General features: G+C 47.0%; 203 protein-coding genes and 1 pseudogene (2 of these 204 running past the window's edge). 60 read left to right on the forward strand and 144 right to left on the reverse strand.

Annotated elements, in window-relative coordinates; translation table 11 throughout:
• Nucleotides 1-1338: the 5' portion of a hypothetical protein gene (locus POF51_RS09775; RefSeq protein WP_271755309.1), read on the reverse strand. The gene continues 681 nt to the left of window position 1, outside the view; only the first 1338 of its 2019 coding nucleotides appear in the window; it begins with the start codon at nt 1336-1338; its stop codon lies off the left edge, out of view.
• A 193-nt stretch (nt 1339-1531) separates the two neighbouring features.
• On the reverse strand, nt 1532-3259 hold the full coding sequence (locus tag POF51_RS09780) for a methyl-accepting chemotaxis protein (RefSeq protein ID WP_069846907.1): 1728 nt from the start codon (nt 3257-3259) through the stop codon (nt 1532-1534).
• Between the two features lie 177 nt (nt 3260-3436).
• Here POF51_RS09780 and solA point away from each other — a divergent pair, with 177 nt between their 5' ends.
• Nucleotides 3437-4570 carry an N-methyl-L-tryptophan oxidase gene (gene solA / locus POF51_RS09785; protein ID WP_069846909.1) on the forward strand — a complete coding sequence of 378 codons (1134 nt, stop codon included), beginning with the start codon at nt 3437-3439 and terminating at the stop codon, nt 4568-4570.
• Nucleotides 4571-4633: 63 nt separating this feature from the next.
• Here solA and POF51_RS09790 read toward each other — a convergent pair whose 3' ends face one another.
• From POF51_RS09790 to POF51_RS09835, 10 genes are all read right to left on the reverse strand, one after another.
• A complete protein-coding gene (locus POF51_RS09790) occupies nt 4634-5464 on the reverse strand; it encodes a protein-glutamine gamma-glutamyltransferase (protein WP_069846911.1) in 831 nt (276 codons plus the stop codon).
• Nucleotides 5465-5849: 385 nt separating this feature from the next.
• A complete protein-coding gene (locus tag POF51_RS09795) occupies nt 5850-6761 on the reverse strand; it encodes a DMT family transporter (RefSeq protein WP_271755310.1) in 912 nt (303 codons plus the stop codon).
• Nucleotides 6762-6924: 163 nt separating this feature from the next.
• A complete protein-coding gene (locus tag POF51_RS09800; RefSeq protein ID WP_069846915.1) occupies nt 6925-7623 on the reverse strand; it encodes an LrgB family protein in 699 nt (232 codons plus the stop codon).
• Complete coding sequence (locus tag POF51_RS09805; RefSeq protein WP_069846917.1) at nt 7601-7990, reverse strand: CidA/LrgA family protein; 390 nt, start codon at nt 7988-7990, stop codon at nt 7601-7603. The genes POF51_RS09800 and POF51_RS09805 overlap by 23 nt, the downstream gene beginning before the upstream one ends.
• Before the next feature lie 114 nt (nt 7991-8104).
• Nucleotides 8105-9001: a LysR family transcriptional regulator gene (locus tag POF51_RS09810; protein WP_271755311.1), complete on the reverse strand. Its 897-nt coding sequence runs from the start codon at nt 8999-9001 to the stop codon at nt 8105-8107.
• Between the two features lie 111 nt (nt 9002-9112).
• Nucleotides 9113-10225, reverse strand: a complete 1113-nt coding sequence (locus POF51_RS09815) for an Ig-like domain-containing protein (RefSeq protein WP_069846922.1) — start codon at nt 10223-10225, stop codon at nt 9113-9115.
• Between the two features lie 93 nt (nt 10226-10318).
• Nucleotides 10319-11506 (reverse strand): ROK family transcriptional regulator, encoded by a 1188-nt coding sequence (locus tag POF51_RS09820; protein ID WP_083261620.1) that lies wholly within the window; start codon nt 11504-11506, stop codon nt 10319-10321.
• 138 nt (nt 11507-11644) lie between these two features.
• A complete protein-coding gene (metA, locus tag POF51_RS09825; protein WP_069846925.1) occupies nt 11645-12562 on the reverse strand; it encodes a homoserine O-acetyltransferase MetA in 918 nt (305 codons plus the stop codon).
• 142 nt (nt 12563-12704) lie between these two features.
• On the reverse strand, nt 12705-13964 hold the full coding sequence (locus tag POF51_RS09830; protein ID WP_271755312.1) for a Glu/Leu/Phe/Val family dehydrogenase: 1260 nt from the start codon (nt 13962-13964) through the stop codon (nt 12705-12707).
• A gap of 199 nt (nt 13965-14163) precedes the next feature.
• A complete protein-coding gene (locus POF51_RS09835) occupies nt 14164-15612 on the reverse strand; it encodes a nicotinate phosphoribosyltransferase (protein ID WP_017249971.1) in 1449 nt (482 codons plus the stop codon).
• A 145-nt stretch (nt 15613-15757) separates the two neighbouring features.
• On the opposite strand from POF51_RS09835, the gene POF51_RS09840 reads away from it, so the two are divergent.
• The 4 genes from POF51_RS09840 (at nt 15758) to POF51_RS09855 (ending at nt 18956) form a co-directional block, all read left to right on the forward strand.
• Nucleotides 15758-16399, forward strand: a complete 642-nt coding sequence (locus tag POF51_RS09840) for an MOSC domain-containing protein (protein WP_271755387.1) — start codon at nt 15758-15760, stop codon at nt 16397-16399.
• Between the two features lie 24 nt (nt 16400-16423).
• The gene (rluF, locus tag POF51_RS09845; RefSeq protein WP_017249969.1) at nt 16424-17110 is read left to right on the forward strand and encodes a 23S rRNA pseudouridine(2604) synthase RluF; all 687 of its coding nucleotides are present in this window, start codon (nt 16424-16426) and stop codon (nt 17108-17110) included.
• Nucleotides 17111-17299: 189 nt separating this feature from the next.
• Nucleotides 17300-18568, forward strand: a complete 1269-nt coding sequence (gene thrC, locus POF51_RS09850; protein WP_271755313.1) for a threonine synthase — start codon at nt 17300-17302, stop codon at nt 18566-18568.
• Nucleotides 18569-18755: 187 nt separating this feature from the next.
• Nucleotides 18756-18956 (forward strand): cold-shock protein, encoded by a 201-nt coding sequence (locus tag POF51_RS09855; RefSeq protein ID WP_007721941.1) that lies wholly within the window; start codon nt 18756-18758, stop codon nt 18954-18956.
• Nucleotides 18957-19135: 179 nt separating this feature from the next.
• Here the strand turns inward: POF51_RS09855 and POF51_RS09860 are convergent, their stop codons facing one another.
• Nucleotides 19136-19795: a Crp/Fnr family transcriptional regulator gene (locus POF51_RS09860; protein WP_069846932.1), complete on the reverse strand. Its 660-nt coding sequence runs from the start codon at nt 19793-19795 to the stop codon at nt 19136-19138.
• A gap of 178 nt (nt 19796-19973) precedes the next feature.
• On the opposite strand from POF51_RS09860, the gene POF51_RS09865 reads away from it, so the two are divergent.
• Complete coding sequence (locus tag POF51_RS09865; RefSeq protein ID WP_271755314.1) at nt 19974-20687, forward strand: alpha/beta fold hydrolase; 714 nt, start codon at nt 19974-19976, stop codon at nt 20685-20687.
• Between the two features lie 45 nt (nt 20688-20732).
• Here POF51_RS09865 and POF51_RS09870 read toward each other — a convergent pair whose 3' ends face one another.
• Nucleotides 20733-22157 (reverse strand): aminotransferase-like domain-containing protein, encoded by a 1425-nt coding sequence (locus POF51_RS09870; protein ID WP_271755315.1) that lies wholly within the window; start codon nt 22155-22157, stop codon nt 20733-20735.
• Between the two features lie 109 nt (nt 22158-22266).
• Here POF51_RS09870 and POF51_RS09875 point away from each other — a divergent pair, with 109 nt between their 5' ends.
• Nucleotides 22267-23190 carry a DMT family transporter gene (locus POF51_RS09875; protein ID WP_069846939.1) on the forward strand — a complete coding sequence of 308 codons (924 nt, stop codon included), beginning with the start codon at nt 22267-22269 and terminating at the stop codon, nt 23188-23190.
• Nucleotides 23191-23253: 63 nt separating this feature from the next.
• Here the strand turns inward: POF51_RS09875 and POF51_RS09880 are convergent, their stop codons facing one another.
• From POF51_RS09880 to POF51_RS09900, 5 genes are all read right to left on the reverse strand, one after another.
• Nucleotides 23254-24246 carry a hypothetical protein gene (locus tag POF51_RS09880; protein ID WP_069846941.1) on the reverse strand — a complete coding sequence of 331 codons (993 nt, stop codon included), beginning with the start codon at nt 24244-24246 and terminating at the stop codon, nt 23254-23256.
• Entirely contained in the window at nt 24227-24799 is a 573-nt protein-coding gene (locus POF51_RS09885; protein WP_069846944.1) for an RNA polymerase sigma factor, read from the reverse strand. The genes POF51_RS09880 and POF51_RS09885 overlap by 20 nt, the downstream gene beginning before the upstream one ends.
• A gap of 249 nt (nt 24800-25048) precedes the next feature.
• Nucleotides 25049-25375 carry a DUF1904 family protein gene (locus POF51_RS09890; protein ID WP_069846946.1) on the reverse strand — a complete coding sequence of 109 codons (327 nt, stop codon included), beginning with the start codon at nt 25373-25375 and terminating at the stop codon, nt 25049-25051.
• Nucleotides 25376-25448: 73 nt separating this feature from the next.
• Nucleotides 25449-27506, reverse strand: coding sequence for an ABC transporter ATP-binding protein (locus POF51_RS09895; protein WP_069846948.1), 2058 nt, complete (start codon nt 27504-27506; stop codon nt 25449-25451).
• Between the two features lie 4 nt (nt 27507-27510).
• Nucleotides 27511-29262 carry an ABC transporter ATP-binding protein gene (locus tag POF51_RS09900; RefSeq protein ID WP_069846951.1) on the reverse strand — a complete coding sequence of 584 codons (1752 nt, stop codon included), beginning with the start codon at nt 29260-29262 and terminating at the stop codon, nt 27511-27513.
• Between the two features lie 399 nt (nt 29263-29661).
• On the opposite strand from POF51_RS09900, the gene POF51_RS09905 reads away from it, so the two are divergent.
• Nucleotides 29662-31020, forward strand: coding sequence for a TrkH family potassium uptake protein (locus POF51_RS09905; RefSeq protein ID WP_069846954.1), 1359 nt, complete (start codon nt 29662-29664; stop codon nt 31018-31020).
• A gap of 21 nt (nt 31021-31041) precedes the next feature.
• Here the strand turns inward: POF51_RS09905 and POF51_RS09910 are convergent, their stop codons facing one another.
• From POF51_RS09910 to POF51_RS09925, 4 genes are all read right to left on the reverse strand, one after another.
• Nucleotides 31042-31668 (reverse strand): class I SAM-dependent methyltransferase, encoded by a 627-nt coding sequence (locus POF51_RS09910; protein ID WP_069846956.1) that lies wholly within the window; start codon nt 31666-31668, stop codon nt 31042-31044.
• Between the two features lie 115 nt (nt 31669-31783).
• Nucleotides 31784-32491 (reverse strand): alpha/beta hydrolase, encoded by a 708-nt coding sequence (locus POF51_RS09915; protein ID WP_069846959.1) that lies wholly within the window; start codon nt 32489-32491, stop codon nt 31784-31786.
• A 163-nt stretch (nt 32492-32654) separates the two neighbouring features.
• Nucleotides 32655-34067: a YfcC family protein gene (locus tag POF51_RS09920; RefSeq protein ID WP_017249956.1), complete on the reverse strand. Its 1413-nt coding sequence runs from the start codon at nt 34065-34067 to the stop codon at nt 32655-32657.
• 30 nt (nt 34068-34097) lie between these two features.
• Nucleotides 34098-35231 carry a M20 peptidase aminoacylase family protein gene (locus POF51_RS09925; RefSeq protein ID WP_069846961.1) on the reverse strand — a complete coding sequence of 378 codons (1134 nt, stop codon included), beginning with the start codon at nt 35229-35231 and terminating at the stop codon, nt 34098-34100.
• A 218-nt stretch (nt 35232-35449) separates the two neighbouring features.
• On the opposite strand from POF51_RS09925, the gene POF51_RS09930 reads away from it, so the two are divergent.
• Nucleotides 35450-37546: a sigma-54 interaction domain-containing protein gene (locus POF51_RS09930; RefSeq protein ID WP_271755316.1), complete on the forward strand. Its 2097-nt coding sequence runs from the start codon at nt 35450-35452 to the stop codon at nt 37544-37546.
• A 502-nt stretch (nt 37547-38048) separates the two neighbouring features.
• Here POF51_RS09930 and POF51_RS09935 read toward each other — a convergent pair.
• The 3 genes from POF51_RS09935 to POF51_RS09945 form a co-directional block, all read right to left on the reverse strand.
• Nucleotides 38049-38543 carry a GNAT family N-acetyltransferase gene (locus POF51_RS09935; protein ID WP_069846965.1) on the reverse strand — a complete coding sequence of 165 codons (495 nt, stop codon included), beginning with the start codon at nt 38541-38543 and terminating at the stop codon, nt 38049-38051.
• 117 nt (nt 38544-38660) lie between these two features.
• Nucleotides 38661-39530, reverse strand: a complete 870-nt coding sequence (locus tag POF51_RS09940) for an AraC family transcriptional regulator (protein ID WP_017249952.1) — start codon at nt 39528-39530, stop codon at nt 38661-38663.
• A gap of 83 nt (nt 39531-39613) precedes the next feature.
• Nucleotides 39614-40597 (reverse strand): LacI family DNA-binding transcriptional regulator, encoded by a 984-nt coding sequence (locus POF51_RS09945; protein WP_069846968.1) that lies wholly within the window; start codon nt 40595-40597, stop codon nt 39614-39616.
• Between the two features lie 121 nt (nt 40598-40718).
• On the opposite strand from POF51_RS09945, the gene POF51_RS09950 reads away from it, so the two are divergent.
• From POF51_RS09950 to POF51_RS09960, 3 genes are all read left to right on the forward strand, one after another.
• Complete coding sequence (locus tag POF51_RS09950; RefSeq protein ID WP_017249950.1) at nt 40719-41348, forward strand: YczE/YyaS/YitT family protein; 630 nt, start codon at nt 40719-40721, stop codon at nt 41346-41348.
• Between the two features lie 13 nt (nt 41349-41361).
• A complete protein-coding gene (locus POF51_RS09955) occupies nt 41362-42087 on the forward strand; it encodes a hypothetical protein (RefSeq protein WP_271755317.1) in 726 nt (241 codons plus the stop codon).
• 130 nt (nt 42088-42217) lie between these two features.
• Nucleotides 42218-42904, forward strand: coding sequence for a class I SAM-dependent methyltransferase (locus POF51_RS09960; RefSeq protein WP_271755318.1), 687 nt, complete (start codon nt 42218-42220; stop codon nt 42902-42904).
• A gap of 61 nt (nt 42905-42965) precedes the next feature.
• Here POF51_RS09960 and POF51_RS09965 read toward each other — a convergent pair whose 3' ends face one another.
• From POF51_RS09965 to POF51_RS09990, 6 genes are all read right to left on the reverse strand, one after another.
• Nucleotides 42966-44369: a M20 family metallopeptidase gene (locus POF51_RS09965; protein ID WP_069846975.1), complete on the reverse strand. Its 1404-nt coding sequence runs from the start codon at nt 44367-44369 to the stop codon at nt 42966-42968.
• Between the two features lie 61 nt (nt 44370-44430).
• A complete protein-coding gene (locus tag POF51_RS09970; protein ID WP_069846977.1) occupies nt 44431-45690 on the reverse strand; it encodes an amidohydrolase in 1260 nt (419 codons plus the stop codon).
• 742 nt (nt 45691-46432) lie between these two features.
• Complete coding sequence (locus POF51_RS09975) at nt 46433-47737, reverse strand: hypothetical protein (protein WP_106833781.1); 1305 nt, start codon at nt 47735-47737, stop codon at nt 46433-46435.
• A 95-nt stretch (nt 47738-47832) separates the two neighbouring features.
• Nucleotides 47833-48648, reverse strand: a complete 816-nt coding sequence (locus POF51_RS09980) for an SDR family oxidoreductase (RefSeq protein ID WP_271755319.1) — start codon at nt 48646-48648, stop codon at nt 47833-47835.
• Between the two features lie 39 nt (nt 48649-48687).
• On the reverse strand, nt 48688-49143 hold the full coding sequence (locus POF51_RS09985) for a MarR family winged helix-turn-helix transcriptional regulator (RefSeq protein ID WP_069846981.1): 456 nt from the start codon (nt 49141-49143) through the stop codon (nt 48688-48690).
• A 238-nt stretch (nt 49144-49381) separates the two neighbouring features.
• On the reverse strand, nt 49382-49936 hold the full coding sequence (locus tag POF51_RS09990; protein WP_069846983.1) for a hypothetical protein: 555 nt from the start codon (nt 49934-49936) through the stop codon (nt 49382-49384).
• Nucleotides 49937-50159: 223 nt separating this feature from the next.
• Here POF51_RS09990 and POF51_RS09995 point away from each other — a divergent pair, with 223 nt between their 5' ends.
• Complete coding sequence (locus POF51_RS09995) at nt 50160-51791, forward strand: peptide ABC transporter substrate-binding protein (protein WP_069846986.1); 1632 nt, start codon at nt 50160-50162, stop codon at nt 51789-51791.
• 81 nt (nt 51792-51872) lie between these two features.
• On the opposite strand, the gene POF51_RS10000 is transcribed toward POF51_RS09995, so the two are convergent.
• The gene (locus POF51_RS10000; protein WP_069846988.1) at nt 51873-52985 is read right to left on the reverse strand and encodes an alpha/beta fold hydrolase; all 1113 of its coding nucleotides are present in this window, start codon (nt 52983-52985) and stop codon (nt 51873-51875) included.
• Nucleotides 52986-53129: 144 nt separating this feature from the next.
• Here POF51_RS10000 and POF51_RS10005 point away from each other — a divergent pair, with 144 nt between their 5' ends.
• Nucleotides 53130-53717 (forward strand): TetR/AcrR family transcriptional regulator, encoded by a 588-nt coding sequence (locus tag POF51_RS10005; RefSeq protein ID WP_069846990.1) that lies wholly within the window; start codon nt 53130-53132, stop codon nt 53715-53717.
• A 66-nt stretch (nt 53718-53783) separates the two neighbouring features.
• On the opposite strand, the gene POF51_RS10010 is transcribed toward POF51_RS10005, so the two are convergent.
• The 3 genes from POF51_RS10010 to POF51_RS10020 form a co-directional block, all read right to left on the reverse strand.
• Nucleotides 53784-55172, reverse strand: a complete 1389-nt coding sequence (locus POF51_RS10010) for an L-cystine transporter (protein ID WP_069846993.1) — start codon at nt 55170-55172, stop codon at nt 53784-53786.
• A gap of 711 nt (nt 55173-55883) precedes the next feature.
• A complete protein-coding gene (locus tag POF51_RS10015) occupies nt 55884-56132 on the reverse strand; it encodes a hypothetical protein (protein WP_069846996.1) in 249 nt (82 codons plus the stop codon).
• A gap of 108 nt (nt 56133-56240) precedes the next feature.
• Nucleotides 56241-57038, reverse strand: a complete 798-nt coding sequence (locus tag POF51_RS10020; RefSeq protein ID WP_069846998.1) for a carbon-nitrogen hydrolase family protein — start codon at nt 57036-57038, stop codon at nt 56241-56243.
• A gap of 170 nt (nt 57039-57208) precedes the next feature.
• Here POF51_RS10020 and POF51_RS10025 point away from each other — a divergent pair, with 170 nt between their 5' ends.
• From POF51_RS10025 to POF51_RS10045, 5 genes are all read left to right on the forward strand, one after another.
• On the forward strand, nt 57209-58672 hold the full coding sequence (locus tag POF51_RS10025) for a sensor histidine kinase (RefSeq protein ID WP_069847001.1): 1464 nt from the start codon (nt 57209-57211) through the stop codon (nt 58670-58672).
• A 15-nt stretch (nt 58673-58687) separates the two neighbouring features.
• The gene (locus POF51_RS10030; protein ID WP_069847003.1) at nt 58688-59383 is read left to right on the forward strand and encodes a response regulator transcription factor; all 696 of its coding nucleotides are present in this window, start codon (nt 58688-58690) and stop codon (nt 59381-59383) included.
• Between the two features lie 200 nt (nt 59384-59583).
• Nucleotides 59584-61056: an S-layer homology domain-containing protein gene (locus tag POF51_RS10035; protein WP_069847006.1), complete on the forward strand. Its 1473-nt coding sequence runs from the start codon at nt 59584-59586 to the stop codon at nt 61054-61056.
• Between the two features lie 142 nt (nt 61057-61198).
• Nucleotides 61199-61864 carry an ankyrin repeat domain-containing protein gene (locus POF51_RS10040; RefSeq protein ID WP_069847498.1) on the forward strand — a complete coding sequence of 222 codons (666 nt, stop codon included), beginning with the start codon at nt 61199-61201 and terminating at the stop codon, nt 61862-61864.
• A gap of 178 nt (nt 61865-62042) precedes the next feature.
• Nucleotides 62043-63761, forward strand: a complete 1719-nt coding sequence (locus POF51_RS10045; protein ID WP_271755320.1) for a hypothetical protein — start codon at nt 62043-62045, stop codon at nt 63759-63761.
• A 418-nt stretch (nt 63762-64179) separates the two neighbouring features.
• Here POF51_RS10045 and speD read toward each other — a convergent pair whose 3' ends face one another.
• A complete protein-coding gene (speD, locus tag POF51_RS10050; protein ID WP_026043198.1) occupies nt 64180-64989 on the reverse strand; it encodes an adenosylmethionine decarboxylase in 810 nt (269 codons plus the stop codon).
• Between the two features lie 204 nt (nt 64990-65193).
• Here speD and POF51_RS10055 point away from each other — a divergent pair, with 204 nt between their 5' ends.
• Nucleotides 65194-65547 (forward strand): DUF805 domain-containing protein, encoded by a 354-nt coding sequence (locus POF51_RS10055; protein WP_069847012.1) that lies wholly within the window; start codon nt 65194-65196, stop codon nt 65545-65547.
• Nucleotides 65548-65650: 103 nt separating this feature from the next.
• Here POF51_RS10055 and POF51_RS10060 read toward each other — a convergent pair whose 3' ends face one another.
• The 11 genes from POF51_RS10060 to POF51_RS10110 form a co-directional block, all read right to left on the reverse strand.
• Nucleotides 65651-66523, reverse strand: coding sequence for a sugar phosphate isomerase/epimerase family protein (locus POF51_RS10060; RefSeq protein WP_017249930.1), 873 nt, complete (start codon nt 66521-66523; stop codon nt 65651-65653).
• A 45-nt stretch (nt 66524-66568) separates the two neighbouring features.
• Nucleotides 66569-67564: a Gfo/Idh/MocA family protein gene (locus POF51_RS10065; protein WP_271755321.1), complete on the reverse strand. Its 996-nt coding sequence runs from the start codon at nt 67562-67564 to the stop codon at nt 66569-66571.
• A complete protein-coding gene (locus tag POF51_RS10070; RefSeq protein ID WP_069847017.1) occupies nt 67561-68466 on the reverse strand; it encodes a Gfo/Idh/MocA family protein in 906 nt (301 codons plus the stop codon). Before POF51_RS10070 ends, POF51_RS10065 begins: the two co-directional genes overlap by 4 nt.
• Before the next feature lie 49 nt (nt 68467-68515).
• Nucleotides 68516-69718 (reverse strand): ROK family transcriptional regulator, encoded by a 1203-nt coding sequence (locus POF51_RS10075; RefSeq protein ID WP_069847019.1) that lies wholly within the window; start codon nt 69716-69718, stop codon nt 68516-68518.
• A 22-nt stretch (nt 69719-69740) separates the two neighbouring features.
• Nucleotides 69741-70703 (reverse strand): ABC transporter ATP-binding protein, encoded by a 963-nt coding sequence (locus POF51_RS10080; protein WP_271755322.1) that lies wholly within the window; start codon nt 70701-70703, stop codon nt 69741-69743.
• Entirely contained in the window at nt 70696-71688 is a 993-nt protein-coding gene (locus POF51_RS10085; RefSeq protein WP_069847024.1) for an ABC transporter ATP-binding protein, read from the reverse strand. The genes POF51_RS10080 and POF51_RS10085 overlap by 8 nt, the downstream gene beginning before the upstream one ends.
• 18 nt (nt 71689-71706) lie before the next feature.
• On the reverse strand, nt 71707-72597 hold the full coding sequence (locus POF51_RS10090; protein WP_271755323.1) for an ABC transporter permease subunit: 891 nt from the start codon (nt 72595-72597) through the stop codon (nt 71707-71709).
• A gap of 19 nt (nt 72598-72616) precedes the next feature.
• The gene (gene nikB, locus POF51_RS10095) at nt 72617-73540 is read right to left on the reverse strand and encodes a nickel ABC transporter permease (protein ID WP_106833794.1); all 924 of its coding nucleotides are present in this window, start codon (nt 73538-73540) and stop codon (nt 72617-72619) included.
• Between the two features lie 67 nt (nt 73541-73607).
• The gene (locus POF51_RS10100) at nt 73608-75194 is read right to left on the reverse strand and encodes a glutathione ABC transporter substrate-binding protein (protein WP_271755324.1); all 1587 of its coding nucleotides are present in this window, start codon (nt 75192-75194) and stop codon (nt 73608-73610) included.
• Between the two features lie 72 nt (nt 75195-75266).
• Nucleotides 75267-76331 carry a Gfo/Idh/MocA family protein gene (locus POF51_RS10105; protein ID WP_271755325.1) on the reverse strand — a complete coding sequence of 355 codons (1065 nt, stop codon included), beginning with the start codon at nt 76329-76331 and terminating at the stop codon, nt 75267-75269.
• Nucleotides 76332-76435: 104 nt separating this feature from the next.
• Entirely contained in the window at nt 76436-77392 is a 957-nt protein-coding gene (locus POF51_RS10110; protein ID WP_069847033.1) for an ROK family protein, read from the reverse strand.
• Between the two features lie 373 nt (nt 77393-77765).
• On the opposite strand from POF51_RS10110, the gene POF51_RS10115 reads away from it, so the two are divergent.
• From POF51_RS10115 to POF51_RS10125, 3 genes are all read left to right on the forward strand, one after another.
• Nucleotides 77766-78329 carry a hypothetical protein gene (locus POF51_RS10115; protein WP_069847035.1) on the forward strand — a complete coding sequence of 188 codons (564 nt, stop codon included), beginning with the start codon at nt 77766-77768 and terminating at the stop codon, nt 78327-78329.
• Nucleotides 78330-78795: 466 nt separating this feature from the next.
• Nucleotides 78796-79566 (forward strand): matrixin family metalloprotease, encoded by a 771-nt coding sequence (locus POF51_RS10120; protein ID WP_271755326.1) that lies wholly within the window; start codon nt 78796-78798, stop codon nt 79564-79566.
• 168 nt (nt 79567-79734) lie between these two features.
• Complete coding sequence (locus POF51_RS10125) at nt 79735-80259, forward strand: GNAT family N-acetyltransferase (RefSeq protein WP_069847040.1); 525 nt, start codon at nt 79735-79737, stop codon at nt 80257-80259.
• A 69-nt stretch (nt 80260-80328) separates the two neighbouring features.
• Here POF51_RS10125 and arsC read toward each other — a convergent pair whose 3' ends face one another.
• The 18 genes from arsC to POF51_RS10215 form a co-directional block, all read right to left on the reverse strand.
• Nucleotides 80329-80733 carry an arsenate reductase (thioredoxin) gene (gene arsC / locus POF51_RS10130; protein WP_069847043.1) on the reverse strand — a complete coding sequence of 135 codons (405 nt, stop codon included), beginning with the start codon at nt 80731-80733 and terminating at the stop codon, nt 80329-80331.
• Nucleotides 80734-80747: 14 nt separating this feature from the next.
• On the reverse strand, nt 80748-81788 hold the full coding sequence (gene arsB, locus POF51_RS10135; RefSeq protein ID WP_271755327.1) for an ACR3 family arsenite efflux transporter: 1041 nt from the start codon (nt 81786-81788) through the stop codon (nt 80748-80750).
• A gap of 17 nt (nt 81789-81805) precedes the next feature.
• Entirely contained in the window at nt 81806-82243 is a 438-nt protein-coding gene (locus POF51_RS10140; protein WP_271755328.1) for an ArsI/CadI family heavy metal resistance metalloenzyme, read from the reverse strand.
• A 64-nt stretch (nt 82244-82307) separates the two neighbouring features.
• Entirely contained in the window at nt 82308-82613 is a 306-nt protein-coding gene (arsR, locus tag POF51_RS10145) for an arsenical resistance operon transcriptional regulator ArsR (RefSeq protein WP_271755388.1), read from the reverse strand.
• A 135-nt stretch (nt 82614-82748) separates the two neighbouring features.
• Nucleotides 82749-83348: a response regulator transcription factor gene (locus POF51_RS10150; protein WP_271755329.1), complete on the reverse strand. Its 600-nt coding sequence runs from the start codon at nt 83346-83348 to the stop codon at nt 82749-82751.
• The gene (locus POF51_RS10155; RefSeq protein ID WP_271755330.1) at nt 83345-84487 is read right to left on the reverse strand and encodes a sensor histidine kinase; all 1143 of its coding nucleotides are present in this window, start codon (nt 84485-84487) and stop codon (nt 83345-83347) included. The genes POF51_RS10150 and POF51_RS10155 overlap by 4 nt, the downstream gene beginning before the upstream one ends.
• Before the next feature lie 63 nt (nt 84488-84550).
• Nucleotides 84551-85609: a fatty acid desaturase gene (locus POF51_RS10160; protein ID WP_017249910.1), complete on the reverse strand. Its 1059-nt coding sequence runs from the start codon at nt 85607-85609 to the stop codon at nt 84551-84553.
• Between the two features lie 255 nt (nt 85610-85864).
• On the reverse strand, nt 85865-86899 hold the full coding sequence (locus POF51_RS10165; RefSeq protein ID WP_069847054.1) for an ABC transporter substrate-binding protein: 1035 nt from the start codon (nt 86897-86899) through the stop codon (nt 85865-85867).
• A gap of 117 nt (nt 86900-87016) precedes the next feature.
• The gene (locus tag POF51_RS10170; protein ID WP_069847057.1) at nt 87017-88594 is read right to left on the reverse strand and encodes a helix-turn-helix domain-containing protein; all 1578 of its coding nucleotides are present in this window, start codon (nt 88592-88594) and stop codon (nt 87017-87019) included.
• A 124-nt stretch (nt 88595-88718) separates the two neighbouring features.
• Complete coding sequence (gene fhuB, locus POF51_RS10175; RefSeq protein WP_334312664.1) at nt 88719-90800, reverse strand: Fe(3+)-hydroxamate ABC transporter permease FhuB; 2082 nt, start codon at nt 90798-90800, stop codon at nt 88719-88721.
• Nucleotides 90800-91819 carry an ABC transporter substrate-binding protein gene (locus POF51_RS10180; protein ID WP_271755331.1) on the reverse strand — a complete coding sequence of 340 codons (1020 nt, stop codon included), beginning with the start codon at nt 91817-91819 and terminating at the stop codon, nt 90800-90802. Before POF51_RS10180 ends, fhuB begins: the two co-directional genes overlap by 1 nt.
• Before the next feature lie 414 nt (nt 91820-92233).
• Nucleotides 92234-94111 (reverse strand): FtsX-like permease family protein, encoded by a 1878-nt coding sequence (locus POF51_RS10185; protein WP_069847062.1) that lies wholly within the window; start codon nt 94109-94111, stop codon nt 92234-92236.
• A gap of 13 nt (nt 94112-94124) precedes the next feature.
• On the reverse strand, nt 94125-94892 hold the full coding sequence (locus POF51_RS10190; RefSeq protein WP_069847064.1) for an ABC transporter ATP-binding protein: 768 nt from the start codon (nt 94890-94892) through the stop codon (nt 94125-94127).
• 176 nt (nt 94893-95068) lie between these two features.
• The gene (locus POF51_RS10195; RefSeq protein WP_271755332.1) at nt 95069-96076 is read right to left on the reverse strand and encodes an ABC transporter substrate-binding protein; all 1008 of its coding nucleotides are present in this window, start codon (nt 96074-96076) and stop codon (nt 95069-95071) included.
• Nucleotides 96077-96235: 159 nt separating this feature from the next.
• A complete protein-coding gene (locus tag POF51_RS10200; protein WP_271755333.1) occupies nt 96236-97687 on the reverse strand; it encodes a polysaccharide deacetylase family protein in 1452 nt (483 codons plus the stop codon).
• Nucleotides 97688-97817: 130 nt separating this feature from the next.
• Nucleotides 97818-99047, reverse strand: a complete 1230-nt coding sequence (locus tag POF51_RS10205; protein WP_271755334.1) for an efflux RND transporter periplasmic adaptor subunit — start codon at nt 99045-99047, stop codon at nt 97818-97820.
• Nucleotides 99048-99067: 20 nt separating this feature from the next.
• The gene (locus tag POF51_RS10210; RefSeq protein WP_271755335.1) at nt 99068-102199 is read right to left on the reverse strand and encodes an efflux RND transporter permease subunit; all 3132 of its coding nucleotides are present in this window, start codon (nt 102197-102199) and stop codon (nt 99068-99070) included.
• 37 nt (nt 102200-102236) lie between these two features.
• Nucleotides 102237-102620, reverse strand: coding sequence for a MarR family winged helix-turn-helix transcriptional regulator (locus tag POF51_RS10215; RefSeq protein WP_017249898.1), 384 nt, complete (start codon nt 102618-102620; stop codon nt 102237-102239).
• Between the two features lie 228 nt (nt 102621-102848).
• On the opposite strand from POF51_RS10215, the gene POF51_RS10220 reads away from it, so the two are divergent.
• On the forward strand, nt 102849-104015 hold the full coding sequence (locus tag POF51_RS10220; RefSeq protein WP_069847076.1) for a sensor histidine kinase: 1167 nt from the start codon (nt 102849-102851) through the stop codon (nt 104013-104015).
• Nucleotides 104016-104047: 32 nt separating this feature from the next.
• Nucleotides 104048-104761 carry a response regulator transcription factor gene (locus POF51_RS10225; RefSeq protein WP_069847078.1) on the forward strand — a complete coding sequence of 238 codons (714 nt, stop codon included), beginning with the start codon at nt 104048-104050 and terminating at the stop codon, nt 104759-104761.
• A 91-nt stretch (nt 104762-104852) separates the two neighbouring features.
• Here the strand turns inward: POF51_RS10225 and POF51_RS10230 are convergent, their stop codons facing one another.
• Both POF51_RS10230 and POF51_RS10235 read right to left on the reverse strand, forming a co-directional pair.
• Entirely contained in the window at nt 104853-105311 is a 459-nt protein-coding gene (locus POF51_RS10230) for a GNAT family N-acetyltransferase (RefSeq protein ID WP_271755336.1), read from the reverse strand.
• Between the two features lie 130 nt (nt 105312-105441).
• Entirely contained in the window at nt 105442-107163 is a 1722-nt protein-coding gene (locus POF51_RS10235) for an amidohydrolase (RefSeq protein ID WP_271755337.1), read from the reverse strand.
• A gap of 275 nt (nt 107164-107438) precedes the next feature.
• On the opposite strand from POF51_RS10235, the gene POF51_RS10240 reads away from it, so the two are divergent.
• Both POF51_RS10240 and POF51_RS10245 read left to right on the forward strand, forming a co-directional pair.
• A complete protein-coding gene (locus POF51_RS10240) occupies nt 107439-107888 on the forward strand; it encodes a MarR family winged helix-turn-helix transcriptional regulator (RefSeq protein WP_026043190.1) in 450 nt (149 codons plus the stop codon).
• A complete protein-coding gene (locus tag POF51_RS10245; protein WP_271755338.1) occupies nt 107876-109492 on the forward strand; it encodes a DHA2 family efflux MFS transporter permease subunit in 1617 nt (538 codons plus the stop codon). Before POF51_RS10240 ends, POF51_RS10245 begins: the two co-directional genes overlap by 13 nt.
• Nucleotides 109493-109529: 37 nt before the next feature.
• Here POF51_RS10245 and POF51_RS10250 read toward each other — a convergent pair whose 3' ends face one another.
• The 6 genes from POF51_RS10250 to POF51_RS10275 form a co-directional block, all read right to left on the reverse strand.
• The gene (locus POF51_RS10250; RefSeq protein ID WP_069847089.1) at nt 109530-110138 is read right to left on the reverse strand and encodes a pentapeptide repeat-containing protein; all 609 of its coding nucleotides are present in this window, start codon (nt 110136-110138) and stop codon (nt 109530-109532) included.
• Complete coding sequence (locus tag POF51_RS10255; RefSeq protein ID WP_083261625.1) at nt 110080-111504, reverse strand: sensor histidine kinase; 1425 nt, start codon at nt 111502-111504, stop codon at nt 110080-110082. Before POF51_RS10255 ends, POF51_RS10250 begins: the two co-directional genes overlap by 59 nt.
• Nucleotides 111485-112132, reverse strand: a complete 648-nt coding sequence (locus POF51_RS10260) for a response regulator transcription factor (protein WP_069847091.1) — start codon at nt 112130-112132, stop codon at nt 111485-111487. Before POF51_RS10260 ends, POF51_RS10255 begins: the two co-directional genes overlap by 20 nt.
• A complete protein-coding gene (locus POF51_RS10265; RefSeq protein WP_069847094.1) occupies nt 112110-113192 on the reverse strand; it encodes an undecaprenyldiphospho-muramoylpentapeptide beta-N-acetylglucosaminyltransferase in 1083 nt (360 codons plus the stop codon). The genes POF51_RS10260 and POF51_RS10265 overlap by 23 nt, the downstream gene beginning before the upstream one ends.
• Nucleotides 113189-114172, reverse strand: coding sequence for a polysaccharide biosynthesis protein (locus POF51_RS10270; RefSeq protein WP_069847096.1), 984 nt, complete (start codon nt 114170-114172; stop codon nt 113189-113191). The genes POF51_RS10265 and POF51_RS10270 overlap by 4 nt, the downstream gene beginning before the upstream one ends.
• 131 nt (nt 114173-114303) lie before the next feature.
• Nucleotides 114304-115059: a metallophosphoesterase family protein gene (locus POF51_RS10275; protein ID WP_271755339.1), complete on the reverse strand. Its 756-nt coding sequence runs from the start codon at nt 115057-115059 to the stop codon at nt 114304-114306.
• On the opposite strand from POF51_RS10275, the gene POF51_RS10280 reads away from it, so the two are divergent.
• The 3 genes from POF51_RS10280 to POF51_RS10290 all read left to right on the forward strand — a co-directional run bounded on the left by POF51_RS10280 (nt 115031) and on the right by POF51_RS10290 (nt 117959).
• Entirely contained in the window at nt 115031-115312 is a 282-nt protein-coding gene (locus POF51_RS10280; RefSeq protein ID WP_271755391.1) for a hypothetical protein, read from the forward strand. The two genes, POF51_RS10275 and POF51_RS10280, sit on opposite strands and share 29 nt — an antisense overlap.
• 338 nt (nt 115313-115650) lie before the next feature.
• Nucleotides 115651-116208 (forward strand): RNA polymerase sigma factor, encoded by a 558-nt coding sequence (locus tag POF51_RS10285; protein ID WP_271755340.1) that lies wholly within the window; start codon nt 115651-115653, stop codon nt 116206-116208.
• Nucleotides 116205-117959: a DUF4179 domain-containing protein gene (locus POF51_RS10290; protein ID WP_271755341.1), complete on the forward strand. Its 1755-nt coding sequence runs from the start codon at nt 116205-116207 to the stop codon at nt 117957-117959. The genes POF51_RS10285 and POF51_RS10290 overlap by 4 nt, the downstream gene beginning before the upstream one ends.
• 58 nt (nt 117960-118017) lie before the next feature.
• On the opposite strand, the gene POF51_RS10295 is transcribed toward POF51_RS10290, so the two are convergent.
• The 8 genes from POF51_RS10295 to POF51_RS10330 all read right to left on the reverse strand — a co-directional run bounded on the left by POF51_RS10295 (nt 118018) and on the right by POF51_RS10330 (nt 128107).
• A complete protein-coding gene (locus POF51_RS10295) occupies nt 118018-118551 on the reverse strand; it encodes a GNAT family N-acetyltransferase (protein ID WP_271755342.1) in 534 nt (177 codons plus the stop codon).
• A gap of 12 nt (nt 118552-118563) precedes the next feature.
• A complete protein-coding gene (locus tag POF51_RS10300) occupies nt 118564-119181 on the reverse strand; it encodes a TetR family transcriptional regulator (protein ID WP_271755343.1) in 618 nt (205 codons plus the stop codon).
• Nucleotides 119182-119701: 520 nt separating this feature from the next.
• Nucleotides 119702-122866 (reverse strand): hybrid sensor histidine kinase/response regulator, encoded by a 3165-nt coding sequence (locus tag POF51_RS10305; protein WP_271755344.1) that lies wholly within the window; start codon nt 122864-122866, stop codon nt 119702-119704.
• Nucleotides 122867-122925: 59 nt separating this feature from the next.
• The gene (locus POF51_RS10310; RefSeq protein ID WP_069847119.1) at nt 122926-124074 is read right to left on the reverse strand and encodes an ABC transporter permease; all 1149 of its coding nucleotides are present in this window, start codon (nt 124072-124074) and stop codon (nt 122926-122928) included.
• Nucleotides 124071-125201, reverse strand: coding sequence for an ABC transporter permease (locus tag POF51_RS10315; RefSeq protein WP_271755345.1), 1131 nt, complete (start codon nt 125199-125201; stop codon nt 124071-124073). Before POF51_RS10315 ends, POF51_RS10310 begins: the two co-directional genes overlap by 4 nt.
• Nucleotides 125202-125216: 15 nt before the next feature.
• Nucleotides 125217-126155 (reverse strand): ABC transporter ATP-binding protein, encoded by a 939-nt coding sequence (locus tag POF51_RS10320; protein ID WP_069847123.1) that lies wholly within the window; start codon nt 126153-126155, stop codon nt 125217-125219.
• A gap of 118 nt (nt 126156-126273) precedes the next feature.
• A complete protein-coding gene (locus POF51_RS10325; RefSeq protein ID WP_271755346.1) occupies nt 126274-127389 on the reverse strand; it encodes a sensor histidine kinase in 1116 nt (371 codons plus the stop codon).
• Between the two features lie 16 nt (nt 127390-127405).
• Nucleotides 127406-128107 (reverse strand): response regulator transcription factor, encoded by a 702-nt coding sequence (locus tag POF51_RS10330; RefSeq protein WP_271755347.1) that lies wholly within the window; start codon nt 128105-128107, stop codon nt 127406-127408.
• 268 nt (nt 128108-128375) lie between these two features.
• Between POF51_RS10330 and POF51_RS10335 the strand changes: the two genes are divergently transcribed.
• The 4 genes from POF51_RS10335 to POF51_RS10350 all read left to right on the forward strand — a co-directional run bounded on the left by POF51_RS10335 (nt 128376) and on the right by POF51_RS10350 (nt 132200).
• Nucleotides 128376-129161 carry a class I SAM-dependent methyltransferase gene (locus POF51_RS10335; RefSeq protein ID WP_069847128.1) on the forward strand — a complete coding sequence of 262 codons (786 nt, stop codon included), beginning with the start codon at nt 128376-128378 and terminating at the stop codon, nt 129159-129161.
• A gap of 145 nt (nt 129162-129306) precedes the next feature.
• Nucleotides 129307-129918 (forward strand): TetR/AcrR family transcriptional regulator, encoded by a 612-nt coding sequence (locus POF51_RS10340; protein WP_173622656.1) that lies wholly within the window; start codon nt 129307-129309, stop codon nt 129916-129918.
• Between the two features lie 22 nt (nt 129919-129940).
• On the forward strand, nt 129941-131245 hold the full coding sequence (locus POF51_RS10345; protein WP_069847133.1) for an MFS transporter: 1305 nt from the start codon (nt 129941-129943) through the stop codon (nt 131243-131245).
• Between the two features lie 94 nt (nt 131246-131339).
• Nucleotides 131340-132200, forward strand: a complete 861-nt coding sequence (locus POF51_RS10350; RefSeq protein ID WP_271755348.1) for a copper amine oxidase N-terminal domain-containing protein — start codon at nt 131340-131342, stop codon at nt 132198-132200.
• Nucleotides 132201-132780: 580 nt separating this feature from the next.
• Here POF51_RS10350 and POF51_RS10355 read toward each other — a convergent pair.
• The 5 genes from POF51_RS10355 to trpB all read right to left on the reverse strand — a co-directional run bounded on the left by POF51_RS10355 (nt 132781) and on the right by trpB (nt 138110).
• Complete coding sequence (locus POF51_RS10355; RefSeq protein ID WP_069847138.1) at nt 132781-133656, reverse strand: radical SAM/SPASM domain-containing protein; 876 nt, start codon at nt 133654-133656, stop codon at nt 132781-132783.
• Nucleotides 133657-133757: 101 nt separating this feature from the next.
• Complete coding sequence (locus POF51_RS10360; protein ID WP_069847141.1) at nt 133758-134336, reverse strand: GNAT family N-acetyltransferase; 579 nt, start codon at nt 134334-134336, stop codon at nt 133758-133760.
• Nucleotides 134337-134540: 204 nt separating this feature from the next.
• Entirely contained in the window at nt 134541-135755 is a 1215-nt protein-coding gene (locus POF51_RS10365) for a NupC/NupG family nucleoside CNT transporter (protein ID WP_069847143.1), read from the reverse strand.
• Nucleotides 135756-135812: 57 nt separating this feature from the next.
• Nucleotides 135813-136751, reverse strand: coding sequence for a nucleoside hydrolase (locus POF51_RS10370; protein ID WP_271755390.1), 939 nt, complete (start codon nt 136749-136751; stop codon nt 135813-135815).
• Between the two features lie 192 nt (nt 136752-136943).
• Nucleotides 136944-138110: a tryptophan synthase subunit beta gene (gene trpB / locus POF51_RS10375; RefSeq protein ID WP_069847147.1), complete on the reverse strand. Its 1167-nt coding sequence runs from the start codon at nt 138108-138110 to the stop codon at nt 136944-136946.
• A 214-nt stretch (nt 138111-138324) separates the two neighbouring features.
• Here trpB and POF51_RS10380 point away from each other — a divergent pair, with 214 nt between their 5' ends.
• On the forward strand, nt 138325-139650 hold the full coding sequence (locus POF51_RS10380) for an esterase-like activity of phytase family protein (RefSeq protein ID WP_271755349.1): 1326 nt from the start codon (nt 138325-138327) through the stop codon (nt 139648-139650).
• Nucleotides 139651-139712: 62 nt separating this feature from the next.
• Here the strand turns inward: POF51_RS10380 and POF51_RS10385 are convergent, their stop codons facing one another.
• Both POF51_RS10385 and POF51_RS10390 read right to left on the reverse strand, forming a co-directional pair.
• Nucleotides 139713-140213: an SMI1/KNR4 family protein gene (locus POF51_RS10385; protein WP_271755350.1), complete on the reverse strand. Its 501-nt coding sequence runs from the start codon at nt 140211-140213 to the stop codon at nt 139713-139715.
• 145 nt (nt 140214-140358) lie between these two features.
• Entirely contained in the window at nt 140359-140793 is a 435-nt protein-coding gene (locus tag POF51_RS10390) for a HEAT repeat domain-containing protein (protein WP_069847153.1), read from the reverse strand.
• Nucleotides 140794-140978: 185 nt separating this feature from the next.
• Here POF51_RS10390 and POF51_RS10395 point away from each other — a divergent pair, with 185 nt between their 5' ends.
• Nucleotides 140979-142292: a hypothetical protein gene (locus POF51_RS10395; RefSeq protein WP_069847155.1), complete on the forward strand. Its 1314-nt coding sequence runs from the start codon at nt 140979-140981 to the stop codon at nt 142290-142292.
• Between the two features lie 50 nt (nt 142293-142342).
• Here the strand turns inward: POF51_RS10395 and POF51_RS10400 are convergent, their stop codons facing one another.
• Nucleotides 142343-143554: a macrolide family glycosyltransferase gene (locus POF51_RS10400; protein WP_069847157.1), complete on the reverse strand. Its 1212-nt coding sequence runs from the start codon at nt 143552-143554 to the stop codon at nt 142343-142345.
• Nucleotides 143555-143800: 246 nt separating this feature from the next.
• Nucleotides 143801-144595 (reverse strand): glycosyltransferase family 8 protein, encoded by a 795-nt coding sequence (locus POF51_RS10405; protein ID WP_271755351.1) that lies wholly within the window; start codon nt 144593-144595, stop codon nt 143801-143803.
• 329 nt (nt 144596-144924) lie between these two features.
• Between POF51_RS10405 and POF51_RS10410 the strand changes: the two genes are divergently transcribed.
• The 5 genes from POF51_RS10410 to POF51_RS10425 all read left to right on the forward strand — a co-directional run bounded on the left by POF51_RS10410 (nt 144925) and on the right by POF51_RS10425 (nt 149830).
• Nucleotides 144925-146007: a hypothetical protein gene (locus tag POF51_RS10410; protein WP_271755352.1), complete on the forward strand. Its 1083-nt coding sequence runs from the start codon at nt 144925-144927 to the stop codon at nt 146005-146007.
• Between the two features lie 213 nt (nt 146008-146220).
• A complete protein-coding gene (locus tag POF51_RS10415) occupies nt 146221-146844 on the forward strand; it encodes an acetate uptake transporter (RefSeq protein ID WP_069847165.1) in 624 nt (207 codons plus the stop codon).
• Between the two features lie 123 nt (nt 146845-146967).
• On the forward strand, nt 146968-147411 hold the full coding sequence (locus tag POF51_RS10420; protein WP_017249856.1) for a cell wall hydrolase: 444 nt from the start codon (nt 146968-146970) through the stop codon (nt 147409-147411).
• Nucleotides 147412-147615: 204 nt separating this feature from the next.
• Nucleotides 147616-147909, forward strand: coding sequence for a transporter (locus tag POF51_RS32110; protein ID WP_083261626.1), 294 nt, complete (start codon nt 147616-147618; stop codon nt 147907-147909).
• 385 nt (nt 147910-148294) lie between these two features.
• A complete protein-coding gene (locus tag POF51_RS10425; RefSeq protein WP_069847167.1) occupies nt 148295-149830 on the forward strand; it encodes a thiol-activated cytolysin family protein in 1536 nt (511 codons plus the stop codon).
• Nucleotides 149831-149998: 168 nt separating this feature from the next.
• Here the strand turns inward: POF51_RS10425 and POF51_RS10430 are convergent, their stop codons facing one another.
• From POF51_RS10430 to POF51_RS10445, 4 genes are all read right to left on the reverse strand, one after another.
• Nucleotides 149999-152194 (reverse strand): tetratricopeptide repeat protein, encoded by a 2196-nt coding sequence (locus POF51_RS10430; RefSeq protein ID WP_271755353.1) that lies wholly within the window; start codon nt 152192-152194, stop codon nt 149999-150001.
• 6 nt (nt 152195-152200) lie between these two features.
• Nucleotides 152201-153397: a hypothetical protein gene (locus POF51_RS10435; RefSeq protein WP_069847172.1), complete on the reverse strand. Its 1197-nt coding sequence runs from the start codon at nt 153395-153397 to the stop codon at nt 152201-152203.
• Nucleotides 153398-153858: 461 nt separating this feature from the next.
• Nucleotides 153859-154032, reverse strand: a complete 174-nt coding sequence (locus tag POF51_RS10440; RefSeq protein ID WP_170831583.1) for a hypothetical protein — start codon at nt 154030-154032, stop codon at nt 153859-153861.
• A 257-nt stretch (nt 154033-154289) separates the two neighbouring features.
• Entirely contained in the window at nt 154290-154943 is a 654-nt protein-coding gene (locus POF51_RS10445; protein WP_271755354.1) for a lysozyme inhibitor LprI family protein, read from the reverse strand.
• A 258-nt stretch (nt 154944-155201) separates the two neighbouring features.
• On the opposite strand from POF51_RS10445, the gene POF51_RS10450 reads away from it, so the two are divergent.
• Entirely contained in the window at nt 155202-155357 is a 156-nt protein-coding gene (locus tag POF51_RS10450; RefSeq protein ID WP_172141777.1) for a hypothetical protein, read from the forward strand.
• A 617-nt stretch (nt 155358-155974) separates the two neighbouring features.
• Here POF51_RS10450 and POF51_RS10455 read toward each other — a convergent pair.
• On the reverse strand, nt 155975-156844 hold the full coding sequence (locus tag POF51_RS10455; RefSeq protein WP_271755355.1) for a hypothetical protein: 870 nt from the start codon (nt 156842-156844) through the stop codon (nt 155975-155977).
• 470 nt (nt 156845-157314) lie between these two features.
• Here POF51_RS10455 and POF51_RS10460 point away from each other — a divergent pair, with 470 nt between their 5' ends.
• Nucleotides 157315-157875, forward strand: coding sequence for a hypothetical protein (locus POF51_RS10460; protein ID WP_069847179.1), 561 nt, complete (start codon nt 157315-157317; stop codon nt 157873-157875).
• A 283-nt stretch (nt 157876-158158) separates the two neighbouring features.
• On the opposite strand, the pseudogene POF51_RS32180 reads toward POF51_RS10460, so the two are convergent.
• The 3 genes and pseudogenes from POF51_RS32180 to POF51_RS10475 all read right to left on the reverse strand — a co-directional run.
• Nucleotides 158159-159085 (reverse strand): annotated as a pseudogene (locus POF51_RS32180) (IS256 family transposase); the annotation flags it as partial.
• Between the two features lie 622 nt (nt 159086-159707).
• On the reverse strand, nt 159708-161150 hold the full coding sequence (gene rlmD, locus POF51_RS10470; protein WP_069847184.1) for a 23S rRNA (uracil(1939)-C(5))-methyltransferase RlmD: 1443 nt from the start codon (nt 161148-161150) through the stop codon (nt 159708-159710).
• A gap of 118 nt (nt 161151-161268) precedes the next feature.
• Nucleotides 161269-162159, reverse strand: coding sequence for a diacylglycerol kinase (locus tag POF51_RS10475; protein WP_069847508.1), 891 nt, complete (start codon nt 162157-162159; stop codon nt 161269-161271).
• A gap of 112 nt (nt 162160-162271) precedes the next feature.
• On the opposite strand from POF51_RS10475, the gene POF51_RS10480 reads away from it, so the two are divergent.
• Nucleotides 162272-163276: an ROK family glucokinase gene (locus POF51_RS10480; protein ID WP_170831584.1), complete on the forward strand. Its 1005-nt coding sequence runs from the start codon at nt 162272-162274 to the stop codon at nt 163274-163276.
• Between the two features lie 68 nt (nt 163277-163344).
• On the opposite strand, the gene POF51_RS10485 is transcribed toward POF51_RS10480, so the two are convergent.
• The 5 genes from POF51_RS10485 to POF51_RS10505 all read right to left on the reverse strand — a co-directional run bounded on the left by POF51_RS10485 (nt 163345) and on the right by POF51_RS10505 (nt 167164).
• Nucleotides 163345-164247, reverse strand: a complete 903-nt coding sequence (locus POF51_RS10485) for a DMT family transporter (RefSeq protein ID WP_069847186.1) — start codon at nt 164245-164247, stop codon at nt 163345-163347.
• 65 nt (nt 164248-164312) lie between these two features.
• Nucleotides 164313-165494 carry an ABC transporter permease gene (locus POF51_RS10490; RefSeq protein ID WP_069847188.1) on the reverse strand — a complete coding sequence of 394 codons (1182 nt, stop codon included), beginning with the start codon at nt 165492-165494 and terminating at the stop codon, nt 164313-164315.
• Complete coding sequence (locus tag POF51_RS10495; protein ID WP_069847191.1) at nt 165494-166222, reverse strand: ABC transporter ATP-binding protein; 729 nt, start codon at nt 166220-166222, stop codon at nt 165494-165496. Before POF51_RS10495 ends, POF51_RS10490 begins: the two co-directional genes overlap by 1 nt.
• 28 nt (nt 166223-166250) lie before the next feature.
• Complete coding sequence (locus POF51_RS10500; protein ID WP_069847193.1) at nt 166251-166715, reverse strand: hypothetical protein; 465 nt, start codon at nt 166713-166715, stop codon at nt 166251-166253.
• 110 nt (nt 166716-166825) lie between these two features.
• Nucleotides 166826-167164 carry a hypothetical protein gene (locus POF51_RS10505; protein ID WP_069847196.1) on the reverse strand — a complete coding sequence of 113 codons (339 nt, stop codon included), beginning with the start codon at nt 167162-167164 and terminating at the stop codon, nt 166826-166828.
• 225 nt (nt 167165-167389) lie between these two features.
• On the opposite strand from POF51_RS10505, the gene POF51_RS10510 reads away from it, so the two are divergent.
• Nucleotides 167390-169147, forward strand: coding sequence for an RNA polymerase sigma factor (locus POF51_RS10510; RefSeq protein ID WP_271755356.1), 1758 nt, complete (start codon nt 167390-167392; stop codon nt 169145-169147).
• A 20-nt stretch (nt 169148-169167) separates the two neighbouring features.
• Here the strand turns inward: POF51_RS10510 and POF51_RS10515 are convergent, their stop codons facing one another.
• The 6 genes from POF51_RS10515 to asd form a co-directional block, all read right to left on the reverse strand.
• Nucleotides 169168-170796: a YcdB/YcdC domain-containing protein gene (locus POF51_RS10515; RefSeq protein ID WP_069847512.1), complete on the reverse strand. Its 1629-nt coding sequence runs from the start codon at nt 170794-170796 to the stop codon at nt 169168-169170.
• Between the two features lie 48 nt (nt 170797-170844).
• Entirely contained in the window at nt 170845-172470 is a 1626-nt protein-coding gene (locus POF51_RS10520; protein WP_271755357.1) for a hypothetical protein, read from the reverse strand.
• A gap of 132 nt (nt 172471-172602) precedes the next feature.
• Complete coding sequence (gene gatB, locus POF51_RS10525) at nt 172603-174039, reverse strand: Asp-tRNA(Asn)/Glu-tRNA(Gln) amidotransferase subunit GatB (protein WP_069847202.1); 1437 nt, start codon at nt 174037-174039, stop codon at nt 172603-172605.
• Between the two features lie 4 nt (nt 174040-174043).
• Nucleotides 174044-175516 carry an Asp-tRNA(Asn)/Glu-tRNA(Gln) amidotransferase subunit GatA gene (gene gatA / locus POF51_RS10530; protein WP_271755358.1) on the reverse strand — a complete coding sequence of 491 codons (1473 nt, stop codon included), beginning with the start codon at nt 175514-175516 and terminating at the stop codon, nt 174044-174046.
• 32 nt (nt 175517-175548) lie between these two features.
• Nucleotides 175549-175839 carry an Asp-tRNA(Asn)/Glu-tRNA(Gln) amidotransferase subunit GatC gene (gene gatC / locus POF51_RS10535; protein WP_007717539.1) on the reverse strand — a complete coding sequence of 97 codons (291 nt, stop codon included), beginning with the start codon at nt 175837-175839 and terminating at the stop codon, nt 175549-175551.
• A 722-nt stretch (nt 175840-176561) separates the two neighbouring features.
• On the reverse strand, nt 176562-177407 hold the full coding sequence (gene asd, locus POF51_RS10540; RefSeq protein ID WP_271755359.1) for an archaetidylserine decarboxylase: 846 nt from the start codon (nt 177405-177407) through the stop codon (nt 176562-176564).
• Between the two features lie 197 nt (nt 177408-177604).
• On the opposite strand from asd, the gene POF51_RS10545 reads away from it, so the two are divergent.
• The gene (locus POF51_RS10545; RefSeq protein WP_271755360.1) at nt 177605-178525 is read left to right on the forward strand and encodes a GGDEF domain-containing protein; all 921 of its coding nucleotides are present in this window, start codon (nt 177605-177607) and stop codon (nt 178523-178525) included.
• Here POF51_RS10545 and POF51_RS10550 read toward each other — a convergent pair whose 3' ends face one another.
• From POF51_RS10550 to POF51_RS10580, 7 genes are all read right to left on the reverse strand, one after another.
• Complete coding sequence (locus POF51_RS10550; RefSeq protein WP_017249798.1) at nt 178526-179329, reverse strand: MraY family glycosyltransferase; 804 nt, start codon at nt 179327-179329, stop codon at nt 178526-178528.
• A gap of 257 nt (nt 179330-179586) precedes the next feature.
• Nucleotides 179587-181134, reverse strand: coding sequence for an L-glutamate gamma-semialdehyde dehydrogenase (gene pruA / locus POF51_RS10555; protein ID WP_069847212.1), 1548 nt, complete (start codon nt 181132-181134; stop codon nt 179587-179589).
• 275 nt (nt 181135-181409) lie between these two features.
• Nucleotides 181410-182477 carry a CamS family sex pheromone protein gene (locus POF51_RS10560; protein ID WP_069847215.1) on the reverse strand — a complete coding sequence of 356 codons (1068 nt, stop codon included), beginning with the start codon at nt 182475-182477 and terminating at the stop codon, nt 181410-181412.
• Between the two features lie 41 nt (nt 182478-182518).
• Nucleotides 182519-183445 (reverse strand): WD40/YVTN/BNR-like repeat-containing protein, encoded by a 927-nt coding sequence (locus tag POF51_RS10565; protein WP_069847217.1) that lies wholly within the window; start codon nt 183443-183445, stop codon nt 182519-182521.
• A gap of 20 nt (nt 183446-183465) precedes the next feature.
• Nucleotides 183466-185481, reverse strand: a complete 2016-nt coding sequence (gene ligA, locus POF51_RS10570; RefSeq protein ID WP_069847219.1) for an NAD-dependent DNA ligase LigA — start codon at nt 185479-185481, stop codon at nt 183466-183468.
• A 228-nt stretch (nt 185482-185709) separates the two neighbouring features.
• Nucleotides 185710-188055 (reverse strand): DNA helicase PcrA, encoded by a 2346-nt coding sequence (gene pcrA, locus POF51_RS10575; RefSeq protein ID WP_069847221.1) that lies wholly within the window; start codon nt 188053-188055, stop codon nt 185710-185712.
• 101 nt (nt 188056-188156) lie between these two features.
• A complete protein-coding gene (locus POF51_RS10580) occupies nt 188157-188957 on the reverse strand; it encodes a VanW family protein (protein WP_069847224.1) in 801 nt (266 codons plus the stop codon).
• 195 nt (nt 188958-189152) lie between these two features.
• On the opposite strand from POF51_RS10580, the gene POF51_RS10585 reads away from it, so the two are divergent.
• Complete coding sequence (locus POF51_RS10585; RefSeq protein WP_069847226.1) at nt 189153-190202, forward strand: DUF418 domain-containing protein; 1050 nt, start codon at nt 189153-189155, stop codon at nt 190200-190202.
• A gap of 52 nt (nt 190203-190254) precedes the next feature.
• Here the strand turns inward: POF51_RS10585 and mglC are convergent, their stop codons facing one another.
• The 9 genes from mglC to POF51_RS10630 form a co-directional block, all read right to left on the reverse strand.
• Nucleotides 190255-191274 (reverse strand): galactose/methyl galactoside ABC transporter permease MglC, encoded by a 1020-nt coding sequence (gene mglC, locus POF51_RS10590; RefSeq protein WP_271755361.1) that lies wholly within the window; start codon nt 191272-191274, stop codon nt 190255-190257.
• Nucleotides 191275-191293: 19 nt separating this feature from the next.
• Entirely contained in the window at nt 191294-192811 is a 1518-nt protein-coding gene (locus tag POF51_RS10595) for a sugar ABC transporter ATP-binding protein (RefSeq protein WP_271755362.1), read from the reverse strand.
• Nucleotides 192812-192896: 85 nt separating this feature from the next.
• Nucleotides 192897-193943, reverse strand: coding sequence for a galactose ABC transporter substrate-binding protein (locus POF51_RS10600; RefSeq protein WP_069847234.1), 1047 nt, complete (start codon nt 193941-193943; stop codon nt 192897-192899).
• 125 nt (nt 193944-194068) lie between these two features.
• Entirely contained in the window at nt 194069-195055 is a 987-nt protein-coding gene (locus POF51_RS10605) for a substrate-binding domain-containing protein (RefSeq protein WP_271755363.1), read from the reverse strand.
• Nucleotides 195052-196815 carry a cache domain-containing sensor histidine kinase gene (locus POF51_RS10610; protein ID WP_069847238.1) on the reverse strand — a complete coding sequence of 588 codons (1764 nt, stop codon included), beginning with the start codon at nt 196813-196815 and terminating at the stop codon, nt 195052-195054. The genes POF51_RS10605 and POF51_RS10610 overlap by 4 nt, the downstream gene beginning before the upstream one ends.
• 3 nt (nt 196816-196818) lie before the next feature.
• Complete coding sequence (locus POF51_RS10615; protein WP_271755364.1) at nt 196819-198423, reverse strand: response regulator; 1605 nt, start codon at nt 198421-198423, stop codon at nt 196819-196821.
• A 69-nt stretch (nt 198424-198492) separates the two neighbouring features.
• Nucleotides 198493-198978 carry a tetratricopeptide repeat protein gene (locus tag POF51_RS10620; RefSeq protein ID WP_069847243.1) on the reverse strand — a complete coding sequence of 162 codons (486 nt, stop codon included), beginning with the start codon at nt 198976-198978 and terminating at the stop codon, nt 198493-198495.
• A gap of 75 nt (nt 198979-199053) precedes the next feature.
• Nucleotides 199054-200292, reverse strand: a complete 1239-nt coding sequence (locus POF51_RS10625; RefSeq protein WP_069847245.1) for a hypothetical protein — start codon at nt 200290-200292, stop codon at nt 199054-199056.
• A 36-nt stretch (nt 200293-200328) separates the two neighbouring features.
• Nucleotides 200329-201483, reverse strand: a complete 1155-nt coding sequence (locus POF51_RS10630; protein ID WP_069847248.1) for a HesA/MoeB/ThiF family protein — start codon at nt 201481-201483, stop codon at nt 200329-200331.
• A 500-nt stretch (nt 201484-201983) separates the two neighbouring features.
• Between POF51_RS10630 and POF51_RS10635 the strand changes: the two genes are divergently transcribed.
• Nucleotides 201984-202541: an RNA polymerase sigma factor gene (locus tag POF51_RS10635; RefSeq protein ID WP_069847250.1), complete on the forward strand. Its 558-nt coding sequence runs from the start codon at nt 201984-201986 to the stop codon at nt 202539-202541.
• Entirely contained in the window at nt 202538-204247 is a 1710-nt protein-coding gene (locus POF51_RS10640) for a DUF4179 domain-containing protein (protein ID WP_069847252.1), read from the forward strand. The genes POF51_RS10635 and POF51_RS10640 overlap by 4 nt, the downstream gene beginning before the upstream one ends.
• A 64-nt stretch (nt 204248-204311) precedes the next feature.
• Here POF51_RS10640 and POF51_RS10645 read toward each other — a convergent pair whose 3' ends face one another.
• The 3 genes from POF51_RS10645 to POF51_RS10655 form a co-directional block, all read right to left on the reverse strand.
• Complete coding sequence (locus tag POF51_RS10645; protein WP_069847254.1) at nt 204312-205007, reverse strand: heptaprenylglyceryl phosphate synthase; 696 nt, start codon at nt 205005-205007, stop codon at nt 204312-204314.
• 17 nt (nt 205008-205024) lie between these two features.
• The gene (locus POF51_RS10650; protein ID WP_007717484.1) at nt 205025-205315 is read right to left on the reverse strand and encodes a YerC/YecD family TrpR-related protein; all 291 of its coding nucleotides are present in this window, start codon (nt 205313-205315) and stop codon (nt 205025-205027) included.
• A gap of 119 nt (nt 205316-205434) precedes the next feature.
• Complete coding sequence (locus POF51_RS10655; RefSeq protein WP_069847514.1) at nt 205435-206490, reverse strand: DUF3048 domain-containing protein; 1056 nt, start codon at nt 206488-206490, stop codon at nt 205435-205437.
• A gap of 176 nt (nt 206491-206666) precedes the next feature.
• Here POF51_RS10655 and POF51_RS10660 point away from each other — a divergent pair, with 176 nt between their 5' ends.
• Together POF51_RS10660 and POF51_RS10665 are read left to right on the forward strand one after the other, a co-directional pair.
• The gene (locus POF51_RS10660; RefSeq protein WP_017249777.1) at nt 206667-207368 is read left to right on the forward strand and encodes a response regulator transcription factor; all 702 of its coding nucleotides are present in this window, start codon (nt 206667-206669) and stop codon (nt 207366-207368) included.
• A complete protein-coding gene (locus tag POF51_RS10665) occupies nt 207365-208774 on the forward strand; it encodes a sensor histidine kinase (protein ID WP_069847258.1) in 1410 nt (469 codons plus the stop codon). The genes POF51_RS10660 and POF51_RS10665 overlap by 4 nt, the downstream gene beginning before the upstream one ends.
• A gap of 33 nt (nt 208775-208807) precedes the next feature.
• Here POF51_RS10665 and POF51_RS10670 read toward each other — a convergent pair whose 3' ends face one another.
• Nucleotides 208808-209602, reverse strand: coding sequence for a GNAT family N-acetyltransferase (locus POF51_RS10670; RefSeq protein WP_244521741.1), 795 nt, complete (start codon nt 209600-209602; stop codon nt 208808-208810).
• 117 nt (nt 209603-209719) lie between these two features.
• Between POF51_RS10670 and POF51_RS10675 the strand changes: the two genes are divergently transcribed.
• Nucleotides 209720-211219, forward strand: coding sequence for an IMP dehydrogenase (locus POF51_RS10675; RefSeq protein WP_069847260.1), 1500 nt, complete (start codon nt 209720-209722; stop codon nt 211217-211219).
• Between the two features lie 46 nt (nt 211220-211265).
• Here POF51_RS10675 and POF51_RS10680 read toward each other — a convergent pair whose 3' ends face one another.
• From POF51_RS10680 to POF51_RS10745, 14 genes are all read right to left on the reverse strand, one after another.
• On the reverse strand, nt 211266-212357 hold the full coding sequence (locus POF51_RS10680) for a GerAB/ArcD/ProY family transporter (RefSeq protein WP_069847261.1): 1092 nt from the start codon (nt 212355-212357) through the stop codon (nt 211266-211268).
• A 37-nt stretch (nt 212358-212394) separates the two neighbouring features.
• Nucleotides 212395-212628 carry a hypothetical protein gene (locus POF51_RS10685; protein ID WP_069847262.1) on the reverse strand — a complete coding sequence of 78 codons (234 nt, stop codon included), beginning with the start codon at nt 212626-212628 and terminating at the stop codon, nt 212395-212397.
• A 69-nt stretch (nt 212629-212697) separates the two neighbouring features.
• Complete coding sequence (locus POF51_RS10690) at nt 212698-213900, reverse strand: Ger(x)C family spore germination protein (protein ID WP_069847263.1); 1203 nt, start codon at nt 213898-213900, stop codon at nt 212698-212700.
• A gap of 52 nt (nt 213901-213952) precedes the next feature.
• On the reverse strand, nt 213953-215452 hold the full coding sequence (locus tag POF51_RS10695) for a spore germination protein (RefSeq protein ID WP_069847265.1): 1500 nt from the start codon (nt 215450-215452) through the stop codon (nt 213953-213955).
• A gap of 135 nt (nt 215453-215587) precedes the next feature.
• Complete coding sequence (locus tag POF51_RS10700; protein ID WP_069847267.1) at nt 215588-216562, reverse strand: aldo/keto reductase; 975 nt, start codon at nt 216560-216562, stop codon at nt 215588-215590.
• 75 nt (nt 216563-216637) lie between these two features.
• On the reverse strand, nt 216638-217444 hold the full coding sequence (locus POF51_RS10705) for a sigma-70 family RNA polymerase sigma factor (protein WP_069847270.1): 807 nt from the start codon (nt 217442-217444) through the stop codon (nt 216638-216640).
• A gap of 22 nt (nt 217445-217466) precedes the next feature.
• The gene (locus tag POF51_RS10710) at nt 217467-218048 is read right to left on the reverse strand and encodes a lytic transglycosylase domain-containing protein (RefSeq protein ID WP_069847272.1); all 582 of its coding nucleotides are present in this window, start codon (nt 218046-218048) and stop codon (nt 217467-217469) included.
• Nucleotides 218042-218617, reverse strand: a complete 576-nt coding sequence (locus POF51_RS10715) for a dTMP kinase (protein WP_069847274.1) — start codon at nt 218615-218617, stop codon at nt 218042-218044. Before POF51_RS10715 ends, POF51_RS10710 begins: the two co-directional genes overlap by 7 nt.
• Before the next feature lie 4 nt (nt 218618-218621).
• The gene (locus tag POF51_RS10720) at nt 218622-219041 is read right to left on the reverse strand and encodes a hypothetical protein (protein ID WP_069847276.1); all 420 of its coding nucleotides are present in this window, start codon (nt 219039-219041) and stop codon (nt 218622-218624) included.
• Nucleotides 219042-219078: 37 nt separating this feature from the next.
• Nucleotides 219079-219633, reverse strand: coding sequence for a sigma-70 family RNA polymerase sigma factor (locus POF51_RS10725; protein ID WP_017249764.1), 555 nt, complete (start codon nt 219631-219633; stop codon nt 219079-219081).
• A gap of 65 nt (nt 219634-219698) precedes the next feature.
• Complete coding sequence (locus POF51_RS10730) at nt 219699-219947, reverse strand: hypothetical protein (protein WP_069847278.1); 249 nt, start codon at nt 219945-219947, stop codon at nt 219699-219701.
• 1 nt (nt 219948) lies between these two features.
• Nucleotides 219949-220116, reverse strand: a complete 168-nt coding sequence (locus tag POF51_RS10735; RefSeq protein WP_017249762.1) for a hypothetical protein — start codon at nt 220114-220116, stop codon at nt 219949-219951.
• A 90-nt stretch (nt 220117-220206) separates the two neighbouring features.
• Nucleotides 220207-220467 (reverse strand): hypothetical protein, encoded by a 261-nt coding sequence (locus tag POF51_RS10740; RefSeq protein ID WP_017249761.1) that lies wholly within the window; start codon nt 220465-220467, stop codon nt 220207-220209.
• A 95-nt stretch (nt 220468-220562) separates the two neighbouring features.
• Nucleotides 220563-220817 (reverse strand): hypothetical protein, encoded by a 255-nt coding sequence (locus POF51_RS10745; protein ID WP_017249760.1) that lies wholly within the window; start codon nt 220815-220817, stop codon nt 220563-220565.
• Nucleotides 220818-220952: 135 nt separating this feature from the next.
• Here POF51_RS10745 and POF51_RS10750 point away from each other — a divergent pair, with 135 nt between their 5' ends.
• From POF51_RS10750 to POF51_RS10785, 8 genes are all read left to right on the forward strand, one after another.
• Nucleotides 220953-221384: a hypothetical protein gene (locus POF51_RS10750; protein WP_069847279.1), complete on the forward strand. Its 432-nt coding sequence runs from the start codon at nt 220953-220955 to the stop codon at nt 221382-221384.
• A 104-nt stretch (nt 221385-221488) separates the two neighbouring features.
• A complete protein-coding gene (locus tag POF51_RS10755; protein WP_069847280.1) occupies nt 221489-222340 on the forward strand; it encodes a hypothetical protein in 852 nt (283 codons plus the stop codon).
• A 168-nt stretch (nt 222341-222508) separates the two neighbouring features.
• Nucleotides 222509-222913 (forward strand): hypothetical protein, encoded by a 405-nt coding sequence (locus tag POF51_RS10760; protein ID WP_069847282.1) that lies wholly within the window; start codon nt 222509-222511, stop codon nt 222911-222913.
• 35 nt (nt 222914-222948) lie between these two features.
• Nucleotides 222949-223242 carry a hypothetical protein gene (locus tag POF51_RS10765; protein WP_017249756.1) on the forward strand — a complete coding sequence of 98 codons (294 nt, stop codon included), beginning with the start codon at nt 222949-222951 and terminating at the stop codon, nt 223240-223242.
• Between the two features lie 59 nt (nt 223243-223301).
• Nucleotides 223302-226559 (forward strand): hypothetical protein, encoded by a 3258-nt coding sequence (locus POF51_RS10770; RefSeq protein WP_069847284.1) that lies wholly within the window; start codon nt 223302-223304, stop codon nt 226557-226559.
• A gap of 12 nt (nt 226560-226571) precedes the next feature.
• A complete protein-coding gene (locus POF51_RS10775; protein WP_069847287.1) occupies nt 226572-227183 on the forward strand; it encodes an S-layer homology domain-containing protein in 612 nt (203 codons plus the stop codon).
• Nucleotides 227184-227231: 48 nt separating this feature from the next.
• Nucleotides 227232-228647, forward strand: coding sequence for a hypothetical protein (locus tag POF51_RS10780; protein WP_069847289.1), 1416 nt, complete (start codon nt 227232-227234; stop codon nt 228645-228647).
• A gap of 11 nt (nt 228648-228658) precedes the next feature.
• Nucleotides 228659-230686, forward strand: partial view of a M23 family metallopeptidase gene (locus tag POF51_RS10785; protein WP_069847291.1) — the 5' portion only. 1014 nt of this gene lie beyond the right edge of the window; the window shows 2028 of its 3042 coding nt (coding positions 1-2028); its start codon is at nt 228659-228661; the stop codon falls past the right edge of the window.

Consider the following 230686-nt stretch of genomic DNA (forward strand, 5'->3'; position numbering starts at 1 on the left):
AGTACCAGCCATTTCGTCCTTATATGTCAACGTGTACGTCATGTTAGAAGTTTGAGGCGTCGTTGGAACATAGTAAGTAGCTATTGTGCCTGTCTTTAACTGCGGGATATTGCGAATCGTCAAACCGTTATCGAATTGGAAATTTTCCTGTGCTTTTGCCAGTACCAAATCTTCCGCCACGAGTGGAGCGGACAAGGTCACTTCCAATGTGATCGGATTGAGCGACTTCATGCTCTGTACGACTGCATTTTCATCTGGTTGGGCATCTGTTGTAAAGGAGATGTCCCTTGCTGTCGCCCATTCTCCTACTGGTTCAACCTCATAGGTCACATTCGATTCCAGCTCTTTTCCATCCATAATTTCAAACGTTCCCGTTGCCCCATTGCGCGTCGTAAATTTATATTGGGCAACCAGTTCTGTTCCATCTGGAGCTGTCAATGTGATGCGACGAAGTGGGAAAATTTCTTCGCGCGGATCGCGGCGCAGTGTTACGTCGAGTATGGTTTCATTCTTTGCTTTTACAGACTGGATAGTAAGTGGATCAACATCTCTCGCTGTGAAGGTAGCGTCACGGAAATCAGCCCAATCCGAAGAGACTGTGTAAGTTACACCTGGCTCCAATTCTTCTCCCGCTGGTAGGCGGAATTTCGGTTCTTGAACTCCATCTGTATTTTGGGTAAACGGAACGTATGTGGCAACGATCGGCTCACCTTTTCGTGGTGTCAAGGTTACTTGTGTACCGCGCAAGGATGAGATGATTTGGTATTCTCTCCCTCTGTAACGGTTGTCCTCATCCAATTCAAAATCAAGGCCGCCTCGTTTGCCTGCATATGCTTCGATCACATTTCCGTAATCGGTTACGCGGTCACCTAGACGAGACTCGATCTCAATCGTATCATTGGACACTTGACGCGCTTCTCGCATGTTAATTTTTTCATCGCTTGCCTCAAAGGTGCCCATTTCCTCGCCTTTGTAAGTGAAGGTATACGTTGTGCCTTCCTCTTGCGGAGTAGTAGGTACGATGTAGGTAGTTTCGAATCCTGTTTTTCGTTGTGGAACATTTCGAATGGTCAAGTCGTTATCGAATTCGAAGTTTTTTAGCGCGTTGTTTAGTTCGACTTCTGTTGAGCTAAGTGGCTCTGCAAAGGTGATTTCGAGTGTAATCGAGTTCAGAGACTTGATGCTCGTCACCTCGACAGCTTCTCTGTCATCCTGCTTATCATGAGAGGCTGCTCTCGCTACTGTATCCATGTTCAGAACGTTGAAAGGAACCGCTACCCCTGTTCCAAGCATCGACGCGAGTAAAAGTAGTGAGAGGTGCTTTTTCATTTTCTTCATACGATCATCTCCTTGTCTACGATGGGGGATCAACCCTCTGAATCTATCGTAGTCGGAAGAGATAAACTCCTACTAAACCTGTTCTTAATGAACTATTTCCTAAAGATTAACTTTTTCTAAAAAAATGACAGGGGAAAGAAGAAAAAAAACGCCAATCACTTTGGCGTTTTTGCGTTCGTTTATTCGATTATGCCTACACCTTAAATCGGCGAATCATGTGTTGCAGCTCTTCTGCCATATTGGAAAGAGCTGTCGCTGACGAAGCGATTTCCTCCATGGAAGCGAGCTGCTGCTGTGTAGCAGCGGAAACGTTTTGCGTGCCATCAGCAGTCAAATCGGAAACTTCGCTGACCAGCTCCATCGCCTGTACGACCTGTTCGGAATGGGCAGATACTTCCTGGGCGGATGCAGACACGTCGTGAATCTGGTCGGCTACTGTGCCAATCGAGTTCTGAATATGACCGAACGTTTCGCCCGCACGATGAACGACGCGAATTCCTTCTTGTACTTCCCGGGTGCCTGTTTCCATCGATTCGACGGCGACTTTTGTATCTGTCTGAATCGTACTGATCAACTGCGCGATTTTTTGGGCGGACTGTGCCGATTGCTCTGCCAGCTTCCGTACCTCATCTGCTACAACCGCAAATCCACGGCCGTGCTCTCCTGCGCGTGCTGCTTCAATCGCTGCATTGAGGGCGAGCAGATTGGTCTGATCCGCAATGCCTGTAATGACTTCGATGATTTCTCCGATTGCTTGAGAATGATTGCCCAGACCATCTACCACGGATGAGAGCTCACGCATGGAGGTATGGATCGCATTCATTTGTTGAACCGCTGCCTGAATCGACTGGTTCCCTTCTCCTGCCATATTGGCTACTTCGCTCACCAAATTGGATGTTTGCTGTGCGTTGTTTGCGATTTGACGAATTCCTCGTGACATATCATCAATGGATTTCGCCCCATTCTCTACACTCGCTACCTGACGATCAACTCCTGCTGCCACTTCTTGAACAGTAACAGCAATCTGTTCGGTTGCCCGGCTCGTCTGATCTGCGCTTGCCGTCAGTTGCTCTGCCGATGCGGCTACCAGCTCCGATGTCCCACCTACCTGACGAATGACAGAAGTTAAACTGGTCGCCATTTCATTAAACGAATTCGTCAGATCCAAAATCTCGTCACGAGTTTTGACAACCAATGGCTCTGCTCTCAAATCTCCATCAGCGACTTTCTTCATCTCTTCCATCAAACGCTGGATCGGTTGACGGATATTTACGGTCAGCCAGATAGCCAGTGATATACCTGCAATCACTGAGACAACCATGACGATGAGCATATCGCGTTTTACGGATTCGTACATTTCTGCGCTTTCCGTGCCAACTCGTTGGGCTCCTTCGCTGTTATACGTAATCAGTGCATCCAAGTATTTTTTGCGTTCAAGAAACAGTTCACTGCTTTTTTTCTTGATGAGCTCCAGCTCAGCCATGTCTGCATCGCTAGCAGCCTTTCTGATATCCACTCTTTTGCCGATTTCGACGTACTGAGGGTTGAATTCCTCGTATTTTTTCAGTGCCTGCTTCAATCCCTCATAATTTTGGCGGTCCTCTTCACCGACAATCGTTTTTTCATAGCTGGCCAATAGCCCGTCAATATAGGCAAATTGGTCATCCACTGTTTTTACGTACTTGTTCTTGTCATCCATGTTCTCTGTTGTGAGCATGGTTTGAGTAACTCCGTAAATGGTTTCCAGCGTCATGTTGATCTTCAGAATGTCTTCTAATCCCGGGCGCCAGCTTGTATTCATTTCCACCATCTTCTGGTTCATTTCCTGCATCTTTACAATACTTGTTATTCCCGTAAAGATAATGATGACCAGGACAAATGCGAATGCACCGCCCAGTTTTTTTCCGATCGTCCATTTCATTTCGTAAACACCACTTTTCTTAACGTAATGATGATAGCGTAATCTCCTTTTCCCGCCCAACTGATGGAATAAACCTTATTGCGCACAAAAAAATTGATCTTTACACAAAAATTTAAATCCACAATTCAGAAAACTCCTGTAAGATAGATGAAAATAAAGTGGAATGGAGGACGGTTGATGCAAAACTACGACGTCATTATTGTTGGATCAGGATCGATGGGAATGGCAGCTGGCTACTATCTGGCCAAGCAGGGCGTGCGTACACTCATGATCGATGCCTTTGATCCCCCACACACGATGGGCAGTCATCATGGGGATACCCGTATCATTCGTCATGCGTATGGAGAAGGAAAACAGTACGTCCCGCTTGCGTTGCGAGCGCAACAGTTGTGGTCAGAATTGGAACAAGCATCCGGCATGCCGATCTTCGCCAAAACAGGTGTTTTGAACGCAGGACCCTTGCATTGTCCTTTCCTGAATGAAATTCGGGAGAGCGCCGAGCAGTACTCCCTTCCCTTGGAAGTACTTAGTGCCAATGAGGTCATGCAACGCTGGCCAGGAATCAATCTGCCTGCTGATTACTACGGCTGCCTGGAGCCTACTTCAGGTGTGCTTTATTCTGAAAACGGTATTCGTGCCTATCGAGAGCTCGCCCTTGCCACAGGAGCTACACTGTTGACGAACACGCCAGTCACGCAGTTGGAGCCAGCAGGTAATGGGTTCATCGTGCATACGGAATCTGCCAGCTACCACGGGGATAAAGTCCTTCTATCCGCCGGTGCTTGGAATGGTTCTCTCCTTGACTCGTTGGGCTTGTCCATCCCGCTCACCCCTACACGCAAAACGGTCGCCTGGTTTGGTGCAGATGAGAGCCAGTACAGCGCGGATGAATTTCCCGCTTTCATCTTTCGCCTTTATGACTCCATGTTCTACGGATTTCCCAGCTTTGATGGTAGTGGTGTAAAAATCGGACGCCATGACGGAGGACTAGCCATCGATCCTGATAAACTAGAACGTACCTTTGGCACCTATTTGTCGGACGAAGGGGATGTTCGTTCCTTTTTGGAAGCGTATATGCCTGGGGCCGCCGGACCATTGCGACAAGGCAAGGTATGCATCTACACCATGACGCCTGATGAGCATTTCGTCATTGACCGTCATCCTGAACATCCACAGCTTGTATTTGCAGCAGGCTTTTCCGGGCACGGTTTTAAATTCGCCAGTGCGATCGGAGAAGCGACCAGCCAACTGCTGGTAGAGGGAGCATCTTCCCTTGACTTGTCTATGTTTTCTTGGAAGCGATTCTCCTGAACACACACAAATGAGCGAAAAAAGCCTCTCGCCGCATTTTATGGCAGGAGGCTTTTGTTCGTTTTACCACTCCCAAGACAAAGATCCGATCTGCGCTGAAATTCGACTGCTCACTTGTATGGGAAGTCCAGAAGCTCGCATGGTGGAACGACCGTTGTCGTAGGGAAACAGGTAGGCGAAACCAGGCCGAGTCGCCTGATTGACCAGATAGGCAGACCTCATTGCTCCCGCTCTTCGTTGTTCATTCAAAAATGCTACCATCTCACTCGCTCGTTTGATCCCCGCACCATGTCCGTAATACAAGCCATTGCCGAGCACGACTGCATTTTCTCCTTGCCACTGAGGTGTCGCGCGATCGTAATCAGGATTGGCAAAATAAATCACATCACCAGGCAAGAAGGTATTTGTCCGCAATGTTTGCAAGTCTAGATCCTGATCGTACCGCCAGTCATATAGTAAGATGTCCGCAAACATTCTCTCAAAATCGGGTAAACGAATGGACTGTAGGACTGCATGATAAATAATAACGACCATCGCGGTTGCGCACTCTGTAGCGTATTTCTGGCCCTCACGAAAAATATTAATAATCCCGCTGGATGGCAACACTCCCGGTCGCAAGCGGAATCCGCCCTGGTCTGTTCGAATCCAGTAAGCTGGATTGGCACGAGATTCTTCAAAAGTAGAAAAGGCCAGGCCGCTTTCGTTCAGTGCCAAGGCAGACCTCACCAGATGATCGCGCATTTTCAGTTCAAATTGCAGGAGCTCAGGAGTCGGATATTCAAATACTTCATCACTTCGTGCCATAATCGCTACCGTTTCACGCTGTACCGGATTTAATCCCCATTCCGCTGCCAACGAGGCGGGATTAGCTGGTCTCCCCGCTATGACGATCATATACAACCTCCCCTTCACACACTGTCCTTCTTATTTGTATGCGAATGCCCATGTCCAAGTGATCGACTAAGAAAAACCATGAGTCAACATAGTGGAGGAGAAGAAAAAGCACCGTTCTCTTCGACTCTGACACGCCAGCATGGGGGATTCACTGGACGTCTCCACTACAAAAAGGGGACCGTCGAGCCAAAGCCACCCTACGGGCGGAAGATTCTCAAGGGAGAAGTGTTCGACAAGCGTGGTCCCCTTTTTGTAGTTCCGACTGGGTAGGCGTTGTCAAGGTCTACGAGCCCTGTGCTTTTTCTTCCTCACTAGCCTTGTGCGCTGATTGGTACCTTCTAATAAAAAAATCCCCCACCTGTTTGACCAGACGAGGGATCCCTTTTTAGCCTTGTGCTTGCTTGACTGTATGTGGTGTCGGGGGCGAGACGTGCTTTAAGCGTGAGAACATATAGCAGCCGACAATGACGATTACACTGCCGAGCAATTGGATGATGGTCATACGTTCCCCGAGCAAAAGAAAGGCGAGAATGGCTGTAAAAATGGGATTGAAATTGAGGAACATACCGGCTGAGGTTGCGCCTACCTTTTGCACACCGATATTCCACAACACCATGCTGACGACAGTCGCCATTACACCAACGTAGAACAACGACAGCCAGAACGTCCAGTCTGTGTTGCTAATCGTAAATGTGGTGACATTAAAGGGCAGCATCAGCGCGACACCGAAAATCCCCGAGTACAGTGTGGACATCATCGGCGAGACCGTCTTCATCGCCCAACGCCCGCATACGGAGTAAATCCCCCACATGGCGACAGCGGCGAGCATCCACAAATCACCCGTGTTAAAGTGCAATTGGGACAAGTGTGCGAAGTCTCCTTTTGTCATCACCACAAGGACGCCTGCAAACGAGACAAGCATCGCGACAATCTGCAACGGTCGAATCTTTTCACCCACCAGCAAAAAGGAGAAAATCGCGATCGAAACCGGATTCAGCGTGGACAATAGACCGACATTGGTCGCGTCTGTCCGCTCAAGTGCCCAGAACATGAATAAATTAAAAAGTGCTACGCCGGTCACTCCCATCACTATCAAAGGAAGAAGTGCCTCTCGCGTTGGAAAAATCCGTTTTTCGCGTATCCAAACAACCGGCAACAAGCAAACAACAGCAATGAGCCAGCGCAAATTGGTCAGCGTCAAGGAAGACGCGTGCCCGACAAGGACTTTACCAACAACAAAATTTCCTCCCCAAAGGAAGCTGGTACAGAGTAATAGGACGATATATAGCGGTCTCATGTTGCCTCCTGCCAAGATGAAAGAGTTATGGAGCTTTTATTTGTCCTCTATCATACACCTTTCGCCAGCATTTGGGCGGTCACGTTGCACTTTCCATTTTTATCCTTTTAAAATCCAAATCCATGAGTGAAATAAAAAAAGGGCTATCTAACAGCCCCTTCCTTCACACAGCCAGCCACGACATGATCACCGGCAGCAAGGTAAACGCCCACACCACCGTAATCATCGCTCCGGCGATCACAGCCAAAGTCGCACTGCTTCCTTCTGTTTCCCCACGCTCAAAAGCTTTGACCATCCCCAACGCATGTGCGCCCATTCCGTACATCAAGCCGATGGACACAGGATGACGGAGCCTCATTCTCTTGATGATTTTAGGAGCCAAAAAAACGCCTGCAAAGCTGGTCAGCATCCCGAAAACGGCCGTCATCGTAGGCAAACCGCCAATCGCCTCCGTTACGCTCACCGCAATTGGCAAGGTAATCGAGCGAGGAATGACGCTAAGCGCCGCTTCTTTTCCCAATCCGACTAACATCGTCGTGGAGACACCTGCAATGATAGCGATGAGGGAACCCGTAGCAAGACTCGTCAAAATCATCCGGCGATGCGCCATTAACACCGACCAATTTCGGTACAGCGGAATCGCAAACGCCACTGTGACTACGCTCATCATCTCACTAATGAGCGAGGTCGCTTCACTGTACACCTGATAAGGAATGCCTGCGAAAAGCAAAAACAGAATCAAACCGATCGGCGCCAATATGGCCGGAGAAAACAGCAGAGACGGTCTTTTCTTGTTGAACCTTTTTGCTGCATAGAAGAAAACGAGTGTCAGGAGCACGCTAGACGTTTTCCACAGGATCATGCTGTTTCACCTCTCCACGATTGAACATACGCTCAGCAATAACACCTGTCGAAATCATCACAAGCGCACAACCGCTTACGACTACCACAAGCACCAGTAATCCTTTTATTCCTAATAACCATGGATATTGCATCATCCCGACCAGCGATGGTACGAAAAACAGGATCATCTGCGAGAATAACAGAGTCGCCCCTGCTTCCACCCACTGTAGACGAATCAAGCCGATATATAGACAAATGAACAAAAGCGCGAGTCCGATCAGACTGCCGGGAACAGGAAGGTGAAAAAACGAGCTCACCCATTTCCCGAGCCAGGTGAAACCGAACAATAGCAAAACTTGTGCAATGATGGAGAACCATCTTTTCATCGAGACCACCCCAGTTGCTCTACAAAGGTTGTTCAAAAAGTCACCTTTTGAACGAGTTACCTTCATTCTAAGCCGTCTCGATTCCATTCGTACAATACATAAAAATCATCATTTCTATTCCATTTGGTTATGGCTGTACATTTTCTCTACAAACGATATGAAAGCCTTTGTCGCATGCGATAAATACCCTTCTTTTCGATAAATCAAAGCATACTGCCAGTCAATCACTGGGTAGGAAATGTTGACGGTGTGCAAATTCCCGTTATTCAAGCGTCTCACGATGGAGCGTGGAATGAGTGATATCCCTAGTTGAGTAGCCACCATCTCTCCGACAAAATCCCATAAAGAGCTCATGTAAGCGACTTTCGGTTCAAAGCCGGACAGCTTGCACGCTTGGCGCACTACATCGTGCATCGCGTACTCTTCGGTAAACAAAATGAAAGCCTCGTCCTTAAGCTGTTCCAAGCTCACCTCATCGGCTCCCGCCAGCCAATGATCCCGATGAACGATCGCGACGAGGTCCTCTGCGAGCAAGGGAACCGCCACAAATTTCTCCTGATCCGTTAGAAGAACCGTTAATGCCACATCGATGCTTCCTTGCTCCATTTGGATTTCAAGCAGCTTGGCGCTGTATTCCTTCATCTCGATATCGATGCCTGGATACTGCTTTTTAAACAAGGCAATCACATTCGGCAAGAGAAAAGAACCCACGGTCGGCATCATACCCAGCTTGACCCGACCACGCTCGACATTTCGCAATTCTGCAATCGATGACGACATACCTTCCATCAGCTGCAACACTTTGGTCGCATAGCTGTAGACCATTTCCCCTGCGTCTGTCAGATCCATTTTCCGCTCCGTCCGATCCAGCAGAACTACCTCTAGCTCTTCTTCCAATGCCTTGATCATTTTGCTGATAGAAGGCTGGGAGACGTGGAGGGATTGCGCGGCCTTCGTAAAGTTTTTATGTTTGACTACTTCCACAAAGTAATGCAGCTGTCGAATATCCATGGTGCCCTCCGTCTTCGTCCAATCAAAAGCGTTAGCTACAGATTACCACAGGCGAGAGTATGCAAAAAAGCCAGGTACGCAGTCGCGCCCTGGCTTTTCCTCCAGCTTGAGTTACTTCACGGTTACCTGTATTTTTACGACTTTTCCATTATACGTAGCGGCAATCGTTGCGCGACCTGCTTTCACAGCCGTGAGCTTGCCATCCGCTACAGTCACAACGGAGCTGTTCGTGGAGATCCAGTCTGCATCGACTGTGACATCGACCTTGGTTTTGTCGGTATAGACAGCAGATACCTTCAAGTCTTTTGATTCGCCGACTTTGAGATCTGCCTTTTTCGTGTCAAATTCTAGCTTGGAGATAATAGCAGACTCTACAGGGATCGAGATTGTCTTTCCACCGTAAGTTGCTTTGATTCTCGCTTTGCCAGAACCTACAGTTGTCACGACTCCGTTTTCAACTGTGGCGACTTTTTCATCGTCGGATGTCCACTTGGCTTTGCTTGTTACATCGACCTTTTCTTTGCTAGACAAGATAGCCAGCAGCGTAACCGACTGGGTAGTGCCTGGACGCAGATACAGCTTTTTCTTATCGCTGTCCAGCTTGGAGACGACATCCACCTCTACTGGAATGGATACGTTTTTTCCACCGTACTTCACTTTGAGTTTCGCTGTGCCCGAACTTACTGCTGTAACCAAACCATTCGTGACCGTTACGATTTCCGTATCATCGCTTTCCCACTCTGCATTGGCGGTTACATCAGAGGTAGACTTGTCTGAGAAGGTTGCTGTTGCGTTTACCTGCTTCGTGCCTCCCACGTTGAGAACCAGTTTCTTCTGGTCAGCAGTGAGCTTGGAAATCACATCGATCTCAACAGGGACACTCACACTTTTGCCCCCGAAGCTTGCTTTCACTCTTGTTTTACCGGAACTAACAGCGGTTACCAAGCCTTTTTCAACGCGTGCGATGTCACTGTCAGAGGAAGTCCACTCTGCTTGCTGTGTGACGTCTTCCGTTGTTTTATCCGTGTATTGCACGCGGACGTTCAACTGCTGCGTCCCCGCTTTTTTCAATTTTATTGTCTTTGTATCAACCACAAGCTTGGAAATCTTCTTCTGCGTACTTGTCGTCGCAGAATTTGCCAATGCCGGTACTTGGCCGACACTGGAAAAGATCAGCCCAACGGTAACAGCCGTAGCGAGCATACCTTTTTGCCAGTTTCTCATGCTCACATCCCACTCCTTTTCCTCTCTACTTTTCCACCATTTTCTATATCGGCTAAACTGCCGTACTTGTTGAATACAAAATGGCAAAGAAAGTCATGATTCTTCTGCCCATGTCCCTGCCAAGGGAGCAAAGTGCTGCATCGCCAAAGCTCCTGCCCCCATCACGATTGCCTCCCCCTTCAATTCGGAAGGAATGACGCGAAATTTCCCCTTGAATGGCTCCCAGATCACTTGATCACTATGCTCCTCGACCAAATCAATGATTTCGCGATAATTCTCCACCAAATCACCGCTTACAATCACGGTATCTGGATTGTACATGCATACAATATTGTTAATCGTGATTCCGAGGTACAACGCGGTACGGGAGACGATTTCCTTCGCCCAGCGCTCTTCGTTTCTCGCTGCCGCGAACACCTGACGGACATCACTGACATCCTTCACCCGACGCGCTTCCATGATCAAAGAATTTTCGTCTATGTATGTTTGCAGGCATCCGCGCTTTCCACATTCACACAGATTCCCATTCGGATCGAGCGTCGTATGCCCCAGCTCTCCAGCGCTATTGGAGCCTCCGCGAAACACTTCGCCATTGATAATTAACGCAGAGCCGATACCCGTGCCAATGCCGATCAAGGCTGTCTTGTTCGAGCCTTTGGCAGATCCGTACAAGTACTCCGAGAGGATTTTCACCTTCAAATCGTTGTCGATAACGGTTTTGATTTTCAGCCTTTTTTCAATCAAGCTAGCAAACGCTACGTCCTTCCAGTCCAGCGTAGTGGATAGCTGAACAATCCCTCGCTCATAATTAATCACCCCTGGCATCCCAATGCCGATCCCGACCACTTTTTCTAACGGAATGCCTGTCTGGTTGAGTATCCCTTCAATCTCGTTACAAATCAGTTCAGCCGTCTCTTCCGGTGTAGAATCCTGTGTTTTATGATCCATCCGGTGCTGTGCAATAATTGCTTCGCTAAAGTCCATGATCCCAAAGCTGATGCGCTTTTTTGCCATGTCCACTCCGATTGTATAAATGGCCCCCGGCTCGATGTCGAGCATAATTGCCTTCCTGCCTACACCTGATGAGGTAAGTTCTGTCTCTCGAATCAGTCCTTCTTCGCACAGCTCATTTACAAATCTGCCAATCGAGGTGGCGCTCATCCGCGTAATTTTGGCGATTTCTGCACGCGATATCGGTCTCTGCTTTTTGATAATGTCGAGGATCATTTGCTTGTTATGCTGCTTGGTCACGTCCTGATCTTGCTTCATGATTTTTTTCATCTTACAAAACTCCCATCTTGCTTGAATTCCCGGTAGTATTCCTGCGCGATTATTCTCACACTACCTGTCGCCATTTATTACGTCAACTGGGCCAAACAAAAACCATCCGAATCACCTCGGATGGTTTCTACGTTGCTATCACTTGTTGTTGTTCAAATCATACGGTGTCTCTTGGTAAACGTAATAGTTTAACCAGTTGGAAAACATCAAATTCGCATGTGCGCGCCAAGTGACAATAGGCTCGCGATTTGGGTCGTCCTTTGGATAGTAATTACGCGGAACAGCAATATCCAAGCCTTTGTTCACATCCCGCTGGTACTCATCTTGCAGGGTGGTCGGATCATACTCGGAATGTCCTGTCACAAAAATTTGTCGACCATCCCTCGTCGCTACGATGTAAACCCCTGATTCATCAGACTCGGACAATATCTCCAATTCAGGCACTTGCTCGATGTCTTCCCTGCGATTTTCGGTATGCCTGGAATGCGGAATGTAGAAGTAGTTATCAAATCCGCGGAACAACTTCACCTTTTGCTTATTGAGTGTATGAGGGAAGATTCCGAACATTTTTTCTGGCAAAGGATGCTTCGGAACGCCAAAGTGGTGGTAAAGACCCGCTTGTGCTCCCCAACAAATATGCAAGGTCGAAGTGACGTTCTCCATTTTCCAATCGAGGATTTTTGTCAGCTCCTGCCAATACGTGACGTCTGTAAACTCGAGCTGTTCCACTGGTGCTCCGGTGATGATCATGCCATCAAATCGCTGGTCACAGATCTCCTCAAACGTTTTATAAAACATCGATAAATGTTCTTCCGACGTATTTTTGGACGTATGACTGGACATGTGCAAAAGCACGATTTCCACCTGTAGCGGTGTATTCCCCAGGAGGCGGAGCAACTGTGTTTCCGTTGTTTCCTTCACGGGCATGAGGTTGAGAATGACGATCCTGAGCGGTCGTATGTCCTGTGTGAAGGCACGGCTATCCTTCATCACAAAAATATTTTCTTGGGCGAGTATTTCCGTTGCAGGCAATTCGTCGGGCAATTTGATTGGCATAAAGATCCCCCTTTCCATCCTTTGAACACAGGTAGAAAAACAATAATCCGACAAATTCGACAAAAATACTAGACTTCCTGCCAATCCCACAGGGGAAAACGAAAAGATCCCCTTGCAAGCAAGTTGCAAGAGGTCTCTTTCCTTAAATCCAGCCGCGCCCTTCCATCGCCTCCGTAATTCGCAATAGCGAGATCATATAGGCTCCCGTGCGCAAGTCTACCTTGTATTGATCAGAGAGTTCTTTCACAGCACGATAAGCGTTAATCATTGTCGTTTGCAGCTTTTCGTTTACCTCAACCTCGGACCAGTAGTAATTCATCAGGTTTTGCACCCATTCAAAATAAGAAACCGTTACGCCACCTGCGTTGGCGAGAATATCTGGGATCACGGTAATCCCTTTTTCCCGCAAAATGGCATCCGCATCCGGTGTAGTAGGTCCATTTGCTGCTTCTGCAATCCACTTGGCCTGAATGCTGTGGGCATTCGCTGCTGTGATGACATTTTCCAATGCGGCCGGGATCAGAATATCCACTTCCAGCTCTAATAGCTGTTCATTGGAGATGACCGTACCACCTGCATACTCCAAAATGGTGGCGTTGTCTTTTAACTGCCCTACCTGTTCGATGTCTAAGCCAGCAGCATCATAAATACCTCCACGTGAGTCACTGACCGCCACGATTTTGAAGCCCAGCTCTGTCAAAAGTCTGGCAGCAATTCTTCCCGCGTTGCCGAATCCTTGAATCGCGACGGTTGTTTGTTCTGGCTTGCGTCCAGAATCTTTAAGCGCCTCTAGTATGGTAAAGACACATCCGCGGGCAGTCGCTTCGTTTCTTCCTTTGGAACCGCCGACGCTCAGCGGTTTTCCCGTGATCACTCCCGGAGAATAGGTGCCTTTTAATCGACTGTACGTATCCATCATCCACCCCATGATTTGTGGGGTCGTATACACATCGGGTGCAGGTATGTCTGTCTCCGGTCCGACAATATCAGCGATAGCTTCCATGAAGCCGCGGCTGACTCGTTCCAGCTCGTTTTTGCTGAATTCGTGAGGATCACATATGACGCCACCTTTTCCACCGCCATAAGGAAGACCAACCACGCCACATTTGAATGACATCCACATGGAGAGCGCCTTGACTTCATCCATCGTCACATCCGGATGAAAGCGAATCCCTCCCTTGGTCGGCCCTACTGCATCATTATGCTGAGATCGGTAGCCTTCAAAGACACGCACGCTACCATCGTCCATCTTGACAGGAAAACTGACAGCCAATACTCGTTTAGGTCGCTTTAAAATTTCTACAGCATCGCTTCGCAATCCCAACAGTGCCGCTGCAGCATCAATCTGTTTCTGCACAATCTCGTATGGATTCAGGTTTTCTTTCTCTACAGTATTTAGCATCTCTCTTCCTCCCCAATACTTTTCACACGCATTTTCCACATCACCTTGGCGCAGAGCTAAAGGATGAATGGAGTAATTATATACGATGCAAGTAAATTCAGACAATTTATTTTCTTTTTTTTCACATTATTGTGTTATTTTTGGGAAACAAAATAAAAAACGCCCGATGCATCCTCTCGACACATCAGACGTTTTTCTCTTATTTTTTCAAATACGTCTTCATCAGCTTTGTTTTCGTCTCCCACATCTCTTCGCTGATGTGCAGACGGTAATGCTCCGGATTCAGCATGCGCAAGTATTCAGGCCAGAACAGCTTGAGTTGCTCACGATGGTAGTTGCGAATCTCTTGAAGGTTCGGCAGTTCATAGACCAGTTCCCCATCCACAAATACCGGAATTAGCAACGACTCTGCCTGATAGTTCTCCAAATGCTTGCTCAAATACGTATGGCTCGGATGGAACAAATGGAGAGGTCCTCCATCATCGACTGTTGTTTCATGTGGGAAGCACATATAGTCAGCAATCGCTTTGCCTGTTTCCGGATCAATCAATCGGTACATATCTTTGATACCTGGCGTTGTGACTTTTTCCGGATTCCCGGAGATTTTGATGGTCGGCTGATATTCTCCGTCCGCTCCTTCACGCGCCACCAGCTTGTATACGCCTCCGAGTGTCGGCTGATCCGCTGCCGTGATGAGCTGCGTTCCTACTCCCCAGCTATTTACGCGTGCTCCTTGTACCTTCAGGTTCATAATCGTGTGCTCATCGAGATCGTTGGAAGCGACAATTTGCACATCGGTCATGCCTGCCTTATCAAGCATTTCGCGAGTCTTGCAGGACAAGTACGTCAAGTCGCCACTGTCCAAGCGCACCGCCGTCAGCTTTTTACCTTGTTTCTCCAGGCGTTTTCCGACCTTAATTGCATTAGGCACGCCGCTTTTGAGCGTATCATACGTATCGACCAGCAAGGTTACCTGTCCTGGTAGAGCTGCTGCGAAGCGCTCAAATGCTTCTTCCTCACTCTCAAAGCTCTGTACCCATGAGTGAGCGTGCGTCCCTTTTGTCGGAATGCCAAACATTTTCCCTGCCAGCATATTCGAGGTCGCGTCGAAACCCGCCAAATACGCTGCCCGCGTCCCCCACAACGCAGCATCTGCCTCCTGCGCCCTTCTTGTTCCGAACTCCATAAGAACATCATTGCCCGCCACGTTTTTAATCCGCGAAGCTTTGGTCGCAATCAGCGTCTGGTAGTTCATGTAGTTCAACAGGGCCGTCTCAACCAGCTGTGCCTCCATGACACGCCCCTCTACGCGAATCAGCGGCTCGTTCGGGAAAACCACGGTACCTTCCTTCACGGAATAGAGCGAGCCCTTAAAACGAAGCTGGCGCAGCTCTTCCAAAAACTTCGGATCGTAGTTCTCCTCCTGCTCACTCAAATACTTGAGATCGCTTTCTTCAAAGCTCAAATTTTTTATATAAGAAACAATGCGTTCCAATCCGGCAGATACGGCGTATCCGTTTCCAAAAGGTAGCTTTCGGAAAAATGCTTCGAAAACGACCTTCTGATTGTGCGTTCCGTTCACCCAATGGGCGTACATCATGTTGATCTGATATTTATCTGTGTGTAGTGCCACACCAAATGATTGCATGTCACTGAGGCCTCCTGTGTATTCCTTTCTATCATCATACCAGAAGCGTCCGCTGGTGCCCATCCGCTGTGGAGGATATGAGGGAATGTGGTATAGTATGGGGATAAAAAGAGAAGCAATCGTGCAGGCTGGGAGTGAGTATAAGTTGAACAGAAAAGTCGTTACGATTAGTAAAGGTTTGCCTAAAAGTAATATGTACAACGGTAAGGAATATCTCTCCGGCATTTGGAAGGAAGAAGCAGATGAGCTCGTTGTCCGTTCCGAGAAAATTGATGACGACGATATCGCGAATCCAGAGTACCATGGCGGCCCAGACCGCGTCGTCTGTGCGTATCCTTTTGAACATTATGCCCATTGGGAGAAGGTATTCGGCCAACCACTGACCAATGCGGCATTCGGAGAAAATCTCACGCTGGCTGGCATGACCGAGGAGCAGGTCTGCATCGGGGATGTGTATCAATTCGGTGATACCATCCTGCAAGTGACGCAAGGCAGATTTCCTTGCGCGACCATCAACAAGCGCAACAACAATAACCAGCTGCTCAAAGCGGTGGTGGAAATGGGCTATACGGGCTATTTCTTCCGCGTCTTGCAGGAAGGGACGATCAAGCCAGACTCCAAGATTACCCTCATCACTGCACATCCAAAACAAGTAACGGTAGCGTCGATTCACCACTTATACTTCCACGACAAGTCACCATCCCAAGAGACGATTCAGCGTATGCTTGCGGTGGAGGAATTGGCGCAGCCTTGGCGAAAAAAACTACTGGAAAAACTGGATAAGTAGCAGTAATAGCGAAAGGAACGTCTCATGCGAATTAATAAGTTCATCAGTGAAACCGGCATTTGCTCACGAAGAGAAGCCGATAAATTAATCGAGGCCAAGCGTGTGACGATCAATGGCCAAGTCGCGGAACTGGGAAGTACGGTTGCGTCAGGAGATGATGTGCGCATCGATGGACAGCCGCTCGGTTCCAAAAAGAAAGATGTCTACATCGCCTTGAACAAGCCTGTCGGAATTACGTGTACCACTGAACTGCACGTCAAAGGCAACATCATTGATTTCGTCAATCACCCGGAACGTATTTTTCCTATCGGGCGACTGGATAAGGATTCGCAAGGTCTCATCCTGTTAACTAATGACGGGGATATCGTAAACAAAGTTTTGCGTGCTGAGAACAATCATGACAAAGAGTACATCGTCACCGTAGACAAGCCCATCACGGCGAATTTCTTACACGGAATGGCAAACGGCGTACGTATTCTCGGAACAACTACAAAGCCTTGCAAAGTAACCAAAGTCAGCGACCGCGTCTTCAATATCGTGCTGACGCAAGGGCTGAATCGGCAAATCAGACGGATGTGCCAGGCTTTTGGTTATCAGGTGCGAAAGCTTGAACGGGTACGTATCATGAACATTATGCTGGGGAATTTGAAGTTGGGGCAATGGCGCAATCTGACGGCCAAGGAATTAACTGATCTGAATAAAAGCTTGTGAAATAGGGACGGGTTGGAGTCTGTATAGTGGCTCCTTCCCGTCTTTTGTATTTGTATGCGAATCTTTTGTTTTTACTGAAAACTCTCGTTTACACGCTCCCCGTCTCCGTTTACCATATAAAAAAACCATACGAGAGAAAAGAGGTGGAGAGATTCTCCCCGAACACTTTTTGGGGTAAATCTTGCGAGGATGAAACTGGTTTGTGTCGATTGCAGCAAGGAAGTGCCCGCCCATTTATTTGACTATCAATGCACGTGCGGTGGCTTGTTTGACATCATTCACGATACGTCAGCCATCGATGCCGAACAGCTGAAGCGCGTCTTTCATGAGCGGCTTTCCGAGCGCATTACCCCTTATGCGAGCGGAGTATGGCGCTATAAAGAGCTGATTTTCCCCGAGCTTCCTGAAGAGTACATCACGACTAAGTACGAAGGAAATACAGGGCTATACGCATCTGCACTCATCCAATCCTATGTAGGAAGCAACAGCAAGGTATGGCTGAAGGCACAAAGCGAGAATCCGAGTGGTTCATTCAAAGACAACGGGATGACTGTCGCCGTATCACACGGGCGTTCACTAGGCTATCAACGCTTCACCTGCACATCGACTGGCAATACCTCTTCCTCTCTCGCCATGTATGCTGCACTCGCCCATCACGAATCGTACGTGTTTGTCCCGAACAAAAACATTTCTTTGAATAAAGTCATGCAAACACTGGCCTACGGAGCAAAGGTCATCAGCTTTGATGGTACCTACGATGATGGCATCCGTTTTTATGAGCAATACAGCAAAGAGCTCGGCCTCTACATCTGCAATTCGATCAATCCATTCCGCATTGAAGGGCAGAAGAGTATCGTGTACGAAATTGCGCAGTACCTCAATTGGAACCTTCCCGATTGGGTGGTCATCCCTGGAGGAGCATTGAGCAATGTGACTGCTCTCGGAAAGGGCTTGCAGGATTTGAAAAACCTCGGCTTTATCGAAAAAGTTCCTCGGGTGGCGCTCGTACAAGCGGAAGGTGCTAGTCCATTCCATCGCATGGTCGCAGGCGGACACACCGAGCTGACACCTGAACCGAATCCATATACACGTGTCTCTGCGCTCAACATCGGCAATCCACCCAGCTGGAAAAAGGCACTACGTACTTTAGAAGAAACAAATGGTATTACCTGCTCCGTGACTGATCGAGAGATTCTCGACGCCAAAGCATGGGTGGATAAGAGCGGGATCGGCTGCGAGCCTGCCTCTGCTGCTACGGTCGCCGGATTGCGCAAGCTCATCGCAGGACAAGTAATCGACAAGGACGAAACAGCCGTGTGTATTTTGACAGGAAACATGCTGAAGGACACTGATGCACTGCAAGAGTATCATTTGGGGGAATCGGCACAAGCGAGCTATCCAAATAAAATTGTCTCGTCACAGCTTACGTTGAAAGAGATTGGCGCCATGCTTTCGTAACAGCTCATCTGTATTTTCTTTCGTCAACATACGCGAATTATTTGCTATCCTTTCAATATCCTGTTATGCTAGTAAAGAATTATTTTTGTTCGAAGCAACGGATAGCGTAGATAACAAATTTTCGTCTAGATGATCCTGCGAGCAAGGATAGTAATACATGTGTGTTACACACTAGGAGGCAATAACAATGGAACAAGGTACAGTAAAATGGTTTAACGCAGAAAAAGGTTTTGGTTTTATTGAGCGCGAAGGTAAAGAAGACGTATTTGTACACTTCTCTGCTATCCAAGGCGACGGTTTCAAATCCCTTGACGAAGGTCAAAAAGTTACTTTTGACGTAGAACAAGGCCAACGCGGACCACAAGCTACTAACGTTCAAAAAGTTTAATATAGCCATACACAAAAAACAGACTCCTGTAAGGGGGTCTGTTTTTTGGTTGTTTGAAACACAAATAAAAAACCCTACTCACGTAAACGGAGTAGGGAATGCTACAGAACAGTAAATGGTAGACTCAGTATAACACAGTACCTATCGCTTCCTAAAATTTTTATATTTTCAAATATAGATTATTGAACCGCAGGCAGTCTAGAACGTTGAATATCTGTAATTTGCCCCCGTGCTACACGCAGCAGCCCTTCTTTTTCCATTTTCTTTAGTGTCCGGCTAATCACCTCACGAGCAGTCCCCAGCTCAATTGCCAACTGATCATGTGTAATGGCGAGCGAATCATCCTCCGCACTTGTATGCTCGATCAAATATTCGGAAATCCGAACCCGAATGGATTTAAAATGAATATCGTCAATCAAGTTCGACATGATAATCAATCGCCGCGCAAATGATTGAAAAATATACTGACGAAAGCCTTGATGCTTCTCGATCCATTTCTTATAAATCTTCGTCGGGACGTTCAAGACCATACTCGGCTTCTCCACGCAGGCCGAAGCTTCATACACCGTTTCTCCCAATATACTAGACGCGATGAGTGGGCAGCACTCGCCAGCCGATAGCCTGTACAACGTAACCTCTCTTCCATCGCTGCTCAGTTTGAAAATGCGAACCAGCCCATCCAAGATTAATGGCGCATTCTCCAAAAACTCGCCTTCATCAATGGTAAAGTTGGCTGGAACCGTAGTGATGGAGATTCCCTCCTCTTGCCACTCTTCTAGAGTAAGTGCTGCCAGACTTGGAAAACGTGCAAGGACTTCCGCAATCTGCTCCTTTTGCATATGGACGAAGAACCTCCTTGTGAAAAAAATAACTTGGTGACAAAGTCACAGATTACCGATACAGATTTTTATTATTATTGCACTCAAGAGGCACGAACACAAGAACACCCTGTTTAATCAGAAATCGCTTCGTTAACACTAACGAACGATCATCATGAAACGAAGGAGATGTATGTAAATGAGTACTTTTGTATTGGTTCATGGAGCTTGCCAAGGTGAATGGGTATGGGAAAAAGTAAAACCTGCGCTGGAAGCATTGGGACACAAGGTCGCGACGTTGGACTTGCCTGGAAGTGGACAAGACATGACACCTCCTCAGCAGGTAACACTGGATCTCTACGTCGAGAAAGTATCTGACCTGATCAAGCAACAAAACGATAAAGTAATCCTTGTCGGACACAGCATGGGTGGCGTCGTCATTACGCAAACAGCTGAAAAAGTACATGACAAAATTGATAAGCTCGTCTACCTTTGCGCATTCTTGCCGAAAAACGGGGAAAGTCTCATAAGCAAGTCTGAAGGAGAAAAAGGCCCGGAATTCGAATTGAATGAAGCCGACATGACGCTGGCTCCGAAGCTCGAGACTGTGGAAGGGACATTTTTCAACGCGGTTGAGGATGAGGCACTGAGGCTGGCGTCGATGAAGCGTTGCCGTCCGCAAGCGCTGGCTCCGTTTACACAACCAGTGCAAATTACCGAGGAGAAATTCGGAAGCGTTGATCGCGTCTATATTGAAACAACTTTAGACAACGCGATCCCAATCGATTTCCAACGCAGAATGAACACAGAAACACCTTGCAGCAAAGTCATTACACTGGAAGCCGATCATGCGCCTTTCTTGTCGAAACCAGAAGAGCTGGTGAATCTTCTCGATCAAGTAAGCAAATCATAAGGTAAGGAAAACAAGGCTGTGGACCATCATGTCGGCAGCCTTTCTTCATTCCTTTCTATCCAACAGGCGAACCGTACGGACGAGCCTTTGCAATCCATCCCGCAGCTGTTGTTCATTCAAATAAGAATAACTGATGCGTATCCAAGAGCTTAACTCTCGCAGCGGGTCACAGATCGCACCGGGTACAAACGTAATGGATTGCTCTATGCATTTGCCCAAAAGACTTTCTATCGGGACGGAATCAGGAAGCTTCACCCATAAATTAAAGCCCCCTGGTGGGCTGGTCCACTCCCAGTCGGTCATAGACAGTTCTTCCTCCATGATTTCCCGGCGAATGGCCAGTGCAATCCGCAGCTTCGCCAAATGCTGCTGCATCCGTTCGGAGAAGAAATAATGCAAAAAAATCTTTTGATTCAACAGAGGCGCTCCACTGTCAGACAGTGATTTCGCTTGAATCAAATACTTCATAATAGATGGCCGGCATGCCACAGTTGCAATGCTTAGCCCCGGTGCGATGTACTTGCTAAAGCTGCGCAGATAGATGACATAGCCCGCCGTGTCGTAAGAAAAAAACGGCAGTGGAGGCTCATCGCCGAAGTAAATATCGCGGCACGGATCATCCTCTACGATTAGACACTGATACTTCGCAGCCAGCTCCACCAGTCTCTTCCGTTGTTCAGCCGGAACTGTATAACCCGTTGGATTATGAAAGGTCGGATTGAGATAAAACAGGCGCGGTTTTTCTTTTTGCATCAACCGTTCAACCTGCTCCAAATCATATCCATGCGGCGTAATCTCGATGGGAATCATATTGGCGCCCTGTCTTCTGAATACATCAATGGCAGGACTGTAAGTAGGTCTCTCAATCAACACGACATCACGCGGCTTTACAAGGACTCTGGCAACCAAATCAATCGCTTCCTGCGAACCAGATGTAATCATCAGCTCATCAGGTGACAGGTGAAAATGATAACGGCTGATATAATAACTGCACAGTGCTTCCCGTAGCTCCTGATCTCCCTGTGTGGTTGAGTAGGTACCCAGTACCTTTGGATACAAATCAAACACTTTCTTCACGTACTCGGAAAAATAAAGATTGGGCAATAAATTCGGATCGATTAATGCTTTGGAAAATTGATAAGTCGCCTGCACCTGATGTATTTCCGAAAGGTGACTCTTGTGCACGTAGGCAGACACAATTGGATCATTCATCGAATCCACTGGCAGACTGCTCGATTGTACATAATACCCAGACTTATCCTTCACGTACACATGGCGGTTTTGCTTTAATAATTGAAATGCTTTAAAAACCGTCAGGCGATGCACATTCAATTCCAACGCCAGCGTTCGAACAGAAGGGAGCTTTTCATGTGCCCTCCACTCATCGCGTCTGATTCGTTCCAGAAGATAGTCATACACTTGTTCGAACAGCTTATCAGAATGACTGTTTGAAAGAGCCTTCCTTTTCATGCCGCTCCCCCCTTCCCCCATGATAATGGATGGATCTCTGTATCTGTTCTATTCTATTTCATCTGTTCTATTCCCTTCCCCTTATGATGAGGAAAAGGGAGGAATCATAATGGTACTGCTTAATTATGTGGTCATGTGCTTGATATTCGGAACGACTTTTCTGGCAATCAAAGTCGGGATCGATGCTGGAGCTCCGCCGTTTTTCTCAGGAGGACTTCGGTTCTTTCTGGCAGGTGTCATTTTGTTTTCATTCATGCTCTGGAAAAAACAGGCGCGTCTCTCGCTGCTGTTTCATAAAGAAATGCTCCTTACCGGTATCGGTTTGACGTTCGGGACATTTGCCCCCTTGTATTGGGCAGAGCAGCATGTAAGTTCAGGAATTGCAGCGATATTATCTGCAACAGGCCCTCTCATGGTGATGCTGCTTCAGATTGGTATTACTCGGCAAAAGCCCCCCGGTATTGCTTTGATGGGTTGCTTGGTTGCCTTTGTCGGTGTCTTTTTGCTGATTTTACCCGGTGTGACCATCTCATTCAGTCTCCTTTGGCTTACAGGGTGCATCGCAGTCATATTCGGGGAACTCTTTTATTCTGCTGGTGCAGTATACTCCCGAAGCGTCATCCAACGGTTTCAAGATACCTCACCCATCGCTTTGAATGCGGCACAGATGATGTATGGAGGAGCCATGCTGCTTGTCTTATCGTTATTTACGGAGCAAGTGCATATTGAATCGATGCTCACGGCAAATGCGATCCTCTCGCTTCTGTACTTGGTCTTCGTTGGTTCCATGATGGGGCACACCATTTTCTATTGGCTTGTTGCCAAAACCAACCCTGTGTTTCCATCCACTTGGCTCTATATCTCTCCGTTGATTGCCTTAAGCTTGGGCGTCATCCTCTACAATGAGCCGCTTTACCTCCTGTCGTTCGTAGGGGGAATCACGATTATTGTCGGGATTATCCTGATTAATATGGATGGCTTGAAGCAGTTGATGGGGAAAAAGGCTAACAAGTTAAGTGACATTCGTCATTAAAAATAGAAAAGGAGTCTCACAACAAAGCCTGGCTCTGTGTGAGACTCCTCTATTTGCTTATCGTTATTTGGTTTCGTTGATCTGCTTAGCGATTTTGATCAACTCGTCTTTGGATGCCACTTTCTCGGTAGCACGCACAGAGTACTCCAGTTTTGTTCCATTTTTCACCCAGGTGATCCAATTCAGATTATCGCTATTTTTTGAAGTGTGCGTCGTGAGAACCGCTTCATTGTTGCCAATCATGATTTTTTCCAGTACCTCTGCGTTTGTTCCCGTTTTGCCTTCATCAGCTATTCGTACCTCTACCCTTACACTGCCTTTCTCTGACTTATAGGCGACACTGGTAAAATCGTACTTGTTGCTTGACGGAATTTCTGTGAAGGCGTATTCTTTGTTTTCTTTGATGGCTTTTGCCTTAAGTGCTTCGAGGTCCACCATGTACTCGTAGTTGTCTTCATAGTGTACGTCACCTTCATCGAAACGGAAGCCTCCGGCAAGCTCGGCTGGAAGCGTGAACATCTTCCCTACAACCGCCTCCATTTCCTTCCATGTTTTATAAGTCATCGGCTTAGATACCATTGTGATATACGGTTGTTTATATATTGACCAGGTTATGTTCTTTTGGATTTCTTCCTCTTCTTTTGTCGGCTTCCAGTATATAGCGACTGAGGTTCCAGGCTTCAAGCCATTAATAATTTCATTATTGACCTCATCCCGATGCTCATACATTTTCCTCCTCGCCTCCATTTTCGCCTGTTCCTCTGGGGGCATTTGCTGAATCAATCGCTGTTGTTCTTGATCGGTATGCTGCGTTATCTCGTAAACAACTTCGCCCTTCTCATTTTTCAACTGAATCATTTCCATCCCCGCCCATACAGAAGACGCTCCTACCAGCATACCTACGGTAACCAGCAAACCGATTTTCTTTTTCACGACTTTCTCCTCCTTGTTTTCCTTGGCACGAATTGCTGCCATGACTTTATGTTTGACATCGACTTTCGGGACTGGCTTCGCTCTCAGCATGTCTTGCATCCGATTAAACGGATTTTTGTCCATTAGCGGCCACCCCTTCCATCGTTGGCAAATAACGTTTGCACTTTTTCAAAACTCGTTCGAATTGCTTGCGCAGGGCAGCAGGCTTTTTGTCCATCAGCTCTGCGATTTCCTCATACTCTCTTTCCTCTAGCACACGCAGGAATAGGAGTGCTCGTTCTTCAGCGGACAATCGTTTCCAAATATGCTCGAGCGGCTCCCCAAAATAATTGCTGTCGATGCTCTCCTCGACATAATTGCGTCCATCCTGATCCCGGTTGTACAAAAAGGGCAACACACGGCTTAATTTCTTGCGCTTTAAAACATTCGCGCAATGGTTGAAAGCGATTCGGTACAGCCATGCAGAAAATGACAGCGAGTACGTATACTGTCCCAGATGCTCGTAGGCACGAAACAGGACTTCCTGGACAGCGTCTTCTGCATCTTGGCGATGACCGAGCATGTGGTAGCAGTATGTAAAGATCGGTTGTTGATAGTGATCGATAATGATTTCGTATTGCTCAAGAGAACCTGCTTTTATTTCGTTCAACAGGCGCTCTATTTCTGTTTTTTCCACTGTTTGCCCTCCTCTCACTATGAATAACAATTGGCACCTTTTGTTTGTGACACCTATTTTAGAAATTTTTGGTTGCACGAGTAAAAATTCGCTCAAAATAAAAAAGGTGCTCCACCCGTCTCGCACGAAAAATCTCGTACTTACAGAAGGAACACCCTTATTCCACGCTTGTATTCATTTGTTTATCCGTGCTCTTGTCGAATGTCTTGATTCTTTCCCGGGAAATCGACAGCACCTGTCGGCTGTGCTTTAGAAATGCTCTCCGTTGGCATAATAGCTTTCTTTTTGATAAGCGACAAATGCCATTTCCACTTCTGGGATGCCAAGAGATAAGACATGCTTCGTTACAATCTGAGCAAACTGGTCACGAACTTCTTGCCCCCGCTCGAACCATGCTACTTCGATAAAAGGAAACGACTCCACGATCTTCCCGCCAAAAACGCCTGTTGTATGCAAGCATTCGATCGTGAAATTGTCCGTGCCGCATTGGCATAGTGCAGCAAGCTCCACTGCAAGCGGTTTGCTAATCGTGGCCATTTGTTCAGCTTGGATGCCTCGAACGATAAGATGTGGCATGATGATCCCTCCTGAAAAGTCCATACTTCTATGCTCTATCTTACCGTTCAAGAGGCAAAAAGAGTAGAAAAAACTAGGTCAGAGCCGCGGCGTTTCCGTGCTTTCCTACTGCCTCTTGCACCCGCGCTTCTTTGTTTCCTTGCTGCAATTGATACATCTGATAGTACCTGCCTTGCTTCTCCATCAAGTCTTCATGCTTTCCTCGCTCTACGATTCTGCCTCGATCCAGTACGAGAATTTGATCTGCATTTTTGATCGTAGACAGGCGATGAGCAATGATGAAGGTCGTTCTCCCTTTTTTCAACACCTCAAGAGCATTTTGAATAATGCCCTCTGTTTCCGTGTCGATGCTGGCAGTCGCTTCATCCAGAATGAGGATAGCCGGGTCAAACGCGAGAGCACGCGCAAACGAAATCAATTGACGCTGCCCGAGTGAAAGCGTGCTCCCCTTCTCGATAACAGGTTCATCGAATCCTTGCGGAAGACTGCGGAACAGTTGGTCTGCCCCTACATCACACAGAGCTTTCTCTACTTTTTCAGGCGAAATCGACGGATCATCCAGACTCACATTGGAACGAATCGTTCCTGTAAATAAAAACGGGTCCTGTAAAACAATCGCCATATGCTGACGAAGCTGCTGTTTGGAAAACGCCTGCACATTGCGCCCATCAATCATAATCGCTCCACTGTTTACATCATAGAAGCGGAGTAACAGATTGATAATCGAGCTTTTTCCCGATCCCGTGTGACCAACCAGTGCCACTGTCTCTCCGGGCCATGCTTCGAATGAGATGTTTTTCAGCACGTATTGATCGTCTTTGTAGGCAAAAGAAACATCGTCAAAGCGGACATTCCCCTGATAGCAGGGAACTTTTGCTGGATCAACGTCAATGCCCTCTTCATCGAGCAGTTCAAACACGCGCGACGCCGCGACGAGAGATTGCTCCAGGTTCGCCAGTTGGTTGACGATCTGTGTCATCGGCTGGAACAAGCGATTGAGATAATCGACGAATGCGTAGAGGACACCAAGCGAGAGCAGTGTACCTATCCCGAGGGAAGCACCACCGAAATACCAGATGAACAAAACAAACGCGATATTGCGGATGAACTGAACCAGGTTAAACGAAGCGGTCGCATTGAGCCGTAGCATTTTATTTTGGTAGGTGAACAGCTCTTCGTTCAGTTCGCCAAATTCCCGCATCGTCTCCTTTTCTCTGCGAAACGCCTGAATGATCGGCATCCCTTGGATCGACTCGTTAATCATCCCGTTGATGTCACTGATGCGTGCCCGAATGACATGGTTGAATGCTGAAGCGTACTTGCGGTACAAGTAAATCCACACGACCATGATTGGCAAAATGACCAGACAAACGAACGCGAGTCGTACATCAAGCAAGAACAGCGCTGCGAAAATACCGATTAAATAAATCCCGCTCGTAATGAAGTTGCCGAGTACATTCGTAAACAGCTCACGGACTGCTTCCGTATCGTTTGTAACACGAGCAACCACCTTCCCGGCAGGGAGATGATCGAAATAATGGATGGGCAATCGTTGAATATGCGCGAACACATCCATGCGCAGTCTCTCGATGACCTGATTCGCTGATTTTTGCCATAAGAACTTTTGTCCATAGTGGAAGAGCGAAGCAACTACCAATAATCCGAAATAGAGAGCAGCCAGCGTGAACAAGCCTCTTGTCTCTGGACGGAAAAATTCGAATATCTCCTGATTGGTTAAGAGAGTGGCCTGATACTCATCTCGATCCGAACCTTTGATAATGACGAGCTTCCCATCCTCAATGGCTCGCTGCCCATCAAACTTAATCGCCTGGTTCAGGAAATAATAGTCGCTTCCTATCTGGAGAACACGAGCTTCCTCGCCTCTGCTCTCCCCTGCTGCCAGATGATCTTCTCTTGTGTAATACTTCCCTTTATATTGTACGGAACCCTCACGCTGTGCCGTCTCATACCAAGGGAATTCAATGCCCAGTATGTGCGTATTAATCATTTCTTTCGCCAAGAATGGTCCCGTTAGCTCTGCCCCAACGGATATAGAGAGCATCAGAATCGCCAAGAGGATGGTCTTTTTAAAAATCGCTGCATAGTGAACTAGCCTTTTCCCCGTCGTCATTCATTCACCCGCTTTCTGTCAGCGTCGCTTCTATCTGCTGTTTCTCGAATTGTTCTTTATACCAACCGCCCAGCTCCAATAGCTGTGCATGTGTGCCTTCCTCGACGATTCGTCCTTCCTCTATGACGAGAATCCAATCTGCATGCTGGACGGCCGTTAAGCGATGTGTGGTGATCAGTGTTGTTTTGCCTGCACGCTCCCGGCGAATATTCGTGATCATCTCCGCTTCGGTTTTTCCATCCACCGCCGACATGGCATCATCGAGAATCAAGATTTCTGGATTAACCAAAAGAGCCCGAGCAATCGAGACCCGTTGTTTTTGACCGCCTGAAAGGGCTACACCTTTTTCACCAACAAGCGTTTGCAAGCCTTCGGGCAATAGTTGCACGTCCCGAGCAAATGCGGCCTGCTTCAACACTTCCTGTAATTGTTCTTCTGTTGCCTCGTTGTTCCCGAACAGGATGTTTTCGCGGACTGTCTTCGAGAACAGAATCTGCTCCTGCGGTACATAGCCGATCCAGCTCTTGATGTTATCCAGACTGATCTGTTCTAGCGCCTCTCCCGAAACACTGATGGCTCCCCGTCCTAACGGATATTCGCGAAGCAGCTGTCGCACCAGCGTGGATTTTCCGCTTCCCGTACGCCCGACGATTCCTAGCGTCTGACCCCGACCAAGAGTAAAGGAGACCTCGCTTAATTGGTCAACATGCGCAGATGGATAGCGGAATGTCACAGAATCAAACCGAATGACTTCTGGTACTGCCACATGAACTGGTCTGTCGTGATCCGTCACATCTGCTTCGTAAGCCAATGTTTCAGTGACGCGATCCAGCGAGGCACTTCCTCTTTGCATCACATTGATCAATTCACCAATCGCAAACATCGGCCAAATCAGCATCCCGAGATAGACGTTGAACGAGACCAGCTCTCCCAGGGTCAGTTCTCTTTGAAACACGAGGTATCCACCGTAGATCAAGCCAATCATATAACTGATTCCAACCAATATTTTGACAGTTGGCTCAATCAGCGAATCGATTCTCGCCACATCGATATTTTTTTGATACACTTCATGTATTTTTTGGCGAAAGCGCTCCTGATCCGCCATCTCCTGTACGTAAGCTCGAATCACACGAACGCCAGAGACGGATTCCAAGACGCGGTCGTTCAGCTCGCCGAACGATGTTTGTGCGGTAGAAAAACGCTCGTGAATTTTTTTCCCATATTGCTTGATGATATAGGCCATGAACGGCAATGGAAGGATCGCTGCTAAGGTCAGCTTCCAACTGATCAAAAAGCCCATCGTCAGCACAATTGCCCCTGTAAAGGACAACGAGTCCACCATCGTCAAAATTCCGAAGCCTGTCGTCATCGAAACAGCCTTGAGGTCATTTGTCGCTCGCGCCATCAGATCACCGGTACGATTGCGCTGATAAAACGTTGGCGTCATCCGCAAAAAATGCGTCATGAGCTTCGACCGTAACGTCCGCTCCGCCAGAAACGCTCCTCCAAACAGCTGGCGAATCCAGATAAAATTGACCCAATAAATCGCGACAGACAATACACCGAAAAACAGCAAAATGGATACCAGCCGCTCGCCAGTCAGGGTCCCCAGGTGAATCTCATCAATAGCCACCCCGATGATTTTTGGAGGGATAATCTCCAGTAAGCCGCCCAGAATCAATAGCAGAATAGCGACCGTATAACGTTTCCAATGCTCCTTGAAAAACCAATCAAGCTTTGCCAAAACCGAGAACATCCGTGTTTCTCCCCTCTCTTTAGCTGGCTGGGTGACCTTTTTAGAGGACAAAAAAGACACATCGCCCGTGAGCAACATGCCTTTTCATCAACAAAAATAGAAAAGGCGCAAGTTACGAAATAGGTAACCTACGCCATGTTAACGAGATCAAAAAAACGATACTACGCTCGTATCAATGGTGGGGTTACGTCATGTATGCCCTTGTATGGATGACCCATGCGTACAATTCTTTTCATGACTAGCCCACCTTTCCATTAATATTTTGAATTTCCAATAAATACATTCTGAACTTTACCATTCTTGCTGATACATTGTCAACTGATCTTTTCCGCGCTTTTGCTTCCTTTCATTTATTTGGTATGATTATCCCCATGAAGCTCATTCAGGAGGCCATTTATTTTGTTATCTTCCAATCAAAAGCGACGATTGACATCTGTTCAAATCATCGTGTTCGCCTACGTTGGGCTCATCCTGATCTCAGCGTTTCTTCTGTCATTGCCATTTTTTCACTTGCCGGGAGTCTCTCTTTCTTTTATTGACGCTTTGTTTACCGCGGCGAGTGCCATCAGCGTTACGGGGCTTACTGTCATTACGATTCATGAAGTTTTCAACCAGTGGGGGATTCTCTTTCTTACGTTGCTCTTCCAGGTTGGCGGGGTCGGAATCATGACACTCGGAACGTTCATCTGGATCCTCATGGGTCAAAAAATCGGTCTGGAACAGCGCATCTGGATCGCGACGGACCACAACCGCTCCACGTTGTCCGGTCTAGTCGACTTGATGCGCAATATTCTCGTGATTGCGCTCATAATCGAGCTGGTGGGAACCGTCCTGTTAGGCAGTCATTTTATTTATGCCGGCTATTACGACGACTGGTACACCGCGTTCTACCACGGTTACTTTGCTTCTGTCAGTGCTTTTACGAATGCCGGGTTTGACCTGCACGGAAACTCCATGCTCGACTTTACCCACGATTACGTGTTTCAGACCATCGTGATGATCTTGATTATTTGTGGAGCGATCGGGTTTCCCGTACTCGTGGAGCTGAGAACGTACTTTTCCTATCGCCGTGCAAAAGTGCGTTTCACCTTTTCGCTCTTCTCCAAGATTACGACACTGACGTTCTTTTCCTTGATCGCCGTTGGCGCCCTGCTCATTTTCATTTTTGAGCGAAATCAGTTTTTGGCCGATAAGACCTGGCATGAAATGCTGTTCTATTCGTTGTTCCACTCCGTCTCTTCGCGTAGTGGCGGCTTGGCTACGATGGATATCAGCCTCTTGTCGACCGCGACACTCATCATGCTCTCCGGGATGATGTTCATTGGCGCCTCCCCGAGCAGCGTGGGCGGGGGGATACGGACCACGACGTTTTTCGTCCTGATTGCCTCGGTTTTTGCCAACATGCGTGGCTACAAGGAAGTAAAGGTGTTCGGAAGAGAGCTGGTTGATGAGGACATTCAGCGCTCCTTCATCGTCTTTTTCATCGCAATCATCCTGGTGTTCACAGCGGTCATGCTGCTCGTCTGGCTGGAGGATTTACCTTTCCAGCACGTCTTGTTCGAGGTCTGCTCTGCTTTCGGTACGACCGGATTGTCTACCGGGATTACAGCTCAGATGGGCGTAGGCGGCAAGCTCATCCTGATTATTACGATGATGATCGGACGTATCGGGATTATCAATTTGCTCCTCTTCTTGAAGCGCAATGACCGGATCGTACGCTATCATTATCCGAAAGAACGCATCATCATTGGTCAATAGAGGAAAGGAAATCCCCCAAAGCTATGTAGCCGTTGGGGGATTTTTTTCTAGAATCAAAAAGCTTGCAGAAGACAGGTCTGGGTATTTCTGTTCAATCTTTCGCGTAACGGAGAAATCGTTGTACTTTTTCAAGTAGTGCAAGATGTCTCGGTCTTTGATCATATCGACGACTTGCGACTCTGTCCCATCCGTTACCTTCGTGTAGAGAATGACATGCTTTTTGGCGCAAGAAAAGATGTCATCCAATGTTTTCTCGAAGTCTTCCTCATCGATAATGTGATACAGCACATCCAGGCAAACGACCAGATCACTTTTCAAGTATCCTTGATTGTAAAAGGATTTCGGATGGTATAAAAGAAAGCTTTTCGACGAATCCTTCCCAAACATTCTGGCACACATCTGTACCGAAGTCGGTGAAATGTCCAACCCTAAGTAATTGGCATATTTCATAAAGAGAAGTTGATTGCCGTCTCCGCAGCCAAATTCAATGACGCTTTTCACTTGCTGCTCCTTGATGTATTCATTGATGACTTCTGCTTTAAAAAGAGCTAGCACGCCATAGGAGCCAAGTCCAGAATTTCCACCCGAAGCGTAATTATCCTCCCAGTATTTCCGATAATCAAAAGCGGATTGATTTTCCGTACTCATGGTGAGCTTCCCCACTTTCTGCCTTCGAAAATGATGTGTCGTTGCACAGTTTATGCGCGTGAAGAATTTTAATGAAAGGCGATGTTTTAAAACAATGTTTGAAATTAAATTATCATTAAACGTAAATATGTTTTTTCAGCCATTGTCTGAAATACTGCAACTGTTCCTCAGAATGGAAATAGTGTTCTCCATTCTCCATTACTTGCAAATTACAGTTAAAACGTTTATTAAATTCAGATACAACGTCAAACTCACATAAGTTATCTTCTGAACCATAGAGAATGGAAGTTGGATTATTCCAAGCAACAATAGGATGTTCTTTCACATAACAGTAGTAATCCCAATAGAGAGTTTGTCCAATAGGTGTAGAAATTTCTTTCTCTATTTTTAGTCTACTCTCACTTACGTTAAACCATGTCATCATATTATTTATGATACGTTCCATATTTACCACAGGAGAGAGAAACAAACACTGCTTCAACGGCTCATGGCTATATTCTAATAGGCTAAAATATGCTCCCATGCTACAAGCAAAAATGCTTATATTATTTGATAACGATTTTGCATAGGTCATAATTGTATTAAGGTCTTGAACACAGTTTTGAACTTTGCAAAGATAAGTATCATCCTTACGGTCACCATGTTGAGGTAAATCAAAACTAAGCACTTGATAACCTAGTGCTGTTGCTTCTTCTGCAAATACAATAATCGAGTCATCTGCCTTATTTGACATGTTACCATGCACCACCACAAATAACTTATCTGATTTGTCACCCCACAAAATCGCTGGAATGTTTTCTATTTTAAAATTATTTTTTATCATTACAATTTATCCTCCATAAATATAAATAATTCGTCATTCCAAATGTAAAAAAAGCAAAATCCCAGAATGCCGTAAAATCAACATTCTGGGGTTTTTCATTTCAGTGCAATTTACTCTAAAATGGACTTTTTGGACAGCCTCTTCCTTGTCATTGAATGTCGACTTAATACGGGCCCCAGTTAATCAATACCCCGATAACGATAAACACGATGGAGAGAGCTGTCCATACCGCTGTGAGCGGAAGCATGAACTTCAGCCACTTGCCGTAGGAAATGCCACTCATCGCCAAAATACTCATCAGAACACCTGAGGTCGGATTAATGCAGTTGACCACACCTTCTCCGAGCATTAGAGCCTCTACTGCCACTTGGCGCGTAATGCCCATCAGGTCAGACAATGGTGCCAACAACGGCATCAGCATAACGGCTTCACCTGAACCGGACGAAATCAAGAAGTGCAGCCCGGCGCTTCCGAGGAACATCCCAATTGCACCTGCCATCGGTGACAGCGGCTCCAGAATGGTAGCAAGCCCGTACACGATGGTATCAAGGAACTTCCCATCTTCCAAAATGACCGTGATCGCACGTGCCATACCGACAATCAAAGCCCCATAAATCAAGCCCTGACAGCCCTTTAAGAATGTTTTGGCAATATCGTTGCCGCTCATCTTGTTGAGCAAGCCTACTCCGATCGCAATGAAAATAAAGATTCCGGACATCTCGTTTACGTCCCATTTGAACAAGATCGTGCAGACGATAAAACCAATCAGAACGATCCCCGTAAACGCCAAGATCAATTTGTGACGGGTTGTAAAATCAACATTTTTCGTGTCTGCTTCCATCGTGGTTGAGCCACTATCTGAAGGAAAGAGCTCGTCCCCCAAGATACTCTTGTTTTGACGAACCTTCCGCGCATAACGCCCGATGTACAGAATGGTTACGATCACAAACGTAACATAAATGATGGTACGGTAGCCGATACCTGAAAACAGCGGCAGCTCCGCAATTTGTTGGGACAAGCCCAGCGTTCCTGGAAAGGCAATTGTCGTATTGAATCCGGCATACACACCCAAATAAATCAGAGCCACACCGAAGATCGCATCCATTTTCATCGCTCTCGCAATCATGATGCCAAGCGGAACGAAAGCAATGACGGAGTTGACGATGACACCCAACGTACCCAATACGGAAAAGACGGAGGTGATCAAAATAACCAGCAGCCACTCTCGATTTCCTAATTTTCGTACCATAGTCAGAATCGCTGCGTTGAGTGCACCTGTCTTATCCAAAACAGCTAAAGCACCGCCTGTGAACAAAACGAGGAAGATGATCGGCGCGCCTTTGACCATACCTGTCTGGATCGCGGTAAAAAACTCGATAAAGCCCGTAGGATTCGGCTCCACCGCATGATAGCTGCCCGGGACAACCGTCGTCACATTGCCGTTTTTTACACGGTCAAATTCTCCTGTCGGGACCACATAGGTAGCCAACGCACATAGAAGTAAGATGCAAAACAAAAGGACATAGGCGTCTAGCCGAAATAAGCTTTTCTTTTTTAGTTGCTTGCTCTCTGTCATAAGGTAACCCCCTGCGTGTGTAGCGCTTCTCTAAGAATGTTGGGCAGCTTCATAAATCGCAGCTGTCATGATTTTTGCCCCATAAATCAAGGCATCCGTCTGAAAAGTCATCTGTGGATGATGCAAGACTGGCGTGAGCCCACATCCCAGACCAATCATCGTCGTAGCCAGCTCTGGGCGGTGAATCGCGTAAAAATGGAAGTCCTCTCCGCCTGGCGTCACACATGTATCGGCAATGTTGTCCTCACCCAATACTTGCCCAATTGCCTTTTTAGCTACTTGGATCATGTTCGCATTGGCGACCGCAGCCGGTGTGACTCCCGACCATTCCCACTCCACATCCATGCCCATCAAAGCCCCAGTCTGACTCATGGCATGCTCGGTCTTTCTCCGCAATTCTGCCATGCCTTCATTGGACTGTGCACGTACATCGAGGCTAAAGGTCGCTCGATCAGGAATGACGTTCACCGTTTCTCCCCCTGCTTGCAATTGGGTCATCTTCACGGAAAAAGAGCATCCATCTTGCAGGCGAATGTTTTGCAACGCAATAACCAAAAACGAAGCGGCTTCGATAACATTTTTCCCGAGCGCCGGACGTGCTCCGTGTGCTTGCAGACCTGTAATCGTCCCTTTGATGGAGCTGGATGATCCATGCAAAATCGCCGGAGCAGCGCTACCATATGGCACTTCCATTTCTGGACGCAGATGAACGCCGATCAGCTTTGTCACGCCTTCCAGGGCGCCATCCTTCATCATCTGCAAGGCTCCGCCCATTTTCTCTTCAGCAGGCTGGAACAGAAAGCGCATCGTTTTCGGCGGTACCACTCCGCTTGCTTGAATCGCAAGGGCGCTGTAGAGAGCCAGTGTCGAGTGAGCATCGTGTCCGCATGAGTGATTCGGTCTCACTACGCCGTCCACTTCCTGCACGAGTGCATCCATATCCGCGCGCAAAGCCACGATTTCAGCACTCTCTCCAGGAATCTCTGCATAAAAGCCGTGATGCCCTTCGAAGCATGTGACGGCAATTCCGGCCGCCTCCAAGCGTTCCCGCAAATATCTCGCCGTTTTTTCCTCGTGCCAGCTCGGCTCCGCCAATTGATGCAACTCTTTGTATGTTCGCACTATTTCGTCGCGATGCTCGTCCATATATAAGAACGGATTCATCCGATCCATCATCCTCCCTGATGTCTTCTCTAGTATCTCTCTTTGCTCTACCGGATGTATAGCAAGAATTGTGCCAAAACTATATTATTATAAAAGTTAAGCATTTCTGAACAATTTCGGATTTTTAGGTTATAATATAGGTTGTTTTTTACAGATATTTAATCCAATATTTCCACCTAAATAAAAAAGCTATTCGGCAGATAAAAAGGAGTCGCATCATGATCAAACAGAACCCATGCATCTTGTTGATGACCCGACTAGAGACGATCAGCCTGCTGTTTGCAAACACGCTCACGTCTTTTTTCGGCAACCGCTTGGACATCATTCGAAACCATATGCAAGAACGGCTTCATCCGAGTGTGTACGATGAAGTTGATCTCATCCTCGTTTCAGACATGAGTCTCTTGCACGATCAGCCAGTTCCTCCGTCAGACATCCCCGTGCTGCTAGCAAGGCGCACGATTGACATTAACAAATTGGATCAACTCATGGATTTGCCGCCAGGAACGCGCTGTCTATTTGTTTCCAACTCCATCGAAATGGTAGAAGGCGCGATTGAGCTATTGTTTCATCTCGGATTCTCTCATCTGACATTTGTGCCGTACGTACCCGATACCGAGACTCCGCTTCCTGAAAAAGATCAAATCGATGTTGCTGTCTGTCATGGACTCAGGGAGCTAATTCCTGCTCTTTTTGAAAACGTCATTGAGTTGGGGCACCGCCCTTTGGATTTGACGACGATCTTTGATATTTCGCGTCTACTTGATCTTTCTCCGGATAAGGCAAACCTGTACACGGCTGACTTCATCAGCGATTTCGTCCATATCGGGCGCAAGCTGACCAACTCGGTACACAATGAGCGGAAGCTGAATGAAAAGCTGAGCTCCATTTTAAATGCCGTTCATGAAGGCATCATTGGCACAGATGCCACAGGGAAGATCACTGTGCTGAACAAAGAAGCCGAGAAAATTTTGCATATGACTGAAACCACTTGCATCGGGCGAAATGTAGCGGAGGTCATTCCCGAATTTCTAATTCTGGAAGTAGTAGAATCACACATGGAAGTAACGAAGCAGGTATTGGAATTCCGCGATTTGTACCTCTTGGTGACCAAGATTCCCACGTTCTTGGATGATCAGTTTCTAGGCGCGGTCATTACTTTTCAGGACGTGACAAAGGTACAGCAGATCGAACAGGAAATACGGACGAAGAGTGCCAATCTCGGACTGATGACCAAGTATTCGTTTGACAGTATCATCGGCAAAAGCCCGTCCATTCAGGCCAACAAACGAGTAGCGACCAAGCTGGCCGAAAGCGATTTTACGATTCTCATCACAGGGGAAAACGGAACCGGGAAGGAAGTTTTTGCCCAAGCCATCCATCAACACTCGACGCGCCGTGACGGTCCGTTCGTCCCCGTCAATTTTGCAGGGCTGACCGAGAGCTTGGTAGAGAGCGAATTGTTCGGGTACGAGGAAGGTTCTTTTACAGGAGCGCGAAAAGGCGGAAAGATGGGGCTATTCGAGCTGGCTCACAACGGGACCATTTTTCTGGACGAGATTGGGGACGCCCCGCTTAGCATCCAGGCGTCACTGCTTCGAGTTCTCCAGGAAAAGCAGGTCATGCGCGTAGGGGGCTATCGCGTCATTCCAGTCAATGTCCGCGTCATCGCCGCTACCAATTGCAACCTGATGGAAATGGTCAAAAAAGGGACATTTCGCGAGGATTTGTACTACAGGCTGAACGTCCTGCCACTGCACATTCAGCCCCTGCGTGATCGTCCCGATGATATTTTGGTGCTGATCGATTATTTCTTGCAGAAAAAAAAGCAGCGTCTATCCTTCTCACGGGAAGTGACGGAACAGCTACTCCGTTACGATTGGCCAGGCAATATTCGCGAGCTGGAAAATTTCATTCACTATGCAGTCGTCATCGCTGAGGGGAATCAGGTGGAGTTAGCTCATTTGCCGGAGCGTTTTTTTACGGGGCATGTCTCTACTCCGCCCCTTCTCTCTCACCGGGATGATACGCTGGAAGATACGATCCGGTATTTGTCCAGGCACGGCTCCTTGAGAGATTACGCAGCGATCCTGCAAGTACTGTCCGACTGCTACAAGCGGCAGGAGCGTATTGGACGCAGTGCCCTGCTCGCAAGAATGGAGAGTCCCTCCATGACTGAAGCCCAAATCAGGCACAAGCTGACCGCACTGGACCGTGCTGGATGTGTCTCCATCGGCGTTAAGAAGCAAGGGACGCAGATTACTGCTTTTGGGCAGCAGGTGTTGACGGCTTTGCTGATTATGGAAAAGGGATAATTATAGTTGTCTTCCAACAGATGTGGAGCCCGAAGCCCTACCACATGTTTTCCAGTCGCCTGTATCCTCTCTTCGTTCGGGCGGTCTCCTTCCAAACATGTGGCAGGACTTCTTTACAGCAGTGTTATCATTTATGTCTTAAATCGTTTTGTATGTCAGTGCAAAGTAGCTTACTTACTACAACTTCTCGAATCACTTTCAAGGTCTTGACCAAAGCCACTTAGGAAGAAGTGCATTTCCAGTCCAAGCGCCTCTGGAGCCCTACCCAGCGTAGAAATGAATAACGGGGAATTTCAGCTTTTATTACATACAAAAACGCATTCGATTTCTGGTTTGAAGCGCTCCCGATCTTCATTTCGGAGCGGACAGCAACAGCCCTCAGCAGGGCGTAGGCCGAAGCGTAGACTGGAAATGCACTTCTTCCTTCCACTACACCATCGATACCAGCCTATAAAAAAAAGCGGCAAGGCTTTTAGCTCCTCCGCTTTTTTCATGAATCCACCTAAGTAGTCACGATGGACGACTCTATTTTTTCTGGTTGAATGATAGGCAAAATTGGTAGCTCCATCAAATTCCGATGCTTGCCCGGCCCGTAGTAATCCTGCTCAGCATGAGCGAGACGGAAGCCATAGGCAGACAGCGCGCGAATAGAGGATGCGTTCGTTTCACTCACCGTGACCTGCACGGTGCGAAGTGTCGGGAATTGGCGCAGGGCTTGCAGTCTGGCTTCGATTAGCCGTTTGCCAATGCCTTGGCCTTGAAACTCCTTGCTCACATTGCTGAACAGAAGCCAGCCAGTCGACTGGTACATATCAATTCCGGCGCAGCTAAAACCGATGAGCTGGCCGTTATAGGTCGCCTTGAAAATCAGCTCAGGAAACAGCTCCATATATTTTTTCAGCTCATGCAAGTTCATTCGATCGGGTAATGTCATATCCGCCAACGTAATCATTTCCGCAAAATCATCTCTTACGACGCGCTCAATCTGCACTTCCACCCTACCCGCCTCCTGTACATTCGCTCTTACATTTACACTGTAGCAAACGGGTATAAAGCTGGAATGGATGTCGTGTGAAAGTACTGTAAAATTCATTGCGACCGGCTGAACAAACGTCTATAGGAGCGGAATGTAGATAGCTATTTTCATCGCCTCAGGAAAGCTCGAACCCCTCACGTCTGTCACTTCAAAATCAGGTCCCTCGCCTCTCTCATAATTCGATTGAGGCAACCATGTTCCGTAAATGTAGCGACGTGTGTTTTGCACGAGGTCGGCATCACCCGTCACTTTGAATTCCGCGTATTTTCCGCCAGGCAAGACGAGTGAAAGAAAGCCTTCAGGCAATTCATCAGGAACACGATGCACAGCCTCCCCGATCACAAAAGAAAAGCTCCCGTCATCTTCAAATTCGCAGGCGATTCCGTACGACATATCTTCTGCCGCTTTATTCGGAATCCGCAAATAGTCTTGATTACGGCCGAATTCATAATAAAAGCCTGGAATGTCCTTAAACTGCTGCTCATCCTGTAAACTCGTCCGGAACCTGCGCCCAATGATACAAATGTCATCCAATGTCGCGATGGTTGGTTTGTTCATCGTGATCTCTCCTTTGATCGTTTGGCGAAAGGCCAAGAAGTCCATCTTGGCTAGATAAGGAAGCGAGTGATTTTCTTTGCGGTACCTTCCAGGTGTAATCCCGAACTGCTTCTCAAAAGCGCGTGTCAGTGCCTCCTGCGACTGGTATTGATAGGCCACAGCAATTTCGAGCACATTGTCACTTGTCTGTTTTAGCGCAAGTGCAGCTTCCGATAGCCTGCGCTTGCGAATGTACGCCTGTACGCTGAAGCCTGAGATTGCCTGAAACAGCCGCTGAAAATGAAACGCAGAGAAATGCGCTTGAGAAGCAATTTCTGTGATGTTCATTTCTTCCTGAAGATGCTCTTCCACATAATCAATCGCGTCCTGAATCCGCTTGTACGTGTCCATCTTTGACTTCCTTCACCTATTTTTTCTTTAGTATGCAGGAGATCACTGGCGTTTTTTTGATCAACTGTGCTATCTTTCAAGCTTTACGTCGTCAATCGCTCTACCAAAACGGGTGACAGTTCCTTCTCTTCCTTTTTCCCAACCAGCTGCTGTGTCCAAATCCGCTCATGCAGCATCTCAAATGCGTATTTTCCCATCAACGTACTGGAGCTGGATACAGTGGTGATCTCTAGCAATTCTCCGATTGGCTGATCATCACAACCGACTACGGCTAAGTCTTCCGGTACGCTAATCCCCAACCTACTCGCTTCTTTGATAATCCCTGCCGCTATATGATTGCACGATACGATCATTGCTGTCGGCCGCTCTTCTGTTTGCAGCAATTTCCCCACGACATCCTTGCCGTCTTGGATCGTTAAACACTCTTCAAACGACCACTCAGCAGAGGGTGTTACGTCAATCGAACACAGCTTTTCGTAATAGGCACGTTTGCGATGCTGACTGTTAAAGCTGTTTTTTCTGCCGATGCAATACCCGATCCGGCGATGCCCCTTCTTCATCAGATACTCCATCCCGATCAGAAACGTTTGATAGTGGTCGATATGAACACTCGAAACAGAGGTAGTATCATTTGCTTCACACGTGATGATAGGTCCGTATCCTGCATATTCATTGAGCGTTTCGCAAGAGCTGGACCTGGAGCACATGATTAGCCCGTCGATTTTTTTATTTTTGAGCAAGTGTAAGACACTGCGTTCTTGCTCGGGGTTGTTATTTGTTTGGCACACCATCAGCTTGTAATGATGCTGGACTGCTTCTGCTGCAATGCCTTCGATAATGGAGCTGTAATATTGGTTGTTGACGAGAGGTAATGTCACACCGATGACCATCGTTTTTCCGGTAGAGAGGTGGACTGCATTACTGTTTTGAACATAATTTTGTTCTTCAATAATCTTGAGAATCTCCGCGCGTTTTTTCTCGTTCACGTACGGATGGTTGTTAAGCACACGGGAAACGGTTGAAACGGATACACCTGCCAATTTCGCGATTTCTCTTATGTTAGCCACTCAGATTACTCCTCTAAGTCGGATCAGTAATTATTACATACATCAAAACACATTCCGCTTGCTCTGAAAAGCGTTCCACATATTATGCTCTCCTTATGTAGAATGAAAGGAGTCGTGTTTTGTGATTCGCTTAAAATTTGAATATCTCTTGTTTATCGTAGGCTTATTGATATTGGCGCTCGGGATCAACATGATGACGACCATTACATCCTTTGGTCTTAGCCCGTATGATTCTCTGTTTATTGCCCTGTATCAAAACTTCGGGGTATCGATTGGCTTCTGGATGTTTGCCATTAACCTGACCTTTGTCATCATCGTCCTTTTCATGGATCGCAGTTACATTACTTTCGGTGCCATTTTGGTCATGGTGCTAATCTCCCTCTTTGTCGATATGATCGGGTCCATCGATGCGCTTATGGCTGCTATCCGTACATTGCCGCCGCTTCTGACCATGGCACTCGGAAACATTTGCATCGGTAGTGGTATCGGGTTGTATGTGTGTACGCAAGTGTGCACAGCTCCCCAAGAGGCATTTGTACTGGTGATGTCGAAAAGATTAAAGTGGACATTCAGACGGACAGAAATTTTGCTGGCGTGCATGTTTCTTAGCGCAAGCTTCCTGCTAGATGGCCCGATTTATTACGGAACAGTCGTGCTGTCGTTTACGACTGGCTACATTATTCAAGCAGCAATTAACGTCGGGAATAAGATGCTCCGTCTCGTCAATCAAACGAAGGGGGCGGAGGCATAATAGGAGGAAAGCCTTGAGAAATTTTCGACCAAAAGTTGTGTGTTCCCTTGCAGTGAGCCTGTTTCTATTGCTTGTCGGTTGCTCCTCTTCTACTGGTCTCGTAAAAGCTAGCGGAGAAGTTTTTGCCCAGAGCGAAATTCACAGACTGACCCAAGATCCTGAAAACGTGACGCATTACCGGCCGATGCGTATTCAGGAAATGACACCGCAATTGCCTTCGTCTCTCCAAAGCAGAATCAAGCTCGTGGATAAAACGAAGCTGCCTTTTCCTGTCGAAAAAGAGATGGCCTATCTCGTCTCATTCTCTTCAGGCCCCGAAAAAGAAACGCGACACCAACTACAGCTGACATACTCGCAGGATAACGAAGCTCCTATTACGGAAAACTTCTTCATCGTACGTATGACAGAGACAGATGAAAATCCCTTGGCCCATGTAAAGCCATCTGCTTCTGGACTGGATTCGTTTGGGAACGTCATGCGCGTTGAGCCACTGACCGACGATATCACTTTCTATCATCATATCATCACGACGAACAGCTCTTATGTGTATAACTTTTACAAGTACGATGATGAAAATCAGGCAGTAAATCTAATCGTCACAAACGCCCATGAGATGGAGTTCTATGATCAAGGAATCTTGTATCATCTCGCGTACCACACCGGAAGCACTCAACTGGACCCTACCCTTCATGATCAGATGGTAGCGCTGGCGAAGGATTTCATTTCTGTCCGTTCCTAAATGAAAAAGAAGGATTCCCCTGTAGGTCATACGACTGCGAGGCGGAATCCTTTTTTCTATCTCTTGACCTTCACGTGGCGTGAAGCTTTACGATATTTTCCAGTACGATCAAGGAACTGGAGGGTGAACAATGCCAAACCACGAACAAATTTATAAAAATCAAGCAGAACAGTACGATCTGATGATTTCTAGACAACCAAGTCTGCTCGCTGTCATCGAAGAAATCACTCCCATCAAAGGACAGGACGTGATCGATCTGGGAGCTGGCTCAGGAAGACTTACGTCTGTGCTCGCTCCTCATGCCAAGTCCATTCTGGCTCTCGATGCTTCTGCTGCCATGCTAGAAGTGAATGCGCAACAACTGACGCAAGCCGGTCTTACCAATTGGAAAACCAACGTAGCGGATCATCGAGAACTTCCCGTAGACGATAATAGTGCGGATGTCCTCGTAGCAGGGTGGACGGTTTGTTACCTCACCAGTTCTGAAGTTCTCAACAACGAGCTCCATCTTGAAAAGATCATTCAGGAGATGAAACGCGTGCTTCGTCCTGGTGGCACGATCGTCATCATGGAGACGATGGGGACTGGATATGAGACACCTCACCCACCCCACTTTCTTACGCAGTACTATTCCTTGTTGGAAACCAAATACGGCTTCTCTCACAAATGGATTCGCTTAGACTATCAGTTTAAAGACATAGCGGAAGCAGAACGGCTTTCACGGTTTTTCTTTGGAGATGAGCTTGCGGACAGAGTCGCTCGGGAAAAGCTGGTGACATTGCCGGAATGTGCAGGGGTATGGTGGCTGACTGTATGAATACAAAAAAGACGACCCCTGACCGTTCAGAAGTCGTCCGCTTGTTATTTCCAAGTGTCTCTTATTTTTTCACAGAAGGCATGACATCTGCTGGAATCGGGCACACATACGTTTGACCGCCCAGACGCTGTTTCAGCTCGGCTTTTGCCTGTTCAATCAGCTCCGGATGATTTAGCATGTCAATGGCTGTAGAAGCCATGACTTTCCCCGCATGCAGCATCCCTTTATGTGCCATGGATGTCGCCCCGAGAGACACCCATTGCCAAGAGTGCAGCGTGGAGCCATTCATATAGCACGCAGTCGTACATTGCGCGGTCGGCGCAATCCAGCTCACATCCCCTACATCTGTGGAGCCGTTCAGCGGGATTTTTGATCCGTCGAATGGATTGAGCCATGTCACCATGTCTGGAGCAGGCATGTCCGGTGACTGTTTTTCCGAAGTAGCGAGCTCCTGCTTGGACAGCGTCGCACGCATTTCTTTTGCCAATTGCAGTTCTGCTTCGTCATGCACAGGGACGCCCAACTCCTGGAAGTTTTTGTACATGACCTCTTCGAGCAGCTTGTTTTGTACGAGGTTCGAGCACGCTTTGTCGAATACGATCTCTACCTCGGTTTCGGTCATGAGCGCAGCGCCTTGCGCAATTTTGCATACGCGCTCGTAAATCTCCTGTACTTGATCAACCTTTGGCGCACGTACGAGATAGAGCACCTCTGCCTTTGGTTGAACCACATTTGGCGACAAGCCGCCGGAGTTCGTGATGGCATAGTGCACACGTGCTTCCGGGATAATGTGCTCACGCAAGTAGTTCACGCCGACGTTCATCAATTCCACTGCATCCAGTGCGCTTCGACCGAGATGTGGACTTGCTGCCGCATGGGCACTCTTCCCTTTGAACTTGAAGTAAATTTGATAGTTCGCGAGTGAATCGATGGACATGATGCTGTTATAGCCCATTGGGTGCCAGCAAAGTGCGAAGTCCACGTCGTCAAACAGTCCTGCTCGCGCCATGAACGCTTTCCCGGAACCGCCTTCTTCCCCTGGGCAGCCGTAGTAACGAACAGTCCCTGTCATGTTGTTCTCTTCCATGTACGCTTTCACTGCAACGGCTGCCGCAAGAGAAGCGGTACCAAGCAAGTTGTGTCCGCAGCCATGGCCGTTTGCGCCTGCTACGAGAGGCTCTTCTGTGGTTTGTCCTTTTTTCTGGCTCATGCCCGACAGAGCATCGAACTCTCCCAGAATCGCCACGATAGGATTGCCGCTGCCAAAACTTCCAATGAAAGCCGTTTTGATTCCGCCTACTCCGCGCTCAACCTCGAAGCCTTCTCCTTCGAGTGTTTGAGCCAGCAGTGCAGCAGATTGGTACTCTTCAAAACGCGTCTCCGCGAAATCCCAAATCTGGTCGCTCACCTTGATAAAGGCATCTCGTTTTTTCTCAATCATTTCTGCAATTCGTTTGGTATGCATTCGCAAACATCCTCTCTGCCCTCGTTGTCCACGTGCTTTTCCGCTCAGGTAGGAACGTTTTTTACGTCAGCAATCGTCTTGCAATTCGGTTCAAAAGCGCTACGCTGCGTGGCAAAATCTCTTCTTGTATATCGAACTTCGGATGGTGGTGAGGCGCTGGGATATCCGTACCGATTGCCATATACGTTCCTTTTCCGCCACGATCCTGAACGCGTTTAATCATAAAGCTGGCATCTTCACTGCCCATTGAGTTGTAATCGCCGTGCTTAAAGGAATGGAAGCCTTCTACCTGCTTGGCTTCTTCCAGTGCCAGCTCTGCCATCTCCACATCGTAATTGATCGGGATTGCTCCCCCGACGACTTCGATTTTGTAGTCGAGCTCATGCATAGCTGCACTGTGCGCGATGATGTTGCGTACGCGGTTTTCTACTTCTGCATTTACTTCTTCTGTAATGGAGCGAGTCTCCACAACCATCTTGGCATAAGCCGGAATGATATTCGCTGCTGTTCCGCCTTCTAGCACACCCACATTGATTCTCGTATCACCAGTGCTGAAGCGAGGAATCGCATGAATGTTCAACAGGGCGGTAGCCGCTCCGAGCAATGCATTTTTCCCTTGTTCTGGCGACGCACCAGCATGAGAAGAAACACCGTAGAAATGCGCCATCATTTTCGTAGTAGCCAAAAATCCATAGGAACCGCCGTGTACCTCACCCAGCGGCACATTGACACCCAAATGGTTGCAGAAAATATAGTCAACATCGTCCAAATGGCCTTTTTCCACAATCGCGTATGCACCGCGAACACCTTCTTCGGCTGGTTGGAAGATCAGTTTGAGCGTACCGGAAAAATCTCCTGCTGCAAGCACTTCTGCCAATCCCAAGCCAATCGTGGTATGGCCGTCGTGAGCGCAGGCATGCATGTTGCCTGCATAATGGGAGCGGAAGCCATTCGCTTGTGGAAAATGGTCTTGCTCCGTACTTTCCAATACAGGCAGTGCATCCATATCAAAACGAAAAGCAACCGTTGGTCCAGGTGCCTTCCCTTTCTTCACACCGATCACTGCTGTATAGCCACCGCGCATTTTTTCAACGATCGCCGAGTTTGCACCGTCACGCAAAGCTCTTTCATACGCTGCCTCAAGAGCCGCCTCAGAAGGCAAGCCCCGACGGGAATCTCCATCGATTGCTTCTTGTCCGTATATGACCTCATAGCCGAGGGACGTCAAAATCTCTACTACCTTGGAAGCGGTACGGAACTCCGTAAAACCCACCTCTGGATGTCTATGAAAATCTCTTCGCAACGAAACCAGATCCAACATCGTTCAATTCCTCCTGTTAACTCTGGAGCATGTCTTTTTCCACGCCCAGGTCCGATAGGCAAGCTCTAGAAATATGAGAAGACTGGCAAATGTAAACCCTTACAATATACGAATATTAAAAGACATTTTCGCTTAATTGAATTATATAGTTGCCTCTCTGTTTTTTCAATAGAAGTTGTTAGACTTCTTTAAAAATAGAAACTTTTCCCGGCTGTTGTGGTGGGGAGGAAACAGGAGAAAACGCTCAGCTTCTAGGGCCACCCCCCTGGGGGATTGACTGCACGACTCCATGCAAAAAGCGAAACCGCGTCCAAAGTGGTCCACTCAGGATGTATCTCAGAGGTGGACGCTTAAAGGCGTGTTTCGCTTTTTGTATGGAGTCTCGGTCGGTGTCCCTAAGATCTTCGCTTATTTCTCCTGTTTCCTCTACGAGCTTTCAGTGTGAATCCGATTTTTAAAAGCCCTAAAAGATTGAAGAATGTCAGCAGTTACGACAGAGAAGAATATTTCCAGACGTAGCGACTTGTGGAGTCCTACCGAGCGGAGAAGGGATTTGCGGGCAAAAGAAACGCAACGTGCTCCTACGTCGAAGCGGCTACCACTTTTGCGTTTCCCCGCAAATCCCTTCGGAGCGGGCAGTCTAACCCCCAGCAGGACAAAGCCTGGAGCCTAGACTGGAAATATTCTTCTCTTCACCGCAGCCCCATAATGAAAAAACACCCGAACATCACGTCGGGTGCCTTCATTTTTTAAGCTGATAAAGCTTCTTCGGTCGTCCACGTACAGCCTGCTGCTCTTCCCCGCTGAACTCGGCCAAATTCACTTCGCACAAGCTGCCCATGATTCGCTGTGCATTCCGTACCGTCATCGACAAATGCGAAGCGATATCCGTCGTCGAAAACGAATTCCAGCCCATACGCTGAACCAACGCACGCAGCTTATGATATGATTTGACACTTACATTGGCTCGGTTCAGCTTTTCCAACAGCTCGCGATCACTGGAGCGGAACGAATAGGCGAGCTCCTCTGTTTCTCCCACCGATTCCATCATGACGCCATTATCCTGTACGACGACAATGCCCGCCCCCGGTCGTTCTTTTGCGTGCTGGATTGCTTTTCGCGCATTGTTTTCCGCAGAAAAAGCTGTATCTCCAAAGCCCACACCTACTGCAACCGGAACCTCTGCCTCCAAAGAGAGCTGTTCCACTGTAAGTCGTAGCATTTCAATCTCTCGTTGAATCGCACCACGCGAGCTAAAAATCTGGTAGCGTCCGTTGCCATTTGCCAGCAGAGAGCCATCCAGCCTATCGCAGAGCGCAAGCAGAATTTGTCTGATCTTCAGCTCCAGATGCTGCAAGTAAAAGCGCGTGCTAGTCCGCTCGGGAATCTTGTCAAACTGCTCCAGCTCAATGATCTCTACCCCAATTTGTGTATCCTTGAAATAGGAGCTTTTCACCTTTTCAATGACGATTTTCATTGCCTGACGAATCTCCATTTTCGTCATCAGGACACGATAGACAGGAATGCCTTCCTCGCGCAGCGCATGTTCAACCACAGAAAATGTGGTGAACGCTCCTTGTGTCTTGCCTTCACGCCAGAGCGATACATGAAACTGCGTGATCGCATCCAAGTCAAAATTCTCGTCATACATACTGACATAAATCTCCTCGTCAGGTATGTCCAGCTCCGACATCGCCTCGCTCAAATGCAATCCTTCCGAGTCAATCATATCAATGGAGACACGGTTTACCGCAGTCTTTTGATCAATCGACATCTGGATGAAGCAACGATACAGATTCGAACCGTTCGGTGGGCAATACACGAGATTGGCATCCGGGCTGAGCACGTTTTTGGCGATGGTAAACGGAATCGGACCTGAGAAAAACCATCCGTTTAATTCTGGATGATGCTCCAGAACGATTTTACTCACGTCACGAACGTCCTCATAACGAAAAGGAACAAATTCGATCTCATGCTCAAACTCATTGGCAACCGCCAGTATCCGCTCCACCGAAGGAAACGGTCCTACAACACCGATTCTATACATAAGGGCGTTTTCTCCTACCTGGTCATGATCGACACCTTTTCCTCATTCATATCATGTGCCGTTCTCTTTGTCTACTGGATGCCAAGCATGCTGTACTACGCTTGCTCCATGATTTGCATAACCATTTGTTCGAGTGAAGCAGTGGGCTTGCCGATGATTCTCTCCAAATCCGTCCTCGTGCTGCTCGCATCAATTTGCATCAAGAAGCGATACAGCCAACTTTCTGCAACAGGGTCCTCCCGATGCCTGATAGATTTGCCTGTCTGTGCCGTCAACACTTCAGCCAGCTCTGCGAAATTCCAAGCTCGGGAAGCCGTAAGCTCGTAAGTCTGATTTTCGTGCCCCTCTGTGCTGATGACAGTGGCAGCAGCCAATGAAAGATCCTCGCGTGTCACTGTATGAAAGCTCCACTTGCCAGGGTATGTAAGGAGCTCTCCTGTTTCGATTGCCTGCTGAATACCAAATGCCGCAATCACATCACTGTAAAGTCCATTCCGCAGAAACGTATACGGTATCCCTGTCGTGCGAATGGCGTGTTCCGTTGCCATATGGAGATGCGTGAGCGAGATATTTGCTTTTTCCAAAAAGGCAAAGCTGGTATACACCACGTGAGTGATATTTGCTTTTTTCGCCGCTTCTATGACATGACTATGCTGTCGTACACGAACGGTATCATCAGTGTGTGGGCTGGAAATAAACAAAAGCTTCGTGCCGTCCGCAAAAGAGCGCTCCAGAGACAGAGGGTCATCATAATCCGCCTGTCTTACCTCAATTCCCAACTCTCTTAGCCGTGTCGCTTTGTCCAGTCGGCGCACACAGGCAATGAGGCGTTCTCTTTCCACCCTTTTCAAAAGCTGTTCGATAATCAAGCTCCCTAGTTTGCCCGTTGCTCCTGTGATGAGAATGGCCATGCTTTTGCTTTTACCCCCTTTTCCCCTGTGGCTCAAAGTTCATCTCACACTTTGCCTTATTTTCTCTAATAAAAATATCAGTTGATGCAGCTCCTGCTCCTCCAGTCCTCTTAGCCCCTCTGCAATTATCTGGCGATTCCCCGGAAGGTGCTCGAAAAGAAGCTGTTTACCTGCTTCCGTCAGTGAGATTACGGATTTTCTGCCGTCTTTGGGATGGGGAGCCCGGTGTATCAGACCGTCTGTTTCCAATGGTGCAAGCAAAAGACTGATGTTGGCCTTCGTCACTCCAATGCACGCTGCCAAGCGTGAAGGCAGGATACTGTCACCATGCTTCGCGATCTCTACCAATAGTCGGATTCTTGCACCGTTCATGCCTTTTGCATGCCAATATTTTTCTGAGAGTCCCACCAAATCTGCGGTGGCGTCTACCAAGGAAAAGAATGCTTTTGACCGTAAAGGGGGCTGTTTTACATACGTTTCGAGATCATCTGCCATATTCTTCCCCCTTTATTTAGTTAAGCGCTTAACAATTTGAAATGTAATCCATCTGTATTTTTTTGTCAATGGGCAATGCTTTTTCATTCCGCGAGTAAATATTTTTTGTCGAGAAACTAAAATCGGGTTAAATAGAATTAAAAAGAACTGATGGGTATATACACCTTATCCATCAGTTCTTTCTCTATGAATAGTTTTCCCTTATTAAGTTGAGTTCGAAGATTTATGTTTTATACGACTAGTAACGATTCAAGTTTTTAATGTACTTGCCATTAGCCACTTGTCCCTCGTAAATCCAGCCTGGTGGAACAGGTGAATATTTACTTACTAATAATCTGGTTCCATAAGGAGCTCCCACGACATTCATGATCGTTTTGCTATCATAATTTTCTCGTGATACAACCCATCCAGTTGGAATGGGAGAGAACTTCGTCACATTGAACTCCGTACGATAAGATGCTCCTATTACATATTTTATCACCCTACCAGCCAATTCATCTCGTAAAACTACCCACCCTTGTGGAACGGGAGAATATTTGCTAACTCGTAATTCCTCACCATAGGGAGCACCTGCTGTATTTTTAATGAGCTTGGACCCTAGATCTTCACGAATGACGACCCAACCCGCTGGGACAGCAGCAGATTTTCGAATCCATTCCTCATCTGAACTCCATCTGGCTGAAGCTAATGAATGATCTTCCTGCCCACCAACACTAGTGGCTTGAATCGGAGACGTTAGCACTGCAGAAAATACGGCTACACTTAATGCTGAAAAAACCATTTTCTTGAACATAGTGATTCCCACCTCTCCTATCATTAATATCTACCAAAATATACCATATTTTTAAAAATGAGTAAATTTTCAAGAAAAATCAATTAATTTCATACCACTGTTCCTATCCATCCATGACCTAAGTAAATATTTTTTATCGAGAAACTAAAAAAATTCCTTTGCTATCGAAAACGCAAGCAAATATTCTGAATATACGTTTTCTATCATTTTTAAGGGGGTATTTATGAAAAAGGGACTGGCAATTGCAACCTGTCTTACCTTGCTTTTCGGGGTACTAGCGGGGTGCTCGAATTCTTCCGCACCTGCTGAACCCACTGGCTCCACTACACCTGCAGAAGCGACAAAAACAGAGCCGATGGTGTTAAAATGGAGCATCAACAGCGAACCGCCTTCGATGGACCCTGGGATCGCCGTCGACGCGGATTCGTTTGACATGATTTACGCTGCCTTTGAAGGTTTGACCAGCTATGATCTGAATGGACAGCTCGTCAATGCTACGGCTGAGAGCTTCACCAACTCGCCGGATTACATGAACTACACCTTCAAAATTCGCAAGGACGCCAAATGGAGCAACGGAGATCCTGTCACCGCCCATGATTTCGTCTATGCGATCAAGCGCAACCTCGATCCGAAAACAGCGTCCGAGTACGCCTATCAGCTTTACTACATTAAAGGAGGAGAGGAGTACAATACAGGGAAAGGCAAAGCAGAGGATGTAGGAGTAAAGGCTGTAGACGACTACACCGTCGAGTTCAACCTGAAGTCACCGACTCCATTTTTCCGTGAGCTAACCTTCTTCCCGACCCTCTTCCCGTTGCATCAAAAAACGCTGGAAGGTAACCCAAAATGGGCGAATGAAGCGAAAACAATCGTGGGAAATGGTCCATTCATTATGGACAAGTGGGAGCACAAAAGCAGAATCGTCTTTACGAAAAATCCGAACTACTGGGATAAGAACAACGTCAAGCTCGACCAGATTGAAATCGCTATGATCGAGGACAACAATACTGCGTTCTCGATGTTCGAAAATGGCGACATCGACTGGGGCGGCTATCCTGCCTCCACACTTCCGACCGACGCAATCCCTACACTCAAAGATGCGGGCAAGCTGATGGTCGCGGATAATCCAGGCACACAATCCGTTGTTTTTAATACAAATAAACCACCGTTCAACAACAAAAAAATTCGCCAAGCCTTCGCTTATGCCATCAACCGTCAGGAAATCATCGACAATATTTTGCAGACGGGTGTTCCAGCCGCCTATGGTTGGGTACCGACTTCCATGGGATTAAAAGCAGACGGCTACTTTAAAGAAGACCAGGCGAAAGCCAAAGCACTGCTGGAAGAAGGCATGAAGGAGCTCGGACTCTCGACCTTCCCGACTGTCACTTACACCTTTGACACGAATGATACCAACAAAAAGCTGGCCGAAGCCCTGCAAGATCAGTGGAAAAAAGCACTCGGCGTCGACGTGAAGCTGTACACAGCGGAGCTGAAGGTGTACCGCGACATGAGATCGCAAGCCAACTTTGACATGATCCGCTTCCAATGGGGGGCAGACTTCAACGACCCGATCAACTTCCTGGAGATGTTCCGCGACAAAACGGGCGGAAACAACCACCCGGATTGGGAAAATGCCAAGTTCAAAGAGCTGATTGACAAGAGCTACAACGAGCCTGACCTCGACAAGCGCAAGCAAATTTTGCTGGACGCAGAAACGATTTTGATGGACGAAATGCCGCTCGCTCCGATCAACTTCCGGGGAAGCCCGTATGTGAAGAACGACAAAGTGAAAGATTTCATCATCTTCCCGCTCGGTGGGGCGTACTTCAAGTACACATCCGTCAATAAATAAGAACGACGCAACATGAACAACAGGCTGTACCAGTCCTTCGCAGACGGTACAGCCTGTTGCTCTGTTTCGGTACACATTTTCTTACAAAAACTTTTTCATTTCATCAAATGCCAGATGACGAGCCCCAGCCTGACAATGCTGCTCGCCGCCCGTTTCCCTGGTAAAGACTTTCGTTGTAATCGACGCTGCATTGCACAGTTCCCGCTGAATTTGCGGCAGACGGCTGATGGGAACGTACTGATCCTCCTCCCCTGCCAGGAGCAATACATCCTGGTTGATCAATGCACCAATCCCTTCCATCGTATGCTTCTCAAAGTTTTTCAAGAGGCCAAATGGCGTTGTCTCCCCTGTGTTTTCCATGCCTTTTGTGATTTTCCACTTCACGTCAATGCTTGCCTCCATCATTTTTTCAAACATCGCATTGACCTGCTCGGCTTCATCCGTAGCCAACAGGGCAGTCAGCTTCTTCCACAGTTCATCCGGCATCCGTATTTTCAGCGCATCGAGGCCGCAATAGAAAATATTGAAGGCAATCACTTTATCGATCCGTTTTTCAAAAGCGGCCGCTCTCATTGCCAAATATCCGCCCCATGAGCCTCCCAGCACGCTGACTCTCTTTAACTGAAAGTAGTCAATGACTGCCGCAATCGGCTTCTCCCAGCTATGAATGAATTTCAGCCCATTTTTTAGTGCGGTTCCTTGTCCAGGACCATCAAACACAATAATATGGTAACCAATCCCTCTCAAAAATCTCATCATCTTCACGAGTTCTTCCATGTAGGAATCATAGCCCCCGAATACTAGCAAGGTTTTGGTGGCACCAGGCGTGAACAATCTGATCGCTGGCAAATAAGAATTTTCATAAGGAATTTGAAAGGATTCATAGTCAAAATCATGGAATCCCTTATAAAACGTCTCGCGGTATTTCTGGTACATTATCTCTTTGTTCGGATCTGATGGCAGCAAATAAAATTCCGCTGCTTGATAATAGGCGGAAGCCAGATCGTAATCCTGCTTATCTTCCCGCATGACAGCATGTTCTCTCCAAGCCTCATACCAGCTTTCTGCATCTGTCAATCTTGGAACGATCGTTTTCAAATCGCTGCTGGTCCGTTCATCTTCCTCATAGTAGTCATGGATAAAACGATTGATTTGCAAATTGAACTGTTCGTTGTCCACGTACATTTTAAACATGGTATCCCTCCTCTGATCGGTTACAAGCCCATCGTATAGGGATTACCTTGAACGAACCATAAGCAAAAACACTTCATTCGTACGAAATCGGACGATATGCACGCTGATGGTTCGAAAAGCGACTTTTGAAAGGAGATTGACTGGATGAATGAAGATGTTCGCGTCTATAAGACCAAAAAAAGCATTGCAAGCGCGCTCGTCAGTCTGCTGAAGGAAAAAGATTTCAGTCAAATTACGATCAAGGATATTTGTACCCGCTCACTCACCAGCAAGTCCACTTTTTACAGCCACTATACGGATAAGTACGACCTCCTGGAAAAAATGGTCAAGTATCAGGCCGACTTTTTTCAAAAAGAAATGGCGCGTCGCTTCGTGTCCATCCAACGTGGCAACGTGGCAAAAGTTATTGAAATGATCATCGATCTGACCGCGGCGAATAAAACGGAAATTGCCACGCTGCTAAACGTACATGTTCCCTCCGCTGATTTGAGCAAAGAGGTTGAGCTCATCTTATACCACGCCTGCTATTCTTACTTGGACAAGGCACTGTCTTCACCAACTGTCTCGGTTGACTATCTGGCCAAGCTCTACGTTGCAAATGCCATGGTGCTTTTAAACTGGACGCTGCAAAATGAAAAAGACATGGGCGCGATTCAATTGGCCAGCACCATGCAACAGTACATTTTTGAATGGGTACAAAACGGTCATCCGAGTATCGGAACACATTCATGAGACATTTTGCATACAGAAAAACCCGGATGCAATCTGCCACAGAGGCAGTACAACCGGGTTCCTTTTTTATACAGTCACAGACGATTGGTGCTCTGTGCCGTTGTATACTTTTGTATCCAGCTCTTTTGTCACTCGGCTCGTCAAGAGTCCGGACGTCATGCTTCCGCTTACGTTGAGCGCTGTGCGGCCCATGTCAATCAACGGCTCAACGGAAATGAGCAGACCGACAATTGCAATCGGCAAATTCATCGTGGACAAAACGAGCAGTGCTGCAAAGGTCGCTCCGCCCCCAACACCTGCAACCCCGAAGGAGCTGAGTGCCACTACTGCGATCAGCGTCAGGATGAACGATGGTGTCAGCGGATCAATTCCTGCGACTGGTGCTACCATGATGGCCAACATGGCCGGATACGTCCCTGCGCAGCCGTTTTGTCCGATAGAGAGTCCAAAGGAGCCTGCGAAGTTAGCAATTCCCTCAGGAACACCCATGCTTTGCTGCGTTTTTACATTCAGCGGCAACGCGCCCGCGCTGGTACGCGAAGTGAAGGCGAACGTCAGGACAGGGAATGCTTTTTTCACATAGGTGATTGGATTCAATCCTGCAAACGTCAACAGCAACAGATGGATGATAAACATGATGATCATCGCCACATACGAAGCGACAACGAATTTACCCAGCTGCCAGATGGCATTGTAATCGCTGGTAGCTGCTACTCTGATCATGATTGCCAGTACACCATATGGCGTCAGGCGCAAGATCAAAGTCACGACACGCATAATAATCGTATGGAATGCATCCACAATTTTCGCGAACAATTCAGCTTGCTCCGGATTTTTGCGTTTTACCCCTAAATAGGCAACCCCGATAATCGCAGAGAAAATCACGACGGCAATCGTAGAAGTCGCCCGATCTCCAGTCAGATCAAGGAAAGGATTCGCAGGAAGCAGTTCCAGAATTTTGGCTGGCATGCTCAAGTTCTGGATATCACCCAAGCGCTGCTCCACCTGTTCAATCCGAGCCGCTTCCGCATCCCCTTGCTGGAATTGTGCCCCGTCGAGATTAAATGCCAAGGTAGTCGAAATCCCGATCGCTGCCGCGACAGCAGTCGTTCCTACCAAAAGTCCGATAATCAGCGTACTGATTTTTCCAATGTTATTGGTTAATTTCATTTTGGTGAAAGCCGATAAAATAGAGATGAATACCAGTGGCATTACGATCATTTGAAGCAGCTTCACATAGCCTTTACCTACAATGTTGTACCATTCGATGGTGGATTTAAGTACGTCCGATTTGGCTCCGTATACGTATTGCAAAATAAGTCCAAATAAAATCCCGAGTCCGAGACCAACAAATACCCGCTTGGAAAAAGAAATATGCTTCTTTTGCATGGCATACAATCCAGCAATGAATAAGAGCAACAAAACAATGTTTACGATGATCAGTAACGTCGACATATACTCCCCTCCCTTTCGTTTTATGTACCTCTCATTATTGTATTCGGTATAAATATAGTTATATTACCAACAATCCCTACTGGTCAAGTATGAATTGTTTTTGTATTATTCCAAACTGTCTTACATAACGTCTTAAAAACCTTGTCCAACTGTAGTGGTGGGGAGGAAACAGGAGAAAACGCTCAGCTTCTTGTCCCACCCGCTGTGGGATTGACTGCCCGACTCCATGCAAAAAGCGAAACCGCGTCCAAAGTGGTCTCTTCCTCGAAGTTATTTCAGAGGTGGACGCTTAAGAACGTGTTTCGCTTTTCGCATTCCGTCTCGGTCGGTGTACCAAAGATCTTCGCTGTTTTCTCCTGTTTCCTCTACTAGCTGTTAGAGTTATTCGATTTTTAAAAGCTTTAAAAGAATGAAGAACGTACTCCGTTACGACAGAGAAGAATATTTCCAGACGTAGCGACTTGTGGAGTCCTACCGAGCGGAGAAGGGATTAGCGGGCAATAGAAACGCAACCGTGCCCCTGCGACGAAGCGGCTACCACTTTTGCGGTTCCCCGTTAATCCCTTCGGAGCGGACAGTCGAACCTTCCCGAGGGACGGAGCACGGAGCCTAGTCTGGAAATATTCTTCTCTCCACTACAGCTCAACATAAGAAAACCAGGAACCGCCCTTTGGACGACTCCTGGTTTGTTTGTCGAACAACCATATTTTCTTATTTCAGCTGCTTCACCACCAAACACCACAGCCAAGTAACGACAACCGCACCAATGACTCCGGCAATGACGTTGAAGCCGGCCCACATCCACAGCCAATCACCCAGTACCAAATCGCCCAGCCAGCTACCCAAAAGAGCAGCAATGAGCGAAGCCCACCAGCCTGATCCTGCCGCTTTTCCTGAACAGATCCTACTCATTGCCCACCAAACGACCACACCGACGACAGCCCATACGAACCAGAACATTCGTACACACTCCCTCTCTCATGATGGTGACGCTTACATAAGGTCCAAAATAATGACTAGTTATCTATTACCATCATATTGAACAAAAGAGAAAGTGTGCATAGGCATTTAATTCGTATACAGTTCCGCGCGGCGGTTGGCTACGCTTGGCAATTTGCCCCGTACTCGTTCAATCCGACTGACATCCAGTTCTGTGATCAATAATGTTTCTTCTTCCCCTGCACTGGCGATCACGACCCCCATCGGATCGACGAACATGCTCCGTCCGGCAAAAATATTTCCGACCTGATCAGCCGCACATACAAACATCGTGTTTTCAATGGCACGCGCACGAACCAGCGTCTCCCAGTGATCCTCTTTCATCGCTCCGGCTACCCAGCCTGCTGGCACAAACAAAATATCGGCACCTTGGAGCGCAAACTGTCTCGCGATTTCCGGGAAGCGCACCTCGTAGCAAACCATCAGCCCGATTTTGCCGAATTCCGTTTCCACCACTTGATACGGATTATCCCCAGGCGCGATGAAGTCCGATTCTGTGTAGGAAAAGGCATCGTACAAATGTGTCTTGCGGTACGTATGCAGCAGCTGTCCTTCACGGCCTAGAAAAACAGTCGTATTGTAAGCGCGGTTTTCATCATTCTCGATCGATTCAAACACACCGCAAACCACATAAACTCCATACTCCCGAGCAAGCTCTGCCAAGCCAGAGACAAATGGACCATCCAGCTTTTCCGCTACCTCTGCTGGCGTTACCCCTGATTTTGGAGTGGCAGGTGCACTGTACATTTCAGGCAAGATTACAAAATCTGCCCCTGCTACTTTTGCTTTTGCGATGTAATCGGCTGCTTTTTGCAAATTTTGCGTCTTATCCATCGTCGCTGTTAGTTGGGCAATTGCTACTTTCATGAGTATCCCCCGTCCTTCCCATTCATCCAAAGCTCTCGTTTTCTTACTTGCTAGTATAACTGATTTTGACCGAGTTCCAAGTAATTATGCTTTACCAGCTGGACGTCTTGTATATAATGGACTTGTCATCTTGCATATTTATTTTCACCCTATCGAAAGTAGGTGAGTCCATGTCCATCCGTATCAAGCTGCTGCTCTCTTACACAGGGATGCTAGTAATCAGCTTGCTGACGTTTTTCGTAGCCGCCAGCCTATTTACAATTGCGGCGACAGGCGATATTAACAGCTTTCGCGACTTTTATAAAGTGCATTATCAGCTCAATCCGCTGACTGAACAAGAAGAGAATATTTTCCTTGAATTGAAATACCTCGCCAAGAATGAGCCGGATCAGTTGCAAAACCAGGAGCTGCTTGCCGATTACGATTTCAAGCTTAAAACGGTACGAGCCGGCCTGTATGTCCGCAGGGAGAGTAATCAAGTCTTTGCCTCCCCAACCATCAATCAGCCCGAGCTGGAAAACAGCTTGCCCCCCTATGACTTGAACAACAACCAGATTCGCAACACGTTCAACATCGGAGAAAGATTTTATGCGTATGCCAAGTTTGACTTCAAGTTTTCAGATGGCGCAAAAGGCAGTGTCTTTGTAATCCGCGAACGCAGTCCATTTGGTGAGGTTATCCGCAAACTGCTGCCGATTCTCGTGTTCCTCCTCCTCGGCGTCATTGTCATTGCAAACGTCTTGTTGTACCGCTGGATCACCCGCAGCGTCGTCAAGCCGCTTGATTTACTGCGCAATTCGGCCGAGTACATCAAGGAAGGCAATCTGGACTTTGAGCTTCATCTGCACACCAAGGACGAGATTGGACAACTGAACGAAGCGTTCGAAAACATGCGCAAACGATTGCAGGAATCCGTGCAGCTGCGCCTTGCGGACGAAGAAAGTCGCAAAGAATTGATTTCCAACATCTCGCATGATTTGCGTACACCGATTACCAATATTAAAGGCTACATCGAGGGAATCCGCGATGGCGTAGCTGATACCCCGGAGAAAATGGACAAGTACGTGAACATCATTTACTCCAAAGCAGTAGACCTCGACATGCTCGTCGATGAGCTGTTTCTCTACTCCAAGCTCGATCTGAAACAAGTCCCCTTTACGTTTGAACATGTAGATATCGTGCGGTTTTTGGATGATTGTATCGACGAGCTACACTACGATCTGGAAAAGAAGGGCATTACGATTCAGTGGAATAAGCGTACAGCCGAAGGCACCCTGGTCATCGCCGATCTGGAAAAAATCAAGCGCACTGTCTTAAACATTATTGGCAACTCGCAAAAATACATGGATAAACCTGAGAAAATCATCTACGTCTCGGTTCAAGCGGACGACCAATGGGCGACCATTGAAATAAAAGACAACGGCATCGGTATCCCGCAAGAAGCCATTCCTCATCTGTTCGAGCGCTTTTATCGGGTGGAGCAATCCCGTAATTCTGCCACGGGCGGTAGCGGTCTCGGACTCTCCATCGCGCGCCAGATCGTCGAGGGTCACGGTGGCACCATCTGGGTGGAGAGCAAGCAAGGAGTAGGTACCAGCCTGTTCTTTACGTTAAAACGTACCCACAAACAATAGGAGGTGCACATTCCCATGTCTTCACGCATCCTCATCATTGAAGATGAGACGACCATCGCTCAGCTGGAGCGAGATTATTTTGAACTGAACGGCTTTCAGGTCGATTTATGCCACACTGGCAACGAGGGCTTGCCGCTTGCCATCAATGGCGACTACAGTTTGATCATCGTTGATTTGCAGCTTCCGGGCATGGACGGCTTCGAATTGTGCAGCCAGATCAGACAAGTCAAGGAAGTGCCGATCCTGATCGTCTCCGCCAAAAAAGAAGAGATCGATAAAATCCGCGCCTTTAATCTCGGTGCCGATGACTATATTACAAAGCCGTTTAGCCCAAGCGAATTAGTAGCCAGAGCCAAAGCCCATCTGACAAGATACGAGCGTTTGACAGCCCGACAACCTCAACCATCGAACGCAGAGATTCACATTCGCGGTCTCGTCATCGACAAAGTATCCCGAAGAGTCTATGTACGCAATCAGGAAGTCATTTTCACGACAAGAGAATTCAATCTGCTTGAATTTCTAGCGACACACCCGAATCGAGTTTTTAACAAAAATGAGCTGTTCGAACGAATCTGGGGCATGGATTCCAGCGGAGATATCGCGACCGTTACGGTGCACATTCGCAAGCTGCGTGAAAAGATCGAAGTCGATCCGTCCAACCCGCAGTATATCGAGACGGTCTGGGGTGCCGGTTACCGATTTACTGTCTAAGCGTGAACACCATGATCATTACAAAAACCTTCAGCGAAAACGAGGACGGATTTTCCGCTCTACGTCAAAGCTGGGGGTTTTTTTATCTTTTTTTAAGAACTTTTTTAGATTCTATTAATCTCTTGTTTCTTGGCAGTTTAGGTCTCTCGTCTATCCTATAGGTAATCAAGTAACAACAGACTCTAAAGGAGGACCAACCGATGAGAAAGTTTTCCAATAAAATTGCAATCATGATGCTCGCCACTGTTTTGGGCACAGCATCCCTTCCTTACGCTGTACTGAACGTGCAAGCAGATTCCACTCCCCTGAGTGCACAAGAAATTCAAAAAGCGGTTAGTGAGCTCGCCAAGCTGCAAGTGATACAAAGCAACTCCAACGCTCACAATCAAGTTACGCGCGCTGAACTGGCAAAAATGGTCTCGCACACATTTGGTTTGCAAGGCGGCAAAACAGATAAATCCGTAACCTTCACGGATGTGAAAACAAATGATTGGTTCTACAAATACGCGGTTGACCTGGTATCTCTTGATATTATGCAAGCTAAAGATGGCAAGTTCGATCCGCGTGGAACTGTGACGGATGCTGAGCTCACTCAAGTCGTTGCAAAAGCGCTCAAGCGCGATGCGAAGTCCGTTAACTACTGGGCAGAACGCTTCTTCTCAGCAGACAGCACCGCTACTCGCGGCGAAGCCGCTTATCTGTTGAATACGGCTCGTCAGGCGATGCCTTCTGACAAAGCGAGCATCACGAATGTACAAGCCTTGAACGAAATTACATTGATTGTGACCTTCGACGCTCCGTTGACCGCAGAAAACGAAGCATTTGCAAAAGCAAAAGAAGACTTTGTCTTCAGCGAAGGTCTGACACTGACTAACATGCCGCGTCTGAAAACGGGTTCTACCAATACTTACATTGTGCCGACCTCGGTTCAAAAACCAGGAACCACCTACGAGCTGACTTACAAAGGGAAAAAGGCGGGCACCTTCCAAGGCAACGCAACCAAGATCGACATGACGGAAGTACGACAAGTAACAAACGACACGTTTGAAGTCGAGTCCTTGCGTGCAAATGGTGTCCTTGATTACGGATACATCATCTCTGCCTACAGCGGCGGACGTGGAGCAAATGCATTGGTGCTGGATCAAAACAACAGTGCAGACGGCAAAACGTATCAAATCATTCCTTCCATGCAAGCAAGACAAGTGACTATTACACCGGAAGGCGGACAACCAATCGTAGCGAAATACGTGCCTTTCACACAATCAACAGACGGCAAGCAAGAAATTAAATTCCGTCTCCCAGAAGGCCAAGTCCTGACTCCGGGCGTTACGTATACCATTACGTCCGACTGGGCGAATATCGGGAATCCTACCTTCGTCGCAAAAGAAATCGCTCCACTCGAAATCAGCGAAGCTAAAGCAGCTAGTGAAACTTCTATCACCATTACCCTGACAGAGGACCCGGGAGACGAGCTGTTCTCCGGACGCAGCGTAGAACTCACTAGCGCAAACGGAGAAAAACTGCTGGCGACGTACAAATATTCCAGCCGCAAAGGTACCACAGGCGTGTTTGACATCCAGCAGGATGGTAAACTGAAAGCAGATACCACATACACGGTAACACCTGTCGGCGATTGGGCTGGCAAATCTTCTGCTGAGCTGACAGTGGAGTAGTCTTTGTGTGAGTGTTCAAAAAGTCGGCTTTTTGAACTACCTCTTTTGTGTGATGCAGGTATCCAAATCAAAAGAAAGGTGCGGGCTCGCTATACTGCGTATTGGTCTTATGACGATCGCCATCGCTCTGACTGGGTGTGAGATGAATTGGAATACCCTTTTAGCGAGTGGCGAGCAGCAAGCAACCCAGGCGGTGAAAGTTGAAATGGATAAGCTGAATCAAGCCTTATTGACAGCAACCAGTCAAGGAGACAAAGCAGCGATTGAGAGGCTGCTTGCAGAGGGGGCGGATATTGACGCTACCGATAGTAGGGGCCGCACCTCTGCGATGATCGCGGTCCACACTGCTCAACTCGATATTTTCAACTTGTTGGTTACACACGGCGCCAACATCAACATCCGAGACAACAACTTAGACAATCCCCTGCTCTTCGCAAGCGCAGCAGGCCAGCTCGCATTCGTAAAAGCCTCGATAGCAGCAGGTGCCGACACGACCATTACGAACCGTTTTGGCGGAACGGCTTTGATTCCAGCAGCTGATCGTGGACATGTGAAGATCGTCAAGGAACTGCTCACCACCTCTGATATCAACATTGATCACGTCAACAGATTGGGCTGGACCGCTCTCTTAGAAGCAGTGATTTTGGGCGATGGTGGCAAGAAGCATCAGGAAATCGTGAAGCTCCTGATCGAGCACAAAGCAACTGTCAATCTCGCTGATCACGATGGCGTAACGCCTCTCGGGCATGCGAAGAAGCATGGCTACAAAGAAATGATTGAAATGCTCACGCAGGCGGGCGGTAAATAAAGAATTTCTCCCATATGAAGAAGGATAGGATCGTCAGAAATCACCTGACCCCTATCCTTTTTCTTATTTTCTAGACCAAAAGACCCTGCTAAACTCAAAACTTTTTCTATATTCAGGCGTCAATTACTAGTGGACTATTCCATTATGCCTATACCATTTTGATTGGAGCCTGTTTTACATGACAGTCAGCTCGTTTACAACTATTTTGGAAACGGACAAACGCATCCGAAAAGCTTCTCCTAACCTTGAAGCCAAGGTGGAGATGTACAAGCTCTTTCTTGCTTCTACAGACGCTATTGAAATCCATATGAGTAACCTGACGCATCCTTTGACTACCCTCAGAATCTATGACATCCATCGAACCAAACTCGCAGAAGCTGAATATAGTACGAACGCCCCCATCATCCTTCCTTTTTTTCCGGAGGAGGATGGTCTTTACTACGTGCAACTGACGATTGGGCCTGATCCAGACCCGCAGCACATCTATCAACTGCACGTGGATAAGTACAAACGCCTATCGGGGATCATCCATCAATCGGAGGAATTTACCGTAGAAAATGGTCCGTACATGATCGGACCAGAGGATGCCATCATAACTGCTGGGACTTCAATCAGCTTTGAAGCAGGTACCTCCATCAACGTACGCTGCCAAAACAAGATCTTCGTCCAAAACGGTGCCTCTATTTCTTTTCGCGGGGAATCAGACAAACCCGTCGTCGTCATCGGCGCTATTGACGATACAACCGCACATCGTTGGAATCAGCTCGTGTTATCTCCCTTGGCTGAAGCAACCTTCCAGCACATGATTGTGCAATACGACAACGACGAAGACGGAGTGGACTTCTTGACCTCAGCAGCCCCTTTCGTGGCGATCGCCTCATCCGTTGAAGAATTCGAGTCAACCGTTGCCAAAACGAGCTATGTGGAGCGGGCCGCAGTCGTGTCTCCCTCTTCTCGCTTGGACTTCATCAAAACTTGGTTCCAGCAGTCCAGCCCTTATCGGTTCCATATTTTTGGCGATCTCTTGCCTGAGCTTTATTTCGGCATTGATGTCACCACCTTTGCGCGATGGGAAACGGACACGAATCGGATTAATGAAGAACGCGTAGAAGCTGGTGAAATCAATTACTGGGATTTTGTTAACGGCAACTTCACTGCCGATTTGATAGAAGCTACGTATCTGTTTGCCAATAATGAGAGCAGCCCCGAGCTGCGAATCCAACGATTGATTGATTTTCTGATCATCGCGCAAAAATGGAGGAGAAAACACGGGTGCTTCAGCCTGTTCGACATGATCGATCCATTCCATAATCACGACGAGGAATTTTACAAAACGTTTGAACAAATGTCGTCCTCCTTCTGGCTCGCGCACAATACGTCCATTATTCACTGGGATACGCTTTCACGAGAACTCGGCATTTGGCAAAAAGAAAGTTTCTTCGAACGGCAATTCATCAACTCCGTCATGATTCGTCTGCACTTCGCAGCCGATCTGCCGTTCTCCCTTCCGGGGTATGGAAACAACATTCCACCTGTCGGCTTTCTCGGTATTTCCATTCACTTTGGCCCGTTCCGCTATCCAGAGGATTATCCGGCACCCGAGCCTGAATTCGACGTCAATTACGGCGAACTCTCTACAGCTACCTATGTGAAATTTATGTTCGAATCGTTTCTCAATGGCAAAACGAATCCCGTCTACACGTGGTGGATACCTACGCAAGCGGATAAGGAGCTGTTTCGAACTTTGCAAGAAAAGGGCATCTCGCTGGATTCCCCTCCGGAAGATTGGGACCGCGAATTCGTGCAGCCTGCTAGAAAAACGCTGGAGGAGATTCGGGCATACTATCTGAACCCAACCCTTCGAAAAGATAAAAGAACGAAGACCTCCCACTTTTGAGGTCGGGAGAAGCCATGCCACATGTTTTCCAGTCGCCTGTATCCTCTCTTCGTTCGGGCGGTCTCCTTCCAAACATGTGACATGACTTTCGAACAGCAGTGGATTAATTCGGGGGATTAGATCTTTTTGGCAGTTATGTCTGGAAGTTTTTTGAGGGTGAAACTTTTGTGTAGCCTGTAGGAATTATTTCGATTTAAGATCTTTTATTATCGTTCAGGGAAGCACACAAAGCTGCGTGGAAAGAAGCGCATTTCCAGTCCAAGCGCCTCTGGAGCCCTACTTAGCGTAGGAATGAATGGCGGGGGTTTTCAGCTTTTATTACATACAAAAACGCTGTCACGTTTTCTGGTTTGAAGCGCTCCCGCCATTCATTCCGAAGCGTAGACTGGAAATGCGCTTCTTTCCCCCACTACAGCTATTAATTCACAATATTTTTCCCATAGTAAATCTCGTCCATCTCTATTTGCAATTGCTTCGTAATATCCTCCTGCTCCTCCGGTGTCAGCTTATCCTTCGTGTATCCGAACAAATAATTGTTCAGATCAAATTGCCTGCGCTTGCATTTGGTGTGGAAAATATTATCTTGGTACACATTCACATCAATCATGTGGAACAATACCTTAATTTCCTCGGGAATATAATTTTGGATCGAACTGATGTCGTGATCGATAAACAGCTTGTATCCATGTATATCCCGGGTAAAACCGCGCACCTTGTAATCAATTGTCATCAAGTCTGTATCAAACGAACGAATTAAATAATTGAGTGCTTTGAGCGGAGAAATCTCGCCACAGGTCGATACGTCGATATCAGCCCGGAATGTGCTGATGCCCTCCGTTGGATGGTACTCGGGGTACGTATGCACCGTAATATGGCTCTTGTCCAATTGCAGCACCACATTTTCAGGCAAAGGTCCGGGGGATTCCTCATATGATTCAGTAGGGACTTCTACAACTGGCCCCTCGGATACAAGAACAGTGACGCTCGCACCTTGTGGTACATAATCTTGTTGGGCGACATTCAGTACATGTGCGCCGATAATATCCGACACGTTTTTCAGGATATTCGTCAATCGCTCTGCATTGTATTGTTCATCTATGTATTCGATATACGCTTCCCGTTCCGCTTTTGTTTTTGTGTAGCAAATGTCATACATGTTGAAGCTGAGTGACTTAGTCAAATTGTTGAAGCCATGCAGCGTAACGTTTTGTTCTGTTTTTTGTTCCAAGCGCATTTCCCCCTGTGGTAGCATCCAAAACTCGTTCGCTCTTACTTTTTCCTCCACCTCGTTCATAAATACCCATTACTTTTGTCCTATACAAAAATGATTCAATAGCATTAGTAAAACTTTACAGGATATGGTTCTAATCCCCTTGGTTTAGTGATAAAATATCGAAGTGTGTCAAAATTTAGAAGAAAGGGGGAAATTATCATGCATTGGTATACAAGTGTATTGAAGAAATATGTTGCCTTTGAAGGAAGAGCTAGACGTCAAGAATATTGGATGTTTACTTTGTTCAACATCATCGTATCTATGGTAATTGCTCTCGTAGACTACTTAATTGGTACAGGATCTATTTTGGGCATGATCTATTCATTAGCTGTTTTACTGCCTAGTTTGAGCGTAACTGCACGCCGATTGCACGATACTGGAAAAAGCGGTTGGTGGATCCTTCTCTCGTTTATTCCTTTAATCGGCGCAATTGTTTTGCTCATATTCTTGTGCAAAGACAGCGAAGGAGACAACAAATACGGTGCGAATCCAAAAACTTCGCAATCCTTCTAATGTCTCCATCACCTCTCCTGATAAAGGAGAGGTTTTTTATTTTTGGTCCAAAGAAAAAACGGCAGTTTGGGACTCCCCAAATGCCGTTTGATCTATTACCGTTTTACGCCTCGTCCCAAAAACGTCGCAGGTTGTCCATCCCAATCTTGGACCCTTCTCGACAATCCTCCATGCCTTCGAACTCGACCGTGATATAGCCATCATAGCCGGATTGCTTAACCAGCTTGACGACCTCACGGATGTTGATGTCGCCTTGGCCGACTATTGCTCCACGCAGGAAGTTGCCATTGACGGTCTTGAACCATTTGCCTGCGCCTGGATCATGGTAGGACGGCCGGAAATAGAAATCTTTGAAATGCACGAGCGAAGCGTAAGGCAGATTTTTTTGCACACCGACCAGCGATAACTCATCTACGCACATGAAGTTTCCGATATCCAGCGTCGTTTTGAAATTCGGTCGGTTGACCTCATGCAAGACACGCTGCACGCGATCACTTGCCTGCACCAGCCAGCCGTGATTCTCGATTGTCGTCGTTATTCCGAATTGCGCGGCATAATCAGCGATTCGGCGGCTTCCCTCGACCATCTCAGCCAAATGCTTTTCGAAGTACTCGATCGTCGTCTCCTCTACAGGAACAGTAAAGGCGGACACATCGTGGCGCATATGCTTGATACCCATGCGGTGCAGCAGATCGACATGTGTTTTTACACGTGCGACTTCTGCTTCGAAGGCTTCTTCGTCTGGTTGAATAAAGTTGGTCGGCATCGAGTAGTTGGACAGCTCAATCCCTACCGCTTTTGCCTTATCCCGAACAGCGTCTGCCAATTCGTCGTTATCGACCAGCGTAAAACCGTACGGCACGATTTCCATGTGTTCGCCGCCGTTATCGGCGATCCATTGCACGACATCCAGTACATCCATTTCCCCAGCTCGGATTGCTGTCAGCAGACTGTAAGTGCTCAATCCAATTTTCATCCGTTCCACCTCATTCGATTTATTGTATAGAAAGGCTACTGCTCATCATGATGAGAAATGCACCTTGTTGACAGTCACGACTTGCTTGAGACGATGGGATTCATAGGCTGCCTTCACCACTTCGAGTGTGCGCAGTCCATCCTCTCCTGTAATTGACGGAGGTCGGCCTTCCCTGACATTTTGCACAAAATCGGCAATAAGCCGCTCATCCATATCCACAGCCCAAGGTACATTTTGCAGCTTCGAATCGCGGTCATTGTAATAGAGCGCGTGTTGCTTGAACACATCGACGTCCAACGTACCTTTGGTGCCGACAATCCGCATCGTCACATCTCCCCACGTCGGGAACGTCTTCGGCCGCGACCAGCTCGGATCAATTCCGACGATCACGCCAGACTCCATTTCCACGGAAACCAGGCCGCAATCCTCTACCTCAATCTCGTAAAAGCGTGTGTCCAGCTCAGCGTAGACGCTTTTTACTTCGTCTTGGAGTATCCAGCGTACGAGGTCCATCAGATGGACGATGTGATCCGTCGCTGCCCCGCCGCCAGACAGCTCTTTTTCAATGAACCAGCCACCTGGCATTTGTCCGTGGTTCGTGCCATCGATGGCGAGAATGTCTCCGAGAGCACCTGACTGAACGATCTGTTTGACGTTTTCCATCACGGGTGCAAAACGAACAGGATAGGCTACCTGGAGCATGACACCTTCCTGTTTGCAGACCTGAATCATTTCGCGTGCATCCGCAACCTCGGTAGCAATTGGTTTCTCGCACAGAATGTGCTTTTTCGCTCGTGCTGCCGCAATCACGTGCTCCTTGTGCTTGGCATTTTCCGAGCAAATAATGACCGCGTTGATACCAGATAGTAAAAAGGCTTGCAGATCTTCGTAAAAATCGAGCTGGTAGGCAGTCGCCATTTCCACTCCACGGCGCGAGTCATCATCCCAGACTGCTATCAGCTGCGCATCCGGGTGCTTTTGCAAATAAGAAGCGTAGCTATGCGCATGCATATGGGCGAAGCTGATAATTCCTACCTTCATCCCTCGTCACCTCCGTGCATGAGCTTCACAGGTTGTCCCGTCTTGACCGATTCTCTCGCCGCCAAAGCGACATCGAGAGCAGCGAGCAGATCACGAGAATGCAGACGTGGCACTTCCTGTTTCTGTACACAGCGAATGAAATGCTCCCGCTGTCGCTGCATCAGGTCCACCCCTGGGCATGTTGTCGAAAGAAACTGCTCTCCCCGACTCCAGCGAATGGGGTTGCTTTCCCGGCTATCATGCGCAATCATTCCGTGATCACCGGTAAGCTCAAAGGAAGCATGTTCGGCCCCTTCCGCCCAAGATAGCTCTACATGCGCAATTGCCCCACTTGCCATTCGGAGCATGACAAGCGCATAATGGACGATCTGTCCTGACTCATTCGTGCGCGTAACCTCTCGTGCCATCACGCGCTCAACTTCGCCGAACGTCCAGCGTAGCCAATCGAATTCACGCATTCCAAGCGATTGAAATATGCATTTCCCTACATTTTCAGCCGATACAGGAGCACCTCTTCGCAAGCGAATGACGCCTGCTTTGCCTATGGCCCCATTCTTTATTTGTTCGTACGCTTGCTCGTATTCTGGAGCAAAACGCAACGTATTTGCGAATTGCAGCACGATCTCATGCTGATCGCACAAACTGATTCCTTCACACCCTAGAGCAGAATCGTTTGCGTATAAAATATGCTTTCCCGCCTGGGCAGCAAGCGCCACCCATGGGTCAGCGCTGTCCGTAATCGAGCCAATATCCACGATATCCACTTCTGTTCCCTGCAAGATTTCGCGCAAAGAAGACAAGCTATCTGCCACACCTACAATCTCTGCTTCTTTGATCCGAAGCCAAGCCTGTGCCTTTTTGACGCTTGTTCCCGCTTCCCCTGCAACCACAACTTTTACCATGATCCCGCTCCCCCTCTCCTCGAACTTTGTGGACTGCTTGACACAACCCTTATAGCGAAAACTGAAACGTATCCTGCAATAAAACAGCGGCAGCTCCAGCGACCTCTACATTTTCACCCAACGAATTCGGTCGAATCTCCAATTCCTCCGTCAGGATTCCATGCGCGTATTCCCCCACGTAGTCTTTTACTTTTGCGATCAACAGCTCATTTTCGAAGGCAATCTCGCCGCCCAGAATCATGACTTCTGGATTAAACAAATGAATCAGATTGACCAGCCCCGAAGCCAAATAAGAAGCGGTTTCCTCTAAAATGCTGACCGCAAGCGGGTCCTGCTCTGCCAAAGCCTGACGAAACACCGCAGGAGTAATCCTGCCAACATCCTGCTCCACCAAATCCGAGATGCGGCTCGTCTTTCCTTTCGCAAGCGAGGAGACCAGCTTGGAGTAAATCGTTGGCCAGCTCACGTAATTTTCCAGACAGCCAACATTTCCGCAGTCGCACCGCACACCTGCCCGATCAATCGTGGTATGACCGAACTCACCGGCCCCGCCTTTAAAGCCCCTGTAGATGGAACCGTTCATCAAAATACTCGCTCCCAATCCATCCCCAATCGTGACGTACAGCATGTTTTGATAATGACTGAAATCCCCGATAGTCTTCTCTGCGAGCAAATACGCGTTCGTGTCGTTATCCAGCCAGGTTTTCAACTGGAAACGCTGCTCGATCATTTCTTTCACAGGGGCGTTCTGCAAGCGGAGCTTCGGATTATAGCGAATCACCCCATGGACCGAGTCCACGATGCCTTGAGTGACAATCGAGATTCCCATACACGTCTCCAGACTCACGGCTCCACGCAAAAATTGCTCAATGATGTCCATCAAATAAGCGAGGACACTCTCCCCTTGGTACTGCTTGATTGAGTGAACTTCCTTTCGTTTGACCGCAGCTTCCAGATTCATCTCGGCAATCGTAATCTTCGAGCCAGAGATCGAAATGCCGATCAGAAAGCGACTATTAGGAGAAAACTGGACCAATATCGGTTTGCGTCCGCCATTTGACTCTCCTGTTCCCACCTCGCATACGAACGAGTCACGAATCAACTCACTGACAGCCGAGGTCACGGTAGTAGGACTCAGTTTGTTCCGCTTCGCTATTTCACTCCGGGAAATGGGCCCGTAATGACGGATCGTATCTAATATGATGGAGCGATTCAGTTCCTGGATCAGCTTTAAATCACCCGTCCTACGCATGTAACCATCCCTTTTATTCAAATCACAAATGGCAAGCGACAAAATGATCTCGGTCTGCCGCTTCCCGCAATGCAGGCGGTGTCGTCTTGCATATGTCCATCACGAACGGACAGCGCGTATGAAACAGACAGCCTGACGGCGGATTCACCGGGCTCGGCACATCTCCCTGCAAAATGATCCGCTCCCGCTTTGCCCGTGGATCAGGAATCGGAACCGAAGAGAGCAGCGCTTTTGTATACGGATGCCCGGGATTGGCAAAAATCGTTTCCTTCGGGCCGGATTCTACGAGACTCCCCAAATACATCACGCCGATCTTTTCGCTAATATGCTCGACCACACTCAAATCGTGGGAAATAAACAAATAGGTTAAATGAAATTCTTCCTGCAAATCTTTTAGCAAATTCAAGATTTGCGATTGAATCGACACATCGAGAGCGGAAACTGGCTCATCCGCGACGATCAGCTTCGGCTTCAGAATCAAGGCGCGAGCGATTCCGATACGCTGCCGTTGCCCTCCGCTGAATTCATGGGCGAATTTCTCCGCATGATAGCTGGAGAGCCCGACGACCTCGAGCATTTCGGCTACAATCCGATCCCGCTCTTGGGTAGACAGCTTCGTATGAATGAGAAGAGGCTCTGCTACCACATCGCGAATTTTCATGCGTGGATTCAGTGAGGCGTACGGGTCCTGAAAAACCATCTGTACCTGCTTGCGCACTTCCCGCAGCTTTGTCTCATTCATTTTGGAGATTTCTTCACCATTGATCCAAACCTTGCCCTCATCTGGCATCAAAAGTCTTGTGACCAAGCGCCCTGTCGTCGACTTGCCGCAGCCACTCTCTCCGACCAGACTGAACGTCTCGCCTTCCTTAATCTCGAACGAAACGTGATTCACTGCCTTTACGCTTTTTTTGCTGCTTAATAGACCACTATCAATCGGGAACGTTTTTTTGATACCGTCTACCACGACCAGTGATTTAGACATGAACATCCCTACCTTCCTCTTGATAGAGCCAGCAGCGGCAAGAACGTTCCTCTCCCACCGACGTAATGGCGGGCTCCTTTTCCCAGCAGACAGACATGACATCCTTGCAGCGCGGAGCGAATTTGCAGCCCTTGGGCATATTGTTCGGTGTCGGTACGTTGCCCGGAACCGAATCAAGCCGTGCGCGCTTTTGCCCGATTTTGGGGACAGAGCCGATCAAGCCTTTGGTATACGGATGCTTGGGTTCATCAAACAAGTCGTAAACAGATGCTTCCTCCACGACACGCCCTGCATACATGACCACGACACGGTTGCACATCTCTGCTACGACGCCGAGATCATGCGTGATCAACAGCATCGACATATGCTCGTCAGCCTGAAGTTGCTTCATTACGTCGAGGATTTGTGCTTGAATCGTGACATCGAGTGCCGTCGTTGGCTCATCGGCGATCAACAGGTTAGGATTGCAGGACATCGCCATCGCAATCATGATCCGCTGCCGCATACCGCCGGAGAGTTGATGCGGATACTCTCCCATAATCTCGCTCGGCCGCGGAATGCCCACCTTTGTCAGCATGCTCACTGCTTGTTCTCGCGCCTTTTGGTCGGAGTAGCCGAGATGCAAGCGAATGGCTTCCATCAATTGCTCTCCGATTTTCATCACCGGGTTGAGCGAGGTCATCGGTTCCTGAAAAATCATCGAGATTTCTTTCCCGCGAATACGGCGCATATCACTCTCCGAAATCGAGAGTAAATTCGTTCCGTTGTAAACAATCTCGCCATTGGTAATCTCACCAGTCGTGTCCTTGAATAGGCGCATGATCGACAAAGAGGTCACGCTCTTGCCACAGCCCGATTCGCCAACCAGCCCAAGCACCTCGCCTTTTTTTATATGGAAGCTGACATGGTCGAGGACGACTGTCTTCTGGTTGTCTCTCGTAAATTGCGTCTGCAGATGCTTTACTTCCATGATGTTCTCACTCATCTGCCCCATCTCCCTCGTTTAATTCTTCGTTTTCGGGTCCAAAATATCGCGCAAGCCATCCCCAACCAGGTTGAACGCCAGCACGGTCAAAAAGATCGCAATCCCGGGAATGATGACCACATGAGGAGAAGTGGCGAGATAATCACGCCCCATACTGAGCATCGCCCCCCAGTCAGGACTCTCGGGCTTTGCCCCCAGACCGAGAAAGCTGAGACTGGATGCTGCCAAAATCGAGGTACCGATCCGCATGGAAAAAAAGACGATCATACTGGAGACGGTCTCTGGAAAGATGTGACGAAAAATAATCCGGCTGCTTTTTGCCCCCATGGACCGCGCTGCTTCTACAAACACCGCTTCCTTGGCAGCCAAGGTATTGCCGCGAATCAAACGCGCAAACGATGGAATACTGAACACCGCTACCGCCACGACGACATTCGTTAATCCCGGGCCGAGGATCGCAACGATGGCGATTGCGAGCAACAAATCGGGAAAAGCGAACATGACGTCACTCCACCGCATGATGAGGCGATCCAGCCACCCGCCGTAATATCCGCTAATCAAGCCCAATACCGTTCCAACTACTGCACCTACCAGCACTGAAGAAAAGCTGACACCAAGAGAGATTCCTGTTCCTACGATGATGCGGCTCAAAATATCTCGTCCGTATTCATCTGTCCCTGCCCAATGCTCCATGGATGGAGTCTGCAACGTCACATCATAGTTCGGCTCGTACGGATCATACGGCGCGATCCACGGGCCAAACAGTGCGATCACAAACAAAAACAAGATAAAAAACCCTGCCCAGAAAGCTGTCTTTTGCTTTTTCCACTTCTTCCAAAACTCGCGGGCTCGGGATTTCTTTTCAGTGGGAACTACAACGTTGTGCCCGATTTCTTTTACTACCTCCATTTACGTCACCTCCTTGCCATTAGCTGTCATAACGGATTTTCGGATTCAGTGCCTTGTACAAGATGTCTACCAGCAGATTCACGAGAATGAACTCCAGTGAAAACAACAGAATGACAGCCTGTACGACCGGATAATCGCGAAAAGCAATGGAATCGATCAACAGACGCCCCATACCCGGAATGCTAAACACCGTCTCCACGACAACCGATCCGCCTAACAGAAAGCCGAATTGCAATCCAGCGATGGTCACGACCGGAATCATTGAGTTTTTCAGGGCGTGCTTGCGAACGACTACGGATTCCTTCAACCCTTTTGCGCGCCCCGTTCGGATAAAATCTTCCTTTAATGTTTCGAGCAGGGAGGACCTTGTAAAACGGGCCAGCATCGACATGATTCCTGCTCCTAAGGTTAACGAGGGAAGCACGTAGCTTTTCCAGCTCTCGACCCCACCTGTGGGGAACCAGCCCAGCGTGACAGAAAAAACTTGTATGAGAATGAGCCCCAACCAAAATCCAGGCAAGGAAATACCGGAAATCGCCGTCAGCATCCCTACGTAATCCGGCCATTTATTGCGGAAAACAGCAGAGATCGTCCCTATCAGCAGTCCGAGCACCAATGCCCAGCCCAGGCTCATAAATGTCAACGTCATCGTTACGGAAAAACGGTTTTCAAACATATCGCTAATGGGAAGCCCCGTCTTCAAGGAGTGTCCTAGATTTCCTGTCAGCAGGTTATGCATGTAGTTGACGTACTGGGTAAGCAATGGTTTATCCAAGCCCAGCTCCTGACGCACCCGCTCGATCTCTTCCAAGGTCGCTTCTTTTCCCGCCGCCAAACGAACAGGATCACCCGGAACCAGATGGATAAAGAAGAAAATGAGCAACGACACGACAAAAATAATCGGGATGATCTCGATGAGTCTCTTCACGATATAACGGAACATGGTACGGTTCCTCCTAAAAGGAAAGCAGCGCCCAGCGGCAGACAATGCCCGAACGCTGCTTCAAGTATTATTGGAATGCCGCTTCTCTTACATAGATCCCGCCACTCGGTGTGATATAAACCCCGTTCACGTTCGCGCGTTTTCCGTACAAGATTTCATCGACTGCGAGGAAAATCCATGGTGCATCTTTAAACACATTTTCTTGCACGACGCTATACAGCTGCTTTTGCTTATCTTGGTCTGACGATTGTGTCGCTTCCTTGATGCTTTGGTCGACAAGGTCATTTTTGTAGAAAGCCGTGTTCGCTCCCGCAGGCGGGAAGTTCTCGCTGCTAAACAACGAACGCATCGCATTGTCTGGATCAGCAGAGGACCAGCTTACGTACCACATGTTCATTTTTGCTTCTTCTGGCGACTTAATGCCGTAGATTTCATCGGACAGCGTCGCTTCTTCCATCGATTTCACTTCAACAGTGATGCCGACCTTTTGCAATTGCTGCTGAATGAATTGCATGCCCTTCATCGTATCCGAGTTCGTATTGCCCCAGATGTCCGTTGTGAAGCCGTTCTCGTAGCCTGCTTCTTTCAAAAGCTGCTTCGCTTTATCGATGTTGTATTCATAGGCGCCTTGCTTCGCATAGTGCGCAATCGTCGGGGACATCACGGATTCCAGCTGTGTGCCGTATCCGGATTTCACGACTTTAATGAACGCGTCCTTGTCCACTGCATGGTTGATGGCTTGGCGAACGCGTGGATCATCAAACGGCTTTTTCAGCATATTGATCGAGACATAGCAGGTGATCGTAGAAGGGGTGCGCTCTACCTTTACCCCCTCTTCACCGTTCAGTGTCTCTACTTGCTGCTCCGGCAACGGATAGATGACATCGGCTTCACCCGTCTTCAGCATGGCTACGCGGGAGCCGTTTTCAGGAACAGGCTTGTAGACGATTTTACCGACCTTGGCCGCTCCCTTGTTCCAATGATCTGGATTCAGCTCTACTGTCAGATGGTCACCCTGCACCCATTCCACGAATTTATATGGACCTGTACCGACTGGATTTTTGGTAATGTCTTTGCCGTACTTTTCCAGAGCCGCCGGGCTGATGATTCCGGTCGTGAACTTGTTAATCATTGCGGAAAACGGCTGGTTCAACGTCACTTTCACTGTGTGCTCATCGACAACCTCTGTGGACTTGATGTATTTGTAGTTCCGATAGGCTCTCAGGTTGTTGTCTTTGTTGCTCATCCGGTCGAAGTTGATTTTGACCGCTTCGGCATTGAATGGTGTGCCGTCATGGAACTTCACGTTTTGCCGGAGCTTGAAGGTATACTCTGTCGCATCTTCATTCACCGAATATTCAGTCGAAAGGCCCGGCATGAGCTTCAAATCCTTGTCATAAATCAGAAGCCCTTCAAACATCGCGCTTTGGACGCCTGATGACAGTGCATCCCCTGTATTTTGCGGGTCCATTGTGATGAAGTTTTCGTTTACGGCGATGACCATCTGATCCTTTTGCGGCGCTCCCGTCGTTGCCCCTCCATTGGAAGCTGCCGGAGTTCCACTACCACTACCACCGCCACTGGAACATCCGAAAAGTAAAGCCACTGAAAAAAGTAAGACGGATGCTGTTCGCAAATACGATGCTTTTTTCATTTCTTTTCCCCCTTGTCTTCATCTACTCTATGGGTGATATCTGGATGTCCATGGATTGGTCTTACCTGCCGATTATCGGGTAAATACGATTTCTCTTCCGGTCGCAGCTGATTCGTAAATGCCACATAGAATCTTCATCATCTCCACACCATCCTGTACAGGGCTGAGCGTTTCTTTTTCACCCAATATGCATGCGATGAAGTGATCGATCTCATTTTGGAAACCTCGCTTGAAATCAAACGATAATTTATCCATCTGCGGGCTGACATTCAGGATCGTGTCATGCTTTTCTGCAATGATGGACAGCTCTGGCTCCACCTCTGCGCCTCCCTTGTCTCCGTACAGCTTGACGGCCAGCTCGTCTTTTTTCGCATGCAGGGTATAGCTCACATCTACGAAAAGGGACGCTCCGTTTTCAAAGCGAATGAGTGCATTGGCCATATCCTCGACGGTGTTTTGGGTAGGGTCGTAGTCAGCTGCTTTGTAAAAGGAGAGATTTTTGACGTTGGCGCGATTGCCCAGCTTGTTGTATGTATTGCCGCTGACAGTCGTTACTTTTGGGCAGCCCATCAAGTACCAGCACAGATCAATGACATGCACGCCAAGATCGATGAGTGGACCTCCGCCAGATCTGTCCTTGTCTGCGAACCAGCCTCCCGGATTGCCCAAACGGCGCAGACAGGATGCCTTCGCGTAATATATCTCACCCAGCTCGCCCGCATCGATGAACCGCTTGAGCAATTGCGCATTCGTATCGTACCTTCTCACAAAGCCCACCTGGAGCAGCTTGCCACTCTCTTTTACGGCCTTTTCGATCAGGAGAGCGCTTTCAACAGTTGTACTTAAAGGCTTTTCCAAAAGCACGTGCTTACCCGCTCTAAGGGCAGCGATGGCAATATCTGCATGCGTGTTGTTCCACGTACAAATACTCACTGCGTCTACCTGTTCATCTGTGAAAGCATCCTCAAGCTTGTTGTAGTAAGTCTCGGCCCCGTATTTCTGTGCTTTTTCCTGAGCGCGCCCCTCGTTGAAGTCGACGACGGCACGAATTTCTGTACACTCGTTTTGCTGGTACGATTGCAAGTGCATGTCTGAAATGGATCCTGCACCAATCACCGCAACTCTCACTTTTGCCATGATGTTCTCTTCCTCCTTGCTTCTCATCCGTTAATTAGTTTTTTCAATGGAGTAATTAATAAGATGATACAAAATTGTTTTAATTTTTGCAATATAGATTCCGACTAAAAATTTGGTACTTTCTCTCCTGGTTGATCTAGCGCAAAAACTCCCCCTGCCGCTCCCATCACTCCAGCTTCCACCCCGATCTGGCTAAGGACGACACGTACCTCCTGCGCCAATCCAGGGATGCATCTCTCCCTCATGCTCTTCTCAATTTCCGGCATGAGTATGGTAGATGCGTTCATAACTCCACCTCCGAAGACGATGACCTCCGGATTAAACAAATAGAGCAGATTGGCTGCTCCGACTCCTAAGTAAAACCCTGCTTGCTTGATGAGTTGCTTGGAGAAAGCTTCTCCTGCTAGTGCAGCCTCACAGATTGCTTTGGCCGTGACTGACTCATATGTGGTTGCCAGCTTGTGGCGAGCGGCGTTTTCAATGGCAGTACCCGAAGCGTAGTTTTCCAGACACCCTCGATTGCCGCAGCGGCATGGCGGTCCGTTCCAATCGATCGAGATATGGCCGAACTCACCCGCACTCCCATCCCGCCCGCAAACCAATCGACCGTCACTGATCACTCCAGCCCCTACGCCTGTGCTGACGGTGACATAGATCATATTTTGTGTGCCGGCTCCTGCTCCCCACAGCCACTCCGCGATTGCCGCTGCATTCGCATCATTGAACAGCCGGACAGGCAATCCGAACCTTTGCGCAATCAAGGCGCCAATCGGGACATTTCGCCAGCCCAGATTGCTCGCAAAGACTACTTCACCGATCGCGCTGTTAATCACTCCAGCGGAAGCAATTCCTACGCCGCGTACTTTTTCGGGATCGATGCTGCCTGTTGATAGGACATCATAAGTAGCAGACAGCACCCTTTCGACCACTGCCTTTTCTCCCTCTTCCGCTAAGGTCTGCAGCTGCTTTTGTGCGATTATCCTGCCTGCGTGATCAACCAAACCAGCCAAGATTTTGGTCCCACCCAGGTCCAGCCCAATCGCATATTCATCATTTGCCATGCTCGTCTCTCCTTCGTTCACCTTGCTGCTTCATGTTAGTTTCTCCAATGACTTTATAAATTCAACTTAGCTTTATTTGTAGCACACTACCCCCCCTTCGTCCAGATTATTCAGAAAAATAGTCAAGAACTATTCTCTTTCGTTCCTTTAACAAATCGTGTATGGTGCAAAATTGTCGTCTACTTTGTCTACCATTCGACAATATCTCCTAAAGTAAAAAAAGAAAATATCCTATAAAATGGTATATATAGGTAGTCTTGGGAGGAGCGATGATAGCCATCTCATTATTCTGTATAGAGTACCTCAACATCTGGCATCCACTCGATGATCGTTTCAGAGCTACATTTACTCCTGTCATGAAAGGTTGATGTTCATGTTTAAAAAAGCCCTGATCATCCTGACATTAAGCTCAGTTGTCGCAGTACCAAGTGTAGCCGCACAAGCCCAAGGGGCAGCTCTACCTCTACAGGAGAAGGCGCCATCCTCCGCAAAAACGATCATCAAAAATGCCGCATTTGGTCAGGAAGTCTGGGTAATGCTCGGCTCCCCTATTCCAAGCGGTTGGGTCGTAATCAGATCTTCTGGCAATATGAACCTGATTAAGGATGTGAACAATGCTCCTTCTGGTTACGAAGTTTGGGTGATGCTCGGCTCCCCTATGCCTGACGGATGGGTTGTGATCAGAAGTACTGGGACTATGAACCTGATTAAAAATCTTAACAGTGCCTCTTCTAATCAGGAAGTTTGGGTAATGCTCGGTTCCCCTATTCCTGACGGATGGGTTGTGATCAGAAGCTCTGGAAGTATGAACCTGATTAAAAATTTGAACAACGTTTCTTCTGGGCAGGAGGTATGGGTGATGCTAGGCTCGCCTATTCCTGACGGATGGATCATTATCAGATCATCGGGAACAATGAACCTGATCAAGCGCCTATAGGCTAATCAGAATCATTGGATAACCGCATCCTCAATAGTTAAGCACATCGCATACATCTCATCCACAAGCTGACGTCGAAACTCAATCGACATCAGCTTTTTTCCTTTTCTTTTTTGGCCATAGGCTGAGGACTCCAACTCCTACTCTTTATGAAAAGGGTAGGTTTTTTTATTCCCCCATTCGTCCTTTTTGATCAAGCCTCCCGATCATTTTCGGTAAAAAACGACTATTGCAATGGCATGAACAAGTAGAAGGTATGGTAAAAACGTTCTAATATTGTAAAAATATTGTAATTAACTTGAAAATACTGGATCTGTATTTTACCATTAGAAAAACAATTTCAAACTACTTAAAAGAGATGGACTAGTAGAAATGGAATTGTTTTTGCAATCAAAAACATAGGTGAAGGAGGCCCACAGAGAACTGTACTGGGAAACACGAAAACTCTTGCTTGGAAAGGAGCCTCATGATGTTAGAAAGAATTTTGGGTAAACTTTTATTGCTCACCATTACTCTTGTCACTCTTGTAAATGGATATTTTGTTACGCCGACAAACGCTCAGGATCAATCCGAATATCGCGTGGATTTTAGCGGTGTATCCGCTTCGATCCCTGTCAATATCCGTACCGGACCGACTACTTCTGCTACTATCATCGACAAGCTTCAACCAAATACCTATGTACAATTTTCAGGTTGGACCCGAGGTACCTCGCTCAATGACTTTTGGACAAATGCCCCTGATAATAGATGGTTCTTCTACGAGAAAAATGGCGTGAAGTACTATGTTGCCTCTGCTTTTATTAACGGAAACCCACCCGCAGCCGATCAAAACAATACCTTCGTTTCGTATCAGGTAACCATTACGACGAATATCCCTGCTCTTAGACAGGCTTATGAAAATGCCATACGAAATTGGAACAACACAGGTATTGTTTCATTAACACCAACACAAAATGCTCCCATTACCTTAGGTGAAGGCTATGCGAGGGGGTATGATGGATTTGGCTGGTGGCAATCGAATGGTTCCAGAGTTACCGGTGGCACCGTCATTCAATGGAACAGAGTGAGCAACAGAAACGCCGCTTATTTAGAAGCTTTGGCTACTCATGAAATTGGACATGTACTACGACTAAATCATAGGTCGGATCACTCGATCATGAATAACTCTTGGTTAACGAGAATCACTGCTCCTACCCAAAACGACATCAATGAGCTTCGAAACATCTATAGTCGATAACTCTATTGCCCACAAAAACAGACGATGCAAGGAACTCTTTTGGCTGTCGAGAAAGTCGACGGCCTTTTTTGATGAACAGCCCCACTCTTGATGATAGACTCCTTTCCTTCTCATTCAACAGCGTATACTATTATAAATATTCCTTACAATTCCCGAAGGAGAATCCCAATGAATATTCAAATTCTCAGTACGCGCCTGACTCTCACTCAAGTGGCATTACCCGATTGGGAGCTGATCCGCTCCATCTATTCCAACCCGACACTGATGGAGCATATTGGAGCGACCATGAGCGAGGAAGATATCCGCCGTAACTTTGAGAAAGAACTCGCTCCGTGGAGCCTCGAATCGACCCACTGGCTGACCTGGATCATACGTGAAACCGACTCCGGTAACGACGTTGGCTTGATTAGCATCTGCACCCGTAACCGAGAAAATCTCACTGCGGAAGTAGGCTTCATCATACTGGACGGATTCAAAGGCAAGGGCTATGCAACGGAAGCAATCAGACGCGTATTTGATTTCGCTGTGGATACTTTTGGATTCAAAAAATTTACGGCTGTTTGTTCCGAAGAGCATGTGGCTTCCCGACGCGTTTTGGAGAAGGCTGGAATGAAGCTGGATAAAATCGTGCCCGAAAGCACTGAAATTGCGGGCAAGATGGTGAGTGACTGTTTTTATTCGTTGGAGAGATAAGAAAAGGAGTGTCATCTGACAGCCTCCATTCACTGTACAGCGACACTCCATTTTCCCATTACCCAAAAACTACTTCCCCGTTTCCTTATACGTTTTAATACGTGTCCCAATTTCATCTCGTACCCTTTGAAACTCAGACCATTCTTTTCCTGCGGGATCGTCAAATCCCCAATGAACTCGTTTCACATGAGGTGGTGTGGCTGGGCAAACGGAGTCTGCATGGCTACATAGTGTCACGACCAGATCCGCTTTGTTTAGGATATTCGGGTCAATGACGTCAGAAGTTTGTGTAGAAATGTCTATTCCTACTTCTTCCATCGCTCGAACCGCATTTGGATTGACACCATGCGCTTCAATTCCGGCAGAAAACACATTCCACGAGTCACCTAAGTATTTTTTTCCCCATGCTTCCGCCATTTGGCTACGGCAAGAATTCCCTGTGCATAAGAAGTAAATGATCTTTTTGTTTTCCATGATGCACTCCCCTATCAAGATATTGAGTTGACAAAATACTTCCGCTTGAACCATAATGCTACGTTTACCAGTGCGATCATCACCGGGACTTCAACAAGTGGACCGATAACAGCTGCAAATGCCGCACCGGAGTGAATTCCAAAGACACCGACTGCCACGGCAATTGCCAACTCAAAGTTATTACTTCCTGCTGTAAACGCAAGAGTCGTTGTAACCGGATAGTTCGCGCCAATTTTCTTCCCCATGAAGAAAGAAATAAAGAACATCAAGATGAAGTAGATAAGAAGCGGAATCGCGATGCGAACGACATCTAATGGCACACTGACGATGCTTTTTCCTTGGATAGAGAACATAACCACGATGGTAAAAAGTAAAGCAATCAATGTCAGCGGACTGATTTTTGGGATAAACACTTTTTCATACCATTGTCTTCCTTTTGCTTTTACCAAAGTAAATCGCGTCAGCATCCCTGCAAGAAATGGGATACCGAGGTAGATGAACACTGATTTGGCTACTTCGGCCATCGTAATGTCAACGACTGCTCCCTGGATACCTAGCCACTCTGGAATAATCGTAACAAACACATAGGCATAGACCGAAAAGAAAAGCATCTGAAATACAGAATTGAAAGCTACAAGCCCGGCTGCGTACTCGGTATCGCCTTTCGCTAGGTCATTCCACACAATCACCATAGCAATACAGCGTGCCAAGCCAATCATAATCAGCCCTACCATATATTCTGGCTTATCTGGCAGGAAAACGATGGCCAACACAAACATCAAAACCGGACCGATCACCCAGTTCTGAATGAGGGACAGTAAAAGAACCTTGCGATCTTGAAAGACACGTCCCATCTCTTCGTAACGAACTTTTGCCAAAGGGGGGTACATCATCAAAATTAAACCAATGGCAAGAGGGATGGATGTTGTTCCAAGTTGCAAACGACTCAATCCACTTGTGAAAGCTGGAAAGAACGTGCCTACAGTAACTCCGATCACCATGGCAAGGAAGATCCAAAGGGTCAAGTAGCGATCTAAAAAGGATAGTTGTTTCATGAAGCACTCCCTCTATCTTAACAGCAGGATGTAGTCACTACTGTATTTGAAGCTACGCAGCACGATGTGGATTCGATTTTATGAACATCGCTGTCAGCCTTGGTGTAAAAAAACTCCCATTCATTCCCGTCTGGATCTGTCACCCAAAATTTATCCTGCACAGCATAACAACATGTCGTATCCAGCTCATCCCGTGCGAAAAAGCCTTCTTTTTCTATCCTTTCCTTCTGTGCAACGATTTCCTCAGCACTTTCAACTTGGAATCCAAAGTGGTTGACCTGGTTCCCATTAACGGCGTCCCGAACATTTAATGTAAAATTAAGCCCCGGGCTTTCTAACAAGAACTTTGCATAATCTGTCTTTACCTTCACAGGTTCTACCCCAAATACCTTTTGATAGAATTCAATTGATTTCTCTAGGCTCGTAACGTTAATCCCAACATGCACATATTTCATTTCATGTACCTCCCTAAAATGAAGTAGTATTAATCAAAAAAAATTGATGTAAGGTTAAAAAAAATTAGCAGCAGCTGCCTTTACCTGTTTTCCTGAAAATACAACAAAGCTCTTCCGATAACAGTTGATTCACTTCGCTGTCATTCAAGTCGTAATAACTCCAAGTACCTTTTGTTTCTTTTATAATCAGGTTCGCGTCCAACAAAATCTTGAGATGATACGATAACTTGGATTGTGGCATGTCAAAAACCTCAGTGAGGTCACATACGCATGTCTTCCCTCTCTGACAAAGCTCATACATAATTTCTAATCGTTTCTGATCGGCAAGAGCCTTGAATTTCTTCTCATATTGCTCCAACTTTTGTTTCATCTCGTTCATCGAAGATAACCTCATTCATCAATTTTTTTTGATGTATTTATTATATGCGCAGATTCTAAGAAGATGCAATCATAAAACTAAAAACCCTTCCTGCCAAAACAGAAAGGGCCTCCTCCAGCTGATCTGCTACTTAAACCAGCCTTTTTCCTTAGAATGCATAATCGCTTCAATTCGATTGCTCACACCGAGCTTGTCGAGAATGACGGAGATATAATTCCGCACAGTCCCTGTCGTAATGTACAGCTGGCTGGCAATCTCCTTGGTGTTCTTCCCGTCAGCGATCAAGAGCAGGACTTCTTTTTCCCGCACCGTCAGCGGATTCTCCTGGCCGTATGCCTCATCCACCAGCTCAGGCGCATAGATTCGTCTGCCTGCCATGATACTGCGAATCGAGCTGGCCAGCTCTTCGCTTGGGCTGTCTTTGAGCAAGTAGCCGTTAGCACCTGCCTTTAGCGCTCGTTCGAAGTAACCTGGGCGGGCAAAGGTCGTGAGAATCATCACCTTGCAGCCGCTACCTTTCAATTCCTCGGCAGCGTCTAATCCGCTTTTGACTGGCATTTCGATATCCATGATGCAAATGTCGGGTTGATGCTGATGCACGAGTTTGACGGCATCCTCCCCATTACTTGCTCTGCCGACGACCTTCATATCCTCTTCCAAATCGAGCAGGGAAGCAAGGGCTCCTAAAAGCATCCGCTGATCCTCTGCAATGACAATGTGAATCATCCTCCCGCCTCCTGTTCTGGTTGTTTGAAGACATTGGGTACCCGAATCACTAGCTGTGTTCCAGACTCCGAGGACTGGATTTCCATGCTTCCGTTGACGAATTCCAGCCGTTCCTTCATCCCACGCAAACCGTTGCCTCTGTAAACCAATTCCTCCGCCATTCCGATCCCATTATCCGTTACGCTTACGACGAGGTCGGTACGAGTGGGCTCGATGACAATGGAACAGTCCGTGGCATTGCTATGCTTCACAATATTGTTGACCGCTTCTTTCAGGCACATGCACAACACATTTTCCGTCATCAGCGAAGTGTTGGTTAGATTCGTGTCGCCTTCCAGCACGAATTCAATTTCCGCTGCCTTGAAAATTTGCTTGATCCGAAACATCTCATCCTCTAGCCGCGTCCCACGCATTTGCGTGACCATTTCCCGCACTTCTTTTAAAGCGATACGCGCCGTCTGCCTGATTTCCTCCAGCTCCGTTCTCGCCAGAGCAGGATTTTTGTTGATCAGCTTGTTCGCCAAATCGCTTTTCAACCCAATCAAGGAGAGCTTCTGCCCCAACGTATCGTGCAAGTCACGGGCAATGCGCTGGCGTTCCTCGAGCTTGACCAGCTCTGAAATCCGCTTGTTCGCATGCTCCAGCTCTCCCTGCAGCTTCTCTCGCTTATTCCAGTTGTACGTGGTCACGGGCAAGAGAATGACTGCAATCATGCTAACCAAAACAAACGGAAGCTGGCCAATCAGTTGAGTGTTTTTGGTGAAAAAGCCGATGTTGACTGATATGGTGGTGCTAATCAAATGTATTGTGTATAGCGTAGCAAAACCGATCTTGTTCTGGATATTCCCGATAAAAAACGCCAGGAAGAGCGAAAAATACACATAGCCGAACATCAAGGTCATAGCGACCGATATGATTATCTGCACACTCGTCCAAAAGTAAATCAGCCAGCCCTTTGACAGGAAAGAGAATACATAGCAAACGAAAAACAAAATGATCATGATGATTCCGATCACAGCTTCGTACGTCGAAGAGGACCGAAAGATGAAATAGAATGGCAGGATGTAGAAGACAACCCACACATAAGGGCTCAAGCCCGTATTTTTTTGAAGAATTTGATACCACTTCTGCTTCTGCATACTTGCCCACCTTTTCTTCGCCACTCTCTCAAGTGTATCGGAATTCAAAGGTTTATGGCAGGCTTATTTTCCTTCCAAACTTGGTTTGGAGCCTTGGAGTGCATCTATGATTGCTTCCGATTGAGCAGCAGCCAGCCGCTTGATGCCTTTGAAGCTCACAAAACGTTTGTTGCTCTCATCCCATAAATGAAAACGCAGGCACTGCAAGCTGGCCGCCAGTGTAATCGTTGTCGCCATGTGAAGCGGCGGTGTCTCGTTATGTGCTTCTTCCAGGTTGTAATTCGGTACGCGTGGGCTTAAGTGATGAACATGGTGAAAACCAATATTGCCTGTGATCCATTGCAAAACCTTCGGGAGCTTGTAGTAGGAGCTTCCTTCTACTGCTGCTTTCACGTAGCTCCACTCTTCATCGTTCTCAAAGTACGAATCCTCATACGTATGCTGCACATAAAACAGCCAAATCCCAAACAAGCCAGAGACGAAAAAGATCGGACCTTGAATCAACAGGAATGCTTGCCAGCCAACCGCCCAGATCAAAAGCGCATAAAGACCGACCAGCAGCACATTCGTCAAATACGTATTCAACCGCTCTTTGCGGCGAGCTCGCTTCACATTAAAACGATACTGAAGCAAAAAGACAAAAATAGGTCCCAAACCAAACATCACGATCGGATTGCGATACAGCCGATAAGCGATTTTATTCCAAGTAGAAGCCTCGAGATATTCATTGACAGTCATCATCCACAAATCACCTACGCCTCGTTTATCGAGGTTGCTGCTCGTTGCATGGTGAATATTGTGACTGTTTTTCCATTGTTCATAAGGGACGAGGGTCAGCACACCGGTAATCGTACCGACGATGTCATTCGCCAGACGATTTTTGAAAAAGGATTGGTGGCAGCAATCGTGACAAATGATGAAGGTACGGATGACAAAGCCGGCTGCGACAATAACGATAGGCAGCGTGAGCCAATAGGACACAGACAGACTGAGATAAGCACCGTACCAGAGTAGAATCAGTGGAACTAGCGTATTGATCAGCTGTCGGATACTCTTTTTCATATCTGATTTTTCAAAGGGGGCAACATTCTTTTTCAACTCGGCAATATTGGCTTGATGCATCAATTGTTTCCTCCTTGATCGAAGCGTACAGGGACATGTAAATTCGCCGGACGCAATATTCTATCTTTATTGTAGAAAATAGCGTCTAGCCGCTGTAGTCATAAACGTCAAGTCGAGGACATGACAAATGTCATGGTTGAACAAACGACTGGGAAATTGAGGGTGCGTAAAACAAGCGGAACATCCCATATTATGCCAAGAAAAGACCCCATCCATACTTCGGATGAGGTCTTTGGCTTTGACGTCGTATTCTTCTTACTTCACATCGAGGCGCTTCATGATATCTTCGAGCAGCAGATTCGCTGCCTTGATGCCGCCTGCTTTGTTCCAAACCGTTTCGTCTACTTGGAAAACTTGATTGGTCTTCGCCACATTCAGAGATTTGAAGACTGGGCTTTCCATCCATTTTTTCGCGTTGTTCGCAATGTCTTTAGATTCTTTCGTTGGCTCCGTTACCCAGTAGAACAGGATGTCCCCGTCCATAGCGGACATACCTTCTTCGCTGATCATTTCTGCAAAGTTGTTTACGTCCTGGGAAGCTGGACGTGCGAGTCCCAGCTGATCGAGCAGCACACCGCTAAAGGTATCTTTTTGATAGATTTGTACGCCTTTTTTGGAGAATTTCGCTACGGATACTTTAGTAGAAGCTTTAGGACCCAGTTTTGCTTTCGCAGCAGCTACACGATCGTCGAATTCTTTCAGGACTTGCTCGCCTTCCGCCTTCTTGTTCAGTGCCTCTGCATAGAGCGTGAAGTTGCTTTTCCATCTTCCAGACAGCTCTTCAGAGAATACGGTTGGAGCGATTTTGGACAGTTGATCGTAAATCTTTTCATGACGTACTTTGTTTCCGATGATCAAATCAGGGCTCAGGCCTACAATCGCTTCGAGATTGGGCTGGTCTTCGAAGCCCAACACTTCTACACCTGTCATCTCCTCTTTAATGTGAGGATACCAAGGATCTTCATCCCAGGACTGTACAGCAGCGATTGGCTTAACGCCAAGTGCAAGCAAGGCTTCGGTACCTTCATTAGTCAAAATAACCACGCGTTCTGGTGTTCCTTTAATTGGAGTGGTGCCCATTGCGTGTTTCACTTCACGTACTTCATTAGAATCGGCTGGTGCTGTTTGCGCTGGTGCTGGAGTAGCCTCAGTCGTCGTTCCCGATGCAGCTGGCGTCTGTTGAGCTTGATTGGCATTGCCTCCGCAACCGGCAAGGACAACCAGCAAGCACAGCGCGAAGAAGCTGGTCATGATGTGGCGCATGGTACGTAAACTGGTCTTACTTTTCATATCGAGAGTGCCCCCACTTCTGCTTATCAACTTATTGATAACAATTATCAATTGATAGTATATAGAGACTCCTCTTACTTTTCTATGGACATGATTGTCTAATTACCATGGACCAGATTACCCCTGTGTGACCTGGAGAAAATACGCTGTGCTCCTTTGAATCGTATGCTCTCTGCCAAAAGGTCCCCATGGGTCCCATTCGTGATTGGCGGGATGGTACACTTTATTTTCCCGCACCGCACGCAAGTCTCTCCACAGCGGGTTGTTCCACAGCGCTGCCACATGCTCCCGCTCACTCCAGAACACGATGATTCGCTCCGGATTCAATTCGATCAGATCGTTGAGTGCATGGGGTTTATAGGCCGCGTGGGTCACATTCGGATCAGGCGCAAATCCAAGCTTGTGATAAAACAAGTCTGCGAGGGCGTGTCCCTCTACACCATATAGTCGCACCTCATCCGCAAGCACGCGAATCATCGTCCATTCACCCGTGCGTGTAACCGGCAGTAGTGCATCTCTTGCTTGTTTTTCCACTTTGTCGATATGCTTGATAATTTTCTCTGCCTGACTCTCTTTCTTGAAGAGCGTCGCCAATTTGGTTTGGTAGTCAATCCAGTTTGGATAACCGTCAAAGGAGATTGTTCCTTTTATTTTCTCCCAATCCCCTGCCTCTCGATTGTGGAAAAAATTCATCCTGACGATCACATCAGGCGACAAAGTCAAAATCTCTTTCGGATCGATCAACTGTTCTGCATTCAGTGCTTTTGTCCCGCGCAGCTTTTGCTGCAAATAAGAAGGAAAGCCCGTCCTCGTTTCAAAGTAGTTCGGGAAGGAGGGGGCAGCAATCGGCTGAATGCCCATCGCAAGAAAATGATCCTGCAAAAACAGCTTGCTGACCACGACTACCCGCTGGTCACTTTGCTTCATATAAATTTGCGGTGACAATCCTTCTCGTTTTTTGAAGAGTCTACTAAAATACAGCTCATCGGCATACCCTACGTTACGAGCCACATCCTTCACACTTCCTCCAGAATGGGCAAGCAGCTCCTTGGCCTGCTCCATCCGCAGCCCAGTCAAATACTCCCCGGGGGTCATTCCCGTCGCACGCTTGAAAGCACGGCAATAAGAGCTGGGGGTCAACCCCGCCAGTTTTGGCAAGCTTCCCAATTCTAGTGACTCGCGGTAGTGTTTTTGCATGTAGGCGATGGTCTCTTCAATCGCTCCAATGCCCTTTTCCTCTTTCTTTTTCTGTTCATCATGAACAATACCAAGCAGCTCGTAGAGCAATGCTTGGCTCCGCAAAAAAGAAGAGTAGTCCCGCTTCCGTGTCAAATGAGAAAGCTCCTCCAATACCGTCAGAAATGAGGCAGGAGTGGAGACAGCCAAAACCTTGGCTTCTTTTCTCTCGGGAGCGCTCTCGTGCTGATCGTGTCTCGCTTCCACGTAAAGTAGCCTGTATATATGCAACGGTCCTGATTGGCACCGCAATTCTTCTATCTTCGTCGTCGGGCGCAACAACAATAGCTTTCCGGCGTCGAGCACCTGCTTTTGACCATCAACCGTAATCTCTGCACTTCCTTCTGCCACATAGCAAAGGACATGCGTGTTTACCTCCACCTGACGCAGGTGAAAATTTTTCAATCGCTGTTTGCGAAAGGCTGTCATCAAAAAGCCAGGATAATCTTGATTCATCATCAACAGATTCACATCCTTCTATCACCGGAAATAGCAAGAAAAAGTAGACAAGCTGATTGCCAGAATCAGCCTGTTCTACTTTCATCATGTTGGAGATCTTTCTATTTGGCAAGTACCTGCTTATCTATTGTGAGGAACGAGTCGAACGGAACATCAGCAAGAATAGATAGGGCGCGCCTAGCAACGCCACTACGACCCCCGCCGGAATATCTTTCGGGATCATGACGATCCTTCCCAGCAAATCAGAAGCAGCCAGCAATACAGCTCCAAGCATGGCGGAAACGACAACTGCTCGACGATGATGAGGTCCAACCAGCATACGTGCTGCATGCGGAGCGAGGAGGCCGATAAACCCTACGGCCCCGACACTGGCAACTGCCGCTGAAGCGAGCAGCACTGCAATGACTGCCACAGACAACCTCGTCATCCGCACCTTTAACCCCAATCCAGTCGAGCTCTCGTCGTTAAATGACAAGAGGTCCACCCGACGTCCTAACCACCACGCGATCGGTGCTAAAACGAGGATCGTAGGCAACAGACGGCCTACTTCCATCCATCCCCGCCCGTATGTACTTCCTGCCAGCCAAGTGAGTGCAGGCGCTGCCAAGATCATAGAATGTACGATCAAGATATTGATAAGGGCGGCACCTGCGGCAGAAACCGCAATACCTACAAGTGTTAATATGATTGGATTGAGTCCCCTTCTCCAAGAGACTGCGTACACAATCGCAGCAGAGATGATTCCCCCTGCAACGGCCCCAAGCGGCATCCAAGCCGAGAGTTGAGGAAACACGAGGAGCACGACAATCGCCCCTACACCCGCACCGCTCGTAACACCGACAATCTGCGGATCAGCCAGCGGATTACGTACTGCGCTCTGCATGAGACTTCCGCTGATCGCGAGTGCCACACCTGCCAACATCGCTGTCAACAGTCGCGGCATCCGAAGCTCATACACCAATTGACTGTACATCTCGTTTCCTTGTCCCATGAAAATGGCGATGATCTCTGTCCACGGAAGGTACAAGTTTCCGCTAGACAAGCTGAGCATCCAAACGACCACAAGCAGCACAGTAAGCATACACACAATCAACGGATACGAAACTTTGCGTTGTGCTCCTCCGACGCTCATCGAGCCTCCAGTTCCAGCACTCATACTGCGCGAGACACGCAAAGCCAGCCAGATCAGCCATGGTCCACCAATAGCTGCCGTGATGGCTCCTGCTGGAAGTTCACCATAATGATTGATGAACATACGTGCAATCGTATCGGAAGCTACAAGCAGCGCTGCCCCCCAGATGGCACATAGCGGCAACAGCCATCTATGCTGCGTGATACCTGACAATCGCACCAGATGCGGAGCCACGAGTCCGATGAATCCGATTGGCCCTACCACACTGACACTAACACACGTAACCAAGATCGCAATAAACATGGTGAAAAGCCGTGTTTTTGCCACCTTTTGCCCCAATGACTTCGCCGTTTCTTCATGAAGGGTAAGTACATCGAGCTGCCTGGCCATGAACAAGCTGACCAAAATCCCAGCTACAATCCAAGGCCAACTGAATTCTACACCCGACCAGTCATTTTGCTTCAAGGAGCCTGAGCCCCAGAGGAAAATGCCATTTGTCGTCTCTTCATTAAACAAGATGATGGCACTCGTCAAAGAGGAGTACACCAAGGTGACAATCATCCCGGACAATGCCACACGCACTGGCGTACCTTTGCGCCCGCCAGACATGAAGTATACGGTAACGGCTGCGAGTATTCCGCCCACCATCGCAAATGGAAGCGGGTGTTCATGCAAGAATGATGGCAAAAACACCATCCCGAACACCACGAAGAAATAGGCACCCGCATTTACGCCAAGTGTCGTTTCCGAAGCGAGCGGGTTTCGTGTTACCGTCTGCATTAAGGCTCCGGCAATAGCCAATGCTGCACCAGACAAAAGCCCCATGACCGTTCTCGGAAGCCTGACACCTTGTATCATATGGTGATCGGAAATGTCTTGCGGAGCAATAATGGCCTGTACAACAGAACGCAGAGAAATGTCTGCCATCCCCTGTGTCAAACTGACAAATGTAAGCACTAATAGAGCGACAAGTCCACTCCCTACCATCAAGAACAATCTCCAGCCCCCTCTTTGTGAGGAAGTGGCTGGAGTGATGTCAGTTCGTGTGAACATTTTATTTTTGGCTAAACTCATTATTTTGCCAACAGATCTACAACTTTATTCGCAAGAATCTTTGCAGACATGGTACCACCATACGGCCACAAATCTCCGCCCAGGGCGTAGACGCGATTCTCTTTTACAAAAGTAAGACCGTTCCAAACCGGGTTGTTCTTCAATTGATTCTCAATCACGTTGTCATCAGCTTGAATGATATGGAGGAAATTCGCATCCTGCAACGCTGGAAGTGCCTCTACATCTGCCAGTGTCATTCCTGTCTGCTCAAATTTCTTAGGCTTATACTTATTTGTCAGACCAATGTTAATCAAGATGCTTGCTGCTGTAGAGTTATCCGTAGACAAACGGAATTCTACCGCATTTTGACTGCTGTAGCCCATCGCGAGGACAAATGGAACTTTATCTGCACCAGCTTTGGTCAGCTTTTCTTTGGCTTCCGCATAAGTCTTGTCGAGGTCTTTCAAAGCAACTTCGGCTTCTGCATTTTTACCCGTGATATCTGCAATTTGCTTGAAAATCTCGATCATTCGATCATACTGTGATCCCTGACCTTCAGCAGGATTCGTATCAAAAGCAATCGTTGGAGCAATTTTGCTCATTTCGTCGTAATTGGCTTCTACATTTCGTTTAATACCGATAATCAAATCTGGCTTCAACATCATGATCGATTCCAGGTTTGGTGAAGTACGACTCCCTACATCCACTACTTCTGGAGCAATCTCCACAGGGAGCTTCACCCATTTTTTCATATTAGGAATATCTGCAATCCCTACAGGCTGAATACCTAGGGCCAACAAATGCTCTGCTGAGCTCCATTCCAATGCAACGATACGCTTAGGAGTGCCTTTGATAGTCGCCTCTCCCATCATGTGCTTCACTGTGCGCACTTGCTCTTCAGCCGGCTTCGCCGCGTCAGGTTGAGCTGTAGCAGCTTGGTTGGAACCAGATTGTGCAGTTGACCCAGCATTGCCGCAAGCAGCGAGCAGCAGCATCGCAGACAAAAATACAAGCATCACTGGTAATTTCATAAGACGCATGAAAAATTCCCCCTTTTTTCTAGGTGTTACTTCGAAAGATAAAGGATGTTGCATGATGGACATGACTTCCAGTAAATTATGATAATGATTATCATTATCTTTGTCAATGATGGGATGTGCAGGTCACTTTCAAGTTTTTAAATCAAAAGCTGCGTAGAAGAAGCGCATTTCCAGTCATAGCGCCTCTGGAGCCCACCTTAGCTCCGTAATAAATGGCGGGGAATTTCAGCTTCACTTATGGAATACCTCATCGAAACTTCTACGTTTGAAGCGCTCCCGCCATTTATTACGGAGCGGACATTCAATCCCCCCTTGCGGGGCGGAGGCCGAAGCGTAGACTGGAAATGCGCTTCTTCCCCACAACAGCTCCGATTAGAAAGCAAAAAATCCCCCTCAAATGAGGAGGATTTTTATTTACGCTTCTTTTGGCAACACAATTCCACGATAAAGCTGAACCGTGATGTAATAGTAAATCGCATAGATCACAACGAAAATCAGCGTTGGAATCCAGATGTTCAGATACGGATCCAAGAGGATGAACGAGAACATCTCCATACCGATCAATACGTGCATCAGACCAATGATCGCCGGGAAAATGAATACCATGAACAGCTCTTTATAGATCGAGCCTACGAGCAACGATTGACGTACGCCGATTTTTCTCAGCATGCTGTAACGGTCTTTGTCACGAGCAGCCCCGGACAAGATTTTGAACATCAGGCAGCTCGCCATCATCGCCAGGAAGGCAATTCCGAGGAAGAAGCCCATGAACATCGTACCGCTTGTGAAAATGTACATGCCCGCATACGTGCTGTATTTGGAAGACGTATATACATCTTCTGCTTTTACATTAACAATAGACCCAATCAGTTGCTTTTGACGTTCATCCATTGCTTTTAATTCCTGCGTGTATTTCAAATAGTCGTCTACCTTAGCAAGGAGAACCTTGTGTTCACTTCCAGCGGTTTGCTCATACGTCGCCTGATCCACAACCAGAATAGATTTGCCCTCAATCATCTGGTAGTTGATAAAATTGGTGAATAACGCTTTGTCCCAATCCTCAGGAATGGCTTCGTATTTACCTTTGTCTGCTTTTGACGCACTTACGATATACGCTTCTTTCGGAAGCGGATCTGTCACAAGTTTTGGCTTGTTGTCAGCAGAGTAATTTTGAATGCTGTTCGTGGAAATCAACAGCGGATTTGCCAGCAAGTCTTCCTTCAAGTAGTAATACGCCTTGTCGTCGACTTTGTATCGATACGTATTTTGCTCCAGGACGTTCATTTTTTTCAGCGCCTGATAATCCGCTTCAACCGGATCATGCAGATTCACGTCATACACATGGAACACCGTGGTAAACAAATTGACGTTTTGCTGGAACGCCAAGCCCCCTGCCATCGCTCCGACACCAAGCCCGATCAACATTGCTACTGTACCAAGGATTTTGGTCAGGTTGTTCACCCGAAAGCGCAGCTGGGCGAAAGTGAAGGCGTTCAACTTGCTATCATTCAGCTTTTTATTTTTCTTCAAAGCCTGTACAAGAACTGGCAGCAACGAGATGAAAATCAAATACGTCCCGAGTGTGCAGGAAATTGCCCCTACGATAAAGCCGAGTGCTTGCAGGTACATAAGCAGGTGCAAGCATGTGTAGCCCAGAGCCAACAGGATAACTCCAAGGATGGCTACCAACACCGCTCCGATTCCTTTTGACTTGATTGTGTCATTTTGCTGCTCGGCACGGATGAGAGCGAGCTCAGTAGCACGAGCCAGACGAATGGCATTAATCGTGGAGGTGATCAGAAAGAGTACCAGGAAGAATCCCCATGTCATCAACATTGCCGGCAGATAAAAAGCATAGTAACCCTCTGTCGAGATCTCCAACAGATTCATGAGCAAGACACCGATGCCGCTCGCGAGCGCAATACCAACCAGGCTACCGATCACCAAGGAAATGATTCCCATCGTCAATGTTTCCAGGAACAAAATCTGGCTGATTTTCCCCTTCTTCGCCCCTAAGACCATGTACATTCCGAGCTCTTTGCGCCGTAGCGAGAGTAGGAATGAGTTGGCATAGAAGATATAAAAGATCGTGATAAACGCCAGCAGGAACGCCCCTACATTGAAAACGATCTGAATCGAGGAGATCATCGAGTTGTTCTTCGTGTAATCAGAATTGAGGGCAAGCGTCTGGAACATGTAAAAAATCGAAATGGAGATGACCAGACCCACGAGCAGAACCAGATAGTCCTTCATCATCTTCCGCATACTGGACAAGGATAGCTTTAACAGCATGAAACGTTACCTCCTAGCGTACATCATGTGATGCACCTAGCTCGGCCAGTACATCCAGAATTTGTTTGAAAAATTGCTGACGATCACCCGTACGTTGAATCTCGGTATACAGCTTACCGTCTTGAATGAACAAGATACGTTTGCAATAACTCGCGGAAAAAGCATCATGCGTAACCATCATGATGGATACTTGGTGGTTCTCATTCAAATCTGTCATCGTTTCCAGCAAGCTTTTGGCATTCTTCGAGTCGAGGGCGCCCGTCGGTTCGTCTGCCAGCAAAATCGCAGGGTCATGCACAAGTGCGCGTGCTGCTGCGGCGCGTTGTTTTTGTCCCCCGGAAATTTGAACCGGATATTTTTGCAAAATCTCTTCGATCCCGAGTGTTTGTGCTACTTTACTTACTTTGTTGCTGATCTCTTTGGAAGGGACACCTTGCAGAGACAACGGCAATGCAATGTTCTCATACACGGACAAATTCTCTAGCAGGTTGAAATCTTGAAAGATAAAGCCGAGCCTTTGCGAGCGAAAATCTGCGAGCTGGTCACGCTTCATCTGTGTAATGTTCGTTCCCGCAATTTCAATAAAGCCTTCCGTTGGACGATCCAGTGTGGAAATCACGTTGAGCAGAGTCGTCTTACCCGAACCGGATGGTCCCATGATTCCCACGAACTCTCCTTTATCTATGGTCAGCGATACGCCTTTTAAGGCATGCGACTGGCTTTCACCTTTTGTCCCATATATTTTTTGAACGTCTTTCACTTCTAGTACAGCAGTACTCATTCTACGTTCCTCCATTCTATCTATTGGCTAGCGTTCGTTGTTTCCGTCGCTATTAACTGTAACCAAATTCCAGAGTAGGAGCTATTGATGTTCCTTACAGTTTTCTTTACATTTTGTAAGGTTTATTTCGTGAGACGAAAAAAAGCCATCCGACGAGGGATGGCTTCCGAGATAAGCTATTTTTTACTTTTGTTCTCTTCGTGTCTTTTGATCATCATATCTACGAACATATCAATATGTGCTGTGATCGCGATTGGGTCATAGCGATAGAATGTATCGTAGTCGTTGTAGAAGATCTGATTGTTTTTGGCAGCAGCGGTCGCATTCCAGACAGCCGACTCCTGTAAGGTTTTCAAGGCTTCGCTATTCTTTTCCGGGTTGTAAAAAGTCACGAACATGTAATCCGCAGCGTATTCTGGCAAGGTTTCCATGGACAGCTGTACGGTTTGCTCTTTGGATTTGCCTGCGTGCGGCATTTTCAGCTTCAATGCATTGTACACGGTTTGACCACCGCGTCCTGCGTTGTCACCGAAGATCCACAAATCTCCTTTGTTGGTCAGCTCGTAGAGACCGACAGTCGCATTCTCATCCACGATACCTTTCAACTTTTGGCGACCCTCGGCAGCCTTCTTGTCAAAGTCAGCAATGAACTTGTCTGCCTTTTCTTTATCGCCAACCACTTCTCCGAACAATTTAACCGTATCGTAAATGTTTGTCGCCGTACCGTACGGGAGATAAACCGTTGGAGCGATTTTGGACAAGGCTTCATAATTGTCATCATACATGACGACAATGAGGTCAGGAGCGAGCTCTAACGTTTTCTCCACATTGATCCGCGGGCTACCTACGTCCTGCGCATTTTTTAATTGTTCAACAGTAAACGGGCTTTTGAAAGCTTCTGTCTCTGCACCGATGATGTTTCCGCCTACTGCAATCAACTCGCCTGCGTAGTAGTCGGTCACAATACGTTGTGGCTTGTCAGGAATTTGAATCGTCCCTTTTGGTGTTTCGATACTGCGCACTTTGTTCTCAGTAGGGGCTTCTGTTGACTTGTCAGCTGGCTTGGAAGCAGAATCCGTCGCAGGTGCTGGCGTTGCCGTATTTGCTCCACCACATGCTGTCAAAAAAAGCGAGAACACAAAAATGACAGCAAGGACAGCTTTTATTGTTTTGTTCGGAATCATGATGAGCCTCCCTTATGTATGTTTGTAAGATAAATGTAAGTAATGATTTTATCGATATTGATTATCATTATCGTCAAAACTATAACAAAGAGTATTTTTACTGTCAATCGCCCGAGCTTTGCGAAAATAGACAAAAAAAATCCCTTTCTGAGAAAGGGATTAGTTACCGGAGCGGCTTTGTTTGATCATATCGTCCATCTTTACAAAGGTGTACCCTTTGCTTTTCAGACTTTCCAGTACAATCGGGAGTGCCTCAATCGTGTGGATGTCATCGAGCATATGCAGCAAAATGACACTGCCATTTTTCGTCTTGCTCATGACGCCATTTACAATATCTTGGGCACTGTTTTTCTTGTCCCAATCCAATGTGGTGACATCGTACAACGCAATGACCTTGTAACCCGTGGCTGCAATCACTTTGGCTGTATGATCGTCTACTACGCCAGTCGGCGGACGGAACAGCATGACAGGCTGCTGTTGAATCGCTTCGGTAATGACCTGGTGTGCTTTGACCACGTCCTTCTGCAATTCTTCCGCTGTCAGCGTCGTTATGACCGGATGGTTATAAGAATGGTTTGCCACATCATGACCACCCTCCACCATCGCTCTCGCCAAATTCGGATTGTTCTCCACCCCTTTTGCTCGCAAGAAGAAGGTCGCTTTGACATCATGCTCTGCCAAAATGTCTAATAGTTTCGTTACGGTTTTGTCGCTTCCCCAGTCGTCAAAGGTTAGCGCGATCTGTTTTTTATTTGTGTCGACTTGATAGACGAGCTCATACTTGGCATTTTCGAATTGCGGATTCAATTTTACTGCGTCAAAGCCTGGTATTTGTTCCAGCGGCTTGCGTTCACCGCCGTTTTTCACCATCTCACTGAGCGGGACAAACTGGTAGCCGATATCCGCTGCTGCCTTGGCGATCAATGGAATGGTAGGAATCACCTCAGGATTGATGTCTGTATTGAGTGAGATAATGCTACCTCTGGACATGTAGCGAGCTATGTAATCTCCGATGGTTTTGGCGTCTTTCTGCAAATCACGGTCCTTCGGGTTGATATTGTAGCTGACGACCGCTTCCATCCCGAGTTGGGCGGCTGCCAAACGAACGTCATCCGTCACATCGCCAGATTTGGTTCGCACATAGCGTGGCGAAATACCCGTCTCGCGTTTGATTACCTCATTACTCAACTGAATCTCCCGATAGATCTGCTCGTAGCTGAGCTTGCTCATGTCCAGTTGATTCAGTGTGTTGTTTTGGATTTCATGACCGCGGGTCAAAATTTCCTTGGAAATGTTTGGTTCCTCAGCGATACGCATGCCTGGGAGAAAAAAGGTTGCTTTGATCTTATGAGCATCTAGCTGCTCCAAAAGACTTTTCATCATCTTATCGTCGCCCATGCCGTTAAACGTCAGAGCTAGTTCCTTGCGCCCCGTGTATACATGAGACAGCACCTTACTTTTTTCACCCGTGTATCGGGTGATTTTCTGTTTCTTCTCTATCTTCTGGCGCTCAGTGGATTCATCTTTGCTCGCAAACATCGAGCATCCGGAGACGAGCACGACTGTCATGAGCAGGACAATCCCTTTGCATAGTTTGGTGGAAATAATCATTTATGACTCCTTATCAACCGCCATAACTAAAATTATACTCTGTTTGGCAATTTTGGTAGAGTAGATAATCTTTCCATTTAATAATAAAAAGAGGCGGATCTGCTCCGCCTCTTTTTTCTTCCATTTCTGCTTACTCCTGAATACTCACCTTGCCCCCATCCGCAAGCAGCGTCTGTCCTTTTACCACGACTTTATCTCCATTTGCTAGGCCAGATACTACTTCAATCAACTCGCTTGTCGAGTTGCCCGTCGACACTTCCACTTGCTTGGCTATTTCCCCTTCTAGCTTGAACACGTATTGTCTGCCTTCACGATCAAATACCGCCTTGCGAGGAATGACCAGTGACTTCGCTCCTTCTGAGCCTTGCGGGAAGGTAACATTCACGACCATATCGGACTTCAATTCATTGGAAGCATTCGGGATCGTGATTTCTACTGGATAGGCTTTGAGCTGCGAATCCATGACCGGACTAATTGCCGTTACATTTGCATCAATCGTTTTGCCTGTAGACTGCACGTATACTTTGACAACTGTTCCCATTTTTACCTTCGTCACATCTGCTTCGGACAAATTCGCTTTGACCACAAGTGGATTCGTTTTGACGATGGTCACAATGGGTTGCTGTCCTGTCATCTGTCCTACTGCTCCGGTCACGCTTGCGACAAATCCGTCGATTGGGGAGACAACCGTTGCATTCGCCAATTGCTCACGCGCATTTTGAAGTCTGACCTGTGACTCCGTTACGCTCGCTGCCGATACTTGCACACCTGTTTTTTGTTTCGCGCCTTGCAGCTTCTGCTTTGCATTGTCGTAGGAAATTTGGGCTTTTGTGAGCGTTGTATTTGCCTCTTCCATTTTCTCAGTAGCAATCGCTCCCTCTGCAAGCAGCTTCTGATTACGTTGTTGATTCAGTTTGGCGTCAGCAAGCGCTCGTTCTGCTTCCGTCAAATCATTTTGTGCTTCAACCAAACTTTGGTTAGAGGTGCTGCCTGCTTGGGTTAAGTTCGCTTTTGCCACACTAAGAGATGCTTCTTGTTCTCTTACACTGTTAGACAGCTCATTCGTATCGAGTGTAAACAATAATTGTCCTTTTGTTACGGCCTGACCCAGCTTTACTGGGAGAGATGCAATTTTCCCGCTAGTTTTTGGTGACATTTGGACTTCCTCACTCGGTGCCAATTTTGCTGTCAGTCCAGACTCAGATGTGACCACACCTTGTGCCACTGTTGCAACCTGTACAGGGGTAACCGTTTCTGCTGGTTGGGCAGCAGTCGTCGTCGCATCCTCCTGGCTTGCGCAGCCTGTGATCAAGGTAAGGGAAAGTAGCGCCACAATCGCGATTCTTTTATTTATGATCATGAATGGTTCCTCCTCTTTTCTCATGCATTTGTCGATTCCAAAGTGGTAAGGCTTTTCTTTTCCTGCTTTTGCTTGCGTTTGTTGCGTCTCTTTTGTCCCATCTCATCAAACCATACGGTAACCACAGGTACGAGTATCAGTGTGATCATGGTGGAGAAGATCAGACCATACATGACGGTAGTAGCCATTGGTGCTTGCAGTTCTAAACCAGACCCAGCAGCAACGGAGAGCGGAGCAATAGCCATTATCGTCGTGAGGGTTGTCATCAAAATCGGGCGCAGACGAGCAGGCCCCGCATGTAAAATCGCTTCATGTAACTCCCAACCCTTTGCACGCAACTGGTTGATCAAGTCGATTAACACAATCGCATTGTTCACAACCAGACCGATCAGCAAAATGTACCCGATCAAAACAGATACGGTAATAGGCGTACCTGTAAACAAAAGCCCCAATATGACCCCAGTAAGGCTCGGAGGAACCGAGAACATGATGATAAATGGACTAAAGAGTGATTCAAACTGAGCAGCCATAACCATGTACACAAGCACGACGGACAAGACAATCGCGAGACCCAGATTCACAAAAGAATTTCCCATATCCTCGCTTTGCCCGCCCATTTCGATGGTGTATCCGTCCGGAACATTCAGCTTATTGATAATACTCGTAATTTCCGTCGAGGCCGCTTGCAGGTTATCCCCGATCAAATCGCTTGTGACCGTCACTTCACGCGTCATGTTTTTGCGCTCAATCGATGGCGGTACATCGACTTTGCTGATGGTCGCTACGGATGTGAGGCTGATTTGAGCGCCCGTCGGCGTGGAAATACGCAGGTTCTTCAAGTAATTAATATCTTCCTTATAGTCTTCTGGCAGCTTGAGATTGATATCAATTTCATCTTCGCCCGTACGATACTGGGTAACCGTTTGACCTTGGAAAGAAGTTCGCACAGCAGAAAGGATTTCATTTGTTGTCAATCCGTACAAACTCGCCTTCTCTGTATTGACCTTCACATCGAACTCCTGACTCATTTCCTGGACACTGGTAGATACGTTCATCGTTCCCGGTACCTTGGCTATTTCCCCTTTCACAATCTCGCTCAGTTCCGTTAAGACGTCCAGATCATCTCCGCGAATTTCAATGGAGATAGCTGGTCCGCCCCCCATACCACCGGAAAGGGATTTCACCTTAATATCTGCTCCTGCAATATGCTTGACTTGCTCTTGCAGGCTAACAGCAATTTCCTCTGTTGATCGCTTTCTTGTAGAAATCTCTCCAATTTGCAGATCGATCGTTGCGTTATGAGAAGTAGATGCACCGCTCTCTGAAATACCGTCGCCACCCCCGACCGAGGACTTGACCAATTTCTTTTCTGGCACTTCATTGACCGCTTCTTCTACCTGCTTCATTACTTTTTCAGTTTCCGTCAAGACGGTACCCTTTGGCAGCTTGATCTCTACCTGGATTAATCCTTGATCCATATCTGGGAAAAATCCTGCGCCGAGAGATGGAACTAGCATCAATGAGCCAATCAACATGGCAAAAGCAGATCCAATCACCGTTTTCCGATGACCCAATGCCCATTTGAGCACCCTTTGATAGCCTTTTTCTACTTTATGGAACCCAATATTAAACCAGATCAGTGGATTGATGCCTCGATAGTTTTCGTGATTCGTATGCTCCGGTATTGTTTTTAACATACGAGCACTCATCATCGGAACCAGCAAGAACGTGAAAACGAGTGCTGCGATGTGTGAGAAAACGACCGTCAAAGCTAACGGTGCGAACAGCTCAGCAACGAGACCTTGTGTCAGCGCAATCGGTAAGAATACGCAAATTTGTGCCAATGCGGAAGCCATTACTGCCGTTCCTACTTCTTTGGAACCGACCAATGCCGCTTCCATCATACTCTTGCCCTGTTCCCGCTGACGGAAAATGTTTTCCAGCATAACGACCGCAAAGTCTACTAATGATCCCAATCCGAGTGTAAGACCTGCTAGGGAAATCAAGTTGATTGTTTGACCTGTCATGTACATCAAGAGGAAGGTTGATATGATCGATACAGGCAGGACAATGACCGCAATGAGCATAGACGACAGACTGCCCAAGAAGAAGAACAGCATGAGTACGCCAATGGCACCACCTGCCAGAGCATGTACCACCGTGTTGTCAACAGAGCTCTGGATGTATGTGGAGGTATCGAAAACGATACGTGTTTCTACATTTGCTGGAAGCGTGCTATTAATCTTCTCCAGCTCAGCCTTTACGTCTTTCGCGATTTTGATCGTATTGCCTCCGGTGCCTTTCATCACAGCAACTGCCAAGCTCGGCTTTCCATCAACGTAGCTCAGCTCGGTCACTTCTTTGATAGTGTCTGTTACTTTCGCGATATCGCTTAATCGGATGAAGCTTCCACCGACAGAGATCGGAGTGAGTGCAATCGTGTCCACATTGGTGAATTCTCCTTGCACGCGGATACTGGTCTTTCCGTCACCTTCCCGTATCGCACCAGCTGATCCAGATACATTGCTGTTTTCTAGTGCTGACTTTATTTGATCCAATGTCAATCCATAGGCAGCTAGTTTGGCGGGGTCCACGATGATGTCGACGATTCGCTCTTGCCCACCTGTGACAGTGACAGAAGCGACACCGTTAATTCGTTCCAAGCGGGATTTAATCAAATCATCTGCGATTTTTTTCAGTTTGTTGACATCTTGATCGCCAGTTACAGCCAGATCAATTATCGGCTGGCTCGTCGGATCAAATTTCAACACCCTTGGTGAACCAGCTGATTCAGGCAAGCTCCCTCGGACCAAATCTACTTTATCTCGCATATTCAGCGTCGCTTGATCCATGTTTGTTCCCCACTTGAAATGGAGGATGACCGAGGAGGAGCCATTAACAGAAGTTGATGTGATCTTGTCTAAATTCGGAACCGTGCCTAGTGCATTTTCCATCGGTTTGGTAACCAGCTTTTCTACCTCAGCTGGAGCCGCCCCCTCTACAGAGGTAACAACTACGGCGACCGGAGAAGTCAGCGATGGCATCAATTCAATAGCCAAGCGAGGAAAGGTAACCAAACCAAAAATGAAGATCGCTACGGATATCATAATCATCGTGACCGGACGTTTAATGGACAGTTCTGATAAATTCAAATTTTCTCACCTCTTCGTTTGTAGAGAGCTCAGCGTATCAGCTCAGTATTTCTTTCTCCAAAATAAGCGCGCGCAAGGAATGCAGCGATGCAGGTGTGCAAGCACTTCCTTCTTGTCCCGTCCAATTCGCTGGCACACGCTCCGTCAATGCTGCCCACACAATTCTCCGATCCGATTTATCACGAAATCTGCGCACCAAGTTCATCTGTTCCAACCGACTGATTAAACCTGAGGTCGTACTATACGAAAGATCAATCGCCTTGCTGATTTCTCCCATTGTTTTCGGGCTTATCGCGATTTGCTCCAGAATGAGAACTTGTTGCCAGGTGATATCACTTGAATCCAATGCTTGCATGGAAAGCGTGGAAAACACGGTGCTCGTATCCCGTAGAATCTTCGCTAACTGAAACAGTTCGTTCATAAAATCCTCCTACCCATTGTCTATTTTTCGGACTATCGTTCGGGGAGTTCCCCTCCACAGATCACATTGTACTTATACGATTCGTCCCCGAAGTCTATCGGGTAGTCAAATTGTGGAATTTGATTTTATCTATCCAGAGATAGAAGACCGTACACCCGGAGATAGACGACAGCGCATGCTAAAATGAAACTATAATGGGTACGTATTCCAAGAAAGGAGGTTGTCTTCTTGAACGCTTCAACTGCATCTTTACGCTCACGTTTCCTGCTTATTTGTTTTTTTGTATTGTTCTCATTTTTTCTCATTCCAACTGCTTACATGCATGAATCCACCATTCCCTTTATCATCACTCTGATCATTATCTTCTGCTTCCTGCTGATGTTTCTCAGGCCCAAAAAAAATTGGAGACCTTTTCAAAAAGACATCGCCATTATCGTTCTTGGTACCGTGTCATTTATAAAGGTTCTATATGTAGGGGTAGAGGTCGGTCTATCCTTGCCATTGGTAGCTTTTATTGGATTTCACATTCTTGAACGCCGCCGATTGTACTATGCGATTTTTTTTGGCGCATGCTCCTTTTCTCACATTTTCTTTTATAAAGACTATATTTTTGAGGAGGTAGTAGGCTATGTCGTGGCCTATATCGGATGGTATATCGGTGCACGAGGATTATCTCTTCAAAATCAAGCAAAGGAATCGAGTCAGCAGCATCTGAAACAATTGCAAGAGGCGCATGTTGAACTCCAGAAAGCTCACTCTGAACTTCAAGAGGCTTCTGTGAATACACTTCGTGCCGCTGTCCTGGAGGAGAGGACCAGAATCGCCCGTGATGTTCACGACGCCTTGGGACACAGTCTCACATCGTTAATCGTTCAATTGAATGCGTTGAAATACATGCTGCAAGGCGGACCGAGTGACGCACAGGAGGCTGTGCGAGACATGCTTTCGGTATCCAAGCAAAGCCTCGATGATATACGCTCGTCTGTACATACATTAGCCGCAGACAAATCCTCTCTAGGAATCACACCGCTGCGTATACTCTTATCACGAGCCCAACAGCATACCGACATCAAAATGCATTTGATCAGTCCCAATCCAGATATTCCGCTCTCACAGCAGATGACCATTACGCTTTACCGGATTCTCCAAGAAGCTATTACCAATTCCATTCGACATTCGAATGCAACAGAGATTTTCATCTCGATAGAAAAAAAGCAAAACTTCCTATTCCTGTCTATTTGGGACAATGGGAATATTACGAATCATCATCAAATCAAACTAGGCTTTGGTTTAACAGGTATCGCAGAACAAACCAAGCAATTAAATGGAGACCTTTCCTATTCCATTCGAGAGCCCCACGGCTTTCAAATTGACATCAGCTTTCCGCTTTGGTAAACAAATAGCGATCTATACGGAGGAATGCCAGCATGGCAAATAAAATCAAAAAAGAGACCATTCGTGTGGTCCTGGTCGATGACCAAACGATGATCCGTCAAGGATTGGGGTATGTCATAAAAATGCAGAAGGATATGGAAGTAAGCGGGGAGGCTTCCAATGGAGAAGAAGCCGTGAAGCTCGTAGGAGAAATCATTCCTGATGTAGTCTTAATGGATGTACAGATGCCAAACATGTCAGGAATCGATGCAACCCGAGAAATCACTCGCCTCCATCCTTCGATAAAAGTATTAATCCTCACAACCTTTGACACATACGATTACATCGTAGATGGTATTCGGGCAGGTGCTGTCGGCTATATGCTAAAGGATTCCGATTCACAGGATATGTTGGACCTCATTCGCAGGGCCCATCAGGGAGAGGCACTTTTCTACACGGCTACTGCTGCCAAGGCTCTAGCGGAGGTTCTACAGTGTCAACAAAAGAATCACGAGTCTGCCTCTCATTCTGACTCTGATGCTGATTCTGTGCTTCCCCCTCTTGTCATGTTAGATCAGTTGACTGATCGAGAGCAGGACGTACTAGAGCAGCTATCCTACGGCAAACGGAACGATCAAATTGCGCAGCACTTGCTCATCTCCGAGGGAACCGTCAAGACGCATATCCATCGGATTTTGCAGAAAATGGGCGTAGGAGATCGTACACAGGCAGTTGCCAAGGCGATCCGGTATAAAATCGTGAAATAATAAAGGAAACGCAAAAAAGCCCAAGCATATAAGCCATGCTTGAGCGTTGACAGCTGATTGGAATAGACTGCAGCTATTCCATACTCCGTATCTATCCGATCTCCACTTCCAACAACGGCAATACTCTTCCTGGGAACACGGTAGACACGATTTCACCTACTCGCTTTGCTCCCCTCGACAAGTAAAACGGTTCTGCGTACGGGTCACTATGGATGGTGATGACTGAGATTTCTTGCTTTTGTGCCACCTCTACCATATGCTGCCACAGAGCCTTTCCGTAACCTTTTCCTACTGCCTCCGGTTCCATGAACAAAAAGCCTAACAGCCACTGCTCTTGCTCAGCATCCTTTTCCAAACTCATGAAGCCCTTGATGCTGCCCTCATCCTCTAGCACATATACTTCGTGTTTCTCGATATAGGCAGGTGATAGCGTCAGGTCGTTACGACAGGCCTCCATGAATTCATCACTGTATCCCCAATAAGCTTTGGAGCGATAGGCTAGCTCGCTCAGTTCGCTTGCTTCTTGTCCTTTTGCTCTGCGAATGTTCATCTTGACCCTCCCATTTATACAATATTTGTAAACCACCTAGCGTTTACCTGATTCTTCACGTACAAAAAGAATCCTTCCCGCCCTCACGCACAAAAAAATGGTCATCACATTGGACGACCATTTTCCTCTCTTACTTTGCTTCCTTTTGACGATAGACTTCCTTCCCTTCAACCAAGGTCAGCACGACTTTCGCATCCTTGATTTGAGTGGCCGGAATTTTAAACAAGTTTTTATCGAGCACGATGAGATCTGCCTTCTTGCCGACTACGATCGAGCCTGTGATATCATCCACGTGGTTGGCGTAAGCACCATCAATCGTGAAGCTGGCGATCATTTCAGCAAGCGTCGCACGTTCTTCTGGGTTGGCAATTTTGCTCGGATCGGTTACACCATCCTCGATCCGCGTAATGCCTTGTTGAATGCCGTGCAGTGGATTGAATTCTGGCGTTACGATGTAGTCAGACGAAGAAGCTACATGCACCCCTTTATTCAGGAAGCTCTTCATCGGGTATTCTTTTTCTGCGCGTTCGCGGCCCAAGTACGGTACTTCGATCTCATCGTAGTAGCCCTCTTCCTGCATAAACCAGAACGGCTGCACGATTCCGACTGCCCCCAGCTTTTTGAAGCGCTCGATGTCTGATTCATTGACCAGTTGCAAGTGAACGAGCGAGTGGCGAGCATCGTGCTTGCCATTTAGTTTTTCAGCGAGCTCCATACCGTCCAGTGCAATGCGGGTAGAAGCATCCCCGATGGAATGGACGTGCAATTGGAAGCCTGCCTTGTCAACTGCGGCAGCTGTTTGATTGTAAACCTCTTGCTTCCAGATTAATTCTCCGTTTGTTTCTTTATGGACATACGGTTTTTCCAAGTAAGCGGTAGCGCCTTCTACGACACCATCCAAGAAGATTTTGACGGCGTTGACTTGGAATAGGGGGTTTTGGTTGCGCTCACGGATTTTTACGAATTCTGCGACCTGTTCAGGTCCCTTTTCCGGATTTGCTGTCAATGCATTGCGGAAGCGGATGGTCAGCTTGTCCTCTTTCGCGAGCTCCTCGTATGCTTCCAATACGTTCGGATAGCGCAGCATATCCGGGTCGCGCACTGTAGTTACACCGCGTTCAACCGCTTTTTCTTGGTAAGCTTCAATTCCGGACTTGTATTGCTGTACGGTGTATCCGCCGATTTTTGACAGTACCAGATCCATGGCGCTTTCACGCAACGTTCCAGAAGGTTCTCCTGTTTTCGGATCGCGCTCGATAATGCCGCCTTCAGGATTTGGTGTGTCCTTCGTGATTCCGGCCAGCTTCAATGCCGCCGAGTTCACCCACAAAGAATGTCCATCATCCGAGGTCAGTGCGATTGGAGTCTTTGGGACAATTTTATCCAATACTTCCTTGCGTGGACCGATACCAGGCACTACCGGATTGCTCCAGCCGCGGCCTTGTAATGTTGGTTCGTTTGGATGCTCTTTTACGAATTTCTCGATGGTTGCAACATATTCCTCGACAGAGCCTCCGTCAAACAAATCAATGGAGAAAATGAGTCCCGTCGTTTTACTCGCATGCGTATGGCTGTCGATAAAGCCCGGCAACACCATTTGACCTTTCAGATCGATTACTTTTGTATCCTTGCCGATGTGTGCTTTCGCATATTCATCTGCGCCGACAAAGACGATTTCGTCACCGCGAATGGCCACTGCCTCTGCCCAGCTGTTCTTCATGTCCACTGTGTAGACCGTGCCGTTGGTTAGCACGACATCTGCTGGCTGTTTTGTCTCTTGGGCGGCAAAAGCCGACATCGGGCTCATCAACGCTGTGGCGAGTAATACGCTGGTTAATTTTTTCCCAAACACGTTCAAATCCCACCTATCTATTTATCTAAGATGAAAAGAATGCCAAAACTGATTGTAGCATCGCAACTCTGAAAATTCCATGAAATCCGGTCGAAAATTAGTATATTTTCCCGATTCATGGCGAAATCACTCACATATTGACTAATGGAATTGGTCAAATTGGTAAAAGGTTGATTTTGACTTCCCCGCATGATTCGATGTATACTCGTAAATGTTTTAGGGGGTAAACATTTCATCACATATATAATTAAATAGTGAAAACAGGAGAGGGTACTATGCCAAGCCAAGTCAATTTTGAAGAGCTTTATATTCAACTCCAACGAAAAGTTTCGGCTGAGTCGCACAAGCGTCTGGACCCACTCGTGTCAGGATCACAAGCCATGCTTTTGCGAATTCTAGATATGAACGGTCCGCAGAAGGCATCTTCTATTGCAGAACGTATGAATATTACCCCCGGTGCCGTTACGAGTCTCGCTGATAAATTGATTGCTTGCGGCTATGCCACGAGAAATCGTGACAATACGGATCGCCGCGTCGTGCAGCTGGACATAACCGATCAAGGAAAAGAAATCCTACAGCAATACAAAGCTGTGGTGAGGAACACCATTGAACAGTTTTTTGCCGGCGTATCTGATGAAGACAAGCAACACTTAGTCCGCATCTATCGCCAGGTTCTGAAAAATATAGAGCAACAAAGAGAGGAGCATCAAGATTGCAACAGCTAACAGAGAAAAAGAAAGTGACGATTATGATCGCGATTATTACGGCCATGTTTTTCGCTGCGATCAACCAGACTATTATCGGAGTTGCCATGCCGCGTATTATCTCGAAACTGGGTGGCATGGATTACTATTCGTGGGCGATTACGATTTATTTGCTGACCTCCACTGTCGCTTCTGTACTGGTTGGGAAGCTCTCCGATATATATGGAAGAAAACCATTTATATTGACGGGTATCGGGTTGTTTAGTATCGGGGCCTTGTTGTCCGGGTTTTCTACCGATATTTTTCAACTGATTACGTATCGTGGCATTCAAGGGGCAGGTGCCGGGATCATCATGTCTACTGCCTTTACCGCTATGGGTGATCTGTATGAACCTCGCGAACGCGCAAAGTGGGGCGGAATCATGAGCGCCGTCTTCGGCGTATCCAGTGTGCTTGGTCCTCTGATGGGTGGCTATATCGTCGACCATCTCGACTGGCACTGGGTGTTCTGGATCTTCTTACCGATTGGCGTAATTGCCTTTTTGTTGATCATGATTCATTTCCCAAAAGTACCGAAGCAAGAAGGAGAGTCTGTTGACTACTTCGGCTCGCTGTTCTTGACGCTCACCATCGTACCGATGCTGCTCGCCTTCTCATGGGCAGGAGATGGTCCGGGCAAATACGCTTGGGGCTCGTGGCAAATTATTGGTTTGTTTGCCACCACAATCGTTGCGTTGATCGTGTTTATTATGATTGAAATGAAAGTAAAAACGCCTGTACTTCCACTGGGCTTGTTCAAAAACAGTATTTTTACTGTCTCCAATCTGGTCGGATTCTTCCTGAATGCCGGGATGATGGGCGCGATCATTTATGTGCCGTTCTTTGTCCAAGGGGTCAAAGGCATCTCTCCGACGATGGCCGGTTATGTTGCGATGCCGATGTCTATCGCCATGCTCGCGACCTCCGCAATCGCCGGACAAATCATGACCAAGACAGGAAAATATAAAAAGATGGCGTTGGGTGGACTTCTCGTCATGACCTTGGGCATGGTGCTGATGTATTTCATGTCTCCAACCACACCGATTTACTTGCTCGTGATCTACATGGTCATTCTCGGATTGGGGATCGGGATTGCGATGCCGGTCTTCTCCTTGACCGTGCAAAATGCTGTCGCACCACAGCAATTGGGTGTCGCTACAGCAACGTCGCAGCTTTTCCGCAACCTCGGTGGGACCATTGGAATTGCTGTCATGGGAACTGTCATGAGTGCCAGCATGTCTGCGAAAATGACGCAACTGTCGGGAGCCATGGGTCAAGGGAACAATCCCGCAGCAGCCGATCCTGCTCTGGCAGAGAAGCTATCGCTCTTTACGAATCCGCAAAATTTGTTGGATCAGCCGAAAATTGAAGCCACGCTGGCTAGTCTGCCACCGGATTTGCAACCGCTGTTTACTCACATGCTGGATATGATCCGGGAAGCGATGAGCTATGGGATTACGACTACGTTTTTAACTGGAGCGATTGTAGCGGGAATCGCTGTCATCATCGCGCTGTTCCTGAAGGAAATTCCACTACGTAGTGGGAAGATGGGACAGAAGCCAGAAGGCGAAGTAGAAAAGGCTTAATAGGAAAAGGAAGGGGGCACTTGTCCTCTTCCTTTTTTCATGGTGTATGGATTTGCTGTATGAGCCACTCTCTCGCTTCCTCCTCTGCAAGAATGACTGGCTGCTCCAAGGTACCGATATTAATACTTATGATAGTAGCTTCTTCTAGACCGGTTACACCTTTTAATTGCGCTCCCCTGAACAACACTTCTTCAAATGAAGAATAACGGATATCTGCATCCTGTAAATCGGCATCTCTAAAATCTGCCTGATAAAAGAGAGCATTCACTAATTTTGCCTTCCGCAAATCGGCTTGCGCAAACACCGTTTCGAAGCAAGAGCTTTTGACAAAGTTTGTCTTTTGTAAATTAGCATTTGAAAAGTCTGCATAAGACGCTTCACTTTTGATGAAGATAGCATTTTCTAAATTCGCTGATCGAAACGTAGATGAGTACAGATGCGCTGCATAAAAATCTTTGTCCTTTAAATTCATCCCGTCAAAAGTACTGGCAATCAGACGTGATTCGACCAGACGATACTCTGCTACGTCTATGGAGCGAAAGTCTACTTCATCAACGACTAATCTCTCACCCGTTTCCCCAATCGAATCAATCCATTGCTTGTGCAAATCTAATTGCTTCAGAACAACCCTGCAAGGTAAAAGCAAACACAATCTCCTCCCCTTCTATCTGCACATCATAATGAGCCTGATGTTTGTCCAGCACGGCTTTGACGATGGATAATCCTAGTCCCGTCCCGCTAAGCTGTTTGCTACGAGACTGCTCGATCACATAAAATGGCTCCCAAATTTGCTTCAATTGCGCGGCGTCTATACGTCCGACCCCATTTTTAATCGAAAAAACGACGGTATCCCCCGTCTGTCTGATCGAAATATCAATGCGTCCATTTGTCGTGTACGTGACAGCATTGCCAAGCAGATTACCGAGCACCATTTCCAGCTTGTCACGATCTGCCCACACACAATCATCCGCATCCGATTCCTTTTGGATCGTGAGCTCGATTGCATCCTGCTGGATAAGCAGCTGGTATTTCTCCAAGGTTTGTTCCAGCACATCATGAAGAGAGACGGCCGTAAACGAATATTGGTCTGTTTGATAACGGGACAATTCCAGCAGCTTATTGACCAACTCCGCGATACCGTCTGTCTGCTTTTCAATGACGGTCAGAAAGGTTCCGTCATCCAGCCCATCCTTGATACCCGCTGTATACGCCTTAATTAGAGCCAGTGGCGTTTTTAACTCATGAGAAATATCCGAAATAAACGTTCGCAGATTCCGGTTTCTCGCTTCCAGCTCTTCGTGAGCGCGTTGGAGCTTGTCACTCATCCGGTTAATACTCTGGGCCAATTCCTCGATCTCATCGCCCGTCCGAATGTCTGCCTTTTGAAAACGCAGATTCGAAATCTCCTCCGCCGTATCCTTCAGCTGTGCGAGTGGGTCAATCATCCGTTTGGCAAACATCCCGCCCACGACAACGGTCAAGAGCAACGCCCCCAGAAAAATATACGTATTGAACTGATTCACAATGCGAATCGTATCACTGGAATACGCAACCGATTCACTGATCGCGAAAACCACTCGCTCCTTCATCATGAACCGGACGAGTACATTCGATTTCAATTTTTCTTGCATATACAGCTTGTTTACGTATTCGCCATCCTGTAAGGAAGCAACAGTCTCCTCCGTGACCCAAAACTTGCTGAGCGGTAATCTTTTTTGGGCAAAAAGCGCGTGCAGAGCTTCGTTCAAATCATCGTTGTTTCCCGTATACGAGGCATACACAATCGTGACGCGATATTCATTTTCAAGCCGTTCGATCTCTTTTTGCAGAGCATCTGCTGTGAATTCTTCCATCTGGGAAGTAATCGCGGACAGCGTATTTTTCTTCTCATACAAAAAATACTTCGGCAAAAAGAACGTGTTAATGAGAAAAGACAAGACGTACACGACAGCAACCACAATGGCAATCTGCACAAACAGCCGCCGCCCCATCTTATTTATCCGGATTTTCAAAACTGTACCCCATCCCTCGATGTGTTTTTATCCAGTTATCGCCGATCTTTTCTCGCAAACGACGAATATGGGTATCCACGGTTCTTTCTTCACCGAAATAATCAAATCCCCACACATGGTCGAGTAAGGCTTTTCGCGTCAATACTTTCCCTTCATGCTGCACAAAGTACTTCATGAGCTGGAATTCCTTGTTGGTCACATGCAGGTCTCGTCCAGCGTGGTATATTTTTTGCGCCTCCAAATCTACCTTGATCTGTCCAAACGTGTACTGCCCATCCAGATGCAGCATCTTTTTGGCACGCACTAATAAGATTCTCGGGTCAAACGGCTTTCGCACGTAATCGTCGGCTCCCGCTTGCAAGGCGTGAAGCTCGTCATCGATTTCCCCTTTGGCTGTAAGCATCAAGACTTTTACGGTACTATTTGCCTTGATTTCCTTGCATACCTCGATGCCACTTACTTGAGGCATCATCCAGTCTAGGATCGCCAGGTCGATTTGTTCGTTGTACACCATATTGAGCGCTTCTTGCCCATCTTTGGCGGTATATGTAGTGAAGCCTTCTTTTTCGAAGTAGGCTTTCACGATTTTGACCATGTATTCTTCATCATCCGCGATCAAAATGTTCATGTGCAGCTCCTTTTAGCAATGCCCACACCTTGTCGACTGCTCTTTCATCCTTATTTTTCCTCATTTTCGCCAGATAAGTCTCGCGATTTTTGTACAGGGCAAGGATTCTCTCCACAAACCCCTGTGTCGTCATCTGTTCCTGTAAAAGTACATCTGCGTAACCCGCAGCTTGAAAGTTTTGGGCGTTCACGAGTTGACCTGTACGTGCCCCCCCGTTCGTATGCGGGAGGAGAAGCATCGGCTTTTGCAAGGCGAGCAATTCAGAAATCGCATTGGAACCAGCCCGGGATACAACCACATCGGCAGCTGCCAATAAATCAGCCAATGCCTCTCCTACGAAATCATACTGCTTATAGCCCGGGTAATGAACAGAGTAATCGACCTTTCCTTGCCCACATATATGAATGACTTGGAATTGGGACAGCAAATTCGGTAGTGCCTCGCGAACAACACCGTTGATCGTCTCGGCCCCTTGACTTCCTCCCATAATCAACAGCACGGGCTGCTTTTCATGAAACCCGCAGGCGGTCATTCCACGCAGACGCTTGCCATCCTTGAGCGACTCCTTGATGAGCGGCCCGACATGGATCGCTTTTTCGGTGTTCAGCTTTCTCTTTGTTTCCGCAAATGTCGTGCATATTGAATCTGCAAAAGGCAGGCAAAGCCGATTGGCAAGCCCCATATGCACGTCTGGCTCATGAATGATGGTTCTGATCTTGTTCATGCGGGCGCCGAGCACGACGGGAACCGAGACGAAGCCACCCAACGAGTACATGACATCCGGCTTTATCTTCCGTATCAAGAAATAGGCTTCAAAGATGCCACGGAGCACCTGGAGCACATCCGTTACGTTTTTCCATGAGAAGTACCTCCGCAGCTTTCCAGTCGAGATACTGTGATACTGTACTGCTTTCTGTGCTTCTACGAGCTGTTTTTCTATTCCTGTCTCTGAGCCGATATAATGAACATTCCAGCCTTCTTGCAAGCATTTAGGGATCATGACGAGATTGCCTGTTACGTGCCCTGCAGAACCGCCGCCTGTAAACAAAATGGTTTTCATGCCAGGAAACCTCCTGCCCGTAGCATTGCTCTGGTCTCTTCCTTGGTCATGACCATCGACTCGGAATGGAAGCTGGAAAAGTCGACCCTCGGATATGCAGCGTAATACGCTTGCAGCTCTTCTTGTGGAAAAGCAGGCAGGATGACAAAGTATTGGTCGTTCAAGTCAATCGCTCTGTCGCTTTCCATCTCGGATACGAGCATTTCATATCGCTTTTCACCTGGGCGCATCCCGATGGTGACAATACGGCTGCCCTGCGCTCCCGCCTCTTCTCTGAGAACCTCTGCTATATCCATGATCCGGCAAGAGGGCATTTTCAATACAAAGGTTTCTCCGCCCAGACTATTATGCGTAGCCGTAAAGAGCAGGTGGATCGCCTCTTCCAGACTCAAGAAAAATCTCGTCATTTGCCCATCTGTCACCCCAAGATCCAATCCTTGTTGCAATTGGTTTTTGAAAAGGGGGATCACACTGCCTGTCGATCCCAAAACATTGCCGCTTCGCACACAAACAAACCGGGTACTAACATCCCGCGTGTTGGCCTGAATGATCAGCCGCTCCCCAATCGCCTTGGTCATCCCATACGTACTGGAAGGATTGGAGGCCTTGTCTGTGGAGACATAGATAACCTTCTTCACACCGTTGGCAATGGCCGCCTCAATGACATTTTGCGTGCCGATCACGTTTGTTTTGAAGGCAATATACGGTTGGTTTTCGCAAACCGGGACATGCTTCAATGCCGCAAGATGATACACATAATTGACCTGCTGGCACGCCTGCATCAATTCCTCCTGATCCCGAATGTCCCCATTCATAAAACGCAGTCGTTTATCTTGAAAATGATGGCTCATTTCTACTTGCAGTGCTTCATTGCGCGAAAAAATACGGATTTCTTTTGGCTGCTGCGGCAGGAGTTGCTTCACGAGCTCCCAACCCCAAGAGCCTGTACCACCCGTTATTAAAATGGTTTTGTTTTTCATCTGTTGTACCTCCGAAGCATTCATGTGACTGACATGAATATCGTAGAGGTCGTGTGTTACGCCAGTATGACAAATCTTCGTAGAAACGAAAAAATAACGCCAGAAACGATCTCTAACGTCACTTTGTCCTCTTACAGCTCTGCTCTTCCCGTTCGGATCGCATAGGCATAGTCTCTGCGCCCGTTTTCCTCTGCTTTTCTGGCTGCCTGCTCGAAATCATACGGGACCAATACGTGCTCGACTAGCCAAGAGCCGCCTTGTTGTTTTACCGTGACGTACTTGGCATGGGGCGTCTTCGATTCCATCGAATGCGGGTACGGCGCTTCCTCAAAATACGCTGGAAGTCCCACGCTTCCCGGGTTTACCACGAGCTTGCCATCTGGCAGCCATACAGATTTGGGCACATGAGAGTGTCCGCAAAAAATGACCTGCTGCTGAATGCCAGTCAGCTCGATCATTAAGGCATTTGCGCTTTTGTCTTCTATCCCATATGGAGCGACATTCTCTAATAAGTACACATCATCGGCAAAAGGTGTGCCGTGGCAAAACAAGAGATCGTCAAACGTCCACTGCTTTTGGAATGACCCGATCCAGCTGAGCATTTCTTGTGAAAGCAGTGGCTTCACGTATTCGAAGGTGATGGACTCCATTTGCTCTTCCAGTAAATATCTGTCACAATTACCCATGATGTGGATGATCGTAGATCGCTCCATTAAGAGCTCTGCCGTTTTGATCGGATCAAGCGGTCCAAATAAAGTGTCGCCTAAATTCACAATGGTTTGAATACCGCGGGAATCAATGTCGTGCAGCACTGCTTCCAATGCATAGGCATTGCTGTGTATGTCGGAGATCACCGCGATGGAATGGTTGTTTTGGCTCAAGATCATATACTCCTTTACAATTGAGGTGCTAGACAGGATGAAAGACACCGCCCCCAAAAGCGCGTTCATTACAAAGGTCGAAGAAATGCTGGACCAATACCGCAGCCTCTATGACGGAAATTGTCCGTATGTTTTAAATGAGCGTTTGACATTGGAACAAATCGAACAGTTCGAAGCTTCAGCTCACATAGTATTACCGCAAGACTACAAAGATTTCCTGCACCATATCGGAAGTGGCGGTAAAGGTGCCAAACAGTAGAGCTGTTTACACACGATATCGGTGGAAATTGCTTTCCCTTGTATGTTGAAGGACTGGAGCAAGAGATTTTAATCAAAGGTGTGAAGGATCTAGTTGTTTCCGTCGGTGATGTTTATAAAATCCGGGGACGGTTAAGTGGAGAGGTTTATCGGATTACGCGGTAAAAAGGTTCTTTAAAGAGGATGCCCTTCTCTCAAACGAAGAGAGGCATCCTCTTCCTATGCTATTTTTCAAATTTCATGAAAAAGTTTGAGAGGGGAGCACCCTCGTTTTCGTCTATAGTAGTGAACACCAAAAAGGAAAGCTGCGCAGCACCTTTTTGCAAGGAGGTAACAAGCATGCAGGACGATCGAGAGGTCATTGCGGAGGTTCTTCAAGGAAATAAAGAGGCTTATGCTCTGATCGTCAATAAATACAAGGGAAAAATCGGTTCGATTCTTAGGCGCACGCTCCACCATTCTCATGATGCCGAAGACATGGTGCAGGAGGTTTTTATCAAGGCGTACTACAGTCTGCCAGATTATAAACCCAACTACTCCTTTTCAGCCTGGCTGTATCGAATCGCGATCAATCGCGGGATTGACGAGCTGCGGAAACGAAAGCGGATGCCTTCCGTAACGGAGATGGATGTCGAAGTCAAAGACGAATGTCCGATCCCGGAGGAAGATTATCTGGAAAAAGAACAGCGTCATGCTTTGCGACAGCAGATGATGACACTGGACAAGAACCACAGGACGATTCTCGTTTTGCATTATCTCCAGCACCTAAGCTACCGAGAGATTGGCCACAAACTGTCTTTGTCCGTAGATACTGTGAGAATGCGCCTTTCCTATGCCAGGAAAAAGCTGCGAGACCAGCTAAGTAAGCCGGAGAAAAAAGGGGGTACCCCGCTTTGAATTGCCTTACGCAAAGACAGCTGATCGCCTACATGGAAGATCGTTTATCACCAGTGAATAAACGAAATATCGAAAGTCATCTCGATCATTGCACACACTGCCAGCACCAGCTGGAACAATGGATCGATGAGCTGCACCAAACGGAAGAAACGATGTGGGAAGACTCCCTCTCAACAAATATGGATCAAAAGATTATTCAGATGCTCTCCCCTCATCCCGTGAGAGTATTGAACCCTGTTATCCCTTCACACCAACCACCTACGTGGAAACAAAGGAGTATCACCATCATGAAAAGAATGACGATTGCCGCCGCTGCATTAACCGTCGTCGTATCAGGAGGAATGCTCGTCTCCCCGACCTTTGCCAGTTATGTCAGTGCTGCTTTTACGAACAGCCCGATTGGCAAGGCAGATCCTGTAGCGCCTACAAATAACAGTATTCTTCAAGAGTTAGGAGACCCTGGTATTGAGCAAGCAGCCCAAAAAGGTTTCGCTCAAACTGTGAATGTAAGTGCGACCGACCAAGGTATCACTTTTGAGGTGAAGGAAGTAATGGCAGATCCTCTTCGCATCAGCATTGCCGCTATCGTAAAAGACAAGAACGGCAAGCCGATGGACAGTTTTTTGAGTGAAATGATAAGAAGAGATAACAAGGAGCAAGTCATTACAATCAAAGACAAACAAGGGAACGTACTGAAGCCTGTTGAGTCATCTGCAGATGAAAACACTCGCAAACCAAATGAAGAGTGGCGCAATGTTATGTATACAGATACTGGTTACATGTCCTTGAATCGTGAGCTACGAAGCTATTTTGATGATATCAGCGAAATTCCGGACGAGTTGATTGTAGAGTTCAACATTAAACAATTGGACGACATCAAAGGAAACTGGAGGCTGTCTGTACCCGTTGACATGAAAAAGGCAAAGGCCTCGACGAAGACACATGAGATCAAAAAAACATACACGACTCCGCAAGGGCTCAAGCTGGACGTAAAACAGATGACGTTTGCACCGAGTGGGGTGGAAATAGTCATAGATCGCTCGACTACAGATAACCGGCGAAAAGAATACAGCTACGAGCTAGTCAATGAAAAGGGCACAGTCGTCGCCGCTTGGGATTCCAACGCTGTCATCCGTGAAGCCAGCAAACAAAGCAATGTCATCCCGTATTTGAAATGGGATCATAGCCGCTCTACTGAAAATAGAACAAGAGACTTCCACTACTTCCAGCCAATCGACGCAAGCCAAAGCCTTACCTTCAAGCTCGGGTCTGTATATACAGAGGAGGCCGCTGCGCTTAACGCGAAGTTGGACGCCAATCGCCTCGAGAAGAAAGAAGTCATCACAGCGGAAGACCAGGGGGATCAGATCACCTTCAAGAAGTATCAAAAAGATCCAGACGCGGTTGTTGATGTAGAAGGCTATGACGGTTATCACCATGTGAATGACGATGGAACCACTACGAAAGTGGAGGGCTACCACCTGACATTCGAGGCAACTCTCTCTCCAGATACTGCCGCTATGGGTCCCTATCAATACTGGATCATTACAGATGAGACCGGGAAAAAGTACGAAGACGTTGACTACTTAATCGATAAGACTGAGTATGAAAATGACCGGGCGATTTTTGGAGGTTCCATCTTCTTGAAAAACCTCACATCCCTGCCTAAGCAACTGATCATTACTTCCGAGAAACGAATGGTTGAACACAAAAACGTGGAGTGGGAAGTACCGATTTACGCCCGAAAATAAGAGACATCCTTCATACGCAAAAGGCTGGTGGTACCCTTCGTACCGCCAGCCTCTTTTTTCACGAGATATATTCCTGCTGCAAAATCCCCATGTGCACGAGATCATGCCATTTTCCCTCGCGAAACAAAAACTGGCGCGAGATCCCCTCTTGCTTGAAACCGAGCTTCTCATACAGCTTGATCGCCTTTTCGTTAAAGGAAAAGACGCGCAGCGATACCCGATGCAGATTCATTTCCAAGAACGCATAGTCCAACAGCAGCTTCAAGGCTTCTCGTCCATACCCTTTACCCCAGTATTCCTTCTCTCCAATATCGATGATGCACTCCGCATTGCGGTTTTTCAGGTCGATTTGAATGAGAGAAGTAATCCCGATCGGTCGATTGGTTTGGCTGTCTACGATCATGTAGCTCTTCGAGGAGCTTGCTTGCAGGATGACCTGATTCACAAACCCGTTCGTATCGTCCCAGGTAAAGACGTCCATGGACGGACTCGTTGTCCGCATGACTTCCACGTCATTTCTCCACGTGTGGTAGACGTCCACATCCTCCCCCGTCATTTTTCTCAGATAGATTCTCTCTGATTGAAACAACATTCTTCCCCCTCCTTATTGCACCGGTCCCAGCATCGCTCTCAATGAAAACAACAGTGCTTCCATCTGCACGGACACCTTCGTTTTCTCTGCGCCCAAATGCGCGGTATCTAGCATCAATCCATCGATAACCGAGATGAGATAGCGAGCAATCGCCTCAGGTGGTAGCTGTGGCTTGAACTCACCTGTTGCTGTCCCATGCGCAAAGAAAGCTGTCAATACATCCACCATTTTTTCATAGCGAGTCGTGATGTATGGATAGCTCTGTTGCTTTTGCTGATCTTTCAGTGACAGGAAAAACTCTGAGTTGGCTTGGGATAGTGTTTGTTCGATTTTCTCGATCTCGACCTGCTGTTTGGAGACCCATTTGATGACTTGCTGCCAAGACGTTTCGCCAGCAAACGGTGTGAAAAACTGTACATCCTGTTGATCTTCGAATTGCAGCAGCTCCAAATATAAGTGCTCCAGGTTATCAAAGTAGGCGTACAAGGCTCCCCGCGATACACCAGCCTCGTCCATGACGTCTTGCATAGTCGCCCGTGTATAGCCTTTTGTGATGAACACACGTTTTGCCGCTTGTAGCAGTTCGATTTTCTTTTTGGTTTTGTATTCGTCGCTTACTTTAGGGGCCATGGGGTTTGGGCCTACCTCCTTCGAATAAAATATACATAGATGTCGTTTTGGTTGGTGAGATCATTATAAACGACACTAATGTCGTTTTTCAACTCCTCATGATTTCTTTCAAGGGGAATAGCCGCATGTCCAATCATTGGAAAAATCATGGCATATTCTGTGTTAGATTGTCATGAAAGGATGGGGCATTCTTGAAAAGAAAAAAGTCGAAGGGTCTCAAGAAAGTCTTTGGACGTTTGGTACAATATGGACCTTATCTGGAACGTCGTAGAGACCTAAGTAATCATCTGAGAGATGAATGTAATGAGTTGAATCCGAATAATCCAAGTGGGGCTTTTTGTTGTTACCATTGCAGTAGATGTGCCATATATGGTAATCGTTTTGGTGACTATGACTGCAACTATTGTAATTCCGCAGAATGTAGGGGCGGATGAACGGCGTTCCTAGGTATAGAAAACGCGAAAAAGCACCCTGCTTCACCAGTAACAGTGATCCAGGGTGCTAAAAACATCAACTCACTCTATTGCGTCCGATCCGGTATAACAAAGGACACCGTTGTTCCTTCACCCGGCTTACTCGTGATGCGCAAGCCCTTCCCGTACATTTGCGTCAGTCTGCGATTCGTGTTGGATACTCCGATTCCGCCTCTTTCCTTCTTCGACAAATCAAGAATTTGCCGCACAGTCGCTTCCTCCATCCCGATACCGTCATCCTTCACCTCAAAAAGAGTGGCGTTCTTTTGCCGGACGATGCGGATATAGAGAGCTCCCCCCTCTATTCGGGTAAGAAGACCATGGTTGATTGCATTCTCCACCAACGGCTGAATCGTCAGTGGCGGGATGAGAAGATCGATATCAGGCTCAACCTCCCACACGATCTGTAACCGCTCGCCAAATCGTTCCTTTTCAATGTAAAGATAGGCTTGGACGAGCTCTAGCTCATGGGAGAGTGTGACTTGTTTTCCCGTGTTCAAAAAGTCGAAGCTGATGTGCAAGAAGGCGGTAAACGCATCCCCGAGTTTACGCATCTTCTCCGTATCAATGTCACTCAATGCCATAATCGAGCTAAGAGTGTTGAACAAGAAGTGCGGGTGAATCTGCGCCTGCAAGTAGGCAGCCTCCATGCGCAATCGTTCATCGACTGTTTGCTTGAGCGTCGTCAACGACCAGACGCGATATTTCAGCTCCATGCCATCGACTGGTTTGCATACATAGTCATTCGCACCAGACAAATACCCGGTATATACATCTTCAGACTGGCTGCGTGCCGTTAAGAGCAAGATCGGAAGCTCGGAAACAGAGAAATGCTCCCGGACCTTTTGCGTCAGCTCGTAGCCCGACATATGCGGCATCATGACATCGATGATAAGCAAGTCCCACTGCTCTGTAAAAAGCAGATCGAGCGCGTCTCTTGGCGATGTGCACGTAGTGATTTGGTAATGTGAGGATGAGAGCATTCGATCCAGCACCCTTAGGTTAACCGGGTCGTCATCGATCGCTAATATGTTCGCCTTTCTGTCAACAGATGCATGCGCAGCCGTTTGCTGACAAGCCAAGATATCTGGGGCTTCACTATGCCTCATCTGGTTGCTAGCCGTCACTTGATTGTTCTTATCCATCTGCTCCACATATTGGCTCTCTGCTGCCTTCATCTCATCTGTACTAACCACGGGCAGCCAGAAGCTAAATACCGAACCTTTGCCCGGTTCAGAGTCGACTCTCAGTTCGCTATCATGCAGATCTACCAGCTGTGTACAAATAGCAAGACCGAGGCCGATTCCTCCCCCATCGTTCGTTGCTTGCGCTCCCTGCTCATACGGCAAAAATATTCGTGCCTTGGTCTGCTCATCCATCCCGATTCCTGTATCGGATACATAGATCGCCACCTGTCCGTCCACGATCTCAGCAGAAACGACGACAGATCCTTCTTCTGTGAATTTCAGTGCATTGTGAACAAGATTGAACAGAATCTGGACTAGCCGCTTCTCATCTGCCAAGATTGGCGGGATAGACTCTGGTATGTCCATTTTCAGTTGAACAGGCTTGCCTTCTACCAGGTAGGTGAGCATGCTGATGATGCCGGAAACAACCGATTGAATATGCAACGGCTTCTTCTGCAACACGATATGCTTGTCCTGCAACCGTACGACATCTAGCAAATCGTCCAGTAAATGCGACATTCTGCGGCTGATCGTGATTAAGAGCTCCATATCCTGCGTGCTGCGACCGCCCATGACATGCCTTTCATTGTTCACGACAGTCTGGGCGATATTCATGATGCCGTGCAATGGCGTTCTCAGTTCGTGAGAGGTATGGGCGAGAAACTGGTCTTTGAGCTTGTCGGCTTCTTTCAATTGCTCCGTTAGCTGTGCCTTTTCCTCTGAATTGCGAAAGAATCGCTTGAACCAATAGGCAGAAAAGCTGACAAGCGCAGCAATCAGGTCGAGCGGATAATACACGTACTTGATATCGATGATTTTATATTCCATGAGTGCGGACCATATAACATTGGAAAAAATACTCGTAGCAGCGATTAGCAAAAACACAGCATCATGCTTGTTTTCCATGAGCATGCGGCTGATCCTGAACACAAATAGCAACAACGGGCCGAAATAAATAATGACCAAAAATGGCGTTCCAGCTAAAATATACACCCATTGTGCCGTTCCCAGTATGATGACTGCCGAATAAAGACTGAGCACGGAAAGATATGCCCTGAACGGCTTGGAGTCTTCTTTCTCTCCCTGTTCAGATAGGCTTCTGACCAATAATATCATCAGCAAAGGCTGCCATATGTAGGCGAGCACCTCCACCTTGACCGCCCATGTATAATCGATCGGGAGCCAAAGTAACAGCAGATTGTCATAATCGGACACAGTCTTTATCCCCACGCAGGAAAGCAACAGCAAAAACACCAGAAACTCTTTGTGACGGGCATTCAATATGTAGAGGATGCCTGCATACAAACCATGTAGCAACAAGATGAGGAAGGTTGTCATCTGGAAGCCGATAGAATACCAACGTTCGGAGTCAACAGCGGCCTGCGACCCGAAGTAAATCGATCTGACGATGCCCCCTTCGATTGGATTATGAAAGTTAGCCGTTCGGACAAGCACTTCAATGACCTTTGCATCACCTGCAATGTACGTAGCCGTGAAGGATTGCTTCCGCGGTGTGTAATCTTCCGCTGTTGTCGCAGGCACTCCGACTCTGGCTAATATCTGTCCGTTAACCTCTACGGTGGAAGATGCGTCCACTTGCGGAACCCATAAGGTGTATGGCTGATTTAGCGGTTGATCGACCAAAATCCGTAAACGGTATGTTCCATAACCATACGTTGACGGAGAGTCTCTGGAAAAAGCGCTGCTCCAATTGCCAGGCACTTGAATGTATTGTCGTTCGTAACTCGATGATTGCTTGACTTCTTCATGCGTGATCAAAGAATCAGGAAAAAACTCCCATTCCCCATCCAATGAAATAGACGAGGAATTTTCAAAGTCCCACCCGCGCATATCAAGAACCCCTTGAACAACAGGCGGATGCTCTGGAAACGCATGAAACGAAAACCAGAACGTTCGAAGACCTAGAAGAAATGCTAAAAACAAGAGAAGAATCACAAGATGCTTACTTATGAGTGCTTTTGAATGACTCCGTTTACGGATGCTTTGCTTTATCATAGTAAGCATCTTTCGACACGATTCGAATTATCCCTTGTCAAATTACAGTTCACCTAGTCCTATTTTTCTCACACAAACTGTCTGCTATCGTTATTCCGCCCAAACCGATAAATGGCGATCAAGGCAAAAACCGTCGCGAATGCGAGCAAAATAGCCATGTGCAAATACAAGCTCCCCAGACTATAGCCTTGTTGAAGCTTATTCACCGTATCGAGCAACCAATGCTGGGGCAAGAATGTTGAAATTTTGCGCACGGTGTCCGGCATGATTTCCATGGGAAAGAAGCAGCCAGCCAGGAGGCACGTCGGTACAATGATCAGGTTGGAAATCGCTCCGGCACCTGCTCTACTCTTCGCAAAGGCAACGATCATCAGAGAAAGTGCGATTGCCCCCAGCGCGAACACGAACAACGGCAGAATCATTTGAACATACGAGACGCCTGCATCTATGCCGAAGACGTTTTTCATGACGAGCAAGGTCACGATGATTTGCAGCAGCAAAATAAACATGCTGACGATAATATTCGAGAATACATAGGATCTAGCCGACATCGGCGAAGAAAGCAGTCGCAAAAAGGTGCGATTTTCTTTTTCTTTTAAAATGATCTCCGACATGTTCACCGCTGAAAACATCATGAACATAATGAGGAAACCAATCGATTGATTCGTCATACGCGTCACATTCGAGGTGTCTGGAAGCTCTACGGTATTGAGCTTGTAGCTTTGCTCGTGGTATGCCGTATACAGCTTCGTGAACTTAGCCTCATCCGCTTGTGCCGCTTTTCCAATCGCGGCAAGATTGCCGATATAACTGTGCAGCATGGCCTTCACGTAGGCAGTAACCTGTTCACCTTTTACTGATACCATATTCAAGTATGCTGGCGCCCCTTTTCGAACACTAGCAGCATACCCTGACTCGAAAACAATTCCGCTATCCAGCTCACCAGAAACGATTTGTTCACGCATCGTTTGTTCATCGATGACTGTGACCTTGATATGATTCAATCTCTCGATAAACCGGATTGTGTCCTGCGTGATCACCTGGTCCCCATCCTGATTGATGATTCCGACATGGATCGTGCCGCTGTCTGCATTGCTGTAAAGGGTAAGAGACAGCAGAACACCTAAGATCGGCAAACCCAAGTAAGTAAACCAGCTTTTTTTACTGCGAAACGTCTCCATCAGGGTTTTCCGAATTAGCCATAGCATCTCACTCATACAAAAGCACCCTCCCGTCTGCGCATCGTGATAACAGAAAAGATGATGAACGCCGTGGCAATGCTCACATTCATCGCAATCGCAAACCATGCGCCTCTCGGATTGTCTGTGTAGATGATTTGCATCAGACCTGTATTCGCCCAGTGAAGGGGAGAGACTTTGGACAAGAGGCTGAAGAGACCAGCTGATTGATCAACGGGAAAATAGGCACCGCCTACAAAGGAGGCGACTTGCGTAAAAATATTGTTGATTGCCCGTACTCCTTCCCCTTTGAAAAGAAAGCCAATTCCCAGACCCAGGCTGACTGCAAGCAACACCTCTGTCAAAAGCACGAGGATAACCATTCCGTAGTGGTTACCCCAATCTGCTTGGAACACGAACTTGCTGACTAAGAACACGACGAGTACGAAAAACATATTGACGAACGTACTGCCGATCATTTTTCCGGTAAAAATGGCACCTTTGCTGACAGGTGCTGCCATTAATCGTGTGGATGTTTTGTTCGTTCGCTCCTTGGTGAACAAATAACTCGCAGAAAGCATCGAGTAGAGCGCAATCATGGTCGTCATCGCAATCGCGTAATAGTCGATTGCTCCTGGTTTTTTATTTGCATGCAAGGCCGTTTCATGAATAAAATCACTACGCTGTCCGGTACCCTTGACGATTGCCGAAGCAGATTTGGGATCTATCTGATAAGCTGCGGATGCGAGCGAGTACCGATCTGCAAAAACGGTTAGCATCCCCGCAAGGATGTTGCTTCCTATCGCATTCTTGCTACTTCCATAAAACTCAATCCCCGTATCACTGACGACTGCGTACCCCGTATAGCGATCCGTGCGAACTTCCTCCTGCCCATCCATGCCTGAACTTACTGGAGCGACCTCCACTCCTTTATCACTCAATGCTTTTATAAACGTGTTCCATGCCGTAGACATTTGCGCATTCGTCCCGTTGCTTTTATACAGCAAGCGCATGTCTCCTACGGTCCTCGTATCATCGAATGCATTGGAAAGGGCGGAACCTAAAATCAGCATCAAGATGATGGGAAGTGCTAGCATAAACATAAACGTTCTCTTTTCGCGAAGGCTGGACTTGATTTCTTTTACAGCGATACTCCATATATTCATGGCAAAGTCCCTCCTCTAGTCTCGCAAGTTTCGACCGGTTAAGGTCAAGAACACAGTCTCCAGATTCGGCGCTTGCTCTTCAATGGAGCGGATTTCTACCTGGTCCTTGATTAATTGTTGAATGATCCGGTTCAGGTTGTTGATCTCCGTTTTCGATACGATTTTGATCGTATTCTCTTCTTGAAGCACTGCATTCACACCAGGAATCGCCTTAATACCTTCGAGGTTTAACGGTTCATCTGCTCGGACGCCAATCCAAATTTCCTTCGCGTCGGTAATAATCGCTTTTAGCTCCTCCTTCGATCCTTCCGCGATGACTTTTCCATGGTCGACGATGGCAATACGGGTGCAGATTTCTTCAACTTCCTCCATGTAATGGCTCGTATAAATGATCGTGCAGCCCATGTCGTTGAGCTTGCGTACCGAATTCAAGATATAATTGCGCGAATGAGGGTCAATCCCGACAGTAGGTTCGTCCATGATGATCAGCTTCGGCCGATGGGCAATGGCGCAAGCGATGTTTAACCGACGCTTCATCCCGCCAGAGAAGTTTTTGGGAAAGCTAGTAGATTTGTCACCGAGACCTACGAATTCAAGCGCCTCTTCCGTCCGTTCGCGAAGCAGTGATCCACGCAGTCCGTACAAGCCAGCAAAAAACCTCACGTTTTCATAGGCAGTCATATCCTCGTAGATGGCGATATCTTGTGGTACGATACCGATGTTCATTTTGGCGAATTTGCTGTGTTTCTCAATGTTTTTTCCCAGCAGGGTAATCTCACCCTTTGTTACGCGCAACAGGGAGGCGATCATGTTGATGGTCGTGCTCTTTCCCGCTCCGTTGGCCCCCAAGAACCCAAAGATTTCTCCTTCACGCACATTCAGAGACATATTGTCGACGGCGACGAAATCACCGAATTTTTTCGTTAACTGACGAATTTCCAATACATGACTCACATCACTCACTCCCTTCGTGGCTATGTCTGCATTGTAATAAAAAAGGATGCCCCTATGTCAGTGCATAAGTTCATCCCTTGGCACATGAGAATTCTCATGTTGTTTCTCATGATCTTTTTCATTCGTTGCGATAAGGCAAGAGAGTGGTCACGCTAAAGCCGTGCGTACCGTCTACAATCATCGTTCCACCAGCGGAAGCAGCTCTCTCCTCCATCCCGAGAATGCCAAGCCCTTTTACAATCTTTTCTGCGCCGGCGCCATTGTCTGTGACCACTGCTTTTATGAATGTATTCAGCACCCGTACCTCTAGGGAAATCACTGTCGCCTTCGCATATTTGAGTGAGTTCGTGACCGCTTCCGTCGCATTTTGCTGGATGATTTTCCACTGAAGCGGTGTAATGACGTCGATGTCCCCGGCAAACGTAAGCGTGGCTGTCACTGTCTCTCTGGCAGACAGCTCATCGACAAACGACCGGAGTCGATTGATTCCCAGCTCCTCCGGCCGTGGCTTTACTTCCTTGAGTGTCACTCTGATTCGCTCCAGCCCTTCCTTCGATATCGTGATCGCATTGCGGAGCAGCTCGGATGCCTTGTCCTGATCAGTCGCCATCAGCAGTCGCGACGCTTCCATTTGTATCAGTGCACCTGCAACTGCATGTCCCACATCGTCGTGAATTTGTTGAGAAAGGCGATTGCGCTCCTCCAGTTGAATCGTGTGAGTCGACTGGAGGAAGTATTCACTGCTTTCGTTTAAGGAGCGGGTCAAGCTTTGCAAATCCTCTCTCAGCTTCTCCCGTTCAGCTTCTAACCTGCCGAGCTTGTCCGTTAGCCTGTTGCCACACCTATACAGCAAAAAGCTAAGAAAGGCCGTTAATAAATACAAGGGCACCCATTCAGATGGCACCATGAACAAAGGCAACAACATACAGAGAAATACGACTACCCGCTGCTTACCTGCCAAAAAAGCTAGCTCTAAAACGTTGATTGGCAAGAGCAGCATAAACAACGGATCCAGCACGAGTCCACTCGTTATCACAAACATGAGGGATAGCCAAACAAACCATTGCTTATGATTCATCTGTTTCAAAATGAGAATAGTAAGATTGATAGCCAGATACAACAAGTACACGAGAATTTGCCACGGGTCAACTTCAGAAGTGGGATGAGCAAGAAAAGAAGTCACGATGATAAAACCAAGCACCGCTGTCTTATTCGCCATTGTCCATAACGCCATCGGTTGTGACCTCCTTTCAATCAGACATGTTCGTTTCGCCCGTCAAATAATAGATGGCGATCTGCGTGCGGTGTTCAAGCGCTGTTTTATTGAAGATGGAAGTTATGTAATTCGCAACTGTCCCCTCGGAAATATACAGCTTCTTCGCGATTTCTTTGTTCGATAGTCCCTTGGCGATCTGCTTCATGACATCGAGCTCCCGTTCCGTAAATAAGCTTTGGTTGATTTTGCTTTCGGTAGGGTTGGCTGCTTTCGTTTTGGAAGGAGCAGTAGCGGACACGGTATCCGTAGCGTTCTTCCCTGTATTCAGGTTCATTTTGATCTTATCCAGGACGACATCCTGCAGCACATGATGGTTGTTATAGACGCTCTTGATGGCATCTCGAATGCGGTTGGGATCATTGTTTTTCAATAAATAACCGCGTGCCCCCGCTTGAATGGCTTCGAGGACAAATTCGTCATCGTCGAATGTGGTCAAAATGAGCGGTTTGACCGTAGTCTCGGCAGTCAGCACACGAGTCGCTTCCACTCCATTCATGTTCGGCATCCGAACGTCCAAGAGCGCGACGTCTACCTCGTTCTGTTTACAAAACGTCACCGCCTCGACCCCATCCTCCACACTCCCGACTACTTCAAACTCCTCGAAGCTCGTCAGGATGATTTTCATGCCTTCGCGTATAAACGAATTGTCGTCTGCGATCAACACTTTGATTTTCAAAGCAGCTTGCCTCCTGTCGAACAAACCCTCGACCGCATAAAGAGCGGACGTATCTATTTTTCCCAATATTACCACTGTCCCGCTTTGCTTCACAATTGTAGAATCTCGTCACCAATTGTTCTCACTTTCACGTCACACATGGAAAAATTAACACTTCGAAAATATATAGACACGAATGAGCTGTGTCAGTATGATAAATTACCTGAGCCCTCGTAACCAACATACCTGGGCCAATTTTTTGAATGGAATACTCTATGGAGGGGAATTTGTGGAAACAGCACAACTAAATAAAACGGCTTGGAACACTGGGGCATATCAAGCGTGGCTGAAACGCTTTGGAACACCTGTTGAGGCAGCGGTCAAAATTAAAGAAGACCCCCAAAAGCGAATCGGTAAAGTCTATGAGCACATGGGGGATATTCGCGGCAAAAAGATTATCAATTTACTCGGTTCAAATGGAAACAAAGCCGTTGCGCTTGCCTTGCTAGGTGCCGACGTGACCATCGCCGATTTCTCTTATGAGAATGAGCAGTACGCCAAAGAACTGGCTGCAGCTGCCGACGTTGACCTGACTTACATCGTTTCGGATGTATTGCAGCTACCTCCAGATGCATTGTCTGGTGAGTATGATCTCGTTTTTATGGAATTCGGTATTCTTCATTACTTTTTGGACTTAACCGAATTATTCCAGGTGGTCAACTCGCTCCTGCGAAAAGGCGGCGTGCTCGTCCTCCAAGATTTCCATCCGGTATCCACAAAACTCATCTCCTCACGCGGAACGACTGCTACTATCCGCAAACATAAAGTAACAGGCGATTATTTCGACACCTCGCTTGAGGAAAAGGACATTGCTTTCTCCAAATTCCTTTCAAACGGGATGAATGACACTGAATCAAAAGTATTGTTACGCAATTGGACATTAGGGGAAATTGTAACGGCTATTGCAAGCAAAGGGCTGTGCCTAAAAACGCTGGAAGAGCTCCCGAACCTTTCCTCGGAAGTTTTTGACAAAGGAATCCCGAAAACCTTCACGATTATCGCCGAGAAATTATAACAAACGTTTGCCATCATCTTACTAAATTCCTAATACCTAACAGAGGAGACTTACCCTCCTCTTTTCTTTCAAGTGTTTATAGACTGACGGTCAGTCATATGGTAATCTGTATCCAACCACTTACTGACAATCGAAGGAGGCGCCGATGAAAAGAATCGTAAAAGACCCCACAACACGGCGAGCAGAAATATTGGAAGCCGCCGGGGAGCTATTTCGAAATCAGGGTTATGTCCATACAACCGTGGATGCGATCATTCAAAAGGTGGGCGTAGCGAAAGGAACCTTTTATTACTACTTCAAATCGAAGGAAGAAATCCTCGAAGCATTTGTCCAGTCCATGGTCGATACACTTTGCGAAGAATATAAAAAAATCGCAGATGACTCTACCTTAAGTATCATGGAGAAGGTTCGCCAGATGCTGCGCAGTCAAAGCCAACCCATCGACAAGCAAGCCGAATGGATGGAAAGCTTGCATCGCCCTGAAAACAGAGAGCTTCACGAGCGTCTGAACATCGCCATTATCTTGAAAGTTGCCCCTGTCCTTGCACAAGTCATTGAACAAGGAAATCAAGAAGATGTCTTTCATGTGGAAAATGCCTTGGAGACCGTTCAGTTTCTCCTCGCTGGCTCACAATTTTTGTTGGAATCAGGCATTTTTCATTGGGAGCATGAGGAGCAGACAAAACGATTACAAGCCATGCAGGTGATTATTGAAAGGTCACTAGGAGCTGCGCCGGGGTCCTTCTCGTTTCTGTGATGGATGAAAAGGAGGAAAGACAATGATCGCTCATGATAAAGCCTTTCGTAGATTCCTGATCATTTGGTCAGGGCAGCTTTTATCAGCTATCGGAAGTGGACTTACCGCTTTTGCCTTGGGTGTCTTTGTTTTTCAACAGACCCAATCTACCACGAGCTATTCGTTCATCATTCTCTGCTCTTTTCTCCCCTCCTTCCTTTTACTTCCCTTTAGCGGGGTGCTGGCAGACAGATTTGACCGCAAAAAAATGATGATCATTGGCGATATTGGTTCCATAGCTGGTATCTTGTTCATCTTGCTTGTCATGCTGTCCGGGCGTATGGAATTATGGCACATCTATTTGGGCGTCGGCATCAGCTCGATCTCTGCCGCCATCCTAAACCCAGCCTTTAAAGCAGCCGTATCTGATCTGGTTTCGGAAGAGATGTACTCACAGGCAAGCGGGCTCATCCAACTGGCAAGTTCCGCTCAATATCTTATTTCTCCACTGGTTGCTGGGTTTCTTCTCAGTGCTTTTGATATCCAACTCGTCTTACTCATCGATATGATGACCTTCCTTCTAGCTGTCGGCGCCGTGTTAATGATTATGAAACACGCTGCCACTCCCCAGAAACAGGAAAGACAAAGCTTTTTTCTCGAAATGTCTGAAGCCTTCCGCTATCTCCTTTCAAAGAAAGGGGTTTTCTCGTTAGTTTTGTTAATGTCCGTCGTGTGCTTTTACATCGGACTGCTGCAATCGCTTTTTGGGCCTATGATGCTGACATTAACTGATTCCAAGACGCTCGGTATTGCTCTCTCTGCATCTGCATCGGGCATGCTCGTCAGTAGCCTTTTGATCGGACTCTTCGGTATGGGTAAGAGCAAGGTGATCATGCTGTCCTTCTCTCTCGTACTTGCTGGGTTGTTTTTTGCCCTGATGGGCGTGTTCACCTCCGTTTGGCTGATTATGGTTTTTGGCTTCCTCTTTTTCATCACGCTTCCCTTTGTAAACACGAGCCTCGAGGTTCTCATCCGAACGAATGTCGAGAATGAACGGCAAGGCAGAGTATGGTCGATGATCACGGCTATTTCGCAAATCGGGTTCGTACTGGCATTTGGATCGGCAGGATTTTTGGCGGATCATGTATTCAATCCGTTGTTTGATCCAGATCGATTGCTTGGGCAAACGGTCGGGCACATCATCGGAACGGGGCCTGGCAGAGGGATTGGTTTTCTGTTTATCGTCTCGGGGATACTTGTTGCGATTCTTGGAATGATGATCGGGCGTGCGAGGAAAATACAGAATTTGGAAGGGGTGATACTGAAAGGTAATCATTCGTACAAATAAAAATATTTCCTCAAAACCTATGCAACATATTCATATTTTCCTCCGTCTGGAATGTCGAGTTCATGAGACTTACACCTAGAAGGAGGAAGATTCAATGAAAAAAGCTATATCTACTTCGTTGGTTGCTATTCTACTCGCAACAAGTGTACCTGCTGCTCTGGCTGCTGACCAGGAGAGCAAAGGAAATGGGAACGGCAAGCCCGAAGTAAAGGCAGAAGCAAAAGATAAATCGAAAGATACTTCTGTCAAAGAATCTGATACCGATACTGATAGCGACGATGAGGACTCAACCGAAGCTAGCACAGAAACCAACATCAAAGACGTAAAATTGAAAAAACAGCTGATCGAGCTTCGCCAAGAGCTCAAGCATGCGGCTGAAATCACGGAAGATCAAAAAGCGAAATACGAGCAGCTGGTAGCTGAACTAGAAAAAACCACTGACAAACAGGGAGCTTTGGACGTACAGCTTGAGCTTCTTCAGCGCACGTACCAAAAAGGAGATCACACACCATTCAAAAAGCTTGGAGAACTCCTTGAAAATACTGGCTCGACAGAAGTGAAAGCATTCGTAGATGGAAAACAGGTAAAAGCGGATGTGGCTCCGTATGTACAAGGTGGAAGAGCTTTGGTGCCTGTGCGTGCCATCAGCTCCGCATTGAAAGCGGAAGTGAACTGGAAGCCAGAGACTCGTACCGTCGAAATCACGCGTGGCGAAAAATCTATCACGCTGTACCTCGATAAAAAAGAAGCAACTGTAGACGGGAAAACCATTTCTCTGGACACTGCACCTGTACTGAAAAATGGACGTGTATTCCTGCCTCTGCGCTTTATCAGTGAACAGCTGAACGCGGAAGTAAAATGGCAAGAAGAAGGCAAAATCGTCATCATTGACGACATTCAAGCCTCTAAAGAATCCGACCAAGATACAGACTCCAGCGATACATCTGCAAAGTAATACAGGCTACAAGCCCTCACATAGCTGAGGGCTTTTTACGTTCAGTCTAACTTGGCCTATAGGGCATAGAAAAAAAGATAGTGGTTCTCATTAGCTCCTTTTAGCTATGAGATCCGCTATTTTTTTGTTTTTACATCACTTTTGCCCATGACTTTGTGGGAGGATAGCGGCATTCGCCACTTTTCCGCGTCTGAAAACAAGCTTATTTCCCCTATAGTTCGTCCAGTCATGTCCAAGCGGCATTCATAAAATATTGTATGAACGCTAAGGAGGTGGATGTATGTCTTGTGGTTGTAATGATCGAGAAAAAAAACACGAGATTGAAAAAGATTGTGACACAGACATAGAAAGGGATTTCGATAGAGACGTGGACGAAGATTTTGACAGTGACCATGATCGTTGTGGTTGTGGTCGCCGCCGTCGTCGTCGTCGTCGCTGCCGTTTTTGTTCCTTCTTCCGTCGCCGTCGTCGCCGCTGTCGTTTCTGTTTCTTCCGTTGTCGCCGTCACCGCCGTTGTTAGTAGTGTCCTTCTAATAATGAAGAAACGTCCGAATCATTTGACTCGGACGTTTTGCTTTTGCTACGCTCCAAACCTCTGGCGGTACCCACATCTTCTGCATAATTCCTCGACAGCTTCCCTGCGAGAAAATCCTTCTACCAGATGATTGGCCCGCTCGCCATCCACAATATCAGTGAAAGAGGTCTGATTGATATTCCCTAGATTAATAACCCCTTCTCCATCGAGACAGCAAGGCACAACTGTTCCATTTTCCAGAATCGCCGCTTGCGTGCGTAGGCCATGGCAAAAGCCTTTTCCATCATCCTCAGGCGCTGTCAGACTCGGCCACTGGAATTCGTAATCTTGATTCAAATAAACGCGGTCATCGATTTTTACCCCGCTGCCCGGCATTACTTTTTCTTCAATTCGATAGTCCAGCCCAAATTCTTTTTCAATCATTTCAAGCGTCTGGCGGTTTCTACTCTTTTGAATGTTCGTGGCGTTATCCTGCGTCAAGTTCCACAGACGGAAAGAAAAAATCACTTGATGCTCCTGAGCTTCCCGAACAAAGGAAAGAATCTCGCGCAAATACCCTTCGCGGTCGGTTGAGCCGATATGTCCGTCAAAGCTGTGAAGCGAGAAGTTCATTTGCCGGAGCGCAGGCTTGCCCAGCAATTTATGCCGATTTTTCGCGATCAGCGTACCATTTGTGGTGATATTGACCTTGAAGCCTTTCTCATGACTGATATCGAGCAGCTCATCAATTTTGGGATGGAGAAGCGGTTCCCCTTTGACGTGCAAATAAATGTAATCGGTGTGCGGTTTGATCTCATCCAGCCTTTTCGCAAAGTCTTCTACTTTAATAAAACTTTTACTGCGCTCCGTTGGCGGACAAAAGGTACAGGCGAGATTGCAAACACTGGTGATTTCTATATAGACTTTCTTAAATGTTTTCAAGATGTTTTCCCCATTCCAGATGCCTATGATTGATCATACCCATCATAGTAACATAGGAGGGCTTTTACGGGTAACGGTGTATTCTGGTGAATGGGCAACATTCATCCCTTTCCTTTTTCATAGTCCTCTTTTAGCATTCCATAAATCTCTACATCCACGATTCCTTTTCCCGACCATAGCGTTGCTTGTCTGAGTGTTCCTTCTTTCATAAAGCCACTCTTCATCAATACTTTCTTGGAGTTCTCATTCGGAGGCATCACTTCTGCCTGTATTCGGTTGACGTTGACATCCATGAACAAAAAGTGGAGCAATAGGTTTACCGCTTCCGTCGCAATCCCTTTTCCCCAATGCGCTTCGGACAAGAAGTAGCCAATCGTCACCATGTTTACCTTTTGATGAAAGTCGAAAGCTTCCATAATGCCAAGCAAGTGATCGGGGTTATCATTGGCGAATATCCCCCATTTGATCCTCGTTTTTTTCAAATAGTCTCTCTCAAAATGCCCAATCATGCTTTTCACTGTCGCTTTATTATGCTTGGGGATAATGCCGCAATAGGCAAATACATGATCATTACTGTAAATTTCAAATACTTCATCCAAATGCTGCTCTTCGATTTTCTTCAAGGTGAAACGATCTGATTTTAAAATGGGAAACTGGTTAAAAAGTACGTCAACGTTCATGATTTCAGCTCCATCTTTTGAGATTACCTAACTTCTTAATTTTTCCAACATGACTCTTTTTCCTCCTTATCCACCCCATAGAAAAAAGGTATGGAAGCTTGCCTCCATACCTGCATCAAAAAGCGAGTAGTACTAACTTCGAGTAGTACAAAAAAACGAGGGCATGGATTACTCCAGCCCTCGTACTTCTTTCTACTGATTCATCTAAATGAGCATCCCCGCAATCGCTGCGCTCAACAGATTCGCCAAGGTTGCCGCAACTACTGCACGTAAGCCCATCTCCGCAAGGTCTGATCTTCTTGACGGAGCAAAGCCGCCCAAGCCGCCAATGACCATAGCCAGCGCAGCCAAATTGGCAAAGCCGCAAAGGGCGAAGCTGATGATCACAACGCTTTTTTGCGACAAATTCGCGATCTCAGGTGCAAAAGCCGTGTACGCGACAAATTCGTTGAGGACAATCTTTTGCCCGATGAAAGAACCAGCTTTTAGCGCTTCCTCCCATGGAACCCCGATCATAAAGGCAATCGGCGCGAACAGGTAGCCTAAAATATGCTCGAGCGTCAACGCTTCTACTCCCACTAACCCGCCAAGCCAACCAATAATCGAGTTCAGCAAGAAAATCAACGAAATAAATGCGAGCAACAACGCACCGACACCAGCAGCTACTTTTAGCCCGTCCGAAGCTCCACGAGCTGCCGCGTCAATGACGTTTCTAGACTCCGTATCTTTCATTACTTCCACATGTTCCACTCTGTGTGGCTGTTCTGTCTCCGGCATCATCATTTTCGCAAGCAACAGACCACCCGGCGCTCCCATGAATGCTGCGGCTAGCAAATATTCAATCGGAACACCAAGCATCGCATACCCACCGATAACCGAACCCGAAACGCACGCCAGTCCGCCTGTCATTACAGCAAACAGCTCGGACTTGGTCATTTTCTCAATATAAGGCCTTACGACAAGTGGCGCCTCAATAGGACCCAAGAAAATATTTGCAGAGGCTGACATGGATTCGGTCTCGCTCGTTTTGAGCACCCGAGACAAAAATCCACCGATGATTTTCGTCGCCCACTGCATGATTCCGAGATAATACAGAACCGAAATCAAGGAAGAGAAGAAGATAATGATTGGCAATACTTGCAGGGCAAACGTAAAGCCTGCGTTCTGTGCACCGAGTATCCCGCCAAACAAGAACTGAATTCCGGCATTCGTCGAATCAATCATGCTTTGAACAATCGACGCCAAGTACTCCAGAAGCTTTTTCCCAAAATCCCATTTCAGTACGATCAAAGCAAAAATAAACTGAATCGCAAACGCACCAATGACCGTTCTCGGATTGATCGCTCTCCGATTTTTCGAAAACGCAAAGGCTATTAAAAAAATTCCCAGGATGCCGAGAACTCCCCAAATGTATTGCATGAACGTATCCTTTCCTTATCGCCAGCTGTGTCGATATCTAAGATGACTTGCTTTGTTCTAGTTCGCTTTTTTCGCTAATTCTGTTATGTAATCAAAAAATGCATCACGATCTACGTCATAAACCACATGTACAGGGCGTCCACCAGCCGTCTCAACAGTTCGGCCTTGGCTTGCCCCTTCTGTAATCACGATGCTGTTAACCGTTTGTACCTTTACAAGATCACTATTGCCAACAAATGCTGTGGTTAATACATCCCACAGGTAGTAAGTCGAGTTGGTCGAGAAATGTACAAGCGGCGGTACCATTGCATAGCATTGACCCAAGAAATCCACACCGATATACTTGCGTGCTTTTGCCCAGCGCTCACGAACATCCAGTGTCAGTGGGACTTGGTTCGTGCTCTCCAGTGCGACCAATTCAATCTCCATTCCGCTTTCCCATACGCGAGCAGCCGCTTCCGGGTCCCAGAATACGTTCCACTCTGCGGTTCCATCGTGCTCAGGCTCATGCACGTTTCCTTCTTCACGGAATGTTCCGCCCATCCACACCAGACGCTCTACTTTTTCTTCGATGGTCGGATCGATATCCAATGCACGCGCAAGGTCAGTCAAAGGCCCAGTAAACAACAAGGTCGTTTTTCCTTCCGTAGCACGCAGCGTTTCAATAATGTGCAGATGCGCAGGCTTGTCCGCTACTGGCGTAATCACTTCTCCTGATTCATTGAGCAAGGGCAGTGCGTCTACATAAAAGGCATGCATGCGCCAGTCCTTTGGAAAAGGATTTTTCCCGCGGGAATTGGACTCTGCTACATCCAGACCGCCTTTACCGAAACGATCAATGATTTTCCGGCTGGCAAACATCGCTGGTTCCAAGTAGCAATCCGCTGGAATGACAGATACCCCTGTCAGATTCACATTGTCCATTTGGAGCAGCAAAAATAAAGAAATTAAATCATCAACGCCGCCATCATGGTTAAAGTAAATGTTTTTCTTCATCATTATTATCTCCAATCTCATACATGAACTTGTAAGAAGTACAATGAAACCACTATTATTTGGAACCCTTCAAAAAATAATACTAAAGTTTCACTAAAAAATATATAACCATTATGAACAACACAACTGAAGAACGAAAAAGAGACTATCCTCCAGTAAAAAATCTACTTTCGCGATAGCCTCTATGTCACTTTATTTGTTTAACAGATGGAAAACTTGCTCTACGTCTTTGTCACCTCGTCCTGAAAGGTTAACAATCAGGATCTGCTCTGGTGAAAGAGTGGGGGCCAACTGCAAGGCATAAGCAATGGCATGTGCGCTTTCCAAGGCGGGAATGATCCCTTCTGTTCTGGACAGTTCTTGAAAAGCCGCCAACACTTCTTCATTCGTCACCGTATCATATTCCGCTCGTCCACTGACTTTTAGCTGGCTGTGCTCTGGACCAATTCCAGGATAGTCCAATCCAGCCGCAATCGAATACGTTTTTTGAGGCTCTCCATTTTCATCCAGCAATACGAGGCATTTAAAACCGTGAATGACGGCTGGAACCCCTTGGGTCAAGGTAGGTGCCTGATCAGGCTCAACACCAATCAGACGTACGGATGGTTCCTCAATATAATGGGCAAAAGCCCCAATCGCATTGCTGCCACCGCCAACAGCAGCGATGACCGCATCAGGCAACCGACCTTCTTTTTCTAAGATTTGTCGCTTGGATTCTTCACTGATAATCGCTTGAAAATACTTTACCATCGTGGGGAACGGATGCGGACCAACCGCAGATCCCAATAGATAGAACGTGTTCTGATAGTTTTCAACCAAATCATTCAGCGCTTCATCAACCGCATCCTTCAATCTTCCTTGCCCTTTGGACACCGCAATCACTTTTGCCCCTAAAAGCTCCATCCGAAACACATTTAAGGCTTGTCTTTTCGTATCCTCCGCTCCCATATAGATCACGCAATCCATGCCAAACATCGCGCAAACAGTCGCGGTAGCAACTCCATGCTGTCCTGCACCTGTCTCGGCAATAATACGCTGTGCACCCATTCGTTTTGCCAGAAGGATTTGACCGATGACATTATTGATCTTGTGGGCACCCGTATGGTTTAAATCTTCCCGCTTTAGATAAATTTTGGCACCGCCGAGTTTTGCAGTTAAATGGCGAGCAAACGTCAACGGATTTTCCCGACCGATATATTCTTTCAGATAATACTTGTACTCTTCGATAAATTCCTCGTCATCTTTATACCTTTCAAATTGTTCAGCCAAATAGTCCAATACTTCCTGTAATTGTGGAGGTACAAAGCTTCCTCCGAACTCACCGAAATATCCCTTCTTTGTCTGTTCTGTCAATGACATGCTCATCTCTCCTCAGCTATAGCTAGTCCTCAATCCTTCCTTGCATTTTATAAGATCAAAAGAGCGTGTGTCAATTTAGTTTTATGATTATTCAGAATTTATTGGTTCGTTGGCATTTTTTACAAAACCATCATTTTAGCTTCATATTTTCCCAATATAGATTGGGTAGTCTAACAAAAGTGATTCATTACGTCGTTTTTTCATTCGGAGGGATATGATGAAGATTCTTTTTCAAAAGAAAAGCTTGCTGGTCGCAACAATTGCGACTCTTTCCTTGATCGGCACACAAGGAGCAGGTGCAACTCAAAATGTAACGGGAGCACCAGTAGTAGCAGAAATTCATGAATGGAAAACCCCCCCTGCTCTCACTGAAGGTATTAAGGAAGGCGGCTTCTCTGGTCTGGTGCATCTTCCTAACGATCCTCCTTCTATCTTTTATACACTGGCTGACCGTGGACCAAATGGGCAATACGGCAAGGACGAGCTGCGTACGTTCCCTGACCAAAACTACACACCACGCATGTACAAAATAAAAGTAGAAAACGGGAACATTCACGTTTTGGAAACCATCAAGCTGCGTTTGCCACAGGGCAAGATCAACCCTTTTACGAAGACTACTTATATTAGTGGATTGCCGAACCTCGCTGGCCCTGATGAAGTTCCTTACGATGTAATGGGAACTAAAAAGCTTAGTTACGATCCAGACGGTTTGGATTTGGAAGGCATCGCTTACAACCCGATCGACGATACTTTTTGGTTATCCGACGAATATCGCCCATCCATCATTCAAGTAAAGCGTGACGGCACAATCCTGGGCCGCTATGTACCAAAGGGCGCCAAAGAAGCCTTGCTTGCAGCAGGCGCACAGATAGAGATATTTGATACGCTGCCAGCCGTCTATTCCAAGCGCATTGCAAACCGTGGCTTCGAAGGTGTCACCATCTCGCCAGACGGCAAGTTCTTGTATACTTCGATCCAAAGTCCGATGGCACTCCCTGATAAAAAGACAGGCGAAGCTTCCCGTAATTTGCGCATTTTAAAGATGGATCTCGCCACCAAAAAAGTAGTAGGCGAGTACATGTACATCGCAGAAAACGCGAAAGACTTCGTGAAAGTGAAACAAAAAGACGTCGTCATCAGCGACTTGGCTGCACTCAGTCAGGATGTTTTACTCATTGACGAGCGAGACAAAAATGCCGGTGCAAACGCACAGCTTAAGCGTATTTACAAGGCTGATTTTTCAAAAGCAACCAATTTACTCGGTACGTCAACAAGTGAGCAGGACTTCGAAAAACTCACCGTTGCCCAAGTGAAAGAGAAAGGAATTGTGCCGATTTCCAAGGAATTGCTGGTGGATGTAGCCAAGCTGAACTACCCGCATGAAAAGCTGGAAGGCTTGGCGATTGTGGATAAAAACACGATTGCCATTGTGAATGATAATGATTTCGGTGTGGATGGCTATGACGAGAAGGGCAAAATTAAAATTAATAGCAATCCGACACAGATGTATGTGATTAAAGTAGGTAAGGATTTGAAATAAGAAGCAAAAGCCTCGTGAGTGATACATATCCGCGAGGCTTTTCCTTAGTTAATGTATTTTCATTAATACAACTTCGATAAAAAGTCTGTAAACGATGAGGCGACTGGGGTGATGGCTTCTCTTTGCCATTCTTCTAGAGATTTTTCTTCTAGTTCATCTTCAGAAAGGTCTTCCTTTGTAACAATAAACTCGTGGTTTACAAATACAACAATTGGTTTTTCATTCTTTCCGTTAGTATAGTCGAAGCAAATTTGACCACCGCTAGCATCGTATCCAATAGGAAATACTCCGTCAGGTAGACATTCCTTAACATCCTCATATGCTGTTAGAATATAGTATCTCCCAACCTTACTACTAAGGCTATAGAATGTATTAAATACTTTCCCTTCTACTTCCCCGTAATCAAAGCCGCAGGGATTAGGAGCTCCCTCATTATTCTCAAGCATACACTCTACGAAATCTTTGGGAAATCGCATCCCCAAGGCAGCTTCAACTTCTTGGATATCTCGAATATCTATTTTCTCTGTGCAGCATTCAAATGTTACATGATCTGGAATTGTCATGTCATTACTCCCTGTGAAAGAATTTCGCAATCATTGCACCGCTTTACTTATATCGGTAATTCTTACATTTCGTTGAAACCAGAAAAACAAAAAGAAGGGGCGTGATCCCCTTCCTTTGCAACTCATTCCATGTCTACTGTTCTTTCTATAACGAGGCCCATGTGCTTTCTAGCCACTGATCAAAATCAGCACCTTTTTCACCCTCGTACGTATCATATATATCGCTTCTCATTTTTTGCAGTTTCTCTTTGAACTCCTCAAACGTATGGCCTTTTGGCAAGCTTTTCTTAATTCTTACCAAGGCTTTCGTTGCTCCTTTGATCAAGTCGCCTTTTTTCTGAGCAGGTAATCGAACACCTTCCCCAAAGGCTTTCAGTTTATGAAAAGCAGTCTCTTGCACTTTGTACACCGTATCATTTTCCACGATACGCTTCAGTAATTGAATCGTTTGCTCATGCTTCCACTGCCCTAATTCTTCAACAGCCTCTAAGCGCTCTCTCCAATTTGATGTTCGATTAGCAGCTTTCTTTAATTCCTCAAAGTTTAGGGGAAACTCATTTTTGATTTCAGTATTATTCAATCGAATCTATCTCCTTCTGACTATCATCCTTCTATTATGACACTACGTCACACGAATAACACCACCTGATCACATATAAATTCCTCGAAACTAGGTCTATTCCCGTCATCCCATGAATAAAATGAACGAAATTTCGCCAGTTCACCTGTCTTCTATCCATCGAGAGGAAAATGGAGGGTTGCCTATTGTTAGCAGTCAGGAAGAAGAAAATATCCCTTTGGGTGATCAGCGCAATGATGATCTCTGCCATACTGTTGCTCTTTGTACCATCTGTAGAAGGGGCACAGGGCAAGGGATCTGAAGCATCCACAAACACAAATGTTGTAGCCGCAGCCAAAATCGCACCAAAAGGCTTTTATGCAAAATGGGAAATGGATGTGGGCGGAGCAAGAGGATGCTCCTCGTTGTGCTGGGAGTATTTTTACTTCATCAACGATAAGCAGGTGGCAACAACATTCCCAGATGGCGGAATAGATGCACTCAATTGCAGTAAAAATACATGTTTGACCTATCAAATCAAAGGGAACAAACTCACGCTCAGTAACGGAAAATCGTATACGTTCAAGGTCAAATCAGCAAACGAACTGGAGATCAACGGTGGAAAATTCATCAAATATGCCCCCTCCACTGGGCTGAAGCTTCAGGGCAAGTACGAGTCTTTCAGCTATTCCTCCAACGTTCTTGGCACCGGATACGCAAGCTCGATCACCTATGTATTCAATAAAGACGGTACCTTTTTGGACAACAGCATCGTGGGCGTCACCACAGATGGTTCCAGTACAGGAGATAATTCGGGCACTTCTACTAGCGTCGGATCAGAGTCCAAAGCATCCGGAACCTATCAGATCGTAAATTATACTCTCTCTCTAACCTATAAGGATGGCAAAACGAAAAAGCTCCTATTTTTCCTGCCTGAACAGCCAAGTCCCAAAATGCTGCGCATCGGAGGTCGAGACTTTTTGCTCGCGGATGGTAACCCCGCGAAACCTCAGCCTCCTGAACCGCCTTATACTGATTTTCTCACCACCAAAAAAATAGCCAAAAAACAAGTACTCTTTACCTTCAAGCCAAACAAGAGCGATCAGTATGACAACATCAAAATTACACTGCAAGGGTATCAATGGGCAAAGCTGACGATTGAACCTGCTTACGTTAAGTCTTTTCAAGGGTTCAGCGATAAAGGGATTGTCGCCCTGACAGCCAAATACCGAATCGATAATACCTCGGCGCAAACGGTTAAAGTCAGCAGCTTGCAGGCGACGCTTGATTTGCCCGATTCCAAAGCCACTGTAAAAGCCGCGAACGGATTGACCCCCACAGTCAAGGACGAGTTAAAAGCAGGTGAAAGTGTGGAAAGCATGCTGGTCATTTTGGTTCCAGCGGAGCATTTTGACAAGAACAAGGATTTCAAGCTGTGGTTCGGCCCATTGCTTAACCTCAATGGCCAAGACGTGCTTCAAGAGGAATGGCTCAATTTCAATATATGGAAAAAGTTATAGGAAAAAGCTTCTCGCCTCTCATGATTAAGGAGGCAAGAAGCTTTTCATTTTTAATCAGGCACGAACATCTCCATGATACGTCTTGCAGCTTCTTTGTATCCGCCAGCGTTACGCAAGGAATCCCCTACCTGCATCGCACGCTCTTTATAGGTCGATTCGTTCAACACTTGCAGCAAAGCATCCTTCAAAGCTGTCGGTGTAAGCTGCCCTCTATCTAACATAATTCCCGCTCCCAGCTCCTCCACCCGCTTCGCCACAATCGGTTGATCAGAGCTTAATGGAATCATGACGAGTGGCACATGAAAATAGAGAGCCTCACTCGTACTGTTCATGCCAGCATGTGTAATAAAAGCATCGGCTTGCTGGAGCACTTCCAGTTGAGGAACGTACGGCTCAACGATGAAGTTGGGCGGAATATGGTCTCCGAACGACTCCAGCTCTGTGTCTCTTCCGCAAGACAGTACGAATTGAGCCGGGATATCTTGAAAGGCTGCAAAGCACAGTTTGTACAATTCCACATCTTTGGTCAAAATACTGCCCATAGAAATGTATACGACCTTATCGTGTGGCGAGCGAAGCTTTTCAAACGGAAAAGAAGGAGCATCCGGACGCGATGTAATCGAAGGTCCTGTGAAAATGTAACTATCGTCCAGCTTGTCAGCATCTGGCTGGAATTCACGGCTGGTAAAGACAATCTTCATGTCCCCAAACTGGCGGGTAATATCTTCAATGGCAGGTACGGGTACGTTGCATATACGAGCAATGCTTTGTGCAGTCTGCGTCACTCGTTCATAAAGTGCATTCACATCTACATCACTTGCATCAAATACTTCTACAATCTGGCTGAGCGGTTCAGCAAAAGCCAGGTTGGTTACGGAGCAGATCGTCGGGATTCCTAACTTCTCCCCTAAAATTGCCCCTCCCCAGCCGAATAAGGAGTCGAAAATGAGGTAATCAAATGAATCGGTTTCGATCTGCCGGAGAATCTCTGGAATGTGGAGTTCAATAATGCCTCGGAGCATAAAATCGGTGAAATGAAGCGGGTGTTTGAATTCTGTTGGGTTAAAACCTAAATCACGAAATACTGGTTCATCCAATTGATAAGCGCGGAATTGCGCCCCAGTCTGGGCAAGCCTATCCCGATATTCTTCTGAACACATATAGACGACTTCTTCTCCGTTGTCGACTAACTGCTTCACTAATCCCAATGTAGGATTCACGTGACCATCTGCTGGAATCGTAACATACAATACGCGTGCCACTCACTCCACCTCCAAAAGAATACCTAATTAGAAATTGTTTCCATTTTATTATAGATCAGATGGTTGGTGAAAATGGTTAAATTCCAAATATTTCATAATTTGTTCAATATTTTATACGAAGATGTTTTGTATTGCAGGTAAACCTTTATATTCCAAGGATTTCAGAAACACAAAAATCCCTCCAGCCATCATTTCTCCATGTGAAGGGATTTCCATCCGTTTTATTTAATTTGGAAGGCCCGATGCCTACAAGGAGTTCAACTTCTGTACTTTTTTGAGATATTTAAAATATTCCTCTCGAAGCGGGTGCTTTTTACTCAGCCACGGTTTGCTATCTTCCCCTGTGTAGTGAATAATCGCCGGATCTATTCGCAGGTTGCTTTTATAAAGATGCTTGGACTGATAATTCCACTTTGTATCGAGTTGGAGCCAATTATCATGAAGAATCGCATTCATCGGATCTTGACTGGGATAACGAATAAGACTTTGGTTCTTTTTCATGTAATCCAAAATCTTGTTCGTGATGTTATGCTCTCTCCATTTTTTCAAATTCATGACTAATACTCCCGCATTAAAGTAATCACAGTCATCCGGAATAGCCAGATCGGCATGTCTTAATTTGTTTACCCCTTGCCAAGAATCCTTCACAGCTGCAAGTAAGTAATGATCAACATTGGTGTTCCATAATGGAGTGATGTCTTCTTTAATAACGATATCACTGTCCAAATAAATCACTTTTTCAACTTCTTTGTCCAAGAGGTCTGGAATAGAAATTCGATGATAGGTTTCCTGCGTAAGATGATCACGGACGAGGAATCCATCATATAGGGTCGGATCAATAGTTACATATTTGATTTGAGCATGGAATCGTTTCACAGTTTTCGTTAAGATGGATTTATTTTTCCCTGAGACTTGACTGTCAATAACGTGAACGGTGACTGGGTTTTTAGAAACTTTATTTTCAAAAAGGGAATATAACATGACTGCGAGATGGATAGCAAAACCATCATTAACGGCTGTTACAATATGAATCGTGCCCACTATTCTCCCACCCCATATCCTTATTGAGCTATATATACACACTATTCATGGACAGCGTTGGTTTGTGTGATGAAAATACCTAATTATTTCTAGATGGGAGCACAATTCACAGCTGCAAGCCTCCGCTAATGCGGCTTTTTTCTGTGATCGATCAGAAAACCGTTATACGACTAGAGCATGTTCTATCCATCCCCATAAAATATATAAGCTGTGAGGAACGACTCGAATTCGGTAATGACCTTATCCCATAAGAGCGTTATGGGGGTAATTTGTCCAAGCTCCAGACAGACAGGGAACAAGAAAGTACCTATTTAAAAGGGTGATGAAATATGATCTCCTTTGTGGTTGGCAGAGGTATGGGCCATCTCGGTAGATGCATTAGCATAACGGAAAAATTGCAGCAACACCATCTTCCTATTCACGTGTTTGCCTTTCGGGAAACACATGGCTATTTAGCGAAAAACCTGCACAATGACGTTCAGTTGAAAGCCTTTAAATCCAAAAAATTCGAGGATGGTAAACAAACCACACTATTAATAAATGATTGGCGCTCCGATGTGCCTCGATTTCGCAGTGAGGGGAAGGTCGGTGGAAACACAAAGGTAGTGACCCTCTATCACAGTGACTTTATCATCGGTAAAAATGATTCAGCTCCCATGCAGGAATATAAAAATCGCATTGTAGAAATCGCCAATCACTCCGATATCTTTCTGCACATGAATCTTATTCCGCCTAAGCAGACCCATCCGCAAATGAACTGCATCTACATCCCGATTCCTTTAATCACCAGGGAAATCAGCCAGTCACCGGAAGAAGTGCGACGCATGTTAGGTCTTCAGCAGAACGAGTCGTTTATTTTGGTTCACATGGGGGGCGGACTCGCTAACCGTTATGAACAGATCGTGAAGTGGTATGATCAAATAAACTCACTTGCCAGCCGCTATCGATTTGTTATAGCTGGGCAATTGGCAGATGAAGATTACCCATTCGATGAAAGAATCATCAAAGCCCCTCTCATCCCGAATGGCAAAAACCTTGTACAGGCGGCCAGTCTGGTCATTAGCAAACCGGGCATGGGCATTTTAGGAGATTGCATCTCTACAGGAACCCCATTGCTTTTCCTTCCGCCGGATGATGCGGAACGCGAGCAAAAAATAGATATGCTGCGAGAAATAGCCAATAGTGATCAGATATCGATCCAGGAACCGGAAGAGATTGTACCAAAGATCGAGTATGCTTTAGGAAATAAAGAGGTCATTCAAAAAAGATTTCGTCTTATCCCTACCAACGGCGCTGAGGTCGCAAGCAAAATTATCGAAATGGCATACCAGATCCCGCTATCGAAATTGCCAAAAAGACAGGAAGATCTCTTGCGCTTGACGCCATATCGCTCATTTGGAAATAAGGACTGATGACTTTGAAGCAAACAAGGAGGACTGTCTTAGGTAGAAGATCAATTTCTACTTAAGACAGTCCTCTTACTTTCGCTCATATCCCCTCAAAATTCCCTTCTATGCGTCGAGTATATTTTCGATTAGAATATATCAGTGCTACTCTGCTATCGGCAGAAGGTCCAAATCTTTCACAGGTTTACCCTGATAATATTGGAGGCTTTTACTACTATCATGAACAGTCAACAACATACCAACGTCAAAATCGTCACAGCCGATCCGAGCGCGATCGGTTTGTTCGGACTGGCTATCGTTACGTTCGTAGCTTCTTCGCAAAAACTTGGGCTGACAGAAGGTCTTGGACTCGTGATCCCTTGGGCCATCTTCCTCGGTGCTTTTGCCCAACTCTACGCCTCTATCCTCGATGCGAAGCACAACAACACATTCGGGACGACCGCTTTTGGGGCGTATGCATTCTTCTGGTTCGCGACGGCAAGCAGTTGGCTTGTGAAACTCGGTGTATTCGGTGAGACACTCGCTGCTAATGCTGACGGTGCACAGCTCGGCTTTGCCTTCGCTGGATATCTCATCTTCTCCATTCTGATGACGATTGGATCGATGGAGACTCACAAAGTATTGTTCTTTATCTTCGTCCTGATCGACGTTTTGTTCGTGGGCCTGACTTTTGATGCTTTTGGCGTTGCTTCTGGCGTATTCAAACCAATGGCTGCTTATGCTGAAATGGGAATCGCTCTCCTCTCCTTCTACGGTGCAGGGGCAGCGGTGTTGAATAATCACTTTGGTAGAGTATTCCTTCCTGTTGGTCGTCCGTTTGGGATTTTTAAAGATCGTTCTTAGTTTGGTAGCCGCTCTTCGTTGTTCTGCGAGGGGGCGGCTTTTTCTATTCGTTGAAAAGCCAGCGTAACATATCCGTTTCATCTACAATATAATGTGCCTAGAACAATCTAAAGAGGTGAGCCGATGGCAGTCGTAAAAGCCAGGAGCAGTGATATTGACATGTTGGCAAGGTTGCTTCGAGCCGAAGCTGTGGGTGAAGGCGAAATGGGTATGCTCCTTGTTGGAAATGTTGGCGTTAACCGAGTAAGAGCGAATTGCTCCGATTTTAAAGGAATCCGAACCATTCCCCAAATGATCAACCAGCCGCATGCGTTTGAAGCTCTGCAACATGGTATGTACTACCAAAGGTCTAGAGATAGAGAACGCCGTCTGGCACGACGGGCTGTGAATGGGGAGCGGCATTGGCCAGGCAAATTCTCCCTCTGGTATTTTCGTCCGGGAACGGCGCAAAATCCCCTGCCTTGTCCGCCAACCTGGTATAATCAGCCGCACGTAGGACGATACAAGCTTCATTGTTTTTATGAGCCGACCGCGAAAGAATGTGAAAATGTATATAATACTTTTTAACGTTATGGGCGAAAACAGCCCAGACATTACACTGCCCCAAGCGAAAAAAGGGGCAGTTTTTTTATAAGCTCGCGCGGGAATGTGATCATGCATGATTCGCTACGTATCATACGCTAGTCACATCCATAGGTGTGGCCTGCCCAATCATTGTTTTTGGATTGAACATACACTGTTGAGAATTCATTGTAAAAGGAGTGATTTTTCATGGCATTTCGGCCACCTCCGGGTCAGCCGCCAGGAGCACAACAAGTACCAGAGCCGTTAACTCCTCCCCCATCGTTCATCCCCCCACAACCCGCTCCCTTTAGAGGTGATCCAAGGGCAATTGAAAGATGTATGTTTCGTTTTACGTATCTTTGGCTTGTAAATGGAGAGCAATTCTGGTTTTTCCCCGTTTTTATAGGTTCTAGATCGGTTGCAGGGTTTAGATGGACGGGGAGGTCTTGGAGACAAACTGGATTTGATTTACGGTTAATTATTGCATTTACATGCTTGTAAGCCACGGCTCCCTTCCCTTTTACACCGATTCGATCAACAGGATACGTATACTTTAATTCGGCAACACAAACCCCGGATGTATTCAACCTGTTGCGCGATTTCATAGGCTGCACGATCTTTGTCGTTAACGTGCAGCCTATTTAGGCTGCCTACTCCTCAACCATAACTACTCACCCAAAGTGTCGTTCTAATCGAACGGCTATTTTTTTTTGTACACTATTTGTTAAATGGCTTCCATAGCTGTAAGATATGCCCCACCATATACTTTTTCTGGTTCAATCTAAAGATTATTTCAGAAACGACCGATATAGTTAGTATTCCGGAAAATATTTACTGTGAGCATATTAAATTGAAGTTATGCTCACATCTCAAAGGAGGATATCTTATGAAGAAACGAAATCATACTAGAATTTTCAAATTAATCGCTAGTTTATCTGTTATTTTCGCTACTGTAAATTATCCAGTTATCTCTTTTGCCGAAACAGGTGATTCTAGTTCAGTCAATGAATCAAGCAACGCCGATGACATTAATACCGGTATAGCAGACTTAGACTATGATAATGACGAAGTTTTAGCAGTAAGTGGTGATGAGATAGATAGTTTTGTTCCAAAAGAAGGGATCAATCCAAAAGGCAAGTTTATTGTCATCGAACGTAAAAAGAAGTCACTTGCAACTTCTCCAGTCGATATTTCCATTATTGATTCTATGACTAATCGCACTTACCCAGGAGCATTACAACTTGCCAATCAAGCTTTTACAGAAAATAAACCTAGTCTATTACTCGTACCAAGAAAACCTTTGACTATTAGTATTGATTTACCAGGTTTGAAAAAGGAAAATTCAATTACTGTGGATAATCCAACATACGGAAATGTGTCTGGAGCAGTAGATGAGCTTGTTTCTAAATGGAGCGATGAGTATTCAGCAACACATACTTTACCTGCGCGATTGCAGTATGCAGAATCAATGGTTTATAGCAAATCTCAAATCGGAAGTGCTCTAAATGTTAACGCTAAATATCTTGATTCTACATTGGGAATTGACTTTAATGCGATTTCTAGTGGAGAGAAAAAAGTGATGGTGGCGGCATATAAACAAATATTTTATACGGTAAGTGCGGAACTGCCTAACGATCCATCCGATCTTTTTGAGGATAGTGTTACTTTTAAAGATTTAAAACGTAAAGGGGTAAGTGATCAATCCCCGCCTGTAATGGTATCAAATGTAGCTTATGGTAGAACCATTTATGTGAAATTAGAAACAACCTCTAAGAGCAAAGACGTAAAAGCAGCATTTAAAGCCTTGCTTCAGAATAAAGGCAGTGTAGAAACGAATGCCGAGTATAAGGATATTTATGAAGACAGTTCCTTTACAGCTGTCGTATTAGGCGGAGATTCACAAGAGCATAACAAAGTCGTTACAAAAGACTTTAGTGAAATCCGGAATATCATTAAAGATAATGCGGAATTTAGCCTAAAGAACCCAGCATACCCAATCTCATATACAAGTGTTTTCTTAAAAGATAATGCAATTGCTGCCGTTCATAACAATACAGATTATATTGAGACTACAGTTACAGAATATTCGAAAGGCAAAATATCCCTTGGTCACTATGGCTGGTATGTCGCTCAATTTGATGTCTCCTGGGATGAAGTTTCCTATGATGAAAATGGTGAAGAAGTACTAACACATAAGACGTGGGAAGGAAGCAACCAAGACAGAACAGCTCCTTTCAATACAGTCATTCCTCTGCCGCCTAATGCAAAAAATATAAGGATTTTTGCGAAAGAATGTACCGGCCTTGCTTGGGAGTGGTGGAGAACCGTTATTGATGAACACAATGTTCCATTAACTAGTGAAATTAAAGTTGAAATTGGTGGAACGACATTAAATCCAACAGGCGGTATTACATTTAATTAGTTGGGAAAAGAAACGGCTGAAATCCTTTTTATTAAGGGCTTCAGCCGTTTTTCTTTTTCTTATTCCTAATTCAAATGAATAGCCGTTACTGGATGCTCCTCACATTGCTTGCCCTATACCACGTGGCCTTTGATGGGAAAAGTCCTCCCTTGTCCACAAAATATTTCATTATTTCGAAACGAACAGGGAGGGTAACAGTTGCATCATTTCATTCACATGCGGTGATTCTCCAAACATGAGATGCTTGTTCCAATCTTCCGTGCCAAGTTCCCTATCACCCATTTTGATAAAACACAAACCTCTCCGATAGTAAATATCTTGTTCGTCTGCATCAGAAAACGCTAAGGCCTCTGTATAATCGGAAATGGATAATTGCCACTCCTCCTGTGCTTCATAGACCCATGCACGGTTGTAAAGGACGGTTGCATTTTTCTCTAGTGCAATAGCTTCAGTTAGATCAGCTATGGCCCTGTCATACTCCCCCATCTCATAGTACAGGACAGCCCTATTTGTCCAAGCGGCCATCATTTCCCTATCCTTGTTTAGGGCAGCGGTAAACGTTTTTAGTGCTTGATCATTATTGCCATCCGACATTTCAATTAAACCTAGTGTACACAGGAGCCGCGCATGATCAGGCTCTATTTCTAAACCGAATTCAGCATCTTTTCGGGCCATTTCGAATTTCTCCACTTGATACAATAATGTAGCTCTGTTAAGTAATCCATCAAGATTTTCGGGGTCTATATCAAGCAAGTAGTCATAGTCCGCCATTGCTTTCTCCACATCTCCAAGACGATTGAAGGCAGTAGCTCGATTGAAATAAACCTCTGGAAACGGAGGACTAAGCTTTATCGCTTGGTTATAATCTTCAATGGCTTCATCCAGTCGCCCCATTCGGCTATAAAGGTTTCCACGATCAAAGTAATATTCTGGATAATTGGAATCAATCCGTATCACTTGGCTAAATGTTTCAGCTGCTTCTTCAAACCTTTTTAAAGCTACGTAAATCAGCCCTTTATTATGAAGCAACACCGAGCGATGCAACATATGTTCATCAGGAGCAAGATCCTGATTTAACCTTTGCCATCCTTCCGTAACCAATCGAAGCGCTTCTTCAGGATTATCCATATGTAACTCTACTAAAGCCAATCCATTTTGGTTAAATACTTGTTGAAATGCACGTTCTTTTTCATCTTCAATCAATTCTGCCAAATCAATGGCTTTTTGTATCCATTCTTTCGCCTTCTCGTGTTCTCGTTCTCGGTGATGCCTCGTATAGTACATCGAAAATCCATATGAAATTTGCATATGAACTCTAAAATCATCAGTGTTTGCGTACACTTCTCCTAAAAGCGTCGGTATATCATCAGTTTCACCCAATGCAGCCAGAGACGTAGCCATTTTCATTGTAAAATACCGGCTATTATCAAATTCGCTGCTCCAATTCGTCAGTTTCCGGCCACGTAGGCTCATATCGATAGTCGCATCGTAAAAACCCATGTTAATGCTATAACTAACTGCTTTAAACAACGCTTCGCTTGCTGATTTCTCAGAAGTACCGCGCTCCAGATGAAACGGAATGGCGCCTAAGTGCAGTGACCACTGCTCTTCTTTTATAAGAGATTCTGCCCGCTCTTCGTGAAGGCTCTGACGAATTTCAATAGGAGTTGCTTCATAGGCGAGCAATTCCTGCTCACAATCTGATGTGCAGTCAGAAAATATGTATCGTTTCGTTAGCTCAAGTCGCTGTTCGTCAGATAGATTTACTATCCCCCTATCTTGTTCGATGTCAGAAAGAATAGTAGTAGGCTCCGTATACGTTTGTAACGCCTTTTTCAGGGCTTCCTTTTCCGCTATTTCACTTGAACTTACGATCACCTGAATCAGGTCAGACTTCGCACGACGCAGAAGTGTACTTATAAATTCTGCATCAAGTTGATCACAGGCCTGCACATTTTCAAAAACCAGGGTCAATTTTCCCATTCGTTCCCGATTCGCTAATGCCAATAAAAGATCGATCAAACCATTCGACATGCGAAGTGTACGCAATTTCGAATAATAACGTGTTCTCTCTTTCGGAATAGCAAGAGAGGTAAGTGTTTCTACACTAACAGGAATAACTGCTTTCAGTTCTGGTGCTATGGATAAGATCTCGATGCAGTGTGATAAAATCAGGTCTGGCCATTTCGAATAAGCTTCTGGAATAATCTGGCGCAGAAGGTCACCAGTACCTGTATAGGGTCCTCTAAGATTGCAATGACAATTGCTGACATAACATGTGGAATATTGCTCTTCGAAGTACTTCTTTTCTCGGTCGCTGCGTCGAGATCCAATCAGCCATTGGTGTGTAATCGATTGTTTCATTTCGACTCATCCCCTCTGTTCCATTGATAAATTCCGAATTTCCCTTTTGTTTCTACGCTCTTTTAGGTATAGATAAAATACAATTCCATACTGGACTCCCGTTATAGACAAGAAAACAACGGAATCCCAGAATTTCATATCTTCTCCTGTAAATATGGAGAGAAAAATATTCGTTAAAAGTTGAATAGCGACCGGAATCATATAGAGCATCATTCCTGTCATCATCATCCAGCCAGTTGCGTAAAAAAAACTGTACCATCTCGCTACCTGATGATCCCGTTCCGTATACTTGGACATATCGACCATCTTGTTCTTTTTTCCAATTAGTCCGTACCATATATTTTTCAAATGGGAACGTGTAGCCTCCTGAAGATTTACACACCCCAACATCGTAATCATTAAATAATAGATATCTGTTTGAAGATGAAAATAAAATTGCCAGAAGAAACGCAACAGTGTTGTAAATGCTAGTCCCATACAATATGCAGCTATGAGTGTCTTCTCACCTGTATTTATCCAAATTGCACCAGCAACGATCACTAATAAGGAATACCACAAAATATCACCGAACATTCCAACTAAAAATGGAAGAACACGCTTACGTTTTGGGAATCCCCAAATACCTGGCATGGAAGAAGTGAAGACCAAAAAGTACATTCTTCTGCCTATACTTAGTTCTGACGGGATACCCAGTCTTCGTCCGGCAAGCATGTGCATCCATTCATGAAACAAGATCCCTGGAATCTGACCGATCGTCATGCCAAGAAAAACCACCATGGCGTATTCGGAAAATAAGATGCTTAATCGACCCGGACGAATCTGTGGATATTGGTATAACAACCACAAGGCACAGGTTATGATGGCACCATAAATCAGCCAACCAAGTGGAGAAAAAGCTAGCTTACCCAACCATTGCCCCGATACTTTCTGCGCTTTCGTTTCCTTTTCCTCAACATCACAAATAAATGTCAGGTCACGTAATGTCTGCAAAAAATCATCCATGTCCACTTCATCGTGATAGGTATCTTGATACCAGGAATGCGCTTCGGCAACCCCCATGCCCTCTTGCAGTTTTCGTACAAGTGCTGCTCCATCCTCAGGAAAAACAGCAAACGTATCCGTCCCAAACCGCCCAATCAGGACTCCTTGCTTATCCTCCAGAAATGTTAACGGGTGTAATTGGATCATGCGATTTTCGTTCATGACTTTCCTCCCGGATGTTGTCATGCTATCTTCATAATTGAAAAAGAGGGGCAAATGCCCCACTTTTCCATGTTACTGACAAATCTTTATGCCTGCTCACATGTGCAGTCGTACATTGTGTTAGCTACTGAAGTCAATTTTACAGGCTCGGTTTTTTGCACAGTAATTTTTTTCATAATAATGCCTCCGATAAATTGTTATTTATACCATATTCGCGAATGTATGGTATATACTGGTAATGATAGCTTGTAATTTTCTGACTGTCAATAATTTTTTGATTTTTTTGAAAATAAAATATATTTGGAAAGATAGCAGAAAACGAAGGTAGGTAAATTAGGATTAAAAATTATGGTAACTGGGGATGTTTAACCTTTGTTACGAGGCGAGCGTAGGGGAATTAGAGAAGTATTCTATTTTGTTTTCATCAATAATTTGATCTCTTTTTTTGGTATCAATATTACTTAAACATTGAAAGATCCTTTTTTCAAATTCTTAACTGTGGGCATACTTATCTCAGAAAACTGCTTGTGTGTTAAGTACTGCCCACCTTCAGTGTTACGATGGTAGCTTTCATCTGCCACGAATTTTTCTATTTTTGCGATTCCATTTATTTTAATGCTTTTCCAATCTCCCACATTACTCCACCCTTTATATCTTAAGAGTCTTATCGCTTCCATTATGAATCAAATTTATTACGAAATAACCCTTCCACATTTAGGAAGGGTCTAGACACCAATGCATCTAGCTTTAATTTTTCCGTACTAACAGTGTACAGCACTCCACATGTGACGAGTAGACAGTAGGGGTGGTAGCCCCGCAGCGTGAATACAGTGTTATGCGCCGTTACTGTCTTCGAAGCATCACCTAAAAACCTTTGATCAAGATTCCAACTCTATTTTTTACTTTGGTATAAAAACTCAACTTCACCATCTAGCAAATATCGATATTCAAATAATTGCATTGTTCTTTCCCTAATTCTCTCCCGTATAACCGTGCCTAGGCTTACCGATCCTTGTGATCCAAGGTAACCATTATTAATAAATGTCTTCTCTACAAATTTTGTTTCCCTTAAGTGATACTGTAACCATTCTTTCTGTGATTCAATTAGTGCTTCTCTTGGTTCTCTATCCAACTTAGAAAGAAGCTTATTATATATTTGATTCAACTCTTTATCCCAAATCTCTGTATATTTGCTTTCCAAAGCCCCCCATCCCAATGTTGTAATAATCTCTTTGGAATTTTGAAATTCATTAAATTCCACTTCATAATCATGATCTATAGGATTTCGAAGCATTTCATCATAAAATTCTCCAGTCAAATCATAGTTCCCAATGTTCATGGATAACACTTCATTGTTAGAAGGATCTGATCGACCTTCAGTTATTTCTTTCGATTCTGTTCCATTACCTGTACTCCCTACATCAGTAGGCAGTTCCGAATTCATTATTGATTTAGTTTCGCTGTTCAAAGTAGTCGATTGACTAATATTTTGACAAGATGAAAATATTATCGTAATAAAAAATAATAAGAGTATCTTACCTTTCATAAATTATCTCCTTAAATATTATCTTTACTATTTACCGGTAATAGCGCATAACGTCTTATTCACGAACTTCGTAAATAATCCCATATGTAGGGTATTCTCGAAAACTTTTGAACTATCCTCCCCGTAACTTCTTACCCTTGAGCAGTTTAATGCCCAAAATCAACGCAATCAGGAAGAACAACATGTGAATTAGAAACCATTCTCGAAACGCAAAAAGACACGGAAGAACAATTCCGTGCCTTTCAAAAGAAAATTGCGTTGTTTGCACAGCTTGATATTGATGATGAACAAGTTCTAAAACAATTGCTCCATCAGGTAATTGAAAAGATAGAAGTCCATCAAGATGGCTCTATCAAGATTCATTACAATATTGCTCACCCTCAGGAAATGAGCGAACTATTGCAAGGGGCTTAATCGGAAGCCCCTTTTAATTTAAGTAACACTGTACACTCCACATGTGTTGTTTGCGTAAAATAGACAAGCTTCCGATGTGGCAGTATTCGCTAAGTAATATCCTAGATTAGCTCTCGACAGATGCATCCTTTTCGTCTCAGTAGGTATTGTGGATATTTGTGCCGAGAAGCTGAATAAAAGCACCTTGGCAATAGTTGTCAAAGTGCTTTTGTTACACAAGAACAAAGCATCTGATTTTACCACCCTGGGTCAGTGCCATAGGAAACTACTTGAGAATGGTTTGGAATGTTTTGTACCTCATTTTCTTGAATAGTTAGAGGCACAGCAACTAAGAACACCGTCATTAATATATGCAAGAGAAGCCTGTTCATCACTTTCCCCTCCTAGTTATCTGGATATTATAAGCTGATTATATATTTTTTTGGATATCGTTTATTACGAAATAATCCATCTCTTTCTTGGTACATCCACCCCCCGTTCGGGACTTACACCCTAGAGCTATCGCCCATGCTGGGCGCACTCAAAACAGCAGACGCCTCTTTTTCAAGAGGCGTCTGCTTGTAGACTCGCTATTTTCAGTCTCCAAATACGTAATTATGGTATTTAAAGTTTTATTATTAATTTTCAGATATCTCATTCATAAATTCTTCTTGTGATTTAAGTTCAAGTTGCTTTAATTTCTTCCCTTGGCTTTCCTCGCTCTCTGCTAAGTCCCAATTACCTTCTGAGTCTTTTAAGAACTGATAAATATGATTGTTACCATCTTGAGACTTAAATACTACAAAAATCTCAGATTTATCATGGTGTAAGTAAATGCCCGGAATAGAATCACCACTTTCAATTTTTTTAGGTTGGTAAATTGATTCATGCAATGCCTTGATAAACTTACCATACTCATTCATTGATAATGTGGAATTTTCCATTGTAAAATCAAAACGTTGAAAGAGATCATACTCATCCGTATTTATATTTAATGAATTTTGTATCTCTTCGTAAATGGTTGTTAAATGGTTGGAAATTTCCTTATCTTTATATTCTTGATAGGCAGCTAATTGTTTCATATTGTCAGGTTTGATTCCTGGGTGGTCTACCAAATCTACCATTTCATGAAATTCAATGTAATCCAATTTTTTCTTGTCCCAAATTGCTGCTGATCCTATATTTCTCCATTCAGCTGCATCTACTTCTCTTGAACTCTTCACTTCTACTTCACCACTACTTGATTCATACAATCCAGTATTACTATCATACCACTGTGCATCCTTAGCAAGCTCAGCTGCTAAGTATAATTGTTCGTTACTGCCTTTGCTTCCTTTAATTTTGGCAGTTGTAGTTGCAACTGCTTTATAGTATGTTTTAGAGCCTTCCCATCCAATTTTTGGGACTGCCTTTACATTTGACCATGCTGCTGATGCACTCAGAGGTATAGATATAGCTAATACGGCAGTGGCAACAAGAGATACTACAGTTTTTTTGTGATTTAACATGTTTACTCCCCTTGAAATAGTATTAATGTATAATATTTCCAATATTCTACACCATTTTCATTATACACTATATTTTGGAAAATTAACAATTGCTGTAGGGTAAAAAAGGATATTTTGTCATATTTCTTATACAATAGATCTAATTCGATAGTTTTTATTTCGTTGAAGCCATGGATTTACAAGAGAATTTATTTATCACAAAACGAAGCATACTGCTATTAGAAGAAATCAGAGACATTTCCATCAGCCAGGTGGGCATTTTTTCAGAGGGAAATTACTTCGGATTTATGCGGGTTGTGAAATGCTTTTGGGGATGATTTAAAAGGGTAATTGTTTGTCAGACTATTGGGTAAAGAAGCTCAAATAGTATACTAAATGAGAAGGATGTCTTCATTTTACGTTGAATGAAAAACTAAAGAATTAATTAAAGAGGAAAAAACTATTTACAATTTATGTAAGGAGGGATAGTGTTGTTAAAATCCAGAGAATTCCTATTGTTAATGCTTCTACTAGTTTGTGTGTTCTTGTTAACCGTTGGTTGTGTTCAAACCGATTCTAGGACCCAAGATAACAGCAGTTATGAAGAGGAAGCAGTTCAAATTAAAGAGCAAGAAAAACCAGAAGAAGAGACGAATGTCCCTGTTAAACAGAGTAATGATAAACCCCAAAAAATCGATTTGATAAACACAAAGCTATCTATTGGGCAGGATGCTAAACAAGTAAAAGAGGTGTTTGGAGAAAAATACGAGCAAGTTAATAGTTCTGAAAGGAATATAGTAATATGGAGGTTTGATTTTACTAATAATACAGAATATAAATTTATTCCGAGAGGTACAACACTACAAAAAATGAATGTTGACATTGTTGATCTAGAGGGTTTGAAAAATGGGATGCTCGATGGTCAGCTATTTGTAGAATTTGATAATAACGAAAAGGTTAGTACTTTTAGTTATTATTATAAAGGAGAGGGTAACGTTATTAATGTGAAACATGTTTTCGAGGATGGTACTATTAAAGAAGAGACCATATGAAAGAGTCACAGGATGGGCGAAGGGTTCATCGGGCAGCATGAAGCCGGTCTGTCAAGATTTTCGGGTAAACTCAATCAATTAAATATTTGAAAAGGTTTCATTCCCTACTTGGGACCTTTTATTGGCAACCAATCGAGTCAGGGGCGTGAAGCGAAGCGCCCCCTTGACTCGTTGGTCTAGAAGGAGTCAATCCTCCTCGGGGATAAAGCCTTTCTTTCATTTGTTAACGGATGTGTGGTCATACGCGATCCTCAAAGAAAACAGATAGATGCATGAGAAACTGTCACCAATTGTCAACTCGTCCCGTCCATTTTCGTAAGACATCCATGATCACGAGATACAACATTTTGAGACGAACATCGTCTCTAGGAAAGATGGCTTTCCCCTTCGTTACTTTTCGAACGTTGGTCGTATAGATAAGCTTTCGAATCTCTGGAGGAGATTGCGACCCCATGTTTGCTCAAACTAAAGAGGTCTCCCAGTGCAACTTGCTCCGATGGAGCCTTGTAAATGAGCATTAATTCAGCTGTAACTCTCTTAAAATCCTTATAGAAACATGTTTAATAGAGTTCGGATTTTTGGATGACACACTTCTAAATCTCTGTCTTTGGATAACATGCTGAAATGGCCTCTGTAAAGCTCGGAGGTTATCGACGCTCATAATGAGAATATTCTGGATTTTGTGGTTTTTCAGTTCGTTGAGTACATGTCCATTCAGCATACTCATTCTAGCCAATGCAGATTCCAAAAACATCTTTATACCGTCAAGGTAAATTCCAATAACCATATAGGCTGGCTGCTTTGTTGACGAAAGCCCCGTCCCGATTTACTTTAAAGTGAATTGCGACTAAGAAAACAACGGCATATACCGATTGGAAGGGGCGATTTTGCCACTTTTTAATCAGTGGAACGATTTTGTTAGTGAGATTAGAAATGAGTGTTGGTGAGATTTCGATGTCATAGAGCTACTGCAGATGGTCTTGAATATCACCTGTGGATACGCCATTTGTATACAACACGAGGATTTGATCTTCGTTCCTGTTACATTTGGTTGGTACTTCTTTACAATAGTAAGCTAAAATTCACCCTCTCGAACACCTAGGACTTGAATGCCCTCTTCGCTAAACTCGAAAAGGACGTATTTTTTATTGTACCCATTACAGCTATTCGTTGTCCGCTTGTTTTTCATTTCATACTTTACATAGCCAAGAAAGGACACCATCAGGGGTAAAATATTTTGCGCAAAAATTCCCTATCTTTTATATAAAAAACTAAAGCAATGTTCACTTGAGTTTTAATATATGTGAATGAATCCCCCAACTTTTTTCGATTCAGCAATTCGATGAAGTGACAGGGAGTAAACATATAAAGGTATAGCATTTGCTCTTAATTTAAAACGCCTAATATAAGCTGCTTTTCAGTTTCTTGTAGCTTTTTTTAAACTCTTCAAATTCCACATACTGAGTTAAATAAGATAGACCTTTTTGATCACCGTTAATAGCTTCGCAAATATCACCTGCTGCTGTCGATTTAAAAATGCTTTTAGCACAGTATTGCTAGAGTAAATTAGGTTTTTGGAGGAAATGCACCATATATTATAAAAAATTGCGATGAATGAATTTTTCTTTCTATTTCATCTTTTGAATTAAGAGAACCATCATTCATTAAATCGTTTATAATAACAATTACACCATTTTCCACTTCAGTGGAACGTAACATTACGATAACCTACTGTTAAAGTTTAGCTATATCTTATAACATTAACGCGGTATCGCACGAAAAATGTAGACACTAATAAAGGCTGCCGACTTTATCGACAGCCTGGGTATAGTCTATTGAACTGTACCTTTTCTTTCAAGTCTCACTGTACACTCCACATGCCCCGTATGCGGAAACATATCCACCGGCTGCACTTCCTTCACCTCATACCTCTCCGCCAGCACCTTCAAATCCCTCGCCAACGTAGAAGGATTACAAGACACATAAACCACTCTCTCCGGCTGCATCTCCAAAATCGTCGTCAACAACGCCTCATCACAGCCTTTGCGCGGCGGGTCAACGACAATCACATCCGCCCGTATGCCCTTCTCTTTCCAAGCAGGAATGACAACCTCCGCAGGCCCCGCCTCAAACGTCGCATTCTCCACGCCATTCAACTGCGCATTCCGATTCGCATCCGCAATCGCTTCCGGCACAATCTCCACACCGTACACATGCTTAGACTTCTGCGCCAAAAACAGCGAAATCGTCCCGATACCGCAATACGCATCAATCACCGTCTCCGCACCAGTCGCCCCCGCGTACTCCAGCGTCTTGTTGTACAGCACCTCGGTCTGCGCAGGATTCACCTGATAAAACGAACGCGCCGAAATGGCAAACTTGATCGGACCGATATAATCGTAAATCACATCGCTGCCCCAGAGCGTCACGGTCTTTTTACCAAAAATAACGTTGGTCTTGTCCGGGTTGATGTTCTGCACAATACTCGTCACGCCAGCGACCTGTGCTCGAATCGCATCCACCAGCTGATCGCGTTGCGGAATCTGCTCCTCAGTCGTTACGAGCACGACCATGACTTCCCCCGTCTTGACGCCAACCTTTACAACCACATGGCGGAGTAATCCGGTATTGCGTACCTCGTCATATGCCTTAATATTCAACTTGGTCGCCGCCTGCTTCACTGCTGCCACTGCTTCATCATTCGCCTCATGCTGGATGAGACATTCGTTCATGTCGATGATCGAGTGGGATTTCTCCGCGTAAAAGCCGCCGACCAACGCCCCGTTTTCCTCGCCGATTGGTACCTGCGCCTTGTTGCGATAGCGCCATGGATCACTCATGCCGAGTGTCGGATGAACGGTAATGGCCCCTTCCCCTTCGACTTGGAAGCCGCCAATGCGCCGCAGGTTGTCCCGTACGATTTGCTGCTTATGTCGCAGCTGCTCCTCGTATGCGAGATGCTGCAACGAACAGCCTCCACAACGGTCGTACAGCGGACAGGGCGGCTGGAAGCGATGGGTACTCGCTTCTACTACTTCCGTCAGCTTGGCAAAGCCGAAGTTTTTCTTCACATGATCGACGCGCGCATGAACTCGCTCTCCTGCAAGTGCGCCATCCACGAACAGCGTATATCCTTCAATCCGGCCGACTCCTGCTCCTTCGTGGTTCAGTCCGGTTATCTCCACTTCCACGGTTTGTCCGACACGCACAGGGACGTCCAGCTCCACTTTGGCTGTCGGGTGCGGACCGCGCCGCTTCTTTGTTGTCTTCGCCACTATCTATTGCTCCTTTTATCTTGCTCTATAGGTTTTCGTTTTCGCTCCAGGAAGCATGCAGGGATGCACAGCGTATAGCGGCATCCCCACGGCTATTGCTATTCATTTTACTATCTTCTTACGGGACGAACAACTCGATATGCCCCGGCAACGCTTCCACCACGCAAGGCAGCTGTCCTCCCAGCTCACCGTCTAGGTTGAGCTGAACCTTCTCTCCACCTGGCGAAGTGGCTTTGATATAATCTGCCTGGAAATACAGGATGTTCGGGTCCTTTAGGTGCTCGCCGCGAACTGCCTGTGTCGCCAAGCGAATAAACTCCGCTATATTCAACTTTTTCACGACGATGACATCCAGCTTGCCGTCTGACAAATCGGCTTCCGGAGCGATGTTGTCAAAACCGCCTACCGAGCGGCTATTGGCGATGAGAAATACCATGATTTCTTCATCCAACAGCACCTCTTTGCGGCTCTCCAGACGTACACGGATCGGGTGCAGCGACGGCAGCTTCTCCAATCCCTTGACGTAATACGCCATTTGTCCGATTAGCGTTTTCAGCTTGCTCGGGACCTCGTAGGTCAAATTCGTTAGCGAACCGCCACCCGCGATATTCATGAAATAGCGGTTGTTGATGCGCCCCAGGTCAATCCGTTTCTTCTTGCCCTTGGTGACAATCTGCGTCGCCTGTGTGATCGATTTCGGTATACCGACCGCCCGGGCAAAATCATTGCTGGTTCCGCAGGGGATTATTCCTAGAGATGGACGTGCTTTATGCTCTGCCATCCCATTTACTACTTCATATATGGTTCCATCTCCACCAGCGGCCAGGATGACGTCAAAACCGCGAGCTACTGCACGAGCAGCTTCTTCTGTCGCATCATCTTCCCCTTTGGTCGCATAGCATGAAGTTTCATATCCGGCCGACTCCATTAAATCGAGGATTTCCGGCAATCGCCGACGCACGATCTCCCGGCCGGAGCTTGGATTGTAGATTAATCTGGCTCGTTTCAAGGCAGATCCCTTCTTCCTTCCCTCGCTCACGGGGGTACTCTCTTCCATCATATCCTGTATAGCCATTTTTGGGAATCGCTATGCCCCATATAGCGTGATAAGATAGAAAAAGATGGAAATCAAGGAGATAGGGGAGACGCTTGTGAAGAAGATCATCGTGGGAGTAGATGTGGGTGGCACTGCAATCAAGATGGCTTTGATTACGCCAGAAGGCGAGCTGGTTACTAAAATGCAAGAACCGACGCCTGTTGCGAACGGCGAGGATGGCATTTTGCAAAAAATCGTAGACATGTCTCATGATCTTCTTGCGCAGCATGACTATTCTCTTTCACAAGTCTGCGGAATCGGTGTTGGAGTACCCGGTCCCGTCGATGGCGGGAAGGGAATCGTCTTCCAAGCGGTGAATCTTCACTGGCGCCAACCCGTTTTATTAAAGGAAAAATTGGAAGCCCTTACAGGTCTGCCAGTCGCGGTCGACAACGATGCCAATGTCGCAGCCCTCGGGGAAATGTGGCAAGGAGCAGGCCAAGGGGCACAAGACCTCGTTCTCATCACACTCGGCACAGGTGTAGGTGGAGGCGTCATTTTGAATGGAAAGGTCATCCATGGCATCAACGGTGTTGGCGGCGAAATCGGTCACATCACCATGACCCCGGATAGCGGTGCCCCCTGCAATTGCGGCAAAACAGGTTGTCTCGAAACATATACGTCTGCGACTGCCATCATTCGGGAAGGGCGATTTGCAGCTACAAACGGATCAAGCCCGGCGCTTGCCGCTGTACTAGCCACCAACGGAAACATTGCCGCCAAGGATGTCCTCGAGGCCGCCGTAGCAGGAGACGCAGCAGCTCTAGCCATTACCGATCAAGTGGCACTCTATCTCGGTCTCGCGCTCTCTCATTTGGCGAATGTACTGAATCCCGCGAAGTTTATGATTGGTGGAGGCGTGGCCGCAGCAGGTGACTTCCTCTTTTCCCGAATCCGCGAATCATTCAAACGCTTTGTTCCATTCACCTATGTCGTCGAGTCCACAGAGATCGTTCCGGCTCAACTTGGCAATGATGCGGGTGTGTACGGTGCAGGCTGGTTAATCCGCTCACAAATGAACGAATCCTAATCCACTATAAAAAGATGGACGCTCCTGCATGTGAATCCTCACAGCAAGAGCGTCTTTTTGGAATAGCCTTATGAAGAAGCCTGCCTGGATGCCAGTTCTGGCTCGCCGCCTTTCCCCGAAACAATCAGCGCAGCACCGACGAGCACTGCACATCCCCCCAACAACTGGAGCAGGCTAAAAGCTTCGCCAAACAACAACGCCGAAAACCCAAACGTGACCACAGGCTCCAGGGTGCTTAGCACCGACGCTTTGGTTGAGCCAATCAGTTGCAAGCCGCGGAAGAAAAAACTGATAGCGACCACCGTAGAAAAAACGACGATCCCCAGCAGCGACCACCACCCTTGTACCGCAAAAGAGAGGTCGACACCTCCGTCTTTTAGCGCAATGAAAAAGGTAGATATGGTAGCAAACAGGGCAATGTACGCAGACGTTACATAGGACGAGACGCCTTTTACCACTCGATTTCCCACCACAATATAAACGGAATAAAACAATGCCGCTGCAAGCGCCAACAGCACGCCAATCGGCTGAATCCCGCCAAATGACAAGCCGAGCACCAGTCCAAGACCAACAAGTGTGATCAGCATGGCGATGACAGTCTTTTTCGTCAATCGCTCTTTCTCGACGAAGTAGCTCAGTATGGCAACAAACACCGGAAATGTATACAGCAGCAAGGCCGCCATTGAGGTCGGTATATACTGTACCGCAGAGAAAAAGCTAAGGGATTGCAGGGTGTACAAAATCCCGCCGAGACAAAACATGGCGAGCACCTGTCTTTTATCCAAGCGAAGCGACTCCTTACGCCAGAGCAACAAACCAAAAAACAGAGCAGTCGCCAATAAAAACCGCAAAAACAAGAGCGTTGAAACAGACATACCCGCTTCGTAGGCGTACACAGCAAAAATAGACATGACGCCAAAGCCAGCAGCCGATCCGAAAATATAGAACACACCGACATACAGCGGATTCACAACATTTCACCAGCTTTCTCGAAATGACAGCGACGAGTAATGCGACAGGTCTGAAAATTTTACGATCAGTGCTTCAACCCCGCCCCTTCTCTGCGGAATATGCGCGACGCGAGAAAAATGGTGAAAACCACATAGACAAGCAAGGAGCCAATCCCCAGGAGTGCATGCATCGGGTCGACCTTGCCATAAAACACTTCCTTGGACAGTGCGACACCGTTGAACACGGGCATCACGTAGTAATGTGTAGGGATGTCGACCGGACTGACTGGCATCAGCATATATGAGGGAACCATCGCCAAAAATATGACAGCACTCATGTACGTCTGCCCCTCTTTAAAAGACTTGGCAACCGTACTCAAAACAAGCTCCAACCCTGCAAAGAGCGCCGCCAACAACAAAATAGTCACGATGAGCACCAACAAAGTGACAGGCGAGAAGAAGGCGAGTGTAAAATGATCTCCTTCCGTCCCCATTGGTCCCAGGCGCATGGCCAGCGTGACAGAAATCAGTGACGCTACTGCCCCCATGGTACTCATGGTCATGACAGCCAACAGCTTTGCCGTGAGGATGTGCTGGGCTGCAATCGGCGCCGTCAACAGCGATTCGAGTGTTCCCCGCTCTTTCTCACCAGCGACGAGATCATTCGCTGCGGCCATTCCCGCGGATGCGAGTGAGACTACCAACATCAACGGAATGATGCCAGCCAGCATCCCTCCCGACTTCCTTTCCTCAGAGGCTGCATTTTGAAAGGTGGAGACAATCGGTTGAATCGTCTGCTCGGACAAGCCCGCTTGGTTCAGCCTTTTCGCTACGACGTCTTTGCTGTACGCCTCTACTGTCTGCTCGATCAACGTACGGGCATAGACAGATTTTTGATTGGTGGAGTCATAGGCAACTGATAGCTTTGCTGTTTTTCCCGCCGCGATCTCTTCATCGAAGCCAGCAGGAATCGTCAAAATGGCGCGCAGTTGACCTGCTTGCAGTGCTTGCTCCGGATTGGCTGGCTCTAGGATTTGAACGGCAGGATTTTTTTGCAAAGACGTAATCACTGAGGATGATCCTTGAACAGCTAACGGGATGTACTCCCTCGCTTCTTTTTCCACATTGCTATAGGATGTTCCCAACAAAAAGAAGACGAACGGAATGACGAGCAATGGCACCAGAAGCGTCCCCATCCACGCCTTGCGATCGCGAAACAAGTCCATCAGTTCTTTTTTCAGTACGGTCCAAACGACATGCGAGCCCATCAGCCTTCGCTCCCTTCCACGACAGCCATGAAAATGTCGTCCAGATCCTCTGTCCCAAACTGCTCGCGCAACGTATCCAATCCTCCGGCGAACCGCAGCTTACCCTTGTGCATGAGCGCAACCCTTTTGCACAGCTTGTTAATCTCGCCCATGTTGTGACTGGAGAACAGAATCGTCTTCCCCTCTTCTTGCAGCATTCTGACCATTCTTCGAAAGATTGTAGCAGCCGTTACATCCAGTCCTGTCGTCGGTTCATCCAGCAAAATGACATCGGGATCGTGTACGAGCGTCCGGGCAATCGCTACCTTTTGCTTCATTCCCCGGGAAAAGGCCCCTACTCGCCTGTCGATAAAATCATCCATCTCAAGCATCCGGCTCAGACTATGAATCCGCTCCTCAAGCCTTGCTTGCTCCAATCCGTATAGACGACCAAAGTACGCGATATTTTCCCGCGCTGTCAAACGGCTGTAAAGACCCACATCTCCCCCGAACAAAATGCCGATTCTGCGGCGCACTTCAAGCGGTTGCTGTCGAACGGAAAACCCACTAATCTCGATGTCTCCCTCGGTCGGGGTTAAAACTGTCGCCATCATGCGCATTGTCGTTGTCTTACCCGCACCGTTTTCTCCGAGAAGTCCGTATACCTCGCCTGCCTCGACCCGAAACGATACATGCTGGACCGCTGCGATTTCCTTGAATCGCTTGCTAACATCCTTGACCTCAATCAACAGCAGTCCCTCCTCTCCCGTATTTTCACTAGAATCGCACCTTCAGTAAGTACGATGCCCGCTTTTCTCCCGTAAACGTTACCTGTACGACACCCGTCCGCCCACGCAAAACCCTCGGTATAGCGCCAGTGACTTGGAATTCCCGCCGCTTCTCATCGACTCGCGCGACAGACACGGAGCCTGGGGGCGAAAAGACCTGGTCGCCTTCCAATGTGTAAAATGAAAGGGTGATTTCTCCCGCTTGCCCGTGTGCCTCTCCCGAAAAACGGATGATCTCCATCATTCCTGACACCGCTGACACTTCCGTGAGGTCAAAAAGCGGATGACGCAGGTTCGCAAGCGTCTGCCCGTTTTTCCAGTCCTGCAAAAACGCATCAAACTCCTGTACAGCAACCATCCTCGCTGCCGAGGAAGTCGTAGGGACATGCGAAGGTATTGCACCAAAAATAAGTGCAGAAGACGTCAGCACCAGTGGCAACCAAATAGAAAGCATGCTAATTCCCTCCAATAATTGGTGCCCTTAGCATGCCCTTACAAAAGTTACCCGTATGTGTCTTTGGCGAATCAGAATCTTTTGACTTTGAAAGCTGTAACTCTCCTATCCTACAACGGATAGCGCTCTTTCCACTTTGTCAGGGAAAAGTCTTCAAACAGCGCGACGAAAGACTCCGTATCGTTAATATAATGACGGGTTTCTTTTGCCTCTGGATGTTTTTCTAGATACAGCGTTGCTACCAAATGGCTGACAGGAACACCTTCTGCCTCTTGATCGTAAATGCCCCGCTCAGCGAGCACTTTGCCAAAATAACGCACATAGGTGACTGTTATTGTTTTTTCTTGACCATCTTCTTGCCACGTAGAAATGGAACGATCAAATGTATCAGACGGTGATCCACCTTTTCCAGGTGCCACACTTTCTCCTGCAACAGAAATGAGCTTCATGTACTTCCATCCTCCTTTTTCTTCCTGTACGTTCATTATAGGGGAGAGTGGAAATTGTTACAAATTGCTTTGTCATCTGCCATTGGAAAAACCACTGCCTTTATTTGTCTGATACACTAGACAGAACGATTTAAAAAACTCCGAAATTTTTTCGCATCCCGTGTCAGATAATCCGTGAACCAGAAGTCTACATAGTAAATCAACAAATCACGAGGAGTTTTTGCGATGGAACACTTGGTTATCAAGCCTAAGACTCAAGAAGAACAAGACCAGACAGACGACGAGACTTTGGTAGAGCAAGCAAAAGCCGGAGATCAAGCAGCGTTTAGCGAGCTGGTCAGGCGTCATCGCTCCAAAGTATACGGCTATGCACGGTCGTATACACAAGAAGCCTTTCTTGCCGAAGACATCGTTCAGGATGCTCTCATTCGCGCCTTTTTGCACCTTGGAACACTGGTGGATAGCCGACGTTTCCTCCCTTGGCTGCATCGGATTGTGCGCAATCAAGCATACACGCGTCTGGCGAAGGGTCCGCAAAAAAGGGAAACCGTCTTCTCGAGTCTAGGCAAACAGACGTATGAGCAGGAACCGACTGACTGGGAGCACCTCGATAGTATCCTGCACAGGCTGGGACGGTCTTGGTCACACTCTGCGCAGAACACCAATCCCGAAGAGGTCATGGTGCGGCGTGAACTGTTTGAGACGATCAGGAGCCTGCTGTACTGCCTCAATCCTCGGGAGAAACGCATCGTGGAATCTCATTTTTTTGACCATTTGGCCCCTCATGAGATCGCCCACATGTTCCAGATGTCCCAGGCGAATGTCTACCAAGTGCTATCGCGTTCTCGCAAAAAACTGATTCAGGAAAAAACTCGTGTCGTTGTTGATCAATACATGAAGACGAGAAAGGTTGCGGGGAGTATGAAACAAGCAGTATTAAATAAACCAGAAGCATTCACTATGCCTACTTGGATTACTTGCGCAGCAGCACTATACGGATTGGTAGAATCGACCGATCGAAAAATGTCTTTGCCGATGATCCTTGGCCTGAGCGGGCATGCCTTTCGCCTGACAATCGTCCCTGAAAATATCCACATTGCGGGTCCGACGATGTTTCACTTTCAGCGGGTCTTGCAGCAGGGTTTGAAAAACATGGGCTTTGAATCTCGTGCCGTCACCTCGTATCATCTTTCCTGCGAACCAAGCATTAATGCAAATCAAGTAGAACCTTCGCTGCTCAGCCCGGAAGCACGCCAGAAGCGACAGCTGTCTGTCCTCTTGCCAGAAGCATTGGAGCTGGTTCACCGTTCCATCGACAAAGGGCACCCTGTGCTTGCTTGGGACCTGTTCATGCCAGAGTTCGGATTGATCTACGGCTATGATGATGAAAAAAGAGTGTTTTACGCAGGAGATAACTGCCGAAACGACAGTACCATTCCTTATGAAAACTTGGGACGGGGTATCCTCGAGGAGCTATTTGTCCTTGCCATCGACCGTGCGGTTCCAATCGATCAACGCACGATGCTCGCAAATGCCCTCCAATCTGCACTCGTTCATTATCGTGGAGAAGAACCGCAGGACGCGAGCTGCGTCAATGGTCTAGCGGCCTATGCTGCTTGGCAGGAAGCCTATGAAAAGGGAACGGTTGAGTCGAATGGCAACGCGTATACGACCGTGGTGAACGGGGATGCACGTCGCTACGCCTCTCTTTTCTGGAGCGAAATCGTTGATACGTGGACAGATTCTGTGTTAGATGAGGTTCGCCCACTGATGAAAGAAGCGGCTAGCTTGTACGGGGCGATTGCCGATGGCTTTGACACGTTAAGCAAGCTCTTCCCGTTCCCGGCTGGAGGCGAGCCGAACGATTCGGAGCAGGGTAAGCAGGCTATTGCGTTGTTGCAGGCGATTGAGCGAAATGAGCGCGAGGCTGTATCCGTCCTGGAACAAATTCAGGCGGGACTTGAGAATAAAGTAGGAAAGTAAACCGAAAGAAGTAAGGCGATTTATGGTCGCCTTACTTCTTTTAGGTTATTGCTCCATTCAAACTTCCCGCTTACTGCATCTACGGTTGGCCAGCCCTTATAGGTATCAATTGTATAGACGAGCTGAAGATAAGGAGATTTTTTGCCATTGTAGGTCGGCCAGAAGTAGGACAGCTTGAGCGGAAGATTCTTTGCTGCCAGGTCAGCAGCTTGCTGTGCAGTCACAGATGGTTTAAGTACTGGAAGTCCGCCTTCCTTGTTCGGCATAGTTGGAGAGAAATATACGACTTGGCCGCTCTTCATTTCGATCACGACCCAATAATTGTGATCGAGCACAGGCAGACCATTTTGGAGCCTATGAAACCTGAAGGAATAATTATCTGTATGTCTTTCCTTAACCTTATTTAATTCCATCATCCAGTCGGCCAACACCGCAGGTTTATATGGATCGAATATCTCTACTTGCCATTCATTAGCCGAAATCGAAGCATACGATTCAAGGACGGCAATCGCTTTTTTTAGTGCTTCTTCCCTCGTCAATGGAGTAAATAGGTTTTCCTTTCGTGTCCAATCCATAGCATTGATAACCTGTCCAGTAGATTCGTCCACCTTAAGGAGAATATCCACCCCACCACGATCTGTCCAAGAATAAACGAAGTCTCCCCAACTATTCCTTGCATCATAGGGCATATTCGTGAGCTTTTTATCTGTTCCAAACAAATTCGTAACAATTTTCTCTGCATCAGCCCGGTTTGAGACAATAAGTGAGTTCTCTTTTGGAGTGATCGTAATGTTCTTCACATTGACAGGATTTCGTTTTCCATCGTCTACGATCTCTAATCCGCTAGGCGCTTCAATCTGCTTTCCTGTTACAGCATCTATAAATGGTGAAGTTCTCCATGCATATTGTATACTCGGTTTGCCGCCGCTCCCTTCCTGAACATATCCGTAGTCGAAATGATCGGGGGTGAATAACTGCTCTGTGACGGCTGTTGGTGTCAATGCCGATTTTGGATCAGGAACCTTGGTATCTTCCAAATCAAGTGGATGAAAAGACAAACTTACAAGATGACCTTCGTAATCCGTAATCATGTATATGCCAGTCAGGATCCCTCTATCTACTTCCAAACCATTCAGCATAGCAGGATATTCTATGTACCGAAATCTGACTATCTCGGGACGCTTCTCCTCAATTTGCGATAATTTAGGAGTACCTGTCATTTTCCGTTTATCTGACCATTGTACGGCGAGAAAAAGTTTTTCTGCACGCTGCAATAAAACCTCGTCCGTTACTCTCCCTTTAGCATTCCAAATTTCCAGGGCTGCGTTATAGCTGAGCATTTCCCCGGTTTCCCTATCAAAAACGAGAGAGGCTCCAACGTACTCATCTTTTGGATGACTCATGTACAAGACTACTTCATTACCCGTCCTCAGTTTAACGGTTCGCACTGTCAACGTTTTTAATTCGGGCTCCAGCTCTTCTAAAGCAGCCACGATTTGAGCGGCGCCTTCCGGGAGGTTGATTTCTTCTGGAGCTGGGGCTGCTGTGCTTTTCAGGAGGATTTCAGGGCTTGCAGCCAATGCGAATCCACTTGTTCCAAAGAGTATCGTTGCTACTGTTAGAACAATTGATAAGCCTTTTATGAACATGTTGATCAAGCCTTTCTCTCTTCCTGTCTCGTGTTTCTATACGGGCTACTATTCCTCGGACTCACTCCATTTGAACGATCCGTTTACGGCATCTACAGTTGGCCAGCCTTTGCTGGTATCGAGCTTGTAGGCAAGAATGGGAGCATTATGATCACTGGATGTCGGCCAGATGTAAGTCAGCTTTACCGGTACATTTTTGGCGAAAATTTCAGCAACCTGCTGGTCTGTTACGGATGGTTTGAGCACAGGATATTTGCGATCCTCTGCGGGAACTGAGGCCAGGAACTCTGCGACTTGTCCTTTAATTGGATCAATAACTACTCCATAAGAATACTCCATGGCTGGTATACCGTTTTGTTTCTCGAAAAATAAAAAGCCATACTGCTCGATGGATTTCTTTTCCTCAGTCTCTTGCTTGTTATCCCTATTCGAAAGAACCTTCAGAGCCAGTGGATCTTCTGGTTTGATTCGTTCGTACATTTCGACTTGCCATTCGGATTTTTTTGCATAAGGCTCCAAGAAAGCAATCGCTTTTTGTAACGACTGTTCTTTGGTGAGCGGAGCAGGAAGATATGGGATATGCGTCCAATTCAGATAACCACCAATCTCTCCTGTCATTTTGTCCTCCACTACCGAAGCGTAATTCACTTCAACATAGTTCGCCCAATAATGATTGATTATGCCGTCCTGCTCCTCCTTTCGATAGGTCGAATACGTCTTCTTCGTATCTATTCCAAACAGGCGCTCTAAAATTTGTGTATCCGTTGCATTTTTCTCAATGAATGGCTTTGCCTGGGGCTTCAAGGAAATATTTTTCAGATCAGCAGCATTTAGCTTGCCTTCCCCATTTTCTTCCCCCCATCCATCAACGATCTGCTTGCCTGTCAGTGCATCAAATATTGGAGATGTTCTTAGCTTATACGCTAACCCAGGCTTACCTTCACTACCTTCCCATACATATCCATGCTGGATTCGTTCAGGTGTAAAAATCTGCTTCTGGATCGCCTCTTTTGCGACAGCTTTTTTCGGGTCAGCAACCTGAACTCCCTTCAAATCGAGCGGTTCAAACGAGACCCCGATTAAATGACCCGCGAAATCCATGTCTACATCTATGCCAAAACGCGTTCCTTCTATTTCCAGACCGTTCAACAGAATCGGATAGTAGACATTTCGGAATTCAATTGACTCTTCCTCATCATCCACGTATGTTGACAATTGTGGGGCATCCGTCATGCTCCGCTTCTTCGATCCAAGCAACTCCTCAACGGCTTTATCGGCTTTTTTCAAAATGGCCTCATCTGTTGCTTTTTCTTTCTGATCCCAGATGATGGTGGCAGCCTCGAAACCAACCATCTCACCGCTATTGCGATCAAAAAGGATATACGCATCCTCATGTATGTTGTCTGGATGATGCATAGTCAAGACCACTTGATTTTCATCTTGCTCCGAAATGAAGACTTCCCGCACCGTCAAAGCTTTCAAAGCAGGCTCCAGCTTCTCCAGCGCAGCGACAATCTCTACCGCACGAGTAGGCAGCTTGACTTGTTCTTCCGATGGAGTTTCTGCATTTTTCAAGATCATTTCCGGGCTTGTAGCAAATGCCTGGGCACCCGTTCCCAGCAGCATGGTTGTCACTGCAAAAGCAGCCGTTGCACTTTTCCAATTTTGTTTCATGAACATTTCTCCTAATCAATTATGATGATAGCTACGCATTCTATCTTACTTTTTTTCCACTATTTAGCATAGCTTATAGCACAAAAAAACAGCACTCTCCCCTTCCAGAGAAAGTGCTGTCGTATGTTTTGCCTACAGGCTGTTCAATACTTCCTGAATCAACTTGTTTACCATTCCCGGGTTTGCCTTGCCTTTGGTTTGCTTCATAACTTGACCCACGAAGAAAGCAGCTGCTTTTTCGTTTCCGGCTTTGAAGTCTGCCACGGCTTGCGGGTTGGAATTGACCGCATCGACGACGACTTGACGCAGAGCGCCTTCATCGCTAATTTGGACAAGTCCTTTTTCTTCGACGATCTGCTTCGGCTCTTTGCCGGTCTCGACCATCTCTTTGAAGACGGTTTTGGCGATTTTGGAGGAAATGGTTCCGTCCTCGATCAGCTTGATCATCTCACCCAAGCCTTTTGGTGTCATTTTCACATCAGCAAACACCAGATTGTTGGCGTTGAGGTGTGCCAATAGGTCAACCATCAGCCAGTTTGCTACGGACTTCGGCTCTGCTCCTGTTTTCACAGTCTCATCAAAGAAATCAGCCGTCTCCTTGGAGATCGTAATGACTCCGGCATCATCCTTAGACAAGCCAAACTCGTTCACATAGCGTGCCTGACGAGCATCTGGCAGCTCTGGAATGGTTGCGCGAACCGCTTCAATCCACTCCTCGGAAATCTGCATGCGAACCAGATCCGGGTCTGGGAAGTAACGATAGTCGTGCGCTTCTTCTTTCGAACGCATCGTCAACGTCTTCTTGTTCGCTTCATCCCAACGGCGTGTTTCCTGAACGACCTTGCCACCGGAAGAAACTACCTCCGTCTGACGCAGTACCTCGTACTCCAAGCCCATTTGTACGTTGCGGAAGGAGTTCATGTTTTTCAGCTCAGCCTTGGTTCCGAATTCTTCTTGACCGTATGGACGGATCGAAACATTGGCATCGCAGCGCAGGGAGCCTTGTTCCATGCGAACGTCAGATACTTCGGTGTACTGGATGATCGCTTTCAGCTTTTCCAGATACGCACGTGCTTCTTCCGGTGTGCGGATGTCTGGCTCAGAAACGATCTCGACGAGCGGTACACCGACGCGGTTGAAGTCAACCAGGGACTCTCCGCCAAAATCGCTGTGCGTCAGCTTACCCGCATCCTCTTCCAAATGCAGACGAGTGATGCCAATTCGTTTCGTCTCACCGTTTACCTCGATGTCGATCCAGCCATTGTAGCCGATCGGCTGGTCAAACTGCGAGATTTGGTACGCTTTTGGCGAGTCTGGATAAAAGTAGTTCTTGCGGTCGAACTTAGTCTCGCGGGAAATCTCGCAGTTGAGGGCGAGTGCTGCTTTCATCGCGAATTCTACCGCTTGCTTGTTCGTTACAGGCAGTACACCTGGATGTCCCAAGCAGATCGGACATGTATGTGTATTCGGCGGGGCACCAAATTCAGTCGGGCAACCGCAAAAGATTTTACTGTTGGTCGATAGCTCGGCGTGAACCTCCAAGCCGATGACGGTTTCGTATTTGCTCATGCTCTTACCCCCTCACCCATTCCGGTTTGCGGCCGTAGAAGCCTGCTGTTTGCTCATACGCATGGGCTACGCGCAATACGGTGGATTCGTCAAATGCACGACCTACGATCTGCAAACCGATCGGCAGACCGTTTTTGGAGAATCCGCACGGCACGCTGATTGCTGGCAGTCCAGCCAGGTTTACAGGAACGGTACAAATATCTTCCAGATACATTTTCACCGGATCATCTACGTTTTCGCCTACTTTGAAAGCCGTAGAAGGCGTAGTTGGATGCAAGATGACATCGTAGTCAGCAAAAATGCTGTTGAAGTCCTGAATGATCAAGGTGCGTACTTGCTGCGCCTTTTTGTAGTAAGCATCGTAATAGCCAGACGAGAGCGCGTAGGTTCCGAGCATGATGCGGCGCTTCACTTCTGGGCCAAAGCCTTGGCTGCGAGATTCCTTGTACAGCTCGATCAGGTTTGCAGCATTGTCTGCACGCACACCATATCGTACGCCGTCAAAACGAGCCAGGTTGGACGAAGCTTCAGACGAAGACAAGAGGTAGTAAGCTGGCACTGCGTATTCTGTATGCGGCATGGAAACCTCGCTCCATGTAGCACCCATGCTCTCCAGCTGTTTCAATGCTGCCAGAACAGCATCGCGAACCTCAGGGTCAATCCCTTCTCCGATCAACTCTTTCGGTACCCCGATACGCAGTCCTTTTACATCTCCAGTCAATGCGGACAAGTAATCCGGTACGTCCACATTGGCAGAGGTAGAGTCGTATTCATCATGTCCCGCAATTGCTTGCAGCACATAGGCGGAATCCTCTACGTTTTTCGTCACCGGCCCGATTTGATCCAGCGAGGACGCGAACGCAACCAGACCGAAACGGGATACACGTCCATACGTAGGCTTCAAGCCGACAACGCCACAAAAAGCAGCAGGCTGACGGATGGAGCCACCTGTATCAGAGCCGAGTGTGAAATAAAAATGACGCGCAGCCATTGCCGCCGCTGAGCCACCGGAAGAGCCTCCCGGAACATAGTCGGTGTTCCACGGGTTTTTCGCTGGGAAAAAGCCGGAATTTTCGTTGGAGCCGCCCATCGCAAACTCGTCCATGTTCAGCTTCGCAACGATGACCGCATCGGCATCCTTGACCTTTTTGGAAACAGTCCCGTCATGGACAGGATCGTAGTTCGCCAAAAATTTGCTCGCGCAAGTCGTGCGAACGTCTTTTGTAACCAGGTTGTCCTTCAGTCCGGCAGGCAAGCCGTAGAGAAGACCCAGTTCCTCATTTCCCTTGACCAGACGCTCGTCCAATTGACGGGCATGAGCCAAGGCTCCCTCTTCATCTACATGCAGGACGGATTGGATTTCTCCGTCATGCTCCTTGATGCTAGCGATGGAAGCCTGCACCAGATCCGTTACCGAAATCTCTTTTGCGCGCAGGGCGCTATGTATTTCAGACAATCGCTTGTCAAACAGCGACACAGTGGGTTCCTCCCTTCTCGTTATCCAGTAGGTTATTCAAATACAGCCGGTACTTTAAACTGCCCGTCTTCGTGATCTGGTGCGTTTTTCAGCACGTCCTCACGCGGCAGGGACGGTCTGTTTACGTCTTCGCGCATGACGTTTTTCACGTCTGTAGCATGACTGGTTGGCTCAATATTGGATGTATCGAGCTCATTCAGCTTGGCTGCAAAATCAAGAATCGCATTCAGGTCTTTTGTGTACCGCTCCGCTTCTTCCTCAGTGAGCTGCAAACGGGCCAAATTAGCTACGTGTTCTACTTCTTTGCGAGTAATGGCACTCATTCTTTCCACCTCCGAATCGTATCACATAACTTTGATCTTACTTGAAAAGAGCAGGTTCAGTCAATTTTCGTAGGGATTTCAACAGGAAAAACAAATAATGTTCTCGACAAAAAAATATTGATCGATTATTCGCTAATAAAAACTTTGGCTCGCTGTTGTGGTGGGGAGGAAACAGGAGAAAACGCTCAGCTTCTTGTCCCACCCGCTGGGGGATTCACTGCCCGACTCCATGCAAAAAGCGAAACCGCGTCCAAAGTAGTCCTTTCAGGATGTGTTTCAGAGGTGGACGCTTAAGAGCGTGTTTCGCTTTTTGCATTCCGTCTCGGTCGGTGTACCAAAGATCTTCGCTTTTTCCTCCTGTTTCCTCTACGAGCGTTCAGTGTTAAACGGGTCTAAAAGACTTAAAAGATGGAAGAATGTAATCAGTTACGACAGAGAAGAATATTTCCAGACGTAGCGACTTGTGGAGTCCTACCAAGCGGAGAAGGGATGAGCGGGCAAAAGAAACGCAACCGTGCCCGTGCGACGTAGCGGCTACCACTTTTGCGTTTCCCCGCGAATCCCTTCGGAGCGGGCAGTCTGAGCCCTCAGCAGGACGGAGCCTGGAGCCTAGACTGGAAATATTCTTCTCCCCACCACAGCCACATCTACTAGAAAACTTCATCTTCTAAGAAAAACAAGCCCAAGGCATTTGCCCTGGACTGTGCGTCTTCTATCTCTTGCTATTCAGCCTTCTTTTTCGCCAAGGCCTGCCCCATCAAAAGAGACTTCCCTTTTTCAACGCCCGTTGCCCATTCGAGCTTGTTGGACTCCAACAACAAAATGACGGTGGATCCAAATTCGAACCAGCCCAGCTCCGCCCCTTTTTCATAGCGAGGTGTCCCAGCAATCTTCTCGTGGGTTTGCCGCCCATGCTTGATATTCGTCGTAGCTGTGTTGTAGCAGACCTTCACGCTTCCTACAAACAAAGCTCCTACTTTAACCAAAGCCATATCGCCCAGGCTATCTGTTTTGATGTGAGTTACCAAGCGTTCATTGCGGGCAAACAAACGGTCTACGTTTTCTATCCCGAGCTGGTTGACTGGATAGAGTCTGCCAGGCAAATAGCAGTAACAGCTCAAATCGCCCGTTACCGGCATATGAATCCGGTGGTAATCCCTTGGACTCAAATAAATCGTGATAAATTTACCACCATAATAACGTTTGGCCTCTTCCTCTGAACCGCCCAACAGCTCACTCACACTGAACTCTTTTCCCTTTGCTTGGATCAAAGTACCTTCGCAAATATCACCCAACTGCGAAACGGTTCCATCTACCGGGCTGACGATGGTATCTGGGCCAGGTGCAATCGGTCTCGCTGCGGGCTTCAGGCGTCGGGAAAAAAACTCCTTCAGCGTGCGGTATTCCGAAGCCGGCTTTTCTATGATGGACGTATCAATTTGATAGTGCTTTATGTATCGTTGAATGGCTAATCGACTAAAGGGAGTAGCGGTAATTTTGCCCATAGTCCGCGACATCGCGTTTTGTGGCAAGCGATGAATGAGACCTGGGAGCAGCTTTTTGCCCATAAGAAATGCTCCTTCGTAAAACAACAATACCCTTACTTTACCACTTCTGCTAACAGCCAGTAAACCCCGCACTATTACCAGAGGTTCATCATTTTCTTCGACGGTCTTGCTATACTATAATCATTCTAACAAGCCAACTATCAGTGGTTGTTCAAAAGGTCGACTTTTTGAACACACATTATCAGGAGATATCGGTTATGGTGAAGAAGCTCGATTTTACTACCCTTGTCAGTCAACATGGAGATATCCTAACCAGTCTGTTCGATCATATGTCGGACATGTTCTTTCTCATGGCTGTCGAACAAGCTGCGGACGGGGAGTATCAGTTCCGCTATGTCTTGATGAATCCATCCGCTATGTACAATGCTCAGTTGAGCGAGGAAGCATACGGAAAAACGTTTGAGGACGTGTATCCTCATGAAAAAAACAGCTTATTACAGCATATGTACACACAAGCGGTAAAAAGCGGGAGTCCGATCCACTTTACTGCAAATGGTGACATCATTGGCGAATCCATTCTTTCTCCTGTCTACGATAGTAATGGCGTATGTACGCATGTATTTTCCATTACCCGCGATGTTACCGAACGCACAAACCTGGAGTCACAGCTGGCCTATATGGCGTATCATGATGTGCTCACAGGATTACCGAACAGGCGCCTCCTCTCCGAAAAGCTCCAGCAAGCTCTACGTGCTGCCCAATCAAAAGAGGAGATAGTCGCTGCCCTCTATTTGGACTGTGACCGCTTTAAAGAAATTAACGATACCTGGGGTCATGACACTGGAGATTTGTTTTTGCAAATGTTGGCTACACGCCTCAAATCATCCGTTCGAGATGGAGATATTGTCGCACGTCTGGGTGGAGACGAGTTTGTCATCGTTCTGACCGGCATTCACTCCGAACGTCAGGTTGAAAAAATTGCGAACCGTATCCTGCTTGCGACTCAAGAGCCGTGGATGATCGAGGACCGGGCCATACCGTTCTCGACAAGCATAGGCATTGCCCTCTACCCGGCATCTGCAAGCGAAGCGGAACAACTGTTGAGCAATGCAGACAAAGCACTTTATCAGGCCAAAAAGACAGGGCGCAATCGTTTCTTTTTCTTTGACTCCATTTGATTATTGACTATAAAACAAAAACACTGCCAAGACGGAGAACAGCAAACTCACCACATACAGAATGATGACCGTCTGCTTCGTAGACAACCCCCGGGACATGAGCCGATGATGAACATGTCGACGATCCGCTTGGTACATGGGGGAGCCTGCCAAAAGCCGACTGATCATGACCTGTACAGTGTCTATGACGGGCAAGCCTACTGCCAGCACAGTCACGACTAATGAAATGAGCGTAGCCCCTTTCATCGTTCCTTCCAACGAGATCACGCCGAGAGCGAATCCCAAAAACATCGATCCCGCGTCACCCATAAAAATTTTCGCCGGATAAAAATTAAAGCGTAGAAAAGCGAGTGCAGCACCTGCCAGTGCGACTGCCAATAGTGCCGTTAATTCTTGACCTTTGAGCATCGATAAAAAGAACAAGGTCACCGCTGAGATCACAGTAGCACCTGCAGCGAGTCCGTCCACCCCATCCAAAAAATTCACCATATTGATCAAGCCGACGATCCACAGCACGGTCATCAGCAGGGAAACCAGGATTGGAAATGAGATATACATCCCTTCCTCTCCCCCCAGCCACATGAAATTGATTCCCCGAAAGCGAATATCCATGAAGAATGTCAGCGTCGCTACCAATAACTGCACCATCAGCTTCGGCAGTGCCGGAAACTCTTTTTTCTTCGACTTGTACGTATCGTCTACCCATCCAATGGCCACCAGCATGGCCCCTCCAACTGCCAAAACTGCAACGGTTTTTTGCGCCCCTGCAAAAAAAGTTGACACCAACAAGAGACCGACGAACATCGCCAACCCACCAGATAATGGGATCGGTCTGCTATGTCCCTTTCTTCCCTTTGGCATATCTAGCAGCTTTGTTTTCCAAGCCAGCCAATTTGCTACTGGCATTAACAAATACACAACAAAAAACGAGGAGAGTCCTGACACGATATAAGTAAACAGTTACCCTCACCTGCTTTGCCCTTCATTTTGTCTTTAGTGTGGACAAAATGGGAACAAAAAAGCCGCCCCTGTATAAGAGGCAGCCTTTTTTATTGCGAAGCTTACAGTTTTTCGGAAACCATTTTTGCTTGTGTGAAGAGCAAGAGGTAGTCTGGTCCACCCGCTTTGGAGTCTGTACCGGACATGTTGAATCCTCCGAATGGATGTACACCTACCAAAGCGCCTGTGCACTTGCGGTTGAAGTACAGGTTACCAGCATGGAACTCTTCGCGTGCACGCTCCAGGTTTTCACGGTTGCGGCTGATGACAGCGCCAGTCAAACCGTACTCGGTGTTGTTCGCGATTTCCAGTGCATGATCGAAATCGTTCGCTTTCGTGAACGCTACCACTGGGCCGAAGATTTCTTCTTGCATGATGCGAGCTTGTGGATCTACATCTGCAAATACAGTTGGCATGATGAAGTAGCCGGATTCTGGACCTTTTTCGCCACCTGCAACCAGTTTGCCTTCTGTTTTACCAATCTCGATGTACTCGAGGATTTTGTTGTATGCTTTCTCGTCAACTACAGGACCTGTGTAGAACTCGTTGGTTCTGATGTCGCCGACAGTCAGTTGTTTGGTCAACTCTACTACGCGACCCAGTACTTGATCGTACACGTCTTGGTGAACGATAGCACGGGAGCAAGCGGAACATTTTTGACCGGAGAAGCCGAATGCAGAAGCCACGATGGACTGTGCAGCCAACTCGAGGTCGCAGTCGTTGTCAACCACGATGGAGTCTTTACCGCCCATTTCGGCAACCAGACGCTTCATCCATTTTTGACCTGGACGATGTTTCGCAGCCAGTTCGTTGATACGCAGACCTACGTCACGGGAACCTGTGAAGCTGATGAAACGAGTCAGGTTGTGCTCTACGAGGTAATCGCCGATTTCGCTACCGGAACCTGGTACGAAGTTCACAACACCAGCTGGTACGCCAGCGTCTTCGAGGATTTCCATGAATTTGGCAGCGATAACTGGAGTAGTAGAAGCAGGCTTCAATACAACAGTGTTACCCGCTACGAGAGCTGCTGTCGTCATACCAGCCATGATCGCCAGAGGGAAGTTCCAAGGCGGGATAACGATACCTACGCCAAGTGGAATGTAGTACAGTTCGTTGTCCTCATCCGGGATACGTGGCAAGTCATGGCGCTGGGACAGCTTATCCATTTGACGTGCATAGTATTCCATGAAGTCGATTGCTTCTGCTGTGTCAGCATCAGCTTCTGGCCAGCTTTTTCCTGCTTCTTTTACGAGCCAAGCAGAGAACTCATGCTTGCGGCGACGCAGGATTGCTGCTGCTTTATACAGATAGCGGGAACGTGCTTGTGCAGGCACCTTTTTCCATGTTTCGAAAGTGCTAGCAGCTGTTTGGATCGCTTTTTCAGCCAGTGCTTGGTCAGCCTGGGAAACAACGCCCACTACTTGTTCTTTATTAGAAGGGTTGAAGGAGCTGGATTTCTTTTCAGTTGTGATGCGTTCTCCGCCGATGATAAGCGAATACTCACGGCCAAGCTCACTTTCTACCTTAGCGAGCGCTTCTTCAAATGCCTTTTTATTTTCTGGCAGACTAAAATTGGTGAACGCCTCGTTTTTGAATTCCACTTGCATCTGTGACGCCTCCTTATCGATATCTTCCATGTTTCGGATCACTCATAAAACATATGCAAGGATCATACCAACCAAACAATTAAAAGCTCGACTCTATTAGTGTTTGCATTTTTTCCGAAAAATCACCGCCAAGATTCAAGAAGTATTTCGAACACTTTTGTACATGCAGCGTTCATCACTTTACACTTTTGTTCAATTGACTATCTTTTGTGTACAAAAAAACACCCGACTTACTCACCTTTTCAGGCGATCATTCGGGTACTTGTTGCTTTTCCTTATTGTCTGTAAATATGCATATACGGCTCACCACTTGTCGGTCGAATGTAGAGCGACAATGGTTTGTTCATCGACTGCACGTACATGTTGACATGGACGTTCTTATCGAATAGTTGGTTGATACTGCCCGCTGCAAATTGAGTAAACTGCAATACCTCTGTTCTGGAGTCATACTCTGCCGTAGCTGTGATTGTCATTTCCGTCAGCCTGCCATCCATGAAGCGCCCCAGACCAGTCATCCCGATGTACTCACCGAAATAACCCTTAGACTGGCGCATGAGCTTATCGTACTGCAAGGACACTTCTGGGTACTTCTTCTCAGCCTCAGAGCTTGGGAATAGTAAAAACTCCTCTTCGATCGGCAGCCACTTGGATACCGTTGCTTCATTCGCCCCTACAGTTCCTGACATGATAAAGTGACCTGGCACCAGAGAAGAATTCGCTTCCGGTACTTGATACATCAAAATCAATATCGGAACCTGCGGGCTGTTGGCACGTACAGACTGCACAATACGAGCTGCGACCTGCTGGCCTTTTGCTTGCAGTTCTTGAGTCGTGTAGACCTTGTCCTGACCGGTTGCATCCTGGTAGTTCGGCGAAAGCGACAAGCCCAACACCATGCCAGCCAAGCTCTTATCCTTTTTGTTCAGGTAATCGTGCTCCAACACGTGCACGAGAATTCCGTTTTTCTTTTTCCCGTTGGCCCCAGCCGTCTTTTCTTGTGCGATCCACTGGGTGACTTGCTCTTTTTTCACTACTTGACCTTCTTGGAAATAATAATCGGACGTCGGGAATGTCTCCCGAGCAAACTCCATCAGGCCTAATTCAAGATGACTGAAATCGATGCGATATTTCGTATCCCCAAGCATACCTCGCGTCTGGTTCGGCTGATATGGCGTAATACTGCCGTAGTAATCCTCGGATACTTCCACTACCTCCGACAAGGACGGTGTAGTAGGCTCAGGAGCTTTGTCCTTGCCCCCAGGTATCAACGAGCAGCCAGTCAATGCCATCACAAGAAGTACAGCTGTGAAGAACCTGCATCCTGTCAAAAACTTCACTTTCATAGATTACTCCTTTTCGTATCCAAAAGTGGGCGATGTACAAATCATTCGTTCCACTTGATCCATCGATTGTCTTCGAGCTTATAGATCAATGCCGATTCGCCAATCCCCACCCATTTTGTATCCTCGCCACCTGAAGCAATGACAATCAGCTTTTCTGGTGAGCGAGCATCAAGCAAACGCCATTCGCCCTTGATTTTCTCATAGATACCTTTTTCGGTTGCGACAGCGAGAGTGCCAGTTCGTCTGTTAATGGCGAGCGAATAGATCTGCTGTGCTCCGGGAATCTCCTCTGTCTTCCACTGCCCCTCTTCATTATAGAGCAAGCTGAATTGAGCCGCTACATAGAGTCGGTCTTGTTCGGGATCAAAGTCCATGGCAAATACTTCCTGATCTATCGGCTGCCACAGGCTCCAAGATTGGGCCTCGTCCGTCGATTGATAAATGCCTTCACCCGAGACAAAGGCAAACAGACGTATTTCGCCTCCTTGGCGACTCCCCACAAAGCTGCTGATATTCGCAGGCTCTGGCAACCCCTTGTTGACAGAAGCCCATTTTTTACCACCATCTGTCGAATGAAGAACCCCATCAATCCCGCCGACAAATATTTGCTTCGGATCATCCGGGTCCACAAGCCAACCTTCGATCGCATACTGCTCTAAATCCGTCGAGAGAGAGGCCCACGATCCACCCCCAACCGAGCTATACAGCCCCGAATTGGTACCCACCCATATTTGCTTAGCATCATCGGTCATCATCAGATTGTGAATGGTTGCTCCCTGCTCCAATACGTCCTGATAGGTCAAGTTCCCTTGTAGAGCAAAAGCTGTAACTGTTGGAGGATTCGTATTGGTTTGTTCACTGCCAGTACTGCTGTTACTTCCACAGCCAACCAATTGCAGCATGGCTAATACACCGATTCCCCATTTCAGGAAGCTATTCATGCTCTTCACGTCCCTTCCCTTACTCATCCGTTGTCGCCACCGTTTTCTTAGGCGTTGCTCTCCAATACTTGCAGGAAACCTGCTTCGTCCATAACAGCCACGCCTAGTTTTTCTGCCTTCTCCAGCTTAGAGCCCGCTTTTTCACCTGCAATCACCAGGTCTGTCTTCTTGCTGACGCTGCCTGTTACCTTCCCACCCAAGCGCGCAATCGCTTCCTCTGCTTCCTGTCGCGACATTTGCGTCAAGGTGCCAGTTAAAACGATTGTTTTACCTGAGAATGGGAGGTCTGCGCCACTTTCAATGCGGATTCCTTTGTACTCCATGTTCACTCCGGCCGTACGCAGTCTCTCAATAACTGCCTGAGCCTGCGGCTGTGCGAAGTAGTTCACGAGACTCGCAGCCATTTTCGGCCCGATCTCATCGATTTGTGTAATCTCTTCTTCGGATGCCTGCATAATGGCATCGATATTGCCAAAATGCTCCGCGAGAACACGTGCCGCCTTGGCTCCGACCAAACGAATACCAAGACCAAACAGTACGCGCTCCAGCGAGTTTTCCTTGCTCGCTTCAATCGCCGCGAGCAAATTATCTACGGACTTTTCACCCATGCGCTCCATGCCCATTAGAACATCGCGCTGTTGGTGCAAGTAATACAGGTCAGCAACACTGTGAATAATACCGTCGCGATACAGCTGGGCCACGACCTTTTCTCCCAAGCCGTCAATGTTCATGGCTGTTCGAGACACGAAATGAATCATGCCTTCACGGATCAGTGCCGGACACATCGGATTGATGCAGCGCAGAGCCACTTCTTCCTCCAAGCGCACCAGCTCACTGCCGCATTCCGGGCAATGCGTTGGCATGGCAAACGGTACTTCATTTCCAGTACGACGCTCTGGCAAGACAGCGATAATCTCCGGGATAATGTCCCCGGCTTTTTTGACGACAACATGATCGCCGATAAGGAGACCTTTTTCCCGAATAATATCTTCGTTGTGCAAGGAAGCACGCTTCACAGTCGTACCTGCCAGACTAACTGGCTTCAACAAAGCAGTCGGGGTAACATTCCCTGTACGACCCACAGATACTTCAATACCTTCGAGAACCGTCACCGCTTCTTCGGCAGGGAACTTGTAAGCGATAGCCCAACGCGGACTTTTCGCAGTAAATCCGAGCTCCTCCTGCTGCGCGTAACTGTCGACCTTGATCACCATGCCGTCAATTTCATAAGGCAAATGTGGACGCTTCTCTGTCCAGCCGGCAATAAAAGTGAGAAGTTCATCGACTTCGTCAAATACGCGTCGCTCCTGATTCACCATGAAGCCGAGCGTCTCCAGCAAATCAAGCCCTTCACTGTGCGATTCCACTGACTCCCCTTGCAAATCGCCAATGCCGTAAACAAACGTATCCAGTTGACGGGATGCGGCAATCTTCGGATCGAGCTGTCGGAGCGAGCCAGCTGCGGAATTGCGCGGGTTGGCAAATAATGCTTCTCCACGCTCCTCGCGTTCTTTGTTCAGCTTTTCAAATGCTCCTTTGGACATGTAAGCCTCACCGCGAACCTCAAGGGTCAACGGTTTCGTCAGACGCAAAGGAATGGAACGAATCGTTTTCAGGTTTTGTGTGATGTCTTCGCCTGTTGTTCCGTCTCCACGGGTAGCCCCGCGGACGAACAGCCCATTTTCATAATGAAGTGACACGGCCAGACCATCAATTTTCAGTTCAGCTACATATCGGACAGCCTGACTGCCAACGGCCTGACGTACTCGGCGGTCAAAATCCCTGATGTCCTCCTCGTTAAAGGCGTTACCGAGACTGAGCATCGGTGTCCTATGAACGACCTTTTCAAAGAAGGGCAGCGGTTCTCCCCCTACACGCAAGGAAGGAGAATCAGGTGACTGCAAATCAGGGAAGCTGGTTTCAAGCTCCTTTAGCTCCCGCATCAATTGATCGTATTCCTGGTCAGAAATCTCAGGTCGATCCTCTTCATGGTAAAGACGATTATGCCGCTCAATTAGTTTCGCTAATTCTTTAATTTTTGTTTCCGCCGTCAATCGATCCATTTCGTTCATCCTTTCTTACTCATACCTGTTCAAAAAGTTGGCTTTTCAGCACCGAGATAATGGCGAGAACCGTACGAAGGAGGAGCGGAGTGTAGGTCCCTACATGAGCACCGGACTTCGAAGGTGAACGCCATTATCGATGCGAATAAGCTTCCCGGACTGCTTCGTGATCAAAAGACGACTTTTTGAACTACCATTTTTGCGATTGGCTGTATTTGCATTTGCACACTATCCTTTTTGAATAGGAGCGAACTTCGCTAATAGCTTTTTAATGCCAGTCGGGCTTGGGAATGCAATGTCGAGCTCCATGTCGTCGCCCGTTCCTTTTACTTTGACGACCGTACCGTTGCCCCATTTGCCATGTGCTACTCTGTCGCCAACCTTCCAATCAACACCTGCTCCTTGACCGTGACCAGGCAGTTTTTCACCCGCTGGACGGGTAAACGTAGCAGGTGTGCTGCTTGCGGTTCGCTGACTCATGCCAAATTTCGGAGCAGAGCCTGCTTGTGAGGAAGACGCTCCAAACGGTCTCGCTCCCGCCTCACGTCCGAACGCACTGCCATCACGCTGTCCAAATGCACTGCTTCGTCCACCGCCGAAGCTTCGGTCCGCTGTCGCTGGATTTCCTTCCAACAGCTCAGCCGGAATTTCTTGCAGGAAACGAGACGGCGCATTCACATTGGTCCGTCCAAACAACGTCCGCATACGGGCACAAGTCATGTACAGACGTTCCTCCGCCCGTGTAATTCCCACGTAAGCCAGTCGGCGCTCTTCCTCCATCTCGGTATCGTCAAACAAAGAGCGGCTATGTGGAAAGACACCTTCCTCGCAACCGACCAGGAACACGACTGGGAACTCCAGACCTTTGGCGCTGTGCAAGGTCATTAATACAACCTGCCCATCTGCCGATACTTCCTCTTGGGCACCATCATCTCCCAAAGAATCGATGTCTGCCACCAACGCGAGGTCGGTCAGGAAGGCTAGCAAGCTCTTGTCTTCATTTTTGCGCTCGAACTCCTGCGTTACAGACAGGAACTCCTCGATATTCTCCAGACGCGCCTGTGCTTCCAGCGTTTTTTCTTCTTTTAAAGAATCGCGGTATCCAGAGCGCTTCAGCACTTCTTCCACCAGCTCAGTCACACTCAAGTAATCGGTCATTTGCATCAAATTCGAGATGAGATCATTAAAGGACAGGATCGCATTCGTCGTACGCGAAGGTAGCCCCATATAAGCGGTCTCCTGAATCGCTTGGAAAAGGGACTGACCATTTGCGTTCGCATACGCTTGTAGCTTATCTACTGTCGTATCCCCGATATTACGCTTTGGTACGTTGATGATGCGTTGCAAGCTGATATCGTCATCCGGATTGGAGATGAGACGCAAATAAGCCAAGATGTCTTTGATCTCTTTGCGATCGTAGAACTTGGTTCCGCCGACGATGGTGTACGGAATGTTCGACTTGATGAAAACTTCCTCGACCACACGGGACTGTGCATTCGTCCGATACAGGACTGCAAATTTGTCGTAGCGCTTGTACTGTGCCATCTGCTTGCGAATCGTATCGACAATAAAATACGACTCGTCATGCTCGGAATCACCCTGGAAGCACATGATCTTGTCGCCACCCGGATTCTCCGTCCAGAGCTTCTTTTCCTTGCGCAGCTTGTTATTGGCAATGACCTGATTCGCCGCCTGCAAAATCGTTTTGGTAGAGCGATAGTTTTGCTCGAGCTTAATTAGCTTGGCTTCGGGATAGTCTTTTTCAAAGTTTAAAATGATCGAGATGTCGGCACCGCGCCATTTATAAATACTTTGGTCAGCATCCCCCACGCAGCATACATTTCGATACTTATCTGCCAGCATGGAAATCAAAAGGTATTGCGCCCGGTTTGTATCCTGATACTCGTCAACGTGTATGTAACGGAATTTCTTTTGATAAAACTCCAATACTTCCGGCACTTCTTTAAACAGACGAACCGTCGTCATGATCAGATCGTCGAAGTCCAGCGACTGGTTATTTCTCAGCTTTTTCTGATAAGCCGTATAAACCTTTGCTGCCACTTGTGCAAATGGATCGCCCGCAAGACGCGTATAGGTTTCTGGATCGGTCAGTTCGTTTTTCGCTCCACTGATCGCTGCCAAAATCGAGCGCGGCTCATACTGCTTCGGATCGATGTTTAATTCTTTTAAACATTGCTTGACGACAGACAGCTGATCACCGGCATCCAAAATGGAAAAGCTGCGATTGATGCCGAGTCGGTCGATATCCCTGCGCAAAATCCGCACACACAAGGAGTGAAACGTCGACAGCCATGCATCCTGCGCTGCCGCTCCGCCAATAATGGCAGCCACACGGTTTTGCATCTCCCGAGCTGCTTTGTTGGTGAAGGTAATCGCCAAAATGCTCCAAGGCGCTACCTGTTTGGCACTGATCAAGTATGCGATACGCTGTGTCAGTACCTTGGTCTTGCCGCTACCCGCACCGGCCAAAATCAAGACGGGGCCTTCTGTTGTAAGGACTGCTTCCCGCTGCTCCGGGTTCAGCCCTGCTGTGATACGATCTGCAAAAGACATATGTATAAATCCACCTTTCCACGTTCCCTAGACGAAAGCATATGTTCCTATTTTCGCACAGATCGCAGTGGAGTTCCAGTTCGTATCCCGAACAGGAAACATCATCCTTTCGGCAGCAATGGCTCGTACATCAAATAAGCCCGATTCTCCGTCAGCCATTCTTGCTCCACCCATTCTCCTTCCAGCGAATAAACATCACGATACAATTCATTCTTCCGTTCATACCCTTCCCAAATCGAAGGATGGATCTCATGTTCTTTCTCGATAATGACATACGTCCGTGTCGGTGGCATGTCTGAACGCCATTCCCCTACCAAATGTGTATCGGTCAGATAGACATGCAGTTGAAAGGTCTGAGTCGTCCGGTTGGCGATTTGCAAATCCAGATAGTTATAGAAACAAGTCGCCCCACTTCCGAACGGCTGTGTCCGATTCGAATCGGGAAAAACATCGTAGCTATGACGATGTCGTTCCGTCACTGTCAACGGCGTATGCAGGGTCATCCAGTACAGCAAATTGGAGAGCTGACAAAGCCCTCCGCCAACTCCAGCTGTGACACGTCCCTGTGAGAGCAACATGCCCTCTACATAGCCTTTGCTACGGGTCGGCTTGCCAATCTGTTTCCAGTACGAAAAGGTTTCTCCGGGATGAATAAGCAATCCGTTCAGTCGTGCAATCGCCAGACGCAAATTGATCACTTTGTTGTGCTGCATCCACATTTCCACGTTCTGCAATGGGCGTAACAAAATCGTTTGATGAGAATAATGGACATAACGCAACCATTCGCTTCTTTTCTCATGAGCGAACCTCGTTTGACCAAATGTCCATTGTACATACCTTTTCCAACGAAAATAGGCCATGCCTGCTGCCAGACGCCACTTTCCCCGTGCGATCGGCTTCATTGCGCACCCCGACTTCCTGATTATTACAATAGACGCAAGAATTTGGGATGAAGTTGCGGTCGAATACGGGAGAGCCCCTCACTTCTTACACTTTTGTAAGCGAGACGTAAGCATATGCCATTTCTCCTCCATCTCCGGATGAGCTAGGATAGGAAAAGTGCGCGATCGGACGACGAACAACGAGAGAAGGAAGTGATGGGATTGAAAGAAAACGCACCTACCATGAACCAACGAATTGATACAGTAGATACCGTACGGGGCTTCGCCTTAATGGGCATTCTCCTCGTCAACATCGTGGCATTGCTGTATGCACAAACACCTGAGATAGGAAGTGTGGACCACTGGCTGTTCCAGTTTTTCAATTTCTTTGTGGAATCTCGCTTCTTCGTGATCTTTTCCTTCTTGTTTGGCGTGGGCTTCTATATTTTCATTAGTCGTGCAAAAGCAAAAGGGGCCAATAGTACCGTTTTGTTCATTCGGCGTTTGATTGCGCTGCTCACTCTTGGCTTTGTGCATAAAATGTTTCACCCTGGCGAAGCACTCTTCATCTACGCCATCTTCGGCTTCATCTTACTGCCTTTTTATCGTTTGAAGGCGAAAACCAATCTGGTCATCGGCCTTATTCTGTCTATAGCTGTCTGCGCTACCGGCTTCAAGCCGCTTTTGGTGCTTCCGTTGTTTATTTTGGGACTCGCTGTTGGGCAGTACGGGGTCTTTCAGGACATTCCTAGATTTTTGCCTGTGATTAAAAAAGTGCAGGGCGTGACCTTCATCCTTTCGTTAATCGGCTTGTTTATCCAATACCGGCTGACTCCTGCTGATCCAGCAATGGGTGGAGCGAATCTGGTTGTAGACGATACCATGTCAGAAGAAACCCTACAGCATCTGATGAACTACACGATTGCCTTGACCTCCACAGGTCTTGTCATGGCTGCCTTCTACACAACGACCCTGATTCGGCTCTTGCAAAACAAAACCGTCCAAACGCTCTTGTCTCCGCTAACCAGCTACGGTCGCATGGCTTTGACAAACTACGTCGGACAAACCGTATTGATCCTTGTGGGAAGCTATTTGTTCGATTGGTTCGGCAATCTGGGCTACTTGCAAACGACACTGATCTGCCTCGGTATCTACGTGGTGCAAATGGTATTTAGTGTACGCTGGCTGGCTGTCTTCCGCATGGGGCCACTTGAGTGGGTATGGCGATTATTTACGTATATGAAAATCACACCACTGCGAAAATAAACAAGCAAAGACCCCAGAAAAAGCTGCCTGACAGCTGATCCGGGGTCTCTTTCTATTTTTTCGCCAAGTATTTGCGAATGTCAAAAGCAACGGCTGCCACAATGATGAGTCCTTTGATGATGAGCTGCCAATACGGGTTGACTCCGATAAACGTAAGTCCGTAGTTGATGACACCAAAAATAAGGACACCCGCAAGCACACCAGGAACGGTACCAATTCCGCCAGACGTCGAGACTCCACCTACCACACAGGCTGCAATGGCGTCCAGCTCGTACATGTTGCCGTAGTTGTTCGTCGCGCCACCTGTTCTGGCTGCCTCCAGAACGCCTCCGAGTCCATACAGGGCACCAGCAATGGCATAAATAATCATGAGGTTGAAAGCAACATTGATCCCGGAAACAGTTGCGGCCTGCATGTTGCCTCCGATGGCGTACATGTTTTTTCCAAGCCGTGTTTTATTGAAGATCACCCAGACGATGAACGCAACCATGATCGCAATGATAACGATATACGGAATCGAATACGGGCCACTCGGGCCGATGTACCCTGTCCCAAGCTGATTGAAGTCACTGCGCAGTCCAGCAATTGGCTGCGATTGATTGGGCTCCATATCAAAATAGATGGAGTTGAATCCGTATACAATGACCATCATACCCAACGTGGCGATAAAAGGGGGCACACTAAAACGAGACACAATGATGCCATTGATCAGACCAACCAGCAAGCCCGCAGCAATTGCAATGAGAATGGGGATAAGCAACGGCAAATCGGGTAAATCCGGGAAAAACCTCCGCGGATAATCTTGGCTTTGCAGCATCGAGGCGGAGATGACGGCCGTCAATCCGACCACTCGCCCCGCAGAAAGATCCGTTCCTCCTGTGATGAGAACAAACGCAGCACCCAAGGCAATAATGGCGCGAGTTGAGGATTGCATCAAAATATCCCGAAGCGTTGTAATGGAAAGAAAATTGGGATCGTAAATCGCTATTCCCGCTATTAACAAAACCAGAACGATATAGATGGCGTTTTGCGTAACAAAGCCTTGCACCTGTTTAGCAGACAACTGAGACATACCTCTTCCCCCTCCTTTCTCATGCAAGATGTTTGGTAGCCAGCCGCATGATCTCTTCTTCGGTTGCCGCTGGGCCAGACAAAAAACCGGAGAGCCTCCCCTCGCACATGACCATGATCCGATCTGACATTCCAAGCAACTCCGGCATTTCCGAGGAAATCATGATGATGCCTTTTCCCTGACTCGCCAGCTCCGCGATGATGGTATAGATTTCGTATTTGGCGCCGACATCGACCCCACGCGTAGGTTCGTCCAGCAATAAAATATCCGGATCAGTCAAAAGCCACCGTGCCAGCAGAACCTTTTGCTGATTGCCTCCTGACAGGTTTTTGATCAGTGCTTTCATAGAGGGAGTCTTGACGCGGAGCATCTCGATGCTGCGGCTGACATCGGCTCTACACTTGCGCTCATTGAGGAGCAGAAAAGGGGTTTGGTAACTGGACAAATTCGCAATGACCGTATTTTCCAAAATCGATAAGACAGGAATGATGCCGGTGACGCGCCGCTCCTCCGTCAAGAGCGCCATTTTGTACTTCTTCGCATCCTTCGGTGATTTGATCCGTACCTCCTGACCGTTGATCGACACTTTTCCTGCTGACACCGCGCGTAGTCCAAACAATGCCTCAATCAGCTCTGTTCGTTGTGCGCCCACGAGGCCGCCTATGCCCAAGATTTCGCCTTTTCGTAATTCAAACGACACGTGCTGAAATGACTGGGAATATGGGGAGGTCAGTCCCTCTACCTTCAAAATCGGTTCCCTTGGCGTATTGGATCGACTCGGGAAACGCTGCGTCAGGTCCCGTCCGACCATTCTGGAGATGATCAGGTCTGTCGTCAGCTCGGTCGCCCGCCATGTTCCAATGAGCTTGCCATCGCGCATGATCGTCACGTCATCCGCAATCCGTAAAATTTCTTCCATCTTGTGTGAAATATAGATAATGGCGACACCTCTGCTCTTCAGTTCGCGGATGATCGCAAATAACTGCTCCACCTCGTTTCCCGTCAAGGAAGACGTCGGTTCGTCCATAATAATCACTTTGGATTGGTAGGAGACAGCTTTGGCAATTTCAAGCGACTGTACCTTGGATACAGACAGGTCACGGACTACAGCGTGCGGATTCAGGTCCATTCCCAGATCAGCAAACAGCTTCTCTGTATCCGAAAGCATTTTTTTCTCATCCACAAACGGAAAAGGACCGATTCTTTTGACCGGAAAACGTCCTAGCCATATGTTTTCCATGACATTGCGAAAGGGCACCGGATGTAGCTCTTGATGAATCATGGAGATGCCATGTGCCAGCGCGTCCTTTGAGCTGCTCATCGTCACCTGCTCTTTGTTTAACACGATTTCTCCCGCATCTGGCCGATAAATTCCGAAGAGACACTTCATCAGGGTCGATTTGCCTGCTCCATTCTCTCCCATCAGTGCATGGACTGTTCCGGGCCGGACCTTTAGCGTGACATCATCGAGTGCCTTGACCCCTGGAAATTCTTTATGAATGTGGTTCATTTCCAATAAAAACGCATGCTGGTCCATGCGAATGCCCTCCTTTTTGCAAAAATCATCCCCATCACCGAAACAGGAGAGTCGGATTCGTCTCTTCACCGACTCTCCTGCTTTTTTATTTCGCGTCGTTCATGTTTTCCTTGGTGATTTTTTTGTAGGGCACCCACACGTACTTGCCATCCGTAATGTCAAAGCCTGTGGAATCTTTCGTTGGCGTTTCGCCCTTTGCCAAAGACGCAGCGATACTAAGGGTGGCTTTTCCTTGGTTATTCGCATCGTTGAGGACCGTTCCGAGCAAGGTTCCTGCCTCCAGCTCCTTCAGTGCAGGCGCTGTGGCATCCACGCCAACAACGGGCATATACTTGCCATTCGCAAAATAGCCGGATGCCTTCAGCGCTTCGATCGCCCCTAGTGCCATATCGTCGTTGTTGGCAAGAACAGCTTCGATCTTGTCACCGGATGCTGCGAGGAAGGCTGCCATCTTTTCCTGCCCTTTTACGCGATCCCACATGGCTGTATCTTCCGCGACCTTCTCTACTTTAATCCCTGCATCTTCAATCGCCTTCACCGAAAACTTCGTCCGCAGCTCAGCATCCTGATGCCCTGGCTCGCCTTTTAACATGACGTATTGGAGGACGCCATCCTTGTTTTTATCTGCGTCCGGATTTGCCTTCCAGTAATCGACGATCAGCTGCCCAGAAATCGTGCCGGATTCCTCCGCTTTTGCTCCCACGTAATAGACCTTATCCCACTTCTGCATATCCTCTGGCATCGGCTCACGGTTGAAGAAGACGACAGGAATATTGGCTTGCTTCGCCTTGTCGATAAGGACGCCAGCAGCTGTGCGATCCACCGGATTGATGGCAAGGGCGTTTACCTTTTTGTTAATGAACAAATCCACTTTGTCATTTTGCGTAGGCTGGGCATTTTGGCTGTCTACAATGTCCACTTCCGCTTTGCCCTCCGCGGCTTTCGAAATCGCATTGCGCACTCCTGTCATGAACGTATCATCGAACTTGTAGATGGCGACTCCGATTTTGGGATTCCCCGCAGGAGCCGATCCTCCCCCCGACGCTGCAGGCTGCGAACCGCCTGATTGTGAGCATCCAACCACCGAGAGTGTAACAGCGGCCACCAATGTAGTGGCAATCAGCTTTCTCATTCGATAATCCCCCTTTATCCCCTATGTTTACATCTGATATACACCAAATGTAAGCGTTTTCCAAAGTGTGTTCCATCGAAAATCCTGCGCATTTCTATCAAAATTCTCATCTGTTTTTCGGTGGCCTATTTAACGAAGGGGAAGAGGAGCTTTTGATTCTCCGACCAGAACATATTCTCCCGATCGATTACTTTTGTTCCGGTGTCGACCAGACTGGGCACGGCTTCACCGTTGCTCGCTTCGACTGCGTACTTGACCCCGAGATATCCCATGGATAGCGGCTTCTGGATGATCGTCGCAGAAATGATTCCTTCCTGCAAATACTCCAGTACTTCCGGCGGACTGTCGATTGCTACGATTTTGACTTTGTCCCGCAGTCCACTGTTTTCCATTTCCTCGGCCACACCGATCGCAGTACTGGCATCGAGTGCAATCACTCCTTTCAGCTGTGGATGCTTGCGGATCAGTTCGCGCGTCCAGTCACCGATCTGCTTTTTATCCAAGGGAACATTTTCGTTGGCCACCAGTTCAACCTGCGTTTCCCGTGGGAGCACATCGAGGACGCCCTGTTCTCTTTGTTTGGCATTTGCCTTTACCAGATCTGTGCCGAGCAATGCGATTTGTCCCTTTTTTTCGATCAGGAATACCATTTTTTCGAATGCCTTCATGCCCATATCGTAGTTATCCGTCCCAATGTAGCTTTTGACGGCTGAATCATTTCCGACTGTGTCGAGTACAAGGATCGGGATGGCCCGCTCTCTTGTCAGCTTGATGGCTTCTCGCAAGACTTGTTCGTCACTAGGTGCCACCACGATTGTCTCGGAGCCATCAGCAATTGCCTGCTGCACCAGTTCCATTTGCCTGTGGGCATCCTCCTCATAGTCCGGCGCGTAAAAATTCAGGTTTCGCTCATATTCCTTGGCAGCCATCTCCGCTCCGAGCTTGACCGTTCGCCAATAATCACCGTGCTTCATACGGACGATCAGCGCCACTGTCTTTTTCTTGTCTACTTCCCCATCCGTAAGCGGAGCACTACACGAGTAGAAAAGCGTCACCGCTACCAAAAAGAACAGTCCGTATACGCTAAATTGTTTTACCGCTGCTGTCCTCATAAACGATCTCGCTCCTCTGCAAGTTGGCGCGGAATCCATACACGCACAACGGTCCCCTCTTCCTGTTCGCTCGCAATTTCCAAACCGTACTCTTCACCGAAGGTCAAGCGGATGCGCTCTTGCACGTTTTGAATCCCAACGCCCGAGCCTTCTTCGCTTTTGTAAAAGCCAGCTTTTACTTGTGCAAGAACATCAGGGGACATGCCCAAGCCATTGTCGCTTACCTGAAGTAACACCTTACCGTCGATGAGTGCTGCCAATATATGAATCCTGCCCGGATCAGCCAAATGCTCAATTCCGTGGTAGATGGCGTTTTCCACAATCGGCTGGAGCAGTAACTTCAGCGTCAGACAGTTGAGCACCTCACCTTCATCCTCGACCACGATCTCGTACTCAAATTTTTGCTTGTACCTCATTTTTTGAATAATGAGATAATGTCGTACATGCTCCAGCTCTTCTCGCACCGTAATAATGTTCTTGCCTCTGCTCAGGCTAATCCGAAACAGCTTTGACAACGAAGTAATCGTGGTGATGACATCCTCGTTTTTTCCGTTGCCGACCATTCTGACCACAGAGTTCAACGTGTTGTACAGAAAATGCGGATTGATCTGTGCCTGTAGCACCTCCAGCTCGCTTTTTCGTTTGGCTTCCTGTTCCCGAATGATCTGGTGCATCAATTCCCTGACCTTCGCGACCATCAGATGAAAACGCAAGGAAAGCTGTTCGACCTCATGGCTTCCCCGGATCGGTTCACTCTCTGAAAAGTCTCCTTGCTCCACCTTTTCCATGGATCGCTCCAGCAGCTTGATCGGTCGTGATATTTTCGCAGAGAGATAATGCAGCACGAACAACACAATGACAATCACAAAGATGAGCAGCCAGAAAATGAAGCGACTGATTTCGTTTTTGGTCGTCACAATCTCGTCCATATAGGAAACCCCAATGATTTTCCAGCCTAGCTGATCAATCGTCTTGATGGTGATCAAGCGCGTTTCATCCTGTGTCTCTTCTACATAGCTGCCGTAGGAATGCTTCAGCGGCAAGGAACGGTTTTCATTTTTCAATCCGGCGTAAATCAACTGCTGCTGCGGATGGTAGACGATGTTCCCAACCAAATCGATGATGTAGACGTACCCCTTTTTCCCCAAGCCCACTCTTTGGCACAGGTCATCGATCTCTTTGAAATTCACATCGACTAAAAGTACAGCCGGAATTTCTCCGTCAGGTCCGTGGAGAAGAATTTCCCGACTCATCGAGACGACCCAGGTGTACTCCCCTTTAAACAAGTTCTGGATATGCGGGAGCGAAAAGGACAGGTTCGTCGGGTCCTCGATCGCCTTTTGGAACCAGCTCTGTTCAGTCAAACGAGTGTTTCTCCTCAGTACTTTGGAAGGAGTCGTGGCCAATAACGTTCCGTCTCGTGTAAAAACCGCGATGGAGACGATGTCCTTTCTCGTTTCTACGATTGTCTCCAGCTGTTCACTCAGCTTGTCTGCCGTGAGTCCCTTGCTTCTTCTGATCTTGTCATCGACGAGTTCGAAAATTTGCGTCATCCCATTCAAATAGCTGTCCAGATTGTATTTCACCTGCTCCAGGATTTGCTGCGTGTGCAGATAGGCGTTTTGCTCAGCTGTCTGCGCAAATTTTCCGTACAGCATCACCCCGACAAACAGCATGACGAGTACCGTCACGAGCGTAAAGGAAGTGGTAATGATAAATTGAATCCTTTTGACCTTGATCACCGCGAGCAATCTTTTCATCGGTTAACCTTCCTGCTCGCTCTGACTTCGGTACTCTTTAGCGGACATGCCTGCATACTTGCGAAAGCTGAAGCTAAAGTAATTGGGATCGGTATATCCTACTTTCTCCGCGACTTCAAAGGACTTCAAATCGGTCGTCCGCAACAGCTCCTTGGCTTTTTCCATGCGCAATGACAGGAGATAGGACACAAAGGTGGTTTTCGTCTCTTTCTTGAAAATACCGCTAAAATAACCGAGGCTGATGTGCAGATGATCGCACACCTTGTGGATGGATATATCGGGAGAATGATAGTGCGTGTGGGTGTAGTCCAATGCCTGGGTGATCAATCTTCTGTACGTCGTTTGCCGTCCGCTTGCGATACTCGCCATGATGCGCTCACAGATTTCTGTGATCTGTCCGCGGGCATCCTCCATACCAGTAAAAGTCGTCATGACCTGCAACAGGTGGTATTGCCCACCAAACAACTGATCCATATCGACCTCAGCTCGATGAGCCGTCTTCAAAATCGTCGTCATAATCTCCAACAAAAAAATTCGATAATCGTCAATCGATATGGGTACACCCATCATTTGATCAAACATTTCATCGATTACGGTCCGAAGCTCCGCACTCGTCCCCATTTTGATACACCGAACAAATTCATGCTCCCTTCTCTCATCGAGTCGTATCTGCTCACTCGCTTGCTTTTCCACGTCATTGATCACGATCATCCTGTTGCAGCCAAGGATGCTTTTGTAGTCGAGTGCCTGCCTGGCGTCCTTATACGAGTAAGGGAGTGCTGCTACATCTGTCACGACGTTGCCGATTCCGATTGTTACAGTGATACTCATATATTTTTCAATCGTTCGCCTGATTTCATCTGCGATGTTTTGTGTTCGCACTTCAATTCGCTGCGTGTCGTCTGCCATTGTTTGCATGAGCAGCACGACCTGATCTTCATGGAGAAAAACGATACCTTCCTGTTTGCCTGCGTTCAGCTGCTCTTCTGCAATATTTTTCACAGCAAAAAGAAACAGCTGCTGCTCCTCCTGCTTGGGCTGGTCTACACAGATGACAGCCACGAGATATTCGGGACTCCTGAGCTCTATCCCGTATTCGCAGGCTTTTGAAAAAACATCGTGCTGGACTAGCTGACGACTCAGCAAAGATGATAAAAAAACCTCCCGCAAAACCGGCAAGCTTTTTCGATAGCTATCGCGCAAAAGCTGAACGTTTTCCCGATGAGCCGCCTCTTCGTCCATCCGTCGCTTGACCTTGTCCAGCGCTTCCATCAGCTCACTCGCAGAAAACGGCTTGAGCACATATTCATCAATTTGCAGCTTCACGGCCTTTTGTGCATACTCGAACTCATCAAACCCAGTCAGGATAATGATGCGAATGGCAGGGTACTCGCGCCCGATGGACTCCGCCAGCTGAAGTCCGTTCATAAAGGGCATCTTGATGTCGGTTACGACGACGTCCGGTCGCAGCCTCTCAACCAGCTCCAATGCCTCTCTGCCGTTCTCTGCTTTGGCAACCACCTCGTATCCGTGGCTATGCCAGTCAATTTCTTGGCTAACCCCTTCTCTCACATCTTCTTCGTCATCTACCAATATCAGCTTATACATAGGCACCTCCCGCTGTTGTACTTGTACAACGGGAGGCGACTGTTTTCCTGCCAATGGAAGGGTATGGCGTTACCACGTCATATTCAGATCATCTGCATAGAACAGAATCGCTTTATGATAGGCCAAAATCGTAGGATCGCTTGAGGTTTCTGCGAGGTTTTTCAGGAGGAGATTCATGGCTTCGTGGTGCTTCCCGAGGTTGTAATAGGCCATGGAAAGAAAAATCGGAAAGGAACGGTCCTCGGGAAACTGTTGCATCCCCTTCGCGAGCGTAGCTGCTGCCTGCTCGTATAGTCCCAGCACGCGATACGTACTGCCCAGACCCAGTAATGCCCCTTGCAGGTCGTCATCGATAGACAGTCCAAGCTCAATCGCTTTTTCGTAAAAGGGAACGGCTTCCTTCTCCAATCCGGCTGCGTCGTGGCACCACGCACATTGATAATGGGCGACAGGATCAGTCGGGGATTGGCTGACGAGCTGAAGGGCAAGCTGGATCGCTTCGTCCAGATGCCCTTCTTTTCGCAGTTGAATGATATTTTGGATCATCGGGTTCATGTGAGCACTTCCTTTGCCTGAGTATCTCTCTTCCCCCTAGCGTAACAGGGCAACTTGGCAAGGTGAAGACTTAATTTATGTGCCCTGCAAAGATTTTGCCCGCTCTCTTTCGCTTCTCCGTTGTCGATAGGCTCTCATCCACGACCAGCCCAAAATGAGAAACGGAACCAGAACCAATAGGATCAACAGGATGCCGTCCCAAAACTCCCACGAGTGAAGCGAAGCGTTCTTCATGTCGTCGCCGATGATCCAGATAAAATCGACCGCCATGCGCAGCTGATACTGGACAAAAAACCAGATTCCCCACACAGATCCAATCAAGTAGACCCAGCTATACCAGCGGATGACTCTTTTCTCATGGTCGGCTACGTACTCCCATTCCTCCTGCTCATCCTGCCTCAAGGAACGGAATTTCCCTTTTAGAAACAGACGTGTATTCACCATCAAATTGGAGCAATGGAACTTGGTTGCCAACACGTAATACAAATCCGTCTGCATGAAAACCATGAACTGAAAGGCCAAAGCCATGAGCAGGATCACATTCAGCATACGAATGAATGCTTCCATGAAAGGCACAAGCGTCAGCCAGCCTTGATCATCGGCAAACAACAGAATGACACCGATTCCCATAAACATCGCATCCCAGGACATTCCCGCCAAAAACGCCCTGTATCTGCGCTGTGGCTCCACGAGAACAATATTGGACATATTCGTCTCTGCTACAGCAAAAACAAGTCGATGCCCCAGACCAATACGACTGCCGATTCCCAATGATCGGGCCGCCAATAAGTGGGCCATCTCATGGAAAAAGAGAAAAACCCAAGTCGCCACGAAAGAAACCACAACCGAAACCGTCACGGAAGAAGAAACAAAAATATCGGAATAGACCGGGATATACTTGCCTGTAAACACACAAATCAAAAGACCTGTGACAAATAAGAGACCGTATAATCCAAAGGCAACACGATTAAAGAAAAACTGACCCGTCTCCTGCTTGATCCAAGAGAAATGATCTACTACCGGTACAGGCTCGTTGACAACTTCTCCATCTACCATGTACACAAATTGATAGGAACCAATTAAATCCTGCGCAAAGTCAAGCACATCCACCGGTTCGCCCAACTGTTCTTCCATGATCGTCGCGACTTCATTGATGCTCTTCCCTTCATCCAGCATATCGATGATCTCGACACCAATGGCCGGAAGCACAATGAAATTGCTGATATCCGTTCGTCCAATGAGGATCTCTTCCTCGTTTTCCGCCCGACGCGCAAGCGGGTGCATCTTGAGAATGCTCTCTCCTGAGATGTTCACTTGACCGACACCTTCCTCTCTTACAGGAACGACTCCTTACTTTGCGAGCACTTCATTTCTCTTGATATGAAAAATTGGCTCCGCTCCGCTGCCCTTGCCGCAAGTCGGGCATTCGGCTTCATTTCGCTCCCACTCAAAAAACACGCTCTTTTCCAACGTGTTGAAATCGAAAATGATAAATTTGCCCGCCGATTGTACCGGAGCGATTCCTGTCAAATACCTGATTGCATCGGAAGCCATCATTCCCGTAATCATCATGGTGTTGGGGGCAATGGTAGCGGTAGGCAGAATAAAGTTGGTATCGAGCAGCCTTTGGATCAACTGCGGATAGTCCTCGATCTGTGTAGAACGATGCAAATGCATGCAGTCGATACAACCTGTCTTGCCCGGTTCTACCATGAAGAACTGTCCTTCGATCAGGTTGAATCCCCCGGCAATGAACGGGATTTGCCGCTTGGTGCAGGCATGATTCACCCATCTCTGCAAAAAGAAAAAGGGCTGATCGGCTGCGAGCATCACGAGGTCACTTCCGGCAATAACCCGCTCCACGTCTTCGCCGGACTTGATTTGCAGCGTCTCCGTTTCAATCAATACCTCAGAATGAAGCCTTCCGATGAAATCACGTGCCGCTTCCACCTTCAGGCGACCAATATCATGCTCGTTAAAGACCATTTGTCTGTTCAAATTGCTGATCTCTACTCTATCAAAATCCACGAGCTTGATATGCTGGATTCCCGCTCCTACCAGATTGACCAGTAGTGTAGAGCCAAAGGCACCCATTCCCAGGATCGTCACTTTTTTTCTACTTACTTGCTCCTGTAGCTCGCTTGGACTTTGATTGAGATCGGTAAACAAGGAGAAGTAGCGGATATTCGCTTTATATCTTTCCTTTTGTTCTGAAGTCAGAGCGGAAGCCTCTTCCTTCGCCTGATCCATCAGGAAGCCCAATCCACTCAGTGATTCCACTGCTTCCGATATTTCTTCATACGTAATTTCGGGGTAATCCACAACCAATAATGTATGTATTTCACCGATAGTACGAGTGCCATCCATCAGTCTGATCATCTTGCGGATGGACCCGTTCTCGTCTTCCAATTCGAAGGTATAGCCAGGAGCCTCTCCCAAGCGGATCATTTGCTCTGTCACTTCATAAACGGGATGTACTGGTTTAAATAAAGGACGACGTTCCATACAAAACACCTCCCAATAATGGGGTTCGCTAACCCGGCTCATTTTAGATGAAAAAAGGGAATAGCTCGAGTGCTATTCCCCCTCTTCTTAAGAGAATTAAGCTGCTACTGCAGTAGTGCGAACGCTTTCAACTTTTTTCGCTTGGATTTTCATGGATAGTTCCTCCTCTCTATGATCGAAAATTAAGACAAGTTCATTATATTGCATGATTTTACAGAAATCTACAAATATTAGCAAAAAATTATATATTTTGGTAATATTCGACTATTTATTTCGTATGCAATAGTAATTTCCTTCCATTTTCTATGAATATTCTCAAAAATCCTTCTTTCAGGGAAATACTTTTCATTCTTTTTGGAAAATGCCCCTGTTTTTGGGACACTTTTATTTCGGGATTCGTAGTACTAGGATGTAATAGAAAAAGTTCACCAAGATCACTTTTGTTTGATCAAAAAAGGAAAAGCTGCGCAGCGAGCCTTTTTTGCTTAGGGGGAGCACACATGGAGGAAGATCGAGTGATCATCGGGCGGGTCTTGAAAGGAAACAAAGACTCCTACTCCGAGATCATTTCCAGATACCACGGAAAAGTAAGTTCCATTCTTCGTAAAATGCTGGGACATACACCCGATGCACAAGATATCGTGCAGGAAATTTTCATCAAGACGTATTACCATTTACCAGAATATAAAACAAACTACGATTTTTCTGCATGGTTATACCGGATAGCAGCCAACCACTGTCTGGATGAGCTGCGCAAACGCAAGCGAAAGCAGCGGCTCACCGCAAGCGAAGAGATAGAACCAGTGGATAGCCATACGCCGGAGGTTGCCTTACTGAATAAGGAGGGTCAGCGCCTGTTGCGTCAAAGGATGATGTCCGTCGAAGAAAAGTATCGGATCGTCCTCGAAATGCGCTACTTCGAATCTTTGAGTTGTGAGGAAATCAGCCATCGACTGTCCATTCCGTCGAGTACTGTGCGGACGCGCCTGTCTCGTGGAAAGGACAAGCTCAAGGAAGCAATCGGGCACGCAGGGCAAGGGGGGGACTTTCATCTATGAAATGCTTAGATAAAGGACAAATTGCTTTGTATCTATACAACCTGCTTGAGCCAGAGGAAGCCAAGGTCATGGCAGCCCATTTGGAAGAATGCCGTCATTGTCAGTTGAAGTTGAAGCAGGAGCTGGATGACCTGGAAGATCCGGAAGAATCTCTAGCGACAGACGAGCCAACCGATGCTGTCATTCATGACATTATGGTGAATCTGCCTCCTTACCCCATACACGTTCTGAAACGATCAGAGAGACATCAATTACAGAAGAAAATCGATTGGAAGAAAAGGAGCCTGGATATCGTGAAAAAAGCAACTATCGCCGTAGCAGGAATGGCAGCAGTCGTCTATTTTGGAACACTGACTTCACCATCTTTTGCGACTTATATAAATGACTTCTATGCCGCTACCATAAAATCACAGCCGAAGCAGACAGAGAGCAGCTTGTTTGCAGAAGAAGCGTCCGAGGACCCCCTCATCCAGCGCGGACTGGAAGAAGGTTATAACAAGAAGCTTGATTTGAAAGCCATCGACAACGGAATGATGCTGGAAGTAAGAGAAGTCATGGCAGACACGAGGGATGTCCGGATTATTTTCGGCTTCAAGGATAAGAATGGCAAGCAGCTTGAAAAGTTGTTCCGGAATTTCCCACTGGGAGGTCAAGATGAACTGAGCGAAACCTATGAAATCAAAATCACAGATGAAGATGGAAACGTTCTTGAGACAAATGATAAGTACCATCTTAATTATAACAAGAAGGAAAGCATCGGCGAAAAAGATGAGTACTTGATGGTCAGCCGACCGATTAGCAGATATTTTACAGATGTCAGCAAGATTCCTGACAAACTGAACATCGAGCTTAGCATCAAGAAGCTGGACAAAGTTGACGGAAATTGGAGTGTGACCATTCCTGTTGATATTTCCAAAGCAAAAAAAGAAACGAGAATTATCCCGATCAACGAGCAATACACCGCTCCTAATGGCGAAGTGATTGATCTGAAGCAAGTGATGGTGACACCTGGCCAGACTGAATTCGTGATCGAGAATACGGGTGAAGGTGGTAGTTCCCAGCTCTTAACCTATGAAGTTGTGGACGACAAGGGAGCTGTCCTGGCGGCCTGGAGCAAACTGGATCTATCGAGTGAATTTGGCGAGGAACCGAATCCATTTTTCAAAAATGTAAGCAGGGAGTATTTCGTCCGTGCAAATGAGGACAAAAATATTCACTTCATCACCTATCATTCCTTGCCAGCTGATAATAATCTGACCTTTAGAGTTGGCGGTACTTACGATCAGGTTCCTTCGAATTTTAAGCAAAAGCTGTCCATTGAGACTCTGAAGACCCAGCCTGTAACGATAAAGCACAATGGAAATACGCTCACCTTTTCAAACTTTGCAGTAGAAGAGATAACAAAAATAAATCCAATAACATCTGTCAAACATAAAATGCTGCGTAGTACATTACAGCTTGAGGCAACTTTGGCACCGGGTGTGGTCTTCTTAGACTCCTGGGAGAGTGCTGACGACCAGGGCGAACAATACGATTTCAATTTCATGGGCTCCACAACAAAAGATGAAAAAGGTAATTTTATCATGAAAGGTCAACTCATCGACAATATGGACGCAATCCCGAAAGAGCTGACGCTTACGATCGAGGAACAAGTGAACAGAGCAAAAGACATGGATTGGAGCGTAGCCATTCCGTTGAAGAAGTAACCCAAAAATGAAAAACCACCTTTCCTCATGAAACTGTAACAGCTCATGGGAAAGGTGGTCTTTTTTAGATTTCGGTTCCTTTTACAGCCTTCACAGTAGCTAATGCAGCAGCTAGATCGTCATAGATGACATTCCCTACGACAACCGTATCTGCAATCGCAGCCATTTCTGTCGCTTGCTCCGGGTTGCGAATCCCGCCACCATAAAAGAGGTGGGCTTCGCCCGCGCCTGCCTTGGCAGCCTTCACGATTGCCGGATCGCCGTATGTACCGCTGTACTCCATATAGACAATCGGCAAACGACATATGTTCGTCGCTACCTGTGCGTACGCTTTGGCCTGCGAGGCATCCGCAATCGGACGTGCTTTCGTCAGATGTGCTACGCCCGCGTCTGGATTGGCGATAATATATCCTTCTGTAATGATCTCATCCCAATGAATATAAGCGCCAAACGCTTGAAGCCCCGATACATGCGGAGCAAAAATCCAGTCTGGATCGCCAGCGTTCAGTACGAGCGGGATCAAGTACGAATCAAATCCCGGCACAACTGCATCCAGTGAGGAAATCTCCAAGACAGCCGGTACTGCGTAACGTCGCAATCGCGACATCAATTCGAGCGTATTGTCATAGGTCACACCGTACGTGCCGCCTACAATGATCGCATCTGTTCCGGACTCGCAAATCGCCTCCAAGGCCTCGTCATCGATTGTTTTATCCGGGTCTAGTTTAAATGTATGGCGCCAGCCACGATAGTCAATCAACGTTGCCTGCCTCCTAGCTATTTTCCGATCCGCTCAAGCGCCATCTGGTATCCGTCATTTCCATAGTTCAAACAGCGTTTGACACGGGAAATAGTCGCCGTACTTGCGCCGGTCTCTGCTTCAATCTGATTGTAAGTAAAGCCTTTGCGGAGCATTCTCGCTACTTCCAGGCGCTGTGCGAGCGACTGCATTTCGTTCACCGTGCACAAATCGTCAAAAAATTGATAGCACTCTTCCATCGTTTCCAGGGAAAGAACAGCTTCAAACAACTGTTCGAGCCCTTTTCCTTTTAATTTTTCCAATTGCATGTCTGTCACCTCTGTTATATAGTCCGTCTTTCGAACGGTTTCTCACTGTACAATTTTTAAGCACTAAAGCTTTAACAATTATCTTAGAAGAAACCGCCTTCATCCGCAAGCCCTAATCCTTACTGGAACTTGAGCGACTTCGACAGACCTGGTGAGGTCGACAATATCGCCACCCATGTATTTCCTGGCAAAAGCGGTGCCTCTTGCGTCAAAGCTGCGTCCTCATAGGCACGGATGACACCATTGCTGCGCTTCCATTTGACCTTGCGTGCTTTTCCTTGCTGGAATAAATAACCGTCCCCCGGCCCGATTACATCGACCGATAGACGCCCTTCTTTATCCAGCACGCGGTGTTTGGCAGAGATGACCAACAAATTGGTCGTGGACAACTGTTTCTTGTCGCTCAAGTCCAAATGCGGCTTGCCTGCCGTAAAGCGCATGTATTTCTTTTGCTCGGCATCATAGGTAAAAGCAGCTTTATTCAATGAGTGGAAAGTCAGATCTACCTGTGTTGCAGGCTCGCCTTCCTTGATCTCAGCGTCCTCCTTCAGGAAAGTGAAGTGAGGCACCTCTGCCGTTTGACGCATCCCTTTATCCTGCATCGCTTTTTCCAAGAGCTCTGGCTTGGTGTACAGGTTATGTGGCATTTTCCGGAATTTTTCTCGCCAAAAGTATTGACCGTTCGGAATTTCATCCAGATGGCTGTAGTCTTTTCTCGCCAAGGTTTCCAGCGCATCCGGACTGCCTCCTGCGTGCACGAGGACCGCATCAAAGCCGTTCCCGATCTGGATAAAATAAGGACGGATACTGCGGACAGGTCCAATTACTTCTGGTTTTTGGCTTTGGAATATCGCAAGAAAGCGGGTCATTTCCCCTTCTGACAATACCTCATAAATCATATCCGCTTTGTTGACGCCTGTTTGTGGACGGGCGGGCGGCGCGTTGTTGATCATTACCATGATCGGGCGTTTGCTTCCCAGGTTTTCGTGACTGCCAAGTCCTGTCATCGGTGCCTTATACGCATACTCGACGGGCTGATTCGTTTCCGGTGGCGTTTGCACAATCGGATCGGGTATCTGCGGACTAGGTTGGGTGTCCACCGGCTTTTGAGCGCAGGCCGTTGTTAAGAGCATGAAGGCTAGTACCATGAGAGACGATTTGACTGTTCGTTTCATATGAATCGCTCCTTTCCATCTCTCGTTGTCTTTTTTTCCCTGTTTCTTTTTCCAGAAGGATACAGGGGAATCCTGCTTCCACACGTTTTCCACGATTCTCATACGCCCGTGCCACACATCTTGTTTTTGGCTATGCTACAATAATGAAAAACAGATGCAAAGCGAGGCCACAATCTATGAATACCCCCTACCTCGTCTATCTGGTGGACGATGAAACAAACCTGTTGGAGTTGCTGCAATCGTATTTGCAAAGTGCCGGATTGCAGGTGAAAGCGTTTTCTAGTGGCAAGGACGTCTTGCCGTTACTTGATGAAGATACACAACCACATTTGTGGATATTGGACATCATGATGCCCGACATCGACGGCTATGAGCTCTTACGTCTCATTCGTGAAAAATCAAATGTCCCGATCATCTTCATCTCCGCTCGCGATCAAGATGTCGATAAAATCATCGGACTGGAACTGGGCAGCGATGACTACTTGGCGAAGCCTTTTCTACCACGCGAACTGGTCATCCGTGCGAAAAAGCTGCTACAGCGCACCTATGAAAAGCCCGGTGCCACTGCTTCCTCTACCCAAACTTTCCAAGATTGGGTAACGGTTGATCCTTATATGATCTCAGAAAAAGGCAGACAAGTAAAAGAAGGCGACGAACTCATTGATTTAACCACAAAAGAATTCGAGCTCATCGTTTACCTTTTGCACAATCAAGGCTTGGCCTTGAATCGCGAGCAGATTCTGACCTCCATCTGGGGGGAAGACTACATTGGCTCAGACAGGGCTGTCGATGACTTGGTGAAGCGCATCCGCAAAAAAATGCCCAAGTTTCCATTGGAGACGGTCTATGGCTTCGGCTACCGAATGACACGTATATGAGCAAATTCCGACTGAAAAACCTGCCGATTTCCAGGCAAATCCTCATTTTGTTCATGATCCTGACAAGCGTCCTCGGGGTTGGCCTTGGCATCGGGTATCCATTGGCTGTCAAACAGTATCTGGTATCCAACACTTACACGCTCTTGGAAGAAGAGTTTTACACATTATCACAGCATATCTCCTTCAACGAGCATAATGAGCTGCTGCCTGTTCCGGCTGCGGCCCCTTACTTTTTACAGCTCTTGCTCCAACGTTATGAGTACTCATTTGATATGATCGTCTATGCTGAGAACGGACGAGAGCTGGGCAGCCGAAGCAATGGCCGCATTCCCTACGAGGATGCCAAGGAGTTGTTCCGACAAGCCGCCTCGTATCCAAGCAACAAGCTCCAGCATGGTTCGCTGGACCGTGGAGCCGAGAGCTATTTGTTCGTCAGCAAAAAAATGGATTACCACGGCTTCCCCTACTACATGGTGCTCTTCTCCAAGGAACAGGAGCTCAACCAGATCAACTCGATTTTGACACGTCAGTTTTTGTTCATATTTGGTCTGCTGCTGCTCGTAAGCTGGTTGTTGGCCGTGTGGTTTAGCGGGTATTTGAGCAGACCGCTGCGCACACTTGAAGAGCTGTGTAAAAAAATCGCTCGTCGTCAGTTCGATATCCCGCTTACGATGGATCGCGGAGATGAGATCGGACAGCTCGCCCGCTCATTCGATATGATGAAAAACCAACTGAAGGAATACGACGAGTCACAGCAACATTTTGTCCAAAATATTTCCCATGAGCTCAAAACACCAATCATGGCGATTCAAGGATACACGCAAGGCCTCATCGAAGGCGTCTTTCAGGGCCCACAGGCTGAAAAAGGGCTTTCCATCATCATGGAAGAGAGCAAGCGTCTCGAAAAGGTCGTCGGACAGCTCTTGTATATCACAAAGATCGAGTCTGTCTCTCAAATGATGCAAGTCGACCGCGTCGACCTGTCAGAGATGATGCACCTGTTGAAGCAGCGTCTTTCCGTGCTCAACCCGCAAGTCGAGTGGGAGTTAAATCTGGCAGCCGACTTGATCGTGGAGGGAGACGGCGAGCAATTGAGCACTGCTTTCGTGAATATCATGGAAAATCAACTGCGTTACGCCAAAAGCCGACTTACCATCACAGGGAGACACGCAGGAAAAAGCGTCGTCGTCGCGATTTCCAATGATGGGCCACCCATTGAGGAGGCGCTGCTGCCGAATTTATTCCAGCGTTTCCGCAAAGGAAAGTCGGGCAAGCATGGGCTTGGACTCGCGATTGCCCGTGCCGTCTTGGAAGCACATAAAGGGACGATCGATGCCCGCAACGATCCAGATGGACCTTGCTTTACGATGATCGTACCCGTTGAATTTAAAGGCCGATTGAACTGATAGGAGGGGACACTTGTCCTCTCTTTTTCTATTCTAAAGGAGAAATTCGATAAAAGCGTAGGAAGATACCGTGACAAAACCGAGCTTCTCATACACGTGTATCGCCGTGGGATTATCTGCAAAGACAACCAAATAGACATGATCAGACTTCTCCAAGCCAATCCGGGAAATATCTGAACTGATTTGCGTACCCAACCCTTTTTGCCGATGATGGACAGATGTGCCAATGTTCCCGATTTCGACGTAGGCTTCGTCATAGACATGAAAGCCGGCTACGGCCATTGGCTCTCCTCCTTCCGAACAGAGTGCGATGTGTGGCATTTCTGCTACTTCCTCCGCCCGAAAACTAATCATGCCGAGCTCTGTCGCCATATTCTCCACGATCTGTGCTTCAGATAACTCCAGTATTCGTGATTCTCCCACAGGTAAAAGCCGTTCTGGATCTGCTAGTTTCATCAACCGCATGGTACGTGTGGCGAGTATATTCGGAATCTGTACGCGCGTCAGACAAGGCTCTGCGAGTGCAATCACGCCCTTTTGTCCATCTGGCAGGCTGCCATCTAGCACTTCTTTCATATAGGAGAGCATCGGTTCCACCTCGTAATTTTCCTCCCCCTCGACCACATGGAGAGAAAATGCGTGAAACGGCATCCCTTTTAAGTAAGACCCGATAGCGGTTACTTCTCCTTGGACGCTGTCCGTTACGACGACGCTCCGATCCGTTCGCAAGTACATATTCCCGTATAAAATATACGAATCTTCTAACGAAATTTGTTCCAAAAGCTGGCGTTGTTCATGACCTGTTCGCAATTTTAGCAAAGAAATCACTCCTTCTAACGATTCCCTATTGACGTTGTCGTACTTCACGGTTAACATGGTAAAAATTTCTCTATTAAAGAGGCAGTTCAAAAAATCGAGACCAACTTCACCTAGGAGGAGAGAATCGTGGCTTTTTATTACACAGAACCATCTCGAACGTTTAATGAGTTTTTGTTGTTGCCAAATCTCACCACAAAAGAATGCAATCCGAACAATGTGGACTTATCCACTCCGATTACCAAGTATAAAAAAGGTGAAAAGCCTGCCATCTCACTAAACATACCGTTCTCATCCGCAGTCATGCAAGCAGTTTCCGACCATCATATGGCGGTCGCATTGGCTAGATGTGGCGGTATTTCGTTTATTTTTGGCTCCCAGTCCATCGAGAGCCAGGCAACCATGGTTCGCAAAGCAAAAGGCTACAAGGCTGGTTTCGTCGTGAGCCGCTCCAACCTGACACCAAGCCATACGCTGAAAGACATTTTGGAATTGAAAGAGGCATCAGGCCACTCCACCGTTGCCATTACGGAAGATGGTACGGCAAAAGGCAAGCTGCTCGGAATCGTAACGGGTCGCGATTATCGCATCAGCCGCGACTCTCAGGACAAACTCGTCAGCGACATCATGACACCATTCTCGAAGCTGATCTATGGCAAATCTGGCATCTCGCTCTCCGAAGCCAACGACCTGATCTGGGAGCACAAGCTCAACTGCTTGCCAATCGTAGACGAAAATCAAAATCTCGACTTCCTCGTTTTCCGCAAGGACTACGATTCCCGCAAAAACAATCCGCTGTCCCTCTTGGACGCGAACAAGAGCTATATCGTAGGTGCCGGTATCAATACAAAGGACTACAAGGAGCGCGTCCCTGCGTTGGTGGAAGCAGGCGTTGATATTCTGGTCATCGACTCCTCCGACGGCTTCAGCGAATGGCAACGCGAGACAGTTCAATATGTAAAAGAAAACTTCAATGTTCCGATCGGTGCAGGTAACGTCGTCGATAAAGAAGGCTTCCGCTACCTCGTGGAATCGGGTGCAGATTTCATAAAAGTAGGTATTGGCGGCGGCTCCATCTGCATTACCCGCGAACAAAAAGGAATCGGACGCGGCCAAGCCTCTTCCCTCATTGAAGTGGCAGCAGCTCGCGACGAGTACTTCAAGGAAACAGGCATTTACGTTCCGCTCTGCTCCGACGGCGGAATCGTACATGACTACCACGTGACACTGGCTTTGGCTATGGGGGCAGACTTTGTCATGCTGGGACGTTACTTCGCTCGCTTCGACGAAAGCCCGACCAAAAAAGTGAAGATCGGCAACAACTTCGTGAAAGAATACTGGGGAGAAGGCTCCAACCGCGCTCGCAACTGGCAACGCTATGACACTGGCGGCAAAAGCAGTCTCGTCTTTGAGGAAGGCGTAGACTCCTACGTTCCATACGCGGGAACCCTGCGCGAAAACATAGACCGTACCTTGAGCAAAATCAAATCGACCATGTGCAATTGCGGGTCGCTCTCCATCTCAGAGCTTCAGCAAAAAGCGCGAATCACCGTCATCTCTGCTACTAGCTTGGTAGAAGGCGGCGCACATGACGTTATCTTGAAAGAAAGCAGCATGGCTGCTGAGTAATACAATCGACACGTAATCACAAAAAACCAGTCTGCGGCTCACAATGCTAGCAGACTGGTTTTTTTCTTAGGGCCCCGACACTCAGTAAGAGAACGGGCAAGAACAAACCGTACGTCAAGGAATAAGGCATCCAAATGTCCGAAACGAAAGAGTCAAAATACGGGCGGTTAGGCATTGTCGTCAATGCCACTACGATCATGATCATCCCCAGCGGAAGTGTCAAATGGCGGTAATCCCGCAGCCCCAGTGTATATGCGATTCCAATGTTCGTCGCATAATAGCAAATCGTAATTTTGACAAAGAGCGTAATAAACCAGATAACGGCCATCAACACTTCTATTCGCTCAAAAAAATTGCCGATACTGATTTTTTGCGCAAGTGTGTAGCTTGGGTAGGCGAGCAGTACGGTAATATCGGCACCCAAGACCAAGATAGCCACAGCAGTAATCATCGTCAGGAAGAAATTCGCAAAAAGGATGCCCAAGATATAAGCTTTGGCCGCACGCGCTGGCCGTTTTACCAAGGGAAATATCACGATCATAATGACCATTTCCAGCAAATAACCCGCGTACCTGAAGTTCCCCCCGAAAACAGGAGCTAATCCATGCGCAAGCACAGGCTTCACATTTTCTATTTTGATCTGGGGGGAAATAAATGCGATCAAGATAAAAAAAAGCAACAGAAAATACGGAAACAACAGCTCGCTCACTCGAGAAAAGGCTTCTGGACCACTGCGGACCCCCATGACGATGATCACCAGAAAAAGGACAAGAATAATTTCAATGGGGGTCTCCTGCATAATCTGCGTCGTGACAAAATCGCCAATCTCCATCAGCATGAGCGAAGCGTCGATGAAAAAATAGCTGATGAACAACACAGCCACCGCTTTCCCCAGCCACTTCCCCAATATTTCAACGCTGTACTGAAAGATCGACTTGTTCGGATACCGTATACTTAGCGAAACATACAAATAAGTTAAAAGAAAGCCTTCCCCCCACCCGATGAGGGCGGAGATCCAGGCATCTTGTTTGGCAGCGGTAGCAGTAAGGGATGGTACGTACAAAATCGCATCACCAATCCCAAAAAGCGCCACGAGTATCATGAATTGCCTTGCGCTAATATGGCCGTTGTTTAACAATTCCTCTCGCTCCCCCGCCTCGCTACTGGCTACTGCTTCATTCCACAGTTCCCAAAATGAAGTCGCTGAATGGTTTATAGACAAATGTGATCCAGTCCAACGGGTTCGGAATATTCGCCTCAAGCGATTCCGCGATGCCAAGTCCCGTCGCAACTACTAGCAAAATGAAAAAAACCAGCATTTCCCTTTTCATCGCGTTCTTTCTCAGATAAGGCACCTCAAAGAGGGCAATGAGTAGGCTGATCAGCAAAATCATCATAATGGTCCACATGCTGTGCAGTGCACCTACTTTTTTTGCAGGATTACTTTTACCATTTCCATGGATGGAAAAAGTTATGCTCTACTCCTTTTTCATGAAAGGAATAAACGAATTGCCCACTTTTCCTGTCCGCCTGAGCTTCACGTCTGTTTTGATTTTCACTTTCAGGTTGGAGAATTGTGAATCCCAATCTTCTTTCACCTTTTCCCACCCTTTGGGGTCATTTTGGTAGATCGACTGCCCAAATCCAAAAACATCTGATCGGTATTGCTTTTGCGCTTTATGGATGGCGCTTACGATTTTGTCTCTGATCTGCTTTTCTACGTCAGCTTCCAATTTGTACATGGTCTTGGGATCGGACAAATCGATACGGCAAGCCACCTCGCCCACAGTGCCTTCTGCGGAAATGCTCACCTCTACTTGTGGTTTTCCTTTTTCCACCTTGCCTTTCACAGTTGTTTTGCTTCGGATGATCTCAATGACAATTTTATTGTTTTTGTTACAAGGAATTTCTTCTACTGTACTGTCCACCCTGTCCGTGATGTAGCTGAATCCGATGCTTTCCTCTTCGTTAAACCACCCCCGCAGCTTGTCCTCTTTGAAGACACCGATTTCGTGATACCTTAGCAACGTTGACTGGCTTTCTTTTTGGGAATTACCACTAGAAGTACCCGTATGTACCTTCCCTTTCAGATTAACGCCTACCAACACTGGCTCGATCCCTTCCCGTAGCAAATCCGCAATAAATTCATCCAATTGAATGGAGACAATTGATCCCCAAGCACTCTCTGCTGTTTCCAAGCTTTTATAGAGCTTCGTCGCCGGGATTTTTTCCAGGGGGTCGATCATGCTGAGAATTTGTAGTGCTGTCGCGTCCTTGGCCAGAATGACATAAAAATCGGGCCGGACCTCATGATCGCGAAATAACAAATCCAGCACTTCCTTTGTCCCTTCTTTTGCTATCTGCTCCCCCAAAACCAGCACCTGGATATGGGAAAAGTAAAGCCTTCTCGGCGTTACCGTTGTCATTTTCCGGATTCCCTCAAAAATGCTCGATGCCCGCATGCTGTAAGTCGCAACAGCTGATTGGCTCATCCCCCCGCTCTCTTTTGACGCTACCCCTCCCGGATTGACGATTTGGGCGGATATCACATACTCTCCATCAATCTTGTCGATACCCATTCCCATGACGATTGCCAAATCATTTAATTCCCTGCGGTTCCAGCAGCCTGTCAATAAAACGAGAAGAGCCAGAGCCAGGAGGAACACTCCTTTTCGATTCATGCCTTCTCCACCTCGGCTATCGATTTATCATCACATCGGCACGATACTTGCGCTATATTTTACTTTTTCGTTCTCTGACGCTGTTTTTCTGGCGCAAAAAATGGGGACGCGTATGCATCATCCAAATTGGAAGCCGAATCAGCGTATCCTTTTGGTCCGCTAAATTCACTGGGGCAAGCGGAGCCATATAGGGGACACCAAACGAACGCAGGGTGCACAGGTGAATGCACAAAGCAATCATCCCCACAAATACGCCGATCAGACCAAAGCTGGCGGCGAGTGCGATCACCCCGAACCGCAACAGCCGGATCGGAATGGACATAGAAAAGGAAGGGAAGACAAAGCTGGTGATCGCTGTAATAGAAACGACGATGACGGTAGCGGGTGAAACAAGCCCTGCCTGCACGGCAGCTTCCCCCAACACGAGTGCTCCCACGATGGAAATAGCTGACCCCACCGCCCTCGGCATTCGTACCCCCGCCTCTCGCAGCATTTCAAAGGTAAACTCCATCAACAGCGCCTCAATTGCTGCCGGGAAGGGCACGCCTTCACGTTGGGCTGCAATGCTCATGATCAGGTTCGTCTGTAGCATTTCCTGATGGAAGGTCGTAACGGCGACATACAGGGATGGCGCGAGTAAAGCGATAAAGAAAGAGATAAGGCGCAAAATACGCAGAATCCCAAAATCCGCACGCATGTAGTAGTCCTCGGAGGACTGAAAGAATTGGACAAAGACAGCTGGTACCAACAAAACGATCGGTGTACCGTCCACCAGAATGGCGACACGACCTTCCAACAGCCCAGCTGCCACCGAGTCGGGGCGCTCTGTATTGTAAATGGTCGGAAACGGCGTAAAGGTATGATCCTGAATCATTTCTTCGATGTTTCCGCTCTCCAAAATACCGTCAATCGTGATTTGCCCCAAGCGTTCTCGGACTTCTGTCACTACGCTTTCCTGCACGACTCCTTTTATATACATCATGGCGACTTTGGTCTGTGTCATGTCCCCGATCTGCATGGTCTCCAACCAAAGATTGCGATTATTGATCCGCCGGCGAACCAAAGCCGTATTGGTCCGGAGGTTTTCCGAAAACGCTTCTCTGGAACCACGAACCACCGTTTGTACGGAAGTCTCCTGAACACCACGATCTTCCCACTGCTTCGTATTTGCGATAAAGCCGTATGAATACCCATCTACCAAAATAACGGTATCTCCCGTCAATATCGCATCATACAAATGGTCAAAGTCATAGACCTCTTCCACTCCACCGATCGTGAGCAAGAAGTCCTTCATCAGCATCAACGGATTGGCTTCTACGGGGAAGTCCTCTTTCCTGGCATGAAGCATGAGAGACTCCATGAAGCCGCTAATCATATTTTTGTCGACCAGACCCTCGGTGTATAAAATCCCCACCTGCATCTGATCGACGGCCTCCAAACGCACTTGGCGCGTCACAAGATCCGTGCTGTTGCCGAGCTCTCGCTTCACCTTTTCCAGATTTTCGTCCAACGAGTAAAGGAAGGGCGCAGCTTGTTTTTCTGTATGGATCATTTCAAATCACTCTTTTTCCAGTTCGGGATATGTTTACTATCCCTCATGCCTCTGGGGTCTATGCTGAACACAAAAAAGCCCCCTATTCTAGGAGGCTTCGGGACTGGTCATATTAGTCGACAACTGACATCATTTTTACGGCAGACGATATACGGCAAATGGTTCCCCGTTTCGGTACGTGTCACTCAATCGGTCCAGCTCTGCCAAGGTCGCTGCATCCAACGTCAAAGCTGTACTTTGCAAATTATCCGTAAGCTGCTCTACACGGGTCGCGCCCACGATCACCGAAGAGACAGCCGGCTTGTGCATGAGCCAAGCCAAGGACAGCACACTGGAGGATACACCAACCTCCGCCGCTACCTGACTAATTTTGCGTCCAAACTCCAGCTTGTCTTCACTCAGCAACCGCACGAAGCGCGGCTCCTTGTCCGCCCGCGAACCAGCTGGGGCCTGTTCTGCGGAGGTATATTTACCTGTTAAAATGCCGCCAGCAAGTGGGAAGTACGGAATGATCCCCACCCCCTGGTCAAGACAAAGCGGTACGAGTTCACGCTCTGGTGTTCGATCCGCCAGCGAGTAGCTAACCTGCGTCGATACGTAGCGATTCAGCCCTTCCCGCTGACTGATGCCAATTGCCTTCATCAATTCCCAAGCCGCATAGTTGGAAGCCCCGATGTAACGCACTTTCCCAGATCGAACCATGTCATCTAGTGCGCGGAGTGTTTCTTCCAAAGGCGTCTCTGGATCAAACGTATGAATTTGATATAAGTCCACATAATCGGTGCGTAAACGCTTCAAGCTGTTCTCCAGCTCCAGCATCAGGTGGCAGCGCGATGAGCCTCTCTGATTCGGTCCTTCGCCTTTTACCAGACCAGCCTTCGTCGCCAAAACGACCTCGTGCCGCTTTCCTTCTAGCGCCAGCCCGATGATTCGCTCCGATTCTGTTTGCGTGTAAATATTTGCCGTATCAATAAAAGTAATCCCGCTTTCGATTGCGGTATGAATGATGTTTACAGACGTTTGCTCATCCGCACGCCCTCCAAATGAGTTCGTGCCTAATCCCAATGCTGATACCTTCAATCCACTGCCACCGAGTCGGTAGTATTTCATATTGTGATCGACCTCTTTTCATAATAGGAGTGCTCTTCCATTATCTCCTATTTGGGTGGGGATTGAAAAATAAGATTAGGAAAGTTTATTTTTCGAAATATTCTGAATTTTTTTCATGGTTCTTGATACACACATTTGGGATACATTTAAAAAATCTGCTGTTTGTGTCTGATTATAGCCTGCCATCCTTAATTGCAGGACTTGCCATTCTTTTGATGAGATTTGATTTTGCAGTTGCGCAAGCATTGCAGCAACATATAGCTTGTCCAGCACATATTCTTCCACGTCTCGTCCTTCGTCCTTCAAGACATCCATAGCGGTGGCAGCTTCATTGCCCGAAGCGGATGCCTTCAGGTGTGGCTCCTGTAAATACTTCACAGGTCTCCCGACATCCAGCGCTTTTTTGATCTGGTCCACATTTTCACCCAGCAGTACGGAAATTTCTTCTATTGTAGGGAGATATCCCAGGTCTGCTTCTATTTTACTTATCTGTTGGAGAATCGTTGTTGCCGTTCTAGTCGGCCGTACAATATGTCCGCTATCTCGAAAAAAGCAGTTGATCTCCCTCACAATTGTGATGACGGCAAAGGACGAAAACTTCACGCCTCTTGCTATATCAAAGGCTTTGATGGCCTTGATGATTCCCATTCTCCCCAATTGCAAGATATCCGCTTTTTCCAAGCAATATTGCTTCACTAATGTCTCTGGCTTTCCGATATATTTGTGCACAGAATGCCAAATGAGATCTTCATTTGCGAGTATCACTTCACCCAGATACTCACTGTCTTCCTTGCATCGGCGAATATTCTCCATGTTATACAAGGAGTATTGTTCTTTATCCTTGCCAAATCTCTGTTTTACGAACATGGCATGCTCACTCATAATACCTCCTCCCAGCCTATCTTCATGATTCTCTTAATAAGCCGTTCATTTTTCGGTAATGGGTCATGACTTTTGTATAGTAGCCATCGTGATAACGATTTCGGTCGACATTTCCCTCGCCTTGGTTATAGGCGATGATGCTTAAACGAAGGTTTCCATATTTCTTTTGCAAGAGATCCAAATACTTGATACCTGTTTGTAGATTGGTCACGGGATCAAACAAGTCATCAGGATGAACTCCCAGCCCGCTTCCTGTACGCGGCATGATTTGTAATAGTCCTCTAGCGCCCTTGCCAGAGATCGCGTCGTGCTGAAAACGGCTTTCCTGCCAGATCATCGCCATGATCAAAACCGGATCTATTTCGTATTGCTTGGATAATACAAAAATTGTTTCTGTATAAAGCTCGACTGTAGCAATATCCAGTCTCGGTGCAACCTGTGTGATTACGTTTGCTAGCTCCCTTTTTGTATGCAACTGCCTATCTGTGTCCCTGGCCATTTTCACCACAGGATGAATTTCCGACAGCCCCTTTTCTACGGCTGGCCCTACAACATTTGCGGGAATGAACACTGCGGCAACAATGCCGATTAGCTTTGTTAGCACGTAACTCGCTTTTTCAGATGTAGCTGATGGACTGCTTGCAGAATGTTTTTCTGCATTCTTTCCACCCCGATTGCCGTATCCAGTGTATGTACTGATCGGCGCGAAGCATGGGCAAGGGAAAGATAGGCTTCCTGCACCTTTAGCAGCATGGCATTATTCGCATCTACTTCTGTTCGCAGAAAAAAGGTTGCATCGGGCCGCTTCGTCAAATCACTCATCGTGGCATACCAGGAAAGAGGAGTATCCTTCATATAGAAGTAGTAATAATTGGACAGTTCGTAATGATCAATGATGATGAAGTCGACGTTCTCCTTCGAAATCCGCGCCATCTCTCGTTGATAGTCCAGAAAATCCGCTTCAAATAGCTTTCCTACCGCTTTCTCATCCAGTTCAATTTCGCAGCGAAGCCACATGCCAATGACTGCTCCGATTGGGGTATCTAAACGCGGAAACGTTACTCTTTTCACTTTATATCCGAGGCCTCTCAAATTTTCTTCTAGCAACGCCGCTTGGGCTTCCTTCGCATTGGCGTCAATTCCTTCGAAAGCGACAATCATGGGCTGTCTCATGGCACTACATCGTCTCCTCATTTGTCGAGATTTCCTCTGCTGCTTCACGAAGCTTTTTCTCTGCTTCAAGCTCAGCAGCCTGAGTAGCCAGATGGTCTGCTAGCATTTGCTCGAATTCTTCCTTTGTAATCTCATATATCTCGGATTGGAGTTGGTTCACCGTGTATCCCATACCGTCGGTCAGTAAAAAGTTTGTGTAGGTCAATGGCTCCTCACGAAACTCCTGCTTTTCGTAATCGAAGGCAATGACTGCTTTTTCAATGCCCGCTACGCAACCGCCGAACCAAATATTGACCTCTTCTTCTCCACCCTCGGCTGTAGGTGTTGTATGCATATTGGTCGGAACGTGTACATATTTTCCAATGACCTGGTGGGAGAACTCCTCGGTCAATTCCTCATTCATCTTTTTCAACAAAACTGCCATGCTGGATCATTCCTTTTCATCGATTTTTTGTGTATGTCTACAGCTCACCGTACTGCTTCAAAATCGCCTTGATGATTTGACACACTCTTTCCTTGCTGATGTTGAATTTCTGACCAATTTCCTCATGGTAGTAGCCTTCACTTCTCATTTGGAGAATCAGCTTGTCTCGCGTGGACAGCTTCATATACTCCATGATGTCGATCATCATCTCTACTTCCTCATATCGAAACTCCTCACTCGGAGCAGCAATACGGCTGATCATCGTTTCCTCTTCGTTCTCATCTCCACCAGAGACAAGAACTGCATTACTATTTGTCAGGTTTTTTTGCGTGCCGGCTTTCCGCAAGCAGTCACGAATTTTATTGGTAATCACATGATCGACAAAGGTAGTCACTCTGGCTTTTTCCTGGTCGTAATCCTTCATCGTGCGATACACCTTTAAGAGAACCTCCTGAACGACATCATCATGGGTCATTCCAGCAAACGTCATCCCGGTCAGCTTGGCTTCACAGTTTTCTTTTGCCTTCTGCAAAAAATCATCGACTTTCCCTTCGAAAAATAACTCGTCCATTTGGTGAAGTTGATCTTTCATACTTCTCCCCTCCTCATGCTCCTATTCACAGTGGCTCTATCACACTAGGTAATTTGAGGAGGGTTTTAGCAACCAGTTTTCAAAATTTTTTTCGGACAAGTTTGCAAGGTACCAGCCGTGAATACTTTTCCATTCAAAATCTTCCATGAGGCGCACTGACGCTTGATGTACCATTGGCAATCGCGGCAAATGTCATGAACCACACAACGACAAGTCATGGGCACGATATCTTGTTCCTTTGCTGACATCACGATGTCATTGACTGTCATTTTCTTCTGGCAGACTTTTTCATAATCACATCCGTGACAGGCCATGCTACCCACCGATCCTGACGATCCCGATTCCTTTTAAGGACTCTGGGTTCACTTGAACATGCTCGCGAAAGAACTCTTCCAAAACGGCTATCGGAGTGTCTTGGGTCGACGTATATTTCATGACCTGTACCTGCTCTCCATCTGCCGAAAAACTAATCTGATATAACATGGTTTCTCCCCTCCTTTTGCCTCTTGTCGAATCTATACGAAGCGATTTGAGGTGAATTAAGCGGATTTTGAAAATAAAAAAACCAGCCGTTTATTCCAGCTGGTCCTCTACGTATAATTCCTCTATCATTTCCTCTGTTATATTCATCTTTCCAAATTCCTGACAAACTTTTTGAAATCCAAACAGCAAGGAATCGTTTTCTGTGAAAACCTCGTTCAGATCCATTCCCACCATGCCAAACGCGTCACTGAGCTCCTCCCAGCCTTCGCGATCGATATCCTCTCCTAGCAGAAATTCAGCTAATGCAGAAATAATCACGACATACAATACGGCTTTTTTGGAATCTCTCATTCTTATCCCCTCACTTCTTTCTCGTTTGAGATAGAATAGACAGTTTCGAATGAGTTTTCTCTCTACAAAAAGAAAAAGCCCGCTTTTTTACGAGCTTACTTTACATCTGAGATAATTTTTTGAATCAAACTTTCATCAATCAAATGGCTGGCTACTGTCAATGCCTTTGCCATTCTTTCCTTATCTCCATCAAAAACCTCGTGGATAATGTGACGCACACTTTCTTCATTCAGCATGAAATTCTTGGCCATCGCCATAATCCCAACAACGGCTTCATGATCTTCGAGCGCTTTCGCAGAAACTTTTTCCTTCGTTTGTTGAATGATGATTTGTATCCTATCACTTCGCAATGTTATGACCTCCTGGCTTAATTTACGATCGAATATGTATTTCAAGGGAGACATCTTCCCCATCTGTCTAACCTATGAACGTAGAAGGAGCACATTTTGTTACAAAAATTCTCAGCAAAAGGGGGTGAATCATTCGTGGTTGTCGACCTCTATCATCATCTCTATGAATTACTGTCTACGGATAGTCAGGTGCTCGCATTACTCGGCATTGCTCCAGAAGACAAGGCCTCCCTATCCAAGCAGATTATCAAGCGAAGAAAGCTCGCCGTGCTATCTGATGTTGCGAAGCCTCTCCTTTCCTTCTACGCAACTTCCGGAAAGCGCGACACCGTTAATCCCCTCCTTCTCACCAGCTTCTTCCGATTCGATGTGATCACGCCTGGTGATATCGAGCTGGCGCATCAAATCGCGAACCATCTTTTCCATCTCTTAGACGGCAAAAGCTTATCGATGAATGGAATAGAAGGTTTGGACACGTATGTCGTTTCCCAGCAGGAAACGGATATGGGCCATTCCTCTGCGTACTGTTTCACACTGATCACGAAGTTTACTTTGCAAGTTTGTTAGACATTTCAAAACCCCGTCTATCCTATGACAAGCTGATCGCGGTTCCCTTTCCACATGATTCAGCAGCAGCACCCAAATCCCCTATCTAGAAGGAGTGACTTTCATTGTCTAAAAAAATGATTATCAAAGGTGTCGGTCAATTTCTTGCCAAACGCGCTTCCAAGGATGGAAATGGCGTCGAAGTCATTACGCTTGGTAATATGCAGGACCTGAAAATTGACATGAATGTTGAAATGGAGGATATCTTCGGCGGCGATGGACTCTTCGCCATTGATACTCTCGTAAAATCGAAAAGCATTGAGATTACCGCAACGGATGCCAAATTTGATCTCGCCGCACTTGAGCTCATGATGGGCTCCAAGCTGCAAGAACAAAAGAGCGACTATGTGTATGTGCTGGGTGAGCAAAAAGCAATCAAAGCTGGCAGCCTGGATCGATCTGCATCCACTGGCGACGCTGGTGTTTGTGAAGTTGACTTTGGCGGTACCCTCTTCAACGGCGGCGGATTTGCTGTTCGTCTGAAAAATAGCAATCGTCTTTTGAAACAAGTTAGCTTGAGCACTTCTGCTGCTCCAAAAGCTGACGAATTCATGGTGGATACTTTCAAAGATGGCAGCGAAGATAAAGCTCGTCTCATCTTCTCGCCTGCCCTGCTCAATGAAGATGTGGTCTTCAACTATCAGCGAATCGAAACCGTAGATGTGGTCGACATTTTGATGGATGAAGTACCATTCCCGGTTCATGTCGTCCATCACGGCTCTTTCCTGCAAAAGGATGGAACCTATGCAGGCATTGAAACAGAGCTGTTCTCCTGCATGGCAAAAGGCAGCTTCTCGATCGATGCGGCACGCTCCACAGCCAGCACTTCCGCTATTTCCTTGTCCGTTATCGATCCGGAGCGAGCAGATGGCAAGCTAGGCAGTGTGAAACGCTTCGTATCTAACAAAAAAGTGTAAATCTTTCGAGGTTAAGCAGGCTGAGTGGAGAGCATCATGCTCTTCGCTCTTGCCTTGCTCTTTTAAAAAGGGAATAACTTACAACGAATCATAGCGAACGAAATCACATTCAGCAAGTGGATAAATTTTACTGATGATTTCTCGGATAGTACAAGGAGGGATTTTTCCATGCTAAACCACCAAGAAGATCTGGAAAAAAAACACGCAGAGATGATGAACCAGGAAGCTGTAGAGCGTATCAAAAAACAGCAGGAGGCTGATCTGGTAGAAGCTATTTTCTTTGAAGATGATAGTGAAATCATGCTGCGTGACGGTAAAACCTACCGGATTCCGCCTGTGACCTTAAAAGATGCCCGCATCCTGATGAAAAAGCTGGGAACCGTCCATATCGACGCGATTATCCTAAATTTTCTCCCCTATGAAAACAAGGAAGAAGATTTATTCGATATCCTGCTTCTAGGCTTTCGCAACTACCCTATGGTCACTCGCGAGTACTTGGATGAACATTGTGATTTGGAGACGGCCAAAAAGCTTATTAATATTCTCATTGGTCTAAACGGCTTAAAAAAGTAGAGAGTGGCGAGGGTGACAGTTCCGCGATTCGCGATATGGAATCTGGTGAGCCACTTGATTGGGGCGATCTATTTTTTCATCTCCATAAAGACTGTGGTTTGAAAAAATGGGATATTTGGGAGTACACCCTTCCCCAAGTAGCAGAGTTAATGAAGAGAGTGAATAAATACATTCAATTTGAGGTAGAGACACGCATGGGTTTTCCTTTCCTGAGAAGAAAGGGAACGAATTCTGCTGCCAGTTCTCCCCATGCATCTAGTTCGCAAGACTATCAGGAAATTTCCGAAGACGATATTGCCGTACTTGGCAAAGTGTTAGGTGGTCTATAACCCGTTTCTGTCTATTCTAAGACCAGAACGGGATTTTTCTTTTGAGGAAGGTGATATTCATGGAAACTCAACATTTGACCGATGCCCTCCGCTCTGTAACGAGTACTGCACGGAGTTCTGTAGAGCAGTCGGCATTCCCATTTCGAGCCGAGCAAGCTACCCCATTTTTTCAAGCAATGCATCAACAACTGTATGAATTGCGCCAGATGATACGCGACATTGAGTCGAAGCCGCTCAGCTTTTCTCGTAGGTACGAGTCTCAGCCCGTTTCCCATGCTGCTCCTGCTTCCCGGCTATCCGTAAGTACAGGAGAAGTCATTTCCCCGTTCCGCTTTGCCACTTTTCCTGATGCTCCTGTTAAAAGAACGGAAAAGTCCTACGGCACAAGAAGCACCCGCCATCCACAAGCATGGGAAGAGGCTGCCGTAGATATGTTACGAAACATGATGAGTAGCGGCCTTCACACGCTGATCACCTCGATGGATATCGAAAATTGGGAGTCAGCGAAATCTTTGAACCGTATGATTAAGAAGGCAGAGCGTAATTTTTTGTTCAAAGACACAAACATGATGGATTTGGCGCAGGCACGCGTTTCTGGACGAACAACGGATCAAAAACAAGTGGAAGAAGAAGCACTTGGTTTGCGCGAATACTTGCGATCGGGAGTCAAACAAGACCTGCGGGATATCGCGCTAACACATGCCGTCAGCCTTGAAGAAGTAACCAGAGCCTACTATACTTCTTCTCGCCAATCCAATGACCCGCATGTAACTGTAGCCGATATTCGGGAGAAAGCAGCTCTGTTACCAGATGACCCTCTTGCTCCCCAAAACCAGATGCAATCCATCTGGCAAGCAGCATCCCTTGAAGCATTCGATCTTTTTAAAAATCAGCCCGGTAGCTTTCCCACGCTTTTGGTCCACCTACTTCAGCGCATGAGAGAAAGCCAGAGCCAATTATCGCTCGCTGTGCGCCTGTTGAAAAATGCTGCGGATCAATACGGAGGAAAAGCTGCCTACGTCAAAGCTCAGCGCAATCTTTATGAAGGAAGTGAGCAGCGAAGACAAGAGCGTGTTTCCACACTGCTTGGTCAATCCTCTTCACCCTTTACGCAAGAAGCACTGGAGATCCAATCCTGGCAATTGCAAAATCTGTCTTCCTATCAGGCTAGCCGCACTCGATTGATTCGCAACAGATTGGAACAGAAAAGGGTACAAGAGCTGTATCCGTACAATGATCGATTGTTAAAGGCATTGATTGCGGAAGAGAAGAAGCTTCTTGAACAGTTGCATTTGCTCAGACGTAAGATGCGCGATGTAGAGCGTCAGGCACATTTGCTCACCAGCCGAATCCTTTTGGTCCAGCGTGCATTCGGTGGATTGCAAAGCACGATTACCACCTTGATCCCTTCCGTCTCCTCACTGGACGAGAGACTGCGTGCTCTATCTGATACGTCCGTTGCTACTGATGAGCAAATCCAGAACATGACCAGTGACTTAAAACAGCAGGAAAAACAGCTCCAGAAAACACGGGAAGCCTTGAAGGAATTGAAAGAAGCACTGTCCACGGCTATACCCAAACCTCCGACTGCCGCAGCGGGTCCTCAGGCTGCTTCCTCAGCTCCAGCCGCCAGCAGTTCATCCTCCACGTCTAGCAAACTCCCCCCTGTTGCTGCTGCTCTCCTTTTTGAGGAGTTCTCAGGTGATCTCAAGACGAAGATTCGGGAAAAGCTCAAAAAGAAGGAGGACAAGAAAGAATCGGACGATACGGCGGACGATAAGGATGAGTCAAGCTCCACGCCGGATATCCCAACGAGAGGGAGCGCAGACAGAGATCCAACGCCTCCCAATAATAATCCAGGCCCAAGCCAACCACTATGGCGAAAAGGATTAAAAAAAGCCGGGGCATTGTTAAAAGGTTTTGCTCTCGCACGCGTTGCCATGACAGCCGTAGAATTTTTGGATGGCTTAAACACAGATTGGCTGCAACCTATGTTTATGTCCGATACCCAGCGACAAAGCAGAGTGTTGGAAAATCAAAAAGGCCTCGTGGACAAAATCACGAATATTGACAAAATGCCTCCTGGTTTAAAGCATCTTTTTTTTGCAGATACCTTCATGACAGGTATTTCAGATGGTTTGATCAACTTCATGGGTGGCACTACTCCTTCATTTGGCGATTACTATAACGCTTTCGAAGCTGCTTACAAATATGATGGCAAAGACCTCAAAGAAGAGTTAAATAAAACCTTCCAGCCAGACAGCAAGGAAGCTGACCTCGAACTCGAAAAACTCAAAGCAAAATATAAAAAAGACGATGAAAAAGAAAAGTATTCTCGGTTTATTGATATTGATGGAGACGGCTCCAAGCTGAACAATACCGCCGTTCCTTCATGGGATGAAGTCAAAACACTTGACCTTGGCAAGGAAGTAGTTGGTTATAATCTGGAATTACTCGACTTAAAGGATGCGATCCTTGAAGCCAAATTTAAGGAAAAAAGGGCTGAGCTGTTGGCTCAGGGCAAAACGGAAGATTCACCAGAAATGCGAGCTATCAGGGATGAGTACCACGCTGGTAAAGAGGAAAATAATAAAGCATCCCGTTCTAAACTTGACAAGCTCACATCGAACATCCCCGACAATACTGATGCCAAACTAGTAGGACAATTAGCAATCGCGGGCTTAGACGCTTCTAATGCACAAAATAATCTCGATAAAATCAACGAAAACGCCGGCGCCGAAATTGAATCTGCGATGAGCAAAGTGAGCTCTGACCTGGCAAATAAAGAGCATCAGTATTATATTGACCGGAGCCAAGCACTCTTAGCTGGTCACAGTGCCAATTCTGAATTCATTAAAAAACTCGAGGAACAATATTTACGCAGTACCATTGAGTCGTTAGATGCAGGGAATTCTGACATGGATCGCCTTTTGGCCGAGTACCAAAACAATGAGTCATTCAAGAAAAGCATCGAGGATTTTAAAAAAGGTCTCGAAAAAGCCAAGTACAACAATCTCGTATCTCTGCATATGTCCAAGCAACCCACCAAAGGAACCTTCAACATGCCCGATGGCTTGCAGCCGCTTACCTACTGGGGTATGCAAACCGCAAATGCAACACATAACACCTACGACCTTACCTATGGCGGCGGCAGCAATGTGAACATTACGATCGACAAAATGAGCGGAACGGAAGCTGACCTACAGCGCATCGGCTCGACCGTCAGCGAAGCCGTTCGCAGTACACAAGCAAGCCTTTCCACCGAACTGAGCCAACAAGTCCGCTCTGGCATCGCCACGAGCTACACGAGATTGTAAGGAGGTACAAAAATGACCCAACAATACGCCTTTGGCACTGCCAATCAGCGCTACAAAAAAAAGCTGTTCATCGATACAGGCTTCGAGTTCATGGAAGTAAACGCCCGTCTCATCGAGCCCTATTCTCCGCCAAGTCCCCAGCCTTCCTTGCGCGAAATTAAAATCATCAACGCTCCCTCGCACATCCACCACTCCGGCTTTAGCAGCTACCAGTGTTCATTGACCTTGCTTTTTCCAGACAAGGAATCGTATAACGATTACCTGAGCTACGCAGGCTGGACCCACAAGTTTTACGACGAAAAAGGAAGTATTTTCCTCGGCAGCGCAGAATCCATCATTCCTCATGTACTTGAGGCAGGACGACGCTACAGCGTAACCGTCGATCTGATCCTCATCAAAAAAGACTCGATCGAACGCGAATCACGTTTCCGGTTTCAAGATATTGAAGGGCATTGGGCGCAGAAAAACATCGAGGAAATGGCCGATCTTGGGCTAATCACAGTCATCACCCGAGATGGGAAGCCCATCATTTACTTCCGCCCCAACGATTTTGTGACACGCGCCGAATTTATTGCTTTTTTGAATCGGACAAGGCGGCTGGTAGAACGGATGATTCGAGAATAGCTGGGGCTGTTCCGGGTTTCTGTCTACTCTATATAGGAGGTGATGAAAATGATCAGCTGGGCTGATGTGAATGAAAAAGACTGGTTTTTTAATGAAGTAATGGAGGCCAGCAATTATTTGATGGCTGACGGAGAACCGTTCATTCAAGGGATTGCTTATGGCTCCTTTGAAAGCAATGCTCCTTACTTGTATGAGGAACAGAAGGGTTCCACTGGGCAAAAGGTATTTACACTCACTGCCAAATTGACACCGAGTGCAGATAACCCTCTCTTTGTCTATATTGACGGCACGCAAACCCTTTTCAAAGAAATTCGGCCGAATCAAACAGACCCGAACAAAACGGACATCGAGCTGTATTACGCTCCTTCTGCCAACTCGATTGTCGCTTTTTCCAGCTTCGGCAAGCCTGCCTTGGACCGTTTTGGCAAACCGATTCCCCCCAACTCCTCTTCCTTTGCTTACCCGAACAAACGCCTCGATAACGGAGACACGTATTTCTACAATCCGTTCAGTCGCCAATTCAATGAGTATTTGTACGCATATGGACGCTCCTTTAAGCGAATTGATGTGCCTGAAGAAGAATGGAAATCGACACCTGCCCAAGAGCTCGCAAAAAAATATATCGGACTCAAGCAAGACGTCTACATGGTTAGCCCTGCTCCCGGGGCCACGATTTATCTTCCCTACAATCTAAACGGCGTACAGTTGCGCTTCATCTACAACAGCTACGAAAACGGCGCTCTGTTTATGCGAGGCGGATATTTTTCGGTGAAAAGCCCTGGCGTTTGGAGAAATGACCGCTTCTTTCCCAACGCCTACATTAATCGGGCAGAGGCTTTTCTGCTCATTGACCGACTCAGGCGCTCTTTTTACCAGCGCTTTACGGATTCACAGCCCCCCACACAGCGGCTGGATGAATCCCACACGGCATACGAGGGGCAACGTGTTTTCCGCCTAAACGGTACCTATCCTGCGGGTAAGGAGCTGCTTGCCGTCAAAGTGGATGGAAAAACGGTGAAAAGCTCGGACTATCAAGAATTTGATGATCATACGGTACTGTTCAACATGCCGCTTGAGGCAGGTAAAAACGTTCATTTTTTCTATGTCAAAGAGACGAGCACCCGTTTTGAAGATGTCGGACGCGAAAAATATATGTACAACAGCAACACCGGGGAAAAAATTGCGCTAAACGGTGGGATGGCAGGCAGCAAGCCTTCATGGTGGGCACCATCCGTCCTCTCTATGGAAGATGAGCGGTTTGGGAACGGAGATTACTTGATCGAAGGAATTGCGATCAACAATTTCGTCGATGGAGCGGCTGTCGTCAACCATATGTACGAGGTATCGTCATCCAACGCGGAAGAGAAAGAAAAATGGTTCATGCCTTCCTCGTTGCTCACCCGGGCACAGGCCGTCTCTTTTTTGAATCGCTTTCGAAAATGGTCCCTGGAACGGTTTAAATAGGAGGTGTTTTCATGCAAACGATGTCCAATGAACTGCGCAGAATTCTCTCCGAAAGACTCAAACTGGGAGAATTATCGAAGCCCGCGTGCCGCGTCGAGATAGATCGACTCGTCTTCGTGCCGGGCCGTACCGAAGAGCTCGATTTCATTATGAGTGATCCGCGGGAAGAGAAAACATTGACCCGCACCATCATTCAAGATGGTTCAGGGGACGGGGGAACTGCTCTCTCCAAGATTCCCTTTGTCTTTCCTGTCGAGGGCAAAAGCATCCGAGATATTACCGCCTATATGGGCGACAATCGCAAGCACCAAGGGATCGATATTGCTTGTCCGGTCGGTACGCCTATCAAAGCTACCTGGGCTGGTAAGGTAAGAAAAGTGAGTGTGTCTGAGAAATATAGAAGCTACGGCTTTCACGTGGAAATTCAGCATGCTGATGGCATGTGGACCCGCTACGCCCATATGAGCGAGGTCCACGTCAAAACAGGGGATTATGTCACGCAGGGCACCACCATCGGAAAAAGCGGCAATACAGGAGACGTCCGCTCTGCCGGTGTTACGAACATGGGCACCTATGACGATCCCAATTCCCCCCGCTCCAAAGGAAGAGGAGCTCATCTGCACTTTGAAGTCTGGAACGGACAAGCCGTCATCGATCCGTTTCCTTATATGAATGGCTCGAAGCATCTGTTCGCTGCCTCTTCCAATAACGGCGCAGGAGTCACAACCGATGCCACCTATGTTGGAACGCCAGGAGCAACTCTTTTTGACGAACGGTTTACCAATAATACGTGGCACACAAAATCTGTCTACAAAGTAGACGAGCTGACCAAAAAACTATCCATGATCGAGAGAAGCTCGACTGAGCATAGCAACCTCACCTTTACCTTTGATCCCAAAGGGTACAAGACCGTCTTCCCATCCCCTACCGTTACGACAGGTATGAACCTCAAGCTGACCTCCGTTCACCCCGGCATTTTTAGCATGGGGTTCTCTACCAACTTCGGTGAAGGTGCCGGCGAGCTGCGCGTTTTTTTCAATGGAAAAATGCAAGTCAAGGTCATCAAATTCTCCGGGACAGAAAACGTAGAGATTCGTGATATCCCCTTTCCCAATGGCGAAATGGAAATCCGTATCGAGCTGTTCTGGAACGGGAAACAGGTCAATCGTTTTTCCCTCCAATACATTCAGATCAAGGAATTACAAGGGCGACCTGATCTGTACGGGAACAAAGACAAAGTGGACCCGACTGTGCAGCAGGAGTTTTTTGAGGAAAGGGAAATTACGAGCACCTTCATGCCTGGTCAGCCGCGAAAAGTATCGCTCCAGGTCGGAAAGTTCGTCTATATGGACACCCTTACCCTCGACAATATTAACCACATCGAAATGGACGACCAATATGAAATGGAATCATGTGAGGCACGCATCACAATCTCGAACCCTGGCGGCTACTACAGCCCGGACTATAATCCGTTTTACTTTCCGGAAACCTACAAAGAAACGCCTTGGTCTTATTTTGTGAATGGATTCCATGTCGGTGTTCTCTCCGAGAATACTCCTGTCCGGATCTACATGGGCTATGGTCTGAATTTGATGCGGGTATTTACGGGGCTAATCGACAAGCTCGATTTGAATGGCGAGGAATCGACCATGACCATTTACTGCCGCGATATGTACAAGAAGATTTTGAACAAGGTCATTACCGAAGACAAGCAGTATCCCTCAGACGTCGGTCATTCTGCCGCACATGATACCAACGTTTTTTCCTCGATGGCTCGCCGGGACAAAATCATCTCGATAGCCAAAAAGCAGGCCAAGCAGCAGGGCCCAGAGCTCGATTATAAATTTCTGCTTGCCATCGCCGAGCACGAGACAAAAATGGGGACGCTGGGGAAAGGCCTGCCTCCAGGTGATTTCATTCTCGGGTATGGATGCTATACCGGAGAAAAATGTGACCCGCAATACCAAGGGCTCGAACGACAGCTCTATCGTGGAGCCGTTCGCTATCGGGAAGCCATGGCGAGCAAAGGGTGGCGCTTC

It is taken from the genome of Brevibacillus sp. AG, assembly GCF_028369215.1.
In the GTDB taxonomy this organism is placed as follows: Bacteria; Bacillota; Bacilli; order Brevibacillales; family Brevibacillaceae; genus Brevibacillus; species Brevibacillus porteri.

What these genes read in the sequence shown, in the direction of transcription:
- POF51_RS10280 (WP_271755391.1), top strand. Translation starts at nt 115,031, where the DNA reads ATGGAATGGTTGTTTTGGCTCAAGATCATATACTCCTTTACAATTGAG.
- POF51_RS10735 (WP_017249762.1), bottom strand. Translation starts at nt 220,116, where the DNA reads ATGTTATATCAGATTAGTTTTTCGGCAGATGGAGAGCAGGTACAGGTC.
- POF51_RS10160 (WP_017249910.1), bottom strand. Translation starts at nt 85,609, where the DNA reads ATGCATCAAGCCAATATTGCCGAGTTGAAAAAGAATGTTGCCCCCTTT.
- POF51_RS10295 (WP_271755342.1), bottom strand. Translation starts at nt 118,551, where the DNA reads ATGTTGTTTCAATCAGAGAGAATCTATCTGAGAAAAATGACGGGGGAG.
- POF51_RS10560 (WP_069847215.1), bottom strand. Translation starts at nt 182,477, where the DNA reads ATGAAAGTGAAGTTTTTGACAGGATGCAGGTTCTTCACAGCTGTACTT.
- POF51_RS10155 (WP_271755330.1), bottom strand. Translation starts at nt 84,487, where the DNA reads ATGCAGAAGCAGAAGTGGTATCAAATTCTTCAAAAAAATACGGGCTTG.
- POF51_RS10165 (WP_069847054.1), bottom strand. Translation starts at nt 86,899, where the DNA reads ATGAAAAGTAAGACCAGTTTACGTACCATGCGCCACATCATGACCAGC.
- POF51_RS09920 (WP_017249956.1), bottom strand. Translation starts at nt 34,067, where the DNA reads ATGACAGAGAGCAAGCAACTAAAAAAGAAAAGCTTATTTCGGCTAGAC.
- pruA (WP_069847212.1), bottom strand. Translation starts at nt 181,134, where the DNA reads ATGCAAGTGGAATTCAAAAACGAGGCGTTCACCAATTTTAGTCTGCCA.
- POF51_RS10510 (WP_271755356.1), top strand. Translation starts at nt 167,390, where the DNA reads ATGGAACACTTGGTTATCAAGCCTAAGACTCAAGAAGAACAAGACCAG.
- metA (WP_069846925.1), bottom strand. Translation starts at nt 12,562, where the DNA reads ATGCCAATCAAATTGCCCGACGAATTGCCTGCAACGGAAATACTCGCC.
- POF51_RS10110 (WP_069847033.1), bottom strand. Translation starts at nt 77,392, where the DNA reads ATGGCAAATGATGAATATGCGATTGGGCTGGACCTGGGTGGGACCAAA.
- POF51_RS10585 (WP_069847226.1), top strand. Translation starts at nt 189,153, where the DNA reads ATGGGATTGAAAGAAAACGCACCTACCATGAACCAACGAATTGATACA.
- POF51_RS10620 (WP_069847243.1), bottom strand. Translation starts at nt 198,978, where the DNA reads ATGAACCCGATGATCCAAAATATCATTCAACTGCGAAAAGAAGGGCAT.
- POF51_RS09820 (WP_083261620.1), bottom strand. Translation starts at nt 11,506, where the DNA reads ATGAAAAAAATCATGAAGCAAGATCAGGACGTGACCAAGCAGCATAAC.
- POF51_RS10700 (WP_069847267.1), bottom strand. Translation starts at nt 216,562, where the DNA reads ATGAAATACTACCGACTCGGTGGCAGTGGATTGAAGGTATCAGCATTG.
- POF51_RS09990 (WP_069846983.1), bottom strand. Translation starts at nt 49,936, where the DNA reads ATGTTCAAGAAAATGGTTTTTTCAGCATTAAGTGTAGCCGTATTTTCT.
- POF51_RS09880 (WP_069846941.1), bottom strand. Translation starts at nt 24,246, where the DNA reads ATGGACAAAAATCCGTTTAATCGGATGCAAGACATGCTGAGAGCGAAG.
- POF51_RS10725 (WP_017249764.1), bottom strand. Translation starts at nt 219,633, where the DNA reads ATGAAAGATCAACTTCACCAAATGGACGAGTTATTTTTCGAAGGGAAA.
- POF51_RS10105 (WP_271755325.1), bottom strand. Translation starts at nt 76,331, where the DNA reads ATGGCAAAAGTGAGAGTTGCGGTGATTGGTGCAGGATCCATTTCAGAC.
- solA (WP_069846909.1), top strand. Translation starts at nt 3,437, where the DNA reads ATGCAAAACTACGACGTCATTATTGTTGGATCAGGATCGATGGGAATG.
- POF51_RS09830 (WP_271755312.1), bottom strand. Translation starts at nt 13,964, where the DNA reads ATGCTAAATACTGTAGAGAAAGAAAACCTGAATCCATACGAGATTGTG.
- arsB (WP_271755327.1), bottom strand. Translation starts at nt 81,788, where the DNA reads ATGAAACAACTATCCTTTTTAGATCGCTACTTGACCCTTTGGATCTTC.
- POF51_RS10140 (WP_271755328.1), bottom strand. Translation starts at nt 82,243, where the DNA reads ATGAAATATGTGCATGTTGGGATTAACGTTACGAGCCTAGAGAAATCA.
- POF51_RS10740 (WP_017249761.1), bottom strand. Translation starts at nt 220,467, where the DNA reads ATGAGAGATTCCAAAAAAGCCGTATTGTATGTCGTGATTATTTCTGCA.
- POF51_RS09805 (WP_069846917.1), bottom strand. Translation starts at nt 7,990, where the DNA reads ATGAAAAGATGGTTCTCCATCATTGCACAAGTTTTGCTATTGTTCGGT.
- POF51_RS10010 (WP_069846993.1), bottom strand. Translation starts at nt 55,172, where the DNA reads ATGTCGACGTTACTGATCATCGTAAACATTGTTTTGTTGCTCTTATTC.
- POF51_RS10695 (WP_069847265.1), bottom strand. Translation starts at nt 215,452, where the DNA reads ATGATCCATACAGAAAAACAAGCTGCGCCCTTCCTTTACTCGTTGGAC.
- POF51_RS10090 (WP_271755323.1), bottom strand. Translation starts at nt 72,597, where the DNA reads ATGGAGGTAGTAAAAGAAATCGGGCACAACGTTGTAGTTCCCACTGAA.
- POF51_RS10005 (WP_069846990.1), top strand. Translation starts at nt 53,130, where the DNA reads ATGAATGAAGATGTTCGCGTCTATAAGACCAAAAAAAGCATTGCAAGC.
- POF51_RS10580 (WP_069847224.1), bottom strand. Translation starts at nt 188,957, where the DNA reads ATGAAGCCGATCGCACGGGGAAAGTGGCGTCTGGCAGCAGGCATGGCC.
- POF51_RS10765 (WP_017249756.1), top strand. Translation starts at nt 222,949, where the DNA reads ATGGAATCTGGTGAGCCACTTGATTGGGGCGATCTATTTTTTCATCTC.
- POF51_RS09960 (WP_271755318.1), top strand. Translation starts at nt 42,218, where the DNA reads ATGCCAAACCACGAACAAATTTATAAAAATCAAGCAGAACAGTACGAT.
- POF51_RS10515 (WP_069847512.1), bottom strand. Translation starts at nt 170,796, where the DNA reads ATGTTCATAAAAGGCTTATCAATTGTTCTAACAGTAGCAACGATACTC.
- POF51_RS10040 (WP_069847498.1), top strand. Translation starts at nt 61,199, where the DNA reads ATGAATTGGAATACCCTTTTAGCGAGTGGCGAGCAGCAAGCAACCCAG.
- POF51_RS10655 (WP_069847514.1), bottom strand. Translation starts at nt 206,490, where the DNA reads ATGAAACGAACAGTCAAATCGTCTCTCATGGTACTAGCCTTCATGCTC.
- POF51_RS09865 (WP_271755314.1), top strand. Translation starts at nt 19,974, where the DNA reads ATGAGTACTTTTGTATTGGTTCATGGAGCTTGCCAAGGTGAATGGGTA.
- POF51_RS10640 (WP_069847252.1), top strand. Translation starts at nt 202,538, where the DNA reads ATGAAATGCTTAGATAAAGGACAAATTGCTTTGTATCTATACAACCTG.
- POF51_RS10665 (WP_069847258.1), top strand. Translation starts at nt 207,365, where the DNA reads ATGAGCAAATTCCGACTGAAAAACCTGCCGATTTCCAGGCAAATCCTC.
- POF51_RS32110 (WP_083261626.1), top strand. Translation starts at nt 147,616, where the DNA reads ATGGCATTTCGGCCACCTCCGGGTCAGCCGCCAGGAGCACAACAAGTA.
- POF51_RS10075 (WP_069847019.1), bottom strand. Translation starts at nt 69,718, where the DNA reads ATGCGTAGGACGGGTGATTTAAAGCTGATCCAGGAACTGAATCGCTCC.
- POF51_RS10600 (WP_069847234.1), bottom strand. Translation starts at nt 193,943, where the DNA reads ATGAGAAAGCTGATTGCCACTACATTGGTGGCCGCTGTTACACTCTCG.
- POF51_RS09940 (WP_017249952.1), bottom strand. Translation starts at nt 39,530, where the DNA reads ATGGACACGTACAAGCGGATTCAGGACGCGATTGATTATGTGGAAGAG.
- POF51_RS09810 (WP_271755311.1), bottom strand. Translation starts at nt 9,001, where the DNA reads ATGGATATTCGACAGCTGCATTACTTTGTGGAAGTAGTCAAACATAAA.
- POF51_RS10205 (WP_271755334.1), bottom strand. Translation starts at nt 99,047, where the DNA reads ATGATCATAAATAAAAGAATCGCGATTGTGGCGCTACTTTCCCTTACC.
- POF51_RS10380 (WP_271755349.1), top strand. Translation starts at nt 138,325, where the DNA reads ATGATGAAGATTCTTTTTCAAAAGAAAAGCTTGCTGGTCGCAACAATT.
- POF51_RS10015 (WP_069846996.1), bottom strand. Translation starts at nt 56,132, where the DNA reads ATGTTCTGGTTCGTATGGGCTGTCGTCGGTGTGGTCGTTTGGTGGGCA.
- POF51_RS09980 (WP_271755319.1), bottom strand. Translation starts at nt 48,648, where the DNA reads ATGGCCATTCTCATCACAGGAGCAACGGGCAAACTAGGGAGCTTGATT.
- POF51_RS10240 (WP_026043190.1), top strand. Translation starts at nt 107,439, where the DNA reads ATGCCAAGCCAAGTCAATTTTGAAGAGCTTTATATTCAACTCCAACGA.
- POF51_RS10020 (WP_069846998.1), bottom strand. Translation starts at nt 57,038, where the DNA reads ATGAAAGTAGCAATTGCCCAACTAACAGCGACGATGGATAAGACGCAA.
- POF51_RS10045 (WP_271755320.1), top strand. Translation starts at nt 62,043, where the DNA reads ATGACAGTCAGCTCGTTTACAACTATTTTGGAAACGGACAAACGCATC.
- mglC (WP_271755361.1), bottom strand. Translation starts at nt 191,274, where the DNA reads ATGTCTCAGTTGTCTGCTAAACAGGTGCAAGGCTTTGTTACGCAAAAC.
- POF51_RS10230 (WP_271755336.1), bottom strand. Translation starts at nt 105,311, where the DNA reads ATGAACATTCGCAGAGCAAAAGGACAAGAAGCAAGCGAACTGAGCGAG.
- POF51_RS09860 (WP_069846932.1), bottom strand. Translation starts at nt 19,795, where the DNA reads ATGCAAAAGGAGCAGATTGCGGAAGTCCTTGCACGTTTTCCAAGTCTG.
- POF51_RS10545 (WP_271755360.1), top strand. Translation starts at nt 177,605, where the DNA reads ATGGTGAAGAAGCTCGATTTTACTACCCTTGTCAGTCAACATGGAGAT.
- POF51_RS10150 (WP_271755329.1), bottom strand. Translation starts at nt 83,348, where the DNA reads ATGATTCACATTGTCATTGCAGAGGATCAGCGGATGCTTTTAGGAGCC.
- POF51_RS10430 (WP_271755353.1), bottom strand. Translation starts at nt 152,194, where the DNA reads ATGAAACAATCGATTACACACCAATGGCTGATTGGATCTCGACGCAGC.
- POF51_RS09890 (WP_069846946.1), bottom strand. Translation starts at nt 25,375, where the DNA reads ATGCCACATCTTATCGTTCGAGGCATCCAAGCTGAACAAATGGCCACG.
- POF51_RS09925 (WP_069846961.1), bottom strand. Translation starts at nt 35,231, where the DNA reads ATGAATCCGTTCTTATATATGGACGAGCATCGCGACGAAATAGTGCGA.
- POF51_RS10490 (WP_069847188.1), bottom strand. Translation starts at nt 165,494, where the DNA reads ATGGGCTCGCATGTCGTTTGGACCGTACTGAAAAAAGAACTGATGGAC.
- POF51_RS10435 (WP_069847172.1), bottom strand. Translation starts at nt 153,397, where the DNA reads ATGAACGAAAATCGCATGATCCAATTACACCCGTTAACATTTCTGGAG.
- POF51_RS10690 (WP_069847263.1), bottom strand. Translation starts at nt 213,900, where the DNA reads ATGAATCGAAAAGGAGTGTTCCTCCTGGCTCTGGCTCTTCTCGTTTTA.
- POF51_RS10565 (WP_069847217.1), bottom strand. Translation starts at nt 183,445, where the DNA reads ATGAGTAAGGGAAGGGACGTGAAGAGCATGAATAGCTTCCTGAAATGG.
- POF51_RS10610 (WP_069847238.1), bottom strand. Translation starts at nt 196,815, where the DNA reads ATGAAAAGATTGCTCGCGGTGATCAAGGTCAAAAGGATTCAATTTATC.
- POF51_RS10190 (WP_069847064.1), bottom strand. Translation starts at nt 94,892, where the DNA reads ATGAGTACTGCTGTACTAGAAGTGAAAGACGTTCAAAAAATATATGGG.
- POF51_RS10595 (WP_271755362.1), bottom strand. Translation starts at nt 192,811, where the DNA reads ATGGACCAGCATGCGTTTTTATTGGAAATGAACCACATTCATAAAGAA.
- POF51_RS10275 (WP_271755339.1), bottom strand. Translation starts at nt 115,059, where the DNA reads ATGATCTTGAGCCAAAACAACCATTCCATCGCGGTGATCTCCGACATA.
- gatB (WP_069847202.1), bottom strand. Translation starts at nt 174,039, where the DNA reads ATGAGCAAATACGAAACCGTCATCGGCTTGGAGGTTCACGCCGAGCTA.
- POF51_RS10120 (WP_271755326.1), top strand. Translation starts at nt 78,796, where the DNA reads ATGATGTTAGAAAGAATTTTGGGTAAACTTTTATTGCTCACCATTACT.
- POF51_RS10715 (WP_069847274.1), bottom strand. Translation starts at nt 218,617, where the DNA reads ATGAGACAGCCCATGATTGTCGCTTTCGAAGGAATTGACGCCAATGCG.
- POF51_RS09795 (WP_271755310.1), bottom strand. Translation starts at nt 6,761, where the DNA reads ATGAGACCGCTATATATCGTCCTATTACTCTGTACCAGCTTCCTTTGG.
- trpB (WP_069847147.1), bottom strand. Translation starts at nt 138,110, where the DNA reads ATGTCATTGACAGAACAGACAAAGAAGGGATATTTCGGTGAGTTCGGA.
- thrC (WP_271755313.1), top strand. Translation starts at nt 17,300, where the DNA reads ATGAAACTGGTTTGTGTCGATTGCAGCAAGGAAGTGCCCGCCCATTTA.
- POF51_RS09780 (WP_069846907.1), bottom strand. Translation starts at nt 3,259, where the DNA reads ATGAAATGGACGATCGGAAAAAAACTGGGCGGTGCATTCGCATTTGTC.
- POF51_RS10705 (WP_069847270.1), bottom strand. Translation starts at nt 217,444, where the DNA reads ATGAGTGAGCATGCCATGTTCGTAAAACAGAGATTTGGCAAGGATAAA.
- POF51_RS10065 (WP_271755321.1), bottom strand. Translation starts at nt 67,564, where the DNA reads ATGAAGGTAGGAATTATCAGCTTCGCCCATATGCATGCGCATAGCTAC.
- POF51_RS10605 (WP_271755363.1), bottom strand. Translation starts at nt 195,055, where the DNA reads ATGAGGACAGCAGCGGTAAAACAATTTAGCGTATACGGACTGTTCTTT.
- POF51_RS10315 (WP_271755345.1), bottom strand. Translation starts at nt 125,201, where the DNA reads ATGAATATATGGAGTATCGCTGTAAAAGAAATCAAGTCCAGCCTTCGC.
- arsR (WP_271755388.1), bottom strand. Translation starts at nt 82,613, where the DNA reads ATGAAACAAAAGTTGGAGCAATATGAGAAGAAATTCAAGGCTCTTGCC.
- POF51_RS10455 (WP_271755355.1), bottom strand. Translation starts at nt 156,844, where the DNA reads ATGTTAAATCACAAAAAAACTGTAGTATCTCTTGTTGCCACTGCCGTA.
- POF51_RS10385 (WP_271755350.1), bottom strand. Translation starts at nt 140,213, where the DNA reads ATGACAATTCCAGATCATGTAACATTTGAATGCTGCACAGAGAAAATA.
- POF51_RS10770 (WP_069847284.1), top strand. Translation starts at nt 223,302, where the DNA reads ATGGAAACTCAACATTTGACCGATGCCCTCCGCTCTGTAACGAGTACT.
- POF51_RS10260 (WP_069847091.1), bottom strand. Translation starts at nt 112,132, where the DNA reads ATGAACATTTTGATCGCGGATGATGAAGAATACATGGTCAAAATCGTG.
- POF51_RS10000 (WP_069846988.1), bottom strand. Translation starts at nt 52,985, where the DNA reads ATGTTTAAAATGTACGTGGACAACGAACAGTTCAATTTGCAAATCAAT.
- POF51_RS10265 (WP_069847094.1), bottom strand. Translation starts at nt 113,192, where the DNA reads ATGAAAACCATTTTGTTTACAGGCGGCGGTTCTGCAGGGCACGTAACA.
- POF51_RS10520 (WP_271755357.1), bottom strand. Translation starts at nt 172,470, where the DNA reads ATGAAACAAAATTGGAAAAGTGCAACGGCTGCTTTTGCAGTGACAACC.
- POF51_RS10730 (WP_069847278.1), bottom strand. Translation starts at nt 219,947, where the DNA reads ATGGCCTGTCACGGATGTGATTATGAAAAAGTCTGCCAGAAGAAAATG.
- ligA (WP_069847219.1), bottom strand. Translation starts at nt 185,481, where the DNA reads ATGGATCGATTGACGGCGGAAACAAAAATTAAAGAATTAGCGAAACTA.
- POF51_RS10370 (WP_271755390.1), bottom strand. Translation starts at nt 136,751, where the DNA reads ATGAAGAAAAACATTTACTTTAACCATGATGGCGGCGTTGATGATTTA.
- POF51_RS10270 (WP_069847096.1), bottom strand. Translation starts at nt 114,172, where the DNA reads ATGAAAAACAAAACCATTTTAATAACGGGTGGTACAGGCTCTTGGGGT.
- POF51_RS10185 (WP_069847062.1), bottom strand. Translation starts at nt 94,111, where the DNA reads ATGCTGTTAAAGCTATCCTTGTCCAGTATGCGGAAGATGATGAAGGAC.
- POF51_RS10780 (WP_069847289.1), top strand. Translation starts at nt 227,232, where the DNA reads ATGATCAGCTGGGCTGATGTGAATGAAAAAGACTGGTTTTTTAATGAA.
- POF51_RS09930 (WP_271755316.1), top strand. Translation starts at nt 35,450, where the DNA reads ATGATCAAACAGAACCCATGCATCTTGTTGATGACCCGACTAGAGACG.
- POF51_RS10115 (WP_069847035.1), top strand. Translation starts at nt 77,766, where the DNA reads ATGTTTAAAAAAGCCCTGATCATCCTGACATTAAGCTCAGTTGTCGCA.
- fhuB (WP_334312664.1), bottom strand. Translation starts at nt 90,800, where the DNA reads ATGAGTTTAGCCAAAAATAAAATGTTCACACGAACTGACATCACTCCA.
- POF51_RS09800 (WP_069846915.1), bottom strand. Translation starts at nt 7,623, where the DNA reads ATGATCCTGTGGAAAACGTCTAGCGTGCTCCTGACACTCGTTTTCTTC.
- POF51_RS10055 (WP_069847012.1), top strand. Translation starts at nt 65,194, where the DNA reads ATGCATTGGTATACAAGTGTATTGAAGAAATATGTTGCCTTTGAAGGA.
- POF51_RS10080 (WP_271755322.1), bottom strand. Translation starts at nt 70,703, where the DNA reads ATGTCTAAATCACTGGTCGTGGTAGACGGTATCAAAAAAACGTTCCCG.
- POF51_RS09985 (WP_069846981.1), bottom strand. Translation starts at nt 49,143, where the DNA reads ATGGCAGATGATCTCGAAACGTATGTAAAACAGCCCCCTTTACGGTCA.
- POF51_RS10350 (WP_271755348.1), top strand. Translation starts at nt 131,340, where the DNA reads ATGAAAAAAGCTATATCTACTTCGTTGGTTGCTATTCTACTCGCAACA.
- POF51_RS10360 (WP_069847141.1), bottom strand. Translation starts at nt 134,336, where the DNA reads ATGAACGTTGACGTACTTTTTAACCAGTTTCCCATTTTAAAATCAGAT.
- POF51_RS09855 (WP_007721941.1), top strand. Translation starts at nt 18,756, where the DNA reads ATGGAACAAGGTACAGTAAAATGGTTTAACGCAGAAAAAGGTTTTGGT.
- arsC (WP_069847043.1), bottom strand. Translation starts at nt 80,733, where the DNA reads ATGGAAAACAAAAAGATCATTTACTTCTTATGCACAGGGAATTCTTGC.
- POF51_RS09875 (WP_069846939.1), top strand. Translation starts at nt 22,267, where the DNA reads ATGGTACTGCTTAATTATGTGGTCATGTGCTTGATATTCGGAACGACT.
- asd (WP_271755359.1), bottom strand. Translation starts at nt 177,407, where the DNA reads ATGGGCAAAAAGCTGCTCCCAGGTCTCATTCATCGCTTGCCACAAAAC.
- POF51_RS10200 (WP_271755333.1), bottom strand. Translation starts at nt 97,687, where the DNA reads ATGATTATTTCCACCAAACTATGCAAAGGGATTGTCCTGCTCATGACA.
- POF51_RS10030 (WP_069847003.1), top strand. Translation starts at nt 58,688, where the DNA reads ATGTCTTCACGCATCCTCATCATTGAAGATGAGACGACCATCGCTCAG.
- POF51_RS09910 (WP_069846956.1), bottom strand. Translation starts at nt 31,668, where the DNA reads ATGAGTACGGAAAATCAATCCGCTTTTGATTATCGGAAATACTGGGAG.
- POF51_RS10630 (WP_069847248.1), bottom strand. Translation starts at nt 201,483, where the DNA reads ATGGAACGTCGTCCTTTATTTAAACCAGTACATCCCGTTTATGAAGTG.
- POF51_RS10180 (WP_271755331.1), bottom strand. Translation starts at nt 91,819, where the DNA reads ATGCGTCTTATGAAATTACCAGTGATGCTTGTATTTTTGTCTGCGATG.
- POF51_RS10305 (WP_271755344.1), bottom strand. Translation starts at nt 122,866, where the DNA reads ATGCTTACTATGATAAAGCAAAGCATCCGTAAACGGAGTCATTCAAAA.
- POF51_RS10420 (WP_017249856.1), top strand. Translation starts at nt 146,968, where the DNA reads ATGGCAGTCGTAAAAGCCAGGAGCAGTGATATTGACATGTTGGCAAGG.
- POF51_RS10410 (WP_271755352.1), top strand. Translation starts at nt 144,925, where the DNA reads ATGATCTCCTTTGTGGTTGGCAGAGGTATGGGCCATCTCGGTAGATGC.
- nikB (WP_106833794.1), bottom strand. Translation starts at nt 73,540, where the DNA reads ATGTTCCGTTATATCGTGAAGAGACTCATCGAGATCATCCCGATTATT.
- POF51_RS10660 (WP_017249777.1), top strand. Translation starts at nt 206,667, where the DNA reads ATGAATACCCCCTACCTCGTCTATCTGGTGGACGATGAAACAAACCTG.
- gatC (WP_007717539.1), bottom strand. Translation starts at nt 175,839, where the DNA reads ATGAGTGCCATTACTCGCAAAGAAGTAGAACACGTAGCTAATTTGGCC.
- POF51_RS09815 (WP_069846922.1), bottom strand. Translation starts at nt 10,225, where the DNA reads ATGAGAAACTGGCAAAAAGGTATGCTCGCTACGGCTGTTACCGTTGGG.
- POF51_RS09870 (WP_271755315.1), bottom strand. Translation starts at nt 22,157, where the DNA reads ATGAAAAGGAAGGCTCTTTCAAACAGTCATTCTGATAAGCTGTTCGAA.
- POF51_RS10340 (WP_173622656.1), top strand. Translation starts at nt 129,307, where the DNA reads ATGAAAAGAATCGTAAAAGACCCCACAACACGGCGAGCAGAAATATTG.
- POF51_RS10760 (WP_069847282.1), top strand. Translation starts at nt 222,509, where the DNA reads ATGCTAAACCACCAAGAAGATCTGGAAAAAAAACACGCAGAGATGATG.
- POF51_RS09790 (WP_069846911.1), bottom strand. Translation starts at nt 5,464, where the DNA reads ATGATCGTCATAGCGGGGAGACCAGCTAATCCCGCCTCGTTGGCAGCG.
- POF51_RS10615 (WP_271755364.1), bottom strand. Translation starts at nt 198,423, where the DNA reads ATGTATAAGCTGATATTGGTAGATGACGAAGAAGATGTGAGAGAAGGG.
- POF51_RS09895 (WP_069846948.1), bottom strand. Translation starts at nt 27,506, where the DNA reads ATGACGACGGGGAAAAGGCTAGTTCACTATGCAGCGATTTTTAAAAAG.
- POF51_RS10125 (WP_069847040.1), top strand. Translation starts at nt 79,735, where the DNA reads ATGAATATTCAAATTCTCAGTACGCGCCTGACTCTCACTCAAGTGGCA.
- POF51_RS10445 (WP_271755354.1), bottom strand. Translation starts at nt 154,943, where the DNA reads ATGAAAGGTAAGATACTCTTATTATTTTTTATTACGATAATATTTTCA.
- POF51_RS10325 (WP_271755346.1), bottom strand. Translation starts at nt 127,389, where the DNA reads ATGGCGTTATGGACAATGGCGAATAAGACAGCGGTGCTTGGTTTTATC.
- POF51_RS10500 (WP_069847193.1), bottom strand. Translation starts at nt 166,715, where the DNA reads ATGCTTTCTATTTGGTTGCCACTGGTGCTGACGTCTTCTGCACTTATT.
- POF51_RS09975 (WP_106833781.1), bottom strand. Translation starts at nt 47,737, where the DNA reads ATGTATAGAATCGGTGTTGTAGGACCGTTTCCTTCGGTGGAGCGGATA.
- POF51_RS10100 (WP_271755324.1), bottom strand. Translation starts at nt 75,194, where the DNA reads ATGAAAAAAGCATCGTATTTGCGAACAGCATCCGTCTTACTTTTTTCA.
- rluF (WP_017249969.1), top strand. Translation starts at nt 16,424, where the DNA reads ATGCGAATTAATAAGTTCATCAGTGAAACCGGCATTTGCTCACGAAGA.
- POF51_RS10425 (WP_069847167.1), top strand. Translation starts at nt 148,295, where the DNA reads ATGAAGAAACGAAATCATACTAGAATTTTCAAATTAATCGCTAGTTTA.
- POF51_RS09915 (WP_069846959.1), bottom strand. Translation starts at nt 32,491, where the DNA reads ATGATAAAAAATAATTTTAAAATAGAAAACATTCCAGCGATTTTGTGG.
- POF51_RS09995 (WP_069846986.1), top strand. Translation starts at nt 50,160, where the DNA reads ATGAAAAAGGGACTGGCAATTGCAACCTGTCTTACCTTGCTTTTCGGG.
- POF51_RS10195 (WP_271755332.1), bottom strand. Translation starts at nt 96,076, where the DNA reads ATGATTCCGAACAAAACAATAAAAGCTGTCCTTGCTGTCATTTTTGTG.
- POF51_RS10550 (WP_017249798.1), bottom strand. Translation starts at nt 179,329, where the DNA reads ATGTTCGTCGGTCTCTTGTTGGTGTCAACTTTTTTTGCAGGGGCGCAA.
- POF51_RS10505 (WP_069847196.1), bottom strand. Translation starts at nt 167,164, where the DNA reads ATGAAGCTCATTTCTGTTGCAGGAGAAAGTGTGGCACCTGGAAAAGGT.
- POF51_RS10415 (WP_069847165.1), top strand. Translation starts at nt 146,221, where the DNA reads ATGAACAGTCAACAACATACCAACGTCAAAATCGTCACAGCCGATCCG.
- POF51_RS10650 (WP_007717484.1), bottom strand. Translation starts at nt 205,315, where the DNA reads ATGCAATTGGAAAAATTAAAAGGAAAAGGGCTCGAACAGTTGTTTGAA.
- POF51_RS09900 (WP_069846951.1), bottom strand. Translation starts at nt 29,262, where the DNA reads ATGTTCTCGGTTTTGGCAAAGCTTGATTGGTTTTTCAAGGAGCATTGG.
- POF51_RS09965 (WP_069846975.1), bottom strand. Translation starts at nt 44,369, where the DNA reads ATGCATACCAAACGAATTGCAGAAATGATTGAGAAAAAACGAGATGCC.
- POF51_RS10345 (WP_069847133.1), top strand. Translation starts at nt 129,941, where the DNA reads ATGATCGCTCATGATAAAGCCTTTCGTAGATTCCTGATCATTTGGTCA.
- POF51_RS10480 (WP_170831584.1), top strand. Translation starts at nt 162,272, where the DNA reads ATGGAAATCAAGGAGATAGGGGAGACGCTTGTGAAGAAGATCATCGTG.
- POF51_RS10025 (WP_069847001.1), top strand. Translation starts at nt 57,209, where the DNA reads ATGTCCATCCGTATCAAGCTGCTGCTCTCTTACACAGGGATGCTAGTA.
- POF51_RS10775 (WP_069847287.1), top strand. Translation starts at nt 226,572, where the DNA reads ATGACCCAACAATACGCCTTTGGCACTGCCAATCAGCGCTACAAAAAA.
- POF51_RS10365 (WP_069847143.1), bottom strand. Translation starts at nt 135,755, where the DNA reads ATGCAATACATTTGGGGAGTTCTCGGCATCCTGGGAATTTTTTTAATA.
- POF51_RS10685 (WP_069847262.1), bottom strand. Translation starts at nt 212,628, where the DNA reads ATGTGGACCATTATGATGATTTTGCTGATCAGCCTACTCATTGCCCTC.
- POF51_RS10635 (WP_069847250.1), top strand. Translation starts at nt 201,984, where the DNA reads ATGGAGGAAGATCGAGTGATCATCGGGCGGGTCTTGAAAGGAAACAAA.
- POF51_RS10085 (WP_069847024.1), bottom strand. Translation starts at nt 71,688, where the DNA reads ATGAGTGAGAACATCATGGAAGTAAAGCATCTGCAGACGCAATTTACG.
- POF51_RS10285 (WP_271755340.1), top strand. Translation starts at nt 115,651, where the DNA reads ATGCAGGACGATCGAGAGGTCATTGCGGAGGTTCTTCAAGGAAATAAA.
- POF51_RS09970 (WP_069846977.1), bottom strand. Translation starts at nt 45,690, where the DNA reads ATGTTGGATCTGGTTTCGTTGCGAAGAGATTTTCATAGACATCCAGAG.
- POF51_RS10225 (WP_069847078.1), top strand. Translation starts at nt 104,048, where the DNA reads ATGGCAAATAAAATCAAAAAAGAGACCATTCGTGTGGTCCTGGTCGAT.
- POF51_RS10215 (WP_017249898.1), bottom strand. Translation starts at nt 102,620, where the DNA reads ATGAACGAACTGTTTCAGTTAGCGAAGATTCTACGGGATACGAGCACC.
- POF51_RS10720 (WP_069847276.1), bottom strand. Translation starts at nt 219,041, where the DNA reads ATGGCAGTTTTGTTGAAAAAGATGAATGAGGAATTGACCGAGGAGTTC.
- POF51_RS10035 (WP_069847006.1), top strand. Translation starts at nt 59,584, where the DNA reads ATGAGAAAGTTTTCCAATAAAATTGCAATCATGATGCTCGCCACTGTT.
- POF51_RS10310 (WP_069847119.1), bottom strand. Translation starts at nt 124,074, where the DNA reads ATGAGTGAGATGCTATGGCTAATTCGGAAAACCCTGATGGAGACGTTT.
- POF51_RS10070 (WP_069847017.1), bottom strand. Translation starts at nt 68,466, where the DNA reads ATGGTAAAAGTTGTGGTTGCAGGGGAAGCGGGAACAAGCGTCAAAAAG.
- POF51_RS10060 (WP_017249930.1), bottom strand. Translation starts at nt 66,523, where the DNA reads ATGAAAATTGGATTGAGCACTTACAGTCTGCTGACAGCAATCCGAGCT.
- pcrA (WP_069847221.1), bottom strand. Translation starts at nt 188,055, where the DNA reads ATGTCTTTTGCAGATCGTATCACAGCAGGGCTGAACCCGGAGCAGCGG.
- POF51_RS10170 (WP_069847057.1), bottom strand. Translation starts at nt 88,594, where the DNA reads ATGATGAATCAAGATTATCCTGGCTTTTTGATGACAGCCTTTCGCAAA.
- POF51_RS10300 (WP_271755343.1), bottom strand. Translation starts at nt 119,181, where the DNA reads ATGGCCCCTAAAGTAAGCGACGAATACAAAACCAAAAAGAAAATCGAA.
- POF51_RS09835 (WP_017249971.1), bottom strand. Translation starts at nt 15,612, where the DNA reads ATGCAATCATTTGGTGTGGCACTACACACAGATAAATATCAGATCAAC.